The organism is Streptomyces fulvorobeus, assembly GCF_013167895.1.
GTDB lineage: Bacteria > Actinomycetota > Actinomycetes > Streptomycetales > Streptomycetaceae > Streptomyces > Streptomyces fulvorobeus.
In genome coordinates this window covers 1711524-1934995 of record NZ_BLWC01000001.1, presented here as the reverse complement: position 1 = coordinate 1934995, position 223472 = coordinate 1711524, and the positions used below count along the sequence as shown (strand labels likewise).

Genomic DNA, 223472 nt, shown 5'->3' with positions numbered 1-223472 from the left:
CGCACCAGCAGTGCCCCGCCGACGGCCGCGGCGGCGATGACACCGGCGCCCGCGGCCATCTGCGTGGTGTCCGGCCCGACGCTGCCGCCGACACCGGTCCTGACGTGACCGGCCGGCCGGTCGTGGTCCGGCCGGTAGGGGTCGGGCTTGTGCGGGTCGGGCTTGTGGTGGCCACCGCCTCCGGTCACTTCGAGGTCCCCGGCGGCCTCCTTGCCGTTGTCGCACGAGACGCCGATGCGGTACGTGCCCGGCTTGGTGTCGTGCGGCACGGTGAACCGGCCGATCGCGGCCTCCTTGTGGGTGCCGGGGCTCAGCTCGAAGTCGCCGGCGTCCAGGGAGTTCGCGTCGCCGATGCCCATACCGTCGGGTCCGCACGCGGTGGTGTTCACGGTGACCGTGGCGCCGGGGGTGGCGGTCGCCGGGGTGATCTCCAGCCGGCCGAGGTCTCCCGCGTGGGCGGACGGGGTGGCGAGGGTGAGGCCGAGCGCGGCGGCAGTGAGCGCCGCGGCGGCGGTACCGGTCACGAGGCGGGCAGGACTGCGCATGGGGAGTTCCTCCGGGCAGACGGCGCGAGCTGGGTGTGTCCTGCCTCCGAGGCAACGGCCGTCCCGGGGTCCGCGCCTGCTGACGCGCCATCAGCATTCACCCGTACGGACCGGCGCGGCACCCTTGCCGCAGGGTGTCGGCGCAGGTCACGGCGGTGCGGCTGGGCTGTCCGGTCAGCCGGGAGGTGCCTCGCGCCGATCGGGTGACGAGCGCCGCAGCGATAATGTGACCCAGATCACAAGCATTTCCTGCGCATGCCCCCGGCGGAGGAGGGCACACGAAGGACACCCCCCACGGGACGCGGCAACCCCCCCGCCGCACCCCACAACAACCGCCCCTGCGGACCCAACCCCCCGGGTCCGTGGGGGCGGTGTCGTGCGGGGGTTCAGGCGCCGTCCGTGGCGGCCCACTCGATGACCGGCGGGCGCACCCGGCCGCACAAGGGCTGCCCCTTCGCATCGCTCAGCGGGAGCCGCGCGGTGAGATGCCCGGTCCGTACGGCCGCTTCCAGGACGCCCGGGCCGATGTCGCCGAACATCAGCTTGGCCCGCCGGAACATGGAGAAGACTCCCGAGCCGTCGACCGTGCCCCACGACAGATAGACGAACCGCCCGCCGAGCCGGTTCTGCACATACGGCCCCGACACCTCCACGCCCTCCTGCGCCGGGGCGGCGACGCAGTCGAGCGTCCAGGTGGCGGAGGGCGCGTCACCTGGACACAGCCCGAGCAGCTCGCCCGGCCTGTCCTTGCGCTGCACGCCGACGTGGATGTTGTCGAAGCCGGGAAAGTCGGTGTCCGGCCCGCAGGCGCGGCCAGGGAGTGCGGAGGCGTGGATGTGGATCTGCATGGGCACGACCATATGTTCGTCGCTTGTCCCGGCGAGCTCTTATCGGACGCTGTCCCAGGTGACGTCCCCGTACACCTTCCCCAGGCGCCCCATCAGCTCCTCGTCGACCTCGAAGGAGACGTCGTCGATCCGGTGCACGGCCGCGATGCCCTGCGAGTTGGTGACGAACGCCGACCGGTAGCCCCCGAGGTCCTCCAGCGTCACCGGCCGCCGCACCGAGCCGGCCCGGCCGAGCCCCTGTTCCAGCAGCGTCATCGTGATGCCGGTCAGGGCGGGCGCGTCCGGCCAGATTACCGACGTACCGTCCCAGAGACCGATGTTGGTGACGGCCCCCTCCGCCACCACCCCGCCCGGCGCGGTCAGCAGTGCGTCGTCGAAACCGGACTGCCGCGCCAGCCGCCCGAAGTAGGTCTGGCCGAACTCGCCGGGGCGCTTGATGTGCGGCACCACGCGTGTGTACGGGACGGACATCAGGCTCTGCGGGGCGGCGGCCGTCACCACGGGCTCCCGCACGGTCACCAGCACGGTCGTCTCCGTGCCGCCCGGCGGCAGGAGGCCGTGCACCCGCACCGAACCGTCCAGCACCCCGGCGCCCTCCAGCGCGTGCGCTATCAGCCCGCGCACCCGCTCACCGTCCAGCGGGAGGCCGAACAGCTCCCGGTTCCCGGCGTCCAGCCGGCCGAGGTGCAGATCCAGTCCGCGTACCCCTGCGCCCCGGATCTGCATGGCCGTGAAATGGCCGTAGGGGAAGAAGGCGGCCACACGCAGATCGTCCTCGGTGGCGGGGTGCCCGTCGACCTCGGCGTACGGCGACCGTGCGGCAGTTGTCATGCCGTCCACCGTATGCCGTGGAACCCGCGGACCGGCGGGCTTGACCTCAAGCGCGGTTGAGGCAGGAGCCTCTGGGCATGGACCTCACCGCTTCCACCCCCGCATCCGTGTCCCACGCCACCGCCGCGCCGCTCAAGGTGGCCGTCATCCTCGCCAGCAACCGCGAAGGGCGCTTCGGCCCCGTCGTCGCCGACTGGTTCCTCTCCCGGGCGGCCGGCCACCCCGGCATCGAGACCGAACTGATCGACGTCGCCGAGCTGGACCTCCCCTTCACCCTCTCCCACCGCCCCGCCCCCGCCGCACAGGCCCAGCTGGCCCGGGTCTCGCCCAGATTGGCCGAAGCGGACGCCTTCGTCGTCCTCACCCCCGAGTACAACCACTCCTTCCCCGCCTCCCTCAAGAACCTCATCGACTGGCACCACGGCGAATGGCAGGCCAAACCCGTCGCCTTCGTCTCGTACGGAGGAATCTCCGGCGGTCTGCGGGCCGTCGAACAGCTCCGGCAGGTCTTCGCCGAACTGCACGCCGTGACCATGCGCGACACGGTCTCCTTCCACAACGCCGGCGCCCACTTCGACGACGAGGGACGCCACAAGGACCCCACCGCTCCCGACGCGGCGGCCAAGGCGATGCTCGACCAGCTCGTCTGGTGGGGCCACGCGCTGCGCGACGCCAAGACGCGCCGGCCCTACGGCGCCTGACCCCGTCCAGGCCGACAATGTCCGGGAGACCGCCTTTCGTACGCACTCCGAGGAGCCCGACGATGACCGATCCGGCATGGCTGACCGTACTGACCACCACGGACAGCGAGGAGAAGGCCAGGTCCCTCGCCCGGAGTGCCGTGGAGGCCCGGCTGGCCGCCTGCGCGCAGATCTCCGCACCCGTCACCTCCGTCTACCGCTGGGAGAACGCCATCGAGGCCACCGAGGAGTGGCAGGTGCTGTTCAAGACCACGGCCGAGCGGTACGACGAACTGGAGGAGCACATCGAGGCGGTGCACGACTACGACACCCCGGAGATCATCGCGACCCCCGTGGTGCGCGGCAGCGCCCGCTACCTCGCCTGGGTGACTGCGCAGACCGCGCCCGTCGTGGCGCTGTGACCGTTCGCCGGCTGCCGTTCTTCGTCTACGGCACGCTCCTGCCGGGACAGCGCAACCACGGCCGGTTCCTCCTCGGCCGCACGGCCCGGGAGGAACCGGCCCTCCTGCCGGGCGCGCTCCTCTACGAGGGCCCCGGTTACCCGTACGCCGTCGAGGGCCACGGCACGGTCCACGGCGCCCTCGTCACCCCGGCGCCCGGCGCGTACGGGGAACTGCTCGGGCGGCTCGACCAGCTGGAGGGGTGCCTGGGCACCGGCCACCCGGGCAATCTGTACGACCGGGTGGCCAGGGACGTCCAGGTGGAGGAGGCCACGACCGCCGCCTGGGTCTACCTCGCGGCTGCCGCGGTCACCCGCTCGCTGCGCACGGGCGGCACCCGGATTCCCGGCGGCCACTGGCTCACGCGGGTTCCACCCGCACCGCGCACACCTTGAACTCGGGCATCCGCGAGATCGGGTCGAGGGCCGGGTTCGTCAGCGTGTTGGCCCGGCCCCCGCCCGCCCAGTGGAATGGCATGAACACGGTGTCCTGCCGGATCGCCACGGTGATCCGCGCGGGCGCCACCGCCCGCCCCCGCCGCGACGTGACGGCGACCGCCTCACCATCGGCCACGCCGATCCGCTCCGCGAGCCGTGGATGCAGCTCCACGAACGGACCGGGCGCCGCCGCGTTCAGCTCCGCCACCCGGCGGGTCTGCGCCCCCGACTGGTACTGGGAGACGACCCGCCCGGTCGTCAGCACCACCGGATACTCCGCGTCCGTCTCCTCCGCCGCCGGGCGGTGCGTCACCGGGACGAACCTGGCCCGCCCGTCGTCCGTGGCGAACCCGTCCAGGAACAGCCGGGGCGTACCGGAGTGCCCCTCGTCCGGGCAGGGCCAGAACACCCCGTCCTCCGCCACGATCCGCTCGTAGGTGATGCCCGCGTAGTCGGCGGGCCCGCCCGCCGAGGCCCGCCGCAGCTCGTCGAAGACCTCCCGCGGCTCGGCCGGAAATCCCTTGCCGTGCCCGAGGAGCCCGGCCAGGCCGTTCAGCACCTCCAGATCGCTGCGTACGCCCTCCGGAGCGGTCACCGCCCGCTGCCGCAGCAGGACCCGGCCCTCCAGATTGGTCGTGGTCCCGCTCTCCTCCGCCCACTGCGTCACCGGCAGCACCACATCGGCCAGCGCCGCCGTCTCCGACAGCACCACGTCGGCGACCGCCAGGAAGTCCAGCGACCGCAGCCGCTCCTCGACGTGCCCGGCGCGCGGCGCGGAGACGACCGGGTTGGAGCCCATCACCAGCAGCGCCTTCACCTCCGAACCCAGGGCGTCGAGCAGCTCGTACGCGCTGCGTCCGGGCCCCGGCAGCGCATCCGGGTCCACCCCCCACACCCCGGCCACGTGGCGGCGGGCCGCCGGGTCGGTGAGCTTGCGGTAACCGGGCAGCTGGTCGGCCTTCTGGCCGTGCTCGCGACCGCCCTGCCCGTTGCCCTGCCCGGTCAGACAGCCGTAGCCGGACAGCGGGCGCCCGGCCCGGCCGGTGGCCAGGCAGAGGTTGATCCAGGCGCCGACCGTGTCCGTACCCTTCGACTGCTGCTCGGGCCCCCGGGCGGTCAGCACCATGCCGGTCTCCGCCCCGCAGAACATCTCGACGGCCTCGCGCACCTGCGGCACCGGCACCCCGGTGATGCGCTCCACCAGCTCCGGCCAGTGCGCCATGACCCCGGCCCTGGCCTCGTCCCACCCGTTCGTACGGGAGGCGACGAACTCCTCGTCCACCCGGCCGTCCGCCACCACCAGATGCAGCATGCCGAGCGCGAGTGCCAGATCGGTGCCTGGCCGGGGCGCCAGATGGAGATCCGCCTGCTCGGCGGTCCTGGTGCGGCGCGGATCGATGACGATCAGCTTGCCGCCGTTCTCCCGCAGCTCGGTCAGGTAGCGCAGCGCGGGCGGCATGGTCTCGGCGAGGTTGGACCCGACCAGGATCACGCAGCCGGTACGGGGGATGTCCTCCAGAGGGAACGGCAGCCCCCGGTCGAGGCCGAAGGCCCGCTGGTGCGCGGCAGCGGCCGACGACATGCAGAAGCGGCCGTTGTAGTCGATCTGCGAGGTGGCGAGCACCACCCGGGCGAACTTCCCGAGCGCGTACGCCTTCTCGTTGGTCAGCCCGCCCCCGCCGAACACACCCACGGCGTCCGCCCCGTGAGCCGCCCGGGTCCCGCGCAGCCCGTCCGCGATCCGCTCCAGGGCCTCGTCCCAGCCCGCCGGCTCCAGCTCGCCGCTCACGGCGCTCCGCACGAGCGGCACGGTCAGCCGCACCGCCGAGGAGAGCACGGCGGGCGCGGTACGGCCCTTGCCGCACAGCGCTCCCCGGTTGACGGGGAAGTCGGTACGCTCCACGACCTCGACCACCGTGCCATCGGTGACCGGTCGCAGATTCATCCCGCACTGCAGGGCGCAGTACGGGCAGTGGGTGGAAGTCTCGGTGCGGGCCATGCGCCCAGCGTGCGAGCCGGGTATTACGGGGACCGCTGCCCCCGGTTACGCCCCAGGTACACCCACCTCAGCCCGCCCCGGACCCGGCGGTGAGGTCCGGGGCCGGCCGGAGCGGTCAGGCGCCGAACTCCTCGGCCTTGACGCCCGCGACGAAGGCGGCGAAGGGGCCGGCGGGGAAGTCCAGGACGGGACCGCCCGGGTTCTTGGAGTCACGGACGGGGACGATGCCGCGTGAGGCGATGAGGTTGGCGGCGACCTCGACGCAGTTTCCGCCGTTCGAGCTGTAGGAGGACTTGAACCAACTGAGGGTTTCGGTCGTCACGGAGTGCCCTTTCGGATAAGGCCGCTGTTTCGGCCGGGTGGTCAGGCGCTGAGCTCTTCGGCCTTGACGCTCGCGATGAAGGCGGCGAAGGGGCCGGCGGAGACGTCGAGAACAGGACCGCCCGGGTTCTTGGAGTCACGGACGGGGACGATGCCGCGTGAGGCGATGAGGTTGGCGGCGACCTCGACGCAGTTACCGCCGTTGTTGCTGTAGGAGGAAGTGAACCAGCGGGGGGAGTCGGTCGTCACGGGGTGCCCTTTCGTACCTCATTGATCATGGCCACGGAGTCCGCCTGCGAGAGCGATTCGGCCTGTAGCTGATGGTAGTTCGTCAGCAGGGGCAGTACCGAAGTGCTTTCGCGGTCCAGATGCCCCTGCGTCTGTGACTCGGCGTACGCGACCACGGACCGGTCAGGCAGCGTCAACAAGTTCACGGGTAGGTCAAAGACGCGGCGCTCGCCTATCTCGAACGGTGCGACTTGCAGCACCGTGTTCGGGAGTTCGGAGAACTCGACCAATCGCTGTAGTTGAGCGCGCATGACCTCGCGACCGCCGACCGGCCGCCGGATGCAACTCTCATCCATGACCACGAGGACCATGGGGGCACGGGTGCGCGTCAGCGCAGCTTGCCGTTCCGCCAGGAACGAGAGGCGCTCAGCCGCTTGTTCAGGAGTGATCGTGCAGCGTCGTGCCGCACTGTCCGCCAGAACCCGGGCGTACTCCGGCGTCTGCAACAGCCCGGGGATGATGCCGATCTCATACAGCCTGAGTTCCACCGCCCGGCCCTCATGCTCCACGTACTCAGGGAAACCCTCCAGCGACGCCCCCTGCCGCATCTCCCGCCACTCGCGCTCGAACGAGTCGCCCGTCCCCAAGGCCACGTCCGCGCGCCGCGCGAAACGCAAGGTTGCCATCTTCCGACCAGTTTCGACGGACGAAATATGCGTGGAGGAATATTCCATCTGGGCGCCCAATTCGTCCTGCGACCAGCCGCGCTCCTCGCGCAACCTGCGCAGGCGAGCGCCGAACGCCGCCTGTGGGGAGCTGTCCGGTTCCAACTCCTTGATGTTCAACGACTGGTCACCAACCTTCCGTCCTTCCACGACACGTTGTGGGGCTCCTGACAGTAGGCCACGCTGGGTCGCCTTGGTAGTCAAACAACTACGGAGAGGCACGAACGTGTGTGCGCAGGACGTTCCCACAGACGGGCAGGAGCTTGTCCATGTACCGCTCCCCGGCACGCTCCTGGTGGACACCGGCCGTGGCGGGCGGGTGGGGGAGTTTCGCGGGGTCGCGGGCCCGTACTGGTCGCTGCGCCCGGTCTGCGGTGGTCAGGAATGGGAAGCGGAGCCCCAACGGGTCCGCCCGGTCACTCCCATAGAGAGGCTGAGCGCGGAGAACGCGCGGCAGAACGCCCGCAGCCGGGGGGACATGCTGTGACCCGCACGCTCGCCCTCGTCCAGTGGACGCTCAGGCCCGACCGGGACGACGACGCTCCCCCGCTCACGCACCGCTTCCGGTGCCTGACGCTCACGGATGACGACTCGGAGTGCGGTGCGGTGTCGGAGCCGCATACCGACCCGGTCGACGCACAAGCCTGGACGTTCCGGCACCTACGCGATCACCCGGAGCACACGAGCTATGCCGAAGTGATCGAACGCCCCTGGGTCATGTGGCGCGGTGGCCGGGCATGAACGGTCGCGCGGAGCCTACGGGTTACCGCTGCGAGGTGCGTGCGGAAGGGCTCGTGTACGGCACCGGCCGCACGCTGCCGTACGTCCTGGGCACCTTCCGCACGATCTCCCCCGTACTCGCGCTGCGGTGGATTCGCAGCGAGGCCCGGCGCATCGCGGACCGGCTCGACCCCGACCCGCGGCAGTCGGCCTGGGTGCGGCCGTTCATGCGCGTACCGCACGTGCCCGTCCCTGACGGCCCCACCGGGTTACGCGCGTGGGCGGACGACCCGCACAGCGAGCGGGTGGCCCGCGAGCGCATCAAGTCCGGTGATCCGCTCTCCGTGGTCATCCCGGACATGGACTGTCGATACACGCTGTCCGTGTGGCCCGAGATGGAGCCGACGCGTGTGCGACTGCACCAGCCCCGTCCAGGTCGGCAGCCGACCGGACGGTAAGTCACAGAAATCCGACTCCATGGAGGTATGCGAAGTGACAGCCACAGCAATCCCGTTCGGTGTCCGGCACCTGGTGTCACCGGCCCCGGCGAACGGTGAAGCGCCCGTGATCACCTACAGCGACGTGCTCCAGATGAGTGTGTCGGCCGAGGGTAACCCGTGGCACGCGATCACGGCGGAGATGCCCGAGACGCAGACGGAGACCAGCAACGGTGACGGTTCGTCCCCGGGCTCCGACAGCGGAACCGACCTGTACTGACATGCGACCGATCCTCATCCTCACGGGCCGGAACGACGTGACGGCCGATGCTGTGGTCGAGGAACTGGTGAATCGCGGTGAGCACGTCGTCAGGTATGACACTGCCGACTTTCCGACCGCGTCCCGTCTGGCCGTCTCCCTCACCGGGGACGGCTGGACGGGTTCCCTCACCGGTTCTCGAACCGTCCGCCTGGAGTCCGTCAAGTCGGTGTGGTGGCGACGCCCGAACGAGTTCAAGACCCCCGACGATTGGCCTGGGCCTGCCCGAGCCCTCGCGGTCTCCGAAGCGCGTTCCGGGCTGCTCGGCGTACTCGGCTCGCTGCCTGTGCGCTGGATCAACCACCCGGCCCACGATGCGGCGGCGAACTACAAACCGAAGCAACTCGCTGTTGCGGCCCGGTGCGGGCTGGACGTGCCCCGTTCCGTGATCACTTCGGACCCCGACCACGCTCGTACGTTCATGGGGGAGGACACGGTTGTCTACAAGGGGCTCGGTGGCGGCGTGCTCGGCCCCAACGGTAGGCGTCAGTTTCTTCCCGTGGCGCTCGTCTCCGCCGATCAGGTGGACGACGGAGTGTACGGGACCGCTCACCTGTTCCAGGAGCGTGTGGACAAGGCGTACGAAGTGCGTTTGACGGTGATCGGTGCACGCATGTTCCCCGTTGCCATCCACGCGGGCAGCGAAGCCGCGCAGCTCGACTGGCGGACGGATTACCAGTCGCACACGTATGAGGTGGTGGACATGCCCCCGATGGTTCACGCCGGGGTCCGCAGGCTGATGGACGAACTCGGCTTGTTCTTCGGAGCGCTGGACTTCGCCGTCACCCGGGACGGACGGTGGGTGTTCTTCGAGGTGAACCCCAACGGGCAATGGCACTGGCTTGCCGTGAAGGCCGGTGTGCCGCTCGTTGAATCCATGGCCGACGCTCTGCAAGGAGAGACCGCATGACCGCAGCGACCACGTGGGCCGAAGCAGCCCTTGCGCTTGCCGACAGGGTGACTGCCGATGCGCCCGCATGGCATGACGCCGTGAGCAGTACCCCACGTCACCGGCTGGTTCCACGCTGGTGGCAGCGGGTCCCCGACAGCCACACGCAGGAATGGGAGCTGGTTCACCTTCCCGACGACTCACCCGAGCGCTTGCATGCCGCGTACAGCGACGAAACGCTTGTCACGCGCGTCGGTCCCGACCATGCCGACCATGCCGCCCCGGGTGGGCGTGGCCAGGGCGACCCGACGTCGTCGTCTACTCTGCCGGGGCTCATCGTGTCGATGGCGCAGCGACTAGGAGTCGAACCCGGAGACAGGGTGCTGGACGTGGGTACCGGCTCCGGCTACTCCGCCGGTCTGTTCGCCCACCGCTTCGGTGACGGGAACGTGACCAGCGTGGACGTGGACCCGTACCTGGTCGAGGCTGCCCGCGCACGTCTCGCCGCATTCGGGCGCACGCCTCGCGTGGCGGCCGTCGACGCGACCGGGGAACTCCTTGGGCTGGAGTACGACCGCATCATGGCGACCGTTTCCGTAAGGCCGGTGCCCACGTCGTGGCTCCGCGCCCTCCGTCCCGGCGGGAGGCTCGTGACCACCATCGCCCACACCGCCCTGCTGATCACGGCGGACATGGGAGCGGATGGCATCGCACGGGGCGCCGTCCAGCCGGACCCGGCGACCTTCATGGAGACCCGGCGGCAGGCGGACTACCCGGCGAAGCTGACCACCGTGTTCGTGTCCGCCCGCGTGCGGGAGGGTGAGGACGTGCGGCCCCCGGACGGACCGATTCCCGACCTGTGGCAGGAATGGCCCCTGCGGTGGTTGTACGAGCTGGACACGCCAGGAGTCGAAACCCGTGCCGCTTCCCACGGCGACGGGCGGCGCCTGGTGTGGCTGCTGGCGCGTGACGGTTCGTGGGCGCGCGCGGAGACCGGCGACCGGCCGTTGATCCATCAGGGCGGCCCCCGCCGGCTCTGGGACGACCTCGAACGCGTACGCCGGAAGTGGGAGGAGAGCGGCAGCTTCCCCCTGCACACGCTGAGGGCCGAACTCAGTGCCGGAGGAAGCCTCCTTCGGCCGCCGGTCGGGTCCTGGGCCTTTCCCGTCTGACCGGACGACATGTGCGGTCCCGTGCGGCCCGCCCCGCCCGGGGAGGGCCGCACGGGACCGTCTCCCGCGCCCTCAGTCCGCCACCAGCGCCTCCCTGACGCCCCGCTCACGCGGTCCAAGGAAGTGCGGGTCCGGCCGGAACACGACGTCCAGCCCCGCCTTCGCCGAGGCGAACAGCTCCCGCGCGCCGCCGTAGTACCAGACCGAGTCGTGTACGGCGTCGACCCCGACCCCGTACGCGTCGATTCCGGCGGCACGGCACAGGGCGATCGCCCGCCGGATGTGGAAACCTTGGCTCACCAGGACCGCGCTGTCGACCCCGAATATCCTCTTGGCCCGTACACAGGAGTCCCAGGTGTCGAATCCGGCGTAGTCGCTGACGATCCGCCCGTCCGGTACCCCGCGTCCGGTCAGGTACGTCCGCATCGCGTCCGGCTCGTCGTACTCCACCCGGCTGTTGTCCCCGGTGACCAGCAGGACCCTCACCTTGCCCGTCCGGTAGAGCTCGGCGGCGGCATCGAGCCGGTGCGCGAGGTACGCGGAGGGTCTGCCCCGCCACAGTCCGGCCCCGAACACGACGGCGACCTCCCGCGCGGGCGCGTCAGCCGTCGTCCGTACCCGCGCGTCGGCCGTGGCATGCATCCACGTGGCGGGCGCGAGGCCCACCACGCAGGCCACCATGAGCACCTGTACGACCAGCCGGTGCCCCCGGCGGGTCCTCGGCAGCGACGGCCTCAGCCGCGCCGGCCACCTCAGTCGTCCCCTCGGCACGCAAGCCCCCCTGGTGATTCGCCGTCATCTGATTCCGCTGTCCCCTGTATGACCGGACGAACGACAGCCCGAAAGAGTTCACTCGTCCGCGAGATCCACCGTGAGCCCCTGGCAAACACCCGTGACCCTCGCGCAACGGCACGGCAACCTCCGACCGGCACCATCGGTCCATGACGGCGCCGGCATCGGAACATCCCCGTGACTCCCTGCCCCTGTCCCTCGACAGCACCGCGCAACTCCTGACCCGCATCACCGATCAGCTCGGCACCCAGCTCAGCCTCGTCTCCCCGAACGGAACCCGCAGGCCCATGCAGAGCACCCGGCACCCCGCCCGACCCTCCCACCTTGTGGCCCGCGGCATACCCGCCCCCACGCTGGTCGCCGTCGCGCACGGCAGCCGGGACCCCAGAGCCCTGCGTACGGTCCTGGAGCTCCTCGACCGGGTCAGGGAGCTGCGCCCCGGCCTCGACGTCCGCCTCGGCCACATCGAGCTGAACCAGCCCCTCCTGCCCGCCACCCTGGCCGCCGTGGGGGCGGGCGACGCCGTGCTCGTCCCCCTGCTCCTGGGCCGCGGGCACCACGTCAAGCACGACCTGCCGGCCGCCGCAGCCGCCGCGCCCGCCCTGCGGAGCCGGATCGCCGCACCGCTCGGCCCGCATCCGCTGCTCGTCGAGGCGCTCCTCGGCAGGCTCGTCGAGAGCGGCTGGGACCCGAGGGACGGGACGAGCCGCAGCGCCGCCGTCGTCCTGGCCGCCGCCGGTTCGCGCGACCCCGACTCCGCCGACGACACCCGCCGCACCGCCCGGATGCTCAGCGACCGCCTCGGCGGCATACCCGTCGTACCCGCGTACGCGTCCGCCGCCGCGCCCACCGTCCCGGCCGCCGTACGCGCCCTCGCCGCCCGGGGACGCCACCGGATCGCCGTCGCCTCGTACTTCACCGCGCCCGGCCGCTTCGCCACCGCGGCGGCCGCCGCCGCACCGGGGCACACGGCCGCCCCGCTCGGCGCGCACCCGGCGATGGCCCGGCTGCTCCTGCACCGGTACGACCGGGCACTGGAATACGAGTCGCCGGTGCCCGAGCGGCTCCTGGCATCCGCCTGACCCCGTCTGACCCGGCCTGGCAGTGATGTGTCAGACGTGCCGATTACTGTCGCAACCATGGACGGTACGCACGGCAGCCACGACACGCACACGGCCGCATACAGGGCGCGGGACACCGAGCGCTGGGACACCGAGCCCGACAAGCGGCCCGGTCGCACCGCGTTCCAGCGCGACCGCGCCCGTGTGCTGCACTCGGCGGCCCTGCGCAGACTGGCCGGGAAGACCCAGGTCGTCACCCCCGGCACCCGCAGCCGCGCCTGGGACGCCAGCCCCCGGACCAGGCTCACGCACTCCCTGGAGTGCGCCCAGGTCGGCCGCGAGCTGGGGGCCGCGCTCGGCTGCGACCCCGACCTGGTCGAGACGGCCTGCCTCTCCCACGACATGGGCCACCCGCCGTTCGGACACAACGGGGAGCAGGCCCTCAACGACTTCGCGTCCGACTGCGGCGGTTTCGAGGGCAACGCCCAGTCGTTGCGCCTGCTGACCCGCCTCGAACCCAAGAGGTTCGTCCGCGACCCCCGCAGTGGCGAGCTCGTCAGCGTCGGGCTCAACCTGACCCGTGCCGCGCTGGACGCCGCCACGAAGTACCCCTGGCCGCGCGGCGCGCACCCCACCGACCCCGGCTCCCCGAAGTTCGGGGTGTACGAGGACGACCTGCCGGTCTTCCGGTGGGTCCGCGAGGAAGCGCCGGAGGACCGCACCTGCTTCGAGGCCCAGGTCATGGACTGGTCCGACGACGTCGCCTACTCCGTGCACGACTTCGAGGACGGCCTGCACGCCGGGCACATCGACCCCGACTGCCTCTTCGCCGAGCCGGAGCGGCAGGAGATCTGGGCCGTCGCCATCGGCCGGTACGTACCCGCCGGCACCGATCCGCAGGAGCTCGCCGACGCGCTCGACCGGCTCGTAGCCCAGGAGTGGTGGCCGCACGGCTACGACGGCTCGGCCGTCGCCCAGGCCCGGTTGAAGGACGCGACGAGCCAGCTCATCGGCCGGTTCTGCCAGGCCGCCGAAGCCGCCACGTTCGCCCACCACGGCCCCGGACGCCTCAGCCGGTACGGCGCGGAGCTCGTGGTCCCGCGCGAGGCGCGCAACGAATGCGCCGTGCTCAAGGCCGTCGCCGACCGTTACGTCATGCAGCGCGCCGAACAGGAGATCATCCGCGCCGAACAGCGCGTCGTCATCGCGGAGCTGGCCGCCGCGCTCACCGCCCGCGCACCGGAAGGGCTGGAGCCGCAGTTCCGCGCGCAGTACGGGAGCGCCCCGGACGACCGGGCACGCAAGAGAGTCCTGGTCGACCAGATCGCGGCCCTCACCGACGCCTCCGCCCTGGCGCTCCACGCGTCCCTCGCGCCGCACCGCTCATGAAGCGACCTCCTGAGCCGCCGCTCCCGCGCACCGAAGGGCGCGGCGACGGCGCCCGGGCGCGCGGGGAGTGGTGTGCTGGGGCACATGACGGCCGCCGGGGGAGACCCTGCCCCGCGCACCGCCGGCCACGGTCGGCAGACTGGCCCCATGACCACGGGGTGTGACCTGACCGGGGGACACCCTCTTCCGTCACCACGCTGCGTGCGGGAGGCTCGCAAAGGGGGGCGGAGCACAGCACCAGCACCGAGGAGGCACAAGTGGTCGACGCACATCGCACGTTCGTCATCGTCGGCGGAGGTCTGGCAGGAGCGAAGGCAGCGGAAACACTCCGTGCCGAGGGCTTCAGCGGCAGGGTGATCCTGATCGGCGACGAGCGCGACCATCCCTACGAACGGCCTCCGCTCTCCAAGGGCTACCTCGCGGGCAAGGAGGAACGCGACAGCGTCTTCGCCCACGAGACGGCCTGGTACGCGGGCGCCGACGTCGAGCTCCACCTCGGCCAGCCCGTCACGGCGATCGACCGCGAGGCCCGTTCGGTGCGGCTCGGTGACAACACCGTCATCCACTACGACAGGCTGCTCCTCGCCACCGGCGCCGAACCCCGCAGGCTCGACATCCCCGGTACGGACCTGGTCGGCGTCCACCACCTGCGCCGTCTCGCCCACGCCGACCGGCTGCGCAATGTCCTGGCCGCCCTCGGCCGGGACAACGGGCACCTGGTCATCGCGGGAGCCGGCTGGATCGGCCTCGAGGTCGCGTCGGCGGCCCGCGGCTACGGCGCCGAGGTCACCGTCGTCGAGCCGGAGCAGTCGCCGCTGCACCAGGTGATCGGCCCCGAGGTCGGCCAGATCTTCACCGACCTGCACAGGGAGCACGGCGTCCGCTTCCACTTCGGTGCCCGCCTCACCGAGATCGTCGGCCAGGACGGGCTGGTCCTCGCCGCCCGCACCGACGACGGCGAGGAGCACCCCGCCCACGACGTGCTGGCCGCGATCGGCGCCGCGCCGCGCTCCGCGCTCGCCGATGCGGCGGGCCTCGCCATGGCGGACCGCGCGCACGGCGGCGGCATCGCCGTCGACGCCTCGCTGCGCACCTCCGACCCGCACATCTTCGCCGCGGGCGACGTGGCGGCCGTGCTCCACCCGCTGCTCGGCACCCGGCTGCGCGTGGAGCACTGGGCGAACGCCCTGAACAGCGGCCCGGCCGCGGCCCGCGCCATGCTGGGCCAGGAGGTCGCCTACGACCGGGTGCCGTACTTCTTCTCCGACCAGTACGACCTCGGCCTGGAGTACTCGGGCTGGGCGCCGCCCGGCAGCTACGACCAGGTCGTCATCCGCGGCGACGCGGGCAAGCGCGAGTTCATCGCCTTCTGGCTCAAGGACCGCAAGGTCCTGGCCGGGATGAACGTCAACGTCTGGGACGTCACCGAGCACATCCAGCGGCTCGTCCGGTCCGGCCGGCGGATCGATCCCCACGCGCTCGGCGACCCCTCGGTGCCGCTGGAGACACTGCTCTGACCGGGTGCGGGCGACCGGGACGGGCCCTCCGGCCCCCCGGCCGCGCCACACGTTCCGCGGATCACACCGCCGTGCGGTCCGGCCGCCGTGGCCACCCGTAGACTTCACGGGTGGCAGGCAGGATCAATGACGACGACGTGAAGGCGGTACGGGACGCGGTCCCGATCGACGCCGTCGTTTCCGAGTACCTCCAGCTGCGCAACGCGGGCGGCGGAAACCTCAAAGGACTCTGCCCCTTCCACGACGAGAAGTCCCCCTCCTTCCAGGTCAGCCCCAGCAAGGGGCTCTTCCACTGCTTCGGCTGCCAGGAGGGCGGCGACACGATCGCCTTCGTGATGAAGATCGACCACCTCACCTTCTCCGAGACGGTCGAGCGCCTCGCCGGGAAGGCGGGCATCACCCTGCGGTACGAGGAGGGCGGCTACAACCCCTCCCACCAGCGCGGCGAACGCATCCGGCTGGTCGAGGCCCACAAGGCCGCCGCCCGGTTCTACGTGGATCAGCTGGACGGTCCCGAGGCCGAGATCGGCCGCAAGTTCCTCGCGGAACGCGGCTTCGACCAGGCGGCCGCCGCCCACTTCGGTGTCGGTTACAGCCCCGCGGGCTGGGACCACCTCACCCGGCATCTGCGCGGCCAGGGCTTCAGCGACAAGGAGCTCATCACCTCCGGCCTCTCCCAGGACGGCCGCCGCGGCCCCATCGACCGCTTCCGCGGGCGCCTCATGTGGCCGATCAGCGACACCTCCGGGGAGATCGTCGGCTTCGGCGCGCGCAAGCTGCGCGACGACGACAACGGGCCGAAGTACCTCAACACCCCCGACACCTCGATCTACAAGAAGTCCCAGGTCCTCTACGGGATCGACCTCGCCAAGAAGGACATCGCCAAGGCCAGCCGCGCCGTCGTCGTCGAGGGCTACACCGACGTCATGGCCTGCCACCTGGCCGGGGTCACCACCGCCGTCGCCACCTGCGGCACGGCGTTCGGCAACGACCACATCAAGCTCCTGCGCCGCCTCCTCATGGACAACGGCAGCGCCCGGGTGATCTTCACCTTCGACGGTGACTCCGCGGGCCAGAAGGCGGCCCTGCGCGCTTTCGAGGACGACCAGAAGTTCGCCGCCGAGACCTACATCGCGATCGCCCCGGACAACATGGACCCGTGCGACCTGCGGCTGGCCAAGGGTGACGAGGCCGTCCGCGACCTCGTCGAACCCCGTACCCCGCTCTTCGAGTTCGCGCTGCGCCAGATCGTCGGCCGGTACGACCTGGAGACCCCGGCGGGCCGCGCCGCCGCCCTCGACGAGGCCGCGCCGGTGGTCGCGAAGATCAAGACGAGCAGTGTGCAGCGCGAGGTCGCCGTCCAGCTCGCGGGCCTCGTCGGCATCCTCGACCAGGAGTTCGTCGTACGCCGGGTGGCGCAGATCGCCCGCTGGTCCAGGGACCGGGGCGACCGCGGTCCCGCGCGGGGCCCGTCCCGGGACGCCCCCCGCTATCCGGCCCCCGCCGCCCCGGCGGGCCTCTCGGGCCCCGCGCTCAACCTCCGCAGCCCCGCCCACCGCACCGAGCGCGAACTGCTCAAGCTGGCCCTCCAGAAGCCCGCCCTGGTCTCACCGGCCTTCGACGCCTACGGGGTCGACGAGTTCACCGCCCCGCCGTACGCGGCCGTACGCCAGTGCATCGCCGAGGCGGGCGGCGCCGAACAAGGTCTGGCCGAGACCCGCGAGTACCTGGTCAGCGTGTTGGACGCGGCCCCCGACGACACCGTGCGCAACCTCGTCACCGAGCTGGCCGTCGAGGTGTTCCACGGCAAGTCGATCGACGAGACGTACGCGGGCATGCAGCTCGTCCAGGTCCGGCTGCGCGCCGTCGACCGCCGTATCGACGATGTGCAGGGCAGTCTCGCCCGCCTCGGAAGCAATGTGGCCCCCGAGCACCTGGCGGCCGCGCAGAACGAGGTGTGGGTCCTCCAGCAGTACGCCCAGTCCCTGCGCAGCAACGGCGCCGACGCGCTCTGACGCGCCCGCCCGGCCCCCGCCCCGGACCGCCCCCGGGCCCCGCCCCGTAACCCTGCGGTCACCCGCCGGACTCAGAAAGTCACCGCACGCCCCTCGTGGCGGCGATGTGTCGTACCCCACACTGGGTGGCGGTGCCTGAGTCATCGGAGCGCGGTCGGTCCACCGAGGGCGGACCCCCACACCCGCCGCGGTCCGGCAGCGCGATCACCTGGAGGTCGCCCCCGTGCAGACCCGGACCGTGACGAGCCCGACCCAGCATGTCCCGGCGTTCCCCGCGCTCCACCGGGCCGTGAGCCGGCCGCAGGCCGGGGCCCCACCCGGGGAGGCGACGGACCCGGTGATGGAAGAAAGCCCGGAGCCGCCCGCGTCCCCGGAGCGGCGCGGCCGCCCGGACACCGGCGGCACCTCCTCCGACCTCTTCCGCCAGTACCTGCGGGAGATCGGCAGGATTCCGCTGCTCACCGCCGCCGAGGAGGTGGACCTCGCCCGCCGCGTCGAAGCGGGGCTCTTCGCGGAGGAACGGCTCGCCGGCACCCCCGATCCCGACACCCGGCTCGCCGTCGACCTCGACCGGCTCGTGGTCATGGGACGGACGGCCAAGCGCCGGCTCATCGAGGCCAACCTCCGCCTCGTCGTCTCCGTGGCCAAGCGGTACGTGGGCCGGGGACTGACCATGCTCGATCTCGTCCAGGAGGGAAACCTCGGGCTGATCAGGGCCGTCGAGAAGTTCGACTACGCCCGGGGCTACAAGTTCTCCACGTACGCGACCTGGTGGATACGCCAGGCCATGTCCCGCGCCCTCGCCGACCAGGCCAGGACCATAAGGGTCCCCGTCCACGTCGTCGAACTGATCAACCGTGTCGTACGGGTCCAGCGCCGTCTGCTCCAGGAGCGGGGATACGAGCCGACGTCCGAAGAGGTCGCCGCCCAGCTCGGCCTGACACCGGAGCGGGTCGGCGAGGTCCTGCGCCTCGCCCAGGAACCCGTCTCGCTGCACGCCCCGGTCGGCGCGGAGGACGACGTCTCCTTCGGAGACCTCATCGAGGACGGCGACGCCGCCTCCCCCGTCGAGTCCGCCGCGTTCCTGCTGCTGCGCGAACACCTGGAGGTGGTGCTCTCCACCCTCGGCGAGCGGGAGCGTAAGGTGGTCCAGTTGCGCTACGGACTGGCCGACGGGCGGCCCCGCACGCTCGAGGAGATAGGGAAGATCTTCGGCGTGACGCGCGAACGCATCCGCCAGATAGAGTCCAAGACCCTCGGCAAGCTGCGGGACCACGCCTTCGCGGACCAACTCCGCGGCTATCTGGACTGAAGGCTTCCACGCGGCACGGCTCAGTCCACCTCGGCGAGCGCCTCGGCGAACTGCGCCGCGTACAGCCGGGCGTAGGCGCCCTTCGCCGCCAGCAGCCCCTCGTGCGTGCCCTGCTCGACGATCGAGCCGTTCTCCATCACCAGGATCACGTCCGCGTCCCGGATCGTGGAGAGCCGGTGCGCGATCACGAAACTGGTGCGGCCGTGCGCGAGACGGGCCATCGCCTTCTGGATCAGCACCTCGGTACGGGTGTCCACCGAGCTGGTCGCCTCGTCGAGCACCAGGATCACCGGGTCGGACAGGAACGCCCGCGCGATGGTGATCAGCTGCTTCTCACCCGCACTGACCCCGGAGCCCTCGTCGTCGATCACCGTGTCGTAACCGTCCGGCAGGGTGCGCACGAAACGGTCGGCGTGGGCCGCCTTCGCCGCTTCCTCGATCTCCGCCCGGCCGACCTCGCGCGAAGCGCCGTACGCGATGTTGTCCGCGATCGATCCGCCGAACAGCCAGGTGTCCTGGAGGACCATGCCTATCTGGGACCGCAGTTCGTCGCGGGACATCACCGACACATCGGTCCCGTCGAGGACGATCCGGCCGCCCGTCACCTCGTAGAACCGCATCAGGAGGTTGACCAGGGTCGTCTTGCCCGCCCCGGTCGGGCCGACGATCGCGACCGTGTGTCCGGGCTCCACGCTCAGCGACAGGTCCTCGATGAGCGGCTTGTCCGGCTCGTAGCGGAAGGAGACCCTCTCCAGCGAGACACTGCCCAGCGGCCTGCCCGGGCGCTCGCGCCGCTCCGGGTCCGGGTCCGGCTCCTGCTCGTCGGCGTCCAGCAGCTCGAAGACGCGCTCGGCCGAGGCGACACCCGACTGCACCAGGTTCGCCATCGAGGCGACCTGCGTCAGCGGCATCGAGAACTGCCGGGAGTACTGGATGAACGCCTGTACGTCACCGATGGACAGCGCGCCCGAAGCCACCCGCAGCCCGCCGACGACCGCGACCAGCACGTAGTTCAGGTTCGACACGAACATCATCAGCGGCTGCATGATCCCGCTGTTGAACTGCGCCTTGAAACCGGCCTCGTACAGCGCGTCGTTCTGCTCGGCGAAGTCCCTCGCGGACTCCTCCTGCCGGCCGAAGACCTTCACCAGGGTGTGACCCGAGTACATCTCCTCGATGTGGGCGTTGAGCCGGCCCGTCACCTTCCACTGCCGCACGAACTGCGGCTGCGAGCGCTTGCCGACCCGCGCCGCGACGAACACGGACACCGGGATCGTCACCAGGGCGACCAGCGCCAGCAGCGGGGAGATCCAGAACATCATGATCAGCACGCCGACGATGGTCAGCAGCGAGTTGATGAGCTGACCCAGCGTCTGCTGCATCGTCTGCGAGATGTTGTCGATGTCGTTCGTCGCACGGCTGAGCACCTCACCGCGCTTCTGCCGGTCGAAGTACGACAGCGGCAGCCGCGACAGCTTCGTCTGGAGGTCCTCGCGCAACTGGAAGACGACCCGGTTGATCACCCGGACCGACAGCCGCGTGGACACCAGCATCAGCAGCCCCGCACCCAGGTAGACGACCAGCGCCACCAGCAGCACGTCGCCCACCGCGCCGAAGTCGATGCCCTCGCCCGGGGTGAAGTCCACGGCGGAGAGCATGTCGGCGAGTCCGTCGCTGCCCTTCTCCCGCAGGTCCTCGACGGCCTGGGCCTTCGTGGACCCCTCCGGCATACCGCGGCCGACGACCCCCGCGAAGATCAGGTCGGTCGCGTGCCCGAGGATCTTCGGGCCGACCACCGAGAGCCCCACACTCAACGCCACCGCGACGAGCATCGCGTACAGCGAGGACTTCTCCTGGCTGAGTCTCCTCAGCAGCCTCTTCCCGGACCCCTTGAAGTCCATGGACCGCTCGGTTGGAGCCCCGCCCCCCACCATGCGTCCGCCTGGCCCGGCCATTACGCGGCCTCCGCTTCCGTCAGCTGGGAGAGCACGATCTCCCGGTACGTTTCATTGCCGTCCATCAGCTCGTGATGGGTGCCGGTCCCCACGATCCGGCCCTCGTCCAGCACCAGGATGCGGTCGGCTTCACGGATGGTGGACACCCGTTGCGCCACGATCAGCACCGTCGCCCCGGCCGTCTCCCGTGCGAGCGCCCGGCGCAGGGCGGCGTCCGTCGCGTAGTCCAGCGCCGAGAACGAGTCGTCGAAGAGGTAGATCTCCGGCTGCTGCACGAGCGTCCTGGCGATCGCCAGCCGCTGCCGCTGACCGCCGGAGACATTGGTGCCGCCCTGGGCGATCGGCGCGTTCAGCCCGTTCTCCAGCCCTTCCACGAACTCCTTGGCCTGGGCGACCTCCAGCGCGTGCCAGAGCTCCTCGTCGGTCGCCTCCGGATTCCCGTACCGCAGATTCGTCGCGACCGTCCCGGAGAACAGATACGGCTTCTGAGGCACCAGGCTCACGGTCTTCGCCAGCAGCACCGGGTCGAGTCTCCGCACGTCCACGCCGTCGACGAGCACCTCGCCGTCCGTCACGTCGAACAGCCGGGGTACGAGACCGAGCAGCGTCGACTTGCCGCTGCCCGTCGACCCGATGATCGCGGTCGTCTCACCGGGCCGCGCCACCAGATCAACCGCGCGCAGCACCGGCTCCTCGGCGCCCGGATAGCGGAACTCAGCTCCCCGGACCTCCAGATGGCCGTGCCTGCTCAGCTCGGTGACCGGGGCGGGCGGCGGCACCACGCTCGAATCGGTCTCCAGCACCTCCTGGATGCGCTCGGCGCAGACCTCGGCGCGCGGCACCATCATGAACATGAAGGTGGCCATCATCACCGCCATCACGATCTGCATCAGATACGCGAGGAACGCGGTCAGCGCACCGATCCGCATCCCGCCGCTGTCGATGCGGTGCGCACCGAACCAGACGACGGCGATGGACGACACGTTCACCACGGTCATCACGGTCGGGAACATCAGCGCCATCAGCCGGCCGGTGGACAGGGACACGTCCGTCAGATCGGTGTTGGCGCCACGGAAGCGCTCCTCCTCGTACGCGTCCCGGACGAAGGCGCGGATGACGCGGTTGCCGGTGATCTGCTCGCGCAGCACCCGGTTCACCGTGTCGAGCCGCTCCTGCATCGTGCGGAACAGAGGACGCATCCTCATGACGATGAGGCTCACCGAGAGCCCCAGGACCGGCACCACGGCCAGCAGCACGGCGGAGAGCGGCACGTCCTGCCCGAGCGCCATGATGATGCCGCCGACACACATGATCGGCGCCGAGACCATCAGGGTGAACGCCATCAGGGCCAGTGTCTGGACCTGCTGCACGTCATTGGTCGTACGGGTGATGAGCGACGGCGCGCCGAAGTGGCCGAGCTCACGCGCGGAGAAGGACTGCACCCGGTCGAAGACCGAGGCCCGGACATCGCGCCCGAGCGCGGAAGCGGTCCGCGCACCGTAGTAGACGGCCCCGACGTTGCACACGACCTGGACGACGCTCACGGCGATCATCAGACCGCCGAACTCCAGGATGTAACCCGTGTCCCCCTTCACGACACCGTTGTCGATGATGTCCGCGTTGAGGCTGGGCAGGTAGAGGCTGGCACAGGTCTGGAGCAGCTGGAGGAAGACCAGCAGCGCGATGGGTTTCCGGTACGGACCGAGATAGGTCCGCAGAATCTTTATGAGCACGCGTGTCTCTCGGGGTCGGCGTCGGGCAGAGGCCGCCCCAGTTTCCGGCACCCGGCGCACGACCGCGAACACTTTTCCTCAACGCGGGTCATACAGCGGCGTCATACAGGAGTCACCCGGCGAGAGGCGCCGCACGCGAGGCTCGTCTCAGGCGGAACCGTCGAAGGCCCCGGGATGGATCTGGTCCCGGGTCGCCCCGTACTGCTGACGCACGGCCCGCCCGGCCGCCAGCTCCTCGCCCGGCTCCAGCACCTGGGCGGCGGCGCCCTGCCAGGCCGGGGGAGTACGCGGGTCGAGCGTCCCCTGCGAGACACCCAGCGCCCAGGCCGCCTGCCGGGCCGCGCCCAGCGCCGCGTACTCGGCGGGCTGCGGCACGACGACCTGCGTACCGAACACCGCGGGCGCCATCGCCTGGACGGCGGGCAGTTCGGCCGCGGCCCCCAGCAGGAACACCCGCCGCACCTCCACCCCCCGGCGCCGCAGTACGTCCAGCGCGTCGGCCAGCGAGCACAGCATCCCCTCGAACGCCGCCCGCGCCAGATGCTCCGGCTTCATCGACTCCCGGCGCAGCCCGCTCAGCGTTCCCGCGGTGTTCGGCAGCTGGGGCGTGCGCTCACCCTCCAGATACGGCAGGAGTACGAGTCCGGAGGCGCCCGTCGTCGACTTCAGGGCCAGCGCGGACAGTTCGTCCAGCCCTTCCACGCCCAGCATCTCGGCGGTTCCGCGCAGGGCGCGCACCGCGTTGGAGGTGTGGACGACCGGCAGGTGCATTCCGGTGGCGTCGGCGAACGAGGTGATCATCCCGGTCGGATCGGCCAGGGCCTCGTGGTGCACGGCCATCACGGAACCGGAGGCCCCCAGCGACACCACCGCGTCACCGACCGCGACCCCGAGCCCGAAGGCGGCGGCCATCGTCTCGCCCGTACCCGCGGAGATCAGCAAGCCCTCGGGCGTGGTCCCGGCGGACTCCGAGGGGCCGAGCACCTCGGGCAGCGTCGCCTGGTGGCCGAGCGCGAGCTCGACGAGGTCGGGGCGGTAGGCGGCGGAACCCGCCGACCAGTACCCCGTACCCGAGGCGCCGCCGCGGTCGGTGGTGCGCCGGGCCGGCCGGCCGAGCAGCTGCCACACCAGCCAGTCGTGCGGCTGCATGACGGCGGCGACGCGCTGCGCGTTCTCCGGCTCGGTCCGCGCCAGCCAGCGCAGCTTCGCCACCGGCTGCGCGGCCTGCGGGACGGCACCGACCGCCTCCGCCCAGGCTTGCCGCCCACCCAGCCCGTCGATCAGATCGGCCGCGGCTACCTGCGCCCGCCGGTCGTTGCCGAGCAGCGCGGGGCGTACGAGATTGCCCTGGCGGTCCAGGGGCAGGAGGCCGTGCTGCTGGGCGGAGACCCCGATGGCCTGCACGCCTTCGAGCAGCCCGCCGGAGGCCGCCTCGCCGAGCGAGAGCAGCCAGACCTGCGGATCGACCTCGCTGGCCTTCGCCTCGACGGGGTGTGCGGCGTACCCCTGCCGCAGCACCGCGCCCGTGTCCGTGTCACAGACGACGATGTGAGTGAAGGCGGAAGAACTGTCCAAGCCGGCGACTATGCCCATACATAGATTCTGCCGCACCGGCTGAGCTTTCCCGCACCGGGCGCCGAGGACGCCCGGCGCGGGCGCTCCCGGCCCGGCTAGGTGTTGGTCGTACCCCAGTCGTCGCTGCCGTTCCGCTCGCTGCGGTCCCGCAGCGAACGCACCCGGTCGGCCACCGACGCGGGCACCCGGTCGCCGACGTCACCGACCTTCTCGCTCACCGAGTGATACGCCTTGCCGGCGAACTCCCGCCCGCCCTGGGCGGCCGACTCGGCGGCGTTCCGGACGGCGGGATTCTGGGCCAGCTGCTGCGCGGACCTCTTCAGTTGCTCGTACCGCTCGCGCCCGGCTCGCGTGCCGAGCACGTAACCGAGGGCCAGTCCGGCGATGAATGTGAGCCGGTACCGCATGGCTGCCACCCTTCCTTCGCTCCGTGCGCTCCGTGCGACGTGTGGTTACCCGCCTACCCGGGCTCGCCGGGATCACCCCGGGCGGAACCGATTGGCGGAGCACCCCCCTGCTTGCGCTAATGTATGTGTCGCAGCGAACACGCGCCGCCCGGCAGCCGCCAGGCAGGTCGTTTCGAGGCAACGCCACAATCCCCTGTAGCTCAATTGGCAGAGCAGCCGGCTGTTAACCGGCAGGTTACTGGTTCGAGTCCAGTCGGGGGAGCGCGGTCCCCTGTAGCTCAATTGGCAGAGCATTCGGCTGTTAACCGGAGGGTTACTGGTTCGAGTCCAGTCGGGGGAGCAGAACGGAGAAGGGCCCCTCGGGGCCCTTTTTCGCGTACCCCGACCGACCGCTCACACCCCCGGACGGGGCCCCGCGACGACTCTTTCGTGGACACTTCGCGGCGGCCGGAACCGGGCAGGCGTCACCGCAGTCCTCATGGTCATGCGGAGCCGGCCACCCGAAGCGAGAGATCGTATGACCGGCTATGCTGCGGCAGACGGCGCGCACACTTGTACGCGCCACGCCGATACGGGGCGGTAGCTCAGCCGGTTAGAGCAGCGGACTCATAATCCGTCGGCCGTGGGTTCGAGTCCCACCCGCCCCACCAGTAGGCAGGTTGGCAGAAACGTTCTGACCTGCATCCGAGCGCCCCAGACTGGTTTAGACCAGGTGGGGCGCTTCATCGTTTCAGAGCTGCTGCGTGAGCGGTGCGTGAGCGGATGTGTCAGTAGACCCCGAACGACGGGCGCGGGGAACTACCGACTCGGCTTTCCTCGCCACTTCCTGATCGACCTGGGGCAGCAGGCTCGTGTACGTGTCACCGGCCAGCTGGATCGTCCCGTGCCGCAACGTCTCCTTGATCGCGTGGAGGTCGCCACCACCGGCATGGATCAGCGTCGCCGCCACGTGGCGCAGGTCCCGCAGGTTGATCGGCGGCAGGTCCGCCTCTCGCGTCAGCCGGCGGAAGACGTCGCTGACCTTCTCCGGGTGCAGCCATGTTCCGTCCTCTTGGACGAACGCCTTACCGGTGTCCGTCCACGGCAGACGGCACTCCTCGCATTCGGCCCGCTCCGCGCGCTGACGTACTCGGTGCTCCCGCAAGATCTCGACCATGGCCGGGCCCAGCGCGATGACGGCCTGGCTGTCCTCCGTCTTCGGAAGGCTCTCCACGGGAGTCCACCCGTCCTGAATGATCGTCTTCGACACACGCAGCGTTCCGTTGACGACGTCGATGTCCGCCCAGCTCTGCCCGACCGCCTCACCACGGCGCAGCCCCCGGAACGCGATCAGGCAGAACAGCGCGTACAGCCGGTCTCCTTCGGCGTGGTCGAGGAACTGGCCTACCTGCTCCGGTGTCCACACCATCACCCCGGACGGCTTCTCACCGGTCTCGCGCCACCGCTCGACGTGCTCGGCGGTCCACAACAACGCCTTCGGCCGCTTCCCCGAGGCCAGCTCGACGTGCGACGCCGGATTGAACGTCAGCATCTGGTTCGAGATCGCCGAGTTCAGCGCGGACCGCAGCGTCGCCCGGATCCGCTGCTGGGTGGCCGGCCCCGTGACCCGACGGTACGGAGGCATCTCGGCCAGCTTCGCCCGCTCCGCAGCCAACCGAGCAGTCTCCGACTCCGGAGGCCGGGAGCGCTTGCCCCACGTGGCCCGCTGCTCCTGCTCGCGCCGCTCCTGGTTCTGCGCCTCGATCGCCTCGTTGGAGTCGTTGATGGCGTCGAACAGTTCCACCAGGTGCCCGACGTTCAGCCGGTCCAGCTGTAGGTGCCCGATGCGCGGCCGCAGGTGCACGCGAATGTGGGAGGCGTACCCGGTGAGCGTGGTCTTTTTCCGGCGCTTCGCCTCCAGCCACTCGTCCAGCCAGTCCCCAACGGTGAGCTTGCTGGTCAGTGACTGCCCGGCACGGAAGCGGCGCCGGGTCTGCTCCAGGTCGGGCAGCGGCGCCTTCTTGTCCTTACTGACGTTCTCCAGCAGGTCCCCGATGCGGACCTGGCCGTCGGCGTCGTCACCGTCTGGGAGGTCGAGGAGGGCGCGGACCCGGTCGAGGTCCTCCTGCGCCTTCTTCGCCGTGTCGTACCCGGATCGGGAGAACGAGCGGCGTGTCCCGTCCCCGCGGGCGGGCAGCTCCTGCCGTACGGCGTACACCCCGTGCCGTCGGGACGATAGCTGTGGGCAGCTCTTGCCCAGCGCGGTCCCGTCCGTGCTGCGGCAGTAGCAGCGGCGGTATGTCGAGCCCTTCATATGTGCCTCCTTGGTCCTCGCCTCAGTCTGCGCGTGCGGCGGGGAAAGCACGGCGGCCCCCGGCGATGCCGGGGGCCGGGCCGTTAGTTGTGCGTTGGGTTCGCTCCTGGCCACCGCTGGACCCAGAGCCCATCACCGGCCAGACGCTTGAAGTACCGGTTCATTTCGGCGATGACCTCTGGACTGGCGAGGCCGCCGCGGATCGCCCAGATAAAACGGCCCCGCTCTTCAAGCGGTACGCATGGCACACCGCTCGGGAGAAGGGCGTCGGGGGCGATCCGCCACTCGATCTCTGCTATGCCCAGCCCGAGCGGCGGGCGCTCAATTCGGTCGGCGTCGCGGTCCCATGTCTGGGCCCATCTGCCGTCGACCTCCAGGAGGACGCGCAGGAATTCGTTCATGGCGTCGCGCAGGCGCTCAGCGGTGTGCCCCCGCCGAATGTAGACGGTGGCAGACCCGTCCCGTTCTACAAGGCGGCAGACTCTCCGTGGCGAGATCTCCCCCCTCGTCCCTACCGTCAGGCTGAACTGTGCCGCCGGATTGACCTTGACCTTGTGCACTTGGAACCCCCACGGCTGCCGCACACGCGTTCGAATGTGCGAACGGAGCTGTTCATTCCACCCCCCGGCAGAAACCCCATCATGCCCACAGGTCCCACGGAGCGCCAGGGGTTACTTTGACATTACTCACCGTTAACTTCACTGGCGGGGCGGGTGCTCCAGGCTCGCATCAGTTGCCGAACCTTCTCCTGGTCCTCCGGGCTCATCGACTCGTAGTCCCGGACCATCGCTCGCGTCTTGTGGTCCTCGGACCAAACAGTGTCGATGGTCGATGCCGGGGCCGGCGCGTCGGTGACGATGCCGAGGAACTGGGCGGCGGCGGCCGCCTTCACGTCGTCTACAGGAAGGCGAAGACCGGCCGCGAGCGCGCGGGACTCGGGCTCGCTCGGTCGGAGAATCGGTAGCCCCTTCTCCAGGCGGTGCAAGACGCCGAACTTCCACAGCGGCTCGCCCGGGTCCTCGGGGTCGACGCACCGTTCGGCCAGCTTCCGCAGGCTGAGCCCCAGGTCCTGGCGCCGTGTTCGCACAAGATCGGCGAGATCGGTTCGAGTCGGCGAATCCACCATGGTGTTCATCCTGCCACTCCGTTACAGCTCGGTGTCTATCTCTCCGGGGGTGCGCGCGTGACGATTTCCAGCTCAGCGGCGCTCGCGCGTGAAGCACCACCGACAGATTGTCTATGTAGATAGACATGGGCCGCCACCCGGGGGGCGGTTGTTGGCCGGAGGGCGTCTCGCTGGCGGCCGGAACGCGACTGGGCTGTTCATCGAGATAGACAAAACGTCGGGGTTCGTGCAAGGCTTCTGTTCATCGAGATGAACAGCGCAACGCATGAGGTGACCGCATTGAGCGAGATCGAGATCAAGTACCGACTGGCAGCCGCTGACACTCTCCGCACGCTGATGAAGCGCACTGGCGATGGGCGCCCCGTCAGTATCCGAGGGCTCGCTGACGCGGCCGAGGTGCACCACAGCACCATCGGTGACCTTCTGACCGGCAAGCAGCAGACGGTGTCCGAGCCCGTCGCGCAAGCCGTAGCCGACCGTATAGGCGTTGACCTCGGCGTCCTGTGGATACGCGACGGACGTACGGCACGCATCCTGCAGCGCCGCCAGGCGGTGTCGTCATGACGACACCTCTCACGATCGCCGAGCTGTACGCACTGCCCGCCCTCGTCCCGCTCTGGCCGACAGTCGGCGAGGCCCTTGGACTGGCCGAGTCCACCACGTACCAGCTGGCGGCCGAGAACCGACTCCCGTTCGAGGTTGTCCGCCTCGGCCGCCGCCGCAAGGTGCGGACCGTCGACCTCCAGCGGTACCTCGGCCTGATGCCCGACACCACCGAGGCGGCCCAGCCGTGAGCCTGCCCCAGTCCGCCGCGACGGCCGGGGTGCCCACCGCCCCCGGCCGTCCGGCCCAGGCCCGAGTCGTGGCCAACCTCGTCGTCGACTTCGGCAACCACCGGGACTACGAAAACCACCCGGCCCGCGCCCGGTACCTGTGCGACCGCTGCGGCTACCGCAGCGACATCGTCACCGGCCCCGCCGCCGTCGCCGCCTTCACCGCGACCGCCAGGGACACCCACCGCTCCGTCTGCCCCGCACTCCAGGAGAACCACCAGTGACCGATGAGCGGACACCCGACATGCGGGCCGCGGCCCGCGAGTACGACGACTGCGGGCTGTGCGTGCTCCCCATCAAGGCCGATGGCAGCAAGGCTCCCGCCGTCCGTTCCTGGACCCCGTACAAGGTGACCCGCTCCACCCCGGAGGATCACGACGCCTGGTTCCCGGCCGGGAAGGCTGCCGGTATCGCCGTGGCGTACGGCGCCACTTCCGGCGGCATCGAGCTGATCGAGTTTGAGGGCACCGCCATCGAGGAGGACCTCCTCGAGGAGGTCACCGAGATCATGCAGGCGTCCGGCCTCGGTGAAGAATGGCAGGCCATCCTCACCGGCTGGGCGAGCGAGTCGCCGTCCGGGGGCCGGCACTTCCGCGTCCGGCTCGAAGGCACGCCGGTCAGCGGCAACATGAAGCTGGCCAGCCGCCTGGCTCGTCCGGAGGAGTACACGCTGGAGGAGAAGCAGCGCCTGGCGGAGAAGCCCGCCAGCCGCATCGTCCGCGTGCAGATCGAGACGCGCGGCGAGGGCGGTTACGGGCTAGTCGAACCGTCCAGCGGCACCGTGCACGCCACCGGCCGCCCCTATCGTCGGATCGCGGGCGGACCAGCCACCATCCCCACCATCAGTGCCGAGCGCCTGGACTCCATCCACGAGATCTGCCGGATGGTTGACGCGCTCCCGAAGGCGGAGTCCCCGAAGACAACCGGCAAAGCCCTGCCTCCGCTGCCCGACGGTGGTCTCCGCCCTGGTGACGACTTCGAGCGGCGCGCGGACTGGGCGAAGATCCTGGACGGAATCTTCAGCCCGGTGACCACGCGCGGAGGCATCACCTACTGGGGGTGGGCCGACGGAAAGGGCGGTGTAAAGGCCACCACAGGCCGCGGGGACGCGGACCGGTTGTACGTCTTCACCACCAGCTCTGAGTTCCTGGCTGAGACGCCGTACAGCAAGTTCGGCGCCTACGCGCACCTCCACCACCGTGGCAATCACAAGGCAGCCGCCGCCGCGCTCCGCGACGACGGGTACGGAAGCGCACCCACGCGCAGACGGCTGTCCTCCGTCCCGGCCCAGGCACAGCCCTTCTCCGACGGCTCGTCTGCACTGGACCCTGGCCACGCTCCCGATCCGCAGGACGGGTTCGAGGGCGGCCCGCAACTGCGCGCCGTCTCTGCCCGTCCCGAGCTGGACATCACGAACGAAGCCGACGGCATCGACGGCGTCCTCGCGCTCATGGGGGAAGGCCGCCTGCCCGACCTCTACAAGAGGTCCGGCGGGCCGTGCTGGGTGTACCGCGACGACAACGACGACCCCGTAGTCCAGCAGCTCGGCTCCGACAACCTCCGGGCCTACCTCGCCGACCACGTCTCCAGCTTCATCCTGAAGCGCAACCCCCTCACTGAACAGATGGAGGAACACCGGGAGCTCCTCATGCCGAAGAGCTGCGCCACAGTCCTCGGCCGCAAGGACTGGCCCCTCCCTCTCCTCCGTGGCGTCGTCACCTCACCCGTGATCCGGCCCGACGGCAGCCTCCTGGAGTCCCCGGGGTACGACCGGGCCACCGGCCTCTACTTGGAGCCCCGGGTCCCGCTGCGCCGCCTTCAGCCGCAGGTGACCAAAGACAGCCTGGATCGGGCGAAGAGCATCGTGCTCGGCGACGTCCTGCACGACTTCCCGTGGGTGAAGCCGAGCGACAGGGCGAACTTCCTCGGCGCGCTGCTCACCCCGATCCTGCGCGCGTACTTCCACGGACCGACCCAGATGGTGGCCATCACCGCGACGGCAGCCGGCAGCGGCAAGACTCTGTTGAAGGACATCCTCAAGTACTGCTACGGCACGGCGGACACGGCATGGCCCGAGAACGACACCGAACTCCGGAAGTCGATCACGACGCAGCTGTACGGCACCGGGTCCCCTGTCGTCGTGTTCGACAACCTGCCGAACGGTTTCGTCCTGAAAACGTCGATTCTCTCCGCTCTCCTCACCGGGGAGCACTGGGGCGACCGCATCCTCGGGGCCACCGGCAAGGTCACCATGCGGAACGACCGGCTGTGGGTGGTCACCGGCAACGCGCTGCGGACCGGCGGCGACAACAAGCGCCGCATCCTGTGGGTGCGCCTCGACCCGGACTGCCCTGATCCCGACCAGCGCGATGGGTTCCGCGTCGGTGACCTCCGCCCGTGGCTGCGCGCCAACGCCTCCACCCTGGTTGCCGCGCTCGTCACGTTCGTCCGGGCCTGGCTGGCTGCAGGCGCGCCCATCGTCCGCGTCCGCAAGGGCGACTACAGCGAATGGGCCTCCATGATGGCGGGCCTACTCCACTACCTGGGCGTCGAGGGCTGGATGGCCGACACCGCCGACGCCGAGAACCAGGACGACGAGCAGCAGGAGTGGTCCCTCTTCCTGGAGATGTGGCGCGACACGTACGGCGCCGAAGCGGTGGCAACCGGCGCAGTGATCAAGGGATTGCCTAACCACGTTCCCCGCAAGGGCGACGAGCCGCCGAGCGCCAACCAACTGGGCATCTGGCTCAAGGCCAGGCAGGGCCGCTACTTCGGGGTCCACAAGGTCGTGATGGTCGTCGACAGTCACCGGAAGCAGAACCTGTGGCGAGTCGATGTCCATGCCGACCGCGGCGCCGGACGGCACGAGTCATGAGCCGCCGCTCTGCAGGGAGTGCGGGGACTCTGCGGGGACCTGTGCGGGGACTTCAGCAGATCCCCGCACAGCAGACCACCTGCACTGATGCGGGGACGCGGGGACCTGCGGGGGCCTACCCCGCTTCCCCATATACCGCGCGCTTCTCACATGCATCGCGCATCACATGCGCTGTGCGTCATCGATCAACAGTGCAACAGCTTCTTGACATCAGTGAACTTTCCAAGTCCCCGCAGGTCCCCGCATCCCCGCAAAACCGCTGATCAGCACCACTCAAGCACTTGCCGGGAGTCCCCGCAGAGCTGTCCCAGGTCCCCGCACTCCCCGCAAACACCCAGCAAACCGAAACCGAGGTGACCTCTTGAGTAGCACCTTTGCCCCTCGCCCGTACCAGCTCGACGCCATCGAGGCCCTGCGAACCGGCTGGGCCGCCGGCACCAACCGGCTGGCCGTCGTCCTCCCGACCGGCGCCGGCAAGACCGTCGTCTTCAGCACCCTGGCCCACCAGATGCTCGACAGCCTCGGCGGACGACGAGTCCTCGTCGTCGCCCACCGGGAGGAGCTGATCGAGCAGGCCGCTTCCAAGCTGCTCGCCGTCGACCCGATGCTGCGCGTCGGCATCGTCAAGGCCCAGCGAGACGACCATCACGACGCGGACGTGATCGTGGCGAGCGTCCAGACGCTGGCCGTTGCCCGCCGCCGCGAGGCAATCCGCGATATCGGGCTGATCATCGTGGACGAGTGCCACCATGCTGCGGCCCGCACCTACATGGACGTCCTCCGCCACTTCGGAGCCTGGGACGGCGTGCCAGTTGCTGGCTTCACCGCGACCATGACCCGCACGGACGGCGGCCTGGCCGAGGTGTGGGAGGAAGTCGTCTTCCGCATGGACATCCTCGACATGATCAGCGACGGCTACCTGTGCGACGTCCGCGGCAAGTCCATCACCGTCGACACCCTCGACCTGAACAAGGTGAAGACCCGCGGCGGCGACCTGGTCGACGGCCAGCTCGGCAAGGCACTGGAGGACTCCGGCGCACTGGACGCCATCGCCAAGGCATACGCCGACCACGCCAGCGACCGGCCCGGCGTGGTCTTCACACCGACCGTGGCGACCGCGCAAGGCGCCGCGGCCTCACTGCGGGCTGCGGGCATCAGCGCGGCCCCGGTCTGGGGCGACATGGGTAGGGATGAGCGGCGCGCGACCCTGGCCCGGTACGCGTCCGGGGACGTGCAGGTCCTCACCAACTGCATGGTGCTCACCGAGGGGTTCGACGCCCCGCATACCTCGTGCGTGGTGGTGGCCCGACCGACCAAGAGCCCCGGCCTCTACGTGCAGATGGTCGGCCGCGGTCTGCGCCCGGCGCCTGGGAAGAAGGACGCGCTGCTCCTGGACGTGATGGGAGCCGCAAGCCGCCACAAGCTGGCGTCGATGGTCGACCTCACCGAACGGGAGATCGGGCAGGCCCAAGAGGGCCGGAGCCTGCGGCAGGTCGCCGAGGCGCACCAGGCGACCGAGCAGCGCCGCGCCCTGGCCGCGCAGGTGAAGGCCGAGGAGATCAACCTCTTCGGTGGCTCGTCGATCTGCTGGCTGCGCACGCCCGCCGGCACATGGTTCATCCGCGCCTCTGCGGCGATGCTCCTGTTCCTGGCCAGGGACCCCGAAGACCGCCTGTACCGGATGCGCCGCTGGACCGCCGAGGGCGGTGTCCAGCCGCCCCGCGAAGACGTGGCCCGGCCGCTTGGTGACGCGCTGGCGTGGTTGGAACACCAGGCGCGCGTGCTCGCCCCTGAAGCGTTCGTCAGCCGCGGGGCCCGCTGGCGTGCGGGGAAGCCCAGCCCTCGCCAACTCGGCCTGTGTCGCCGCCGAGGTATCGCGGTACCGAAGCAGGCCACGGCCGGTGAAATCGCGGACCTGATCGACACGGCACACGCTACTTCGATCCTCGACGGCCTACTCGCCTCTGCCGCATGAAGGCCGGGCCTTCGTACCAGGCCCGGCCATCCGCCCATCACACCACACCGGAGCCGCCGCGTGACCGAACCCATGCACCACCAACTCACCCTGTTCGCTTCGGAGTCTGAGGCCCACCCCACCCCCGGACCGGAAGCTCTGGGCGCCAGCATCCTCGCCTGGCCACGCGCCACCCCGTGCAAAGGCTGCGGCCACTTCCTGAACTGGCACGTGTACGACATCGGCTGCGTCATTCGCACCTGCGCGTGCCCCCGGTTTCAGTGGCCCTTCCCCCCGCCGACGCACCTGGCCAAGGGCATCGACGCCGAGGACTGCCCCGCCTGCCGGGCCGGCAACCCAAGGTTCCCGCCGTACTGCCCCGGCCCATGACGCACCGCAGGGCGGCCCCGTGAGGACTGCACCCGCGCGCTCCTCGACCAGCCCCCGCCCGCGGTCATCCCCGGACAACTCGACCTCACCAGGAGCAGCCCCATGATCTTCACCCTCGGCCAGCGCATCATCACCACCGTCGACGCCCCCGCCGCGTGGCCCGGAGCGCACAGCGCCCCCGCCGGTACGGGCGGCACCATCACCGGCCTGCCGACCACGGCCGCCGACACCTACGGCGTGCTCCTCGACGGCGACCCCGACCAGATGCCCGCCGCCTACTGGGCCGACGAACTCACCGCCCCGTGACACACGAGCAGGCCGGCCCGTTCGACCCGGGCCGGCCCACGCTCAGCATCCCATCACCCGCACACCACCCCCAGGAGGGGCACATGACCACCACCACAGGCGCCGACACGATTCCGACGGTTGCAGATGACTGGCTGATCGTGACCGAAGCCCTCGAAGCCGCCGGATGGACCGGCGCCGACGACAACCCGCTGGAGATCTTGCAGAAGGACGGAGCCTGCTGGGCGATCAGCAATGACTGCTACGACTCGGCCGTCAGCAAGGACGGCTGGAACGTCGACTTCCCGTCTGACACCCCGGTTTCGGTCGTCATCGCCGCGTGCCTCGCCGCAGTCGGCCAAGCCCCGGCCCGCCGCATCCTCGGCGGCACCGAGCAGGCAGACACCATGGCGGCGCCCGCCGCCGACCGGGCCGCGATCCTCCGCGAAGTTTCCAAGGACCTGCGCCGGACAGCAGAAGCCACATTCAATCCGCACTACCGATCCGCCTACCACGCGGAGGCCACCCGCTACGCCCTTCTCTCAGATGAGACGGCCGTCTGGGCGCAGCAACCCACCTGCGGGCACTGCGGGCACCCCACCGAGTGGCACGACAAGTGGGAAGGGTGCGTCGGACTGAACGGCATCGGGGGATCGGGTCCGGCGACTGCACCTGTACCCGTCGCCCCGAGCAGCAGGCCACGGCCGCCCCGTGCACGAACCCGTGCATCGCCTGCATGACCGACGAATCCCACGACCCCACCCCCGCCCCGGCCGAGAAGACGAAGTGCGTGCACTGCGGGCTGGAGGTCGAGGACCGGGGCGACCCCGGGTTCGGCACGTACACCCCGCGCTGGGTCCACATCCCCGGCGGTTACCAGACCTGCTACCCGCAGCAGGACAACAGCCCGCGCGCCGCCCCCGCCCCGGCCGAGGAGACGAAGCCGTGATCCGCGCGCTGACCGCCCACGCCCCGGCGTTCGCGCTGTGCGCCGTGTGCTTCGTCCTCGCCGCGCTCCTCGACCAGTGGGACACCGCACGGCACCAGAGGGCCGCACGGCGCAGGCGGCAGCGATGAGCGGACCGCCTCCCTGCCTCTGGTCGGACAGCTGCCACTACGACGACGACGCCGGGACCTGCCCGTGCGAAGACGACGAGACCCCCGACCCCCAGCCCCGACCCATCGAAACCGTCCCCGTAGGGAGCTACCTGTGAGCGCACCCCGAGCACTCACCACCCGCCAGCGCGAGGTTCTCGTCCTTGTCGCCAACGGCAACACGAACGCCCAGATCGGCCGCTGTCTCGGCATCAGCTCCGCCACCGTCAACCGGCTGCTCGCCAACGCGTACGGCGTCCTGGGCGCCCACGACCGTGCCCAGGCCGTCGCCCTCGCCATGCGGCACGGCGACCTCACCGCCGACGACATCCGCGTGCCAGCCCCGCAGCCCACCGTCGTCTGACCGAACATCGGCCGCCCGGCCCACAGCCGGGCGGCCACCCCAGCCAGCCCGTCCCGCCGCACCACCGCACAACACACGGAGGACCTCATGAGCACCTGCCAGCTGTGCGAGCAGCACGACGACACCGGCAGCCAGCTGTGCCCCGGCTGCACGAAGGGCACCCGGGTTCGTCTGGAGGCTCTGCCCGTCCTGTACCGCGGGCTCGGTGCGCTCCTCGCCCCGGCCGGCGGTGTCGGCCAGGGCCGGTCAGGGAAGGGCGGCCCGGCGCCCCTCCCCGTGTCTCTCGATGTCCTCGATATCCGCGGCCCCGGCGGGATGGCCGCGCTGCTGGAGTCCTGGGTCGACGCGGTCCGGCACGAGCGGGGCCGCCCCGAGCCGGCACACACCGGGAGCCCGGAGGGGAGGGTCGAGCGGGCGTGCGGGGAGCTGCTGGGGCACATGCCGTGGATCGCCGTGTCGTGGCCGGAGGCCGGGGAGTTCGCCGGGGAGATCCGGGAGCTGGCCCGGTCGGTGGCGTCGATGCTCCGGACCCCGGAGCCCGAGCGGGGAACACGGGTGGGGCACTGCCAGGCGGTCGACGCGTCCGGGACGATCTGTGCGTCCGTGCTGTGGCTGGCCCCGGGTGAGCAGGTGGTCCGGTGCCGATGGTGCGGGATGTGCTGGCCGCCGGCGACGTGGACGCAGCTGAAGGCGTGGATCGACGAGAGCGCTATTCGGGGCGAGAAGGGAGTTCAGCGCCGGGACGTCGCAAGTACCACGCGATGAAGGCTCGGAGGGTGTGCGCGCGGTTCCGCGCGCCCACCTTCTTGCCGAGCTCGTCCCAGTCGTCATCGGGCACGCGGATGACCCGGTTGGTGGTGTGCGAGTCCTTCGCGCGGCTGACCATTCGACCAGGTTAGAGGCACGCATATGCATGCGTCGAGAAGACAGCTTGCCATGCATATGCACGCCTGCTAGGTTGTGCATATGCACACCGAATCAGGGGTGGCCAATCCCCCCAGTCGGACCGTCGACCGCCGCGTCATCGGCGGCGTGACCCTCTACCCCGAGCAGATCACCAAGCTCGGCGCCTACGCCAAGGCCCACCGCCTCAGCCGCGCCGCGGCGATCCGCAAGCTCATCGACCTCCACGCCTGAGAACGCAAGCGGCCCCCGCCCGGTGTGCAACCACCAGGTAGGGGCCTGACCAAACACCTTGACGAACCCAAGGAGACGGCTATGGCTAACTCTGCCATGCCCGCTGCCCAGCGCAGCGCCCCGCCCGTCCGGCGCCTCATCGCCGTCGGCATCACCCGCCACCTCGGTGCCCGCACGATCACCGTGCGCGCCACCGAGACCGGCGTCACCGGCATCATCACCAGCCGCTGCCCCTTCTGCCACAGGCCCTCCGAGGAGTGCCGCTGCACCAACGCCCTCCCCGCGGCCCCGGCGGCGCAGACGTTCGACGATGACAGCGACGACGCCTGCCCCCTCTGCCTGCACTGGAACTGCACCTGCCCCACCCAGACCGCCCGCCAGGTCCCGGCGGTGGCCGCGTGATGACCGACCTCGACACCGAACTCCGCCACCTCCTCGCCACACCGTCGCTCGCGCGGCAGATCCTCACCGTCGTTGCCAGCGCCCTGCGCAGCGAGGACCCGGTCGAGCCCCTCACCCTCGACGCGGTTAACGACTTCCTGCGCGGTGCCGCCCTCGTCCTCACCGACCAGATGCCCACCGTCATCGCCGACGAGGCCATCCAGCGCGCCGCCCGAGCCCTGCCCAGCATCTACAGCGGCGAGACCGCCGACGCCTACGCGCTGCGCGTCCTCCAGATCGCGAGGAGCGCGTGATGAGCGTCGACACCAGCGCCATGCACCAGCCGCTGTTCAACCCCGAGGCTGACGGCACCCCCTGGGTTCCGCCGCTCGACCTCGCCTTCGACATCGCCCGCGAGACCCTCGACGAGCACGCCGGCGCGAACATCCACGACCCCGCCGCCATGCTCCGCGCTGCCGTTTGCCTGGAGATGCGGCTCCGGCAGCTCGTCGCCGCTCTCGACAAGGAGGGCGGCGACCGGTGAAGTTCCTCTACCTCCTCGCCATGTTCTCCCCGATCATCCTCGTCGCCTTTCTCCTCGGGCGGGGGATCGGATGAGCCACACCGCCTGGCGCTTCGCCCTGACCGTCGTGTCCCTGGCCGCGCTCGCCACCACCGGGTGGTCCCTCTACGCCGTCGCCCGCCACTACGACGCCCCCGAGATCATCGCGGTCGCCGTGTTCCTCGTCTTCGACGGCATCGCCTACGCCTGCCTCCACCTCGCCTCCGAAGCGTCCGCCGCCGGGAGGTCCGCTTTCGGGGCCCGCTTCACCGCCGTGGGCATGGCCGGGGTATCCGTCTACCTCAACGACTTCCACGCCGACCTCATCCGCGGTGGCACCCCGGCAAGCCTCCTCTTCGCGATGCCCACCGTGGGGCTGCTGCTGCTCTCCGAGCTGGCGTGGGCCGGCCCCCGGGCCGACGCGCGCGCGGCTCGTACCGAGCAGCCCTACAGGCTTCCCGCGTTCGGCGGCTGGGCTTGGGCTCTTGCCCCACGGCTGGCCGGGCGCACCGTCAAGGCGCGCGCCGTCCACCACATCGAGCACGGGCCACCCACGGCCGTTATGACCGTGGAGGCCCCGGTGAGGCACTCGGCCACGGAGGTGCTGCGGCGCCGCTTCGGCGAGATGGACCCGGCCGAGGCAATCCGTGTCGCCCATGATGCGCACCCTGATGCGCCCCCGGCCGAGCTCGCCTCGATGCTCATCACCTACGGGGTCATCGTCGACGCCGTCCAGGTCGCCCTGGTCCTCCACGGGCAGCCCGCCGAGGTAACCGTCGACCGCGACGACACGGATGATGCGGACCGTGACGCGGATGATGCGCCGCAGGTCACCGGCCGCCCCGCCCTCACCAAGGCACAGGCGATCCTCGAAGCCGCCGCAGTCCTCGGCCCCAAGTTCAAGGCTGCGGACATCGTCGACCGAGTGAAGCGCATCAACCGCATCACCACGGATGACGCCTACGTCCGCACCGTCCTGCACCGCGAGAAGAAGGCCGGGCCCGACAGCGACGGCCGCCCCATGGAAGGCGGCTACGCATGACCGACCGTCCGATCACCCCGACCCGCATCATCCCCGCCGGCGCACCGCTGCCCGACCGCGGTCCGCTCCCTGGGGAGATTCCCCCCTGGCGTGCCGCCCCGGTCAGCCCCCCGCCGCCCCCGCCGCCCGCTGTTCCGCCCCCACCGCCCGACCCGGCGCCGCTTCCCGTCCCGCAGATCCACGTCCACGTGCTCATGCCGTACGAGGCCCCGCCGGAGCCCACCCGCTGGGAACACATCCGGGCGTGGCTGCTGCGGACCATCGGCCGCCCATGGCAGATCTGCGGGGCCCTCGCCCTGGCCGTCATGCCGATCCCCGGCACCGAGTACAGCGCCGCCACGGGATGGGCGCACATCGTGTCCCTGGCCCGCGCCGAGGCCGGGCAGGACGCCGGGTACGCCCTCGCGCTCACCCCGCTCGCCATCGCCGTCATCCGCATCACCACCGGCGGCGGCACGCTGCGCCGCCTCCTGCTCCTCGCCGTCTCCCTCGTCGGGTTCGTCGGCGGCGCCATCGACCTGTACGACCCCGTCACCTGGATCACTGGAGTCACCCGATGACCGGCGCCACGAGCCTGACCCTCACCGGCCTGGCCATCAGCCTCGCTGTCCTCTGGGCGAACTTCCGCCCCTGGTGGAAGGGCAGCCGCGAGTTCAAGCAGCTCATCCCCTTCGGCCAAGGGTTCCTCCTCGGCGCAGTGTCCACCGTCTGCACCGGCGGCATCCTCGGCTGGCTCGCCGGATGCTCCGCCGGGGCCGCGAACTCCGGCGGTGAGCGCGGCGTCCAGGCCATGACCGGCTCCGCGAGCAGCGGAGCCCTCACCAAGGGCAGCCTCGGCACCCTCTCCCCCGAAGGTGCGGTGATCGTCTTCCTGCTCACCGTCGGCGTGATCATCGCGTGGAAGGCGGCAGGGAAGGCAGAGAAAAAGCGGACCACCGGCGGAGCGTTCGTCGGCGCCACCCTCTGCCTCACCGCCGGGGTCGCCAGCCTCCTGAACTGGCTGCCCGGCACCCTCAACGCGGTCGGCGAGCAGCTGCGCACCGCAGTCGAGGGGGCCGGAATCCTGTGAGCACCCACCTCCAGCACCTCGCGCGCCGCCTCGTCAACGGGGCCGGCACCCTCACCCGCCGCCAGGCCCGACGCCTCACCGCGTGGATTCGGGCCGGCCGCCGCGCCGACCTCACCGGCCTCGCCGCGGTCCTCGGCTGCATCCTCCGGGCGCTCCTCGCCGCCCTCGGTCTGTACCTCCTCTGGCGCCTCATCCGGGCCTGCCCCAACCTCCTCTGGTTCCTCGTCCCCGTGTGGTGCTGGCGGGCCATCCGCGCCGCCCCGCGCACGGTCGCCGAGCAGGCCCCGGAGGATGTCCCCGAGGAGCCTCAGCCAGACCCCCGTGACGCGGTCCTCCGCCTGCTCTACGAGGCCCTCGGAGACCGGCCTGCGATGTACCTCTCCGACGTGCTCCAGCACCTCCAGGAGAAGGGCCACGGGGAGGGGTGGAAGGTCGCCGACCTCCGGGCCCGCCTGGAGGCCCTCGATATCCCCGTGGAGATGAGGCTCAAGACCGGCGGCCGGGGGGCGAGTCGGGGGGTCGTCAGGGCGCAGCTTCCCCCCCTCCCCGAGGGGTTGGGGGCGGCCCCGTCTTCCACCGCGTCTACCGCCGCCTGACCTGCACGTCTACCGCGCCGCCTACCGGCATCTACCCCTGATCTCCCGGCGGATCTACCGCCGGTCTACCCCACCACCGAGAGGACCCCGATGGACGCCTACGACGACATGACGAACGCCGACGTGATGAGCGGCGAGGAGATGCACGAGTACGACCAGGCGGCCGAGGCCCTGCTCGACGCGCAGGACGAGGAGCGCTGGGCAGCCGAAGCCGATCGGGAGCGCTGACGTGAACTTCATCCGCTACCGCGTGACCGACGAGGACGGCACATTCCTCGACGAGTTCGCCACCAACGCCCCGGACTTCGCTAAGGAGCGCATCGACCGCATCCGGAAGTACCGACCCGGCCTGACGGTCACCGAGACCGACGACAACCACTGACCCCGGGGCCGGCCGACTCACTGCCAGGCGAACGGCCGCCCCGGGCCCATCCCGATCACAGAGACAGGACCACGATCATGGCACTCCAGACCAGCATCAGCACCGGTGACCTCGCCAAGAAGAACGAGCAGTCGCAGCAGAAGCGGGCCGCCGAGAAGGCCGCCAAGCCGAAGTAGGTGTGACTACACCCTGGGCCCCGGCCGTCACCACGACGACCGGGGCCTCATGCGTCTCGTCACTCAGGCGACTTCTCCAGTAGTACCGCGCAGGCGAGTAGCAGCCCCAAGAGGGCGTTCAGCATGGTCATCCAGGCAACCCAGCGCGCCCTGGCGTCGACGCTAAGAGCCAACTTCCGGACGTTCTCGATGTCACTCCAAGTCGATGCCTGCTCAGCCTCAACCCCCTGGCGACGCAGACTGATCAGAGCCAGCACCCCGGCCACGCCAGCCGCAACAGCAGCGGCGATCCCTACAATCGCAATCGCAGTCTTCATCCGGCGAACCTACGGCCAGGAGAGAATGGACTCATGAGCGCCCCTCTCCTCGTAGACGTGTACGCGGCCGCCGCGTTCAGCGGCATCAAGCCCGGCACCATCCGCGTCTGGCTTCACCGCGGAAAGCTCACCCGTCACGGCCACGACCAGGCTGGACGCACCCTCATCGACCTTAACGAAGTTGCCCTGCATCTAACGGCAGCAGCCGCTTGACCCGTTAGCCAACAGGGTGTAACACTCAAGGGGCGTCCGGCGTGCCCGCACACCGCCGACCTACCAGGCCCCGCGTATCGGACGGGGCCTTCGCCGTATCCCGGACACAGGCACCGCTTCTGCCCGATGATGGCCCCTCACCGCAACATCCCTGGGGGGACCATGCGCACCCACACCACTGCCGCACTGATCGCGGCTGGCCTACTCGCCACGCTCACTGCATGCAGCACCAGCGAACACGTGGAAGACAAGACAGTGACCGCACCGCCGTACAAGATCGCCAAGCAGGACAGCGACGGCAATACGCGCGACGTCGTCGTTGAGGTCGACCACACGACTGATCTGCGCGCCGTGTTCGACGACGTCGTACACGGCCTGAGTGACGAGGCCGGGTACCACGTGGTGATCAACTGTTCCACCGGTGGGACCGCCAGCGCTGACAACCGACTCGCCAACGGCCAGCACGCCATCGGCAGCATGGGTGCAGCTACCACCGGACTTGACGAGGGTGCGAGCGAGTTCAGCATCAACAAGGGCCGCACCTGCCCCGCAGCCTGACCCCACACACCACCCAGGCCCGGCCGTGCACACCGCACCGCCGGGCCTAGGCACGCCAGGAGGCGCCCGTGGCCGAGCCCATACCGTTCAGCTCCCGACCATCCCCGAACGCATCCCCAGGGACACGCTGCGGGACATCTACCGCCTGCTCGGCCTCGACCCCGGCGACGTCAGGGAGCTCACGCTCGGCCTGAACGAACTGACCGCCACCCTCTACCTGAGCACCCACGACGGCCACAAGATCCGGTACGGCGACGGGCCAGCCACCGTCAAGGTCTGCATCCCCATCGACTGAACCAGGAGACGATCGTGGCCGTACCAGCACCGCCCGTTCCCTTCCTCGTCCACCTGGTTGACGGACGTACCTGGAGCGGAGCCGAGTTCAGCCCTGGCGGCTTCGTCTGCGTTCACACTCCTGAGGGCCCGAGCAGCATCTGCACCATCGCAACGTCGGTCGATGAGCTGCTCGCCGACCGAGCACCGGGGCACCCGCTGCACGGCGCGCGCATCGAGCGCTACACCTGACGTGCCGCGCCGTCCTGCCAGCCGCTGTACCGCCTGCGGTACCCGCCGCGACACCAGCGGCCGATGCCCCACCTGCCAACCCGCACGCACCCGTACCAGCGGGCAGAAGCGCGCCGAATGGCGCTGGGTCTACGACGACAAGCGCTGGCCGCCCCTGCGCGACCAGGTCCTCTCCGAGGAGGCGATCTGCGCGTGCGGCTGCGGCCGGCCCCCGACCGTCGTCGACCACATCCGCCCGCACCGCGGCGACGAGACGCTCGCGTTCGACCGCGCCAACCTCCAGGTCATGACCAAGACGTGCCACGACGCCAAGACGGCCGTGGAGACAGGGTTCGCAGGGCACGGCATGAAGCGCCTCACCCAGACGACGGTCACCCTCGTGTGCGGTCCGCCCTGCTCTGGCAAGACCAGCTACGTCCGCGAGCGCGCCGAGCCCGGTGACCTGGTCGTCGACTGGGACGCTCTCGCCCTGGCGCTGGGATCCCCCCACCCCTGGGACCACCCCGCCCCCCTCACCCCGTTCATCGCCGAGGCCCGCGACGCGGTCACCGCGCGCCTCGGCCGCAGCCACCAGGTCGAGCGAGCATGGATCATCGCGACCGCACCCCGTGACGCCGACCGCCAGCGCCTCGCCCCGGCCGGCGCGACCGTCGTGGTCCTCGCGACCGATGAGGACGAGTGTGTGCGCAGGGCCAGACACGACGACCGACCAGCAGGTACGATCGATGCCATCGAGTCATGGTGGCGCATTCACCGGGCCGACCAGCAGTAACACCGCCTCCACCGAGGTGATTCGACCCCTAGGGGGGTTACGGATCTTGCCGGTGGGGGGATCCCCGAACGCAGGCGGGGGTGTCGCGCGCATGACCGCGAGTTTGCCCCGCCTTTCTGAGAATCCTGTAACCAGACGTCACCGTGCGTGACAGGGGTGGGGGTGCGTCATGGGCGAGCGCGGACCCATCGGGCAGCCGGACAACGTCCGGGCCCTGCGCGGGAACCCCGGCGGCCGGCCCGCACCCGAGCGCGTGACCGCACCCCCCGGCGTGCCCGAGCCCCCGGACTGGCTGGACGCCGAGGCGCTGGCCGAGTGGGACCGGATCGTGCCCGAGCTGAACCGCCTCGGCGTCCTGGCCCTGGTCGACCGGGCCGCCCTGACGACGTACTGCGCGGCCTGGTCGGTGTTCGTGCGGGCCGAGAAGGCTCTGCAGGAGGACGACCTGGTGGCCGAGCGCCGCGCGGGCAACGGACCGTCGAAGAGCCCGGGGTGGCAGATCTGGCGCGAGTCGGCCACGACCGTGTCCGCCCTGGCGAAGGAGCTGTTCATCACCCCGAGCTCGCGCCTTCGGTCGGTGAAACCGGAGGGCGACAATGGCGGTGACGAAGGGGACGGCATCCTCGACTAAGGCCCGGCGTACCAAGCTCACCGCCGAGATCGATCAGGCCATCACGCGCTGGGTCGACGAGGGCCTGGTCGACGCCACCGAGTGGATGACCCAGGGCCGCCGGCCGCTGCTGGTGACGCAGCTGCCCGCAGCGCCCGGCACGTGGTTCGACCCGGTGGCAGTCGAGCGGGTCCTGAAGTTCTTCCTGCTGCTGAAGCAGCTCATCGGCCGTCACGCCGGGCACGAGTTCCGGCTGATGGACTGGCAGGTCCGCTACCTCATTGCCCCGGTGTTCGGCCTGAAGCGGCCGGACGGCTACCGGGTGATCCGCACCGTCTGGTTCGAGATCCCCCGCAAGAACGGCAAGTCCACTCTCTGCTCCGGGCTCGGCCTCTACCTGGCGTTCGCCGACCGGGAGGCCGGGGCCGAGGTCTACGCCGCGGCCGGGGACAAGGACCAGGCCAACATCGTGTTCCGCGCGGCCGCGAACATGGCGTCCGGGTCACCGCCGCTGAAGAGGAAGCTCGGCCGGCGCGGGATCCAGCGCAAGCTGCTGGAGCACCCGGTCACCCACAGCATCTTCCGGGCCCTGTCCTCCGAGGGCCTGCGCGCGCACGGGCTGAATGTGCACGGCGGCGTCATCGACGAGGTCCACGTCCACCGCAACCCCGACGTCGTGGACGCGCTGGAGACCGGCACCGGCTCCCGGGCGCAGCCGCTCATCATCTTCATCACCACGGCGGACGACGGTGGCGAGAGCGGCAGCGTCTACGCCACCAAGCGCGAGGAGATCGAGGTCCTGGCGGGCGGGCACGCCGAGGACGACACCGTGTACGGCGTCATCTTCGGCGCCGACCACGAGGACGAAAGCTTCGACGCGTTCGCCGAGGACACCTTGCGCACCGCGAACCCCGGCTACGGCATTACCGTGCTCGCCGACTACCTGGCGGCCAAGGCCGCGCAGGCCCGGCGCTCCCCGGCGCAGCTGAACCGCTACCTGCGCCTGCACCTGAACGTCCGCACGAAGCAGACCACCCGGTGGCTGTCGATGGACGACTGGGACCGATCGGCCCGGGAGCCGGTCTCGAACCTGCCGGTGCCCGTGGACCTGGCGGACCTGGAGGGCCGCGACTGCTACGGCGGCCTGGACCTCAGCTCCACCACGGACATGACCGCGTTCAGCCTCTGGTTCCCTCCCGAGACCGACGACCCGGACGAGCCGCACATCTGGGTCCCGTTCTTCTGGCTGCCCGAGGACAACCTGAAGAAGCTGGAACGCGCGACGAAGGTTCCGCTGGAGTGCTGGTCGGAGACGGACGCGCACGCGGGGCCGGCGCTCCGGCTGACGGAGGGCAACGTCGTCGACTACCGGGCAGTGCGCTCGCTGGTCACCGACGACCTGGCCGAGCGGTTCAACATCCTGGCCGTGGGCTACGACCGGTGGAACGCCACCGAGACCGTGTCCGAACTGATGGACGCAGGCGTGGAGATGGAGCAGGTCTCGCAGGGATACGCGGGCCTGAACCAGCCCTGCCAGCAGCTGGAGAGGTTGGTGCTTTCCAGCCGCGTGTCACACGGCGGCCACCCGATCCTGCGGTGGCACGTCGACTGCGTCGGCATCAAGACCAACAGCGACGGCTACGTGAAGCCGGTCAAGCCCGACCGGCAGGTCTCGTCCAAGCGCATCGACGGCGTGGCCTCCGGGCTGAACGCTTTGGCGATGCACCTGCTGCGGGCCGAGCCGGAAGAGAAGCCCGAGCCGAACGTGCGCTACATCGGCTGACCATCCCAGGGGGGTGCCATGAACGACCGCGCCCAGTGGGTGTGTGAACTGGCTGGACTGATCGCAGCGGTAGCAGGAGTGGTAGTGGTCGCCGTCGCGCTCTGGAGCGGGCTCGGGGCCGGCCTTGCCCTGCTCGCCGTGTCCCTCCCGCTCCTGGTCCTCGGCAACCTGCGGAAGGGGGACTGATGCCGCTCATCCGTAACCTTCTGACCGGCCGGACCCACCGCAGTAAGAAGACGATGCCGCGCCTGGACGGCAGGTCGACGGCGGCCGGGGTGTCCGTATCCCCGGACCGCGCCCTCCAGGTCGCCGCCGTGTTCTCCTCGGTCCGGCTGCTCGCCGAGACCGGAAGCATGCTGCCGACCGGTGTGTACCAGCGGTCCGGGAACACGCGGCTGCCCGCGATGGAACACCCGCTCGCCCCGCTGCTCACGTACCAGGCCAACCCGCAACTGCCCTCCGGTGAGTTCTGGTCGCAGATCCTGGGATGGATGCTGACCCGGGGCAACGCCGCGGCGTACATCGAGCGGAACAACGCCGGCCGTGAAGTGGGCCTGTGGCCGGTGTCGTGGCCGGGCGTGGAATCTCGCCGGGTGAGGAGCACCGGAGAGCTGGTTTACAAGGTTGAGGTGGACGACGACGAGTGGGCGCCGATCCGGGAACCTGACGGCCTGGTCCGCGCGGAGAATTTGCTGCATTTCAAGTCGTTCGGGGTCGGCGGCACGGAGGGCCTGTCCCCGATCGGCATGGCCCGCCAGTCCATCGGGACCGGCTGGGCGGCCTCCTCGTACATCGGCGGGTTCTTCGCCCGTGACGCGTCACCGGGCAGCACGATTTCCGTTCCGGGCAAGCTCACCGATGAGCAGTTCGAGCGGCTGCTCCGGCAGTGGAACGACAACCACGAAGGGTTCGAGAACTCGAACCGGATCGGGGTGATGGAGGGCGGGGCCAAGTGGGAGAAGACCACGCTCAGCCCCGCTGACGCCCAGTTCCTTGAGGTCTACAAGATGACCCGGTCGGAGATCGCCGGAATCTACGGGGTCCCGCCGCACATGATCGGCGATGTCGAGCGGTCCACGTCGTGGGGCTCGGGCATAGAGCAGCAGTCCCTCGGCTACGTCATCTACAGCCTGATGCCGTGGCTGACCCGGCTGGAGCGGACGGTGCAGCGGCTGTTCGGCGACCCGTCGCTGTACATGAAGTTCAACCCCGACGCCTTGCTGCGCGGCGACTCCGCGCAGCGCAATGCCGGTTACGCGCTCGGCCGTCAGTGGGGTTGGTACTCCGTTAACGACGTCCGCGCCAAGGAGGACGAGCCGCCGATCGAGGGCGGCGACGAGTACGTCGTCCCGCTCAACATGAGCCCGGCCGGGCAGACCGCGCCGCCGGAGCAACGTGCGCTTCCAAGCCGCCAGCAGCGCGCCGAGGAGAGCGCCGAAACCCCGTCCGTGGACGAGCTGCCGTCCTGGATTACGCGGCACTTCGACGCCATCAGCGCGTTCTTCGCTGACCAGGGCGACCGGGTCCTGGCCGGGCTCGGCATCACTCCGAACGCGTCGGCCGACGACCTGATCGACCTGGCCACGGACAACGAGGCGCTCACGGAGATTCTGTTCCAGCTGGCGCTCGGGCTGACGCAGGAGGTCGGGGCCGCGACGGCGGCCGCGCTCGGCGGCACCTTCGCCGCCGGTGAGACATCGGCTGCTCTCGCCGCGTCGGCGGCCTCGACCGCGGCGAACGTCAACGCCACCACGGTCGAGAAACTCGCGAGCACGATCAACCTGGCGGACGCGCCGGCCGACGTCCGCAAGGACGCGCGGAACATGTTCGACGGGATGACCGAGTCCCGGGCGCGCGTCCTCGCGCAGGCCCGGGTGTCCCAGACCAGCAACTTCGCCGCGCACGAGGGCGCGAAGCAGGGCGGCGCCCGCACGAAGACGTGGCGGGTGTGGGATGCGAACCCCCGCAAGACCCACCAGCGGGCCGACGGACAGACCGTCGGCATCCGCGAGGACTTCGACGTCGGCACGCGCAAGGGCCGCTGGCCGCACGATCACCGGCTCGGTGTCGATGAGATCGCCGGGTGCACATGCCGACTGCAGTTCAACCGGGAGGAGTCCTGATGCGGACACGTGAGGTGCGGGCCTTCCCGCTCCAGAATCTGAGGATCACCCGGGCCGACGAGAAGCTGGGCCGCCTGGAGTTCCACGGCCGCAGCATCGTCTACGACTCCCTGTCCGAGGACATGGGCGGCTGGCGCGAGCGCATCATGCCCGGCGCCGCGACGCGCACGCTCGGTATGGCCCCGGACGTCCGGTTCCTGATCAACCACGATCCGAACCTGCTGCTGGGCCGTACCGCGTCCGGTACCGCCGACCTGTCCGAAGAGCCGGACGAGGGCGTGGACGTGGACGCGCGGATGGCTGACGTCTCCTACGCCCGCGACCTGGCCGTGTCCCTGGAGCGCGGTGACATCGACCAGATGTCGTTCGGGTTCTGGGTCACCGCCGACGGCTGGGCCGGGAACACCCACGAGGTGTTCGGCATCGACCTCGACGGCGGCGACGTCAGCGTCGTGACGTACCCGGCGTTCGCTGCGACGTCGGCCGAACTGCGGTCCGCGGCCGCGCGGCACACCGGGCGCGAGGCCGCACCGGAGCCGGAGGCGGTGACCCGGGCCCTGGCCGAGGTCCGCGCGGGCAAGGTCCTCTCGGCCACGAACCGGCAGCTGGTCGCCGACGCGCACGACGCGCTCGGCGCGCTGCTGGAGGCCGCCGACCGCTCCGCCCCGGGCCCCCAGGCGTACCCGCACGAGCGGGCCCGCCACCGGCTGCGCGAGCTGGAGATGCTCGCCAGCCTCTGACTTCCCGGCCGACCGGCCCGGGACGCACCATCCCATCCATCATGAGGAGAACCCCATGCCCACCAGCGTGGAGCTGCGTCAGCAGCGGGCCGGCGTCGTTGAGTCGATGCGGTCCATCACCGAGGCGGCCGAGACCGCGAACCGCGGCCTGGAAGCCGAAGAGCGCCAGTCCTACGACCGGCACGAGCAGGATTTCCGGTCGCTGACCGAGCGCATCGAGCGGCAGGAGGCCGAAGAGCTGCGGTCGGCGCAGATGGCCGAGCCGATCCAGCGCGGCCGCAACCGGCCCGACGACGGCGGCCGCGGCACCGAGGAGCAGCGCACGCAGGAGCGGCGCAGCGCCTTCTTCCAGGCCCTGCGCCGCGGGCTGCCGCGCATGGCCCCGGAGCAGCGCGCACTCGTCGAGAACGCGGCCGGTGAGATCCTCGTCCCGGAGGACCTGGAGACCGAGATCAACCGGGCCCTGCCGGAGCTCACCATCATGCGCGGCATCGCCTCGCAGCGGTCCATCACCACCAACCGGGTCCGGCGGCGCTCGCTGGCCGAGGTGGCCGTGGGCTGGGGCAAGCTGGAGACCGCCGAGCAGGACCTGACCGACTCGATGCCGTCGACACCGACGGACGAGTACACCTACATCGAGGACCTCTACGGGCTGGCAAAGGTCGGCGAAGACGAGCTCGACGACTCGGATGTGAACCTGGACGCGTTCATCCGCGACAGCTTCGCGCGCGCCTGCGCGGAGGCGGAGGACACCGGGTTCACCGTCGGCGCCGGGCACGCGGCCCACCAGCCGGTCGGCTTCATGACGGCCGGGGGTGGCGTGCCCACGGTGGCTGCTGCCGGGGCGGCCGCGATCACGACCGACGACATGATGAAGCTGATCTACGCCACGCCGAAGCAGTACCGGCGCAACGGTCGCTTCGCCATTCCGTCCGGGACTGAGCTGGCCATCGCCACGCTGAAGGACGCCGACGACCGCTATCTGTGGCAGCCGAGCCTGCAGGCGGGCCGCCCGAACACCTTCCTCGGATTCCCGGTTGAGAACCAGGAGGACATGGCAGCCGTCGCCGCGTCGGCCCGCGTCGCTGCCTTCGGCGACTTCAACGCCGGATACCGGATCTACGACCGGCAGGGCATGACGGTCAAGGTCCTTGACCAGCTGTACGCCGAGGACGGTTTGATCGGCTGGAAGATCCGCAAGCGCGTGGGCGGCGACGTCGTCCGCCCGCAGGCCCTGCGCATCCTCGCCATGGCGGCCGCGTGATGAGGCGCATCAGGATCATCTCTGTGACGTCCGTAGCCGATGGCGCCGGCCGCCGGTACACGCACGACCAGACGCCGGAGGTCCCGGAGGAGCTGGCCGCGTCGTGGATCGCGGCCGGGCACGCCGAGCCGTACACCCCCAGGCGGTCCGGCAAGGGCGGCCGCCAGCAGGCCACCCGCACCGCGCCGCGCAACACCGCGAAGAAGGCGGCCGGAGCCACCTCGTCCGAGGCCGGCAAGAACGCCGACGCCACGGAGATCGAGCCCTCGCCGGGCGACAAGGACGACGCGGTCGGCGACAACTGACGGAGGTGGGACCGTGGCATCACCATGGGCCAGCCCGGAAGAGCTACGGGCCCACCTGCGCCTGACCGTCATCGACGAGGAGCAGGCAGCCGAGAAGATCGCCGCAGCCGAGACCGTCATCCGCGCCGAGCTCAGGCAGAGCATCGACGCGGTGGCGGGCGACGCCGTCGACCTGGTCGGCAACGGGCGCACCATCATCAACCTGCCGCACCTGCCGGTCACGGCCGTCGCCTCGGTCACGGTCGACGGCCACGCGCCGCTCATCAGCACCGAGTACCGGTGGAACCGGTACGGCATCCTGACCCGGCTCGGCGGCTGCTGGCCGCTGGACGCCGTGATCACCGTGCTCTGCGACCACGGGTACGCCCTCACGCCCGCACCGGTGAAGCAGGTCTGCTTGCAGGTCGCCGGCCGCGCGTGGGTGCGTCCCAGCACCGGGTATCAGCGGAGTCTCTCGGGGACCGGTCGGTGACCTACGACAAGGACAGGACCGGCGAGGCACTGAGCGACTACGAGCTCAGAATCCTCACGCCGTACAGCCGGGGCCCGGAAAGCAGGTGACCCGTGGACATCACGCATCTGCTCAACCGGGTTCTTGAGGTGTGGCGGACCACAACCGTGCCAGACGGGGCGGGCGGGGAAGAGACAGCGCTGGTCCGCCAGGCCGACGTCTCCGCGAAGGTCGACCAGCCCTCGGCCGCCGACCGGCTGATGGCGCAGCAGGCCGGGGCCGCGCACACCCACGACATCTACCTCCTGCCCGACGCCGATGTGGAGCGTGGCGACGAACTGCGCGGCGACGGCCAGGTGTTCCGCGTCGGATACGTCGTGGAACCGTCCGCGCCCATCTACCGCAAGGCCGAGGCCGAGCTGACACAGAGACAAGGAGCCTGACGTGGACGCAGCACCGCAGCGCGCACCGCTGCCCGTCGAACCGCTGGAGTGCCGGCAGCGGGCCGAGGACACCGCCCTGCCGGACACGGACCGCCTCCTGTGGGCGGTCCTCGCGGTGGCCGGTGAACTGGCAGACATCCGCCGCGCGCTGGCCAAGCGGCGCTGATGGCCCGCCGGAGAGGACGCGGCGCCCGGTTTCGCATCGTCGGCCTGGAGCAGCTGCGCGACCGGCTGGCAGAACTGGAGCCGGAACTCATGGAGGCGTCGAAGCGGGCCGTGGAGGCGTCGGCCGAGGCGGTCCAGGAGGATACGCGGCAGAACGTGCGGGTGAAGAGCGGCAACCTGCGGGACAAGGTGGCCGTCCACTACTCCAGTAACCACTTGAAGGCGCAGGTCGGGTGGAAGGACCGGGACGACTGGTACGCGGCCGCGCAGGAGTTCGGCACGAAGAGCATCCCCGCCCATCCGGCGCTCGGGCCCGCGTTGGAGGCTGAGCGCGCCCGGTTCGAGGAGCGCCTGCGGGCCGAGGTCGAAAGGATCCTGCGATGAGCGCACAGTCGCCGCTTCTGCCGATCCAGACGGCCATGTACGCGGCCATGACCGACGACGCGACGCTGATGGGCCTGGCTACGGGGGTGTACGACTACGTGCCCGAGACGGCCGCCTACCCCTACATCGTGATCGGGGAGGCGACCGAGGTCCCGCGCAATAGCCAGGACCGGTACGGGTGGGAGACGGTGCCCACGCTCCATGTGTGGGACAAGTACCGCGGTTATGCGCGGGTCCTGCGGATCGGCAGCCGGATCGGGGAGATCCTCGACCACGCGCCCCTGGTCCTTCCCGGCTACGACGTCGTCGCGATCCGGTTCGAGTTCTCCCAGACACTCACCGATCCGGAGCCCCCGGGCGACGTCCGGCACCTGGTGCTCAGGCACCGGATCGTCACCGAGAAACCCATCTGACCCTCAGCCCCGCGCCACCGGCCCGGGGCTTCTTCATGCTCTGGAGGCACTCATGGCCGGTATCAACGCTTTCGGCACGCTGCTCAAGCGCGGTGACGGTGAGGCTGTCGAGGTGTTCACCGCCATCGCCAACGCCACGAACATCAGCGGTCCGGGCCTGTCCCGAAAGACGATCGACACCACCGCGCACGACAGTCCCGACAAGTACATGGAGTTCGTCGGCGGGCTGGTCGACCCCGGGGAGGTGTCGGTCGACGTGAACTACGACCCGGCCGACCACGACACGCTGGTCGCCGACCTCAACGACGTGGAGCCCCGCAACTACCAGCTGGTCTTCCCGACCACTCCCGCCGCCACGTGGGCCATCGCCGCGGTGATGAAGGGCTTCGAGCCGACGGCTCCCTACGACGACAAGTTGACCGCGTCCATCACCTTCAAGGTGTCCGGCAAGCCCACCATCTCCTGAACGGATCACACCATGGCACTGCTCACTCCTGACCAGATCAGCGCGGCCGACGACCGGCGCTGGGAGGACGTTCCCGTGCCCGAGTGGGGCGGTGACGTCCGGATCGCGTCCATGTCCGGCACCGACCGCAACGCCTACCAGAAGGCCATGGTCGTCCTCGGCAGCAACGGCAAGCCGCAGAGCATCGACCTTGCCGACCAGTACGCCCGCCTGCTGTCCAAGTGCCTGGTGGATGAGAACTTCCAGCGCCTGTACGTCACCGACAAGCAGGTGAAGGCACTCGGTGCGAAGAACGGCGCCGTCCTGGAGCGCCTCGCCACCATCGCGAAGCGCGTCTCCGGCCTCGGCGAGGAAGCGGCGGAGGCTGCGGCGGGAAAATCCGAGACAGCCCCGAGCGACAGTTCCTCTTCCGACTAGCCGGGCATCTCGGGGCCCGCTCCGTGCGGCATCTGCTCGCGGACATGGACTCCGACGAGATCACCGAGTGGATCGCCTACGAGCGGGTCACCGGGCCGCTCGGCCCCCGCCGGGGCGATGTCCTGCACGGCATCCACACCGCAGTCGTCGCGAACACCGCGGCGGGCAAGGGCCGCAAAGCGCGGCCAGCCGACTTCATTCCGGAGTGGGACCAGGACCGGGAGCCGGACGCGGAACAGATGCTCGCCACCGCCCGGGCCGTGACCTCGACCCTGGGCGGCACTGACCACACCCTGCGGAGGTGAGCGCCGATGACGACCCTGTCCGAGCTCCTGGTGGACATCGGCGTCGACACCGACGACCTGACCGGCGGAACGGCCGGGGCCGCTGATGAGGTCGAGCGGTCCCTCGCCGGGATCGGTGACGCCGCCGACCAGGCCGCCCGGGACGTCGCGGATGCCGCCGACGCGGCGGCCACCGCCATGGACGATGTCGGCGCGTCCGCCGACCAGGCCGCGCAGGACGCGGAGCAGGCGGCCGCCGGAGTAGAAGGCTCCTTCAGGGGCATCGCCGCCGCGGCCGCGGGCGGCCTGGTCGGCGCCCTGTTCATCGCCGGGCTGACCAACGCCATGGACGCCAAGGCGGCCAACGACAAGCTGGCCAGCCAGCTCGGCCTGACCGAGGCAGAAGCCGAGCGGGCTGGGGACGCGGCCGGGGACCTGTTCTCGCAGGGGTTCGGCGAGTCGATCGACGAGGTGAACACGGCGATCAAGGGCGTCGCCTCCAACATGGGCGGGCTGGGCAAGGTCACCGACACCGAGCTGCGGGAGATGTCCGCGTCCGTCCTGGCCGTGGCCAAGACGTTCGACCAGGACCTGGGGCAGACCAGTAGGGCGGTCGGCCAGCTCATGAAGACCGGCATGGCCAAGGACGCCACCGAGGCCCTCGACATCGTCGCCGCGGGCCTGCGCAAGGGCGCGGACGGCGGCGGGGACTTCCTCGACACCTTGATTGGCGGAGCCGACAACCTCAAGAGCTTCGGGTTCACCGGCCAGCAGGCCACCGGTCTGATCGTCCAGGGCCTGAACGCGGGCGCGGAATCCGCCGAGAGCGTGACCGGCCTGTTCGAGGAGCTCGTCGGCAACGTGTCTGCCGGCGGCGACGACCTGGCCGACACGTTCAAGGAACTGGGTCTCAACGGGCAGCAGATGGCGACGGACCTCACCTCGGGCGGTCCCGCCGCGAACGAGGCACTGGACAAGCTGCTGGACTCCATCCGGGCGCTGGAGGACCCGATCAAGCAGGACGCCATGGTCGCCGCCCTGTTCGGCGAAGAGGGCGCCGCGATGCAGAACACCCTGATGGCGATCGACCCCTCGTCGGCGACGGCGGCGCTGGGCGAGTTCGGCGGTGTGGCCAAGGAGGTCACCGACAACGCCGAGGACGCGCAGTCCATGGACGCGATCTGGCGCTCGATCGCCACCACCCTCGGTGAGATCCTCGCGCCCGCGCTGAAGGTTGTCGCCGACTTCATCGCCGAGCACCCCGGGCTGATCCAGGTCCTGGTGCCCGTCCTGCTCGGCCTGGCCATCGCCATCGGGGTTGCGGCCGTAGCCCAGTGGGCCTGGAACACGGCGCTCTGGGCCTGGCCCGGTACGTGGATCATCGCCGGGATCATCGCCCTGATCGCCGTGATCGTGCTGATCATCGTGTACTGGGACGAGATCGCCGCGGCAACATCCGCAGCCTGGGACTGGGTGGCCGACAAGACCGGCCAGGCCCTCGACTGGGTCTCAGGCGAGATCGAGTCGGCTATGTCGTGGATCGGTGACACCTGGGATGAGGGGTGGGCCTGGCTGGAGCGCAAGACGCTGGAGGGCGTCCTCGCGGTCATCGGTTTCTTCGGCTACCTGGGCAAGCTCCCGGGCCGTGTCGCGGGCTGGCTCGGCGACATCGTCGGCTACGTCGCGGGCCTGCCGGGCCGGATCGCAGACGCCGCCTCGGGCATGTGGGACAGCCTGAAATACGGGTTCATCAACACCCTGAACTACTTGATCTGGAAGTGGAACAACTTCCAATTGACCCTCGGTGGCGGGTCCGTGCTCGGCATGGACATCCCCTCCGTGACGCTCAGCACCCCGGACATCCCGTACCTGGCGGACGGCGGAATCACCACCGGCCCGACCGTGGCCATGATCGGTGAGGGCCCCGAGGACGAGGCGGTTCTGCCGCTGTCGCGCCTGGACGGGATGCTCCGCTCCGTCGCCGGGCCCGTCAGCCGGGTCGAGCAGGCGCCCCTCCAGGTCATCGTCACCGCACGAATGAGCGAGGGCGCGTTCGCCGAGGCGTTCCAGTACGAGGTGCGCACCAAGGCCGGCGGATCCGTCGCACGCTACGCAGGAGAGGACGAGTAGCCCATGCCCAGCCTGCCCCCGCCCCGCCTGACCGAGCTGTACTACGACGGCGTGTGGCACAACATCAGCGGCGACATGCGGGAGTCGGTGCCCGTCACCCTCACGCGGGGTGTGTCGGCCGAGGGCTCCCGCAGTGAGCCCGGTACAGCGACCGCGCTGCTCGACAACCGCAGCGGCGATTACAGCCCCCGGGATCCGAACAGCGCCCTGCACGACAAGATCGGCCGCAACACCCCGTGGCGGTTCAGCGTGAAGGCCGGCGGACCGTGGGTAGAGCTGAGCCACACCCACGACGCCATCACCACCCCCGGCACCGGCATGGCCGTCACCACCGACCTCGACGTGCGCCTGGACCTCACGACGGTCCGCACCGGCATCCAGCAGCACATCGCCGGACGGTACACCGCGACCGGGAACCAGCGCTCGTGGGCGCTGACCCTGTCCTACAACGGGATCATCCAGCTGCGCTGGTCGCCCGATGGCACCACCGTCAAGACCCTGATCTCCACGCAGCCGCTGCCGATGACCTCGGGACAGCGTGGAGTCCTGCGCGTCACCCTCGACGTCGACAACGGAGCCAGCGGGCACACAGCCCGGTTCTACTACGGGCAGAGCATGGCCAGCCGCTGGCAGGCGATCGGCAACCCGGTCACCGGTGCGGGCACCACGTCCGTCTGGGGCGGGACCGGACAGCTTGAGTTCGGATCCGTACCGGATGTGGCGTGGCAGGGATGGGGCGGCAAGGCGCACGCGCTTCAGCTGCGGAACGGGATCGACGGGCCGCTCCTGGTCGACCTCGACGTGGCCGCCCAGGGCGTGGCCGGGGCTGCCACGCTCACCGACGACCAGGGCCGCGTCTGGACCCTGCGGGACGAGGCGCACCTGTCCAATCTCCACGTCCGGATGGTCGGCGAGGTGCCCGCGTGGCCGCCGTCGCGCGACCTGTCCGGCGCCGACCGGACCGTTGCGATTGCCCCGGCCGGGATCATGCGCCGCCTCGGCGCGGGCAACCGGCCCTTGGACTCCGCGCTCCGCCGCTACATGCTCGGCAGTAACGCTCTGGAGTGCTGGCCCCTCACGGACGGGGAGCAGGCCACCCAGGGCGCGGCCATGCGCGGGTCCGCTCCGGTCATCGCCGCGGGCAAGCAGGCGCCACCGCTGTGGGGTAAGGGCACGCTGGCCGACTGGATCGAGCCCGTCGCCGGATTCCCCGACCAGAGAAACGGGGCCTTGACCGCGACGCCCGGCACCGTCGGTACCGCCAGCTGGTCCGTCGACCACGTCCGCTCGGGCGCCGGCCTCTCCGAGGTCCTCGAAATGCACGACCGGGGCCGAGGCACCGAGGCCAGCAACCGCACCATCTGGCGCATTTACACCCAGGCGGTCCCCAACCAGATCCTCATCTTCCGCGAGACCGTGGCCGCCGACAGCAGCAGCATGGCGTTCCTCGCCACCGTCCCCGACCCCGGGATCTTCGACGACCGCCCGCACCACATCCGGTTTCGGACCGTGGTGAGCGGCGGGGCGACAGCTTGGTGGCTGGACGTTGACGGGGAGAACCTTGCGGTGGGGAGCGAAGCCCTTACCGGCCAGCCGCTCGGGCGCATCGAGTACTTGTGGGACCAGGAGGCCGCCGAGGCGGACGACCTGTCGCTGGGGTACCTCACGGTCTGGAACGCCGACCAGCCCTCGGCTGCGACCGTGCACCAGGCGGTCATGGGCTTTCCGGGTGAGACCGCAGGGGCTCGGGCTCTCCGGCTCTCCGCGGAGACCGGTGTGCCGATCTCTGTCTCCGGCGAGGAGACGCACCAGACGCGGCTGGGAATCCAGCGGCCTGAGAAGTACCTCGACAGTCTGGCGACCATCGCCAAATCCGACCTGGGCTACCTGGTCGAGCGGCGGGACGCCCTGGAGCTGGCCTACCGGGCGCGCGGAACGCTCTACAACCAGGCCCCGACCATCACCCTGTCGTTCGCGGACGGAGTGATCGGGGAGCCGTTCCGGCCCTTGGACGACGACAAGCTCAGCGAAAATGACATCACGGTCAAACGCTCCGGCGGGACGACCGGGCGCGCGGTGCTGGAGAGCGGCCGCATGTCGGTGCAGGACCCGCCGAACGGCATCGGCCGCTACGACCGCGACTACACCCTGTCGCTTGAGGCCGACCACCAGACCGGTGAGCACGCCCAGTGGCGCATGCACCTGGGCACGTTCGACGGCTTGCGCTACACCAAGGTCACGCTGAACCTGGCCAACCCCCGGGTCTACGCGATGATCGCCGACATCTACCGGGCCGACGTCGGCGACCTCGTGCGCCTGACGGACCTCCCCGCCGACCACGGGCCCGGCCCCGTCGACCTGATCATCCGCGGCTACAGCGAGGAGATCGGCGCCGGCGGCTGGACCATCACCTTCAACTGCGCGCCGGGGTCGCCGTGGAGCGTGGGTGTCGCCGACGACCGGGTCCTTGGACGGGCCGACACCGATGGGTCCGAACTGGCGGCCGCGGTGACCTCGACAGCCACGACGTGGCCGGTCACGGTGACGGCCGGCCCCGCCTGGCTGACGACCGCAGCGAACCCGACAGAATTCCCGCTCGACGTCACATGCGACGGCGAGCAGGCCACCGTGACTCGGATCACCGGCGTGGCCGAGGACGCTTTCGCCCGCACTGTGGCATCCGGGTGGGGCGCTGCGGACTCCGGCCAGGCGTGGGTCACCGATGGGGGCAGCGCCGCCGACTACGCGGTGTCGGCCGGCACCGGCCGGCACATCATGTCCAGCCGCGGTGTGTTCCGGCACACCTACGTACCGGTGGTCACTGCTGACGTGGACCTCCGGGTCGATTTCTCTCTGTCCGCCGTGCCTGCCGCCGACTCCGCCTACGTTTTCCCGATGATCAGGTACCAGGACGTCACGCACATGTATCTGGCCAGGGTGCAGATCGCAGCCGGGGGTGCGATGACCCTGACCCTCCGCAAGCGCGACGGAGGGGAAACACAGCTCGGGTCGTCCTATGCGACCGGCCTGACGTACACGGCGGGCGCCTGGTACACCGTGCGCCTCGCGATGACCGGCAGCGAGCTGTCCGCAAAGGTCTGGCTGAGGTCGGGCACGGAGCCTGTGGCCTGGCAGGTCACGGCCACGGACGCGGCGCTCACCGCCCCGGCCTCGGTCGGTGTCCGCACCGTCCTGGGCTCGGCCACAACGAACGTGCTGCCGGTCACGGTGACGTTCGACAACCTGTACGTCGGCCCGCAGGCCATGACCGTCATCCGGTCCGTCAACGGAATCGTCAAGGGCCACGCCGCAGGGGCTGCCCTGTCTCTCACTCACCCGATGCGCGCCGCGCTCTGACCCCAGGAGGGCCCTGTGCCCATTCCCGCAGGCGGGATCGTCACGGCCGGGCAACTCAGCCGCATGCAGCCGCGCCCCCACTACCGGCAGGCCGGCAGCCCGACCACCATCTCGACAACCGCTTTCACGGCCGTGGACGGCTGCTCCGTCACGCTCACCACCACGGCGCCGAACGCCGCGTACACCGTCCAGGCGAATTTCTCCTACGACGTCATGACAGCCGTGGCTGGCGTCTACACCAAGGGTGCGCTTTTCGTTGACGGGGTCCAGCAGTCCGGGGAGGCCCGCTGGACCGAGGGCACCTCTGGGAGCGACTCCGGTGACTACGACATGGCGGGGAAGTCGTGGTTCGGAATTCTGGCTGCGGCGGGCAGTCACACGCTCGACCTGCGCTGCGGGCTGAGTGCCGCAGGCGGCGCCTCGATCGCCTGCACCGGCTACACCGATCTCACCGTCACTATCTACGAGGTGGTCTAAGAGATGGCAGTTGTCGTCCAGTGCTACGAGTCCATGCAGTTCACCGGTACCAACGGGCCCGCAGTCGCAGAGTGGCTCGGGAACACGACCTACGACCACACCGCGGAGGACGGCTCCCTGCACATGCTCATGGACGGCGGTGAAGGCAACCTGTACCCCGTCCGTGTCTCGTCCGGCTACTGGGTCCTCCGGTACGACAACCGCCTCGAAGGGATGGTGAGCGCCGAGGACTACCCGACCTGGTACTACGAACTCCCCGGGACCTGACCCGCCCTGGCCCTCTCCCACCAACAGCCCCGAGCCATCTGGCCGGGGCTTTCTGTATGTCCGGAGGCATTCATGTCCGATCCGATGTCCCCCGCCACGTTCTTGCAGGCTCTGCGGGACGAGGGCCTCACCGTGATCGAGGTGGGCGACTGGCGTACCCACAACCGCAACCACAAGGGCCCCTGGGGGCCGGTCCACGGGGTGATGATCCATCACACCGTGACCAAGGGCTCCGCCCGCACCGTGGAGCTGTGCCGCCACGGCTACGCGGCGCTGCCGGGGCCGCTCTGCCACGGTGTGATCGCCAAGGACGGCCGGGTACACCTGGTCGGCTACGGCCGCACCAACCACGCCGGGTACGGCGACGACGACGTCCTCCAGGCCGTGGTCGACGAGCAGACGCCGCCGGCGGACAACGAGGCCAACACGGACGGGAACCGGCACTTCTACGGGTTCGAGTGCGAGAACCTCGGCGATGGCAAGGACCCGTGGCCCGATGCCCAGCTCGAAGCGATCGAGCGGGCGGCGGCCGCGGTCTGCCGCCGTCACCGCTGGGGCGCCCCGTCCGTGATCGGTCACCGGGAGTGGCAGCCGGGCAAGGTCGACCCGCGCGGCTTCTCGATGGACGAGATGCGGGCCCGCATACACGACCGCCTGGAAGACGACCAGCCCACGCCACCGGCGAATCCCACGCCGAAGCCTCCGGCCAAGCCGAAACCGAAGCCGCCCGCCCGGCCCGCCCGGCCCGCCCGGCCCGCCTTTCCGGGCCGCGGCGCGTTCGCTCCGGGCAGGTCGAGCGCCTCGGTCCAGAAGCTCGGTGAGCAGCTGGTCCGCCGCGGGTACGGCCGGCACTACCGCGTCGGACCGTCCCGGTCCTGGGGCGAGGCCGACCGCCTTAACGTCCAGGCGTTCCAGCGGTCCCACCCGCAGCTCCGGGGTGACGCCGACGGCTACCCGGGCCCGCTCACCTGGCACCTCCTCTGGGCCTGACAGCCCTCCATCCGCACCTTCAGAGAACGGAATTCCCATGACCGACTTCCCCCTGCCCACCGCACAGACCGTGATCAAGACCGCGAAGACCTACAGCCGAGACCTCCTGGAGCGCGTCATCACCACGTTCCTTCAGGCGGGCATCGCGGGCATCGTCGTCACTCAGCCCCTCGACGGCAGCATGTGGTACGCCGCCGGGGCCGGTGGTGTAGGCGCTGTGCTCGCGCTGGTGAAGGGCCTCGTCGCGCGGTGGCGTGACGTCACCAACTCGGCCTCTCTCGCGCGCGGCGTCTGATCTGAACTGGAGCTCAACTTATGGCTGATGAGCCGTCGAACGGCGAGCTCGGGCGGCTCATCCAGTCCCTCCGCGACGAAATGCGCGAGGACCTGGGGAACCTGAACGGGCGTCTCGACTCCTTCGTCTCACAGGACGTCTACACGATCGAGAAGACCCAGCTCGGGGCGCGCGTCACCACGCTGGAGACCAAGCGGGAGCAGGACGCCGACCGGCTGGTGGCGACCAGGCGGTGGATGATCGGCGTCGTCATCACTGTGATCGTGGCTCTGCTCCCGTACCTCGCGATGACGGTGAAGGGGGCGGGCGCCTGATGCGGCGACATGCGGAACGTGCACGCCCCTGGCTCGGCAACGTGATGACGTTGGGCGGTGCGCTACTGGCCGGCGCGGCGATCCTTACGGTGCAGGACCTGGCTACCGACCTCCGGGACGCGAACCTCGCCAGGGATCAGTTGGCCCAGCAGGTCGAGCGGCTCGGCGGGACGCCGGTTGCGGGGCCACCAGGATCCCGTGGTGAGCCTGGAGAAGGAGTAGTTGGCCCGTCTGGTCCGCCCGGTCCGCCGGGCCCCGGTTCGACGGAGCCCGGACCGCCGGGGCCATCGGGGGCCCCTGGGGAACCGGCACCCGTGATCAGCCCGCAGGCCGGCCCACCCGGGCCCGCGGGGGTCACGGTGACTGGACCACCCGGGGAGTCCGTGACTGGTCCGCCTGGCGCACCCGGGCCGCCCGGGCCGCCCGGGCCGCCCGGGCCAGCTGGGGCGGATGGCCGCGACGGCACCAACGGCACGGACGGCACGGACGGGCAGAACTGCCCGGACGGGTACAGCCTCCAGCCGCCACCGGGAGACCCGGACGGGCTGATGTGCCGACGTGATGGAGCACCCGCACCGCCCGACCCCGCCCCTTCACCTGGGCCCGCCCTGGAGCCGTCGCGACGGCAGTACCCATGAACCACCACGCCCCCTGTCCCTGCTTCGGCAGGCGGCGGGGGCGCTTTCGTGCGTCCGCGGTCAGGCGCCGGGCTCGGCACCATGCGCTGCTGCGATCTGGTCGATGCGCTTCGCGAGGTCGAAATCGGCGTCGGTGAGCTTGTGGCCCGCGTCGTGAGTCGTGATCCCGAACCGCACGCGATCCCACCGCAGGTCGATGTCCGCGTGGTGCCCGATCAGCCGCTCGACATCAGCGACGTGCACAATCATGGCGACACCCCCGTGATACCGAATGCCGAACGTCCGGGTGATCTCATCGCCCACTCGCGACCATCCGCGGAGCTCCAAGAGACGCCCCTCGATCGCACTGTCCGTCAGCGGTACCGGTCCCTTGGCCATGCTCAGCTCCCTTCGGTCACAAGCTCCAGAATCTCCGCAAGATCCCGGCCGACCGGGGCATCCTGCCACGGACGCATCGCCCGCTCCAGGGTGGTCAGTTCCCGAGCCATGCGGGCAGACCTTGTCTCGACTGCGATCGTCGCGACCGTGCGGGCGATCTCTACCGCCTGATCCGGCTCACGGGCTGCTGCCGCGGCGGTTGCCTGCCGGGCCATGTACACCCCGCGGTCCCGACGCGCGGTCTCCGGCACGACCGTGAGGACTTGGGACCACAGGGCTCCGGCTTCCGCACCGAGGCCGAGCCGCCCGTAGCAGGTGGCGCGCTGCACCTCCAGATACCCGGGCGTCCGGCGGCAGGCATTGCCCCATGGCAGGTCGTCGTCGACTTGGGGAAGAAGACGGCCGGCCTGGTCCAGGAGCTGATCGACCGATCGGCGATCGTCCGTGAGGCTGGCGCCGTGGGCCTGCTGCTGCATTGCCATGATCCGCACCTTGGGGACGAGCCGGTCGGCATCGTCGAGGGCGGCCTCACACAGGTCGACGACAGCGTGCCCGTCGCCCAAGTCCGTGCGGACCTGCGCCTGATTCACCAGGGAGTAGCCGATCAGGTGCGGGTCGCGGGACCGCATTGCGATCTCCTGCGTCACCCCCCGCCAGAAGCTGGCTCCGTCCATGTCTCCGGCGTCCTGGTACAGCCAGCCGACGAGCGCCGCATACGCGGCACCGACGCGCAGCAGGCCGCGGCGGGTCTCGTCCTTCGCGGAGCGGACCAGCTTGTCGATGAGCTGGTACTGCGCGGACACCGTGCCGATCAGGTCGTGCGGGCCGAGGAACATGTCCGCCCGGTAGTGGCCCTCCAACTGTTGCTGGAAGTAACCGATCAGGGCGGGGTCGACGTGCTGCGGCGCCACCGGACCGGCGACGAGCGCGGCCGCGGTGACGCCCACGAAGGCGCGTCGTCTCACATCTGCCTCTTCATGATGCTCGGGCCGGATCCAGCCCGGCGGGGTCGAGAAGCCGAGATCCTCCGGCCACCGGCCGAGCGCATCGTGAATGACGATCGCTGTCTCTTCGGCCGGCCACCCGGGCCGGTCGCCTTCCCACCGACGCCAGGTCCGCGCGGACACGGCGAACTGGCGGTCGTCCAGGAGCTGCTGCCCGTGCTCGGTGATGGCGGTGGCCGCGGCTTCCATGGTCCGCCATCCGGCGCGGAGCCGTGCGGCCCGTAGAGCGTCGTTGCGGCTCATGTGCCCAGTCTGAGGTGTCATCGTTCGCGCTCCTGGCCATGGCCGCTACGTGGCCACGCGTGGCCATTCGACGACCTATTACCTACTCGACGTGCACACACATCATCAGGGTGTGACAGCGGGCCGTACAGCGAAGTGGCTGGACGCCCCTCAATCGACGTAGGCCGGGGCCAACCGTGATGACGATCAAGGTGTACGAGGTGGACCGGTACGGCGGGACGCGAATCGTTCGCCCGGAGGCCGAGGTGGTCCCGCTGGAAACTGCGGAGCCGAGCTCCGCCTATCCGGCCTGCAAGTGCGACGAGTGCACGCGGCCGTCATGACCGCCGCCGCCAGGCCGCTTCCGAAGCTGGACACGCTGACGTGGGACCAGTCCTCCGGCCGCGCCTGCGTCTGGTGCAAAAAGCTGCTCACAACCGGCGCGGTCCACGCCGGCACGATCCGCGAGCGGATGGGCGCCCACAACCTCGACACCGAAGTGTGGGCGTGCCCCCTTTGCGCCGCTGGCGAAGGAGCTGCTGCTGATGTGTGAACGGAGCGTCGGGCGGGGCTACTCCCGGACGAGGTCGGCGAGCGGCACCCCGATCGCGTCGGCGATGCGGAGCAGGGAGTCGAGGAGCGGGCTGGACCTGCCGTGCTCGATGTCCTGGTACGCGGACCGGTCCATGCCGGTGCGCTGCACGATGTCCTGCTGGGTGAGGTTGGCGTGCAGTCGGGCGGCTTGTATCTGCTCGCCGATCCGCCGCCGTCGTTCCATGATCTGCGGGTCTGGCGGGATGACGCGTGGCACAGCTCCCACGCTGACCGTTCATGATCGTTATGTATGCAGGATAGAACCCGCATTGTGTGATCATGACCGGGCTCGGGTACCCACGTGATCAAGAACCTCCCCGCCTCGGCGGGGGATGGACCACTCCGGCCGATGTCTCCCCCGGCAGGTGGTCGGAGTGCTCGCCGCGTCGCTTGCCTCGGCTAGGGACGTAGGGCGAGAAGCGGAGCCCCAGCCGTGCAAGCGGCTGGGGCTCTGTTGCGTCAGGCTGCTCATTGCCGTGCGCTGAAGGCTGCGAGACAATAGCTAAAGTGCCTGGCCAGCCCCTCATGAGGAGGAGGGGCGTGCGTGAGCGGTGCGTGAGCGGAGGTCCCGCAGACTCCCAGAATTGCCGGAGTCTGCCAGCGTGGGGGACCGGCAACACCCCTGATAACCAGGGCATTCGGAGTCAGCCAGAGTGAGCCAGTCTCCAACCTGGCGACTCATAATCCGTCGGCCGTGGGTTCGAGTCCCACCCGCCCCACCGAGCATCCCCAGGCAGAATCGTTCTGACCTGGGGAAACGCGTTCTCCGGGGGCGTTTCGCGTGTGGCGTTTGCCTCGTGGCGGTGTGGTGAACGTGGGTCCTCGCGCATCGAAGATGAGCTCTGAACGGCTTTGACCTGGGGTTTTGTAGTGGCGCCTTCGTGGGAGCGTTATGAAGGGGGTCCCACCCGCCCCACCGCGGGGGGTCCTTGCCTGGCACGTTCTGCGGTCCGAAGCGCTGTGGGCGAGGGGAGCGTCGCTTGTGGACGGTCTGCGTGACGTCGCTGGTCGGCCGAGGGCGTACTTTCTCCTGGCCTGAGCGGGCTGGAAGCTTGGCCTCGGGGGAGTAGGAGAGGGTCTCGCATGGTCCCTGTCCTTCTGGCCTCTGGTGCGTTCGTAGCCGCAGAACTCTCCCTGGCGAGCCGGCGATGTCCTGCTCGGTTCGTCGACGTAGGCGAAGAGCGGTAGGCGAGAGGCATTTCGCTGTCACGCGGAGTCTTGCGTCCGCCTCGGTCACGACGTGTGTGTCGGCTACTGTGCGATGCGCTCCGGACTTTCAGAGCACGGCGTTGCGCCACTGTGGGCGCGGCGCTGCACCTGGGACTGCGTCAGGCCTCTGCCAGAGGGCGGACCGCTGTCCCGGGTCGGAGGCGGCCACGGGCCGCACTGAATGGGGTGGGGAATGTCCAGACATCGGCTGTCCAGGAAGAGCCGTTACATCGCGTGGGCGACCACGGGGGTCGTGGTGGCCGCGGGTGCCGGTTTCGCGGCGCAGACATCCATGGCGGCTACCGCTTGGCCGGCACAGAAGACGTACACCGGTCGGGCGTTCGACACGTGCACCGCACCTTCGCTCAGTGCGATGAAGGCGTGGCGCACGGGGTTCTACGGCGCTGCCGCTGTCTACATCGGTGGAAAGAATCGTGGCTGTGCCCAGCCCAACCTGACCAAGTCCTGGGTGAAGTCGGTCAACGCCACCGGGTGGAAGGTCATCCCGCTCTACGTCGGCGCGCAGCCGCCCTGCCAGAAGAGCGCGAACCCGGAGAGGTTCACCTCCTCCACGGCTGCCTCCGTCGGCGCGAGCAACGCCAGGGACGCGGTGGCCAAGGCGTCAGCACTCGGGATGAAAGCCGGCAGCCCGATCTACCTGAACATGGAGTCGTACGACATCACCGACAAGGCGTGCAACGACGCCACCCTCACCTACGTGCGTTCCTTCACCAAGACGCTGCGCAACGCGACCTACCGTGGCGGGCTGTACGGTTTCAGCAGTTCCAGCGCTGCGGCCATTGCCACCGCCGCGAACAAGACGGACCTGCCGGGCAACCTCTGGTACGCGCTGTGGGACAAGAAGAACACGACCACCACGGATTGGCCGTGGAAGCCGACCCAGTACACCAACCACAGCCGCGGCCACCAGTACATGGTCAACAGCAAGGAAACCCGCGGCGGTCACGCCATCACCGTCGACCGCAACGCCTGGGACGCCCCGGTCGCAATCATCGGCTGATGCACATGCGCGGTCGTTGACAGGCATCAAGGCCGCCAGCCCGGCCGCGGTGCAACCGGGCGAGGCATTGACGGCTTGGATGCGGGAGATCGACGGGTACAGGCCGAAGCCGGGATTCCGGCCGCTGTCCCCTTTCCTGGCCCTATGAGAGGGGCCAGGGAAGGGGACGCCGACATCCAGCCCTTCCGATGCGCTCACCGGACCGCACGGTCCTGGTTGCGCGTTCGCGGTCGGCTACTTGAGGTAGAGGAGACCGTCGGTGGTGATGGTCGGGCGGCCGGAGGTGCCTGCCACGACGATCTTGATGGTGTGCTTCGCGCTGTTGGTCCAGGTTTTGGTCCAGATGGCGTCGCGGTACTTGGTGGTGGACGACTTCAGGTCGACGGTCGCCGCCTTGGTGCCGTCGACGTAGATGTGCGCTTGGCCCGATGTCGCGGCGCGGGAGACTGTCCAGGCTGCTGACCGGCCGGTGAACGTCCAGGTGAGTGAGGCGTTCTTCGAGCTGCTGGAATACGACTTGCCGCCCAGGTAACTGGTGGATGACTTGGCCGTCCACGTGCCGGACTTCGTGGCTGTCGTCTCCTGCAGAATCACCGGGGTGGCGGAGACGGATGCAGAGGCGGCGTTTCCGGCGTAGTCGTATGCCGTCATCTTCCATGCGGTCGCGGTGGCGGACTTGGCCGCATGCGACGCGCTGGTCGTGGTGGGTCCGTAGGTCTTCGCCAGCGGTGAGACCAGGCGCACCTCCTTGAGAGCCGCACTGTCGGTGGCCTTCCAGCTCAGCTTCAAGGGTACGGCGGCGGTGCTCACGGTGCCGGTGCGCAGGCTCAGGGCTGGTTTGGCGGTGAAGGAGGGGGCGGCCGTCTCGGCGATGACGGTGGTGGAGGCGCTGGTCGACCTCTTGCCCGAGAGGTGGGTGGCGCGCACAGCCACGGTGTGAGTTCCGATGGTGAGGGTGGCCTTCGCCGAGGTGGACGTGCCGGCGGTCGTGGCGACGGATCTGCCGTCGACCAGGAGCTCGTACTGCTTGATCAGTACGGCAGGGGTGGTAGCGGACCAGGCCACCGTGACGCCGGCCTTGGTGTAGTGCTTGCCGCCCGACAGACCGGTTCCGGTGAGGGACTTGACGGTCAGGCCGGAGACGGGGCCGGCCGCCAGGGTGCGGATGGTGGTGAGCTGGTTGTAGAACGCGTCGCCGGGGCACTGCGTGTTGTACCCGTCGCGATGGCCATGGATGACGGGGAAGGGCAGGTGAGCGCCCTTGGCCCAGCTCTTGCGAAAGTAGTTGGTGCCGGCATCGCCTGCGGTCAGTGTGGTGGTGCCTGCGGGGTCCACGCCGTACTGTCCCAGCTTCCACGCGGCGATCCGGGCGACGGCGAGCAGTGCGGCCTGGGGAGGTGCGGTGTCGGTGTAGGTGCCCAGTACGGAGATGCCGACGGTCTCCGCATTGAAGCCGTAGGCATGGGCGCCCTGGACGGGCCGGTCTACGCCGCCCTTGCGGCCTTCGTGAATGGTGCCGCACTTGTCGACGAGGAAGTTGTATCCCACGTCTTTCCAGCCCAGTTGCTTGACGTGATAGGCGTAGATGCCGCGCACGACTGCCGGGGCCTGGGCGCACGTGTAGGTGTTGGACTCGGCGGTGTGGTGGACCACTACCGCCTTGATCTTGCCGTCGGGCAGGTAGCCCGGTTCCTCCGGGCTGATCGACTCATCGGCACCCCAGTCGGCACGGGAGGTGATGGGTGGCTGCGGCATGGTGCTCGGCGGGGCGGTGGGGCCCGTGTCGGTCGGCGCCGGGGTCGGGACCGTCGGGGTCGGGGCCGTGGGAGTCGGGGTTGCGGATGCCGTCGGCGTGCCGGGCTCGGCAGGAGGTGACTCGGAAGCCGAGGGCGACTCGCTCACCGGCGGTTCAGCGGAAGGCTCCTGGTCAGCAGGGACTTGGGTGTCCGGGGAGGCGCTGGGCTGCGGCTCGGCGGATTCCGAGGGGGCGACGGTCGGTGCGTCCGTCTCCTCGACCGCGAAAGCGGCGGGCTCGATGGCGCTCGCGTCACCGGTCCCTGGGTCCACCATGTCCAACCGCAGACCGGCCGGTAGCCCGGCGGACGTTTTCCCGTTCGAAGCCACACGGGCCTCGACGCCGTCGGACGGTCCCACCCAGGCCGGTTCGGTGCCGCCGCGGGCAGCCCCGTTCTCCCCTTGCCCGCTGTCCCCGTCCAGCTCCAGCCACGGCGACCACTTCCCGGTCGTCAGGGAACGGGTACGGACTTCGACCCTCCCCGTGACTCGGGCGCCGGGATCGGTCCAGGTCACACCCAGCATGCTGAACCGCTCCGCGTCACGGCGTGCCAGGGAGGCACCCGTCCCGTCGTCAGCGTTCCGCAGCTGCGCGGTTGTCGCGTGGGCCGTGACGGGCTTCGAATCGCTTCCTCCGCCGACGACGTTCTCTGTGCGGCCAGTCACCCCTTGAAAGATCAGGACCCCGGTCAGTCCGGTCACCACGGCCGCAGCCGTTCCCCATATTCGACGCCGCTTCACGCAGCCCCACCCCTCGCTCGGTTACCCTGCGACCCCACACGGGGCACGTACTTCACAGGTTCGACCAGAACGTACACCGTCAACTGGCCCGCATATTCAACTGATTCGAATGATCAGGTGTGAATTCACAAAAGCGGGGTAGAAGCTTTTATTTTTTCGATGCAAAGTGACCGAGTTCACATCACTCTTCGCGAGCAGTCCGTCGCTCTCGGGTGTATCTGCCTGGGTTCGTGATCTTTTCCTCCTCGTTACCTTCATATTTGCATCACATAAGGGATGCGTAAGCAGCAGGAGACCGAGGAACGATGACGGCTCACACACCCGCGCACCACGAGCGCGGGAAACCATGGTCGGGCAAGAGCTTGCGCTACATAGCGGGAAGCCTTGCTCTGGCCCTGGCAGTCACTCTGATCGACGGCACAAGCACAGCGCTGGCCACCGCACCTGCGACGCCCGCAGCGCCGAAGAAGGCGGCGGCCACTCAGGCCGCAGACATCCCTTCCGCCCGCGTTGCCGCACGTCTGTCCGGTAAGCGTGTCGAAGCGCTGTCCGAGCGCACAGAGACGTCCACGACCTGGGCCAACAAAAACGGTTCGCTGACGACAGAGCTTGCCGCCGGCCCCGTCCGCTTCCAGGACGGCACCACCGACCAGTGGCGAGACGTGGACCTTGACCTAGCCACCAAGCCCGACGGCTCGGTACAGCCCCACGCGCACCCCCGCGGCCTGAAACTCGCGGGCAGGACAGGAACCCCCGCCACCTCTCTCAAGTCCGCGCAAGCCTCGAAGGCCACCGACCTGGTGACGCTCGGCGAGGGCGATCAGCAGATCACCCTGCAGTGGAAGGGTGGACTGCCCGCGCCCAAGCTGACCGGCACGCGGGCCGAATACGTCAACGCCGTCCCCGGCGCGGACGTGGTGGTCGAGGCGACGCGTACAGGCTTTGAGCAGTACGTCGAGATCAAGCAGAAGCCCGCCACCGACGGCTACACCTACACGCTTCCTTTGAAGGCCAAGGGGCTCAAGGCCAAGCAGCAGGCCGACGGCAGTGTGGTGTTCACCGACAAGAAGAACAAGAAGCAGGCTGTCATGCCTGCCCCGGTGATGTGGGACGCCACCGTCGACCAGCGCTCAGGAGAGCACACCCGGCGAGTACCCGTCGCGATGAAGGCCGTCACCAAGGGCGCTTCCGTCGACCTGGTGATAACTCCTGACGCGAAGTTCCTCACCGACCCGGCCACCAAGTATCCGGTGACGGTCGACCCCTCCACCTCATCCTTGTCCAACGTTTTCGACACGTACGTCCAGCAGGGCGAGACCGTCGACTGGTCGGCCGACGTCGAACTCGACCTGGGTAACCCGGGCACGAAGAACGCCGACGGCACCCCGCGCACGGCGCAGTCCTTCATTTCGTGGAACACCTCGCCGATCCAGGACGCACTGGTCCTGAACGCAAAGCTGTCCCTGTGGAACTTCCACTCGGGCAACAACCTGGACTGCAAGAACCACCCGTGGGAAGTCTGGTCGTCGCCTGCGGCTTCCACCTCCAGCCGGTGGACGAACCGTCCGACGATGACAGCGAAGAAGGCCACCTCCACCGAAACGCGCGGCAACACATCGTGCACCGCACAGCCTGACGGCTGGATCAACGCCGACGTAACCACTCTGGCGCAGGAGTGGGCGTCGGCCAAGGCCACCCGAGGCCATATGGGGCTGCGCGCCACCGACGAGAGCGCAATCGCGCAGTGGAAGCGGGTGAACTCCGCTAACGCCGCCTCCAACCCGCCGAAGCTGGTCGTCAACTACAACTACCGGCCCCGTACCGGCACCAAGCAGGAAGCCGGTCCCCCCTACTTTTCCTACGGTGGGGCCTACACGGTTAACACCACGACGCCGACCCTGCGTGACACGTTCGTCGACGCCGACGGTGACAAGGTCAACGGCACCTTCCAGATCTTCGACAACGCCACCAACACCCAGGTCGGCGACGTCATCGTCTCCAAGTACGTGCCCTCCGGGCAGGTCGCCTCGGTGACCGTTCCCGCTGGTGTACTCGCCAACGGCAAGACGTACAAGTTCCGCACCTCGCCGTACGACGGGGCGCACTACAACGTCGGCTGGTCAGCGTGGAAGACCTTCACCGTCGACACCACCGCGCCCTCCGCTCCGACGAAGATGGTCTCCACCGACTACCCGTCCAGTGCCTGGGTCAAGGGTGCGGGCCAGGCCGGCACGTTCACAGTGACCCCACCCGCAGCCGATCACCATTGGCTCGAATGGTCCCTGGATGGAGTGAGCTGGACCAAGCTCGGCACCAGCGGTGCCACCGGGGACAAGTCGGTCTCCATCACACCCGCTCGCGACGGCACCCACACCCTGCAAGTGCGCTCGGTCGACAAGGCTGACAATAAGTCCGAGGCTATCGACTACACCTTCCACGCAGGCCCCGGAGGCTTCATTCAGCCCTCCGAGGGGGAGCGCACTGCCCGCCGCCTGCCGCTGGTCGCCGAAGCCGACGGTGCCAAGTTCGACGAGGCGTCGTTCTCCTGGCGCCGCTCGGAGGCCGACCCGTGGGTGAAAATTCCTGCGGGTGATGTCACCTCCGGCGGCTCCGCGTTGACCGCCTGGCCCGTTCCGCTTGCGGGTGGCAAGAACGCGGCCCTGACGTGGAATGCCACCAGTACGGTCGACCCTGACGGCACCGTACAGATCAAGGCAGACTTCACCGGCCCGGGCAGCGCCACCGGCAGCACTCAGCCGCTGACCGTGGTCGTGGACCGTAACGCAGATGGCGCGGCGTCCGACGAGGTCGGCCCCGGCTCAGTGAACCTGCTGACCGGCAACTACACGCTCTCCGCGACCGACGCGTCCTCATTCGACATGTCGATCAGCCGCTCGGCGTCCTCCCGTACCCCGGACGCCGCAACGAAGCAGGTGGGTCAGGCCCCCATCTTCGGCAAGGAGTGGGTTAGCGGCACTGTGGCGGAGGCTACGGACTCGGAGTACTCCCACCTGCGCAAGACATCCGACACGGCCGTTGTAGTGGTCGACTCCGGCGGTGAGGAGACCCACTTCTCCGCCAATGCGGCGAGGAACGGATGGATCCCCGAACCCGGCGCGGAGGACCTCACTCTGAAGGGCAGTGTCAGCGGCACTTTCAGCCTCGCAGACACCGAGGGGACCGTAACAGAGTTCACCAAGCCCGATGCTGCGTCTGAGTCCTGGCAGGTCTCCAGCACCCTGCTGGACGGTCTGGCCAGTTCCTCAACCACTGTGGTTTCGGAGACCGTCACTGTCGACGGCAAGAAACTGGCCCGACCGAAGCGGATCATCGCCCCGACGTCGGCCGCTACGACCGCTGCGTGCACTGCAGATCCGGCTACCAAAGGCTGCCGTGTCATGGAGTTGGTGTACGCGACCTCCACCACCGCCACCGCCGGCGTTCTCGGTGATGTCAGCGGTCAGGTGAAGGAGGTCCGCCTGTGGTCCACCGCGCCCGGCGCCGGCGCCGCGACGTCCAAGTCCGTGCAGATGTATCTGTACGACGGCTCCGGTCGACTGCGCCAGACATGGAACCCGCAGATCACACCGTCGCTGAAGACGGAATACGCCTACGACAGCGCGGGCCGGATCACCAAGCTCACCCCGCCGGGCGAACTGCCGTGGACGTTCACTTACGGCAAGGCCGGCTCCAGCACCGCGGCCGGAGAAGGCATGCTGCTCAAGGCATCGCGTCCTGGCCTCAAGCAGGGCACGGTCGATGTCATTGAAGGTGAGGCCGCGACCAGTATCGTCTACGACGTCCCCCTCACCGGAGCGAATGCCCCGTACAAGCTGGGTGCTGCCGATGTGAAGACGTGGGGGCAGATGGACGCACCCGCCGATGCCACCGCCGTCTTCCCCGCCGACGCCGTCCCCGCTGCGAACTCCGGCGACACCCTGGCCTCGATGTCCTACGGCCGCGCGGACGTCACCTACCTCGGCGTATCCGGACGCTCGGTGAACAGTGCGACGCCCGGCGGATACATCACCACCACCGAGTACGACCGGTTCGGCAACACTGTTCGTGAGCTCACAGCCGCCAACCGTGGGCTCGCCCTCGGAGTGACCGCCGCCGACCGGACGGCACAGGCCGAACTCGGCATCGCGAGCCTGGCTTCTGCAGAGCGGGCGGAACTGTTGTCGACTCGCTCGCTCTACAACGACAACGGCACCCGGGAACTGGAGGAACTCGGCCCGCTGCGGCGCGTCGATCTGACCTCGGATCTGAAGTCCGGAACCACCACCCTGGTGGCTGCGGGCACCCCGGTGTTCGCCCGCAGCTGGACGGTCAACGAATACGACACAGGCCGACCGACCGACGGCACGGCCAAGGTCAGGAACCAGGTGACCAAGAGCACCACCGGTGCCCAGGTCCGCGAGCACCCCACTGTCCTGGGCGAGAACCGGGTCACCCAGACCGTCTTCGACTGGGCCGTCGGCCTGCCGACGAAGTCCGTCCAGGACCCGGGTGGGCTGGCCATCACCACGACGACCGAGTACGACGACCAAGGCCGGGCCGTCAAGACGCTCAACACCGGCAGCACCGGCACGGATGCCGGGGCGACGGTGACCCGCTACTGGTCCGCCACTGGAACCGGCAACTGCGCCGGACGCCCGGAGTGGGCCGACCTGGTCTGCTCTGTCGGCCCCGGCGGAGCGATCACCGGCGGCGGCAGCAATCCTGCCGAACTGCCCACCACCACGACCGAGTACGACTGGTGGGGCAACGCGACCAAGGGAGCCGAGACCGCCAACGGCGTCACCCGCACGACCACCACGTCCTACGACGCGGCAGGCCGTCCGACCTTCGTCAAGGTGACCGGCGGCACAGGCCAGACAGTCCCTGACGCCACCACCGAGTATGACCCGGCGACCGGCCAGGAGACCAAGATCGTCTCGTCCACCGGCGGCACGGTCACCCGGACCTTCGACAAACTCGGCCGTCAAATCTCCTACACCGACGCAGACGGCGGCAAGACCACGACCGAGTACGACCTGCTCGACCGCCCGGTCAAGATCAGCGACTCCGTCCCGTCCACCGTCACCTACACCTTCGACCACACCACCGAGCCACGCGGCCTGGCAACGAAGACCACCGACTCCATCGCCGGTGTTTTCCAGGCCACTTACGACGCCGACGGCTCGGTCGCCACGGAGAAGCTTCCCGGCGGCTACACCGTCATCCAGACCGAGGACACCACGGGTTCGCCGGTCGACCGCACTTACACCCGGGACAGCGACGGCACCGTCGTCATGTCCGACGCGGTCACCGAATCCGTCCAGGGCCAGACCACCAGCCACGCAGGATGGTCCGACCAGAGCTACCGCTACGACGCCATCGGCCGCCTGACGACGGTCGACGACACCGTGGAGACGGTCTGCACCCGCCGGACCTACGGGTTCGACAAGCACAGCAACCGCACATCCCTGACCACCGCTGCCGCAGCCCCGGCCTGGACTGTCCGACCACCGGAGGAACCAGCAAGACCTCCACCTTCGACAGCGCCGACCGCATCACTGACTCCGAATACGTCTACGACGCCTTCGGCCGCACCACTACCCTGCCCGGCGGCGCGAGCGTCGGCTACTACGCCAACGACCTCGCCTACCAGCAGACCGCGAACAACAAGCGCCAGACCTGGCAACTCGACGCCAACCATCGCTTCCGCTCCTGGACGGTCGAGACCAACACCGCAGGCACCTGGTCGCCCACGGAGAACAAGCTCAACCACTACGACAGCGACAGCGACAACCCCCGCTGGATCATCGAGAACACGGCCACCGGTGCCCTGACCCGCAACGTGGACTCACTCTCCGGGAACCTCGGCGCGATCACCAGCGCCACCGGCGACACCGTGCTCCAGTTCACCGACATCCACGGCGACATCGCCTTGCAACTCCCGCTCAACGCGGGCGAAGCACCCATCGCCCTGGACACCGACGAGTACGGCAACGCACGCACCGACCAGAAAGCCGTCCGCTACGGCTGGCTCGGCGGCAAACAGCGCTCCAGCGAGACCGTCGCCGGCTATACCCTCATGGGCGTACGCCAGTACAACCCGGCCACCGGTCGCTTCCTGTCCGTCGACCCAGTCCAGGGCGGCAACGCCAACGCCTACGAATACTGCACGGCCGACCCCATCAACTGCTTCGACCTCGATGGTAAGTGGGGGTGGAAGAAGATGTTCAAGAAGGCCAAGCGCTGGGCCTGGCGCAACAAATACGACATCGCCCTCACCGCAGCCGGCTTCATCCCCGGCCTCGGCGCCGCCGCCTGGGGCTACCGCGCCTACCGCGGCTACCGCGCCATCCGCGCAGCACGCACCATCTCCCGCAGCTGCCGCCGCAACTCCTTCCTCCCCGACACACCCGTCGTCATGGCCGACGGCAGCACCAAGCCCATCAGCGACGTCACCAAGGGTGACCTCGTGCGGGCTGCCGACGAGGTGACAGGCGAGCTCACCATCTCTCCCGTCACTGATGTGATCATCGGTAACGGTCTGAAAGACTTGGTGACCCTGTCCGTCGACGCGGACGGCGACGGACAGTCCAAAACAATCACCGCCACGGCCGGCCACCCCTTCTACATCCAGGGCCGTGGCTGGGTCGACGCCTCCCAAGTGAACGCCGGATCGCGCCTCATGACACCGGCCGGAGGCATCCCGACGGTCACGGCCACACGCCGCCATGGAGAGGTACGCCGGGTCTTCAACCTGACGGTCAGCGGCAGCCACACCTTCTTCGTAGTGGCCGATGGGCAGTCCGCCCTCGTTCACAACTGCGCGCGCTATATACCGAAGAAGCGGAACGTCAAGAACTGGTGGGCCCCTCGTTCAAAGTCGAAGGCCGCCGCCGTTCAGGCCGCCAAGCGCGCCGCCCGTTACGGCGGACGCTGCCGCTACCGTGACGTGTGCGCTTCCGGAAACCACGTCCACGTTGACTTCATCAATCGACGGGGCCGGATCTTCCGGACGAATCACTATAGGTGGTAGATGACGCTGGGGCGGTCTGGTTCTCCGGACCGCCCCAGCGCCCGTCCTTGTACACAGCAGAGAATGAAAAAGGGAGTTCGCTATGAGCATCGATCCTCCACTTGAAAAGCTGATCTCCGCCCTGCGCCACCACGCCCGGGTCATGTCGCTGTCGGACGTTCCCCTGAAAGAGGGGACGGCGGCGTTCGAAGAGGTACGTGCCGCTGTGCGTAGCTACTCCGACGCGATCTTTGAAGTATCCGGTTGGGGGAGTCCGTTCACGAACGTGGATGAGATCGAAGACGATGACCTCGACGACGAAGCGGATTCGGACCTCTGAGGTGAGCGAACAGACCTGACCGGAAGAGCGATCAGGGGAGCGCCAGGATCAGCACGTCTGCTCGATATAAAGGAGCTCGCGGCCGTCCGCAGAAGTGAACTGGTAGGGCTGGTAACTCGGCAGACCGTCGCTATCGATACGGTCCTTGATGCTGGCCCATGCTGCATCCCTTTCCTCTGGGGGTACGCACCGCAGACGGTCACCGGCGCCCTCACCGATGATCATCACATCGGCTGTGCGGACACGCCGCTTCGCTAGTCGCACATCCAGGGGGCCCCGGTGGACAAGCCATCGGCATCCGTCCGCGTCCACGAGCTCTCCTGTGCCTGCGGGAGACAGGGCAAGAGGGCCGTCAACGGGTTCCGCTGGCTCCAGGGACTCCAGCGCTGCGGCGAAGGTCACGGTTCTAGGGCGTTTTCTGGGCATACAAGCAGTCTCTCATTTCGTGTGACTGAGGTTCCCCCGAGATGCGGAAGGTGGTGACAGAGGGGCAGATGGTTCTCATGAGAGGAACATCGACCATGGCTGCCCCCAGGAAGTACTCGCTGGAGTTGCGTGAGCGTGCGGTGCGGATGTATCGCACCTCGGATCCGAAGCCGCAGATCAAGAAGCTTGCCGTCGACCTCGGCGTCCACCCCGAGGCCCTGTGGGCTGGATCCGGCAGGCCGAGGCCGATGCCGGCGAGCGGAATGACCGGCTGACCACCGACGAACACGCCGAGCTGGTGGCCCTGCGGAAGGAGAACGCCCAGCTCAAGTGGGCGAACGACGTACTGCGGACGGCCTCGGCGTTTGTCGCGGCGCAACTCGACCCGACCCGGCCCAGGTGACCGCGCTCTTCAACGAGCATCCGCACCTGGGAGTCGAGTGCGTACTTCAGGAGCTTTCCATCGCCTCCTCCACCTACTACCGCTGGCGCCGGGCCGAGAAGGAGCCCTGCGAGCGGCGGCGGCGCGACGTCGAGCTTACCGGGCAGATCAAGGAGGTCCACGCCGAGTCCGGTGGCATCTACGGGTCGCCGCGCGTGCACGCCATGCTGAAACGCGAGGGCGTCCACGTGGGCCGCAAGCGCGTCGAACGGTTGATGCGCGAGGCCGGTCTGGCGGGTCTCAGCCCACGCCGCAAGGGCTTCACGCGCCGCGATCCCAAGTCCACGCTCGCCCCGGACCTCGTCAACCGGGACTTCACCGCCCAGAGACCGAACCGGCTGTGGGTCACCGACCTGACGATGATCCCGACCGCCGAGGGACCGCTGTGGCTGTCCGCGATCCGCGACGCGTTCTCCCGCCGGGTCGTGGCCTGGGAGACTTCCGCCCGCGCGGACGCCGACCTGGTCCTGTCCAGCCTGGAGTACGCGCTCGCCTCCCGCGAGATTGAGCCCGGCAAGCTCGTCCACCACGCCGACCACGGCTGTCAATACACGTCCATTAAGCTCACAACCCGCCTTTTGCGGGCCGGTATTGAGGCGTCGATGGGCTCGGTCGGCGACAGTTACGACAACGCCCTCGCGGAGAATCTGTGGATGCTGACGAAGACCGAGTGCGTCCGCAGCCGTGTCTTCGCCACCAGGGCCGAGGCGAACCTCGCGCTCTTCGAGTACTTCGACGGTTTCTATAACAGCCGGCGCATCCAGAGGCGGCTCGGCTACCTCAGCCCGATCGAGTTCGAGGAGAAGCACTACGCCGAGCAGGCAACGGCCGAACGAGTGAACCTGAAACCCCGCCAACCTTCTCTGACCAGCTGATCAGCACCTCCCGAGTGACGGGGGAACCTCAGACGCGAGGATGGCGATGCGCTGTGGTCTCCATGTAGGCCGCTGCGCGGCGGGCATGGCTCATCAGCGTGTCGTAGTCATTCGACGGGGTGATTTCGAAGTATTCGAGGTTGGTGAGCGCTTCGAGGTTGTGGCCGGGTGCCCAGTAGCAGGACTCATCCGGACTGTTATCGAAGAACCTGGCTGAGGGAACCACCGAGCACCGGGCGCAACACACAGCGCGTAACCCGCTATCCACTACGGAACGTAACCGTGCGCGGCAGTCAGATCCCAGCCGTGGCCAGGTATGCCCACTGTGACGCGGCGGTGAGCCGATTGCGCTGAACGCGAGATCGTTCTCATGCTCATCGGGAGCGGTGCTTGTTCAGGGCGGACAGGAAGCGGTGTGGCGAACGCCTAACCGGTCCCGGTTCGAGCGGGAGCGAGCGGGATGCAGCGGGGTGGAAACGCGCACCTTTGTCCGTTGTTTCTGTATCGTCGCAGGTGGGACGCGTCACCGGTTTAGGTTCGAGTCCCACCCGCCCCACCAAGAGCCCCAGGAAAAACCTTCTGACCTGCGGAAACGTGGTTTGGGAGGTGTTTTGCGTGTGGTGTGTGCCTCCTCCACCTTCGACAGCGCCGACCGCATCACCGACGCCGGATACGTCTATCTTCGGCCGCACCACTAGCCTGCCCGGCGGCGCGAGCGTCGGCTACTACGCCAACGACCTCGCCTACCAGCAGACCGCGAACAACAAGCGCCAGACCTGGCAACTCGACGCCAACCATCGCTTCCGCTCCTGGACGGTCGAGACCAACACCGCAGGCACCTGGTCGCCCACGGAGAACAAGCTCAACCACTACGACAGCGACAGCGACAACCCCCGCTGGATCATCGAGAACACCGCCACCGGTGCCCTGACCCGCAACGTGGACTCACTCTCCGGGAACCTCGGCGCGATCACCAGCGCCACCGGCGACACCGTGCTCCAGTTCACCGACATCCACGGCGACGTCGCCCTGCAACGGCAAGTGGGGGTGGAAGAAGATGTTCAAGAAGGCCGAGCGCTGGGCCTGGCGCAACAAATGGGACATCGCCCTCACCGCAGCCGGCTTCATCCCCGGCCTCGGCGCAGCCGCCTGGGGCTACCGCGCCTACCGCGGCTACCGCGCCATCCGCGCCGCACGAACCATCGCCCGCAGCTGCCGCCGCAACTCCTTCCTCCCCGACACCCCCGTCGTCATGGCCGACAGGAGTACCAAGCCCATCAGTGACGTGGCCGTAGGCAATCGGGTACAGGCTGTCGACGAGGTGACAGCAGAGATCACCATCTCCCCCGTCGTGGACGTGATCACCGGTGCTGGCTTGAAGGAACTGGTGACCCTCTCCGTCGACGCAGACGGCAACGGCCGCTCCCAAATGATCACCGCCACGGCCAACCACCCCTTCTACACCCAAGGCCGTGGCTGGCTCAACGCGTCAGAACTCTCCACCGGGTCGCGTCTGATCAATACGAGCGGTACGACGCCTGTTGTCACGGCAACCCGTCGCACTCAGGCGGTCCGCACTGTTTTCAACCTGACTGTCGCTGGCAGCCATACCTTCTTCGTGGTCGCTGACGGGCAGCCGGCTCTCGTGCACAACTGCGGCCCGCGAAACAGCAGCAAATGGTTCAGCAACAAGAGGAAGGCATACCAGCAGCGCCGAAAGGACCACGCGCGGCTGAGTCGGAGGGGCTACAGCTGCGAGCTCCGTGGCCCGTGCAGCAAGGGTGGCCACTCCCACCTCACGTGGCGCAAGAACGGTCGGTACGGCACCATCCACTACCGCTGGCACGGACGTGGTCTCGGGCGCCGGGGCTGATCAGAAGACGCTTCACAGCTGACCAGTAGAGTCGATTCCCGTCACAGGGACTGGGTGGCGAGGCAGCCTTTCGGCGGCCTCGCCACCCGCAACCGATGGAGTGAACATGGGTGGTATGAGTGCCAGAGCCCGAGTCGCGGGCTCGGTGATCGCATACGCGGTCCTGGCCGACGAGAGCAATGCCTGCGACGCTCTCGACGAAGTAGTGGTGGCATCGGACAGCTGGGCCTCGGCTACGACGCTCATGCGCGCGTGCGGCTACCGCAAGGTTCCCCGGCGTACCGAGAGCCGCGACGTGCCCCATGAGGCACTCGAAGTCGCCTTCGCGACTCCCGGCACGGTTTTCCGTAAGCGCTTCATGGCGGAGACTTCCTGGGCCCCCGCCTCCCGCACAGAGAGCAGCGAGCGCCCGTGAGCATGCAAGACCGCCTCGACGAGTTGATCGTTGCCCTGCGGCAGCACGCTCAGGTCATGTCCGCACCGGATCAGGCCGGTGAGGCCGGCATCGAAGCGTTTGAAGCCCTCAGAAGAGCTGCAGCCGCATACGGTGAGTGTGTTCGTGAACAGACTCACTGGGACAGCCCCTTCGCCGAGCTTGAGGAAGACAGCTGGGAAGACAGCTCGGAGGAACTCGACGCCACATCGGAAGCAGAACAGGACAGGGATCTTCTCGTGGTGTCAGGCACTTGGACATTCGAGGTGACCGACCGGGACGCATGGAGCAGATTCGCGGCCGACCAATTGGAGTCCGCCACCCCCGCGCTGCGGCAGCTCAGCGGCGACCCTGCCGAGGCCGCCTCCGCGCTGTTGTCGCACGACGGCCTCTCGGCATGGCTCGGTGCTCACGGCGTCGCGCTGCTGGCCGACGACTGGACCGTCCGCGATACGGAGGAGGAGCTGCCTGAGGACGACCCGGAAGAATGATCGCCCTGCCCATACGTGACTGGCGGGCCTGACCCACCGGGACATCAAGCCGTCCAACATCATTGTCAGGTCCAACGGCAAAGCGACGGTCGTCGACTTCGGCATCACCAAGAGCAGCGACGCCCGACACGACATCACCACCACCGGCGTCCTGATCGGCACCCCCGGCCTACATGGCGCCCGAGTGCTTCAGCGGCGCCTTCGACCACCGCTCCGAGCCGCCGATGCGCCGCACCGCGCCCGTCCGCGCCGCGGGGTCCTTGCGGGTCTCGACGGCCAGGCGGGTCGCGCGCTCGCGCAACTCGTCAGGGTACTTACGGGGAGCAGCCATGATCGGCATCCTTCCGGGTCTTCGATGTCTCCATCAAACCCGGGGCGGTTCACTGGCGTCCGCCCGGAATCACTGGGCCTGGTTGTTGAGTCAGCCCTGCCCCGCTGCCGAGGTCTGGCGTGAACTGCGCCTTCAGGTAGGACGGCGGGCCGACCGGATCGGACCACGGGACCCGGGCCTGCTCGTGCTGTACGGGCAGCTCCCGGACGGGTGCGCCGACAGTGTGGTGTTGTGCCGCTGGATCGGCTTCGACGTCGATGAGGCGGCCGAGCCGATGGGCGCCGAACCGCCCGCAGTCGAGGTGGCGCTGACCGTCGCCCGGCGCACGCTGCCACATCTCATCGGACGGTCTTCAGCGGGGACACCGGCCGCCGACCAGCGTGAGCACAGGAAGATGCGCGCACACCAGATCCGTAACCTGCAACTTCACGATGCACACCACTCCCTGATCACCGAAGATGCCATCACGAGTTCAAGCTCAGTGGGAACGGCATGGCAAAGACCTGGGCGTGGGATAAGAGTCCGCGTCCCCCACGACACGTCCCTTACGGTCCGGTGACATGCCGAGCCAACGGCGGACCACTCGGCTCCGGACGGCCTACCGTGAGCGACATGCGCGTTCTTGTCACCGGCGGCGCCGGGTTCATCGGCTCGGAGATCGTCCGGACTCTCAGGTCGGCCGGACACGAGGCGGTGGTGCTCGACGCCCTGCTCCCCTCGGCACACGGCACCACCCCCTCGTCACCCGGAAACGGGCTCATCACGGCGGACGTGCGCGACCGGGACGCCGTGGACCGTGCACTGTACGGCGTCGACGTGGTCTGCCATCAAGCGGCGATGGTCGGCTTGGGCAAGGACTTCGCGGACGCGCCGGACTACGTGGGGTGCAACGACCTCGGCACCGCCGTGTTGCTGGCCGCGATGGCCGCGGCTGGGGTACGAAGTCTGGTGCTCGCCGGATCGATGGTGGTGTACGGAGAGGGCAGGTACGACTGTCGGCGGCACGGCCCGGTCCGGCCGGGACCGCGCGCCGAGGCCGATCTGGCCGCCGGCCGGTTCGAGCCGCACTGCCCTTCATGCGGCACGGAGCTCGTGCCCGGGCTGGTCGGCGAGGACGCGGCGATGGATCCGCGCAATGTGTACGCGACGACCAAGCTCACCCAGGAACACCTCGCCTCCTCATGGGCGCGGGCGACGGGTGGCCGGGCGGTGTCGTTGCGCTACCACAACGTGTACGGGCCGGGGATGCCGCGTGACACACCGTACGCGGGTGTCGCCTCCTTCTTCCGTTCCGCGCTGGCCCGGGGAGACTCCCCCCGCGTATTCGAGGACGGAGGCCAGCGCCGGGACTTCATCCACGTTCGGGACGTGGCGGCCGCCAACGCGGTGGCGGCCCGGGCGGTGGCGGGACTCGGCCCGGGAAGCTTTGCCGCGTACAACACGGGGAGCGGGCAGCCCCGCACCATCGGAGAGATGGCCGCGGCCTTGACCTCGGCTTCCGGAGGCCCCGAGCCGGTGATCACTGGTGAGTACCGGCTCGGTGACGTACGCCACGTCACCGCCGACTCGCGGCGGCTGCGCGATGAACTGGGCTGGAAGCCGGAGGTGGGATTCGCCGACGGGATGGCGGAGTTCGCGACGGCACCCCTGCGGGAGACGTCCGCAGGCGTGTCCGCCTGAGCCTCACGCCACCGGCAGGGTCACCTCGAAGCGACAGCCACCCGTGACGTTGCGCACCTCCGTCCGTCCGGCGTGTGCCTCGACGATGCCCCGGACGATGGCGAGTCCGAGCCCCGCGCCTGCGGGCGGCGTGCGGGCATGGGTGCCGCGCCAACCGGTGTCGAAGACTCGGGACAGGTCATCCTCCGGGATCCCGCCACAACCGTCTGTCACTGACAGGACGACCCCGGCACCGTCGCGGTGCGCTGCCACCGCGACGGTGCCGTCCGCGGGGGTGCGGCGGATCGCGTTGGTCAGGAGGTTGCCGAGCACCCGGCTCATCTCCTTGCCGTCGACCTGTACGGGCACCGCCTCGACCCGGCCGCCGACCAGCCGCACGCCGTGCTCACGGGCCAGGGGGTCGGCACCGGCGAGGGCGTCGCCCACCAGGTCGTAGACGGAGGTGCGGGTGGGGCTCAGGGTGAGCGAGCCCGCGTGGATGCGGGAGAGCTCGAAGAGGTCACCGACCATGTCGTTCATCCGCTCCACCTCGGTGCGTATCTGCCGCAGATAGCGCCGGGAGTCGACGGCCATGCCGTCCTCCAGCGCTTCGGCCATGGCGCGCAGTCCGGCGAGCGGGGTGCGCAGGTCGTGCGAGATCCAGGCGACGAGTTCACGCCGCGAGGTCTCCAGGGCCCGCTCCCGCTCGCGTGAACTGTCGAGTTTGGCGCTGGTGGCGGCCAGCTCGCGAGTGAGCGCCGCGAGTTCGGCGGTGGCCGGAGCCTCCGGGGCCGCGAAGGTGCCGCCCTCCCCGAAGGAACGGGCGGCGAGGGTCAGATCGTGGCTTCTCGCCGCCACCCATCGGCCCAGCAGTATCGCGGTGACGAGCGAGACCACGGCAGCCATGGCGACGACGGTGGTGACCACGGAGAGGTCGTGCGGCGACAGGAACATCGCCCAGGCAACGGCCAGCGTCCCGGCGAGCATCGCGGTGACGGCTACGGCGGCCACGACGGTCAGAGACACGACGAGCGAGCGGTGCCGGGAGATCCGCAGCACGAGTGCGCCGAGCAGTCCGGCGGCGGCGGCGCCCAGGAACGCGAGGAGCGCGATGAGAAGGATGTCGGTCATGAGAGAGATCCGGGCTCCGGCTCGGTGGGAGCGACGGAATCAGCCCCCGGGTCCGGGGGTAGGTCCAGTCGGTAACCGACGCCCCACACCGTACGGATCAGCTCCGGGCGGGCCGGATCGTCCTCCACCTTCCCGCGCAGACGACGGACATGGACCGTGACGGTCGACAGGTCTCCGAAGTCCCAGCCCCAGACCCCGCGCATCAGCTCCTCCCGGGTGAAGACCCGGCCCGGGTGGCGCAGGAGAAAGGTCAGCAGGTCGAACTCCCGCAGGGTGAGGGAGAGCGCACGGCCCTCGCACGTCGCGCTCCTGGCTGCGGGATCGAGGACGAGGCCCGCACCCCGGAGCAGGGCCGACCGGGCGGGGGGAGCCGAGGCCGCCCTGGCACGGCGCAGCACGGAGTCGACACGCAGGACCAGTTCGCGAGGGCTGAACGGCTTGGTCACGTAGTCGTCCGCCCCGGTTTCCAGCCCGAGGATGCGATCGTCCTCGTCGCCGCGCGCGGTCAGCATGATGACCGGCACCGGTCCATGCGCCCGCATACGGCGGCAGACCTCGAATCCGTCCATGCCGGGCAGCATCAGGTCAAGGACGACGAGGTCCGGGCGCCGGGCCGCGTACCGCTCCAGTGCGGCCGGGCCGGCCGCCGCCCGGGTCACCTCGTATCCGGCCCCCGTCAGATACCCGGCGACCACCTCCGCGACCGTGGGGTCGTCGTCCACGACGAGGACGTGGCCGCGGGTGGGGCCGCTGGGGGGCATGTCCCTGGTGCCGGGGCCGTCCCCGGCGGCGGCGTTCCGTTTCCCGGGAGGCCGCCGTCACGCGCCGAGCGGGTGCAAGCCACTCGGTCGGCGGAGCGGGGTAGTGATGGGTACGGGTACATGTCACCACCTTGGCACCTGCCCCTGTCGAGCGGGGACGTCGTCGCGCCACCGGCTGCCCGACGTCCATATTTCGTAAGAATCTGGAAGCCGATATGTCGCTTTCGGCTCCGTAGGGTGATCGGCATGACTCCTCCTTCCGGTACTCGCGGCCCTCGTGCTGACATCGTTCTGCCCTGTCTGGACGAAGCCGCCGCCCTGCCCGCGGTGCTGGCCTCCGTCCCTCGTGGGTGGCGGGCGATCGTCGTGGACAACGGTTCCACCGACGGCTCGGCGGAATTGGCCCGGTCCCTCGGCGCGACCGTGGTCCGTGAAGCACGACGCGGCTTCGGCGCGGCGTGTCACGCCGGGCTCCTGGCCTCCGAGGCGGAGTTCGTCTGTTTCTGCGACTGTGACGGTTCGATGAATCCCGGTCTGCTGCCGGACTTCGTGCGCCGCGTCGCCGACGGCGAGAGCGACCTCCTGCTCGGCCGTCGCCGGCCCCAAGGGCGCCGCGCCTGGCCACTGCACGCGCGGGCGGGCAACGCGGCGCTGGCCCGGATGCTCCGTCGCCGCACGGGGCTGCGGCTGCACGACCTCGGGCCGATGCGGGCCGCGCGCCGGACCGACCTGCTGGGACTCGATCTCACCGACCGGCGCAGCGGTTATCCGCTACAAATGGTGGTGCGCGCCGCCGACGCGGGCCTGCGGGTCACCGAGACGGACGTCCCGTACCTCGCGCGGACCGGGAAGTCGAAGGTCACCGGTACATGGCGGGGCACCTGGCACGCCGTACGCGACATGCGCTCCGTGCTGGGCGAGCCCCCGGTCCGTGCGCAGGTCACCCGATGAGCTCGTCCTGCGCGGGCCGGGCCCGCGACGCGCCGACCGGGATGACGACCCTGCTGGTGATCGCGAAGGAACCGCTGCCGGGCCGGGTCAAGACCCGGCTCTCTCCGCCCTTCTCTGCCGTCGAGGCCGCGCGCCTGGCCGAGGCGGCTCTCGCCGACACCCTGCGAACCGTCTGCTCCCTGCCCGCCGCGCGGCGCGCCGTCGTCCTGGACGGAGCCCCCGGGCCGTGGCTGCCGCCTGACGTCGAAGTGGTGGAGCAGTGCGCGGGTGGCCTCGACGAACGCCTCGCCGCCGCGTTCGGAGCCTGCACCGGGCCAACCCTCCTGATCGGAATGGACACCCCGCAGGTGACGACGACCGACCTGGCCCCCGCCCTCTCCACCACTGCGTGGAACGACTGTGACGCCTGGTTCGGGCCCGCCGAGGACGGCGGGTTCTGGGCGCTGGGCCTGGCCGAACCAGACCCCCGGCTTCTGCGCGGCGTCCCGATGTCCGTACCCGAGACCGGCGCGGTGCAACGGCGCAGGCTGGTCGACGCCGGACTGACCGTCCGGGATCTTCCCCGACTGCGGGACGTGGACGTCGCGGTCGACGCCGCTCACGTCGCCGCACTCGCCCCGCACGGACGGTTCGCCGCCGAACTCGCCCGCCTGACCCGGGCCGTGGCCCGATGAACCGCATGGGCCGGGACGGCGGCGTGATGAGCCCTCCGTACCCGGACGCCACCTCGTGGGGGACCGGCTCACGGAGCGGCGACCCGTACACCATTGCCCTGCGCAACGGACACGGCCCGCTCTATCTCCGCCGTACGGACGGCTGGCTGTTGCCGCTCGATGTCGAGCGCTGGTGTGCCGGGGCGGACGCGGCGGACCTGTCGGCGCTACGCCGTTGTGAGGGACCCGTCCTGGACATCGGGTGCGGACCCGGGAGGCTGGTGGCCGCGCTCGCGGCCCGCGGTCACCGCGCGCTCGGTATCGACGTCAGCGATGCCGCGATCGACCGTACCCGGCGACTCGGTGGTTCCGCCTTGCGCCGGTCGGTCTTCGAACCGCTTCCCGGGGAGGGCCGCTGGGGCACTGTCCTGCTCCTCGACGGCAACATCGGCATCGGCGGCGACCCGTCCCTGTTGCTGCGGCGGACGGCGGACCTGCTCGCCACGGGCGGGCTCCTCATCGCCGAGACCGCCCCCCAGGACATCGACGAGCGAGCCCAGGTGAGGCTGGACGACGGACGCGCGTCCGTCGCGGGACCGGAAGCGACCGAGCCGTTCCCCTGGGCCCGGATGGGTACCCCCGCACTGCTGAGATACGCCCGCGCCCACGGGCTGCACTCCGTCGATCAGTGGGATGCGGACGGCCGCCCTTTCGTCTGCCTACGACGTAGTCGGACCGTCCGTACCACCAGCCAGAATGCCGACACCAGGAACAGCGCGGCCGTGATCAGAAGCCAGTTCCCCAGGAAGACGTCGGGAGACAGCCCGCTCGCCGGCTCGTAGCGTTCGGCCTGGCGGGTGATCAGTGGGAACCAGACGAGCAGCAGCAGTCCGGACAGAAGCACCGGCACCCGGACGAAGTTCACCAACCCGGGCCGCCTGTCGGCGAACCGGCACAGCAGGCGGTCCGCGGACGCGTAGACCGGAACCAACACCAGGTCGTGCACGAGGGCGGCGCCGACGAACCACACGACGACGCCGACGGCGTCTCCCGCGAGCAGCCGTACCCCCGCATAGCCCGCCAGGGCGAAGGAGGCGGCCGTCAGCAGCAGGTGCAGCGGCCCCTCCCCGTACAGGCGCCGCACGACGGCTCGCGGGTTCATCCTGCTCACAACGATCCAAAGGTCAGCCGGGACACCCATTTGGTGTTGAGTACACCTGGGGCCGCCGGGACGATGATCCGTGCCGGATATCCGTGATCGGGTGTCAGATCCTCGCCGTTGACCTGCAGAGCCAGCAGCGAGCTGGGGTCGCGCACCTGGTTGTCGCGCAGCGCGGCGCGGCGGAAGGGCCCACTGCGCTGCATGGACTCCACGAGCAGCCCCGGCACGCCGTCCGGGTATCCGGCGAGCACGGCCAGATCGCTCAGCCTGACGCCGCGCCACCGCTGGTCCGATGTCGACCAGCCCTCCACGCACGCGATCGGGAGCGCGGCGCTGTACTGGTCCATGGCCATCAGGTCTCTCCGCGTGAGCCGGAGATTCCCGGCCGGCCCACTGACGGTGAGCCACCAATTCTCCCCCGTGTCGGCCGTGGTCACACCTGCGGCGGCGGCCGTCTTGTTGATCTGAAATCCGCCTGGACCGGAGCCCGGCTCATCGACGCCGTGGGGAGCCAGTACGGCGAGACGCCGCAGCGGTCCGTCGAAGCTCCGCCCCACCGAGGTGATCAGCAGGACCAGCGAACCGGCGCCCACCACGGCCAGCGCTCCCCGGCGGGAGATCGTCGGCGCGGACGGAGCGGGAGACTCCAGCGGATCGCCCGGGCTCGCCTCGCTCAGCCGACCGGAACGCAACACCCGTACGGCTTGCGGCATCCGCAGCGCAGCGTGGGTGAGAAACGCGGCGAAGAAGACCCAGGCCCCGTAGAAGTGCAGCGGGTAGAAGGAGCCCGGGAACAGGTACTCCAACTGGATGTTGAGCAACCCGGTGACGAACTCGAACAACGCCCCACCCACCAGGAGCAGCAGCGAGATCCGTTCCAACGCGTGCCCGAGGGAACGAGCCGGGGGCAGCGCGAAGAGCTTCGGCACGACCGACCAGAGCTTGGCCAGCAGTACCGGGACGAGCACGATGCCGAGGGTGACGTGGAGCCCCTGCGTGAGCCGGTACAGCCAGTGCGGCCCGGTCGGCCAGGCGAAGAGGTAGAAGCCCAGCAGCCCTTTGCCGGGCGTTTTGTCGTTGACCGGGCTCAGGTCCGGGTTGTACGCGGCATACGAAAGCAGACCGGTCACGAACAGCACGGTGATCCCGATGAGCAGGACGAGACCGAGCACCGCGGTGAACCGCACCCCGCGCACCGGGCTGCGCCAGTACCCCGACGAGGAGGGGGTGTGCGCGAGGATCGTTGTCACCCGTCCGCCGAGGAGTCGGGAGAGGGGTGCGCGTGGGGTTGGAGTGATTCTGCGACTGTCGCCCATGCCCTGACGCTATGCCGGGATCTGCGGAGCGAAGCGGTTGCGACTCCTGACGAATCGATGACGTCTCCCCACGCACGCACGGGCCGGGCGAGTGCGGCCGTCCACGGACCTCACAGAATCTGACCGTTCGGTGACGCGTCCCCTCGTCACGCGTCTTCGGTGCCCCGACGTGCGTACGGTGCCTGCGTGAAGACCGTGGACCGCACCGAACAAGCCACCGAGCCTGTCCCCGCACACCATCCCCGCCACCTACGTGACCTGGCCGCCGCCGGTGTGGGTGTCGTGCTGGTCGCCGCGGCCGTGCTCGTCGGCAGGGCCTTCGATGACCCCGCCCGCACCCTCTTCGTGCACTGGCCACCGCTGCTCGCCTCCTGGTACCCGCATGTCGGGCCCGGCACATGGGCCGCGCCCACCGTGGCCGCAGCCGTCATCGCCTACGGCCCCGTCCTCGCCGACCGGCTGCGTTGGCGCACCCTGCTCCTCAGCAGCTACGCCGCCGCGCTCGCCTGGGTGTTCTCGCTCGCCCTGATCGACGGCTGGGGCCGCGGCATCGCCGAACGGCTCACCACCAAGCACGAGTACCTGAGGGTCATCAGCCGCTTCGACGACATCGGCGCCGCCCTGCACGGCTTCAACGAGCACATCCTGATCGGCCCGCCCGGCAACTGGCCCGCCCATGTCGCCGGACACCCGCCGGGCGCCACGTTGACCTTCGTCCTGCTGGACCGCGTCGGGCTCGGCGGCGGCGCCTGGGCCGGAGTCTGGTGCATCGTGACCGGCGCCTCCGCCGCGGTGGCCGTCCTGATCGCCGTCCGCACGCTGGCGGACGAACACACGGCCCGCCGCGCCGCCCCGTTCCTCGTCCTCGCACCGGTCGCGATCTGGGCCGGCGCCTCGGCCGACGGCTACTTCACCGCGGTGGCCGCGTGGTCCATCGCCCTGCTCGCCCTGGCCGCGACCCGCACGGTCCGCAGCCCCGCGGCCGCGGCGGTGGGCGCCGGCCTCCTCTTCGGGCTGACCTGCTACCTCAGTTACGGTCTGACGCTCATCGCCATTGTGCTCCTCGCCGTCCTCGTCCTCACCCGCACCCCGCGGCCGCTCCCTCTCTTCCTCCTGGGAGCCCTGGTGGTGCCGGTGGCGTTCACGCTCGCGGGCTTCAACTGGTGGGAGGCGTACCACCTGCTCGTCGAGCGCTACTACCAGGGGGCCGGTGGCGTCCGCCCCTACTCCTACTGGATCTGGGCCAACCTCGCCTGCACCGCACTCGCCGTCGGACCGGCGACACTCGCGGGCCTACGCCGAACCGCGTCAGACTTCCCCGGAACGGTCCGCGCTCTGCGGACCGGGACGACGTCATCGCCGCAGGGCCTGGTCCTGCTCGTGTCGACGGCGCTCCTCGCGCTACTGGTGGCCGACCTGTCCGGGATGAGCAAGGCGGAGACGGAACGGATCTGGCAACCCTTCATGCTCTGGTTGCTCCCCGCTGCCGCGCTCCTGCCCACACCGGGCCGACGCGGCTGGCTCGCCGCGCAGGCGATCGTGGCGCTTACGGTCAACCACCTGCTCTGGACCGGCTGGTAGCCACGAAGCCGTAGCGTTCCCGGCGTGGAGGCGGGACGATGTGAACCCGCACCCGAGAGAGCCCCGCTCGAGCGGTCACGCTCGGCGAGCCACGGTGCTGATCGCCGATACGACGGCCCTGTGCAGCTGTTACGTGGCCACCCGTTCGGGACACGGTGAAGGCGTGGCGCGAGGCCGGCGACGCGTGTGGAGAGGGCACATCGCCGGCCACGGAGGATCAGATGGGGCGAAGCCAGACGCCTGTGTCGGGTGGCAGCAGTCCATCGTGCAGCGGATCCGAGGTGACGAGCACGGTCGTGTGCTCGGGAAGGGGCACCGGCGCGTCGGACAGGTTGATCAGGCAGGAGAAGTCGTCCCCCGTACCGCGGGTGAAGGCGAGGACACCCTCGGGGGATTCGAGCCACTGGATGGGGCCGTCGCCCAGTGCGGGTTCCGCTGCTCGCCGTGCCAGCACCTCACGGTAGAGGCTGAGCATGGAGGCGGGGTCCGCTTCCTGGGCGGCGGCGCTCAGGTGTGCCCAGTCGGCGGGCTGGGGCAGCCAAGGGCGTTCGGCTCCGGCGGCGCTGAAACCGTACGGCTCGGCTTCTCCGTCCCAGGGCAGGGGAACACGGCAGCCGTCCCGACCGGGGTCCTGGCCCTGGGTGCGGTGGTAGATCGGGTCGTCACGCCGTTCCGCGGGGATGTCCTCGACTTCCGGCAGGCCCAGTTCCTCGCCCTGGTAGATGTAGACGGCGCCCGGCAGGGCCATGGTGAGCAGGGCGGCGGCGCGGGCGCGGCGGCGGCCGAGGTCCTCGTCGACGACCGGGTTGTACTGGCGGATACCGGCGGATGTGCTGGTGTCCGGGCGGCCGTAGCGAGTGACGTGACGCGTGACGTCGTGGTTGGACAGCACCCAGGTGCTGGGGGCACCGACCGAGGCATGGGCGGCAAGGGTCTGGTCGATGCAGTCGCGCAGTGCCTTTGCGTCCCAGGCGCAGCCGAGGAAGTCGAAGTTGAAGGCGGTGTGCATCTCGTCGTGGCGCAGGTACTGGGCGAAGCGCGCGGGATCGGCGAGCCAGACCTCGCCGATCAGGGCGCGCTGGTCGGGGTAGGAGTCGGCGACGGCGCGCCAGCCGCGGTAGATCTCGTGGTTCTCGTCGAGGTCCACATACGGGTGCGGGTCGGGGAAGACGGCGTGGTCGTAGTCGGGCAGCATCGGGTCCTTGCTGCACATGGCGGCGGAGTCGATGCGGATGCCGTCGATCCCGCGGTCGAACCAGAAGCGGAGGATGTCCTCGTATTCGGAGCGTACGGCGGGGCTGCGCCAGTTGAGGTCGGGCTGTTCGGGGGCGAACAGGTGCAGGTACCACTGCCCGTCCTCGACGCGCGTCCAGGCGGGGCCTCCGAATATCGACTGCCATTCGTTCGGGGGCAGTTGTCTGTTCTCGCCGCGCCCGTCGCGGAACCAGAACAGGTCACGCTCCGGGGACCCGGGTGGGGAGCCGACGGCCTTGAGGAACCATGCGTGCTCGTTGGAGACGTGGTTGGGTACGACGTCGACGATGACGCGGATGCCGCGCTGGTGGGCTTCGGTGATGAGCTGTTCGGCTTCGCCGAGGGTACCGAAACGGGGATCGATCTGCCGGAAGTCGGTGACGTCGTACCCCGCGTCGGCCATCGGGGACAGGTACCAAGGGCTGAACCAGATCGCTTCGATGCCGAGGTTTTCCAGGTAGTCCAGGCGGCCCCGTACGCCGGCCAGGTCACCGATGCCGTCACCGTTGCCGTCGGCGAAGCTGCGCGGGTAGAGCTGGTAGATGGCGGCGTGGCGCCACCACTGGGTCGTACGGGGGGTCATTGCAACCTGCCTTGTCTGGGAGTGCGTGAAGGGTGCGGGCCCGGCCGGCGGGGAGACTTGGGCCGGGGCGGGCCCGCGGTCGGTCGGCGGGTTTACCAGCCGGAGTTTCCGCTGCCGCGCTGGACGGTGAAGCCACCGGCCGCGTTCAGCGGCTCACCCGCGGTGGCGCGGACGGTGACGCCGGTGAAGGTGCCCTTGCCGGAGGCGTTGATCTCGATGCCGTGATGGCCGGTGGTGTCGATGGTGGTACTGGAGACCCGGAGGTCGGCCACGTTCTTCAGGTAGGAGACGAGCAGGCCGCTGTGGGTGCTGTCGGCGACAGTGTTGCCGGTGATGATCACCGGGGTGGTGATCGGGTGGACGTCGGCGTAGACCCAGACGGCGCCGAGCTTGGCGTTCCAGTTGAGTTCCATGCTGCCGGTACGGCGCAGGACGTTGCCGGAGACCGTGGTGGTGCCGCTGAACGGCACCCCGAAGCGGGTGCTGACGGCGACGCCCGCGGCGGAGGTGACGGTGTCGGAGATGAGGTTGTTCTCGATGCTGTTGCCGCTGCCGCCGTAGATGGCGGCGCCGTTGGCCAGCGTGGGCAACTGGATGGTGTTGTTACGGAAGGCGCTGTCGCTGACCGAGTCCGGGTCCGACCACATGGCCATGCCGTCGTCGCCCGTCCCGCGGATGCTGCTGTTGGAGACGACGGTGTTCCGTACGTTGCCGCGCAGGTTGACGCCGTCGGCGTAGGTGTTGCGGATACGCAGGTCGGCGGCCTTCAGACCGTCGGTCGGTGCGGTGATCCACAGGCCGACCTTGGTGTGCTGGATCCAGACGTTGCGGATGACGGAGTTGGTGCCGAAGTCACCTTCGATCGCCGCGTGTCCACCCGCATCGTCACGGACGGTGTTCTGGCCGTCGATCATCAGGTCCTCGACGGTGCTGGTGCCGCCCCGGCCGAGCAGGCCGCCCTTGAGGCCGGTGCCGCGCAGGACGGTGTGCCAGACGCCCGCGCCGCGCAGCTTCACCCCCGAGAGGTTGATGTGGTCGGAGATCGTGTAGGTGCCGGCGGGCAGCCACAGGCCCGCGCCCTGGCTCTTGGCCCTCTCCAGTGCGGTGTTGAGGGCGGAGGTGTCGTCCTGGTTGTCGTTCGGTGTGACGCCGAGGTTCCTGGCGGAGACGTAGCCACTGGGCAGGGTACCGACCGCGCCGGTCTCCTCCGCCTCCAACAGGTCGACGGTGTAGGAGGCGGCGGTGTCCGCGGCGTCCTTCTGGAGGCGCAGGACGGTGTTGGCCGGCAGCGTCCTGCCGAGGCTGAGGCGGGTCTCGTCGAAGAAGCGGTGGCCCTTCCCCTCGCCTGGGCTGTTGGTGTACGGGTAGTTGCCGTACACCCAGGCGTAGCGCGAGGTCAGCGGGAGGTCGGGCAGCGCCTGGCCGTCCGCGTAGACGCTGAGGGAGGCGTCGATGCCCCGTCCGTCACTGCTGTCCGGCAGGGAGTACCGCAGGTTGATCGCGTTGGCGGGTTTGGTCAGCGTGAACTCGACGTAGTCACCGGTCCGTGTCAGCTTGACGGCTTTACGACCGGATGCCTCCGAGGCCGGGGTGAGGTAGGTGCGGTCGGGGCCGATGGGCGTGGCGTTGGTCCGGCCCGCTTCGGCCTCGTAGGTGGTGAAGGGCAGGGTGGCGCCGACGCCGCCCGGGGCCGGTTCGCCCGGACCGCCGGGATCGCCGGGGCCGGCGGGAGTGGCCGCGGTGAGGTGGTCGATGTTGACGTTGCCGCTGTCGCTGCTGGTGAAGGTCAGCGCGACGGTGTTGGTGCCCTTGGCGTAGGAGACCGGCACCGCGGTGGTGGACCAGGTGGACCAGCCGCTGGTGGCCGGCAGGGTGACCTGGGTGGTTGCCCCGCCCATGGACAGGGTCAGTGTCTTGTTGGAGCCGGTGCCGTTGGCGTAGCGGACGGTGACGGTGCCCGCACCGTCGTAGGCGGACTGCACGCTGGTGGAGAGGGAGGCGCGGCCCTTGTTGCCGTCGGTGAAACCGCCGACGTAACCGGTTCCGGTGTAGCCGGCGTGTTCCCGCTGCACCACCGCACCGCCCGACAGCCCCGCGGACTCGGCCTGGATGACGGAAGGGTCGCCGGGCTGCTCGGCGTCGGGGGTGGTGGCGGAGAGGTTGTCCAGATTGACGTTGCCGCTGTCGCCGGCCGTGAACGTCAGGGCGATCGTGTTGGTGCCCTTGGTGAAGGCGTGAGGAATCTCGGCCGTGGACCAGGTGGACCAGTTACTGGTGGCCGGCAGGGTGACCTGGCGCACAGTGACTCCGCCTGCCGACAAGGTCAGCGTCTTGGCCGACCCGGTGCCGTTGGCGTAGCGGACCTTGACCGACCCGGTGCCCGCGTACGCCGACTGCACGCTGTAGGTGGTCGAGGCCCGGCCCTTGTTGGCGTCGGTGAAACCACCGACGTAGCCGGTGCCGGTGTAGCCGGTGTGCTCCCGCTGTACGACCGCACCACCCGACAGCCCCGCCGCCTCGGCTTCCAGGGTGGTACTGGCGGCATAGGCCGGAGCCGGCGCTGCCAGGCTGTAGGAGACGGTGCCGGCGAGGGCGAGGAGGAGGGCGGATATCGCGGAAGTGGTTCTGGGGAGGGGGGTTGTCCGTGGGGTCGACACAGCGGTGTGTCCTTCCGGTGCAGGGGCGGTTCGGCCCTGGAGGTGCCGGCGGGGCCGGCGGGGATTGCGCCACTGGGCTGGGATGCCCGCGTCGGCGCGAGGCGTAGGCCATGGGTGGTGCCCTGGTAGTGGATGGGCAGCACTTGGCCGGCAGAGGGAGGCGCGCTTCCCCCGGGGCGGCGGGGAAGCGGGTGCCAGGTGGGGCGTGGTGCCGGTTCAGCCCTTGAGGCTGCCGGCGGTCAGTCCGGCGATGATGTGCCGCTGGAAGATCAGGAAGATGACCAGCAGCGGAATGGAGGCCATGACCATGCCGGCCAGGAGCTGGTTGGCGGGCATGAACTCGGCCAAGCGGTTGAGGGCGACGGTGATGGGCTGGCGTGCCGGGTCGGGCAGGACGAGCAGCGGCCAGAGGAAGTCCTTCCAGACGCCGACGACCGCGAAGATCGAGACCACCGCGAGGACGGGGCGGGACAGCGGAAGCACGACCCACAGCAGTACGCGAACGGGTCCGGCACCGTCCAGCCGTGCCGATTCCAGCAGTTCGGCGGGAATCTGGTCGAAGAACCTCTTGAGGATGAAGATGTTGAAGGCGTTGGCGCAGGCCGGCAACCAGATCGCCCAGGGAGTGTTGATCAGGTTGACATGGATGAACGGCAGGTCGGCGACGGTCAGGTACGTCGGAACCAGCAACGCGGACACCGGGAGCATGAGGGTGGCCAGCATCATGCCGAGGACGACGTTGCCGAGGACGGGGCGCAGCTTCGACAAGGCGTAGGCGGCGGCGACGTCGACCAGGAGCTGGATGAGCCAGGCCCCCACGGCCAGCAGCAGCGTGTTGAGGAAGTACTGGCCGAGGCCCACGTTGGTCCATGCCTGGCTGTAGGACTCCGGGTGCCAGCTCTGCGGCAGCAGACTCGGGTCCGGGTCGGCCAGTTCGGCGGAGGACTTGAGTGCGCCGCTGGCCATCCAGTACAGAGGGAAGACGAACGCGAGGGTGAAGCCGAGGACGGTCAGGACCAGGACGAACCGGTAGAGGAGGCGGCCGGTGCGGCGGTTCATCTCGCTGGGGGCGATGAGCGTACGCTCGGTGGAGGCGGCGGGCATGGTCTTCCTTTCAGCCCTTGCTGCGGGTCAGGCGCAGATAGAGCGCGGCGAACAGCCCCAGGACGACGAACAGCAGGGTGCTCATGGCACTGGCCATGCCGAAGTCGTTGTAGACGAACGCGTACCGGTAGAGCAGCAGCAGGACGGTGACGGTGGCGTCGTCGGGGCCTCCGCCGGTCAGGACGAACGGTTCGACGAACACCTGCATGGTCCCGATGACCTGGAGCAGCAAGGTGATCATCAGGATGAACCGCATCTGCGGGATCGTCACGTGCCGCAGCCGCTGGCGGACGGACGCGCCGTCCAGTTCGGCCGCCTCGTACAGCTCACCGGGGATCGATCCGAGCGCCGCGAGGTAGATCAGTGTGGTCGTGCCCATGTTGGCCCAGGTGGCGACCAGGACCAGGGAGATCATGGCGAGGTGTTCCGACTCCAACCACTGCTGGGCCGGCAGGTGGAAGACCTCCAGGACGTTGTTGAACAGGCCCGGGCCCGGATCGTAGAACCAGCGCCACAGCAGCATGGTGACGATCGGCGGCAGCATCACCGGCAGATAGACCGTCATCCGCAGATAGGAGCGGGCGTGGCGGAACTCGTTGAGTACCACCGCGACCGCGAACGGGGCGGCGAAACCGAAGACGAGGGCCAGGAGGGTGAAGTAGCCGGTGTTCGTCCACGCGGTGGCGAACAGCGGGTCGTCGAAGAGCCGCTGGTAGTTCTCCCAGCCCACCCAGGTGGCGGGCTGGGAGAAGGTGACCTCCTGGAAGCCCAGCAGCAGCCCTCTGACGATCGGGTACCAGGAGAACAGGGCGAAGCAGAGCAGTCCCGCGCTGAGGAACGCGTAGGCGGTGAGGTTCTCGCGGATGCGGCGCCGACGCCTTCGGGGGCCTTCACGGTGTCCTTCTGCGGCTCGTCGGCGTGTTTCGGTGTCCGGAGTGTCCGGATGAGGGTCGGAGCCGCCATGTCACTTGACCGTCGCGAGTATGCCGTCGACCTTCTTGGACGCATCAGCCAACAGCTGGTCGAGGTCGGCGTCCTTCTTCGTCAGAACCGCCTGCATGACCCCGTCCAGGACGGTGTAGATCTGCTGCGCGTTCGGCGGCTCGACCTTCTGCTCCAGGCCGGCGTTCCGCTCGACGAACGGCTTGTAGTTGCCCTGCGGGACGTTGGCGTACTTGGCGTGGGCCGCGTCCTGCTTGGCCTGCGCCTGTCCGGAGAACAGCCGGTCCAGCGGCAGGCCGATAGGCACGTCGTTGCCTGAGGCGCGCTTGTCCTCGAACTCGGTGCGGTCGGGGTTCAGGTACTTCCACTGGACCCACTCGATGCCGGCCTTGATCTTCTCCGGCGTCGCCCTGGGGTTGAACATGAAGCCGTTCCCGCCGCCGAGGGTCGCCTCGCCCGGCATGGCGGCCACACCGTACTCCTCGTACTCGCGCTCGAACTGCTTGACGATGGTGGGGATGTTGTCCGGCCCGGCCATGTACATACCGAGCTTGCCGGCGCCCATCATCTTCTGGACGTCCTCGATCTGCAGCAGCTGCCTGGAGCCCATCGAGTTGTCGCTCCAGCGCATGTCGTGCAGCATCTGCAGGGAATTGCGGCCGGCTTCGCTGTCGAAGGCCGCCTTCCACGCGCCGTCCTTCCGCACGGCGATGTCACCGCCCATGGAATAGACCCATGACGTCAGGTGCCAGCCGCCCTGGTTGTTCTTGCTGTAGTCGGCGTAACCGACCGTGCCCTCACCCAGCGCGCTGATCTTCTTCGCGGCCTCGCGGACCTCCTCCCACGTGGCCGGCGGGGCGTCCGGGTCCAGGCCGGCCTTCTTGAACAGGTCGCGGTTGTAGATCAGACCCAGTGAGTACTGCCCGTTGGGCAGGCCGTAGAGCTTGTCGTCCGGACCGGTGAACACCTTCAAGAACTCTGGCTTGATGTCCTTGAAGTACGGCATGTCCTTCACGTACGTGCTGATGTCGGCGCCCTGGCGCCGCTGGATGAGACCGGCAGGGTCGGTGAAGTAGACGTAGTAGACGTCCTCCAGCTGGCCGCCGGCCAGCTTGGCGGAGAACGTCTTGGGGTCCATCTGCCCCTCACGGGCGTCAATCCTGATCTTCGGGTGTTCCTTCTCGAAGGCTCTGACGTCTTCCTCGAAGTACCTGCGGTCCACCGGCTGCGTCTTCGGAGGCATGTTGTTCACGGTGATCGTGACCACGCCGTCCCTGGTGCCCGACGAGGGCGAGCCGCCGCAGGCTGCCAGCCCTCCGGTGAGAGCGCAGGCTATGCCCGCGGCGATGACACTTCGACGGCTTCGGGTTCCAGCCATGACGGACCGACCTTCCTTGAATGTGCCGCGCTCGCCGGTTCTGTCAACCGAAGCGCCAGCAGACATGCAGAAGGTAGAAGTCGCTGCTGTAAAAAGTCAATGACAAGTTGCAAAATATTGATACCTAGCCCTGTGATGGAGAGGCGGGCGGGCGTCCGGTCGACATCCGCACGATCAACTCCGCCTGGAACAGGATCACCCCGGCCGCCGTCTGCCGGCCGTCCATCTGCGCGACCAGCCCGTTCACCGCCGCGTCCGCCATGGCTGCCACCGGCTGCCTGGACGTCGTCAGTGGCGGATCGACGGATCCCATGAACGCCGAATCGTCGAACCCGACGACCGACACGTCACCCGGAACCTCCAACCCTCGGCGGCGCACACCCCGGACGGCCCCGAGAGCCAGCACATCGCTACCGCAAATGACAGCGGTAACACCCTGGCGCAGCAGCTCCTGGACGGCCGAGGCTCCCGCTTCCAGCGAGAACAGGGCGTGGGCGACCCAGGGCAGCCACCGCCCCGACGCGACCTCCTTGGCCTGCCAGAAGTCCGCGAAACCGGAGAGCTTCCTCGCGGACGGAACGTGCCCGCCGGGGCCGATCAGCAGCCCTATGCGCTCATGCCCCATACCGTCCAGGTGCACCATCGCCTGCCGCACGGCATACGCGTCGTCAGCGGCGACCTGCACCGCGTCCGGGTTCTCATCAGCCGCGTTGACCAGCACGACGGGCACCTGACGCTCTTTCAGTGCCGCCCCCTGCTCGGTGCCGGCATCGGCGTAGCTGGAGCCGACGAAAATGATTCCCCCGATGTCCTGCGCGAGGAGCATGTCGATGTAATTCGCCTCGGACACCCCGTCAGCTGTGCGGGTGCAAAGAACTGGAATGAATCCCCGCTTGTTCAGGCGTTCCGCCAGGGCCTCGGCGAAGGCCGGGAACACCGGGTTCTGGAGGTCGGGCACCACCAGTCCCACCAACGGCGAACGCTCCGCCGCCATGGCGGCCGGACGCTGGAGCCCGATCACATCAAGCGCCCTCAGGACACGCTCCCGCGTGCCCTCGGCGACCGCCGGACTCCCGTTGAGCACCCGACGGACCGTCACTTCACTCACGCCCGCGAACTCCGCCACCCGCATCAGCTTCATCGTCACGAGGATCAAGATACACCGCACACGCAAAAACCGATCAGCCTTACGCAAATTTTGGCAAGAAGAGCTCGGTTCTTTTGGGACCGCTCACAAGTGCCTGATCAGGTGGGCCGTGGACGCGGCACCCGGAGCCCGGCCCCCGGGCGGATCCCCGGTGCCGGATCGTGCTCCCGGTCGCAGCGACTGCGGCGAAGCGCGCCGCGTCGGCATGCGCCTCGCGCACGGGAGCGGCGTCGACCCCCTCGATGCCGGAGTACTGGCCGACTTGTGGCGTCGGCAGCCGATGACGCCCGCCTACTGCATCGAGCTGAGCCTCAAGGATCTGGAACCGGCCACCGCCCGGACTACAGCGAGGCACCGCGCGACGAGGGCCGTCAGATGAGCCGCTTCGCTGCGCTTACCGGCATGTCGACGCTCCTGGACCGACCTCCAGTCGGCAACAGTCAGCTTTCGACCGTCCGCGCCGATATCGCAGCACCGGTTGAACAACTACGACCCGCCCGACCACTGGATCTTCGAGGACTCCCGCTTGGAGCTCTCCCACGGACCGGACGAGGTACCGCTCACCTTTCTGGCGCGGATGGCCCACCCTGAAGTGGCAGCTGATGCCGATCAGGCTATGAGGCACGTCGAGGCGCTGAACGTGCTGCCGGCACCGGACGGATGGGGTCCGCGTGCGCACGAGTTCCTCTCGGGCCCGCCCCCTGTATGAGCCGGTACGAGTTCCGCCTAGAGGCCGCCAACTCGTGGCCGGCGACGAGGCCCGACTGGCCCAACTGCTGACTACCCAGGACCGGATGACGGTTCTCTGGTTCCACGAATGACGCCACACCGAACCCGCGCCCCAAACTGGCTGCCGCGTGACGGCTGTTCGCAGCCTCGCTGTCCACGTTGCCACGTCCAGCATGCTCACAGCCGCTATCGCGGGTGTGCCAGGGGCGTATCGGGTCGTGATCGATCTGCGCGTTTCGGGTCTGAGTCGAACGATTTACAGTGCCGGGGTCCGCGAGGCGACAGACGTCCTGGACACGGTGGCGTCCGGCCCGGGCGCCACCGTGGTCTCGTCGCCGGACGTCGCAGGCTGTGCTGCTCGCAGCTTGTCCAGTTGGGTGATCTGCTCGGCCGTGCTCCTCGCGATGGCTGCGGCCAGTTCCGTCGCCTCGTCGGCCTGGCCGTGGGTCTGCTCGTCGGCGCAGAGCAACCGGGACTGCGTGAAGTCGGCGCGCAGCGCGTCGATGAGGATCCGGTCGAACGCCTGGCCGTTGGTGGCTGCCGCCTTTTCGAGGGTGCCGAGGCTCACCATGCCCGGCATGTCGTGTCCCTCGTGGGGGTGGGTATCGGGGGCGCCTGAGAGACGCAGCACCGCGCGCAGTCGGCGGAGGTCTCCGCGCAGTGTCGATCCGGTCTTCGCCGCCAGCTGGGCCAGGCTCGGGTCCGCCGTGCGGGAGGGGGCCAGATCGGTCAGGAGTTGTGCGCGCTCGGCCATGGGGATCATCAACAGGATCCAAGCGGTGTCGGTGGCGTTGAAGGCCGGTCCCGGCGACGAGCCGGCCGTCGGCTGCGAGGTGCAGCCGACGGCCAGCAGCGCCACCACCATGGCGCACGCCGACCACAGGGTCAGAAGGTGCCGGCGGAGTTGCACTTGGCCTTCTGGGTGATGCAGTCCTTCACGCGGTGCCCGAGACCGGCGTTGTCCCAGGCGTTGAAGAAGTCGCCGTGGATGGACGATGCCATGCCCGAGGCCAGCCGGAAGCCCGCGGTGCTGCCGCTGGTCGGATAGCTGACGACGAAGGAGATGTTGGGGATGGCGACGGGGTAGGCGCCGCTGCACTTGCCGTCGTAGGTGGTCGCCACGTGTGACTTGTGGTCGGGACTGTCGAGGTTCTTCCCGTCCCAGCAGTCGGGGAAGACGAGTTGATGGGTGAGATGGGCCTTCGGGGCGCAGCGCGGCCAGTTGCCGTCGGCGCTGCGGCCGATCTCACCGCCCTCGCCGGCGCACCAGTACTGGCCCGGCGAGCCCGCCGGGGTGGGCGTCTGGGTCTTGGCGTTGCCCGCGATCATGCGGAACCCCTGTGGGAAGGGCACGGTCGCCGAGGGGTCGATGAGTCGGGAACCGTAGTACACGATCATGCTCTCGGCTTCGACGGCCTTGTCGCCTTCGTACAGGGTCGGGATCCAGTACGCCGAGAGGTCGTTTGCCGGGGTGCAACTGGTGGGTGTGTTGGTCAGCAGCGACTGGGTGGTGGAGAACGCGTCGGTGCTCTTGTTGCCGAAGAAGCTGTGCATGTGGGACGCACCGGGCAGGCCCGGCAGGACGATGGGGTCGTCCGGCTTGGAGTGGCTGTAGGAGCAGGTGGCGTTGAACTCCGGGACCCGGACGATGCCGGCGGGCACGGCGGCGGGCGTCATCGCACGGAACTGCGCCAACTGGGCGTCCCACTTGGCCTGGTCGATGGGGATCCATCCGGCCGCGGGCTGTCGCCCGCGCCGACGAAGGAGAACCAGTTGATGTTGACGAAGTCACCGGCCGCCGTGCTGCGCAGCACGGCGAACACCGTCTGTGACCCGGTGGGGTGGGTGGTGACGTCGGTGGCCTGTGTGGCCCAGGTCTGCCAACCACCGGTCGGGGAGACCGGTATGACGGCGAGCAGTGGTCCGGTCAGGCTGCCGGTCCGGAATTCCACCGTACCCGAGCCGACGGCGGACGCGATCCGGGCCGATACCGTCAACCGGCCGGCCGCGCCGAGGTCGACGTTGTCGTAGCGCATCCAGTCGCCGTTGGCGAGGAACGCGGCATTCTGCCCGCCCCCGGTGTCCCCGGTCGCCTCCCAAGCGACACCCGACTGGGCTGCGTAGGACTCGGCCTGGACGGTGACCGTCGCGGCCTGGGCCTGCTGGGTCGATACGGTCAAGCTCAGGGCGGCGGCCAGCACGATCGCCAGAGTGCTCACCAACAGTGTGTACAGATGGGCGGGATATCTGCGCATTTCACTTCCTTACGGGCATCGGGGGTGAGGGGTCTGCTCGCCGAAGTGCAGCGATGGGAGAGCGGGAGGCGGACAGTGGCGTTTGCCCGCAAAGGGATTTGGGTGTCTCGGACCGCCGCCCACGGGGGGGCGGAGCCGCCCGGGGCCTTCGCGGTCAACGGGTACGGGGCGCCGATTCCACCCCCGCCGTTGTAGGCGGGCGCGTGGACGGTCGAGTAAGCGGTCTTCACGTCCTTGCCGAGGATTTCCATGATGTCGGTCTCGCCGTTGTAGGGCCACGGTCGGCTCGTCAGGAAGTCGCCGCCCATCATCCAGAACGCGGGCCACAGACCGTTGCCCTTGGGCACCTTGATGCGTGCTTCGACGCGCCCGTGGGTGAACTGGAACGTCGCGCCGGTGTTCATCCGGGCCGAGGTGTACTGACACGTGGTGCTGCCGCTCAGCGGGTCACGCGGGCACGACGATCCGGCGGTGGCCTCCGTGCGTGCTTCCCTCACCAGGTGTCCCGCCCCGTCCAGTGAGGCGTTGTAGTGGTCGGTGTAGTACTCCAGCTCCTTGTTCGGCCGGGTGCCCGGATCGGCTCTCCACTTCGAGGAGTCGGGCCTGCTGCCTGCGGCGCCGTCGAAATCGTCGCTCCACACCAGCCGTGGCGGGTTCGCTGGGTCACTGGGCAGGGGCGGAGCCTGTATCGGATCGCCGCCGGTGCCGGAAACAGTCAGGTTCTGGGTGCCGCCCGTGCCCGCGGCTGTCTGGTGGACGACGGTCCACCTCTCCGCGTCGCTCGGGACCTCGATCCTGAACGCCGTGCCGTATGCGGCTTCCCAGGTGAGGGCGACCCGGCTGATCCCGGCACTTGCCCCGAGGTCGACCTGAAGCCACTGCGGGTCGGCGAAGGCGCTGGACCAGCGCGGCCCGGGGGCGCCGTCGGCGGCGCTACGAGCGCTGAAGTTGCCCTCGGTACTTGAGGAGATGGCGTGCTTTCCCTGAGAGAGCAGCACCTCCGCCGCCTGCGCGGAAGGGGCAGGGAGAGCGATGAAAGCGAGCGGTGCGGTTGCGAGGGCCAAAAATAAGCTGAAGCGACGCAGCGGCGCTTGCATGGGCGACTCCTCAAATGGGAGACGTGAGGGAGCGCTCCCTGACTGGGAGAATGAAGGGACTGGTGAGGGCTGTCAAGCTCTGTTTCACCTCGAAAAAAGAGCGAGTTAACACCCACGACGAATGGAGGGAGCGGTTTCTCATGGTCTACGCGGTGCGCCGACAGCCACGGGGTGGCGCTGCGGGAGCGCCTTTCCGAGCACGCTCATGCCGCCCCGGCCTGCGGATACGCTGCTCGCATCGCCATGACGCAGAGCCGGAGGTCTCCCTGATGAGAAAACCCGCCCCGCGCACGAACCCGGGCGGCGGCACAGGGGACGGACGGGTATGAGACGCCCCACTCTCGATGTGGTGGCCGCCCGAGCGGGCGTGTCCAAATCGAGCGTCTCCCGGGTCATCAACGGCGAGACGACGGTCGCCCCGCAGATCCGAGACGTCGTCCTGCGCGCCGTGAAGGAGTTGGGCTACGTACCCAACGGGGCGGCACGCAATCTCGTCACCCGCCGCACAGACACCCTCGCCGTGGTGGTGTCCGACCCGCCTCAAGGCGTCGTCTCCGACGATCCTCTCTTCTCCACCGTGGTCCGCGCCGTCAGCAGAGAGCTCGAGACGGCGGGCAAACGGCTCGTGCTCATGCTCGCGGAATCGGACCGGAGCCGGACCAGAGTCGTGCAGTACATCGCCGGCGGGCATGTGGACGGCGTGCTCCTGGTCGCCTTGCACGGTACGGATCCCCTGCCGGCCGCACTGGCCCGGCAGGGCCTGCCTGTCGTGTCCTTCAACCGCACTTCCGCACAGGACGTCCCGTACGTCGCGCTGGACAACGCCGGCGGAGCGGCGCTGGCCGTGCGTCATCTCCTGGAGCGCGATCGGCGCCGGATCGCCACCATCACCGGGCCGCTCGAACTGTACGAGGCGCGTGAGCGCCTCGATGGCTACCGTCAGACGCTCCGTGACACCGGCCGTCGCTCCATCGTGGCACTGGGCGACTTCACCAGAGCCTCTGGCGCCGAAGCCATGCGACAGCTCCTGGAGGACGACCCCGACCTCGATGCGGTGTTCGCAGCCAACGACCTGATGGCGATAGGAGCCCTGCGCACCCTCCATCAAGCGGGCCGACGCGTCCCCGAAGACGTGGCGGTCATCGGCTTCGACGACATAGAAGCCGCGTCCTACACCAGTCCCGCGCTCACCTCGGTGCGCAGCCCGATGGCCGACCAGGCGACCGCCGCCGTCCACCTGCTCCTCGGCCTGATCGACGGCGGCCCCACAGGGCCGGTGATCATGCCGAACGAACTCGTCGTGCGCGAGTCGGGCTGATTTCCCGTCAGCACGCTTCGCCCGCAGGGTGAGCGCCGGTGCCGACGGTGCTCCGCTCGCGCCGGGGCTACGCGTCTGCCCCGGCGCGTTCTTTGCGGGACGTCAGGAGCGGAGAGCGTGTGCCCTCGGTACTTCGCTCCGGCTCGTCGACTGGTGGAGAAGGCGTCCCGTGCCGCCGGCGCGGTCGTGGAGGTGCGCTGGTGCCGTTTCCATCGCTGGGCCGGCTCGGGGCAGGCGGGAACCGGCCGTGAGCCGCGCCCTGTGTAGGCCGGGATGCGCGGCTGTGCGTTCTCGGGGTGTGCGGTGGTCGTGGTCGAGATGCCCACCACGTAGTCGAGACCGCGTTCTTCCTGGCCGAGCCGGAATGCGGCGGTGTCACCGTAGCCGCCGTCGATGATGACCTGGGGCATTTCGATGCCCCAGGACCGCGTCTCGTCGATCATGTCGAGGGCCAGCTGCCACCTCTTGATATGTCTACCTGGGCAGAGATGACGCACTTGCCACGGCGGGCCACTCTGGCCGGATCGGCCTTGGGCGAGGAGGGATCCTCGCTCCCTGGCAGGAACAGAGGCCAGTTCACCGTCGCCGAAGCGCCCGTGGCAGCCATGCAGCGAGACTCCGGTGGGTGCGGCCGGGCGGTGTGGCCGCGAGGCGCTGCTACTCCGTCGCGAGTTCGCCCGCCCCGGCGTCAAAGTGGATCAGGTCCAAGCGTGGTGGTGGCGAGGCGGCGTGTGATGGCGTCGGGATCGGTTCGGCCTCGTAGGGGGGCGATCGTCACGGCGGCGGGGAGGACGGCCCCTACCAGGGAGGACAGCAGGGCGCCGGGTCCGGAGTCGATGTAGATGACGGCGCCTTGTCGGTGGAGGCGATGCAGGGATGTCTGGAAGAGCACGGGGTGGTTCAGGTGCTGGGTGGCGAGTTTCCGGATGTGTTGGAGGGTGGGTGCGGGGCGAGCCAGGGCGGAGGAGTAGAGAGGGACCGCGGGCAGGCGTACGTCGGCAGTTTCCATCCAGGTGTCGAGCACGGTGGCGACGGTGGTGAGCAGTGGGTGGTGGTAGCTGGTACGGCTGGGCAAAGGGGCGCAGCGGGTTCCCGCGGCGCGGGCGAGGGTGTGGAGGATACGCAGTTCTCCGAGCGGGCCGGAGACGACTGTCTGCTGGGGTGCGTTGTCGCCGGCGATGCGGGTGTGGTGCAAGCCGAGGGTTGCGAGGAGGGCTACCACCTCGGCGACGGGCAGGGCCAGGGCGAGCATGCCGGAGGCGTCGGGAGCGGTGGGTGGGGGCAGGGCGCGTAGCAGGGTGTGCCGGGCGTGGAGGAGGCGGGCGCCGGTTTCGGTGGTGATGGCTTCGGCGACGGCCATGGCTGCGATGTCGCCGACGCTGTGGCCCATGACCCACTGTGGGCGGCTGCGGAAGTGGTGACGAAGGGCGTTGCCGCAGGCGACGGTTCCGGTGTAGGTGGCCAGGTCGAAGGCGAGGGGGTCGAGGGCCAGGAGATCAGCGGGTTGTGGGGCGTCACGGTCGGTGAGCAGCCGGGTGACAGGGTGTGCGGTGCGGGGTGTGACGTCGTCGACGGTGGCGAGGACGGTGGCGACGTCGGGGAGGTGCTGTACGGCGGTGAGGGCACCGGGCCGGTAGGCCCCCTGGCCCGGGCAGAGCATGACGGCACTCCGGCCGGATGTGGTGGCGGCCGGAGCCGGGCGGGCGCGGGCGGCGGGAGAACCTCGGGGGCATGGGGTGGAGGGGGTCATGACGGGCCGCGCAGCACCAAGGCGACGTTATGGCCGCCGAAGCCGAGGCTGGTGCTGAGGGCTGCGATGTCTCCGGCGGGCAGCTCGCGTGGTTGAGCACCGACGATGTCGAGGTCGATGCCCTCTCCTGTTTCCTCCAGGGTGCACGTGGGCGGTGCGATGCGGTGGGCGAGGGCGAGGACGGTGGTCAGGGCCTCAAGGGCGCCGGCGGCTCCGAGGGTGTGACCGAAGGCGGCCTTGGTGGCGGAAACGACGGCGTTGTCCGTGGCTGAGGCGAGGGCAGTACGCAGTGCCCTGGCCTCGGCGAGGTCGCCGACGGGGGTGGAGGTGGCGTGGGCGTTGATGTGGCGGATGCGGGACGCCTCGATGCCGGCGTCGGCCAATGCGCCGGTGATGGCCTGCACCGTTCCGGCGCTGTCAGGGCTGGGCTGGGCGACGTGATGACTGTCGTTGCTCATGCCGGCACCGGCCAGGTATCCGTAGATGCGGGCGCCGCGGCGGCGCGCGAAGTCGGCGTTCTCCAGGACCAGCATGGCCGCGCCTTCGCCCAGGACGAAGCCGTCCCGTGTGGCGTCAAAGGGACGGGATGCCCGGTGGGGTTCGTCGTTGCGGCGGGACAGGGCGCGCATTCGGGAGAAGCCGGCGACTATCAGGGGATGCAGTGCCGCATCGGTGCCGCCGGCCATGGCGACCGTGGCCTGGCCGTCGCGGATGAGGCGGAGGGCGAGGGCGAGGGCTTCGGCGCCGGAGGCACAGGCGCTGACGGGAACGTGAACGGATGCCCGGGCGCCGATGAGGAGACCCACCTGTGCCGCGGCACGGTTGGGCAGGATCATGGGGATGCAACGCGGGTCGACGCGGGAGGGGCCCTCCCGCAGCAGAAGGTCGTACTGGTGGAAATTGCTGAGGTAGCTGCCGACGGCCACCCCGATCACCGCCGCTACTCGTGTGGCGGTGACCGCGCTGTCGTCGCTGGTGGCGGGGGTGTGGTAGCCGGCGTCGTGCCACGCTTCCCTGGCGGCGATCAGGGCTAACTGGGCGTTGCGGTCGGTATGACGGACCTGAGCGGCGCTCAGCTGTGTGGCGGGGTCCACTGCGGCGGGGGCGGCGATCCGCACCGGCAGGGGGTGGCCGCACTGCGCGCTGAGGTCGAAGCGGCACACACCGGTCTTGCCTGCGAGTAGGGATTGCCAGGTGGTGGGGACGTCACCGCCGAGGGGCGTGGTGGCGCCCAGGCCGGTGATGGCGACATGGCAGGGGGAGTGGGTCACGGATTTGCTCCCGGGGGATGAGGGATACGGGGTGCGGGGAGTCTCACGCGGGGGTGTTGGTGGCTTCGATGATGTAGTCGACGGTCTGGCGCACGGTGTGGAGCTCTTCGGCGTCCTCCTCAGGGACCTTGATGCTCCAGTGCTCCTCGATGGCCGCGATGACCTCGAGCCTGGCGAGCGAGTCGATGTCCAGGTCGTCTTTGAGGTCGCTGTCCCACTCGATGTCTGCGGGTGCGAGGTCCTCGACCGTCCTGTCGAGGAGTGCGACGAGGGCCTGGTGGACGGACTGTTCGGATTTCATGGATTTCTCCTTGGACAGGTGGCGGACTGCGTCTGCGCAGCGATCGCCGGGGCGGGGTTTCACGGACATTTGCGTCGTGGGCGGCGAAACGGCCCTGGTCGCGGATATGCCTGGATGCTTCCTCGTCCGGCATCTCGCATTTTATGTGGGAACGCCATGGGCGATCTCCCTCGACTACAGATACCACCCCATCCGGCAGGCAAATAAATTAACGCTTTTCGGTGCGGTCTCAATGAGAACACGGGGCAAATGAATAACACCCACCACAGTGGCGAGCTGAATTAGCAGAAGCAAAGGCCGCCTCTTTCTGTCACATGCGCACCTGTGGACTCCCATTTACGTAAAAGTGTGGATTTCCAGCCGAAAGAGCTGGTCATCTGCGGAGAGAAATGCGCCACTCGTTGCCCTCTGTACTGCCGCGAGCTGCGCAGGAGGAAGATTCGGTAATAATTTTCGGCTGGAAATCGAGTGCGAGTTATCGGACATCGACGAGTTTCCCTGCTTGACTCCACACCGTCATGACAACTAAAAGAGGAAAAGGTGATTCGCCGACTGCGTGCACCATGTCGCCTCTCCGCGACTCCTCACCCTGGCCTCCGTTCCGCATCCAGATTCGTGCACGAAGATCCCAGGGCGCCGTTCGCGCCACGTCCTTCCTCTGGCTGGATCCGCACACGATGCTGTCGGACAGGCGGAACCGAAACACCGGAAAATGATCGTGAGCAGGCTTCCTCATGCTCTCGCAAGGAAGGTAGGAATTCGTGACTCCAGAAGAATTGAGCGCTGCCGGATACCCTTTTTCTCCCCACTGGTACGGGCACCCCGGCGGCGCCCGCCAGCACTACGTGGACGAGGGGGCGGGCGAGCCGGTCATGCTGCTCCACGGAAACCCCACCTGGAGTTACTACTGGCGTCACCTCATCCAGGGTCTGCGCGGCTCCTACCGCTGCATCGCACCCGACCACATCGGGATGGGACTCTCCGGCCGGCCCGACGAGCGCCACCACTCCTACTCCGCCATGCAGCGCCTGACGGACCTGCAAAGACTCACAGACCACCTCATCAAGGAGCGCGGAGTCGCCGACCGGGGTTGGACGCTGGTGGCCCACGACTGGGGCGGAACCATCGGCATGGCCCTGGCTCGCCGCAATCCGGGCCTCGTGCGGCGCTTGGTGCTGCTCAACACCACAGCCTTCCCCTGGCCGCACGACTACCGCCTCCCCCTCGCGCTGCGCCTCATCCGCAACCACCAGTGGGCGGCGCGAATGGTCCACACGAGCAATGCGTTCGTCAGGGCTGCTGCCCGGCGGGGGTGACACGGCCACTGCCGGCCGAGGTTCGCCGCGCGTACGGCGCCCCCTACCGCAGGGCGCGCCACCGGCTCGCGATCGTCCGCTTCGTACAGGACATCCCCCTGCACCCTTCCGACCCGGCGTGGCCCCTCATGGAGGGCGCCGAGAGGGAGGACGCGGCCCTGGCCGAACTGCCGGCGCTCATCGGCTGGGGTGAGAAGGACCCGGTCTTCACCGAGACGCTGCTGCGGGAGTGGCAGCGGCGGCTCCCGAAAGCGCAGGTGCACCGCTATCCGCAGGCCGGCCACTACGTCCTGGAGGACGCGGGCCGCGCGCTCATCCCGGCCATCCAGGATTTTCTCGCCGCGACCCCACCCGCGGGACAGCTCGATGCGCCCCGGCCCACCCCGGTCACCGGCAACCGGGAGACGTCCGAAACGCCACGGCGCGCGCCGCACCACTCGGGCGACGAGCCCCGATGAGGGAAAGGGGAGAGGCCATGGAGAGCAAGGTGTACACACGCATTCGCGAGGTAGCGGTAGAAGTGCCCGACGGACGCCAGAGCGTGGCCGAACTCGACGCGATGCTGCGTTCGGCAGCGGGCGATCTGCCCGTGCCGGATCAGCCACTGGAGCGTCTGTACGGGCTGAAGAGCCGCGTGATCGCGCCGCCTGACGCCTACCCGTCCACCCTGGCGACAGCCGCAGCCCGTAAGGCCCTCGACCGCGCGGACTGTCCGGCTTCCGACATCGATCTGCTGATCTACGCGGCCGTCACCTCCGACATGGAGGAACCGGCCACCGCCCATATCGTGGGCGCCGCACTGGGAACACGGTGTCCCGCCTTCGACGTGAAGAACGCCTGCAACGCGGTGATCAACGCCCTGGAGATCGCGGACGCCCTGATCCGGCGCGGCAGTTACCGACGGGTCCTCATCGTCAGCGGCGAGGTGCTCTCCCGGTTCGCCCGCCGCCGAATCCACGACCGGGCCGACCTGACCCTGGCCCTGGCGACGTTCACCGGCGCGGACCTGGGATCGGCCCTGCTGGTGGAGGCATCTCCCGAACCGGGCATCATTGCCAGCCGTTTCGCCGCCGACTCCAGCGGCTGGGCCACCGCCTACCTGCCTAACGCCTTCGCCCAGGGCAACCATGACGGGCAACTCACCGAGGCGCGCATCGACTCGGCCGGGCTGGTCGCCGCGTTCGAACGCGGCCCCGTCAAAGAGGCCATGGCTCTCCTCACCGACCTGGACATCGCGCCGGACACGGTGGACTTCGCCTGCTTCCACCAGCCGTCGGTCAACCTGCTGCACAGGCTGTGCCGGCACTCCGGCATCCCGGACGACCGGACGGTGACGACGGTGCCCCACTACGGCAACGTCGGCTCCGGGTCCCTGCCCCTCCAACTCGACCTGGCAAAGCGGAGCGGACGGCTGCACCGCGGCGACCGCGTGGTGCTGATCGGCGTGGCCAGCGGCGTGAGCATCGGCGTCATGGTGCTGCAGTGGTGAGCCCTGTCACGGCCGTCCCCGAACTGCTGGAGGCATTCGCCGAGCAGGCCAGGAACCGGCCCACGGCACCCGTGCTGCACCGCCCCGCCCGCCGGGGCGGCCATACCGCCACCACCTACGCCGAACTGCGGGCACAGGTGCAGTTGACGGCCCCGGCGCTCACCACCGCGGGCGTCATACCCGGCACCCGGGTCGTGGTGATGGTCCGTGACGGGCTGGAATTCCTCACCGACGTGTACGCGCTGATCCTCCTGGGCGCCGTGCCCGTCCTCATCGACCCCGGACTGCCCCACGATGCGGTACGCGGCTGCCTGGAGGAGATCGCCCCCCAGGCGTTCATCGGACAGCCGAAGGCCCACGCCGCCCGCACCGTGCTGGGCTGGGCACGGCACACCGCCACCCTCTGCCTCAGCACCGCCTCACGCCCCTGGGGGCCGTGGCCGCGCCTGAACGACCTGCGCCGCGGCGCCCACGACTCTCCCGTGCCCGCCCCCACGCGTGTGGCCGACGACGCACTGGCCTTCATCGCCTTCACCTCGGGGTCGACCGGAGAGCCCAAGGGTGTGCAGTACACCTACCGGCAGCTCGGCCAGCAGGCGCATCACGTGGGTGACGCTTTCGGTATCCGCGCCGGCGCTCCTGTCCTTTCGGCCTTCCTCCCCTTCACTCTGTACCTGCCGGCGCTGGGCGCCCACACCGTGCTTCCCGTCTTCGACCCGCGCCGCCCCGCCGATACCGACCCGAGGTCGATCATCCAGGCCATCCAGCACTTCCAGGCCCGCGCCCTGTTCGGCTCACCCGCACTCCTGCACAACCTGGCCCGGCACTGCTCCGCACACGGCCTGCGCCTGGACGGTCTCCTCGACATCGCCACCTTCGGCGCCCCGCTCACCCCGGTTGTGCTGGACCTGCTCGATCGCTGCGTGCCCGCGGCCTGCCGAATACGCAGCGTCTACGGCGCCACGGAGTGCCTGCCCGCCAGCATCGCCGACCGCGACGACCTGCGCGGCGCCAGGACCGATCCCCCGGCGCCCGGCACCCCGGTCGGCGTGCCGGTACCCCGGCTCACCGTCCGCATCATCGCGCCCGACCTACCCGCCACCGGCCTCCTGGCCGACGCCCCGGCACTGGAACCGGGCGCCATCGGCGAGATCACCGTCAGCGGCCCTCATGTGAGCCGCGCCTACTTCGGGCAGCCGCGGGCCAACGCGCAAGCGAAGATCAAGGACGGACAGCGGACCGTTCACCGCACCGGGGACCTGGGCTGGCTCGACGACAAAGGCCGCCTGTTCTACTGCGGCCGCAAGGCACACGCCGTACACACCACCGGCGGCACCCTGTACACCGAACAGATCGAAGCGCCCTGCAACAGCCTGCCCGGCATCGCACGCACCGCTCTGGTCGGCGTCGGCAGCCCCGGACGGCAGCGGGCCGTTCTGTGCATCGAGCTCGAACGGTCCGGAAACCGACACCACACCGCTGACCTCGAACAACGGGTGCGCCAACGGTTGCACGGCCTGCCCGGCGGCGAGCTGATCGAGCACTTACTCATCCATCCCGGGTTCCCGGTCGACATCCGGCACAACGCCAAGATCGAACGCGGAAAGCTTGCCCGGTGGGCAGCCCGTGCCCTTCCCGCGCCCCGCACCGCGCGGGCAGCCGCCACCGCCACGGAGGACAGGCCATGAAGGTACTCGTCACCGGCGGCACCGGCTTCCTCGGTCGCGCCGTGTGCCAACGCCTCCTCACCGCCGGCTACGCCGTGCGCTCCCTGGCCCGCCACCCCAGCCGGCACCTTGATCCCGGCATCCAGCAGGTCACCGGCGACCTGCGGGACACCTGCCGGCTGCGCGCCGCGGTGCACGGCTGCCAAGCCGTCGTCCACACCGCCGCCCGAGCGAGCATCTGGGGCGCCAGGCAGGACTTCCACGCCATCAACGCCCAGGGGACAGAGCGCCTCCTGGCCGTCTGCCGCACACAAGGCGTGGAACGCTTCGTGCACACATCGAGCGCCAGCGTCGTCTTCAACGGAGATCATCTGCGTGGTGCCGACGAATCCCAGCCCTATCCCCGGCGCTTCCTGGCTCCCTATCCCTGGTCCAAAGCCATCGCAGAACGCGCCGTGCTGGCCGCCAACTCCCCGGCTCTCGCCACCACAGCCCTGCGGGTACACCTCATCTGGGGACCGGGAGACCCGCACTTCCTGCCGCAGCTGCTCAAAGCAGCCGGCTCCGGACGGCTGTCCCTGATCGGAGACGGCACCAACCTCATCGACACCGTCTACATCGACAACGCCGCCGACGCCCACCTGGCCGCCCTGGAACGGCTCACCTACACCGCACCACCAGCGGGAAAGGCGTACTTCATCACCCAGGGGCAGCCCGTGACCCTGGAACATATGGTCTGCGCCCTTTTGAGGGCCGCCGGCGCCCAGGTGCCTTCCGTGCGCCACATCCCGCACCGGCCCGCCGCGGCAGCGGCCCGCATGGCCGAACTGCTGTGGCGGGCGCGACGGCGGACCGACGCCCCTCCCCTCACCCGTTTCCTCGTCGCCGAATTGGCCCACGATCACTACTTCGACATCTCCGCGGCAAGGCGTGATCTGCGCTACCGGCCGACGACGTCAATCGACGCGGGTCTCGCCCGCCTCGCGGACGCCTGCCACCGGCAGACCGCCACCCACGTCCTTCCCACACCGCTGACCGGCGATGCGGGATCCCCGTCCCACACCCTCTCAACCCAGGAGGACCGATGACCCGCAAGGACAACACTGAACGTACCGGTTTGACCCGCTTGCTCGGCAGTATCGCCGACAGCTCCAAGGAGTTCATCGACGGCACCCTGGACCGCGTCTGGGACACCGAACGCGACCTGCGCCGCGGTCTGACCCGCGCCGTGGAGAACCGCGGACCCCACAACGACCCCGACTCCCGCTACGGCGGGCGATACCCCGCCGAACGGGGCGCCGATTACGACGACAGCGGACGAGGACACGACCCGCGCCCGGCCCAACGCCGCGCCGACGCGCCCCCGCGTCACGAGGAGCGCCAGGAACAGCGGTAGCGGGACCGCAGTCCGGCCAGCAGAGGTCCCCGTGCCTGTGTGGATTCCTCAGAAGCACAGGTCAAGGCCACGACAGCCGACGCGGCGCAGGTATCCGAACAGGCGCTTGACGGACCTCAGCACCAGCAGCGCACCCGGACCTGCGCCGTAGGCCCCGTATCCGAAAACCGTGCACAGCGGCGCCCGCCCCGTCGTCAGGCGCCGTCGTGCCTCCACATGTGCAGCCGCTGGAACGTCGCCGGTCCGATGGCCTGGCGGCGCCGCGTCACCGGGCCGGACCGCACCACCCGGTCCGGTGACGCCGTCACTCACGACCCGTGCCACGTGCTGCCGACGAGAGGAACCCCCGCCATGTCCGCAGCCCCGCGCCCCGGCGAGCGCATCGTGCATCGCACGGCCGCCGGCGGGCTGTACGAACCCGCGCCCACCGGCCGGCCGGTGGACCTCGACACCCTGCGCGAGGACATCCGGGCGGGACGCCGCTTCGTCGTCCTGCAAGAGGACACCGGCACCGAATGCACCATCGACGTCCTCCTCAGCATCCTGACTCTCGCCCTGCCCGACACCCTGGCGTGGCTGGCCCCGCCCCGCCCCCGCCACAGCACGGTACGACAGCACGAACCTCCGCCCCCGCCGCGAACGGGCACAGCGTGAGCGCAGCCCGCGCCCGCCTTCTGGCACGCGTCGCCCGCAACCTCCTCACCCGCGAAGCAGGCGAAGCCTGGCGCCACCGCGCCACCGAAGACAGCGGCCACGCCAGAGCCCAGCGGCGTGCCGTCGCCGTACGGGAGGCTTTCGAGCAACTCGGCCCGTTCTACATCAAAGTCGGCCAGATCCTCTCGACGCGGGAGGACATCGTCCCCACCTCGATCGCGAGAGAACTGGAGAACCTGCACGACCGTGCGTCCCTGCTGCCCTTCACACACATGGAACCCGTCCTGGAAACCGCGCTGGGCCGGGGCTGGCGCAGAATGTTCCAGAGCTTCGACACCCACCGACCGCTCGGCGCCGCCTCCCTGGCCCAGGTCTACGCCGCCCGCCTGGACAACGGCCGGCCCGTCGCGGTCAAGGTACAGCGTCCTCACATCCGCCATGTCGTCGAAGAGGACATGAAGATGCTCCAGCGCGCCGCGCGCCACTTCGCCGCGAGAGCCCCCGTCTTCAACGCCACCATCGACACCAAAGCCATGCTCGGCGTCATCCTGGACGCCATGCGACCAGAACTCGACTTCGTCCTCGAAGCCGGGAACATGGACCGCGCCCGCGCCTCCGCCCGCTCATTCACCCTCCTGAACGTCCCCGACGTCCTGGATGCCACCCCCACCGTCCTCATCCAGAGCCTCGCCCCCGGCATGAGCATCCGCGACGCGGATCCCACCGCGTTCAAACGGGAGGAACGCATCGCCATCGGGCGCGAGATCCTCGCCTACATGTACCAGGGCTACTTCACCGACATGGTCTTCCACGCGGACCCCCACCCCGGCAACATCTTCGTCTCGCCCGGCGAACCCGCCACCCTCATCGACTGGGGCATGGTCGGCCACATCGACCGCCGACTGAGCATGTCCCTGATGCTCATTCTGCTCAGCCTCTCCCGCAACGACGGCACGGCCCTGGCCAAGGCATGGATCGACATGGGCAGGCTCACCGCCTGGGCCGACGTCTCCGCCTTCGCCCAGGACATGACGACCCTTGTTCCCAAGATCACCACAGCCTCCCTCGAGGAACTGAACTTCGGCACCACCTTGGCCCAAGTCCTCAGCCACTCCACCCGGCGGGGCATCCAGACCAGCCCCATGGTCTCCATCCTGGGCAAGTCCTTCGCCAACACCGACGGCTCCGTCCGCTACCTCGCCCCCGAACTCTCCGTCACAGGAGTCTTCCAGGACCAGATGCGCACGATCCTCTTCGACTACGCCCGCGATGCCCTGTCCGAGGCTCAGGCCGCCCGCACCGCCATGGAACTCCTCATCGCCGCGCAATCCGCCCCGGTGAACTGCGCGGTCTGCTGCGCGACCTCGCCAACCAGGAACTCACGGTGCAGGTGGCCTCAGTCGCCAAACAACGTTTCTCACCCACCGAGGACCGCATCGACAGCCGTATGAGAAAGGCAGTCCGCACCGGGGCCGCACTCACCGCCCTCGCCTTGTGGCGGGCCGACCACCTCTACCGCCGAGCCCATCCGCCCCGCTAGTGACGCCCCGCCGCCCCGAACGGCGGCAGGATCTGAGGACGGCGATGTTCTCCCGTTCCGGTGGGTGACCGCGGACGCTGCCTACGGCGTCTCCACAGGTCCCGCCGCCCTGCGGCCGCACCTGTGACGGCGGGATCAGCGGGTCTGAGACTCATGTGGCCACGTACCCTGCCCTGGCCACCCGCAGTTGCAGCCACCCACCGTCCGCGCGCAGCGACACCCGGATGACGCGGTCGGACCCGGCAGGGAGAAGGCTCTGTTGTCAGGCCCGCCCGGGCCTCGATGTCGCACCCGGTGAACGAGATGCCGGTTGGTAGCGTCATGGCGGCCAAAATCATTGGAGACTCGTTCACTCCAACAGCCCCGCGTGCGTCCGCAGTGTCGTCCCACAGGTCGTCGCCGATTCGGTCGAACACCCGTGACCTGCGACGAAGCAGAGGCGTTGAGAAGTCGACCGCCGCGCCCTGTGCGGCGGATGCACCACACCCAAGGAGACCATTCGATGTTCCGTACCGCCCCGGCCGCTGCGGTCACCGCTGCGGCCGGGGCCGTTCTGTCGCCGGGGCCGGTATCGCCACCGCCGGCACCGACGCTCACGGCGCAGCCATCGACTCCCCCGCGTGCGGTCAGGCAAGCTCACGCAGGTGCCCGTCCACGTCCCGGTCAACATCCGCGGCGCCACCCTCAGTGCACGACCGTACCCAGACCTCGCCTTCTTGACCTGCTCTTCGCACCTCGCGCGTGGTACATGGTCGCAGTCCGGCAGAGCCTGATGGTTGCCTACCGAAAACTCAAGGAGGCGTGATGCACAACCCTGGCGATGCCACCGCTGCGGTCATCTGCGGTATCGGCGCCGCGCTGCCTTCACGCGTCGTCTCCAATGCGGAGCTCTGCACTCGCCTGGACACCACGGACGAGTGGATTCGCTCCCGTACCGGCATCTCCTTTCGACACGTCACCGGCGCCGACAGCTCTACCGAAGACCTGGCGGTACAGGCGGCGGAACAGGCACTAGCGGTCGCGGGTGCGACGTCGGTGGAGGCGGTGGTCCTGGCCACGACGACTCCTGACCGGTGCTGCCCTGCCGCCGCGCCTGCCGTCGCATCCCGGCTGGGCCTGACCGGGGTCCCAGCGATCGATCTTGCCGCAGGGTGCACCGGATTCCTCTACGGGCTCGCCACGGCGGTCGGCTTCATCAGCTCCCGGACGGCAAACGCCGTGCTCATCATCGGTGTGGACAGACTTTCCACCCTTCCAGCCCGAGATGATCGCACGACCGTGCCGCTCTTCGGCGACGGCGCAGGAGCCATGGTGCTGCGCCGTGGGCGACTGGAGGATGACGGGGCGATCGGACCGGTGGTGCTGGGCAGTGACGGCACGCAGGCCGAACTGATCCAAGCCGCGCACCCAGGTTCCTTGCAGATGCAGGGGGCCGAGGTCTTCCGTCATGCAGTTGATCGCATGACCTCCGCCTGCGCACAGGCCGTCGCCGCGGTCGGCTGGTGTATGAACGACATCGACCGCCTGGTGCCGCATCAAGCCAACGCGCGGATCACTTCCTTCGTCGCTCGGCAACTTGAGGTGCCTGACTCGCGGGTGCTGGGCAACGTGGACCTGGTGGGCAACACCGGCGCGGCCTCCATCCCGTTGCTCCTGGCGCAGTCAGCCTCCGATGATCGCCTCCAGGCAGGACAGCGAGTTCTGCTCACCGCGTTCGGTGCCGGGCTGACGTGGGGAGCTGTCACCCTCACCTGGCCCGAACTGGCCTCCTGAACACGACGACGAGGAACCCCACCATGAACGGTGAGCTCGAAAGCATTCTGCTCAATGACCTCAAACTTCCCGCGGACCGGCTGGCCATGGATGGCAGCCTCCACGAGGCGGGCTTCGACTCGCTCGCGATCGTCGAACTCTCACTCCTCCTCGGTGACCGCCTCGGCATCGATGTCAGCGACTCCGACATCAGGGAGGCCGCGACCATTGAGCAGTTGGACAGGCTCATCCAGCGCAAAGGTGACGAGCAGCGAGCCCGTAGGAGTTGAAGTGCGAGCAGACGAGCTTCTCGTGTGCACTGAGACGCCGGTGGTCACAGACGCGTGTACGGGGCGCCGGGGTACCCACTTCACGCGCGGCACGGCTGTGTCGAAGGCCGGCCGGAAACCCCCTGACAGGAGCACCAGGAGCACCAGGCGCGCGAGGGCGTAGCCGGTTCTTGCGGGGCCGGCCTCTGCGGCTGTCCCGGCCCCGCTCACCCCGCGTGCTGTCGACTGTCGGCTACAGGAACCGAGAGCGGCGCCAGGCCCAGGCGCCGGCAGGGCCGATGATCCCGATCTGGGCGAAGAACGTCGTCAAGCGCTTAGCCGACCAGCACAGCGTTGCGCCGCGGTGGGCGCTCGCGCGGACCTGGCGGGCGGCGTCACGGGAGTCGAGGCCGACTGCGGTGTAGACCTCGCGCGGAATCAGTCCCCGCGACACGAAGACAGCACACAATCCCGACATGAACTGCGTGGCGTAGCGCTTCAACGCAGGACAGGACGCCATCTGACGCTCCAACTCCGCTCGCGCGTAACTGATGTGCCGGGCCTCTTCGACCACGTGGACACGGGCGACGTCACGGATGACGGGCTGGACCGACGCGTCGTCGATGGTGGCACGCTGGAGACGGTCCAGCACGTCCTCGATGATCAGGACCGACGTGAACACCCTGATCGGCCCCATCGACACCTTCCAGAGCTTCGCCCGGCAACGGTCCACGAAACTGCGGTGATAGGCGGGGGTGCCCAACTTGCCCATCAGGCGCGCGAACATCTGGCTGTGCCGACACTCCTCCTCCAACTCGGTCAGCGCGTACTGGACGTGTTTCGTGGAGGGGTCCAGGCGTGAGATGTGCTGCGCCACCAGCTGAATCAGCTGGTTCTCGCCCCACAGAGCCGTCCACGCGTGGCAGCCCGCCTCGTAGCGGGACAGTTCCACGCGCTGGGCGCGCGGCATCGTCTCCCACAACGGTGTGCCATACAGGGAGACCAGCTCCTCGGGGAGGAAGAACATGTCGCCCTGCCACGCACTATCCCAAGCGACCTCCACCGCGGGGTCCAGGGCGAGCCGCTGTGACGATTTCAGAAGACGGTCGGCGAGCCGCTCGCGGTCCACCGGGCGCCTCTCGCCGTCAGGTAGCGCGCGCTCGTGGACGCGATCCGTGTCCTGCACTTCGCCCATGACCCGCCACCCGCTTCGTCACGTATGGTGTTCAATCGTTGCTCAACGTTATATCCTCGGATCCTGAACCGGCAACAACCGATAGAAAGCGACCATGACCGTCTTCAGCCGCATTCGCGAGGTTGTTGTCCACATCCCCGACGGACGGCAGAGCGGTCAGGAGATCGAGGAGCGGCTGCGCGCGCAGAATCCTCATCTGCTGGTGGTGCCTGGGGTATTGGACCGGATGTACGGGCTGGAAGAGCGGTGCGTAGCACCGGCCGACACCTGGCCCTCGGACCTCGCGGCCGCGGCCGCGGGGCAGGTCCTGGACCGCGCGGGGCTCGCCGCCGACGCCGTCGACCTGCTCATCTTCGCCTCGGTCTGCTCGGACATGGAGGAGCCGGCGACCTCCCATATCGTCGCCGCCAAGCTCGGTGTCACCGCCCCGGTCTTCGACGTGAGGAACGCGTGCAACGGCGTGCTCAACGCCCTCCAGCTCGCCGACGCCCTCATTCGCGACGGGCAGTACGAACGCGTCCTGGTGGTCACGGGCGAAACGGTCAGCCGACTGTCCTGCTGGGACGCGCCCGACCGCTGGAATCTGGCCTTGAGTCTGCCAGGACTGACCATGGGCGACATGGGGGCAGCCTTGCTGATGGAAGCGAGCGCGACACCAGGCGTGCTGGGAACACACTTCGTGGCGAACTCCGCCGGCTGGCAAGCCGCCACCCTCGTCAACCCCTTCTTCGGCGACGGCCGGCCGGCCACACTGCGCGTCGACTCCGACGCCCTCCTGGCCTCCTTTGCCGAAATGGTGGCAGTTGGTCTGGAAGCCCTGCACTCCATGGGCGTCAAAGTGGACGACCTGGCAGCAGTCTGTGTCCACCAGGCGTCCGTCGCCTTCACCGAGACTTTCTGCGACGCTCTGGGCATTCCTGCGGACAAGGTCATCTCCACCTTCCCCCGCTACGGGAATGTGGCCACGGCCAGCCTGCCGCTTCAACTCGCCGAGTCCGTCGACAGCGGACGGCTGCGGGACAACGACCTGGTGGCTCTGTTCGGACTCGCCAGCGGCGCGAGCGCCGGCCTTGCCCTGATCCAGTGGTGAACCATCAGCCCTCCATCCGTTGGAACACCGGTACATACCCAGCCACCGTCAATCCGCCCGGGTACGCCGGACGGCCCTGCGAAAGGAACCCCTCTTGTCCGACAGGACTCACCTCTTCGAAGCCGTGCGCGCCGCCCTCACCATGTTCAACATCCCCGATGACCTCATCCGACCCGACGCGACACTGGAAGAACTCGACATGGACTCCCTGGCTCTGGCCGAGTTCATCCTCATCCTGCAGGAACGCACCGGAGTGAAGGTCGAGGCCGAAGACGCGACCAAAGCCACCACCCTCACGGAAATCGTCGCCTACCTGCAGGCACGGCAGACCGAAACAGTGGCCACCCCGTGAAGCGGGCCGCCATCGCTGTCACCGGTCTCGGCCTCCTCACTCCCGCAGGCAACGGGACCATCGACACCTGGCACGCGGTGTGCCGGGGTCGTTCGACCGCCGCCAAGGACCCCGAGCTCTCCGCGATTCCTATCGACTTCTCCTGCCGCGTGCGCGGCCTGGAGCAGCTGGAGCGGGGCATCGGACGCAAGTCATGGCGGATGGGCCGATTCGTGAAGCTGGCCATCCTCGCTGCGCGTGAGGCCGTGCAGGACGCCGGACTCGATCCCCGCTCCTGGGACGGTACCCGCGTCGCTGTCGTCGTAGGCTGCGGATTTGGCGGTACGGCCAAGTTCGAAGAACAGACACTGCGACTCGAGCGGCACGGGGTGGACATGATCTCCCCTCTGTCCATCCCTCTGATCATCCCCAACCTGGCGGCGGGAGAGGTGTCGATCGACCTGGACGCCCGGGGGACCAGCCTGGGCGTCACCACCGCCTGTGCCTCCGGCGCCAGCGCACTGAGCGTCGCCCGGGACATGCTTACCGCCGGCGCCTGCGACATCGCCGTCGCGGGGGGCACGGAGGCCGCAGTCAGCCCTGTTGCCACCGCCGGCTTCCTCCGTATGGGCGCCCTGTCCACCCGCATCGACGACATCACCGGCGCATCCCGCCCCTTCGCCCCCGACCGGGACGGTTTCGTCATGGCAGAGGGCGCCGGAATGCTCGTCCTGGAACGGGCAGACGACGCCCGGGCCCGCGGCGCGCGACCACGGGCAATGCTTGCCGGCTGTGGGAGCAGCTCCGACGCCCATCACCCCACCGCTCCGCCTGACGATGCAGCCGGCGCGGAAGCGGCTCTGCGCGCCGCCCTTCTGGACGCGGGTCTGTCCCCTCAGGACATCGACCACGTCAACGCCCATGGCACCTCAACGCCGCTGAACGACGCGACGGAAGCGACCCTGATCTCCCGCGTCCTGGCGCACCGCCCCTCTGTCACCGCGTCCAAAGGCGTACTCGGACACAGCCTGGGCGCCGCAGGAGCCATCGAAGCAGCCCTGACTGTGCTGACCATCCAGCATCAGCTAGTGCCCCCGATCGCCAACACCGACGCTCCCGCACGCGAATTCGACATCGACTGCGTGACCAAGGAACCCCGCCGACAAGCTGTCCGCGCTGCGGTCAGCCACTCCTTCGGCTTCGGCGGCCACAACGTCGTCCTGGCGATGACTGCCCCCTGAGGGTCAGACACCCGAGCTCAGGTGGTCAGCGGCCGGGGGCCAGTTTCTCGTCAAAGCAGGAATACGGTCTGGACGACTACCAGGTCCGTCGCTGCCCCGCCTGGCACCGACGAACCATCCTTGCCATCGCCGCCCATGCCTGCCTGACTGTCCTGCGGGCCCGCGCATTCGACCCAGAGAAAGCACACACTGGGCTCCGTTCACGACGGTTCCAAGCCCGAATCGGTCGCCACAAACGGCATGGCCATACATCACCGAAAACTCTCCACACATCGGAACGGTGAATACCGTTGGCCGTTGAGCAGCGCCTTGACCATCAGTGTTGTTCCTGAAAGGTCACCTGTGCCCCTCCGGACATCCGTCTCATCAGTACGCCTGCGGGCTGTGGATCTGGCTATCCGACAAGGCGCAGGGCGCCCCCTGCCCGTTGGATACATGTTTGACTTTCAGGGGTTGCCACCCACCCTGGAATCACTGAGCCGCAGGGTAGGGGAACGTTACCCGACCGTTCCATCGCTTCGCTTTCGAGTTAGCGGGAATGGCACTGCAGCGCATAGCGTAGGAGAGGTCAGCCTAGCTGCGCATGTCCACGAACTGGACCTGTCCGAGGGGCATGACGCATCCGAAATCGGGCGGCAGATGCTCGCCCGACCTCTACCAGCAGCTCCACATCCTTCCTGGGATGTATGGCTCATCCGTAGGGGGGGCGGCCTTTACACGCTGTGCTACAGAGCCGATCATGCACTTCAAGACGGTGTGGCGGCGGCCTACATCGCGCGCAAGTTACTCGCGGACCATCCTCAGGGTGGTCCGCGAGCCTACCGTCCCGCCCTTCCAGCTCTGCGAGGAGTGGGCGGATTGATCAAGGAAATCATTCCCAGAAGAAGACCGTCCGCAAATGTGGGAGCATTCAATATTCTTCCGTCCGGAGATCACCGTTTGGAGCACATGGATTTTTCACTGATTCAGTTGCGCGCTCTCGCTCGCATGTTTGGCGGAACTGTCAATGATGTATATCTCGGAAGTCTCGCTTACGCCATCCGTCAGTGGCATGGAGTGCTGACGGGCGCCAATCTTCCACCCTTGCCGATCAAAATGCCCATGTCTACTCGGAAAAAGGGCGAGGAGTATCGGCTACTCAATGCCGTGGTAGCTGCTCCCATCCTCCTGCCGTGTGACGAAAGTTCAGCCAGTGCCGCCGTGAATGAAGTCATTGAACAGACTATGCGACTGCGCCTGTCCCGGCGTCGTGACGCTGCACGTCTCCTTGTTTCGAACATTCCACCAAAAATGGGCGCACGCGCAGTGGCTCGTCAATCGAGCACAGTTGGAGCGTGGTTATCGCACATGGACTTCGGGCCACGCCTGGTTCATCAGGGAAAACCCGCCGTGCGTGCGGCACTGTTCACGGATCTCGCCGAAAAAGTCCTCCTTTACACTGCAATGACCAGTTACGAGGAAACCGCACGCCTGACTATCGTATACGATATGGCGCTGCCAACCGCACATGAGATTGGAGATCACTGGCTGGAGGTCCTGAACAATCTGAGCGAGTCTTTTTCAGTCTGCGCTGAGAGGTAAAAAAGACTGGTCAGCGGGTGCGGTGACGACACAGGGCCCCTCGTCGTTGGCGTGGTGATTCCACTCAAGGAACACGGATCAATGCCTTCTCGGGGCACGGCTGGAACCGACTCCATTCAGCCCCCAGAGCACTGCAACTCAGATCGCTCTCGCTACTACGAGAAGAATGAGAACGCACAGACGTGATCTTCGTCTCAGGATCGTCCCGATGGTGTTTCAGACGAAGTGGACCTGCATGGAATCCATGCCGGAAATCGGTACGTAACAGTAGCGCGTCTCATTGACGGAGACGAGAGGAATTCCTTCCCGGTCGGCCAGTAGCGCCGCGTGACAGGAGCTCAGCACTTCGGATCCCATGACGTGCTGGGCGATGCAGTGCTCGTACAGCTTTCCTGCCGTCAATGCGAATTCGACGGATGGCTGGATGATCTCTACGCCGCGGCGGGCGTGAAATTCCCGTAGCGTGTCGGACGCATGGGTGCCGTCATCGGTGACGCACTCGGTGTCCCAGCACTTCCTCATGGCGCAGCAGTCGGAGAACGCCACTGTGGGTGCGAGGAGGCGCAGTGTGCCGGTCAGCGCCATTCTGTTCAGCCTCGCGGCTTCTCGGGTATGGCAGTTGACGATGTGGTAGAGGCCGCCCGAGTCGACAACTGCGGTGCCGTTCAGGAAGGCATTCGGATTTCGCATTGATCTCGCTCCGATCGGCAGGTGTGTTTCGGCGTTCGATAACCTTGCCGGAAAATACGATCACCCTGGTGTATTCGAGGAAACGGTGTCCCCGCTGAAGGGAGCTTCCTCGTGATCCCAGTGGTTGTGCACAGGGGGAATGCTCGTGATGGTTCAGGTCCTCGTCCGGACTGCCTCGGACACAACGAGGGCGAGTGAGTCCGCTCCACCGGGGGAGTGGTCGAGGAAGAGGAAGGGTTCGGCCAACTCGACTTCGGTCACACACGGATTTCCGGTGGCGTCGGTGATCAGGTCGATACGCGCGTAGGCCAGGTCCGCGGCACGCCCCGGGACGGCGGTCAGTGCGCTTTCAGCGACTTCGAGCTGGTCGTCCGAAGGTTCGTGGGTCTGGATGGGACCCACCCCGTCTCCTCCGGGGACCATCAGGTCGGGCACCTGAGTCTCCGGACCGAGGTAGGAGTCGCTTCGCCGGATGGCGTGGCTGTAGGTGCCACCGAGGTAGATGAGGGAGGTCTCGCCCTCGCCTTCGACGGACGTCATGTAGGGCTGGATGAGGACATGGTCTCCGCGACGTGCGAGGGATACCGCGTAAGCACGGGCGCGGGCGCGGTCGCCGGTGCGCAGACAGTGGCGTCCGCCGGCGCCGACGGAGGGCTTGACCACCACGTCCTGGGGTCCGTCCGGGATTTCCCGGGCGGCTTCGGTGTCGGTCAGGGCAGGATCGGCGGTCAGCCAATTCGTCGGAACCACTGGTACGCCCTGCTCTTCGAGGGTCCGCAGGTACCGTTTGTCTGTGTTCCATTCCAGAATGGCGAACGGGTTCATGAGGACGCATTCTTCGTCGGCGTCGTGCATCCGTTCGAGAAACTCGCTCCGGTGGGCGGGGTAGTCCCACGCGCTGCGCAGGAGCGCGACGCGGTAGGTCGCCCAGTCGACGTCGTCATCCGACCAGCGGACGGCTTTCGAGGTGAGTCCTCTGCGCCGGAGTGCCTGTAGGACTGCCAGACGGTCAGGATCGTGCCCGGCGTAAGTGATGTACGCGACGTCGAAGGTTTGACGGGTGTTCATGAGCGTGCCTTCCTCTGGAATCCATGCAGGTCATCCGCCGGAATCGGGCATCTCCTAGGGAAGTTGTGGTCGGGGCGGGGGTGTGGCGCTTGCCCCCCGTCGAAGTCGGGGCCAGGGCCGCGAGGCGACCGCGCTGTCCGCCGCCCACGGCGCACTGCTCGTGGCTCCGGCCGGTGCGGGCGTCAGGGAAGGGTGCAGGCCGTCGAGCCGGCATGGGGCGTCGGCGAGCCGTTGTCCGGGATCAGGGTGGGGCTGAGGGAAGGAGCGGGGTTCGAAGGTCACTGGTCCTCATGTGCGTCGAGCAGTGGCAGGGAGCGGGGCATGGCGCTGACCGAGGGGAGTGCTGCGAGCTCGCCCAGGGTGTGCCGCAGTGTCGTTTCTTCGGTATCCGCGGTGAGGATCAACAGTGCTCGGGCGTCCACGGTCGTGCGTATGGAGGTGATGGCGATGTTCGCGCGGGCCAGTACCACGCTTACCGCGGCCTGTGCCGCGGTGAGGTCTTGAATCGGTATCCGCAGGTGGTGGCGGCTTCGCAGTCCTCGATCGGTATGCGTGCCGATCGGCCCGGCCGGTGCTCGCCGCGCGAGGGGGCCGCTCTGGAAGCGGCCTTGCAGCCGTCGGCGGGCCGCGGTCACCAGGTCGCCGAGGACGGGTCCGGAGGTGGGGAGGCCGCCCGCGCCGGCCCCTGTGAACAGCAGCAGTCCGGCCGCGTGGGCTTCCACCAGCACGGCGTTGTCTGCTCCTGAGACGTCTGCCAGGGGGTGCCGACGGTCCACCATGGTCGGTTGGACCCGGGCCAGTACCTGTCTGCTGCCGTCTGATTCGCAGGTCTGTTCCAGCAGGGCCACCAGCTTCACGACGCGGCCGCAGGCCCGTGCGTCCGCGACGTCCTGGGCCGTCACGCCGGTTATCCCCTCCTGGTGCACCCGTGCGGGATCGGGCCAGGTGTGGAAGGCGAGCGAGGCGAGGATCACCGCTTTGGCCGCCGCGTCCGTTCCCTCAACGTCCGCCGAGGGGTCCGCCTCGGCGTAACCCCGGTCGATCGCTTCGCTCAGGGCTGCGGCGTAGTCGCCGCCGGTGCGCGTCATCTGGTCGAGGATGTAGTTGGTCGTTCCGTTGACGACGCCGGTGATCCGGGCGATCCGGTCCCCGCACAGGGAGTCGCGCAGCGGGCCGAGGACCGGGACTGCTGCCGCCACGGCCGCTTCGTACAGCAGGTCCACGCCGTGGTGCGCGGCCGTCGCGTGAAGCTGCGGGCCGTGCGCTGCCAGCAGCGCCTTGTTGGCGCTCACGACGGACGCCCCGCGTGCCATGGCTGTGACGACCAGGGAGCGAGCGGGTTCCAGACCGCCGAGCAGCTCGACGACGATATCGACGTCATCGCGTTCGACCAGCCCCAGGGCGTCGTCGGTCCACAGGTCCGGATCGACGTCCAGGCCCCTGTCCTGCTCCGGGTGGCGCACCGCGATGCCCACCAGTTCCAGTGGCGCGCCGACACGTTCGGCCAGTTCCGCACGGCCGTCATGTATCCGGCGTACCACTTCGGTGCCCACCACGCCGCAGCCAAGGACAGCCACTTTGAGGGCCAAGGGTTCCACTCCTGCCGTCCGGGCGTTCACCGGATCGCTCCCGCTTCGACAGTGCCTTCGGTGGCGCCGTCCAGGCCGAAGTCCCGGTGCAGCGCTCGGACCGCCTCGTCGAGGCGGCCGGCGGGGCACAGGAGCGAGATACGCAGTTCGGAGGCCGCGATCGGCCCGATGTCGATGCCGGCCTCGGTGAGTGTGCGGCACAGACGGGCGACTATGCTGGTCCGCCCGGCGCCGATTCCCACTCCCACGAGGGAAACCTGGCTCACGGTGAGGTCACAGCTCACGTGTTCGTCACCGCTGTTCTCCCGCCGCTGCTTCAGCAGGTCCGTGGCCCGTGGCCCGTCGGACGCCGGGACGGTGAACGCCATCGTGTGGCCGGCCGCCGAACGGGATCTCTGCACCATGTCGATCGGGATTCCCCCCTCGGCGAGAACTTCGAACAGGCTGGTCGTCGCGCTCGGGTCCGCCGAGAGCCCACACACGGTGATCTGCGCGACCGACCTGAGATGAGCCACCCCCGTGATACAGGAACCCTCCATGGAATCACCCTCCGACGAATGCGAAACCAGCGTTCCCGGACGGTCCGTGAACGAGGAGCGGACGTGGACGTCAACGCCGTGACGGTGCGCGTACTCCACACAGCGCGGCATCAGAACCTTCGCCCCGGCGGCGGCCATCTCCAGCATCTCCACTGTGCTCAGAGCTTCCAGTCGGCGGGCGCGGGGACGACGCGCGGATCGGCGGTGTAGACACCTTCGACGTCCGTGTATATCTCGCACAGGTCGGCGTTCATCGCGGCGGCCAGGGCCACTGCCGTGACGTCCGATCCGCCGCGCCCCAGCGTCGTGAGGTCTCCGCTCTGCGGGCAGATTCCCTGGAAGCCGCTCACGAAGGGCACGGCCCCCACGTCGAGCGCCTCGCGTACCCGGACCGGTTCGATGGCGGTGATGCGCGCCGAGCCGTGGTGCCCGTCGGTATGGATGCCGGCCTGTGCCCCCGACAGCGACTTGGCGGTGCCCCCCAGGTTGTGGACCGCCATCGCCACCAGCGCGTTGGAGACTCGTTCACCGGAGGTGAGGAGCATGTCCATCTCCCGGGCAGGGCGGTCACTGCTGACCGTCCGCGCCAGGCCGATCAGTTCGTCGCTGGTGTCGCCCATGGCCGAGCAGACGACGACGACGTCATGGCCGCCGCGCCGGGTGGTGAGAACCCGTTCGGCGACCGCTCTGATGCGGTCCGCGCCCTGAAGCGAGGACCCTCCGTATTTCTGGATGACCAGCATGCCTCGATTTCCTCCGGAAACGTCGTTCGTGCGTATCACCGCGTCGGTTCTGCGGTCTCGTGGGCGAAAAGGGCCGGGCACGTGACTCGTTGCGCGGCCAGGAAAAGGAGACGGCGGTGGCGCACCAGGCCGCTGGGGGGCAGCGGCCTGGTGCCCCAGCCGCGCCTGGCCCGCAGAACTGTGAAGCTCCGCCATGCGATTAGCAGGGGATGCCACCGGGCGCAGCCGGTATCTGCCCATTTGTAGACGGTACGCCCTGTTTTGACAGGAGTCGCCTCGGCGAAGCCGCTATCATTGGGGTCTTACCTGTCGACTTCCCGCGCACCATCTGTTCACGCAGGGCGCATAGTTGGTGACTGTGAGCAAAGAAGTGCGCCCGCGTGTAATTCACGCCCGCACCAGGGAAACGCGCTGCGGCGCACTGTCACCGGGCCCCGTGGGGCCGTCGTCCAGGCGATCCGGGGACTCGGCGTGTCCGGCTCTTCCGCCCTGAGCAGATCGGCAGGATCGCGGGTCTGCCCACTCGAATCGGTGCCGGGCGTCCACTCGGTGCCGGGCGTCCACGTCACGCTGGGGCCGCCTTTCTCCCACGGCAGCCCCGGTCGCGACTGCGTTCCGTGCAGGTGGCGTCTCGAGCGCGTGACCTCGTGATTCTCGGAATTGAAACCGGCGCTCGGCGGGTATACATGAGTGGCGGGGGCAGCGCTGTGCCGACTCGACTCCCCCGGCCCTGCGCGGTGCCGCCGCCGGTCGCGGGAGGCACGTGCTCCCGTCCAGCCCCCGCTGTTCCCTAACGCCGACTGCGAGGTGTGCCGTGCCGGTCCTGACCGTCGCTGATGAGGAACTGGACGCTCTCGGATACCTGACCGAGTGCTTCGACATGCACGGGCTGGGCGAGGTGCGCATGTGTCATCGTGCGCGCTCCCAGCCCTGGCCGGTCCAAGAGCTGCTGGAGGAGGCCGATCTGGTGGTCTCGCTGGGATCGCTGTCCTCGGTACGGGACGAGGCGACGCAGGAGGCTCGAGCCCAGGAGTGCCGTGTCTACAGAGCCGCGATCGAGCGAGGGATCCCGGTCCTCGCCATCTGCTACGGGGCGCAGGTCCTGAGCCAGGAGCTGGGAGCCCCCTCCCGGGAAGCCCCGAGCTCGGAGATCGGCTGGGTGGAGGTCGACAGTGTGGACTCCGCGACGCTGCCGACCGGGCCGTGGCTGGACTGGCACGACGATCTGCTGGCGGTCCCCGTGGGCGCCACCCTGCTGGCCCGCACCCCGGTGGCACCGCAGGTATACGCGCACGGCCGTTGCCTGGCGGTGCAGTTCCATCCGGAGGTGACCCCGGAGGAACTCGACCGCCGGGTGGCGATGAACCGTGACGCGCTGGAGGAGCAGGGGGTCGACGTCGAAGCCCTGACCGCTCAGGCGCACCGGCAGGGCGAACGTTCGCGGGCCATGACACGACAGCTGTTCGGTGGTTTCTGGTCGGGCATCGCGGCCGGGCGATGAAGCGCCGCTCCGGGGCCGGGCCGGGTTCAGAAGAACTCGAAGTACTCTCTCATCTCCCAGTCCTCTGCCGCGGCCTTGCCGCCGGCACTGCCCTCGCCGCCTGCGCCGGCCGCCCGGATCGCCTCCTGCCTTCGGGCGATCTCGCAGCGGCGCATCTTCACGTAGTAGGAGACGAACCGGTCCCCGAACTCGCCGCGGTAGAAGTCCGACTCCTCCAGCGCGCTCACGGCCTCGGCCAGAGTGCGGGGCAGGAGCCGACTCTCACCCGCGTAGGGGTCGGACGTCTCCGCCGGCGGCGGCTGGACGGCGCGGGTCATACCGTCCCGGCCGGCGGCGAGGTCGGCTGCCATGTACAGGTAGGGGTTCGCGCAGGGCTCACCCAGCCGGTTCTCCACGTGCGTGCCGGTGTCTCCCGGCCCGCCGACGACGCGGATGGCAGAACCGCGGTTGTCCACCGACCAGCCGATGCGCCACGGCGCGAAGGAATAGGGGCGGTAGCGCCCGTACCCATTGGCTGTCGGAGTGGCGAACGCGGTCAGTGCCGCTGCGTGGCGGAGCTGCCCAGCGATGTAGTGCAAGCCGTTCCGCGAGGGGGTGCGGTGCTCGTCGGCGAAGACGTTGGCTCCCTCATGGGTGGTGAGGGAGCAGTGCAGGTGCCATCCGGAGGGGAAGGAGTGCGGCAGGTGGGGGCGCTCATGAACGACGCCACGAACCCGTGCCGGGCGCAGACCTGCTTGACCGTGGAGCGCAGGAGGACCATCGCGTCTGCGGCGGCCAAGCCCTCCATGGGGCTGAACGTGAACTCGAACTGCCCTGGGCCCCACTCGTCCTCCATGGTCCTGGGCGCCAGCCCCACCTCCCACAGGGCGTCTCGCAGCGGATCCAGGACCGCGTGCGCGGAGTCCAGGCGCGTCTCCGACAGAAACTGATAACCGTGGGCCGACGCGGACACCGCCGGCACGGGCGGCGGGTGGCCGAGGTCGTCCAGGGCGATGCGCTGGACATCACGCCGCACGACCAGGAACTCCACCTCCAGCCCCGCGACGTACCGCAGTCCCTCGTGGCCAAGGACCTCCAGCTGCCGGCGGAGCAGCCCCCGGCCACACAGCGGGTTGGGCAGCCCGGAGGGGAAGTAGGTGTCGCACAGAATCCACCCGGTGCGGTCGGCCCAGGGCAGGACCCTGAAGGAGCTGGGGTCCGGAACGGCCACGACATCGGGGAAGCCGGTCATCTCAGGCATATCCAGATCGGCGTCAGCGACGAACCCGCCGGTGAAAACGGTGTTGCCGCTGTCCAGCTGGTAGATGGCGCTGGAGAAGTTCAGCCCCCGCACCAAGGCAGCTTCAGCGGCCGGCGCGGAGAGGAACTTGGTCCGGGGAACGCCGTGCTGATCGACGACCACCATGCGGACCGTGCGCAGACCCAGTTCACGTACTCGACCGACCACTTGATCAACGGCTTCGCTGCGCTCAGCACTGCCGAGGCCGTGATCCCGGACGAAGCCGCGACGCCCGATCCCCGCCTCTTCCGCTCGCACATCGGATCCGGAACTGGAGTGGGCCATCCCAAACTCCTCCGCTCTGGAAGATTTGAGGAGATTTGTTCCCCTTTCGGGTAGTGTTCAACCCCGTACTTATCTGATCCGGCGCTCCGGCCCTTCATGCAGGCGCAACCGCGTAGCCACTCGGCGGAGTTCCCAAGGACAGCCGCCGCGCCGGGAACAACACTCATGGTCAGAGCTCACGTCCGCTGGAAAGGCACATGCATGCGCCTGGGACAACTCGCCGTCCACCCGCTCATCGACGGATACGCCGTCATGGAGCCCGTTGACCTTTTCGCCGATGTCACACCTGACGAACTGCGGCGCGAGAACCTCCTGAACGCCGACGGCCTGCTGGAGTTCCCCTACGGAGGATTCCTCGTCCTGGGACCCGAGGAACGGATCGTGCTGATCGACGTCGGCGCCGGACCCGACCCCGACTTCTTTCCCTTCACCGCGCCGCGCCACGGCCTGCTGCCCGCCGCCCTCAGTGGCCACGGCGTCGCCGCGGAAGATGTCACCGACGTCGTCCTGACCCACCTCCACGCCGACCACATCGGGTGGGCCACCGTCAAAAGCGACGTCCACTTCTCCCGCGCGCGGCACCACGTCCACGGCGAGGACTGGCGTCACTACACGCAAGGCGGCACCTACCCCGCCATCCGCGCTCATCTGGCCCCGCTCACCGACCGGATGCACCTGTGGGAAGGACCGGGAACGGAACTCTTTCCATGGCTGAGTCTGCGGGCCGCTCCCGGTCACACGCCCGGATCCGCAGTGGCCGTACTGCACAGTGGACAAGAGCGCCTGGTGCTGGTCGGAGACGTGCTGCACACCCCAGCCGAGCTGCGGCAACCGCACTGGCACGGAACAGACGACTGGGACCCGGACAAAGCAGTCGCCCAGCGGCAGACATGGCGTGCGTACTGCCGCGAGAACGACGCCCCGCTGGCAGGCCCGCACTTCCCCGGCATGCACCCGGTGCACGCCGACGACTGAACCCCGACCGCCCGCACCGGTGACCAGCCGCACTGACTCCTGCCCGGACAAGGTGACAGCCCTGACGTGCTCGTCCGGTGAGCTCCCTCGGACGAAGCGGGCTGAGGCGATCGGTACCGAGGGTGTCCGCCTGTACCGGGCCTCCTCGTCGGTGATGTTGCACGGCGGGACGACGTGGATGCGGTTGAAGTTGTACACCGGCCACAGACCGCGTTCCTTGCAGGGCTCCGTCCGCGCCACCGCCGACCGTGCGGGTATGCGCACCGGGCCGGCCGGACCGTTCGTCCGGCGCCACCGCGAGTGGATCACTGGGTCCTGGTCGCTCCGGCGCCGCCGGGCGCCGCGGTAGTAGCGCTGTTCCTCAAGGGGATGGGTGGACACTCAGAGGCATGTTGCCCGGCACTCGGCCGTCACGGGTGCGGCTGTCAGCACTGGTCCATACCGGCGGGTGGGTCCTGGGACGTGAACACGACCGATGCGGGCACGTTTCCCCATCGCGCGAAGAGGTCGCCCATGGTCCAGTACCAGATGTCGTTGCCTCCGGAGTGCCGGTCTCCGTGCCCCCAGCAGTTGAAGACGCTCCAGGGCGTTTCGAGCATGTCGACTTGGCGCGACGAGAAGCTACGGTGCTCGTACATAGGCGTGTGTGCCTGGTTGCTGCAGTACAGCTTTCCACCGCTGGTGTAGCAGTCGGCGGAGATCTGTACCGCGTCTGCCGTGGGTCTTGTCTGCGCTGAAGCAGCCTGGGCCGTTCCCGAGAGTGCCAGTGCACTGGTCGCTGCCAGGGCGGTGGCGGCCAGTACTGATGCGAGTCGGTTCACTGCGCTTTGCCTCCTTGATCCGGCCAACCGGTCTTGGCCTTTTCCTTCGGGGCAACCATGCCAAGGCGCGCCTCTGCCCGGCATGGAGAGAATTGCGTATTGAAGTTCCCCCGTTGATGTGGCCCCCGGGTCACGAGCGGCGCGGCGGAGGGCGAGCGTCGGGCCGGCCCGCTGCTCCTGCACCTTCTGGTGCGATCTGCGTCTGCTCCTCTCCCGCCTGGACACGGGCCCGCCTGGCACCTGCCCGGAGCTTCGCCGGGCGGCACGCGCGCTGCGGCTCGCCCGGCTCGCCCAGCGCCTGCGCCGTGGCCGGTGGGCCCTGCGCCTTCTGGAGTCCGCCCGCCGTCATCTCGTGCGCGCGGCGGCCCGGGGGCGGGGAGAGAGCGAACAGGCCGAGGTGCTCGGCCACCTGCGAGCACTGCCGCAGGTGTGGTGCTCGGTGGCCGGCCCCTGGTGATCGCGCCGCACGGTACCGCCCGGGAAGACGCTGCTGGTGCCCGGATCACTTCGGCGGGAGGGTGCGGTGGACGCTGACCCCGCACGGCACCGGGGAGCTGACGGCGACGGCGGCCGCCTGTCCGGGAGCCACGGAGAGGTCGGTGAGCTGCCATCCCGCGACGACCGGGCCCCGGACGTCGTCCGCCGCGAGGTCGCGGCCAAGGCCGGTACCCAGGCCCTTGAGGTAAGCCTCCTTGCGAGCCCACAGCCGGGCGAAGACCGCCGGCCTGTCCCTGGGAGGTGCCGCCTCGACCTCGTCACGTTCCGCCGGGTGCAGCATCTTCGAGATCTGCTCCACCGTTCCGGGCTCCGGCACGGGCTCCGTGTCGACGCCTATCGCGGTCGGCGCGACGCCGATCAGGACCAGATCGCGACTGTGGGACAGCGAGAACTCCAGCGACGCGGGAGTGAGTACCGGCCGCCCGTGAGGCTTGTCACAGCACGGACAGGCGGCTCGGGAGAAGCGGAGTTCGCCGGGGGCTACGCCGGTCAGGGCGGACAGGACCGTGCGGAGCGCGGTGTGGGCGAAGGCGTAGAGGAGGCGGTCGCTGTCCCGGGCGTAAGCGGCCATGCGCCGGCGTTCCGTCCCGTCGAGCGTCGTCAGGTCCAGTACGGGCGCCGAGGCCGCCTCCGGGGTGGGCAGGGCCCATACCCGCACCTCACCCCCGTAGGACGCTCCGGTGTGCCCGCGGAAAGTCCCTGCCGTCCCCATGACGGTCATGCTCCCAGATATCGGGCCGGCCGGAGGGGAGTCCTGTCGGACGGGCGTCGGAATCAGGGGCAGGGGCGCACGCGGAGTCCGGGGACGAGGTCCTAGAAGGGCATACGGCCACGGGCTCGTCGCCCGGCGGAGCCGCTGCGGCCCACGGCCTTGGAGCTGCTGCGGAAGGGCTTGCTGAAGAGCCGGCCCAGGACACCGGGCGCCTTGCCGCCGGCGCGTGACCCGGCTCCCAGGGTTCGCTGGGTGCCGCGTTCGGGGTGGCGGGACAAGCGGGGGACGAGGAAGGCGAGGACGGCGAGAACGATGCATACGGCGACAATTCCGACAACCATCATGGAGGGCTCCTTGGTCGAGGTGTGCCTTGCCGTCTGCCCTCGCGGACCGAGCGCATGCGCGGATCGCCGGCCGAGTGCGCCGCGGCCCACGGCGCACCCGAGGGCGTGTCGCGTGAGAGCTCCGGGGTCCGGGGGTTCGACCGGCCCTTCCGCGGGGGAGGCATGAGTGACAATAGGGCGCGTGTGACCACGTCGAGGGATTGTCCGGGGGAGTCCGATGAGCGAGCCGTTCGGGCATCCCGCCCTGTTCTACCGGGACGACGACACGTATCTGGCCGGCACGATCCCGTTCATCGCCGATGGACTGGCCGCGGGGGAGCCCGTGGCGGTCGCCGTCCCCCGGCGACGCCTCGACCTGCTGACCTCCGCACTCGGCGACCGGGCCGAGAAGACCAGCCTGATCGACATGGCGGAGGCCGGACGCAACCCCGGGCGGATCATCCCCCGCGTACTGCGCGCCTTCGCCGACGCCCACCCCGGCGCGCGCGTGCGGATCATCGGCGAGCCGGTCTGGCCGGGCCGCAGCCAGGCCGAGTACCCCGCCTGCGTCCAGCACGAGGCGCTGATCAACCACGCCTTCACGGGCCGGCCGATCACCATCCTGTGCCCGTACGACACCGCCCGGCTCGACGAGCGGGTCCTCGCGGACGCCCACGCCACCCACCCGGTAATCATCGAGGACGCGATCGAGCGCCCCAGCACCGCCTACGACCCCGACCGTACGGCAGCCGCCTGCAACCAGCCGCTGCCCCGTCCACCGCAGGGCGCGTCCGCCTTCGCCTTCGACGGCCGCGCGCTGCCCGAAGTCCGTACGTTCGCCTGGCGCCGGGCCGCTGCTCTGGGACTGCCCACGGCCCGTCTCGACGACCTCGCTCTGGCTGTGGCCGAACTCACCACCAACAGCGTCCTCCACGGCGGCGGCACCGGAACCCTGCGCATCTGGGCCGAGGGCGACCAGGTCGTGTGTGAGGTACGCGACCGCGGGCACCTGACGGACCCGCTCGCGGGCCGTCACCTCCCCCCGCCGGGCCGGCCGGGCGGCCGCGGCCTGCTGCTGGTCAACTGCCTCAGCGACCTCGTGCGTACGCACACCGGCGTGAGCGGGACCACCATCCGCTTCTACCTCGACCGCGCCGTGCGGGTGTCCGGCCGGCCTGAGGGGGACTCGGTACCGCTTCCCCAGGCGTCGGGATAGGCTTCCTCAGAATTTTGTCGCACGGCAATGATCTCTGGTCGCCGTCGTGAGGCACGGAGGGGCCGGTCCAGCTGTGGACCGTGGAGTTGTCCTGTTTTTCTGGTCGGCCGGGTGCCCGGAACGCAACGAGGATTGGTCATGGCTGAGACGACGGTCGAGAGCTCGCGTCCGGTGCAGCGGACACGGTCGCGGGGAACCGGCAAGGTGGGGGAGCCGGAGCTGCGGCAGCTGCTGGACGGGCTGACCGCGGTGCGCGACGGGGACTTCGGTACGCGCCTGCCCGACGCGGCGGACGGCCTGCTCGGTGAGATCGCCACCGTGTTCAACGGCATGGTCGATCAGCTGTCGCTGTTCACCTCCGAGGTGACCCGGGTCGCACGCGAGGTAGGCACCGAGGGGACGCTCGGCGGCCAGGCGGAGGTTCCCGGCGTATCGGGCACCTGGGCGGATCTGACCGACTCCGTGAACGCGATGGCGGGCAATCTGACGACCCAGGTGCGCGACATCGCGCACGTGGCCACCGCTGTGGCCCTCGGCGACCTGTCGCAGAAGATCGACGTCGACGCGCGGGGCGAGATCCTGGAGCTGAAGAACACCATCAACACGATGGTCGACCAGCTGTCCGCCTTCGCCGACGAGGTGACCCGCGTCGCCCGGGAGGTGGGCACCGACGGCCGTCTCGGTGGCCAGGCGGACGTCAAGGGAGTCTCCGGTACCTGGCGTGACCTGACCGACTCCGTGAACTTCATGGCGGGCAACCTGACCGCCCAGGTGCGCTCAATCGCGCAGGTCGCGACGGCGGTCGCCCAGGGTGACCTGTCGCAGAAGATCGACGTCGACGCGCGCGGCGAGATCCTGCAGCTGAAGGAGACCATCAACACGATGGTCGACCAGTTGTCCGCCTTCGCCGACGAGGTGACCCGCGTCGCCCGCGAGGTCGGCACGGAAGGCCGCCTCGGCGGGCAGGCGGACGTCAAGGGCGTCTCCGGCACCTGGAAGGACCTCACCGAGTCGGTCAACGTCATGGGCGACAACCTGACCGCCCAGGTGCGCTCCATCGCCGAGGTCACGACGGCCGTCGCCCAGGGAGACCTCACCCAGAAGATCCGGGTCGACGCGCGCGGCGAGATCCTGGAGCTGAAGGAGACCATCAACACGATGGTCGACCAGCTGTCGGGGTTCGCCGACGAGGTGACGCGCGTCGCCCGCGAGGTGGGCACCGAGGGCAACCTGGGCGGTCAGGCGACCGTGCGGGGCGCGTCCGGGACCTGGAAGGACCTCACGGACAACGTCAACGTGATGGCCTCCAACCTGACGGGCCAGGTGCGCTCCATCGCCGAGGTGGCCAACGCCGTCGCGCGCGGTGACCTGTCGCGGAAGATCACGGTCGAGGCCAAGGGCGAGGTCGCCGCACTGGCCGAGGTCATCAACACCATGGTGGACACCCTGTCCGCGTTCGCCGACGAGGTGACCCGCGTGGCACGCGAGGTCGGCACCGAGGGACAGCTCGGCGGCCAGGCCCGGGTGCCCAACGTGGCAGGCACCTGGAAGGACCTCACCGACAACGTCAACTCGATGGCGAACAACCTGACCGGGCAGGTACGCAACATCGCCCTGGTCACCACCGCCGTCGCCAACGGTGACCTGTCCAAGAAGATCGACGTCGACGCCCGCGGCGAGATCCTGGAGCTGAAGACGACCATCAACACGATGGTCGACCAGCTCTCGGCCTTCGCCGCCGAGGTCACCCGCGTCGCCCGCGAGGTGGGCAGCGAGGGCCGGCTCGGCGGGCAGGCCGAGGTCGAGGGCGTCTCCGGTACGTGGAAGCGCCTCACCGAGAACGTGAACGAGCTGGCAGGCAACCTCACCCGCCAGGTGCGGGCCATCGCCGAGGTGACCAGCGCCGTGGCCGAGGGCGATCTGACGCGGTCGATCACCGTCGACGCGTCCGGTGAGGTCGCGGAGCTGAAGGACAACATCAACTCGATGGTCGGCTCGCTGCGCGAGACGACCCGGGCCAACCAGGAACAGGACTGGCTGAAGTCCAGCCTGGCCCGGATCTCCAGCCTGATGCAGGGGCACCGCGACCTCGCCGTGGTCGGTGAGCTGGTCATGGACGAGCTGACCCCGCTGGTCTGCGCCCAGTACGGCGCCTTCTACCTCGCTGAGGAGTCCCCGGACGGCATCGAGCTCAGACTCGTCGGCTCGTACGGGCGCCCCGCGGGCAACGGCGACCACGACCGCTTCCGGCTGGGTGAATCCCTCGTCGGCCAGGCGGCGCGCAGCCGCCGCACCATCGCCGCCGACGGAGTGCCCGGCGACTACGTGCGCATCTCCTCCGGGCTCGGCAGCACCACGCCGGGCAGTCTGATCGTGCTGCCGATCGTCGTCGACGACCAGGTCCTCGGTGTCATCGAGCTGGCCTCGTTCACGGCCTTCACCCCCGTACACCGGGACTTCCTCGACCAGCTCATGGAGATGGTGGGCGTCAACGTCAACACCATCGTCGCCAACGCCCGCACCGACGAGCTGCTCGGCGAGTCGCAGCGGCTCGCCGCCGAACTGCAGTCGCGTTCCGAGCAGCTGCAGGTGCAGCAGGAGGAGCTCCAGCGCTCCAACGCGGAACTGGAGGAGAAGGCCGCCCTGCTGGCCGCCCAGAACAGCGACATCGAAGGCAAGAACCTGGAGATCGAGCAGGCGCGCCAGGAGCTGGAGGAGCGTGCCCAGCAGCTCTCGCTGGCCTCCAAGTACAAGTCGGAGTTCCTGGCCAACATGAGCCACGAACTGCGGACGCCTCTCAACAGCCTTCTGATCCTCGCGCAGCTGCTCGCCCAGAACCCGAACCGCAACCTCACCGCCAAGCAGGTCGAGTACGCCGGGATCATCCACTCGGCAGGGTCCGACCTGCTCCAGCTGATCAACGACATCCTCGACCTGTCGAAGGTCGAGGCGGGCAAGATGGACATCCATCCGGAACGTGTCGCGCTGCGCCAGCTCCTCGACTACGTCGAGGCCACCTTCCGGCCGATGACCACGCAGAAGAGCCTCGGCTTCACCATCACCACCGCACCCGGCGTCCCCGCCGACCTGGTCACCGACGACTCCAGACTCCGGCAGGTCCTGCGCAACCTGCTCTCCAACGCGGTCAAGTTCACCGAACGCGGAAGCGTGGAGCTCCGTATCGAGCAGGCGTCCGACAGCGAGCTTCCGGGCCCCGTCCACCGCGGCGGCGCCATCGTGGCGTTCCGCGTCACGGACACCGGCGTGGGCATCGCCGAGCAGCAGCTCGAAGCCATCTTCGGGGCGTTCCAGCAGGCGGACGGCACCACCAGCCGCAAGTACGGGGGCACCGGGCTGGGACTGTCCATCAGCCGCGAGATCGCGCACCTGCTCGGTGGCGCCCTCACGGTCGACAGCACACCCGGCGAGGGCAGCACCTTCACGCTCTACCTCCCTGTCGCACGCGCGGACTTCCGGGCGGAGACAGCCGACGAACCGGCCGGCCCGGCCGGGCAGGGCAGCGAGTCCGAGCCGTCCGGGAGAGGCCAGCGTGCGGTGACGGCCAAGGCGGCCCAGCCCCGGCAGACGCGCCGGCTGCTGGTCATCGAGGAGCGCCCGGGCGGTCTGCTCTCCCTCGTCGCCCAGAGCGCGGTGGCCGAGCTCACCGGCGGACGCGAGCTCACCGACCGTGAGGACATCGAGGTCATCGCGGCCCTGGGGTCGCGGGAAGCCGCGGCCGTCCTCGCCGCCGAGCCGTTCCACTGCGTGGTCCTGGAACTGGACATGCCCAACGGCGAAGCCCTGCGCTTCCTGGACGCGATGGACGGTGACGCCGCGCTCAGAACCGTCCCGGTACTCGCGCACAACAACCGCCGTCTGGACGCGGGGCACGAGCAGGCGCTCCAGTCCCGTGCGCACGAGCGGCCGCTGGAACTGCTCTCCAGCCTGGACGAACTGCGCGAACGCATCGCGCTTCACCTCTCGGCCGAGCAGCCGGGCGCCGTCGTGCCCCTGGTACGGCGGCCCGAGGAGTCCCGTCAGCAGACTTCTCCGGCCATCGACTCCGGTCTGCACGGCCGTACCGTGCTCGTCGTCGACGACGACGCCCGCAACCTCTTCGCGCTCAGTGGCATCCTGGAGCTCCACGGCGTCCAGGTCCTGCACGCCGAGAACGGCCGCAAGGGCATCGAGACACTCACCGAGCACACGGAGATCGACCTGATCCTGATGGACGTGATGATGCCGGAGATGGACGGTTACGAGGCGACCGCCGCGATCCGGCAGATGCCCGCACACGCGGACATGCCCATCATCACCGTCACCGCGAAGGCGATGCCGGGGGATCGGGAGAAGAGTCTGGCGTCCGGCGCCAACGACTACGTCACCAAGCCGCTGGATGCCAACGACCTCATCGCGTGTGTCAGCCGATGGCTGAACGACCGCTAGACCCCAGCGGCGTTCGCCGAGAACCGACAGACCTCCCGCGGCACCACCGGCGGGACCGGCCGACCCACCGAGGAGTCAGCAGCACCATGAGCACTCCCGAACACGACGGAGATCTCGTCGCGGACGACGCGCTGCCCGCCCCCCGGGCGGAGTCCGTGGCCGTTCCCGGGGCCGCGTTGACGCACCGCCCGGTGCCAGGGGACGAGCCCCCGGCCGACCGTACCTCCAACGTCGGCCGCCTGGCCGCCACCGTCGAACGGCTTCGCGGGGAGGTACGCGCGGCGCACGCCGCGGCCGAGGGCCGCGCCCTGGTGGAGCTCGCCAAGGGAATCCTGGTCGAGCGGCTCCAGTGCGGGCCCGCACAGGCGACGCGGCAGCTCGCGGAACTCGCCGACCAGGCAGGTGTGACGCAGCTGGAACTGGCGGCCGAGATCATCAACGAGTCGGCCCGTGACCAGGTGGCCCACATCGCGGGGAACTTCGTCGAGCGGACCATCGGCGACGGCGCACGGGAAGGGGAGACCGCCCCTTCCCTCGCCGTGCGGCTGCGCACGGCCGAGAGCGCCGCGCTGGCCGCCCGGGACACGCAGGCCGTGGCCGAATCGCTGCTCGAACACGCGCTGGCCCCGCTGGGAGCCACCGCTGTGGCCGTCTGGTCAGCCGGTTCGGACGCCTCCCTCACACTGTGCGGTCACGCCGGGTTCAGTGCCGAGGAAGCGGGGCGCTGGCGGTACGTACCGCCCGGTGTCGCGACAGTCGCCCGCCAGGCACTCAGCGAGCGCCGCACCGTCCGGCTCTCCTCCCTCGCCGAAGCCGGCGTTCCCTCCATCGGCCACACGCAGACTCCCAACGGCGGCCGTGTCGCGCTGCTCGCCGGGACCGGTGGCCGAATCCACGGCGTACTGGAGATCTGCTGGCCCCAGCCGCTCACCCCGCACTCACCGGCCATCGTGCACCAGATCGAAGCCCTCGCCGAGCTGTGCGCCCACACCCTCGAAAGCCTCCCGGCCGCCGGTGTGCACCTGCCCGCCGCGCGGGAGCTGGCCGACGTGTCGGAGCTGGCGGATCTCGCGGACGGGCTGTACGACCCCGCGCTGGTCCTCACCCCGCACCTGGACGGGGAAGGGGATCTGAGCGACTTCCGCATCCGCCATGTGAACAGCGGTTTCGTGGACCCGGCGGGACGTCCGCGCGGCGCCGTCAGCGGGGCCCTGCTGCTGGAGGCGTACCCCATGGCGGTCGGCGACAGCGAGCTCTTCGAGAAGGTCGAGCGCGTCTACGCCACGGGTGAGCCGTTCCGCGCGCAGCGGATGACGCTCACCGCCCTCGTCGACCAGGTACCGCTCGCGACCGTCGCCGACCTCAGCATCACCAGGCACGGCGCCGGTGTCCTGCTCATCTGGCGGATCGAGGACGAGACGGCCCGGCTCGCCAGTCTGCTGCAGCACGCGCAGCGCCTCGGCCGTATCGGCGGTTTCGAGCAGAACCTCGTCACGGGCAAGATCACCTGGAACGGGCAGCTCTACGCCCTGTACGGGCGGTCGGTCACCGATGACCCGGTCTCTCTGCAGGAACTCACCGACTACGCACACCAGGACGACGCCGTCGCCATCGGCCGCTTCCTCCAGGCGGTCCTGCACCACCGGCGCCCGACATCGACGGCCTTTCGCCTGATGCGTCCCGACGGGGTGACCCGCCACGTACGCGTCATCGCCGAACCCGTCCTGGACTCCGAGGACCGGCTCCTGGCGGTGCGCGGCGCCTACCAGGACATCTCCTCCCAGCACTGGACCGAAGTGGCGCTCGCCGCCACCCGGGACCAACTGGCGTACACCGAACAGGAGTCGGCCGAGCGCAACCGGCTGGCCCTGCAACTCCAGCACGCCATCATGCCGCCGACCCGGGCGCCGATGGACGCTCCCGGCCTTCAGATCGCCGTACGCTACCGGCCGGCGGAGACGGAGTCCCTGGTCGGTGGTGACTGGTACGACACCGTCGTCCTGCCGTCCAAGCGGATACTGCTGTGCGTCGGAGACATCGCCGGCCACGGCATCGAGGCGGCCACCGGGATGGTGGTCCTGCGCAACGCCATGCGCGGTCTCGCCGTCACGGGCGCGGGGCCGGGCCAGCTGCTGTCCTGGCTGAACATCGTGGCGCACCACCTCACCGAACAGGTCACCGCCACCGCGGTATGCGGCCTCTTCGACCCGGAGACCCGCGTCCTGCGCTGGGCCAGGGCAGGTCACCTGCCGCCGGTTCTGGTACGGGGGCGGGAAGCCACCACTCTGCCGATGCCCCGCGGGCTCCTCCTGGGGGCCCTGGCGGAGGCCGAGTACGAGGAGACCGAGATCCAGCTGGAGCCCGACGACACGCTGCTGATGTACACAGACGGCCTCATCGAACGCAGGGACACCGCGGTCCAGGAGTCCCTCACCCAACTGCTCGCCATGGCTCAGACCCCCGCCACCACCCTTGAGCGCCGGCTCGACCTCCTGCTCACCCACAGCCGCTCGGACACCGACGACGACACCTGCCTCATCGGTATCGAGGTGTCGTGACCTTCCCCGCCGGCGCTCGCTGACGCCTCCACCAGGCTGCCGGGCGGAGCTACTTGCTCCAGCGCGCCCAGGCCGGAAGTACGACCCAGCAGCCCAGGAACCACAGGAAGACGCCCGAGACGACCCACAGGGCCGCGGAGTGCTCAAGTACCACCCGCAGGATGAGCAACAGGGCGCACATGATGGTGCACAGCAGGAGAAGCAGTCCCGTCACCGTCATGCGAGAGGCCCACTCGACCGCCTGGGGCTTCATCTGCTGGCCGCTGACGAAGCGGTGGAAGGAGACGGGAGCTATCAGCGCCCCGGTGGCGGCGGCACCGAGCACGATGGTGATGACGTAGATCGTGCGATCCGTGCTGCCCAGCTCGGTGAAGCGCGGTGTGAAGGCGACGCTGAGCAGGAAGGCGAGCAGGATCTGCACACCCGTCTGCGCCACCCGCACCTCCTGAAGGAGTTCCACCCAGCGCCGGTCGGCGCGTTCGGCAGCCGTCTCGTCGCGGCCGACGGACGGCTCGTGGCTGTCGTTCCCGGCCGGCTGTCTGTCGTCGGACTTCTGGAGATCCGCCATGTCATCCTGCTTTCCTTGAGGGCGCGCCACTTCGGCGCTCCGATCGCTCGTACCACGTGTCATGGGTGCTGCCGGGCTGTCGGCGGGCGGCCGCTCACGTAGGCGACGCCTACCTGCCCGGCTTCTCCGCGGCCTTTCCCCCCTGCCGCTTCCCTCCGTCGCCGGAGGCCGGTTTCCTGTCCTTCTCGTCCTTCTGGGTGCCGCGGCCCTGCGCGCCCTTGTCATCGGGCGGCACCTTGGCGGGAGCGTTGCCCGCGGGGGCGCGCTCCGCGCGGTCCTGACCCGGGGTCTCCTGCGTCTGCTCACCGCTCCCGCTGTCCCGGTCGCGGGACGGCACACCGGCGGCGGAGGCGGTGGGCTCCGGGAGACCGGCCGGTGGCTGCCCGGTGGACCGGCGGACGGGCCGGGGAGCCGGGGGGTCGGCCGATGGCGCTCCGACGCTCTGCCGTACGGAGGTGGACGTGGGCGACGCGGGTGCCTCCCGCTCGCCGGCGCCGCCTCGCAGCAGGACGGTGGTGGTGAGGGTGGCACCGGTCAGGGCGATGAGCGTGGCGCCGGCGACAAGGAGCGTCCGCGCACGCCGGGGGAGTGGTGCCGGGGCCGGTCGCTGAGGTGTCTCCTCCCATGGAGAGGCCGGGACGGGAGCAAACCGGCCGCCCTCCCCCTGCGCTGCGACAGGGACGTGGAAGGGGGGACCGGCCGGTGCGGTGGCGGGGTCCACGGCGATGTCGGAGAGGGCGGCGGCGCACTCCTGAGCGTCCGGCCGTTCGGCCTCGTCGGCGGACGTCATGTCGCGCAACAGGCTCACCAGTGGCTCCGGCACGTGGTCGGGGATGACGGGCGGCCTGTGCAGGCGGGCTATCGCCGCTTCCAACGGCGGGCCGCCGTACTCGAGTTCGCCCTTGAGGCATTCGAGCAGGAGGAGTCCGAGTGCGTAGACGTCCGCGGCGGAGCCGGCCCCCTTGCCCATGACCTGCTCGGGTGCGAGGTAGGCGGCGGTGCCGATGAGTGCCCCGGGGACCGTGTGCGATGTGGCGTCGATGAGACGGGATATGCCGAAGTCCGTGAGGTAGGGCCTGTGTTCCGCGTCCAGCAGGATGTTGGAGGGCTTGACGTCCCGGTGCACGATTCCCGCCGCGTGCACATGGGCGAGAGCGTCGGCCAGGCGTGCGCCGAGTCGGGTGACGGACTCCGGAGCCATGGAGGTGGACGCGAGCTGCTGCCGCAAGGTGGGCCCCTGGACGAGCTGCATGACCAGGTACGAGCGGTTCGCGTGCCGCCCGGCGTCGTAGACGGTGACGAGCCCGGGATGATGAAGGCGTGCGAGCAGCACGGCCTCGTCGCGGAACCGGTCCTCGAGGACGGCGTCGGCACCGGGCCGGAACATCTTCACGGCGACGGGCCGCCCGAGGCGCAGGTCGGTCCCCTCGTACACGTCCGCAGCGCCGCCCGTGCCCAGCAGCTCACCGAGCTGGTAGCGGTCGGTGAGGATGCCGTGTCCCTTATCCGAGCCGGTGCGGTCCGACGGGTTACGGCCCAGCATGTGACCTCCCGCGGGCAAGGCGCAGTGATGTGTACGCGTGGACTACCAGGACGTCTCTCCGGTTACCCCGTACGCCGCCACCCATCCGCCGGGATACCCGCGGACCTGAGGAGTACGTCCCTGCCGCAGGTGCCGGGCTGGGGTGGGGCCGACATCACGGAGGCCGCCCGGGAGAAACGTCACGACCCGCGACCGGATGGCCCCGCGTCAGGCACGGGCGGGTTGGCCGTGCCCCGGCCTACGGGGTCGCCCGCCAAGGATTTCTGCCCGGCGTCTTGACGGTGCGGCGGGGCGACCGGATATTTACCTGCCAGTAGGACCAGTCAGTAGCACCAGTCACCGACTGCGCGAAGCGCTTCCTCGGTGCGGCCCGGTGCGTCTGCTGTCGGACGCGGCCAGGCCAGGTGGCGCCCCTCCCTCTTCCTCCGACTTCCTCCGACGAGAGGCATCGTCATGCGCTCACCCCTGCCGAGCCGTAGCGCCCGCACCGTCGTCGCCGTCACCTCCGCCTCCGCGGCTCTCCTCGCCATCACCGGGCTGGCCGGTGCTCCGGCGGTCGCGGCGGAGGCCGACGTCACGCGGTACGTCGCCCTGGGCGACTCGTACGCGTCCGCTGCCGGTGTGCCCGACCAGGTCGACGCGGCCTGTACGCGATCCAGCCGCAACTACCCCTCCCTGGTGACCGCCGCGCTGGACCCGGCCGCCGCCAGGGACGTGACGTGCGGCGGGGCGACCACCGTTCACCTGACGACCAGTCAGAACCCCACCGCTCCGCCCCAGTACGACGCGCTGAGCGCCGACACCGACCTCGTCACCCTCACGGTCGGCGGCAACGACGTGGGGTTCGCGAGCATCATCGTCCGCTGTGTGGGCCTCGGTCTGCTGAACCCTTCCGGCTCCCCGTGCAGGACCAGTTACACCTGGACCGGCACCGACACCCTCGCCCGCACGATCGACGACGTGGCGCCCAGGATCGCGGCGGCTGTCGACGGCATCCGGGCACGGGCGCCCCAGGCCCGCGTCCTGGTCACCGGCTACCCCGCGATCGTGCCCGACGACGGGACCAACTGCCCCTCCGTCGTCTCGATCGCCAAGCGGGACGCTCCCTGGCTGCGGGACATCCACAAGCGTCTCAACTCCGTGATCGCGAAGCAGGCCGCGGACCGCGGCGCGACCTATGTGGACACGTACAGCAAGTCCGTCGGCCACGACGTCTGCAAGCCTGCCGCGACCCGGTGGGTGGAACCGCTGGTCACCTCCGCCGCCGCCCCCTTCCACCCCAACGCCGCCGGTGAACGGGCGATGGCCGACGCCGTCCTCGCCTCCGTCGGCTGAAGCCCGCCCCACGGGCCTGCCACCCCGGGACCGGAGCGCCGTACGGCTACTCCGCCTGTTGCGAGGTCTGCGGCTGGGCGAAGAGCTGCTGGATTCCGGTGACGTCCAGGAGGCGTTGGAGGAACGGGGGTGAGTTCTCCAGGCGCAGCCGTACCGTCCGCGCCGTGGTCCTGCGGTGGATCGTCAGGAGGGAGGAGATGCCGACCGAGTCGCAGAAGCACAGGTGGGCGCAGTCCAGGCGCAGTTCGCGCAGGTGCGGGTGGTCGGTGAGACACCGGTCGGCCTCCTGGACCAGGGTGTCACCCGTGTCGTAGTCCAGGTCCCCGGCGAGGTGGAGGTGTGCCGTGCTCCGGCTGACCTCGACGGTGAAGGTGAAGGAGGAGGGGGGAGGCGTCATACGTGAACTCCGGGAGGTGTGCCGGTGGTTGAGGGTGCGAGTTCCAGGGCGGAGCGCGCCTGGCCGAGCAGCAGGGTGGACCGGGGGAAGTCCTTCAGCTCGTCGGCCAGGATCTCCAGGGCGGGATGCAGGGACCGGGCGGGTACGTCGCGTGCGGTGAGGATGTCCGCGGTCCAGGTGATGAACGTGGTGAAGAGGCCGCTGTCGTCGGTGTACAGCGCGACGGTGAGGAAGTCGACGATGTGGGCGATGTCCTCGGCGGTGCGCTCGCGCTGTTGCGCGGTGTAGGCGGCCATGGCGGGCAGGCGGTCCTCGATCCGGGTGAGGACCTCCCTGACGAGCTGAGCCCGGTTGCGGGCGACGAGCGTGTACTCCTGGTCGGCCAGGTGCGGCAGATCGTCTATCTGCTGGCGTCCGGTGGCCAGGGAGGGGGCGGGAATCCCCTCGGCGAGCCGGTGGGCCGCGGCGCGTGCGTCGGGGGCCCAGGCGTCGGCGCCGAGCAGGCGGGCGTAGCGGCCGCCGGGTCCGAAGGCCGCGCCGCCGACGAGGACGGGGACGCCGATGGCCTGGCACGCGGTGATCGCCGCGTGGGCCGTGGGCAGCCGGGTGGGGACCGAGGAGGAGAGCGCCACCGCGTCCGCACCGATGTTGTGGAGGTGGGCGATGAGGTGCGGGGTGGGGACCTGGGCGCCGAGGAAGTCGACCTGCCAGCCCCGCAGGGTGAGCACCTCGGCCAGCAGGCGGGCCGGCAGGGAGTGCCACTCCTGGTCCACACACGCCACGGTGACGCGGCCGAGGGTGGGCGGAACGCGGGCGGCGGGGTGGTGGGCGAGGGCGGCGATGATGCGCTCGGTGATGGCGCTGGCCGCGTGCTCCTGCGCGACGCTCAGCCGGTTAACCGCCCATTCGCTTCCCACCCTCGCCTGGACCGGGGCGATCAGGTCCATGAGGGCCGTCTCGGCGTCCAGTCCTTCGTCGAGGGCGGCGAGGACCAGGTCGGCGGCCCGGTGCTCGTCCCGGCTGGTCACCGCCGCCCACAGCAGGTCCCGCCTGGTCTCGGTGCTGGTGGTGGTGTTCACGCGGTGTACCTGCCCCGGGTAGTGCCGTCGACAGCACTCAGGTGGTTGGTATGAGGAGCACTGATGGCGAGGAGGGCCATGTCGTCGTGGGGCCCGTCGCGCAGCCACTGCGAGGCGAGCATCTGGATGCGGTCGACGACGGCTCCGGCCGGCATGTCGGCGCACCCGGAGAGTGCCTGGCGCAGGCGTTCTTCGCCGAACAGCTCGTCGCCCAGAGGCCCGCCGCGGGCCTCGGTGAAGCCGTCGGTGTAGAGCAGGCAGGTGTCGCCCGGCCGTAGGACGGTCTCGGCGGAGTGCGCCTCGATCGCCGGGAGGACTCCTATGAGGGAGCCGTGGGTGTGGACCTCCTCGACGCTCCCGTCCCGCCGGACCACCAGGGGATAGGGGTGACCGGCTGAGGTCAGCCGCAGCCGTACCTCGTTCTCGCTGCGTCTGACGGAGGCCAGCACGAGGGTGGCGAAGCGCGTGTGATGGGAGGTGAGCAGGGCGCCGTTGAGGAGCCGCAGCATCCGTTGGTGGTCGTCGGCCATCGGCAGCAGCGCCTGCAGGGTGTTGCGGATCTTTCCGGTGAGGACCGCCGCTTCCAGTCCCTTGCCGCACACGTCCCCGAGGATCACCAGCGACGGGTCCTGTCCACTGCTTCCCGGGTGGACGTCGTAGAAGTCGCCGCCCACCCGCTCGGCCTCGCCCGCGGGCCGGTATCCGCCCGCGATCTCCACCCCCTCCACCCGCTGGAGACTGGGGGGCAGCAGATCCCGCATCAGCGTCTGGGTTATGGCGCTCTGTTCGCTGTAGAGCCGGGCGGCGGACAGGGCGGCTCCGGCCCGGGCGGCGAACAGCCGGGCGAAGACCTCCTCGTTCTCGTTGAACTGCGCACGCTCCGTGCCGCGCAGCAGGATCAGGGCCCCTGCGGGCACTCCGTGGCCGGGCAGCGGGGTGACGACGACCGATCCGATCGTCGAGCCGAACCCTTGCGGGATGACCCACGCGGGCAGCGCCGCGGGGTCGATCCAGCGTGAGGGAACCGGTGGGAAGCCCTGCAACGCCTCCCCGAGCCCGGGGAGATCGGACGGATCGGCCACGACCAGGGCGCGGTCGGCCTCCTGCCCGGCGACGGCGCGTGCGACGGGCAGCTTGCCGTTGCTCACCGGGGTGATCACGATCGCGACGTCCGCGAGGTACTCGGCGGCGAGCTGTGCGGTCGTGGCCATGCATCTGTCGGTGTTCAGGGAGGCCAGCAGGACGTTGGACGCCTCGGCGAGAAATGTGGTGCGCTCCCGCTCGGTGGCGAGCGCCTCCTCGGCGAGCCGCCGGTCGGTGTCGTCGATCAGCCACCACACCACACTGCCGTCCTGGGTGACAGTGGGGTGCGCCTCGAAGCTGTACGCCGCGATCCGCCCCGAGACCGAGGCGAGGACCGGTGGCTTCCGGGTGCCCTGGGCTGCGAGCCGGGTGCGCAGGATCGCCTCCTGGTGGGCCTGCGCCAACCAGGCGGGGGCCACGTCCAGCAGGTTCGCCCCGGGCGCCGCGCCTTTCAGGAGATGACCGGCGGCGTCGTTCAGCTCGGCGACGGTGCCGGCCTCGTCCGCCAGGATCACCGGGTAGGGGGCGAGGTCCCACAGACGGGACTGCGCAGGGCTGGTGCTCTTGGTAGAGGCCATGAAGAGGGCCCGCCTCTGGGCGAACCGCACCCCTTCCCGAGATCGACGGAATGTGCTTGCCGTGCGGCAGCGACTATTAGTTGCCGCACGGCAAGCATTGTTCAGGGGGACGTTAATAGCAACCTGTCCCCGCCCGTCGTCTTCCCGGCAGGTCATACAGCAAGCACGACGCACACCGCAGCTCCATAACCTTCACCGAAGGGTCACGTGGAGGCGCCCGAAGGCTGGTCCCCCAGTTCTCGGCGGGGGCGTCCGTGCCAGTCCAGGCACATCACCAGGGAGTCGTCCGCCGCCGGACCGGCCCCCCGGTGTCCCAGCAGTTCCTGGAGCATCGCTCTGGGTACCTGGGACGCGGGAAGCAGGCGCGTGCTGTTGATCGACCTGGCCAGGGCGCGAACGCTGTACTTCTCGCCGCCCGGTGACAGGGCGTCGTAGACACCGTCGCTGATGAAGAGCAGACGGTCTCCGGGTTCGACGGCGAAGCGCTGGGGGACGTAGGCCGTGTCCTCGAACATCCCCAAGGGCATCTGCGCCTCCAGCTCGATCATCTCGACCGCCCCCGCGCGCAGCCGCCACACATGGGGCGAGCCGGCGTCGATGATCTCCACGTCCCCGGTCGGCAGGTGGAAGCGGAGCAGCAGCGTCGACAGGTGCCGGTCCCCCCGGTGCTGGCCGTAGATGGCCTGGTCGGCGAGGTACGCCTGGTCGCTCAGGTCGAGGCCGGCGCGGCGGGCGTTGCGCAGGGCGTTGACGGCGAGGTTGGTCAGCAGAGCGGCGTCGATCCCCTCGCCCATGCCGTTGCTCACCATCACGTACAGGTCGTCCGCCGAGGCCGACCAGTCGAAGCTGTCGCCGAAAATGGCGTACGCGGGTTCCAGCTGGGCGCCGAGGCTGTACTCGGGGCGGGCGCACGAACGGCCGGGCAGCAGCTGCCACTGCATCTCGGCGGCGAGCGTCAGCCGCTCCGCACGCCGCGCCTGGAGGAACACATCGGTGTCGCGTTCGGCGACCACCACTTCGTGCGCCAGTGCGTCCGCGCACTGCTGAAGCTCGTCCAGCACGTCGGCCGCGACACCGTCCGCGCCGGCGGGCAGGGTGACGCTCAGCACGCCCAGCCGGTCCCCCCGCACACTGACCGGCATGTGCACCGTTATGGTGGACTCCGAGCCGTCGTACACGCAGTGCTGCTCCTGAGCACCGAAAGCGCGCCCCGGAGCGCTCTCGTGCACCGGCAACGGCTGCAGGGTACGCGGCAGCGCCTCGATCGGCTGAAGCCGCGTCATGGCGTAGTCGGCCATCAGCAGCTCCACGGACCGGGCGTGAAAACGGCGCTCCATGAGCGAGCGGAGCACATCGAAGATTTCGTGGGGCGCGGCCTCGCGCAGAGTACGCTCAACCGCACTGGGTCTGTCCACCGGTACCAATCTCTCTTTCCTGCGCATATCTTCATCTGTACGACTGTTCATCATGACCAGCCGGAACGAGCGTGAATGCCCTACTCGGGAGTGTCACATGCGCGAGGTCCCTGCCTCTCCGGACCAGCACGCCTCCCGTGTCATGCCCGAAATCGGCGAGGTGCTGGAGCTCCTCGAAATCGCCTGGGAACGCGGCCGCGTCACACTCGGCACCGCCCCGCTCTCCTCCGCGCAGACCCGTGTGCTGTACATCGTCGCCCGCGAACCCGGTATCAACCTGAGCACGCTGGGCCGCCGCCTCTCCTCGGCTCCGCCCTCCGTCACCCGCCTGTGTGACCGTCTCCAGGCCGCCGGATTCCTCCGCCGGACCTCCCGCCCGGATGACCGGCGTGAAGTGCGGCTCGAACTCACCGAGACCGGCGTCGCCTACCTGCACCAGATCAGGCGCCGCCGCGAACTGGCCCTCCAGCAGGCCATGGACCGGATGAGCCCCGACGCCCAGCACGCACTGGCCACCGGCCTCCTCGCACTCTGTGACGCGGTCGGCGACCCCGCCCTGCCATGCGATCAGCAGGAGACCGCCTGAGCGCCACCGCACCGTGGCGCGGGCAGCGCGCGACTGAGCATGACTGAGCAGGAGTGGACACTCCACATCCCGGGTCCGCGTCCGCCGCGGGATCGCGTACCCGGCCGCGGTGGTTCAGCCCGCGTCGCGCAGCGAGGGCATCTCGCCCTCGGTGGTGGTGACGTCGATGACCGAGAACGCCGCTCCCTGCGGGTCGGACAGGGCCGCGAACCGCCCGAAGGGACTGCTCACCGGCCCGAACCGCACGACCGCGCCGCGCTCCGTCGCCCTGGCCACCGCCGCGTCGCAGTCCTCGACGGTGAAGTACACGTTGACGTACGAGGGCACCTCGGGCGGGAAGTCGTCCGTCATCTTCATGCGGCCGAGCACGCTCTCCTCGCCCAGGTCGTAGACGGCGAAGTCGATCGCCTCGTCCTCCATGCTCCGCACCTTGTACGGGAAGAGGCGGGGGAAGAAGGCGTCCGACTTCTCCGGGGCCCGGGTGTAGACCTCCGCCCAGCAGAACGCGCCGGGTACGGCCCGCGCCTCGAACCCCAGGTGCGTCTCCGGCTGCCAGATCCCGAACACCGTCCCGCCCGGGTCGGCCGCCAGCACCATCGTGCCGAAGTCACCGACCCGCATCGGCTCCACCAGGACCGCGCCGCCGCTGTCGCGGACCTTGTCCGCCGTGGCGGAGGCGTCCGAGGAGGCGAGGTGGAGACACCACGCGGCCGGGGCCTCCTGGCCGGGCATGGGCGGCGACACGGCGGCCACCGCCTTCCCGTCCGCGTACGCCTGGGTGTAGTCACCGAACTCCGGCGACGACTCGCCGAACGACCAGCCCAGCACGTCCCCGTAGAAGCTCTTGGCCGCCTCGACGTCGGGGAAGGTGGCGTCCGCCCAGATCGGCGTGCCCTCGGATATCTCGGCCATGACACTGGTCCCTCTTCGCTCGTGAGTGGTGCTCGACGGTGACGGGTGGTGACCGGGCACCGGAGATCGGTCCAGGTGTCTCACGCTAGCCAACCTTGCGCCGCCCTGCGCGCCGGACGTCAGCGGCCCAGTGCACGCTTCATGATCTTTCCCAGGTCGTTGCGGGGCAGGGCGTCCAGGTAGCGGACCGTACGCGGGCGCTTGTGCGGCGCGAGCAGGCCCGTGACATGGGCGGCGAGATCCTCGGCCGAGGGGGGCGAGCCGGGCTCGGCTGCCACCACCCAGGCGACGATCCGCTCGCCCAGATCCGTGTCCGGCTCGCCGGTCACGGCGGCCTCGCGCACCCCCGGGTGGTCCAGCAGGGCGTTCTCGATCTCGCCCGCGCCGATCTTGTACCCACCGCTCTTGATCAGGTCGGTGGCCTTGCGGCCGACGATCCGGACGTAGCCGTCGGCGTCGAGCGTGGCCATGTCCCCGGTACGGAACCAGCCGTCCTCGGTGAGGGCGGCGGCGGTCGCGTCGGGCCGGTTCAGATAGCCGGTGAAGAGGTTGGGGCCGCGCACCTGGATCTCACCGATGGCGGCCGGGTCCTCCAGCACCGTGCCGTCCTCCTCGACCAGGCGCAGGCCCACACCGCGCAGCGGCGGGCCCACTGTCCCGGGGCGGGCCTCGCCGTCGGCGCGTACCCCCGTGTTCATCAGGGTCTCCGTCATGCCGTACCGCTCGATGACCCGGCGGCCGGTCGCCGCCGCGATCCGCTCGTGGTCGCGGACCGGGAGCGCCGCCGAGCCCGAGACCAGCAGCCGGGCACCCGCCAGCGCCTCGGTGAGCCCGGGGGAGCCCGCAGGGTCGGCGAGCGCCTCGGCCAGCCGGTGGTACATCGTCGGCACGCCGAAGAGCATCGTGCCGCCGGACAGCAGCTCACCGGTCACGCCCTCGACGGAGAACCGCCCGAGGTGGCGCACCGAACCGCCCCGGCGCAGCGGGCCCAGCACGCCCAGGACCAGGCCGTGCACGTGGAACAGCGGCAGGGCGTGTACGAGGACGTCGTCGCCGGTCCACCGCCAGGCGTCCTCCAGCGCGTCCAGCGAGGCGGCGATCGCGCGGCGGGGCAGGATCGCGCCCTTGGGCGGGCCGGTGGTGCCGGAGGTGTAGACGACCAGGGCGGGGGAGTCGGGCGAGGGCTCGGGGAACGCGGCGGCCGGAGCGGCGGCGGCCGTGTCGACGTCCAGGCGTTCGAGTCCGGCCAGCGCCGCCGGGAGCACGTCGGCGGCACCGGCGAGCACCACCGATGGCGCGCTGTCGGCGACGATGTGCGCGAGTTCGCGTGCGCCCGTCCTCGGGTTGACCGGGACGGCCGGCACTCCGGCGCGCAGCGCGGCCACCACCGCGACGACGGTCTCCGCGGTCGGCGTCGCCCAGACGGCGACCCGCCCGGCGCCCGCGACGCGCCCCGCCAGGGCGTCCGATGCGGCGGCGAGCCGCCCGTAGGACAGGGAGAGCGCGCCGAACCGGACCGCTTCCCGGGAGGCCGCGCGGCCGGTCGGTCCCGACACATCCTGGAGGGCAGGCAGAAGAGGCATCACCCGGCGAGCCTAACCGCGAAGTCCCGCTCAGCCCGCCGCGTCCGGCGGCCGGTGGTCAGCCCTCGCGCGGGACCGTCCGCATCCGCGCGTACGCGTACACGCATCCGGCGAGCGCCAGATCGGACAGCAGCATGAAGCCGATCGCGTACGAGTCCTTGGCGCTGAAGATCGCGCCCATCACCAGGGGCGGTACGAAGCCGCCGAGACCGCCCATCGCCCCCACGATGCCCGTCACACTGCCCACCTTCGGCTGCGGTGTCCCCTGGGAGACGAGGGCGAAGACGCTGCCGCTCGCGGTGCCGAGCGCGGCAGCCATGCAGAGCAGCGCGACCGTGCCACCGGGCATCAGGGCGGGCTCGAACGCCTGGAGGACCGCCGTCAGCGCGGCGGCCAGCAGGGCGGCGGCGGTGACCGTCGCCGGGTGGACGCGGTCCGACAGCCAGCCGCCGATCGGCCGGAAGACGACCGTGACCAGTGCGAACCCCGCGGCGCGGGTGCCCGCGTCGGTAGGTGAGAGGTCGTACCAGGTCCTGAGGTACGTCGGCAGATAGACGCCGAACGCGACGATGCCGCCGAAGCCGATCGCGTACAGCGCGGACAGCTCCCAGGTCACCCGCAGCCTCCCGGCCTCGCCCAGGCGGTGCGCCAGGGTGTCCGCCGGGATCTTCCGGCCGGGCCGGTCGGTGATCAGTACGGCGGCGAGGAGGGCGTAGAGCAGGAGCGCCCCGCCGACCACCAGGAACGGCAGACTGTCGCCGTGCCCGGCGATCCGGGGTGTGAAGTAGCCGGAGAGCGCCACCCCGCCCATGCCCATGCCGAAGACTCCGAGCGCGAAGCCCCGCTTGGCGGGCGGGAACCAGGAGTTGACCAGCGGGACCCCGATGGCGAACGTGGTGCCGCCGAGGCCCAGCAGGAAGCCGACCGCGAGCAGCGCGCCGTAGGAGTTCCCCGCCGGGATCAGCAGCAGTACGGGGACCACCGTCAGCGCCGAGACCAGCGGGAACATGATCCGCGCGCCGTACCTGTCGGTGAGCGCGCCCACCGGGACGCGCCCCAGGGACCCCACCAGCACCGGCACGGCCACCAGGAAGGACTGCTCGAACGAACTGAGGCCCAGCCGGTCCCGGTAGGTCCCGGACATCGGTGCGATGAGGTTCCAGGCCCAGAAGGTGAGGGCGAAGCCGACCGTGGCCGTCGCGAGGTTGCGGTAGGGAGCGGCGGACCCCTCCGCCGCGGGGGCGGGAGGCTGCGTGACGGCGGTATCCACGGCACCATTCAAGGCCGCGGGTCCGGCGCGGGCCCGCCGGGCTGCTCCATGCGGGGTCCGGGCCGGGTACCGGCCTCCCGGCGCCGGCCTGCCAGTTCCGGCCCGCGGGTCCCGGTCTCCGCACCGTCGCTTTCCCGCCCGAGCTGCGACAATCGCAGTATGGACAGGCTCGACAGGGAAATCCTCTCCGTCCTCCAGGAGGACGCGCGGATCTCGTACCGGGACCTGGGCGTACGCGTCGGACTCAGCGCCAACGCCGCGGGCGACCGGGTCCGCCGCATGCGCCGCGACGGAGTCATCCGCGGCTTCTCCGTCATCATCGACCCGGCCGCGGACACCCGCTCCGGCCTGGTCGTCTTCATCGACGTGTCCCTGCGCCTCGACACGACGAACGAGGAGTTCGAACGCTCGGTGCTGATGCTGCCGGGGATCACGGAGGTGGTGCACGTGACGGGCGGCCACGACTACCTCGTCCGCGCCACGGCGGCGGACCCGGGCGCCCTTGACACGCTGCTGCGACGGCTGAGACGGGAGGCGGGGGTCGCCCACTCCAACACCCGGATCGCCCTCAGAGCGGCGCCTGCCAGGTGACGGTCCGCGACCGCGTGCCGTCCTCCTCGCGCCCGTCGTCGGCGACCACCAGGCGCACCGCCGCGCCGCCGGCCGGTGTACGCGCCGTCGCGTCCACCTCGACCTCGATCGTATGGACCCCGGCCCGCCGGTGCGCGGCGGCCAGGGCGCCGCGCAGCGCGGTGAGCAGGCCGGTACCCGCGGGTTCCCCCACGAGCGCGTCGACGGCTCCCGCGAAGTGCACCGACGGCTGGAAGCCGAGCACGGCGGCCGCGCCCCCCGTCTCGCGCAGGACCCGGCCGCGGAAGGTGGCGGGCACCTCGGCGGGCGGCTGCTGGAGGGCGAAGATCGTGGTCCGGACCTCCTGGATCGTGGAGTCCAGCTCGTCGACGGCCCTGGTGAGCAGCTCGTCCGTCTCCGCGCTGGTGACGCGGCGGCGGGTCGACTCCAGCATCATCTCGGTCGCGAACAGCCGCTGGACGACGAGGTCGTGCAGATCGCGGGCGATCCGGTCGCGGTCCTCGTAGACGGCGAGCTGCTCCCTGTCGTGCTGGGAGTCGGCGAGGACCAGGGCCAGAGCGGCGTGCGAGGCGAACTGTGAGGCGAGCGTCCGCTCCACCGCCGAGTACGGCGGCTCGCCGCGTCCGCGCGGCAGGGCCAGGGTCCCGATGAGCCGGCCCCCGCTCCGCAGCGGCAGCATCATGCTGGGGCCGAACCGGGACCGCACCGGAGTCGTCATCCGGGGGTCGGATGAGGAGTCGTCGACGAAGACGGGTTCGCCGGCCAGGAGCTGGACCAGGACGGGCGAGCCTGGCTCGATGACCGTGCCGACGATGCCGGCCGGGTCGTGGGGCGTCGAGGCCGTGACGATCTCCATCCCGCCCCCGGCTCTCGGCTGGAGGATCACCCCCGCCGAGGCCCCGGCCAGCACCCTGGCCCGCTCGGCCACCGTCCTCAGCGCGTCCGTGGCGTCGGCTCCTGTCAGCAGCGCCGTGGTCACGGCGGCGGCGCCCTCGATCCAGCGCTCCCGCTGGCGGGCCGTGGCGTAGAGGCGCGCGTTGCCGAGCGCGATGCCCGCCTGCGCGGCGAGGACCCGCAGCAGCGCGGTGTCCGTGTCGTCGAAGCGCCCGGAGCGCTTGTCCGCCAGATAGAGGGTGCCGAACACCTCGTCGTGCACCCGGATCGGGACGCAGAGGAAGGCGCGCATCGCGGGATGCCCCGGCGGCACACCGCAGGCCCCCGGATCGGTGCTCACGTCGTCGCAGCGCGGGAGCCGCGGGTCCTCGGCGAGGAGACCGCTCGCGCCCCGGCGGCCGTCCGGGAGCCGCCCGACGCGCTGCCGTTCCGTGTCGGTGAGCCCCGCGGTGTACAGCTCGGTGACGCGGTCGCTCACGGGGTCCAGGACGCCGAGCACCCCGTTACGCGCCTCGGTCAGTGCGGTGGCGGTGTCCACGATCCGCTGGAGCGTGGCGTGCTGGTCGAGGTCGGACCCGACGCTGAGGACGGCCGCCAGCAGCTCGGGCAGGCGGGGCGGCCCGGCGCCGGGCGCGCCCGCCCCGCCTGCCCGGCCGGAGCCCCGCCCCGGGCCCGGCCCGGTGTTCCGCTCGGCGGGCTGCTCGGCGGGCTGCTCCGCGTTGCGTGCCGTGCGTTCCCCGGCCATGCGCTCCCCTTCGGGGCCTGCGGCCGTCAGCGGGCGAGCGGGTCGAGGACCAACGGCTGGATCTTGCCGTCCAGCATGGCGCCGAGACCGAGCACGGAGCACACGTCCGGCCGTTCGGCGATCCGCACCGGCATACCCGTCGCGTCGCGGAGCATCTGGTCGAGGCCGGGCAGCAGCGCGCTGCCGCCGACCATCATGATGCCGCAGTCGGCCAGGTCGGCCACGAGGTCGGGCGGGCAGTCGCGCAGCACCTTGCCGAGCCCGTCGAGCACCGCGGTGAGGGGGGTGTGGATGGCCTGCCGGACGGCGGCGGTGTCGACCTGTACCGAGCGGGCCAGGCCGGTGGCCACGTCGCGGCCGTGGATCTCGGTCACGGCGGGGCCCTTGGGCGTCAGGCCGTTGCCGCGCAGCGCCAGTTGCAGGGGGCGTACCGACTGGCTCGGCAGCATCAGCTGGTGCTGCTGGCGCAGGTGCTGGATGATCGCGTGGTCGATGGCGTTGCCGCCGACCGGAATGCGCACGGCGGTCACGATCGCGCCGAGCGAGAGCACCGCGATCTGGGTGGTCGCCGCCCCGCACACCATGATCATGGTGGCGGTCGGCTGCTCGACGGGCAGCCCGCAGCCGACGGCCGCCGCGATCAGGGTGTCCACCAGTTCGACCCGCCGGGCACCGAGCCCGACGAGCGTCTCCACGGCGGCGCGCTGGGCCAGCGGATCACTGTCGTGCGGGGTGCAGGCGGCGGCCCGCAGCCGGGGCTTGCGGCGCAGCTGGCGGCGGAGCTTGTCGCCGATGAGGTGGCGCAGCATGCGCTGGGCCATCTCGATGTCGACGACGGTACCGCCGGTGACCGGGCGGGCCACCCGGATGTAGGCGGGGGTCCGGCCGGTCATCTGCTCGGCGAGCGCGCCGACGGCGATGAGTGAACCGGTACGGGTGTTCACGGCGGCGACACTCGGCTCGTCGACGACGAGCCCCAGCCCCTTGACGTACACACGGGTCCTCGCGGCCCCGAGATCGACGGCGATGTGGCAACGGCGCAACTGCTCAAGACTGACGGTCACGGCGGGGGTCTCCCGGGAATGCTGGGACGGGGCACCGGCGGCAGCCGGTTCTCCTTGCATCGTTGCCCGCACAGAGGCGGCGCGCGCGCTGGGATGAGCCGTAGGGGGTATGGAGCTGACGGGGCGCCAGGTCAGCCGGGCAGCAGCCGCTGGAGGAGACCCCAGGTGAACTCGGCGACGTGCGGCCGCCCGCTGCCGGGGTCGGTGATCGCCAGTGCCCACCGGGTCGGCGCGCTGCCCTCCATCGGCCTGGCCGGCGCGAAGGCCCTGGCCACCTCGTCCACGGTGCACGACCAGGGGCGCAGATCCCCGAGGTCACGCAGCTCGGGGCCGGCCGCCCCCGGCGCGCGGACCAGCCACTCGTTCCACACGGCTCCGCCGGGCGCCGCCAGCACCTCGAACCGCAGGCCGGGCCAGAGGGGCACGGGCCAGAGCAGCGCGTCGCACTCCAGATCGCCGACCTGGCGGCGTACGGAGAGCTGGGGCTCCCCGAGCACGGAGCGGTAGCGCCGCAGCGTCCCCCGCCCCCGGGGCGCGCGCACCATGGCCTGCCAGCGGCGGTTGGCCTCCCGCATGTCGGCGAGCGAGGCGCTGAGCTCCTGCCTGGCCTCCTCGACGAGCTCCGGCTGGTGATCGGCCATCCGGCGCAGCAGGACGAGCTGGAATTCGAGCGGCCCGAACGGGGCGGGAGCGGTCATGCCGCCCATCCTCCCGCGTCTGCCGCGTATCGGAGCGGTGTCACGCGTATCGGACCCCCGAACCGCGGAACGGCGGCTTTCACACACGATCCTCACCTGAGCGGCTTCCTCGGAGGATCGGCGCCCGTCTACTCTGCGGGCCCCATGGACTACTGCCACGCGTGCCGACGGCACCTCAACGGCGCCCTGGCCTGCGCCGGCTGCGGAACCCCCGCCGAGGCGCTGGGCCCTTACCCGACCCCCACCCGCTCCGGCCACGAACCGGAACCCTGGGTCGAAGCCCGTGAGCCCTCCGAGGCCGCCGGGCGCCGCCGCCGTGCCGCCGAGCCCGTGCGCGGCCGGGGCGCGGGACGCGGCGGCGCGGGGCAGCGCGAGCGCCCGGGCCGGGGTGACGGCCGGGCCGGCGGAGCGGGCAGGGGCAGGCGCGGCCACCGGCGCCGGGGCCGTACGGCGCTGCTCGCGGCAGTGGGCGTGGTGCTGGCGGTCGGCGCCCTGGGGGTGTCCAGGCTGGCCACCGCGCCGGAGGGGGACAGCGGCGCCGCCGACTACGTGGAGTGGTCCGCCACGACCGCCGAGCCCGCCCCGGAGCCCTCGGCGACCCGCACGCCGGACCATCCCGCTCCGGTCGAGAGCCCCACCGCACGTCCGGAGACCTCCGCCGCCGGCAGCGGCACGGGAACCGGCGCGGCGGAGCCCGCCACGACGGCGCCCGCCGGGAAGCCCACCGCCCCGGCCGCGCCGCCCACCCCCTCCGGGGCCGCGCCTTCGGGGTCCGCGCCTTCCGGGTCCGCGCCCACGACCGTGCCGCCCGCCGTGCCGCCCGTCCCCGACGACACCGGCGCATCGGCCGGCCCGTCGGGTCCCGTGACCGCTCCGCCCACCCGGCCCGCACCGCCGGAGTCCACGGCTCCGGCCCCCACCCCGGAGCCGACCGAGACGTGCGACTGGTTCCTGTGGTGGTGCACCTGAGAGGGCTGACACGCCCGATCGGCCGTTACGGGGTCACGTCGGCGCCCAGCATGCGGCGCAGCAGGTCCCGCAGCACCGTCCGCTCCGCGTCCGACAGCCCGGCGAGGGGCTCACGGGCGAAGCCGAGTGCCTCGCGCAGCCGGCGCGCGGTCCCGATCCCCTCCTCGGTGGGCGCGGCCAGCTTCACCCGCCGGTCGGAGGGGTCGGGGCGGCGCTCCACGAGGCCGCGTGCCTCCAGCCGGTCCACGATGCCGGTGATGTTCGACGGCTCGCACCGCAGCTTGTCGGCGACCTTGCGCATCGGCATCGGCTCCAGGGAGAGCAGCGCGAGGACCCTGGCCTGCGCGCCGGTGAGCGAGTGCGCCGCCGCCGCCCGCTCGTACTCCTCGTAGTAGCGCGCCACCACGGTGCCGATCAGCTCGACCACTTCGAGGGTCACGGGGTCTGTGCGCGGGGTGGTCATGACACACAGGATACCCACTTGCTTGACAAGGTGAAATATTCAGGAGCATGGTTGTTTCACCTCATGAAGCATTTCTGCTTCCCCCGGAAGGCATCTAGGAGACCCGAGCCCATGTCTGCAGCACTTCCCACCTCCAGCCGCGAATGGCACCTCGTCGCCCGCCCGAACGGCTGGCCCGTGGCCGAGGACTTCGCGCTGCGTGAGGCACCCGTCACCGAGCCGGCCGAGGGCCGGGTGCTCGTCCGCAACCTGCACTTCTCGGTCGACCCGTACATGCGCGGCCGGATGAACGACGTGAAGTCGTACACACCGCCCTTCAAGCTCGACCACCCCATGGACGGCGGCGCGGTCGGTGAGGTCGTCGCCTCCCGTGCCGAGGGCTTCGCCGTGGGCGACCACGTCCTGCACGGCCTCGGCTGGCGGGAGTACGCAGACGTCCCCGTCCAGCACGCGGTGAAGGTCGACGCCTCCCTCGCCCCGCTCTCCGCCTACCTCGGCGTGCTCGGCATGCCCGGACTCACCGCCTACGCAGGGCTGTTCGAGGTCGCCTCCTTCAAGGAGGGCGACACCGTCTTCGTCTCCGGCGCGGCCGGCGCGGTCGGCAGCCAGGTCGGCCAGCTGGCGCGGATCAAGGGCGCCGCACGGGTCATCGGCTCGGCCGGCTCCGATGAGAAGGTCAAGCTCCTCGTCGAGGAGTACGGCTTCGACGCGGCGTTCAACTACAAGAACGGCCCCGTGGGACAGCAGCTGCGCGAGGCGGCCCCGGACGGGATCGACGTCTACTTCGACAACGTCGGCGGCGAGCACCTGGAGGCGGCGATCTCCTCGTTCAACGTGCACGGCCGCGCCACGATCTGCGGAATGATCGCGCAGTACAACGCCACCGAGCCCACCCCCGCCCCGCGCAACCTCGCGCTGGTCATCGGCAAGCGGCTGCGCCTCCAGGGCATGCTCGTGGGCGACCACGCCGCACTCCAGCCGCAGTTCGTGCGCGAGGTGGCGGGCTGGCTGGCCTCCGGCGAGCTGAAGTACCGCGAGACGGCCGTGCAGGGCATCGAGAACGGCTTCGACGCCTTCCTGGGACTGATGCGCGGCGAGAACACCGGCAAGATGATCGTCTCGCTGGTCTGACCGCCATCCGGCCGCTCCGGGCCACCCGTTAGGCTCTCCGGCAGGCCGTCGCGATCGTGGGCGCGAGTCGCGGCGCATCAGCAGGAGGAATCCTCGGCATGACCATTCAGCAGATAGACGTCGCCTACACCGCGGTCGCCACCGCGGAGAACGGCCGCGACGGCCGTGTCTCCACCGACGACGGGAAGCTCGACGTCGTCGTCAACCCGCCGAAGGAGATGGGCGGCAGCGGAGCGGGCACCAACCCGGAGCAGCTCTTCGCGGCGGGCTACAGCGCCTGCTTCCAGGGCGCTCTCGGCGTGGTCGCCCGGCAGGAGAAGGCGGACGTCTCCGGATCGACCGTGACCGCCTCGGTCGGCATCGGCAGGACCGAGGCGGGCGGCTTCGGCCTGGAGGTCGCGATCACCGCGACCATCCCGAACGTCGACAGGGCCACGGCCCGGTCGCTGATCGAGAAGGCCCACCAGGTCTGCCCGTACTCCAGCGCGACCCGCGGCAACATCAAGGTGGAGCTCACGGCCGCCTGATCCGCGTGAACGGCTGGAGGCCGCACCCCTGTCCGGGGTGCGGCCTCCATGCTGTCCGGGGCCGGTTACGCGCCGGCCTTGCGCTTGTTCCAGACGTCGAAGCCCACCGCGGCGAGCAGCACGAGCCCCTTGATGACCTGCTGGTAGTCGGTGCCGATCCCGACCAGGGACATCCCGTTGTTGAGGACGCCGAGTACCAGCCCGCCGATCACGGCCCCCATCACCGTACCGACGCCACCGCTCATCGAGGCGCCGCCGATGAACGCGGCGGCGATGGCCTCCAGCTCGAAGTTGAGGCCCGCCTGCGGGGTGCCCGCGTTGAGCCGGGCCGCGTAGACGCAGCCGGCGAGCGCCGCGAGGACGCCCATGTTGACGAAGACGAGGAAGGTGACCTTCTTGTCCTTGACGCCGGAGAGCATCGCGGCGGCCTTGTTGCCGCCGAGCGCGTACACATGGCGGCCGACGACCGCGTTGCGCATGACGTAACCGAGGCCGAGCAGCAGTGCGCACATGATGAGCATCACCACGGGCACCCCGTGGAAGCTGGCGAGCGTCAGGGTGAAGGCGACGACCGCCGCGGTCATCGCGACGCACTTCGCCGCCCACAGGCCGGCCGGGAGCACCTCGAGCTCGTACGCCAGCTGGCGCTTGCGGTCCCGCCACTCGCGCAGCAGCAGGAAGACGACCGTGGCCAGACCGATGAGGAGCGTCGGGTTGTGGTACTGCGTGTACGGGCCCATCTCCGGGATGAACCCCTTGGCGATCTTCTGGAAGCCCTCCGGGAACGGCGACAGCGACTGGCCCCCGAGCACGATCTGCGTCAGGCCCCGGAAGAGCAGCATTCCGGCCAGCGTCACGATGAACGACGGGATGCCGAGGTACGCGATGAAGTAGCCCTGCCACGCTCCGGCCGCCGCGCCGATCAGCAGCGAGAGGACGAGCGCGAGGACCCAGGGCATGTCGTGTTTGACCATCATCACCGCCGACATGGCGCCGACGAAGGCCACCAGCGAGCCGACGGACAGATCGATGTGACCGGAGATGATCACGATCATCATGCCGATCGCCAGGATGAGGATGTACCCGTTCTGCTGGATCAGGTTGGAGACGTTGTTCGGCAGCAGCAGCGTGCCGTCGGTCCATACCTGGAACAGCACGACGATGAAGACGAGGGCGATGAGCATGCCGTACTGGCGCATGTTCGTCCGCACGCTCCGTGTGAGCACCTGGAGCGGGGGCTGTGTCCCGGACGGCGAGGTGGTGTCCTTGGGCGGTGTGGCGGTGGTCCTCATGGCGGCCTCAGCCTCTGTTCTCTGTCTGGCGCGTCATCCGGCGCATCAGGGTTTCCTGGGTGGCCTCTGCCCGGTCCGTCTCACCGGTCAGCCGGCCTTCGGCCATCGTGTAGATCCGGTCGCACATGCCGAGGAGTTCGGGCAGCTCCGAGGAGATGAGGAGCACCGCCTTGCCCTCGGCCGCGAGCTTGTCGATGACGCCGTAGATCTCGGACTTCGCCCCGACGTCGATCCCCCGGGTGGGCTCGTCGAGGATCAGCACCTCGGGGTCCGCGTGGATCCACTTGCTCAGCACGACCTTCTGCTGGTTGCCGCCGGAGAGCCGGCCCACCTGCTCGAAGACCGTGGGCGCCTTGATGTTCATCGAGGCGCGGTAGCGCTCGGAGACCCGGCGCTCGTGGTGCTCGTCGACGATGCCGCGTCTGGCCATGCCGGGCAGCGAGGCGAGTGAGATGTTGCGGTTGATGGTGTCGATGAGGTTGAGACCGTACGTCTTGCGGTCCTCGGTGACGTACGCGATGCCGGCCGCGACCGCCTCAGGCACGGTCCTGGTGACGACGGGCCGGCCGTTGACCTCCACGTGCCCGGCGACGTACTTCCCGTACGAGCGCCCGAACACCGACATGGCCAGCTCGGTACGGCCCGCGCCCATCAGGCCCGCGATCCCGACGATCTCGCCCCGGCGCACGGTCAACGAGACGTCGTCGACCACCGTGCGCTGGTGGTCGACCGGGTGCCGGACGGTCCAGCCGCTCACCGTGAGCGCCGTGCCCCGCTCGCCCTCGTACCGGGTGCGCTCGGGGAAGCGGTGGTCGAGGTCGCGGCCGACCATGCCGCGGATGATGCGCTCCTCGGAGAGCTCGGGGTCGGCCCCCGCGGTCTCCCGCACGGTCAGCGTCTCGATGGTGCGCCCGTCGCGCAGGATCGTCACCGAGTCGGCGACCTCCCGGATCTCGGTGAGCTTGTGGGAGATGATGATGCAGGCGATGCCCTGCTCGCGCAGCTCCCTGATGAGACCGAGCAGTTTCGCGCTGTCCTCGTCGTTGAGCGCGGCGGTCGGCTCGTCCAGGATGAGCAGCTTCACCTCCTTCGACAGGGCCTTGGCGATCTCCACGAGCTGCTGCTTGCCGACGCCGATGTCCGAGATCGGGGTCTGCGGATTGTCCGGCAGACCCACCCGTCCGAGCAGCCGCGACGCCTCGCGCAGCGTCCCGTTCCAGTCGACGAAGCCGCGCCTGCCGCGCCGTTCGTTGCCGAGGAAGATGTTCTCGGCGATCGACAGGCGGGGGATGAGCGCCAGCTCCTGGTGGATGATCACGATGCCGTGCCGCTCACTGGCCCGGATGTCCCGGAACGCGACGGGCTCGCCGTCGAAGAGGATCTCGCCCTCGTAACTGCCGTGCGGGTGGACCCCGCTGAGGACCTTCATCAGGGTGGACTTGCCCGCGCCGTTCTCGCCGCAGATCGCGTGGATCTCCCCGGCCCGCACGGTCAGGCTCACCTCGGAGAGCGCCGTGACCCCGGGGAAGGTCTTGGTGATGGAGCGCATCTCCAGTGCGGGGCGGCTCACTTGAGCTGTCCCGCGCTGAAGTACCCCTCGGCGACGAGCAGCTGGGTGTTCGACCTGTCGACGGAGACGGGCTTCAGCAGGTACGACGGCACGGTCTTCACGCCGTTGTGGTAGTCGCTCACGTTGTTGACCTCGGGCTTCTTCCCGGTGAGGACCGCGTCGCCCATCTGCACGGCCTGCCTGGCGAGCTTGCGGGTGTCCTTGAAGACGGTCTGTGTCTGCTCGCCCGCGATGATCGACTTGACGGAGGCGAGCTCGGCGTCCTGCCCGGTGACCACCGGGAGCTCGCCGCCGCCGTAACCGGCGCTCTTCAGGGCCGAGATGATGCCGATCGAGATGCCGTCGTACGGGGAGAGGACCGCGTCGACCTTCTCGGTGCCGTAGCTCTTGCTGATCAGGTCGTCCATCCGCTTCTGCGCGGTGCCGCCGTCCCAGCGCAGCGTGGTGGCCTGGTTGAGCTCGGTCTGCTTGCTGCGGACCACGAGCTGCCCCGACTCCAGGTACGGGGTGAGCACCTTCATGGCGCCGTTCCAGAAGTACTTGGTGTTGTTGTCGTCGGGCGACCCGGCGAACAGCTCGATGTCGAACGTCTCGCCGGAGTCCTTCGCCGGCTCCTTCAGCCCCAGCCGGTCCAGGATGTACTGCCCCTGGAGCTCGCCGACCTTCTCGTTGTCGAAGGAGGCGTAGTAGTCGATGTGCTCCGTGCCCGTGATGAGGCGGTCGTAGGAGATGACGGGGATGCCCGCGTCGTGCGCCTTCTCCAGGACGTCGGAGAGCGCTGACCCGTCGATGGCGCCGACGACGAGCAGCCGGTGCCCCTTGGTGATCATGTTCTCCAACTGGGCGACCTGGTTCTCGACCTTGTCGTCGCCGTACTGGAGGTCGGTCCGGTAACCCGCCTTCTTGAACTGGGCGGCCATGTTCCGGCCGTCGGCTATCCAGCGTTCCGACGACTTGGTCGGCATCGCGAGGCCGATGGTCCCGCCCTTGGCCTCGTCGGCCCGGTAGCGGCTGCCACCCCTGGCCTCCTGGCCGCAGGCGGACAGGACGAGCCCCAGGGTGACGGCGGTCGCGGCTACGGCGGCTCCGCGTATTCGCATCGTGATCAGCGCCTCTCAGTGGTTCCGGACGGTTCCGGACGGTTCCGGGCTGGTGGGGAAGCGGTGCAGTTCGCCCGGCAGTCGCGAGCCCGGCGGTGACATGCCGCCGCCGGCCCCGTGCCGGGCGAGCAGGTCGAGTACGAGCCGGCCGCGGCGGACCCGCTCCCGCGCGGTGGCGAGCGCCAGGTCGCGCAAGTGCCTGCCGTACGGATAGATACCGGGCGACCTGCTGAGCCCGAACTTCAGATAGAGCGGCGCGCCCCGCCGGATCAGCTCGGCCGCCTCGTACATCCGGACGTATCCGCCGAGGTCGTCCGGTGCCTCCACGTACAGGTCGAGGGGTACGCGGCTGGCGCGCCGGATCTCCGTGAAGTGGGCGAGCGTCAGATCGGAGGGCACGTTGACGGAGTCGGCGCCGAGCCGCTCCTGGACCTGCACGGCGGCGGGGTTCACCGCGCCGATGAGTGCGGACACCTTGAGCGTGGTGGCGGCGGGCAGCAGTCCCTCGCTCCGCATGCGGTGCAGGGTCCACAGGACCCCCTCGTCCGCGATGAGCAGGCACTTCACGCCCAGCTCCGTCGCTCTCACGGCATCCTCGACGCACCCGGCCAGGGCGTCGTGCCCCCGGGCCCGCAGGCCCGCGCCGCCGGAGTCCGTACGCGTGGAGGCGCCGGTGTCCCAGGTGCCGCGCGGTCCGGTGAACAGGCAGAGCTCGATGCCGCGTTCCTCGCAGCCCGCCACCATCTCGGTGATCTCGGCGTCGGTCAGCATCCAGATGCCGCTGCCCTGGCTGATCCGGTGGACGGGCACGTCGAGCTCGGCGGACTCCTTCAGGACGACCGAGAGGGCCTCCGGGCTCTCCACGGACGGGATCTCGGTACGCCAGCCGCCTCCGTCGGGGAAGGTGTGGGGCGAGGCGTCGGCGGGGGACAGGGCCGCGGCGCCGAGCCCGAGCGCGGTGAGCGCGAAGTCGCCGGGGCGGCGCGGGCCGGGGGGAGAAGCTGTGGCGTCGTTCACGGCTGGTCCTTCGTGTTCGGTGTTCCGGTGTTCGGCCGGAGCAGGGTGTCGGTGGGACGTACGCCGGTACGGGGTCGTCGGCCACTTCCGTACCGGCGTACGGATCAGGGCGGAGCCGTCACGGACGCAGCAGCACCTTGCCGGTCGCCGGGTCCCCGGCGCCGACGAGCGCCACGGCCTGCGCGAACCGCTCCAGCGGGAACTCGTGGGTGATCAGCGGCGCCGGGTCCAGGAGCCCGGCGGTGAACGCCCGCACCGCGTAGGACCAGGCCGCCGACGGCGCCCCGAACACGCTGCGCACCGTCAGCTGGCTCAGCGACAGATGCACCGGGTCGATCCCCACCGCCCCCGGTGCGAACATTCCGGTGAGCAGCACGCGCCCGCCGCGCCGGGCCAGCAGACAGGCGTCGGCGGCGGTGGTCGGCGCGCCCGCGGTCTCCACGACCAGGTCGTAGCGGCCCCGCACCTCCCCCGCCCGCTCCGGGGTACGCGAGTCACCCGCCCCGAAATCCAGCGCCAGGGCGGCCCGGTCCTGCCGCGGGTCGATCACGGTGAGCTCGCCGGGGGACACGGCGGCCAGCAGCTGCACGGCGAGCAGCCCCAGGGTGCCCGCGCCCACCACCGCGACGCGCTCACCCGGCTCGGGCGCCCCGGCCCGTACCGCCGCGGCGACCACGGCGGCCGGCTCCAGCAGGGCGGCGGCCCGCAGATCGGCGTCGTCGGCCAGCAGGTGCAGCAGCCGCGCCGGGACCACGACGTGGTCGGCGAAGGCGCCGGGCCGGGTGAAGCCCGTCTCGTCGTATCCGGCCGTGCACAGCGAGGTCTCCCCGCAGCGGCACCGCTCGCACCGCCCGCAGGCCCGGAACCCCTCCGCCACCGTCCGCCGGCCGGTCAGCGCCGGGTCGACGCCCGGGCCCACCGCGTCGACGGTGCCGGACCACTCGTGGCCGGGCACCACCGGATAGCGGACGTAGGCGGCGTCGCGCCGGCCGTCGAGGAGCTCGCGGTCGCTCATGCAGATCCCGGCCGCGGCGACCCGCACCCTGACCTCGCCCGGCCCCGGCTCGGGCGGGGGCCCCGTGGTGAGCCGGTGCTGCCCCGGCCGGTCGACGACCAGTGAGCGGGAGAGGGCACTCACTTGGGCTGCCTCTTCTCCCAGCCCTCGGCCCACAGGTCGAAGCGGGCCTGCTGCTGGGGAACTCGGCGGCGGCGTCCACGTCGAGCTCCACCCCGAGCCCGGGGGCGTGCGACAGCTCGAAGCAGCCGGTGGCGGGATCGACCTGCGGGGCGCCCTTCACGACCTTCTTGATGTCGGCGTCCGCGAAGTCGTTGAAGTGTTCCAGGATCTTGAAGTTGGGTGTGCAGCCCGCCAGCTGGAGGCTGGCCGCGGTCAGTACGGAGCCGCCCACGTTGTGCGGGGCGACCAGCGTGTAGTGGGTCTCGGCGGTCGCGGCGAGCTTGCGGGCCTCCAGGATGCCGCCGATGTGGCCGAGGTCCGGCTGGATGATGTCGGCGGCCTGCGACTCGAAGAGCTCACGGAACTCGATCCGGTCGTGGATGCGCTCGCCGGTGGCGATCGGCAGATCGACCTTGTCGGCGACCTTGCTCAGCGCCTTGAGGTTCTCCGGCGGCACCGGCTCCTCCAGCCACGCGGGCCGGAACGGCGCCATCTCGTGGGCGATCCGCACGGCGGTCGACGGGCTGAACCGGCCGTGCATCTCCAGCATCAGCTCGGTGTCCGGGCCGATGGCGTCCCGCACGGCCTCGATGAGGGACACCGCGTACCGGGTCTCCTCCTGGCCGAGCTCGAAGTGGCCGGTGCCGAACGGGTCGATCTTCAGCGCGCGGTAGCCGCGCTCGACGACCGCCCGAGCGGCCTCGTGGTACGCCTGCGGTGTCCGCTCGGTGGTGTACCAGCCGTTCGCGTACGCCTTGACCCGGTCGGTGACCTTCCCGCCGAGCAGCTGCCAGACGGGGACGCCCAGCGCCTTGCCCTTGATGTCCCAGCAGGCCATCTCGACGACCGCGATGCCGGACATGACGATCTCCCCGGCCCGCCCGTAGTCGCCGTACTTCATGCGGCGTACGAGGTCCTCCACCGCGAACGGGTCGGAGCCGGTGACGTGGTTCGCCGCCGCCTCGTGCAGGTATCCGACCAGCGCGTCCGTACGTCCGAGCATCCGGGTCTCCCCGACGCCGGTGAGGCCCTCGTCGGTGTGGACCTGGACATAGGTGAGGTTGCGCCATGGTGTGCCGACGACATGCGTGCTGATTCCGGTGATACGCACGGAAGACGCCTCTCCGTTGTTCGATATTTCGTCACTCGTTCGAAATGCTGGCGTGACCGTAATGACGGGCCAGGGCACGTGTCAATGGTTCGCACAAGTACGCTGACCCGCATGAGCGATCTCGGGGCGGGCTTCGGCTATCTGATGAAGGGTCAGCGCTGGGCCTTCGGGCACGGCCGCTGGCTGGCTTTCGGGCTGCTGCCCGGGCTGATCACCCTGGTGGTCTACGCGGGCGCGCTGATCGGACTCGGTCACGGCGCCGACGACTTCGTCGGCTGGGCGACCCCCTTCGCCGACGACTGGTCCTCGCCCTGGCTGGGCCTGCTGCGCAACACCCTCGTCGTGCTGGTCTACGTCCTCGGCCTGTTCCTCGCCGTGATCACCTTCACCGCGGTGACGCTCCTGGTCGGCCAGCCGTTCTACGAGTCGCTCTCCGAGGAGGTCGACCGCAGCGAGGGTGGTGAGGTCCCCGGGTCGGGGCTGCCGCTCTGGCGCGAACTGTGGATCTCCGCCCGCGACTCGGTCCGTGTCCTGCTGCGCGTCGCGCTGTACGGGGTGCTGCTGTTCGCCCTCGGTTTCGTCCCGGTCATCGGGCAGACGGTGGTACCCGCGCTCGGCTTCTGTCTCTCGGGCTACTTCCTCGCCCAGGAGCTGACCTCGGTCGCCCTCCAGCGCCGGGGCATGGTCCTGGCCGACCGGCTCACCCTGCTGCGCGGGCGGCGCCTGCTGGTCCTCGGCTTCGGCGTCCCGCTCACGCTCTCCTTCCTCGTCCCGTTCGTCGCGGTGTTCCTGATGCCGGGCGCCGTCGCGGGAGCCACGCTGCTGGTCCGCGATCTGGTGGGCGCTCCCCGGGGCGAGGACGGCGCCGCCGCCCGGACCCCGTACACCCTCCGGAAGAACTGAGGTCCCCGTCCCGATGGCCGAGGTACTCGCCGTCGCCGTCATCACCGTGCTCGCGGTGATCAGTCCCGGCGCCGACTTCGCGATGGTCGTACGCAACAGCTGTCTCTACGGGCGGGCCACCGGCCTCCTGGCCGCCACCGGGGTCGCGGCGGGTGTCCTGGTCCACGTCACGTACACGATGCTCGGCGTCGGCCTCCTGATCGCGTCCTCCACCGCGCTGTTCACGGCGCTCAAGCTGGCGGGAGCGGCCTACCTCGTCTACGTCGGGGTACGCACGTTCCTCGCCCGCGACGACCTCTCCGTGGACCTGGCGTCGAAGTCCGGGCTCAGCCCGTTCGGCGCGCTGCGCACCGGGTTCCTCACCAACGCGCTGAACCCCAAGACGACGGTCTTCGTCGTCGCGACCTTCACCCAGGTCGTGGGCCCGCAGACGGCGCTCTGGCAGCAAGCGGGCTACGGCCTGTTCATGTCCGTGGCGCACCTCGGCTGGTTCGGCCTGGTGGCGGTCTTCTTCTCGCACTCGCATCTGCGGACCGTGCTGCTGCGCAGGCAGAAGGTCCTCAACCGGACCATCGGCTCCGTGCTCGTCGGCCTCGGCGTCACCCTGGGGATGGCCCGCTGACGTCCGGTCCCGTCCGGTCGCGCAGCAGCCGCAGGAAGTCCCGGAAGGACCCCGGCATGTCGACCGTGCCGGGGTCCAGGAGCCACTGGTACTGCAAGCCGTCCATCACCGCCACCATCAGCGTGGCCGCCCGCTCCGGCGTCAGCCCGCCCGGCAGCTCCTCGCCGTGCTCCGCCCGGAGTGAGGCGGCCATGTCCGCGCGGACCTGGCTGTAGCGCAGGCTGAAGAACTCCCGTGCCGGATGCTCCTCCGTCACGCTCTCGCCGAGCAGGGCCGAGAAGGTCTGGACGATGGCGGGGCGCATGGCGTTGTACTCCACGAGCGAGCCCAGCAGTTCCAGCGGCCACGGGCCCTCGCCCCGGCTTCCGCCGCCACCCGTGTCCCACCGGTCGCGGTCCTCCAGGACGGCGACGAGCAGCGCCTCCTTGGTCGGGTAGTAGTGCAGGAGCCCCTGCTGGCTGAGTCCCACCCGCTCGGCCACCGCGCCCAGCGTGGCCCCGCGGTAGCCGCGCTCGGCGATGACTTCGAGGGTGGCGCGGAGGATCTCCGTGCGCCGCTCCTCGCTCCTGGCCCGTGCCATCGCCGGTCCCCTCCCTGCGTCGGCCCCTGTCCGCTGTCAGCAGGACCGTACGGCATCCAGGGGGCGACGCGGCCTCGCCAGATAACGGATCGGTAACCAAAACTACCGGCCTACCCGTACCGACGCCACTATGGAGACCTTCGCAATGGAGCAGTAACTCGACGAGGAGGTACGGCCGTGGCAGACGCGTCCACAACCAGCACGCCCGAAGCGGTCCGCGCGGCCGCGGTGGAAGCGGCGCTCGCCGCGCTCGGCCTCGACGACAAGGCGCGGCTCCTGGCCGGCCAGGACATGTGGTCGCTGCCCGCGCTGCCCGCCGTCGGGCTGCGGTCGCTCGTGATGTCCGACGGCCCGATCGGCGTCCGAGGCGTCCGCTGGAGCGCCGACGACCCCTCGGTGGCCCTGCCGTCGCCCACCGCGCTCGCCGCGACCTGGGACCCGGACCTCGCCCGCGGGGCCGGCCGGCTGCTCGCCCAGGAGGCCCGCCGCAAGGGCGTCCACGTCCTCCTCGCCCCGACCGTGAACCTGCACAGGTCCCCGCTCGGCGGCCGGCACTTCGAGGCGTACAGCGAGGACCCCTACCTCACCGGCGAGATCGGCACCGGATACGTGCGCGGCGTGCAGGAGGGCGGCGTCGGCACCACCGTCAAGCACTTCGTGGCCAACGACGCCGAGACCGACCGCTTCACCGTGGACAACATCGTCGCCCCGCGCGCCCTGCGTGAGCTCTACCTCGCCCCGTTCGAACGGATCGTCAGGAACGCCCGCCCCTGGGGCATCATGGCCGCCTACAACCAGGTCAACGGCTGCACCATGACCGAGCACCACTACCTCCAGAACGCGGTGCTGCGCGGCGAGTGGGGCTTCGACGGCTTCGTCGTCTCCGACTGGCTGGCCGCCCGCTCCACCGTCGGCGCCATCACCGGCGGCCTCGACGTGGCGATGCCCGGACCGAGGACGGTGTACGGGGACGGGCTCGCCGCCGCGGTCCGGGCCGGGCAGGTCGACGAAGCGGTGGTCGACGGCGCCGTACGCAACGTCCTGCTGCTCGCCGCCCGCGTCGGCGTCCTCGCCGGCGCCCCGCCTGTCGTCGACCCGGCCGACCACCCCGCGGGCATCGACGGCGAGGCACTGGCCCGCGAGATCGCCCGCCGCTCCTTCGTCCTCCTGCGCAACGAGGGCGACACGCTCCCCATCGCCCCCGAGGCGGCCGGCACGGTCGCGCTCATCGGCGCCCTGGCCCGCGACGCCCGCGTCCTGGGCGGCGGATCGGCCCAGGTATTCCCCGCCCACATCGTCTCCCCGCTCGCCGGCCTCACCGCCGCGCTCCCCGAGGGCGTCGTCGACTACCGGGTGGGCGCCGACCCGAACGACCGGCTCGCCCCCGCCGAGCAGGGCTTCGAGCTGGGGGCCGTCTGCTACGACCCGTCCGGCGCCGTCCTCGGCACGGCCCCTCTGCGCAGCGGCTCCGTGCAGTGGGCGGGCGCCGACGTGCCGGACGGCGTCACCCTCGACACGCTCCACAGCGTGGAGATGACCGGCACGTTCGTCCCGCGCGAGAGCGGCGAGCACCTGTTCGGCACCCGGGGCACCGGCGCCCTCACCCTGAGGATCGGCGGAGAGACCCTGTTCGACGGGGTGCACCGGGTCACCGGCTCCGACGACCCGGGCGAGGCGTTCTGGGGCAACCCCGTGGAGCGCGGCCGGGTCGTCCTCACCGAGGGGGTCCCCGTCGAGGTCTTCCTCCGTCAGGTACCCGACACCCTCGGCGCCGACGCACCGATCCCCGGGGTCTCCTTCTCGCTCGTCCACCTCGGTCCGCGCCGCGACCCCGCCGAACTGATCGCCGAAGCCGTCGAGGCGGCCCGCGCGGCCGACACCGCCGTCGTGGTCGTCGGCACCACCGAACACGTCGAGTCCGAGGGGTTCGACCGTACGGACCTGGCGCTCCCCGGCCACCAGGACGACCTGGTGCGGGCGGTGGCCGCCGTCAATCCGAGGACCGTCGTCGTCGTCAACTCCGGCTCCCCGGTCGAGCTCCCGTGGCGTGACGACGTCGCCGCCGTCCTGCTCAGCTGGTTCCCGGGCCAGGAGGCGGGGCACGCGCTCGCCGACGTCCTGCTCGGCGTGGACGGCGCCGAACCGGGCGGCAGGCTCCCCACCACCTGGCCGGCCGCCCTCGCCGACGCCCCGGTCACCGCCACCGCCCCCACCGGCGGCGAACTCCACTACGACGAAGGCGTCTTCATCGGCTACCGGGCCTGGGAGCGGGCCGGCACGGCCCCCGCCTACCCCTTCGGCCACGGCCTCGGCTACACCACCTGGGCCTACGAGTCCCTGCACGCCACCACGGAGTCGGCCACCGTCCGCCTGCGCAACACGGGCCCGCGCCACGGCGCCGAGACCGTCCAGCTCTATCTGGCACCGGAGACGACCGGGGGACGCCCGGCCCGCCTGCTGGCCGGCTTCGCCCGCGTCGAGGCGGCACCGGGGGAGACGGCCGAGGTCACGGTCCCGCTGGACGGGCGGGCGTACGAGATCTGGGACGAGAGCGCCTACGGCTGGCAGCGGGTTCCCGGCACCTACCAGGTGCAGGCGGCCCGTTCCGTCACCGACATCCGGCTGTCGGCGTCCGTGGACGTCAAGGAGTAGACGGCGCCGCCTCCCGTGGGCCGGGAAGTCACCGTGCCCACGGGAGGCGCCGACGCCGTCAGCGCACCGAGAAGCCGTACACGGTCGTCGAGACGAACTCCTCGCCCGGGCGCAGCACCGTGCTCGGGAACTCCGGCCGGTTCGGCGAGTCCGGGAAGTGCTGGGTCTCCAGCGCGATGCCCGCGCACGGCCCGAAGGGCCGCCCCTCGAAGTGGTCCGCGGTGTACAGCTGCACCCCCGGCTCCGTCGTACGGACCGTCAGCACCCGCCCGGAGGCGGGGAGTACAGCTCGGCGGCCACCCCGTCGTCCGTGGCCGTGTCGAGCACGTAGTTGTGGTCGTATCCCGCGCCCACCGGCTTCGGCCGCCGGAAGTCGAAGCGGGTCCCCTCCACCGCGGCGAGCTCCCCCGTGGGCAGCGAGGCGCCGTCCACCGGAGTGATCCGGCCGGCCGCGATCCGCAGCTCGTGCCCCAGCGCGCTCGAACCGTCCGCACCGGCCATGTTCCAGTACGTGTGGTTCGTCAGGTTCACCACCGTGGGGGCGTCCGTCGTCGCCCGGTACTCGATCCGCAGCGCCCCGCCGGGGTCCAGCGTGTACGTCACCGAGACCGCGAGACGCCCGGGGAAGCCTTCCTCGCCGTCCTCGGCCACCAGGGAGAGCCGCACGCCGTCCGGGACCTCCCGCGCCTCCCACACCCGCTTGTCGAAGCCGCGCGCCCCGCCGTGCACATGGTTGCGCCCCTCGTTGGGCGTGAGCCGGTGGGCCGTGCCGTCGAGGACGAAACCGGCGTCCGCGATCCGGTTCGCGTACCGCCCCACCAGCGCCCCGAAACAGGGCGCGGAGAACTCCTCGTACGCCGCGAGGTCCGGCAGCTCCAGTGCCACCGGGCCCCGGACGCCGTCCCGGTCGGGCACCTCGACCGACTGCACGATGCCGCCGTACGTCAGCACGCGCACCCGCGTACCGTCCCGCTCCAGGGTCCAGCGCCGGACGGGCGTCCCGTCGGCGAGCGCGGAGTAGTCCTGCGTGTGTATGTCCGTGTGCGATGCACCCGACGTCTCCGTCGTACCCGTCGTCATGGTCAGGACCCTACGCGGGCGGTCCCGCCGCGGTGACATTGCGGTAAGCGATCTCCGCCAGCCGGGCCTGGCCGTCACGGCCCGGGTGGAACCAGTCCCACGGGCTGAGCTGCTTGCCGGTGAACCGGTAGTCGAAGACCGCCCCGCCGTCGTACCGGCAGCGCGCGTCCTTCGCGCAGACGTCCCCGAGCACCTGGTTGTACGCGATCACCCGCTTGCGCACCGTGTCCCGCCGCGCGACGGCCGAGGCGCCCATGTCGTCCGCGTCGCCCAGCATGGACCGGCAGATCCCGAGCTCCCAGATCTGCTTGCCCAGCTCGTTGGTGCGCCCCGTCGACCACAGGCGCATCAGGTCCGGCACGCTCGACACGTACACCTGCGTCTTCGGCGCGGTGGCCCGCAGCTGCCGCATCGACGCCTCGAAGGAGGCCCGGAAGTCCGCCACCGGGGTCATGAGCCGCGTGGAGTCCCGGCAGGCGTCGTTGGCGCCGATCATCACGGTCAGCAGCTCCGGCCTGTCCTTCGCCGCCAGCGCCATCTGCTCCGGGAGCCGCGCCATCCGGGCACCGGAGACGGCGTGGTTCCAGCTGTGCGTGAGCGCCTTCGACGGACCGAGCAGCCGCACGGCGAGGCTGCGCACCGCGCTGTCCGTGCCGGTGGCCCAGGAGACCTCCGGGCAGTCGGCGAGCACCGAGCAGGCGTCGAAGCCCCGCGTGATGGAGTCTCCGACCGCGGCGAGCGAGGCGGGCGTACGGTCCCAGAGCGGGGCCGCGGCGGGGAGGCCCGGCGCGCGCCGTCCGAGGCGCGCTCCCCTGACTCCTCGGAGCCGCCGGAGCAGCCCGTGAGCGCGAGGCCCGCGGTGAGCGAGAACGCCGCCAGAGCGGCGGCGGCGGTGCGCCCGCGGCGATGTGACGAACGCTCCGGCATTCCTGGTCCCTCCGGTCGAAGCCCTTGTATATGCCGCTGGCGATGGCTCCGGCAAACCCCTGTTTCGCAGGTGGCGGGCGTGCGTGCCCTGCCGGGTGAAAGCTGGGCGCATCATGGACCCGCGACCGACGGTACGTCACCCGCCCGGCCGCCGCACGTCACCCGCCCGGCCGCCGCGCACGGTAGCTTTTCCCCGTCGGTCCAGTGGAGCCTCGCTCGCCGCGTGCATACGGGTGGCTCTTTACGTTACATCTCGTCACATATTGTTCCTTTTCAGGAGATCACCTCCCGATGCTGTTTACTGATGACGACCTCGGGAGCCGGCCGGGAAGAGGCGGTACGGGCACGAGGCCGCTGGGCAAGGCGAACTTCGTCCTACACCGGAGGTCCAGGTGACGACACGTGGAGTTCTGTACGTGCACTCCGCACCCCGCGCGCTGTGCCCGCACGTCGAATGGGCGGTGGCGGGTGTTCTCGGTCTGCGGGTCCAGCTGGACTGGACCAGACAGCCGGCGGCCCCCGGCACCTGGCGGTCCGAGTTCTCCTGGCAGGCACGACCGGGAACCGCGTCCGAGCTCGCCTCGGCGCTGCGGGGCTGGGACCTGCTGCGCTTCGAGGTGACGGCCGAGCCGTCCGCGACGGCCGAGGGCGAGCGCTACAGCTCCACGCCCGGCCTGGGCATCTTCCACGCGGTGACCGGAATGCACGGCGACATCCTGGTCCCAGAGGACCGGCTGCGGGCCGCGCTCGCCCGGTCCGTGCGCGGTGAGACGGACCTGGAGGCGGAGATCGCAAAACTGCTGGGCAAGCCGTGGGACGACGAGCTGGAGTCCTTCCGGCACGCGGGCGAGGGCGCGCCGGTGCGGTGGCTGCACCAGGTGGTGTGACCGTCCGCCGGCCACCGCCCGCCACCGCCGGGCCCGCACCCGCGCCGTCCTCGGCAGGCCCCGACCCGCGCCATCCGAAAAAGCCCGCCCTCCCCTGCCGGGAAAGCGGGCCTTCGCGTGCCGTGTGCGGGATCAGACCGTACGGAACGCCAGGACCACGTTGTGGCCGCCGAAACCGAACGAGTTGTTGATCGCGGCGATCGGCCCCTCGGGCAGCGGCCGCGGCTTGTCGCGGACGACGTCCGCCTCCACCGCCTCGTCGAGGTTCTCGACGTTGATGGTCGGCGGCGCCGTCCGGTGGTGCAGCGCGAGGACCGTGGCGACGGTCTCGATGCCGCCCGCGCCACCGAGGAGGTGGCCCGTCATCGACTTCGTCGCGGAGATCGCGACATGGTCGAGGTCGTCGCCCAGCACCTTGCGCAGGGCCTTGATCTCGGCGATGTCACCCTGCGGGGTCGACGTGGCGTGCGCGTTGAGGTGCACGATCTCGGCGGGCTTGAGGTCCGTCGAGTCGAGCAGGTTCTGCATCGCGGCGGCGATCCCGCGGCCCGTGGGCTCGGGCTGCGCGATGTGGTGCGAGTCCGCGGACAGACCCTGGCCCACCACCTCGCAGTAGACCCTGGCGCCCCGCGCGGCGGCGTGCTCAGCGGACTCCAGCACGACGACGCCCGCGCCCTCGCCGAGGACGAAGCCGTCACGGCCGGTGTCGTAGGGGCGCGAAGCCTTCTCGGGCTCGTCGTTGCTCTTGGACATCGCCATCATGTTGGCGAAGGCCGCGATCGGCAGCGGGTGGATGGCCGCCTCGGTGCCCCCGGCGACGACCACGTCGGCACGGCCGGTCCGGATCATCTCCACGGCGTACCCGATGGCCTCGGCACCCGAGGCGCAGGCGGACACCGGGGTGTGGACGCCTGCCTGGGCGTTGACCTCCAGGCCGACGTTGGCGGCCGGGCCGTTGGGCATGAGCATGGGAACGGTGTGCGGGGAGACGCGGCGTACGCCCTTCTCCTTGAGCACGTCGTACTGGTCGAGCAGGGTGGTCACGCCGCCGATGCCGGAGGCGATGACGGAACCGAGCCGCTCGGGGCGGACCGTCCCGGCCTCGCCGGCCTTGCCGGTGTAACCGGCGTCGGCCCACGCCTCACGGGCCGCGATCAGCGCGAACTGCGCCGAGCGGTCCAGCTTGCGGGCCAGCGGCCGGGGCAGGACATCGCCCGGGTCGACGGCCGCGACGGCGGCGATCCGGACGGGCAGGTCCGCGAAGCGCTCGCCGTCGAGAGGCTTGACGCCGGAACGGCCGGCCATCAGACCTTCCCAGGTCGATGCGGAGTCGCCACCCAGCGGAGTGGTTGCGCCGATACCGGTGACGACCACGGTGCGATTGGTCGGGCTCACTGGAAAATCTTCTCCACGTGTAGAGGGTCGTGAATCAGCGGCGCCACCGCCGGGTGGCGACACACGAACCGGGGCTGGATCAGCCCTGGTTCTTCAGGATGTACTCGGCGGCGTCGCCGACGGTCTTGAGGTTCTTGACGTCGTCGTCCGGGATCTTGACGTCGAAGCGCTCTTCGGCGGCGACGACGACCTCGACCATGGACAGCGAGTCGACGTCCAGGTCGTCGGTGAAGGACTTGTCCAGCTGGACGTCCTCGACCGGGATACCGGCGATCTCGTTGACGATCTCGGCGAGACCGGTGACGATCTCTTCCTTGGTGGCGGCCATGTGGCGCTCCTTCGGTGGTTTCTTCAGGGTTGGGGCGTACGGACCGGAAGGTCCGGTGTGACTAGGGGAGGGTAACGACCGTCGCGGCGTAGACGAGACCCGCCCCGAAGCCGATGACGAGCGCGGTGTCGCCGCTCTTCGCCTGACCGGTCGCCAGGAGCCGCTCCATAGCGAGCGGGATCGAGGCGGCGGACGTGTTGCCGGTGGTCTCCACGTCACGGGCGACCGTGACGTGCTCCGGCAGCTTCAGGGTCTTCACCATCGAGTCGATGATCCGCATGTTGGCCTGGTGCGGAATGAAGACGTCCAGGTCGGCCGCGGTGATCCCGGCCGCCTCCAGCGCCTGCTGGGCGATCTTCGCCATCTCGAAGACGGCCCAGCGGAAGACCGCCTGGCCCTCCTGCGTGATGGCGGGGAACTTCGCCGGGCGCTCGGTGTGGAACTCGTCCCACGGCACGGTCTGCTTGATCGTGTCGGACTTGTCGCCCTCGGAGCCCCAGACGGTCGGGCCCATGGCCGGTTCGTTGGAGGGGCCGACGACGACCGCGCCCGCGCCGTCGCCGAACAGGAAGGCCGTCGCGCGGTCCTCCAGGTCGGTGAGGTCGCTCAGCCGCTCGACGCCGATGACGAGCACGTACTCCGCCGAGCCCTCGACGATCATGCCCTTGGCCAGCGTCAGGCCGTAGCCGAAGCCCGCGCAGCCGGCGGAGATGTCGAAGGCGGCGGGCTTGCCCGCGCCGATCTTGTGGGCGATCTCGGTCGCGACGGCCGGGGTCTGCTTGAAGTGCGAGACGGTGGAGACGATGACCCCGCCGATCTGCTCGGGCCTGACCCCCGCGTCGGCGATCGCCTTGCCCGCCGCCTCCACGGACATCGCGGACACGGTCTCCTCGTCGGAGGCCCAGTGCCGGGTGGCGATGCCGGAGCGCGAACGAATCCACTCGTCGGACGAGTCGATCGTTTCGAGGATCACCTCGTTCGGCACGACACGGGTGGGGCGGTAGCCGCCGACACCCATGATGCGCGCGTACGGGGCGCCCTTGCTGGGCCTGATCTTCGACATGCTCTGGGGCTCCTTAGGCGTCGTCCGCCGCGGAAGCGGCGGGTGTCCGGGCCTCAGCGATGAGCGCGCGCGCCGCGTCGAGGTCGTCGGGGGTCTTGAGCGCGAGGGTCCTCACACCGGGCAGCGCACGCTTGGCGAGGCCGGTGAGCGTACCGCCGGGGCAGACCTCGATCAGCGCCGTGACGCCCAGCCGCCGGAACGTTTCCATGCACAGGTCCCAGCGGACCGGGTTGGCGACCTGGCCGACCAGCCGGGCGATGATCTCGCTGCCGGTGGCGACAGTCTTGCCGTCCGCGTTCGACACGTACGTCACGGCGGGGTCGGCGACGGTCAGGTCCACGGCGGCCACCCGCAGCTTCTCCACGGCCGGAGCCATGTGGTGCGTGTGGAACGCGCCCGCCACCTTGAGCGGCACGACCCGGCGTACGCCCTCGGGCTTCTCCTCGACCAGCGCGGCGATCTGCGCGGCGGTGCCCGCGGCGACGATCTGGCCGCCTCCGTTGACGTTGGCCGCGGTCAGCCCCAGCTTCTCCAGGTGCGGGACCGTCACGGCCGGGTCGCCGCCGAGCAGCGCGGCCATGCCGGTCTCGGTGACCGCGGCGGCCTCGGCCATGCCGAGCCCCCGGGTGCGTACGAGACGGAGCGCGGCCTCGTCGCCGATGACGCCGGCGAGAGCGGCGGCGGTGATCTCACCGACGCTGTGGCCCGCGACGACATCGGGCGAGGCGCCGAGCGCGGCGGCCGACAGGAGGCCCGCGGCGACGAGCAGCGGCTGAGCCACCGCCGTGTCACGGATCTCGTCCGCGTCGGCCGTCGTGCCGTAGCGGGCAAGGTCGAGCCCGATGGCGTCGGACCAGGCCGCGATGCGGTCGGCGGCACCGGGGAGGTCGAGCCAGGGAGTCAGGAAGCCGGGCGTCTGAGCGCCTTGGCCGGGAGCGACGAGTACGAGCACTCTCACACTCTCTCTTGCGGACGGCTCTCTACGCCCGTGGGGACAAGGACGAAGAACCGTCGGGGGAATTGTTGAAGTCCGACAAAAGTCTAGGACTGAGGATCTCCGGCGGCCAGGCGCCCCAGGATCAGGGCGACCCGCAGCGTGAACGCGGACCGCACGTCGGAAGGCGACCAGCCGGTGACGTCGGTCACACGTCGCAGCCGGTAGCGCACGGTGTTGGGGTGCACGAAGAGCATCCGGGCGGCGCCTTCGAGACTGCTCGCCTGTTCCAGATACACACTCAGCGTCTCCAGGAGGGCCGATCCCGCTTCTTCGAGCGGTCTGTAGATCTCCTCCACCAGCTGGTCCCGCGCGGCGCGGTCTCCCGCCATCGCGCGCTCCGGAAGAAGGTCGTCCGAGAGTACGGGGCGCGGCGCGTCCTGCCAGGCGGAACACGCCTTGAGGCCCGCGGCCGCCGCCTGTGCGGACCTGGTGGCCGCCAGCAGGTCCGGCACCACGGGCCCGGCGACGACGGGACCGGCCGCATAGGGGCCGATCAGCGCCTTGGCGACCTTCAGGGGGTTGTCGCTGCCGCCCGCGATGACGACCAGGCGGTTGCCGAGCACCCCGGTGAGGACCTGGAGCTTCGCGTGCCGGGCGGCCCGCCGGATCGCCTCGACCGTCAGCTCGCTGTCGCCGTCGGGGCGGTGCCGAGCACCACGCAGACGTGCTCGGGCGAGCTCCACCCGAGCGCTGAGGCCCGCGACACGGCACCCTCGTCGGCCTCACCGGACAGCACCGCGTTGACGACCAGCGACTCCAGCCGGGCGTCCCACGCTCCCCGCGCCTCCGCGGCCTGCGCGTACACCTGGGCGGTCGCGAAGGCGATCTCCCGGGCGTAGACGAGCAGGGCCTCACGGAGGACCGATTCGTCCCCGGGCGCCGCGACCTCCTCGATCGCGGTCTCCATCACCTCGATCGTGGTGCGCACCATCTCGACGGTCTGGCGCAGGGTGATCGCCCGGGTCAGCTCACGCGGGGCCGTGCCGAACACGTCGGTGGAGATGGCCTGCGGGGTCTCCGGGTGCCGGAACCACTCGGTGAAGGCCGCGATACCCGCCTGGGCGACCAGGCCGATCCAGGACCGGTTCTCCGGTGGCATCGCCCGGTACCACGGCAGCGTCTCGTCCATGCGGGCGATCGCGTTCGCGGCCAGCCGGCCGGAGGACTGCTCCAGCCGCTTCAGCGTCGCGGCGTGCAGATGGGCTTTGTTCGCAGCGGGCTGCTCAGGATCGGGTCGGGGCACGGACACAAGACTGCCTTATCAGGGCATCGGAACGGAGGGGAGGGGCGCCCGGGCTCTATCGTGGGCATGTGATGGACGTACGCCGCTCCGGCGACCGCTTTCGCGGCGGGGGCCCGGCCCCGGGAGTCTCCGAGGGCATCGAGACGCTGCACGCCTTCTCCTTCGGACGTTTCCACGACCCGGAGAATCTGCGCTTCGGGCCGGTACTGGCCTGCAACGAGGAGCGCCTCGCCCCCGGCGCCGGCTTCGACGAGCATCCCCACAGCCACACCGAGATCGTCACCTTGGTGGTGGAGGGCGAGCTGACCCACCGCGACTCGGCGGGCCACGCCACCCTCGTCCGGGCCGGTGACCTCCAGCACCTCAGCGCGGCGGCCGGGGTCCGCCACGTCGAGCGCAACGACGGCGACGAGCCGCTGACCTTCCTCCAGATGTGGCTCGCGCCCCTGTCGCCGGGCGGCGAACCCTCGTACGCCGTCGTCCCCGGCATCGCCGACTCCACCCCGTACGCCCTCCCCGCCGCCGGTGCGATGCTGCACGTCCGCAGGCCGGCCGCGGGGGAGCGCACCGCCGTGCCGGACGCGGAGGGGGCGTACGTGCACATGGTGAGCGGCGGCGTACGGATCGGGGGCGAGGAGCTCGGCCCCGGCGACTCGGCGCGGATCACACGCCCGCGAGGGCTCGGCATACGCGCGTCCACACCGGCCCACCTGCTCATCTGGGAGCTCGGCGCCGTCTGACGGCCGCCCGGCTCACCGCCCCGCCAGCTCCGCGAGCACCGCGTCGGTGAACGCCGGCCACACCTCGGCGGCCCAGGGGCCGAAGTCCCGGTCGGTGAGCGCGACGCAGGCCGCCCCCGCCACCGGGTCGATCCACAGGAACGTACCGGACTGGCCGAAGTGCCCGAAGGTCGCCGGGGACGAGGAAGCCCCGGTCCAGTGCGGCTGCTTGGTGGCGCGGATCTCGAAGCCGAGCCCCCAGTCGTTGGGGTTCTGGTGGCCGTAGCCCGGCAGGACGCCCTTGAGGCCGGGGTGGACGACCGTCTGGGCGGCCAGCACCGTGCGCGGGTCCAGCAGCCGGGGCGCCTGCACCTCGGCGGCGAACCGCAGCAGGTCGTCGACGGTCGAGACGCCGTCCTTGGCGGGCGAGCCGGCCAGGACGGTCGACGTCATGCCCAGTGGTTCCAGGACGGCCTGGCGCACGTACTCGGGGAACGGGATGTCGGTCGCCTTGGCGATGTGGTCCCCGAGCACCTCGAACCCCGCGTTGGAGTAGAGGCGGCGGGTGCCGGGCGGGGCCGTCACGCGGTGCTCGTCGAAGGCGAGGCCGCTGGTGTGCGCGAGCAGGTGGCGCACGGTGGAGCCCTCGGGCCCCGCCGGTTCGTCCAGCTCGACGGCGCCCTCCTCGTACGCCACCAGCGCCGCGTACGCCACGAGGGGCTTGGTGACCGAGGCGAGCGGGAAGCGGTGCGCGAGCGGGCCGCGTGTGCCGGGTACGGCGCCGTCCGCCCGTACGACGGCTGCCGCGACGGTGGGTACGGGCCAGTTGTCGATCATCTCCAGGCTCTGCATGCCGCTGAGCCTAATGGGGAACACGTGATCGGTTGCGCTTGCTTCGAGTGCACTCGAAGGTTCTAGCGTGGAGGACATGACGGTGATGGAGAACGCTTCCGAACGGACGTCTGTCGGCGCTGCGCCCCCACCGGCGCATCCGCGGCCCGAGGGACAGGACCGCTACGCCATCAGCGAGGTCGCCGCCTTCACCGGCCTCACGGCGCACACCCTGCGGTGGTACGAGCGGATCGGGCTGATGCCGCACGTCGACCGCTCGCACACCGGCCAGCGCCGGTTCACCAACCGGGATCTGGACTGGCTGGGCTTCGTCGGCAAGCTCAGGCTGACCGGGATGCCGGTCGCCGACATGGTGAGGTACGCGGAACTGCTGCGCGAGGGCGAGCACACGTTCGAGGCCCGGCAGGAACTGCTGGAGGCGACCCGACGCGACGTACGGACGCGGATCGCGGAGCTCCAGGACACCCTCGCCGTCCTCGACTTCAAGATCGAATTCTATGCGGGTGCCCGACGGGTACCGGAAAGGCCGAGTGCCTGATGACTGACGACAGGATCACCACCGTGCGGCTCGGCGGGGACGACGGCCCGCGGGTCGGCGTGCAGGGCCTCGGCTGCATGGGGATGAGCGAGTTCTACGGCGACACCGACGAGGCAGCCGCCCGCGACACCCTGGAAGCGGCGCTGGAGGTGGGGGTCACCCTCTTCGACACGGCCGACATCTACGGGCGCGGTGCCAACGAGGAGTTCCTCGCGCCCTTCGTCGGGGCGCACCGCGACGAGATCACGCTGGCCACGAAGTACGCCATCGAGCGGACCGACGACCCGCGCCACCGGGGCGTCCGCAACGACCCGGCGTACATCCGCCAGTCCGTCGAGGCCAGCCTGCGCAGGCTGGGCACCGACGTCATCGACCTGTACTACATGCACAGGCGCGACCCGGCCGTCCCGCTGGCCGAGTCGGTGGGCGCCATGGCCGAACTGGTACGGCAGGGCAAGGTCAGGCAGCTCGGGCTGAGCGAGGTGACCGGCGCCGAACTCCGTGAGGCCCACGCCGTGCACCCGATCGCCGCCCTCCAGTCGGAGTGGTCGCTGTTCAGCCGGGACGTGGAGCGCAGTGCGGTCGGCGCGGCGGCCGAACTCGGGGTGACGCTCGTGCCGTACTCGCCGCTCGGCCGTGGCTTCCTGACCGGGGCGTTCGCGGACGCGGGCAAGGAGCTGGCGGAGGGCGACTTCCGCAGGTTCCAGCCGCGCTTCACGGGCGAGAACGCGAAGGCGAACGCGGCCCTTCTGGAGCCCGTGCACAAGATCGCGGCGGCACACGGGGCGACGGCCGCGCAGGTGGCCCTCGCCTGGGTGCAGCAGCGCGCGCAGGCGCACGGCCTGACGGTGGTGCCGATCCCGGGAACGCGGAAGCGGAGCCGCCTCCTGGAGAACGTGGCGGCGACCCGGCTGAAGCTGACCGTGGAGGAGCTGGCCCTGCTGGAGCCGATCGCCGGGCAGGTGGCGGGTGACCGCTACCCGGACATGAGCAACACGTCCGTCGCGCGCGAGTAACGGGGGCTTACGCCGAGCCTGGTCGTACCGGGGTACGGGGACAGAGGCGTACGGGGCGGAGACGTACGAGGCCACGGGGCCCGCTACAGCTCCGCGAGCAGTTGCGCCTTCTTCGCCCCGTACTCGTCATCGGTGACCAGGCCGGCCTCGTGCAGTTCCCCCAGGTACCTGATCCGCTCGGCGACGTCCGCCGGATCGCACCGCCCCCCGCCGGCCAGGCCGGCGGGGCGGCGACGGGCTGCGGATGACGGCGGCGTACGGATTCCAGGACGGCGGCGGCGAAAGGCAGCGACTCGTGCACCGGCCCGTAGCCCAGACCGAAGACGACCGCCGCCGGGTCCTGGTCCGCCTGCGCGGGACGGACGGCGGCCCGCAGGCCGTGAACGCCGGCCGGCCCGTACGGCGCACCGGGCGCGTCCACCCCGCCCGCCAGGACGGGGTCGCCCGCCCCGGTGCGCGGCACGAGCCGCAGATAGCCGTCGAACGCCTCGGGTGAACGCCATTCGACGCCACTCAGCTCCCGCACCGAGAACGTCTGGTCGCCCGCCTTCCACTTGGCGCTTGACGCACCGGTCCAGGACCACCGGAAGGAGATTCGGTCACCGTCGAAGCCGGCCCGGCCGTCGTACGCCTTGAAGCTGAGCGGGGCCTCGGGCGCCGCCACCATGAACCGGTCGGCGGGCCGCGCCGCGTCCGGCCCCAGCAGGGCGCGCAGCTCGTCCGCGTAGTACTCGGCGAGCGTCCCGCGCTCGGCCGGGAGCACCAGCCGGTACGGATCGCAGCCGTCCTTCAGCTGTCCGGCCGCAGCCTCCAGCAGTGGATCGGCACCGGGTCTCGGCACCGCGTGCAGGACCACCGTGCCCCGCTTGCCCGGGTTCAGCGTCACCGCCGACAACGCCGCGTGCGGGACGCGGCGTTCGCGCAGGCTCTGCAAGAGCTTCGGCGTGCGCATACCCCGTTCGAAGCGGATGAGCACGGAGTCGGTGTCGAACTCCCAGGTGGCATGAATTCCGGCCAGCACATCACCCATGCGCCTCATCGTATGCGGCACACGGCTCCCGCGTCCCCCTCGAAGCGATCCGCAAATCGGCTCAGATGCCGCGCTCTACGCGCGTCAGCTGCCTCGCTCGCCGGAGATCCCGCTGTGACAGGCGCCGTCACCGCTCGCGCGGCTGATCGAGTCGCAGGCGCCCACGCCGATCGCCGCGAAGTTGCTGAGGCTCTCGGTACCCGGCTCGAAAGAGCCGCTGTGTCCCCTTGCGCCCCGGGCCGACACGATCCGCGCGCCGAACTCCGGAGCGACCGGACCGACGCCGTGTCCGATGCCTGCGACCGCCAGGTACGGCACGTCCTGAATCCGCCGTCGCGGTCCCGCGACGGCGGGCCGTGCGCCGCGACCCCGCACCGCACGGAGCCGTAGCTGTGGCAGAACATCACGAACACGACCACCACGGCGAGCAGCGCGCGCCAGGCGGTGAGGGTGGGGGAGGAGCCGGGGGAGTCACTGCGCCTCACCCCAGGAGACGCGCGTCCGGGCCCGTGACAGGGGTGATGCCCGTCACCTGGCTCCGGCGCGTCCTTCACGGGCGGCGACGGAAACCCCTATCAGGGTGGCGCCGTCCCGCAGCCCTTCCCCCGGCGCCGCCCACGGGTCAGGGTGCGGACAACTGATCCGCACGACCACGGGGGACGATCCACCATGCGCACCACTGTCCTTGCGGCCGCTCTGGCCGCCACCGCACTGCTCCCGCCGACCGGCGTCCACGCCGCACCCGTCCGGCTCGGCACCTGCGACGCCGGGCAGCTCTGCCTGTGGCAGAAACCGGACTTCACCGGAGCCCGCCAGGTGCATGAACTGTCCACCGTCGACATCGAGAGCTGTGTCCCGCTCCCCGCGGGCGGCAGGGCCCAGGCGCTCGCCAACCGCACCGGGCGGCCCGTCACCACCTACCAGTCGGCCGAGTGCGCCGAGACCGGCGAGTTCGAGACCTACCCGGGCGGCGGCACCTGGGTGCCCAGGTCCTCCTACCAGGTCAGGGCCTTCAAGATCTGGGAGAGCTGAGAGCCGGCCCCGCCCCGGTACGGGAGAGGGGCGGCGCGACCTTCCGGTCCCGCCGCCCCTCTCCCGAACGCCTGCCTACGCGTCCCCGCCGGCCGGGCCCGGATCGGCCGCGGCCACGTCCAGGAGCTCGTAGCGGTCGACCGCCGTCTTCAGGGCGGACCGGTCGATCCTTCCCTCCTTCGCGAGCTCGGTGAGCACCGCGAGGACGATCGACTGCGCGTCGATGTGGAAGAAGCGGCGGGCCGCGCCCCGGGTGTCGGCGAAGCCGAAACCGTCGGCGCCCAGCGACTGGTACGCGCCGGGGACCCACCGGGAGATCTGGTCAGGTACAGAACGCATCCAGTCCGACACCGCCACGAACGGGCCCTCGCAGCCGGAGAGCTTCGACGTGACGTACGGCACGCGCTGCTCCTCCTCCGGGTGCAGCAGGTTGTACCGCTCCACGTCCACGGCCTCGCGGCGCAGCTCGTTCCAGGAGGTCGCCGACCAGACGTCGGCCTTGACGTTCCACTCGTCGGCGAGGATCTGCTGCGCCTCGACCGCCCACGGGACCGCCACGCCGGACGCCATGATCTGGGCCGGGATCTGGCCCTTCTCACCGCTCCGGTAGCGGTACACGCCCTTGAGGATGCCCTCCACGTCCACGTCTGCCGGCTCGGCCGGGTGCTGGATCGGCTCGTTGTAGACGGTGAGGTAGTAGAAGACGTCCTCGTTCTCCTCGGGCGTCCCGCCGTACATCCGTCGCAGACCGTCCTTGACGATGTGCGCGATCTCGTACCCGAAGGCCGGGTCGTAGGCGACACAGCCCGGGTTGGTCGAGGCGAGCAGCTGCGAGTGGCCGTCCGCGTGCTGGAGGCCCTCACCGGTCAGGGTCGTACGACCGGCGGTCGCACCCAGCACGAAGCCGCGCGCGAGCTGGTCGGCCATCTGCCAGAACTGGTCACCGGTGCGCTGGAAACCGAACATCGAGTAGAAGACGTAGACCGGGATCAGCGGCTCGCCGTGCGTGGCGTACGCCGATCCGGCGGCGATCAGCGAAGCCGTGCAGCCGGCCTCGGAGATGCCGTCGTGCAGCATCTGCCCGGTCGGCGACTCCTTGTACGCGAGGAGCAGGTCGCGGTCGACGGCCTCGTACTGCTGACCGAGCGGGTTGTAGATCTTCGCGCTCGGGAAGAACGCGTCCATGCCGAAGGTGCGGTACTCGTCGGGCGCGATCAGCACGAAGCGCTTGCCGATCTCCTTGTCCCGCATCAGGTCCTTCAGGATGCGGACGAACGCCATGGTCGTGGCGATCGACTGCGTACCCGAGCCCTTCCTCGCGGCCGCGTACGTCTTCTCGTCCGGCAGGGCCAGCGGCTTCGCCCGCACCACGCGCGTCGGGACGTAACCGCCCAGACCCTGGCGGCGGTCGTGCATGTACTGGATCTCTTCGGAGTCGCGGCCCGGGTGGTAGTACGGCGGGTAGCCCTCGTCCAGCTGCTTGTCCGTGATCGGGATGTGCAGCCGGTCGCGGAAGCGCTTGAGGTCCTCGACCGTGAGCTTCTTCATCTGGTGGGTCGCGTTGCGGCCCTCGAAGTTCGGCCCCAGGGTCCAGCCCTTGACCGTCTGCGCCAGGATCACCGTCGGCTGGCCCTTGTGGGCCTTGGCCGCCGCGTAGGCCGCGTAGACCTTCTTGTGGTCGTGGCCGCCGCGCCCCAGGTGCAGGATCTGGTGGTCGGACATGTCCTTGACCATGTCGCGCAGCCGCGGGTCGTCGCCGAAGAAGTGGTCACGGATGTACGCGCCCGTCTCGGTGGCGTACGTCTGGAACTGCCCGTCCGGCGTGGTGTTCAGCTTGTTGACCAGGATGCCCGTGCGGTCCTGCGCGAGCAACGGGTCCCAGGAGCGGTCCCAGACCAGCTTGATGACGTTCCAGCCGGCGCCGCGGAACTGCGACTCCAGCTCCTGGATGATCTTGCCGTTGCCGCGGACCGGGCCGTCGAGGCGCTGGAGGTTGCAGTTCACCACGAAGGTGAGGTTGTCCAGCCCCTCACGGGCGGCGATGGAGAGCTGGCCCAGCGACTCGGGCTCGTCCATCTCGCCGTCGCCCAGGTACGCCCACACGTGCGACTTGGAGGTGTCGGCGATACCGCGCGCCTCCATGTAGCGGTTCATCCGGGCCTGGTAGATCGCGCCGAGGGGGCCGAGGCCCATCGAGACGGTCGGGAACTCCCAGAAGTCCGGCATCAGCCGCGGGTGCGGGTAGCTGGACAGACCGTTGGGCGCCTTCGACTTCTCCTGGCGGAACGCGTCGAGCTGCGCCTCGCTCAGCCGGTCGAGAAGGAACGCGCGCGCGTAGATCCCGGGGGACGCGTGCCCCTGGAAGAAGATCTGGTCACCACCGTCGCCGTCGTCCTTGCCGCGGAAGAAGTGGTTGAAACCGACGTCGTACAGCGACGCGGAGGAGGCGAACGTGGCGATGTGCCCGCCGACGCCGATGCCGGGACGCTGGGCGCGCGAGACCATCACGGCCGCGTTCCAGCGGGTCGCGTTGAGGACCTTGCGCTCGATCTCCTCGTCACCGGGGAAGAACGGCTCGTCCTTCGTGGCGATCGTGTTCACGTAGTCCGTGCTGCGCATCTCCGGCACGGCGACGCGCTTCTCCCGCGCGCGCTCGATGAGCCGGAGCATCAGGTAGCGGGCGCGCTCACGGCCCCGCTCGTCGACGGCGGCGTCGAGGGAGTCGAGCCATTCCTGGGTCTCCTCGGGATCGAAGTCCGGGACCTGGCTCGGAAGGCCGCCAATGATGATCGGGTTGCGATCGGATCCGGAAGCCACGCTGTTCCTTCGCTGTTCGGTGCTGCTCTACGGGGCCTGGTACGGGGAACGGACCCCCGGGACATCTGCTGTGCGCCGCCTCCATCGTGTACCGCGAGGGCGCAAACGTCATCTCTACCGTGAGGTAACCGCGAGGTTCTGGAGCCTCGCGGCCGGGGCACGAGTATGGGCGTCGGAGGAGGGGACGGGCCAAACCGCAACCATACGCCCAACCCGTCCAAGCGTTCCCAAAGGCTGTTCGACTCCGATTGGCGGATCGAAACGGCATAAGCTGAGGAAGGACGTAAACGGATCGGGCGCTGTCGAGGCCCCGGCAGGAGACCGGCCGGAGGATGCGGCGACGTGGCAGGGAACGTCACCGTTTAGGCGGTCTCGGACGCCGGGTACTTGCGCGATTCGCCGAGCCCGTGTGGACTACGGCCAACGCCCCGCGCACGCGCGTGGCTGAAGCATTTTCCGAAACATGATCAGGAGGCAACCCGTGAGCGCGACCGCGGACCACGCGGAGGAGCGGACCAACCCGGCAGCACGCCTGGGGTTCGAGCCCGGACAAGTGGTCCAGGAGATCGGCTACGACGACGACGTCGAGCTGGAGCTCCGTGAGGGCATTGAGGCCACTACCGGCCAGGAACTCGTCGATGAGGAGTACGACGACGTCGCAGACGTCGTCATCCTCTGGTTCCGCGACGAGGACGGCGACCTTACGGACGCGCTGGTGGATGCCATTGGTCTGCTCGAGGACGGCGGTGCGGTCTGGCTGATGACGCCCAAGACCGGCCGTGACGGATACGTCGAGCCGAGCGACATCAACGAGGCCGCCCAGACGGCCGGTCTCGCCCAGACCAAGAGCGTCAGTGCGGGCAAGGACTGGACGGGGAGCCGTCTGGTCACCCCCAAGGGGGCCAAGGCCAAGCGCTGACCCCCTCTCCCACCACCCGGGGCCCCCGGACGGCATCATGCCGCCGGGGGCCTTCGTACGGGTACGGGCGGGTCCACTGCATAGGGTGGGAGGCCCGGGCGGACCGGTCCGGGTATGCGCTGGAGTACGGAAGGACGCGTCACATGGCGATCGAGGTCGGCAGCCAGGCCCCGGAGTTCGAGCTGAAGGACAACCACGGGCGGACCGTGAGGCTCTCCGACTACCGCGGCGAGAAGAACGTCGTGCTGCTCTTCTACCCGTTCGCCTTCACCGGTGTCTGCACGGGCGAGCTCTGCGCGCTGCGTGACGAACTGCCCCGGTTCCAGAACGACGGCACCCAGCTGCTCGCCGTCTCCAACGACTCCATCCACACCCTGCGTGTCTTCGCCGAGCAGGAGGGCCTTGAGTACCCGCTGCTCTCGGACTTCTGGCCGCACGGGGAGACCTCACGGGCGTACGGCGTCTTCGACGAGGACAAGGGCTGCGCGGTGCGCGGCACCTTCGTCATCGACAAGGACGGCACGGTCCGCTGGAGCGTCGTCAACGGCCTCCCGGACGCGCGGGACCTCAAGGACTACATCAAGGCCCTCGACGCCATCTGACCCGGCACGCTCCCGGAGGCGCCATCCGGGAGATCTCCTGGCGCCGCCCTGCCAAAAGCCTGTTTTGGCAGGGAACCGGTCACTAGGATCCATTCGTTGATCCGATGCCAACGCACGATGGGGACGCTGGTTCTGCCGGCCCCTTAAAACTATGGGAGGACTCGTGGGAGTCAGCCTCAGCAAGGGCGGCAACGTCTCGCTGACCAAGGCCGCACCCAACCTGACGGCGGTCATCGTCGGTCTGGGCTGGGATGCCCGTACGACCACCGGCGGGGACTTCGACCTCGACGCCAGCGCGCTGCTGACGGGTGTCGACGGCAAGGTGGGCAACGACGGCAACTTCGTCTTCTTCAACAACCTCAAGAGCCCCGACGGTTCCGTCGAGCACACCGGTGACAACCTCACCGGTGAGGGCGAGGGTGACGACGAGGTCGTCAAGGTGAACCTCGCCGGTGTCCCCGCCGACGTCGACAAGATCGTCTTCCCGGTCTCGATCTACGAGGCCGAGAGCCGGCAGCAGAGCTTCGGCCAGGTCCGCAACGCCTACATCCGCGTCGTCAACCAGGCGGACGGCCAGGAGCTGGCGCGGTACGACCTGAGCGAGGACGCCTCGACGGAGACCGCGATGGTCTTCGGCGAGCTGTACCGCAACGGTGCCGAGTGGAAGTTCCGCGCCATCGGCCAGGGCTACGCATCGGGGCTGCGCGGTATCGCGCAGGACTTCGGTGTGAACGTCTGAGCCACGCCACGTTTCTCCGTCCGGCGCCGCACCATGTGCGGCGCCGGACGTTCTCGACCATCGACACGGGGAGGACACACATGGGCGTCACGCTCGCCAAGGGAGGCAACGTCTCCCTCTCCAAGGCCGCTCCCAACCTCACCCAGGTACTGGTCGGGCTCGGCTGGGACGCGCGATCCACCACGGGGGCCGACTTCGACCTCGACGCCAGCGCACTGCTGTGCCAGTCGGGCCGGGTCCTCGGCGACGAGTGGTTCGTGTTCTACAACAACCTCACGAGCCCGGACGGTTCCGTTGAGCACACGGGCGACAACCTCACGGGGGAGGGCGACGGCGACGACGAGTCGGTCGTCGTGCGCCTCGACGAGGTCCCCGCGCACTGCGACAAGATCCTCTTCCCGGTGTCGATCCATGAGGCGGACAATCGCGGGCAGACGTTCGGGCAGGTCAGCAACGCTTTCATCCGCGTGGTCAACCAGGCGGACGGCCAGGAGCTGGCGCGGTACGACCTGAGCGAGGACGCCTCGACGGAGACCGCCATGATCTTCGGCGAGCTCTACCGGTACAACGGAGAGTGGAAGTTCCGTGCGGTCGGGCAGGGGTACGCGTCGGGGCTCCGGGGCATCGCTCTAGACTTCGGGGTCAACGTTTCGTAAAGCCGCGTACGCGCGGGGGACCCTCACTCACCGGGGGAGGTCCGTACACACACGATGGGGTGCCAGTGATTCTGAAAACTTTCGGCTGGTCGTTCGCGGTTACCGCGGCCGGCCTGGTCGCAGCGGTGTTCTACGGGGGGTGGCAGGCTTTCGGTATCGTCGCGATCCTGTCGATCCTGGAGATCTCGCTGTCCTTCGACAACGCGGTGATCAACGCCGGAATCCTCAAGAAGATGAGTGAGTTCTGGCAGAAGATCTTCCTCACCATCGGCATTCTCATCGCCGTCTTCGGTATGCGGCTGGTCTTCCCCGTCGTGATCGTGGCCGTCAGTGCCCAGCTCGGGCCCCTGGAAGCCATCGACCTGTCGTTCAACGACCCCGACCGCTACAAGGAACTGGTGACGGACGCCCATCCGTCCATCGCCTCCTTCGGTGGCATGTTCCTGCTGATGATCTTCCTCGACTTCATCTTCGAGGACCGTGACATCAAGTGGCTCGGCTGGCTGGAGCGCCCGCTCGGCAAGCTCGGCAAGGTCGACATGCTGTCGGTCTGTGTCGCCCTGATCGTGCTGCTGATCTCGGCCATGTGGTTCGCGCCCCAGGCGCACCAGCACGGCGGCGGTCACGCGGACAAGGCGGAGACCGTCCTGCTCGCCGGTATCGCCGGTCTGATCACGTACCTCATCGTCGGCGGGCTCTCCGGGTTCTTCGAGAACAAGCTCGAAGAGGAGGAGGAGCGCGAACACGAGGCCGAGGAGAGGGCCAAGAAGGCCGGCAAGCCGGTCTCCGCGGTCGTGATCGCGGGCAAGGCCGCGTTCTTCATGTTCCTCTACCTTGAGGTGCTCGACGCGTCCTTCTCGTTCGACGGCGTCATCGGCGCCTTCGCCATCACCAACGAGATCGTGCTGATGGCCCTCGGCCTCGGCATCGGCGCCATGTACGTCCGTTCGCTCACCGTCTACCTGGTCCGCCAGGGCACGCTGGACGACTACGTCTACCTGGAGCACGGAGCGCACTACGCCATCGGCGCGCTCTCCGTCATCCTGCTGATCACCATCCGGTTCGAGATCAACGAGATCATCACCGGTCTCGTCGGCGTCGTACTCATCGCCTGGTCCTTCTGGTCCTCGCTGCGCCGCAACAAGGCGCTCGCGGCGGCGGGCGGCGACGGGGGCGACGGCTCCGCGTCCAAGGCGGAAGTCTCCTCCGGGGTGTGACCCGGCAGGGAATGAGGAACGCTCTCTGCGGGGCGGCCCACACGCGGCGGTTCTCCGGAACCGGCCCGGGCCGCCCCGCAGTGACGTACGGGGGCTGTGACGACGCCCGGGACGCCTGGAGCCCGGCCGGCGGGCTCCACCCGGGCACCACCGGACGATGTGGGGGGTTGGGATGGCTTTCTGGGACAGCCTGTGGCCGGGGCGGGACGCGGTGTTCGAGGCGGGTAACTCCGCGACGAACTCCATCCTGCTCTCCAAGCGGCACGCCACGGTCTCACTGAACAAACAGGGCGCCCTGTCCGGAAACCTGCGCGTCAACCTCTCCTGGAGGATGCGCAGCTCGGACATCGAGGGCAGGTCGCGGCAGAGCGGCCGGCTGCTGCGCCCCATGAAGCTCTTCCAGCCCGACGTCGTCCAGGCGCACACCCAGGGCGTGGTCAACGTCGACCTGGACCTGGGCTGTATGTACGAGCTCAAGGACGGCACCCGGGGCGTGGTGCAGCCCCTGGGCAACCTGATCGGCGATCTCAACGGGCCGCCGTACGTCCGGCTCAGCGGCGACGACCGCTTCGGGGCGCCCTCCGGGGAGACGGTGTACGTCAACCTCGACCAGCGCGACCAGATCAAGCGCCTGCTGTTCTTCGTCTACATCTACGACCAGACGCCGGCCTTCGACCGTACGCACGCCAAGGTGACGCTCTACCCCGGCAACGGCCCCCGGATCGAGATCGAGCTCGACGAGAGGGCCCCGCAGGCCCGGTCCTGCGCCGTGTTCACCGTCGACAACGTCAAGGACGAGCTGATCGTGCGGCGCGAGGTGAAGTTCGTGTACGGCTTCCAGTCGGAGCTGGACCGGCTCTACGGCTTCGGCATGCAGTGGGGCCGCGGCTACAAGACCCGCGCCTGACGGGGCCGGTACCTGCGTACCTCCCCGCCAGGGCTCACCTGACGAACTGGGGTCCCTGCGGGGGCAGCGTGAAACCGGGGTCCGGGGCGTGCGCGGCCGCCGCGGCGGGCTGCGGATAACCGTAGGCGGGCGGTGCGGCGGCCGGCTGGGGAAAGCCGTAGGCGGGCCGGGGCGGGGCCGCGTGCTGCCCGGCCGGCTGCGGGTACCCGTACGCGGGCTGATGGTGCTGCACCGTGGCCTGGGGGTCGGGCGCGTGCGCCGGCGCGGGTGGGAACGGAGGCGCGGCCGCGGTCCGGGCGGGTGCGGTCCGCGCGGGGCCGGCCGTCCGGCCCGGCTCGGGCTCCGCCGCCGTCTCGTCGACCGAGATGCCGAAGGCCGTCGCCAGCCCCACGAGGCCGGTCGGATAGCCCTGCCCGACCGCCCGGAACTTCCAGCCGTCCCCCCGCCGGTAGAGCTCGCCGCAGATGATGGCGGTCTCCTCGCCCGTCTCCGCCCGGACGTCGAAGACGGCCAGCGGATCACCTTCGGCCGAAGCCGCGTCGTACAGCAGGATGCGCAGATCCCTGACCTGTTCGAACGCCGCCCCGTCGGACGAAGCGGAGATCACCACCTGCTCGACCGAGGGGTCGAGCGCGGAGAGGTCCGCCTCGATCGTGTCGGTGAGCCCTTCGGGGACGCTGCGCTTGGGCAGGCGCCGTACCAGACCGGAGGGGTGCCGGGGCTGGTTGTAGAAGACGAAGTCCTCGTCGGAACGCACCCGGCCGGACGCGCCGAGCAGCAGGGCCGACGCGTCCACATCGGGGACACCGGCGCCGGGGGTCCAGCGCAGAACGGCCCGTACGGCAGTGGCGTCGAGGGGGACGTTCGAGCCCTTCAGCATCGCGTGCGTCATGCCCGTCATCCTGCCTGTTCTCCGGCCGGACGGACAACGCGGGGACCGGACGGGTTTCGGCGGCGGTGGCCGGGAAGGTGTTACGGGTGAAGTAGCGGTGCTCGTGAAGAGTGCCTGTAATGGACGGGTTACCCGGAATTCACGCCTCTGGGGAACTGGCGACACCCGTCCGTACGTACTATTACCGGCCATACGTTGTTCGGCCGACCAGGCAAGCGCGGGGGATTATATGCGTCATTTCGGGCACATCTCGCCCGCTGCCCGAGAGGGCCTGTTCTTCCAGGAGCCGTGCGCCTTCGACGCCGGCTCACCCATCGACGTGCTCTCGGCGGCCCTGGGGGCCACCCTCTACAGCCCGGCGACCCGGCCGCGCCTGGCCGACGACGTGGCCAAGCAGGCGGGCCGCGGCGTCGTCTCGATGGTGCTGTGCCTGGAGGATTCGATCGACGACGCCGAGGTGGCGGACGGCGAGGCGAATCTGGTCAGACAGTTCGCCGACCTCGCCGAGCGGGGGGCGCAGACTCCGCTGCTCTTCATCCGGGTCCGCGTCCCCGAGCAGATCACCGACCTGGTGGGCCGGCTCGGCAGCTCGGTCCGGCTGCTGTCCGGATTCGTCCTGCCGAAGTTCACCGAGGAGCGCGGTGTCCTCTTCATGGAGGCGCTCACGAGTGCCGAGGCGGCGGCCGGCCGGCGGCTCTTCGCGATGCCCGTCCTGGAGTCGCCCGAGCTGCTGCACCTGGAGACCCGGGCGGAGGTCCTCCGGGGGATCTCCCGCACCGTGAACAAGTACCGCGACCGGGTGCTCGCCCTGCGGCTCGGCGTCACCGACTTCTGCTCGGCGTACGGACTGCGCCGGGCCTCCGACATGACGGCGTACGACGTCCAGATCGTCAGCGCCGTCATCGGCGACGTCGTCAACGTGCTGGGCCGGGCCGACGGCTCGGGCTTCACGATCACCGGCCCCGTGTGGGAGTACTTCAGGCTCCAGGAGCGCATGTTCAAGCCCCAGCTGCGCCGCAGCCCCTTCGCCGGGCGGGCCGAGGAGCTGCGCACCGCCCTGATCGAGCACGACCTGGACGGACTGCTGCGCGAGATCGAGCTGGACCGCGCCAACGGGCTGCTCGGCAAGACCTGCATCCACCCGTCCCACGTGATGCCCGTGCACGCGCTGTCCGTGGTCAGCCACGAGGAGTTCAGCGACGCCCAGGACATCCTGCGGCCCGAGCGCGAGGGCGGCGGAGTGCTGCGGTCGGCGTACACGAACAAGATGAACGAAGTGAAGCCGCACCGCGCCTGGGCCGAGCGCACCGTGCAGCGGGCCGAGGTCTTCGGTGTGGCCAAGGAAGACGTCGGGTTCGTGGAGCTGCTGGCCGCGGGCCTGGCGGAGTGAGCGCGTATCGATGAGCGAGCGCGCGACGAAGGAAGAGACATAGACGTGGTGTGGACGGGCAGCTGGGTCGCCGAGCGGCTGGGAGTCGAACTCGTCGGCGACAGGGAGCTGCGGGAGCTGCTGGGCCTCGCCCTGCGCCGCAACCCCAAGCGGGCACACCTGCTCGTGTCGAACGTGCTGGGCAAGCACGTGCCCCAGAAGCCCTCGGTGGTCTACGGGGCGGGCTTCGAACTGGGGGAGCGGGTGCGCGACCTCCTCGGTGAGGCCGAGGCCCGCCGCGCGGTCGTCCTCGGGTACGCGGAGACCGCGACCGGTCTCGGCCACGCGGTGGCGGACGGGCTCGGCGTGGCTCCGTACCTCCACTCCACACGCCGCCCGGTCGCGGGGGTGGCCCGTGCGGGCGGCTTCGAGGAGGCGCACTCGCACGCCACCTCGCATTTGCTGCTGCCCGAGGACCCGGACCTGCTCTCGCCCGCGCCCTCCGGGGCGCCGCTGGTGCTGGTCGACGACGAGTTCTCCACGGGCAACACCGTGCTCAACACCATCCGCGCCCTGCACGAGCTGTATCCCCGCGAGCGGTACGTCATCGTGGCGCTGGCGGACATGCGCTCGGCGGCGGACCGGGGGCGGCTGGCCGGGTTCGCCGACGAGATCGGCGCCCGCGTCGACCTGGTGGCCAGGAGCGCCGGGACGGTGCTCCTGCCCAAGGGGGTGCTGGAGCGCGGTCAGAGTCTGGTGGCGGCCCAGGAGGCGGCGGCGTCCGCTTCGGCGTCCGGCCCGGCGGGCGGCGCGTCCGCAGGGGCCGCCCCCACCCGGGTCGAGCTCGACTGGCCCGCCGGTCTCCCCGACGGCGGACGCCACGGCTTCACCCCGGCGCACCGCGCGGTCCTGGAAGCGGCCCTGCCGGGCATGGCGGCCCGGATCGACGCGGCACTGGGCGACGCCCGGCGCGTACTCGTCCTCGGATTCGAGGAGCTGATGTACGCCCCGCTCCGCCTCGGTACGGTCCTGGAGGCGGTCTCCACCGCCGAGGTGCGGTACTCCACCACGACCCGCTCCCCGGTCCTCGCCCTGGACGACCCCGGGTACGCGATACGCAGCCGGCTGGTCTTCCCGGCCCACGACGACCCCGCGGACGGACCCGGCGACCGGTACGCGTACAACGTGGCGGGCGCCGGATTCGACGCCGTCGTGGCGGTCGTGGACTCCACCGCCGACACCCCCGCGCTGCACGCCCCCGACGGCCTGCTGGCCCGGCTGGCCGCGCACACCGGTCACGTCCTGCTGGCCGTGGTCCCCTCGTACGTCCCTCCCCGCGCCCCAGCCACCCCCCGCGCCGCCGAACGGCAGGAGCCCTCCATGCTGCCCGAGCCCCTCAGAGGCCCCGCCTTCTCCTCCTACGCGGCGGACGACGTCGGCTGGCTCCTCCAGGACCTCGCCGGCACCGAGCTCGAGGCACCCACCGAGGAGCGGGAGGAGGCGATACAGAGCGGTGGCGCGCACTACGCCGAGTCGCTCCCCGTCGAGTACCAGCCGACCCCGCAGTACCAGGACCTCTTCCAGGCCGCGCTCGACAGCTCGGCCGCCCGGGTGGCCCGGGCCGTGGGCACCGTCACCGAGACCGTCCTCGCCGAACGGTCCCCCCGCCCCGTCCTGGTCTCCCTCGCCCGCGCCGGCACTCCCGTGGGCGTGCTGATGCGCCGCTGGGCGCAGTACCGCCACGGGCTCGACCTGCCGCACTACGCCGTCTCCATCGTGCGCGGCCGGGGCATCGACGCCAACGCCCTGCGCTGGCTGGCGGCCCACCACGACCCGGCGGACGTCGTCTTCGTCGACGGCTGGACGGGCAAGGGCGCCATCACCAGGGAACTGGCCGCCGCCCTGGCGGAGTTCGAGGGCTTCGACCCGGAGATCGCGGTCCTGGCGGACCCCGGCGGCTGCGTCCGGACCTACGGCACCCGGGAGGACTTCCTCATCCCCTCCGCCTGCCTCAACTCCACCGTCTCGGGCCTCGTCTCCCGTACGGTCCTGCGCGCCGACCTGGTCGGCCCGGACGACTTCCACGGGGCCAAGTTCTACCGGGAGCTCGCAGGCACCGATGTCTCCGGCCACTTCGTCGACACCGTCGCGGACCGCTTCGGCGACGTCGAGGACGCGGTCGACGCCGACGTCAAGGAACTCCTCGCGGCCGACCGCGCCCCCACCTGGGAGGGCTGGGCAGCCGTCGAGAGGATCAGCGAGGAGTACGGCATCCACGACGTCAACCTCGTCAAGCCGGGCGTCGGGGAGACCACCCGCGTCCTGTTGCGCCGCGTCCCCTGGAAGATCCTCGCCAAGCGCGGGGCCGACGCCGACCTCGCCCACGTACGCCTGCTCGCGGAACAGCGCGGCGTACCGGTCGAGGAGGTGGACGACCTCCCGTACACCTGCGTGGGGCTGATCCACCCGCGGTTCACCCGGGGTGCCACCGGCGCGGACGGCAAGGCGGTGACGGGCAAGTGAGTACCCAGGTGACGCTGGTGGCCAGCGACCTCGACCGCACCCTCATCTACTCGGCAGCGGCGCTCGACCTGCCCATGCCGGACGCGCAGGCGCCCCGGCTGCTCTGCGTCGAGATCTACGGTCACAAGCCGCTGTCCTACGTCACGGAGACGGCCGGGGCGCTGCTCGAAGCGCTGGGCGGCAGCACGGTCTTCGTGCCCACCACCACCCGCACCCGCGAGCAGTACCACCGCATCCATCTCCCCGGCCCTCCCGCGCGGTACGCGATCTGCGCCAACGGGGGACACATCCTGGTCGACGGGGTCTCCGACCCCGACTGGCAGCGGCGGGTCGCGGCCAGGCTCGGCGACGAGTGCGCCTCCCTCGCCGAGGTCAGGGCCCACCTCGTCGCCGCCGCGGATCCCGCCTGGCTCCTGAAGGAACGGATCGCCGAGGACCTCTTCGCGTATCTCGTCGTCGAGCGCTCGTTGCTGCCCGACGGGTGGGTCAAGGAGCTGGCGGACTGGGCGGACGGCCGGGGCTGGACCGTCTCGCTCCAGGGCCGCAAGATCTACGCCGTACCGAAACCGCTCACCAAGAGCGCGGCGATGAACGAGGTCGCACGCCGCTGCGGCGCCTCACTGACGCTCGCCGCCGGCGACTCCCTCCTCGACGCGGACCTGCTGCTCGCGGCGGACCGGTCCTGGCGCCCCGGCCACGGGGAACTGGCCGACAGCGGCTGGACCGCCCCGAACGTCGAGGTGCTGGGCGAGACGGGCGTGGCGGCAGGGGAGGAGATCCTGCGCCGCTTCATCGGAGCCGCGGGGGCGGAGCGGCGGAAGGGCGTGAACCGGGCCCACCGGCCGCGCTGAGAAGCCGTGTGCCGCCCGTCCCGCGCCGGTCAGCCGCAGCAGCCGCCCCCGCAGCAGCCGCCCCCGCCGTCCCCGCCACCGGCCGGCGCGGGCGCAGGCGCGGCGGACGGGGCGCCGCCCACGGCGACGGTGGAGAGCAGCTTCACGGTGTCCTCGTGCCCGGCGGGGCAGGGAGCGGGAGCGGAGGACTCCGCCATCGGACGGCTGACTTCGAACGTGTCTCCGCAAGGGCGGCAGCGGTACTCATAGCGAGGCATGGACCCAGGGTAGAGCCCGAGGGCCGCATCCACCACGCCCCCTCAGGGCTGTCCCGCAGTCCCCGGCGGGCGCACGACGACCGCTACGGCACCTCGTCGCGCTGTCCGAACGCCCGAATACCCCCAGTATGCGGACGTTCCTCCGCCTCGCGATGCACCGCACGCGACGCCGCGCGCTGATCCACCAGGGATGACGGGACAGCCCTTACCGCCGGACCTCGGGCATACGGGGAACCCTGCGGCGCCCCGCTTCGCGCGCGGCCTGCTCGGGGTGGCGGGCCCGCCAGTACGGATTGTCGTGCGGAAGACGGCCGCTGACGCGTCCGTACATCCCGAAGAACATCAGCATCAGACCTACGGCGAAGCTGAACAGCACGTTCTGGATGCGGAACGCGAGGAAGTTGAAGCCGGAGTCGAGCAGAGCGAGGTTGACGAACCCGCTCAGGATGAACGCGATCCCCAGGACCATGTTGACCGTGGATGCGGCGTTGCCGCCGATCACCATTCCCGCGAAGAGGATCAGCCCGACGCAGAGGGACAGGACGCTGAGCGCGCCGTTGGTGCTGAGGCCCGCCACGGTGTCGCCGCCGGTGTCGAAGAAACCGATCTTGTCGATGAGACCGAGAACGCCGAAGACGAGCAGGACGAGCCCGGTGAGCCCGGCACCGACCCGGTAGACCTGGCTGAGCCGGTGATCTACCGGCAGATGCTCGTCGAGCCGCACGCTGCCGCCGCGCCGGCCCGGCGACGCGGGCGGCGCTTGCCGCAGACGGGGGACGTGAAGGGCCATGGGAACCTCCTGCGAAAGCGGCGGACCGGCCTGCCCACACCTCCAGGATCGACCCACGGCCGACCGAGGACAAACGTGCGCGGGGGAGAGCGGCCCGGCTCCCGCGCCTTCAGCCCCTCGTAGCCCTCGCGGGCCATCCAGCTCCGTGCCCCCATCACCTTCCTGGTGGCCCCGCAATGGGCCGCCCCCCGGCCCGCACCGCGGTCCCTCAGCTCCCGGCGCCCGCCGTGCCCGCTCCGGCGCCGCGCTCCTCGCGGATGCCGGAGACCACGCGCGCCACCGACCGGCGTACCGCTTCGGTCTCGGTCAGGAAGTGCCAGTAGTCGGGGTGACGCCCCTCCAGCCCCGCGACGGCCCGGTCCAGCCGTGAGACGGCGTCGTCCAGCGGCCTGGCATGGCGCGGGTCGGGGGTGTGGCGGCCGGCCATCGCGAGGCGCTGGGCGTCCCGGATCGCGAAACGGGTCCGCTGGATCTCCTGCTGCGGGTCCTTGGCCACCGCGTCCAGCCGCTGCAAGCGGTCACCGGGCGCGGAAACGGCCTCGTCGGTCGCGTTCAGCAGGGCGCGCACCGTGCTCAGCCGCGTCGTCGCATCGGCCCAGCGCTGCTCGTCGCGCGCCCTCGCGGCCTCCGCGAGCTTCTCCTCGGCCTGCCGGATGTGCACCACGGCCTGGTCGTGAACGGGCTGGAGGTCCTGCCAGCACGCGGCCGAGAACCGGCGCCGCAGCTCGCTCAGGACCGGCTCGACCGAGCCCGTGCGTGTCGTCAGCGCCTGGGCGCGGGTACGGAGCGACACCAGACGCCGGTCGATCTCCGCGGCCCGCTCCGGCAGCCGCTCCGCCTCCGCCCGCAGGGCCTCGGCATCCCGTAGCACCTGGTCGGCCCGTTGCAGGGTCTCCGGAACGCCGTGCCGGCCGGCGCCCTGGTTGAGCCGCGTCAGCTCGGGCGCGAGGGCCGCGAGCCGCGCGGCGAGGTCGTCGGCGCGCATTCCGGACGCCCGTACGGCATCGAGTGCGTTGCTTGCGCCGAGCAGTGCCTGCCGTGCGCGCTCCACGGCGGGTGCCAGCCGGGCGAGCTGCGTCTCGGCGCTGCCCAGCAGCGGCCCGAGCCCTCGCGCGTACCGGTCGAGCTCGCCCTTGACCCGTAGGAGCTCGTCCTTGGCCTTCGTCAGCTCCGTCAGCGCGTGGGCGGCGACGGAGGGCTCCAGATCGTGCCGGTCGAGGTCGTGCGCGTCGACGGCGGTGATGTACGTGTGGCTCACCTCGTCGATCCGCCGCCCCAGCGCGGCGAAGTCGTCGACGGCCTGACGGGCACGGGGCGAGCTGTCCACGGCCGTGATCGTCTCGACGGAGATCAGCAGATCGCGCTGAGCGGTGTCGAGCTCGTAGAACGCGGCCGCGGCGGCATCCTTCGCCGCCTGGGCCTCCGCCCGCTCATTCCCACCACCACGCCCCCGAACCAGCGCCGCGTACCCCCGCCGGCGAAGGCCGCGGGCAACGCGGCGACCAGCAGGGGAACCGGGAGCAGCATCAGTGCCAGGACGTCCAGGACGACGGAACTCCCACCCGCTCCCGACTGCGGCCGCGCGTGTGTCGCCGTCACATCCCTCTCCCGTGCCGTTTCGCCCCGCCCGGTTCATTCTCCCACCAGGTAGGACGAACGCACGGGTCGGTTAGTTCGCGCTTCGGACGGTGATTTCGCCGTTGTCGCTGCGCGCCCTCACCACGTGGGGGCTGTCCTCGCGACGGGGCACCTTCACGGAGACGTCGCCGTGGACGGCCTCGGCGTTCACGGCGTACGCCTCCTCGCCCCCGGGCAGCTCGACGAAGATGCTGCCGTTGTCGCTGACGGTCTCGACCAGCGTCGGTACGCCGGTGAACTCCAGCCGGACGGAACCGTTGTCCGAGTGGGCGTTCACCGAGGCCGCGGAGATCCGCTCGGCGACGACAGCGCCGTTGTCACTCCCCAGCTTCAACGGACCGCTGGAGTCCCGCACCACGACCCCGCCGTTGTGGGACGTGAGATCGAGCCGCGTATCGAACCCGGAGGCGGTGACCTTCCCGTTGTCCCCCCGCACGGCCACGGCCACGCCACGCGGCACCCTCACCCGGTGGTGCGCGGCGCAGTCACTGATCATCGCCTCGCACTTCACCTCAAGGCGCAGGACCCCGCCGTCCATCTCCCAGACGGCCTCGGGCCCGCTCCCCAGCACGACCCACCCGTCGAACCGCCGCGTCACCTCCACCTGCCGCACGTCGGCGGGCACCAGTTCCACGGTGGAGTTCTCGGAATCGATGGTCAGCGCCTTACCGCTGAGGGCGAACGACTTCCGCTCGGCAGGAGCGTCGTCGACATCGGTGCTCCCGCACCCACTGAGAACGGTGAGGAGGACGAGAACCCCACCGCTGACGCCGAGAGCGCCGGTGAGTGTGCGCGTACGCAAGGTCATGGTGGTGGGTCCCCCAGGTAGTGCCGCCGATGTGCCCTCACCGTATGCACCGCCACCCCGGGGAGGGCATCCGGACGGCTACCGTCCTGGGGGTGGGGGTATCCCCCGCACGGCCAGGGCTACGGCTACGGGACGGCGCGGCATGGTGAGGACGGGAACCGGTTTGCGGTGGGGGCCCGTGAGCCATGTAACCTGTTGCCTCATCCACGGGTGCGTAGCTCAGGGGTAGAGCGCTGCTCTTACAAAGCAGATGTCGGCGGTTCGAAACCGTCCGCGCCCACCAGCACAAAGACCCCCAGCCGATCATGGCTGGGGGTCTTTGACATCCACTTCTGACATCAACGGGCGCGGTCACCCACGGTCGGGACGCTGCCGCTTCAACATCCGGTCGAGGTGACTCACGGCCTCGCGCTGCGTGTCCTGGACGACGTGGGCATAGATGTTCATCGTCACTGCGATCTGACTGTGCCCGAGGATTTCCATCACGACACGGGGCGGGACGCCAGCGGCGGTGAGCAGGGTCGCGCAGCCGTGGCGGGCATCGTGCAGCCGGATGACGCGAAGCCCTGCGGTGCCAGCGACCCGGGTGAACGAGCGGTACAGGTTGCGCGGCTCAATCGGCCGGCCGGAGCGGGTGGTGAAGACGTAGCCGGTCTCCTCCCACTGATCACCGGCAGCCTCACGCAGGGCCGCTTGCCTTAGACGTTCCCAGCGGAGCGGGGCCACGCACAGGGCGGGCAGGGGAAGCGTCTGCTTCCTGCGACGCCCCTTGGGATCGTCCTCGTACGCCTCACCGCGGACACGCTGCCGCTGAGTGCGGACCCGGATCTCCCGCTTGTCGAGGTCCACGTTCTCCCATCGAAGGCCCACGATCTCCCCACGGCGGAAGCCGAGCGCGATGGCGAGCACGAAGGCTGCGTAGAGCGGGTCCTTCCGGGCGGCGGTGAGGAAGGACAGGGTCTCGTCCAACGACCAGGGGGAGAGATCCCGAGCCACTGCGGAGGGCGGTTCCACGAGGGTCGCCACGTTCCGCATGACGAGTTCCTCCCGGCACGCAGCCGTCAGCGCCGTACGCAGGACGCGGTGGGACTCCTTGGCGGTCGCCGCGGTGGTCTGCTGCTCCAGCCGGACCAGGAAGCGCCGGACGTCAGCGACGCTCAACGATTCGAGGCGCTTCGAGCCGAGCATGGGCACGAGGTAGAGGCGGATGTGCGTCTCGTACTTCGCGTAGGTCGTGCGCTTGCGGCGCGGCTTGATGATGTTCTCCAGCCAGTAGGGCAGCCACTCGGCGAGCTTGGCCGACCGCGTGGGCACGGGTACGCCCTGGTCCACCTTGGCGAGCAGGTCACGGCGCTTGGCGTCGCACTCGGCCCAGGTCTTGCCGTAGGCGAACTTGCGGGCCCGGGTGCCGTCCGGCTGGAGCACGTATACCGCGGCTTGATAGCGGCCGTCCTTGCGCTTGGTGATGGTGCCCGCGCCGTTGGGGTTGCGCTTGCGCTGGGGAGGCATCAGGCGGCTTCCTCGATCTCGTTGACGATGAAGTCCCGTACGGCGTCGGCGGGGATGCGCCGGGCCCGGCCGATGGTGATGGAGACCAGTCGGCGGGAGCGGATCAGGTCGTAGACGGTGGAGCGTCCGAGCTTCAGCCGCGCCATGACCTCAGGCACGGTGAGGAGTTCGGCGGTGGCGGTGGTCACGATGCGGCTCCTTCCAGAGCGAGTTGGTCTTGCAGTTCGGCGCGGTGTTCGCGGGCGGTTTCGCGGTTGTGCTGGATGTCGCGGTGGATGTTGGCGGCGAGCCAGGATTCGCCGGGGGTGTGGCCGTTCCCGGCGTAGGCCCAGTGCGCGAGCGTGAGCGTGGTGGCCTCCGGGTGGTCGTCGGGGTCGGGGAGGCCGAGGGCGGCGCGTTGTTCGGCGGCGCGGTAGTCGGCGCGGACCTGGCGGAGGGCGCCGAGGGTGGTGGAGTAGGCGCGGGATTTGGTGGAGAAGTGGCCGCGGAAGCCGAGCATGTGGGCCCAGTCGCGGAGCTTGCGCTCGGGGTAGGCGTGGTGCAGGTCCAGGCACGCTTCAATCAGCCGCCGCGGGTGCTCGGGCACGTCGAGGAGGACGAGGGCTTCCTTGTTGCCGACCCGGTGGTCCACGGTGCCGGTCGTCTCGGCCGCCTTGGTGGCGTACTTCGCGACGTACGAGGCCACGGCCTGTTCGGTCAGATCCTCACCGTTGCCGAACGCGCCGATGGGCTGCACGTCGAGCTGCGTGCCCCACCGCAACGTCCACCCCTCGTTGACCCCGGCTTCCGGGTTGGCCGGCACGACTACTTCAACCCGGGCGGCGGCGGCGCGGATCGCGTCGTCCAGCAGGTCGAGGGTGGCCCAGGCCGGGGGCGGGGTGTCCGGGCCGTCGGGTCCGTCGAAGCGGATGACCGCGTGGAAGTGGACGGCCCCGCGCTTCTGGTACTCCGCGACCTTGCCGAAGGAGACTTTGGACTGTTCGCGGGCGGCTTTCTGGGTGAGTCCGGCTCGCTTCGCGATTTCGCGGCGGAGGTAGATCGTGAAGTAGCGCCAGAGGTCGGAGGCGTGGTTGTTCCACAGCACCGCCCCCGCGTAGTCGTAGGTGTCCGGGTCGAGCGGTGTGCCCAGCTCCGGGGCGTCCTCCGCGTGCCGGGTGCCGCAGCGGCAGGGCCGGTTGCCGGGCCGGTTGTGGACCGGGCCGAACGACGGGGCCGTCAAGGTCGCGAAGACCCGCGGGTGATCCCGGATCGTAGTCGGGGTGCCCTTGTCGGGGTCGCCGGTGAGTCCGGCTCGGATGAGGTGGTAGGTGTCGCCTGCGTAGGTCCAGGCGCAGGCGGGGCAGCGGGAGGCACGGCGGTTGCCGCAGGCGATCCGTAACCGTCCCCCGGGCTCGGTGTCTGTCGAGTAGTGGTGCAGCAGGGTGCCGGTTGCCCTGTCGATGGTCTTGGTGGCGCCGGTGAGGTGGATGGGCTGGAAGCAGCCGCCGGTGCGGCGGAGCTGTTCGGTGAGGCGGTCGAAGCCGGGAGCCCCGACCACCCGGAGCAGATCGCCCAGGGTGGCCGGGTCCAGGCCCGCCGTGGTGGCGGTGTGGGTCATGTGGTGCACCACCCGTTGTCGCAGCCCTCGTTGTCGGTGTCGAACAAGGGGAGCTGATCGCCGCCCTTGAAGAGGTGGCGCAGGGGCCGTCCGGTGCGGGTGAGGTAGACAGGGCGCTTGCCCTTGGCGGCGAGGTGGTGGTTGATGGTCTCTTCGACCTGGCAGGCCCGCTCGAACCGGGCGGGGTTCTTCTCCCGCATGGCCTGCCATTCGGGGATCTTGCGCATGGGGCAGAAGTCGCAGGAGGACTTCGGGGGCACGGGCAGTCCGGCCGTGCGGATGATGCGCGGGCAGTCCGCCCGCCGAATCTTCAAGTCCAGCAGCGGGTAGGTCAGCCGCTCGTAGGGCATGGCCTTGCCTGCGTTGGCGCGGCCGATCTCATCGAGGCTGATGCCCATGGCGACGGTGGCGGGGTTCTGGGGTGTTGCGCCGTTGGCCTTGAGCCACTTTCCGGTGACGAGGATCTTGAAGTCGTAGGTGCAGGCGCGGCCGCCGGGTTTGCCGTTGGAGAGGAAGACGGGGATCGTCTGGCGGCTGCCGTTGCTGTTGATGATGCGCTGGCGAATGGTCTCGGTCTGGCCGCCGCGGAGGTGGCGTTCCAGTTCGATGAGCTTCAGGTTGTGGGCGGCGGCGAAGGGCTGGGCGTAGTCGCGGACGTAGGTGATGGTGTCGGGGTTCTCGCTGTCGTCGCCGACGTTGGCGAACAGGAAGGTGTCGAAGTCGATGCGTCCCTGTGCGGCGAGGACGAGGGCGGCCATGGACTGCCAGCCACCGCCGAAGCTGAAGGCCCGCAACGGACTCTGCGTGCTGGTCATCGCCGGGCCTCCGTCCGGTGGTGGGCGGGGCCGTGGTTGCTGGTGTAGCCCTCGACCAGGGCCTTGACCTGGGCATCGCCCGTGGCGGTCGCGGTGGCGCCGCAGTGGCAGACCGCCGAGCCGGTGGGCGGGGCATTCGGGGAGGGCTTACTGACGTGGAGGCCGGGGCGGTCCGGGGTGGGGGTCAGGTCGGCCATGGCGCTCAGGCCCCGATCCGGGTGTGGGCACGGGCGGGGTCGTGTGGCCGGTGCCGCGGCAGGCGGGGCAGTGGGCGGTGATGGTCTGGCGCTGCCCGTCGGGGGTGCGGGTGCCGGTGGTGATGGTGACGGTGGGGAAGCCGTCGCAGTGGCCGCAGATCGGCCGGGGCGGGGTGTGCTGGGGCATGATGGGATTTCCCTTTCGGGTCCGTTGGATCTGGAAGTGGTGGGCGCCCGGGGCGGCGGAAACTTGGCGGTAGATGCCGCCCCGGGGGCTGTTAGCGGTTGTGCGGGCGGTTGAGCAGCGAGCGCAGGACGACCGCGCAGATCGCGACCGAGGCGGCGGTGATCGCGGTCGCGAGGAGCATCGAGACCAGGACCGTGCCGATGATCAGGACCATGGCGGTCCCGCCCGCGGCGGCGACGAGGAGCGAGCCCGGGGTGAGCTGAACGGCCGGCCGGGAGACCGGAGCGGCCGGAACGGGCGCCGGAACCGGGGCGACGCTGGGGTTGTGGTGGCAGGTGCAGGCCGGGGTGTGAGTGATGCCGGTGAGCGGCTGGACGAGGGACGTTGCCGGGGTGGGGGCGGTGTCCGGGGGCGGGATCTTCGGGGTGAACACGGGTGGGCCTCCTGTCAGGGGTTGCAGCGGTGGGTGCGGGCGGCGAGTTCGGCGGCGGAGCGGTTGAGGTAGTCGGCGGAGAAGTTGCAGCCGGGGGCGGTGCAGGCGGCGGTGTGCTTGGTCCGGCCGCGGCCGTCGTGGTGGGTGCCGACCTGAACGGGGCCGACGCGGAGCACGTTGGTGAAACGATTCGGGCGCGCCATGACATGAACCTCCTTATTGATTAGGTGAGTTGGGCGGTGATGGCGTCGGCGAGGGGTGCGGGGACACCGAGGCGGGCGCGCAGGGTGGCGGAGTCGATCCGGCTGCCGGTGGTGGCCTGGTGGGTGTCGGCGAGCTTCCGGGCGTGATCCAGAAGGGCCGGAGGAACGGCCGCGGCCGGAGCGGACACCGGAGCCGGAGCAGGTGCCGCGGCTTCCTCAGGAGCAGGCGCGGGAGGAAGTTCGGGGGCCGGTTCGGGCGTCCGCTCCACTGTCACGTCTGGGGCCGGTTCGGGTTCGGAAGGGGCGGGCAGCGTTGCCGCCGTGACGGGCTGGGGCTCAGTGGGCGCGGCGGCGGGGCTGTGGACGAGGAGGGTTCCGCCGAGGAAGGCGAGGGCTGGCCATCCGGCGACGAGGATGCGCAGCCAGGCGGGAACGTCACCGAGGTCGAGGAGTCCGGCGGTGGCGACGTTCGCGCCCAGCGATGCGGCGAGAGCGATGACGAACCAGGCCCAGGCAGCACGGTTGTCCGCGGTGGTGCGCATACGGCGCCAGGCGGCGACAAGGAGCAGATCAACGCTGACCGGGTAGGCCCAGGCTTTCCAGCCGTCCTGCCCGGCGGCTGCGGCCAGGTCGTGCAGGTGGGCGAAGGACAGGGCACCGGCGATGACGGCCTGGACGAGTACGGCGTCGATTCGGATGCGGGACACGGGTTCACCTCCTTTCGAAGGGGCGGGGCCGGGGCCGGGCGGGATACGGGTTCACCGCCCGGCACCGAGGCGAAGGGGGTCAGGCGTCGGGGTCGGTGCCGGAGCCGAGGCAGTTGAGGCAGAGCCCGTCCTGCTGGCCGACCGGGCGGCGCTTGCGACCAACCCGCACCGTGACGGGGACCATCCCGGACCCGCCGCACGGCTGACACGAAGCCGGTTCGACCGGGACGGGGACGGGGCTCTTCGGGGTCTTGGTGGTGGTCCGTTGGGTGGCCATGGCGGGGATTCCTTCCGGTTCCGGGCATGGGCGGGGTAGGGACCGGGCGCGAGACAGTCACGCCAACTAGCCGTACGAGGTGGTGAGTTAGCTGGTTGCCGGGCGAGGCTTGAGGAGCGGTGAGCCCGGGGCCGGGGCGGCGGAAACGGCCGGCCGGAACGGTGCCAGAGCGGCAAGGTGCGGGGTGAGGTGCGCGTACTCCCGGCAGACCGCGACCGCTTCGGCCGGAGTCATGGCGGGGGTGCGGATACGGGACCAGCCACCGGAGGAGTCCCCAGCCACGGCGACACCGGGACGGTCCGGGGGGATAGTGGTCGCGGCGAAGACCGCTTCGGGGGCAATGTCCCCGAGGGCCATTTCAGCGGTCTGCTTGTCGTTGACCCGGTGCACCACACGGCCCGTGAGCTGAGCCCGCAGGGCGGTCGCGCCCTTGCCGAGGTCGGAGCCGAAACGCTGCCCGCACACCTCCAGGAAGATCCCCACTGCACGGGCCATCTGCGCGAGCCGGATCATCCGCATCACCATCCGGTCCCGCCGCTCCTCATCCTTCTTCGCAGCGACGAGGAACAGTTCCGCGACTTCATCGACCAGGACCACCAGCGGCACCGGCCGCACCGCGGCAGGCAGACCCCACAGGTCCGAGACGCCGTGGTCGCTGAGGAGGTCGAAGCGCTCTTCCATCTCCCCCACGAGGGCTTCCAGCAGCCCGTCCGCCTCATCCGGAGTGACCGCCAGGGCGGAGAGGCGGGGCGCGTACCCGCCCTGTTCGACACCCCGCTTGCAGTCGATCCCGACCAGACCGACGGGGAGCTTGGCCAGACCGGAGATGAGGTTGCGCTGATACATCGACTTGCCCGACTGGTTCGCCCCCACCGTCAGGGCGTGCGGGACCTTCTGATAGTCCCGGACGAACGCCGTGCCGTCCTCCCGCAGAGCAACGGGGACGACCAGCGGACCGGCGGTGACGTTGCGGGGGAGGCGGCGGGGCATCTTCACGCGGCGCAGAACGTCGTAGCCGGTCATCCGCAGTTCCACGAACCCCGGCTTCACCTCGACCACGTGCACCGAGTGGACGCCCCAGGCGTGCCGCAGACGCTCGGAAGCGGCGGACACGTCAGCAGGCTCCAGACCGGCCGGAAGGCGAAGCGTCGCCCGCATCCCGGTCGAGGAGTAGCGGACCCGGCGGACCTGCGGGGGAACGGGCTGGACTTCCTGGCGGGCCACGTTGCGGACCATGAACGCCCGCAGGCGGGACGGCTGGACCGTCAGCCCGCACACATCCATCGTCGCCCGGTACGTCACCGTGAACCGGACCCGGGCGACCGGTGCGCCGACCAGCGACCAGAACACCCGCGGGGACCGGGCCTTCGCGTAGCCGAGGCCACCGGCGGCCGATAAGGCCCCCGCCACCTCGATCACCGTGGACAGGTCGGACATGATCAGGCCCCCAGCGGGGTCACAGCGACCGCGCGGAAGCTGATCCCGTGGCGGGTCTGGCCGTTGAACGTGTTCTCCCAGTCCCGGGCCTTGAGGCCGATCACCGTGACCGGGGTGCCGGGGGCCAGGTTCTCCGGGACGCCCGTGTTCGGCACGGTCACCTGGTACAGGTTGCCCTCTCCCTCGTCCGCGACCAGCAGACCCACCGTCGCGAGCGGGGCACCGGTCTCCCGGTCGATCGCGATCTCACCGGTCTGCTTGCTCACGAGCTTCGGCGTCGGAGGCGTCGCCACGAACACGACAGCGCTCGAAACATCGATCTTGAAGGACGGCATCTGATACTCCCTGGATTGAGTGGAGCAGCCCAAAGAGGGCCCTCAACGTTCGCTGTCCTGGGACTGCGAACCGCTAAGCAAGACTATGGACCGCAGTCCTGGGACTGTCAACAGTCCTGGGACTGTGTTTGACTTAGCTCCGACGTGAGGAGTTCGGGATGACGCCCAAGTGGCGAGAGCTGGCAGACAAGCTGGCTAATCAGATCAAGGCAGGTGAGTACGGTCCGGGCGCGCGGCTCCCGCATATTCGGGACTTGGTTGACGCTGGTGAGGGCTCTAAGTCCACGGTCCACGCCGCCTACAAGGCTCTTGAAGCCGAAGGTCTGGTCACGTCATCCCGAGGACACGGCACGGTGGTACGCCAGCAGGTACCGCTCAAGCGGTTGGGTATCGCCCGGTACGACAAGGCCAAGTGGCGTGACGGTGACGAGGTGGCGTTCATCGCGGACCGCGTGGCATCCGGACGCACCTATCGGCGCAATGAACAGACGCAGACGGTGAGTCTTGTTGAGGCCCCGCCTTCCGTGGCGGCAGCACACGGTCTCTCAGAGGGAGCGGAGGTCTACGCCCGAGCGCGGTTGGTGAAGGAAGGTGAGCAGCCGACGCACACCTTGACCAGCTACTACCGGCCTGAGCACGTCGAAGGCACTCGTTTGGTCGATCCGACACCTGGCCCGGCCGGCCGGGGCGGTGGGTTCCGTGTGCTCTACGACGCGGGGTACGAGATCGACCACATGAAGGAAGCGATCTTCGCCCGCGCTGCTACCTCAGGCGAGGTGAAGACCTTGCAGCTACCGCCGGGCGAACCCGTTGTCGAGCTGCATCGAACCACCTACACAGCCGATGGCACCGTGGTGGAGTTCGCCATCGGTGTACACGCAGCCTCGCGCTTCGCCTGGGAATACGACTTCAAGGTCCCGGACTCAGCGAGGAAAGCGGAAGCGGAGTGATGATCTCAGAACAGGTGTGGGGCGATACGCGGGTCCTGTGGGACTACCACCAGATGGGGCACGCGCTTCGTCCGTGCTCGGTTGCGATCGGGCTGGGAAGCCACGACCTAGGTGTGGCAGACGCAGCGGTTGCCGCATACCACAAGGGCGTAGTTCCACTGCTCTTGTTCACCGGAGCGAGCAGCCCCACGACTCGGGAGCGCATGCCGCGCGGCGAAGCGGTCCACTACCGAGAAAGAGCCCTGGAGCTGGGTGTTCCCTCATCTGCCGTGCTCGTTGAGCCGAAGGCGCGCAACACCGGCGAGAACATCCGCTTCTCTAAGGCTGTGCTCGAAGAGGCCCGGGTCGAGGTGTCGAGCGTTCTGCTGATCAGCAAGCCCTACGAGGAAAGGCGTGCTTACGCCACGGCACGCAAGCTCTGGCCCGAGGTCGAGATCGTCAGCGCGTCGTCTCCAATGTCGCTGAGCGAGTACGTGGACTCGATCGGGGACGCCCGTCTGGTGATTGACATGCTTGTGGGCGCACTCCAGCGGTTGCTCATCTATCCGACCCAGGGGTTCATGATTCACGAACCAGTACCGGAAAACGTGCTGGAAGCGTATGAGCGCCTGTGTCTAGCAGGGTTCACGAGCCGACTCATCCCTTCTGGCTGACGCGGCCCCATCAGGAGTCATGCTGGGAGGCGTTGCATCAGACTGCGCCAGTCCAGGAACGCTGATCGCGAGCCACGGCATACACAGCGTCGACTTGCTCCGGACTTAAGACACCAGTCAGAGGACCCAGTGTGGCCAGTTGTCGATTCTCGATGGCCCGTACGTCTTGCAATGAGGGTTGCACGGTAAGTTTGGCTGGCTTGACGAAGACAAGCACGGGGTTCACTTCGACTGCGAACCTGCACTCGCGATCGAGTACTCTCCTCACGACGGCAGCCTCACGCCGACTGCTACGAGGGTAGGGCCGACCCTCCCCGTGATTGATCCGGGCGACATGGTCACCGACCCATACGGTCTTGTCCCGGTGGTGCTTCGTGTTGATTGAGAAGACTCCGCCAGGCCCAATGAGCAGATGATCGATATCCCATGTTGGGGACAGCGGTATGGAGTGCAGTGCGCGCCAGCCGTGCCGACGGAGTCGTGTCAGTTCGCGACTGACTATGAGTTCGCCACGTAGTCCTGTCCTCCAGGAGGCATTCTCGGGGCGACGCAACGCCCACGCGAGAGAGCGTTGGATCAGGCTCGGGCAATCTGCCCTGATCTTGTCTCTCAACGCCTGGCCAGGACGACGTGAAGCTAGGTCGTAGTCGGAGGGTGGGGGAGTCCGCAGCGTCGATGCAGCACCACTAGCCGAAGCGGCCGACCGGATCATGTACGGGGTCAAGGCTTCCAAGATCTGCGGTCGCAGCCTCTCGTCAACGATCTCAATGTGTCCCGTGCGCCTGTCGAACCACGCAACAGCTTTGCCATCGGGTGCGTTCACGTAGAGCCGATCCAGACCGTGCCGCTTCCACTCCGACACCCGTAACGCAACCATGCTCGCCCCCATCGATCAGGTACACCAGGCCCCCATGGGAGCAGGAGCGAACCCAACGCCACAAGGTCGCCTAGCTGTCGAGCCTTGCAGGGTTGTTACAGGTTTCTCTACCTCATCAAGGCACCCGGCTGCGCTCCGCTCCGCCGGGCGCGCTTCCCGGCTCTGGCTGCGCCCGCGCTCCTGCCTTCGGCCCGCTCGGCGCTGCCGCCGCCGACGCGCGCCCACAGTGGATAGGCCCGTGGGGCATGAGACGAGAACCAAGCCCGCGGCTTCACGAGATGCCTCCGGCGGGGGCGCTCAGACTCCGGGATGGGAGGGGCGCCGTTCGCGAGTGCCGGCGGATTCGTGGCGAGCGTCGTGGGGCTCCCATCCCGACCACCTTCGACCCAGGCAGAGCCGAGCAGTCGCGGCCCAGGGCGTCAAGGTCGTTCGTACAGTGGCGCGCTCCACCTTGACGCCCTGAACCACGACCGCTCCACGGTGTGTGGGTCGAAGGCGGACGGGATGGGAGCCGGGGTGAGTGGTGGGCTATCTGGGTCGTGTTTCCAGAGGTGTGCGGGAAGCCTCCGGAATCCACGGGCAACTACTCGTGCCGTCTGGTAACCGCCACGGCGTCGCTGCGGGGGATTGACCGATAAACGGCGAATGGGATGAGCGAAAACCCTGGCTGCTGCGGAAGGTCAATGAAGCCAAGGCGGCCGAGATTTCGCATCTGGGCATTCATGGAATCTGCGAACTTCGCGCGGTTCACCGTGCCATCCGCATTATGGAATTCCATATTGGGGAGAGAGGTCTCCTCTGTTCCGTAGCTTCCAATGCTGCCTACCACGGTCCACTCCTGTCGCTCTGTCCCATATCGGGCGAACAGGATGTCGGATTCACTGTCCAGGTACTGACGCCCCTCCTGCAGGCGTGAGTTGATGAGGACGCCCTCTACCGGAGTGAGGTTCACGTGGAGGCCAGGAGCGAAAACTCCCTTGGAGACCTTTACGAACGCTCTCAGGGTTTTCCCGTCAGCGCCTCCGATATCAGGAAAGTCTGGAATTGAGTCCTCAAGCGCAACGGGCCCGTCTGCCGTTTTCTGCTTAGGTGTCCGCCCCTGTTGCCCTTGCCTGGATTTGCCCTGAATCGCAGGCTTGACGGTTTGCATATAACCAAGATCGTTGAGCCCCATCACGACGGAGCCAAAGGCGGAAAACGCTGAGGCTGCATAGCGAGTGTCAAATAGGGAGCCCATGGCGGTGATTCTGATCAATGACCCCGGAGGTAGCGCCCTCCTCAATTCGCCAGAACTCCATTGCTGTGGGTCGGATACCTCTTCGGAGACGTCCCGGAGTAGCGATTCTGACTCCAAAGCGTCTTCGAGCGTCGGAAACAAGGCGTCACCAAGGGATTTATTGGTGTACGTTTCGCTTCCAGTGCCTTGAAAATATTGGCCAGCAACACGCGGCCCGAGAGTCGTCCTTTTCTCCTTGCGTTCGGTCTCTCTCGATTCCTCCGCAATGCCGCCGTCAAGCTGAGCCAGCATTGCCCTGACTTTGTCAGTGTCCACGTACAAGAACTCGCGCAGAATCATGCACGCCCTCCTCTCAGGGTGTGCGTATCGTAGAGTCGGATCTACCTGAAATGATGCACTTTAGAGGAAATTGGCATCAAGTGCCTGGAATCTTGGCACGGAGTGCCCACGTGGCTCGACGTCAGAAGGGTTGTGAGCCAAGGTGAGCGCGAGAACGGCAAAACGGCCTGGGCCGTCCCTGGGCCGTCCGACGATCCCCGAGGCCGACCAACAGCGCCAGGCGGTGACAGTTGAGCCCGGCCGCCAGCGGCGACACTGCAGGTCACAGGTCCCTGACTCCACGGGCTTCCCTCTAGGGATGGACGTCAGGCAAGATGGGGTGTTTCTTGCCGTGGGCTGAATCCATGACGCTGACGCAGCCAGTAGAGGAACCCTATGAGCGCTGTCTACGTACGCATCGGGGAGTACCGCTCCAAGTACCACAGTGATGTTGACTGCCCGTCGCTTAACGGGAAACAGCACACTTACATGGGCCAGGAGTCGATGGCCGAGGACAAGGCCAAGGAGCAATGCCTGGCAGCCTGCCAACACTGTAAGAGGTAGCTGTCGCTTCCAGACGAAGATGCCGTACGCCACTACGATGCGCCTGTCGGACGCCGAGGGTGTTGTCAGTACCCGGCCCTACGATCTTCCTATGCGAAGAGGAGCGATCACGCGAAAGTCCGTGCTCAAGGTCCTGGCGGAGCATGACGAGTTGGGGCGTGAAGCCTTCCTGACGAAGTACGGCTTCGGGGAGGCGCGGTCCTACGTGCTGGTTCACGAGGGCCAGGAGTACGACTCCAAGGCCGTCGCCGGGGTGGCCCACAAGTGGGATCAGGGGCGGGCCCTCACGCCGGACGAGTTCAGCGGGGGCAAGGATCATGCCGCGGCGTGGCTCAAGCGGGTTGGCTTCGAGGTCAAGGCCATCAAGAACCCGGACTGGGCTCGCGACGAGATCATCCTTGCCTGCCACCTTGTGATGCAGAACGGATGGAAGGGGTTGGACGCCGAGGACGGCCGAGTGGTGGAGCTGTCTGCCCTCCTCCAGTTGCTGCCCATCCACGCGGAGGCGGACCGCAACGAGAAGTTCCGCAACTCCAACGGCGTCGCCCGTAAGACGTTCGACATCGCCACTCGCCACCCCGAGTATCGGGGGAAGCCCACCAACGGTGGCGTGCTGGATGTCGCTGTGTTGCATGAGTTCCTTGCCCGGCCGCAGGAGATGACCGAGGCCGCGCGGCTGATCCGTCAGGGGATCACGACTGGCGAATTGCAGTCCTTCGCGCCGACCGAGGACGAGGAGTTCGGCGACGACTACAGCGCGCCGGAGGGGCGGCTGCTCATGCGGCGGCACCGGGCGCGTGAACGGAACAAGAGCCTGCGTAAGAAGAAGATCGCTTCTGTTCTTCAGCGTGGCGGACAGCTCGCTTGTGAGGCGTGCGGCTTCGACTTCGAGAAGATCTACGGGGATCGCGGTGCCGGGTACATCGAGTGCCATCACGTCCTTCCGCTCCATGTAGCGGGGGAGGGCCGCACCAAGCTCAGCGATCTCGCCCTCATCTGCGCCAACTGTCACCGCATGATCCACCGGCGCGCGCCATGGCCGACCCCTGCGGAGTTGCGAGCCTCGATAGAGCAGAAGCACGCTGACGACAGGCGCGCCGCAGCGGCTTTGACGCGACCGCGCAGGGCAGCCGACGAGCAGATGCCGAACCCGTGAGCTGACATCCATGGCCGACATCAACGTCGGTGCACAACGGCAGCCCCGGAGAGCCATGGACGGCAGTCGCGGCCGGGCCCGCCAGGGTCCTTGACCACCTCCGGCCGAACTTACAAAGCAGATGTCGGCGGTTCGAAACCGTCCGCGCCCACCAGTACGAAGGCCCCAGCCGATCATGGCTGGGGGCCTTCGACATCCACTTCTGAGACCAACGGGACGCTCCCGCCCGTCACCCACGCGTTCAGGGGTAGGTGATCGGAGGGGTGGAACCGTAGTAGATCTGGGCGCCGGCGCTGTTGTACATCACGAACTCCGCGTATGCCGTCAGCTGTGCGAAGCGCGAGGCGTCGGCGGTCACCTGTTTCGAGGGAGTCTCGCTACAGGGCCTGAGACTGGTGGATGCCACCGGCCTGCCGGTGGACCACTCGATGAGGGAGACACGGTAGCCGGCACAGTTCGTCGGAGGGTAGTGGACGGTTGCCTGCCCGATGAACGTCGAACTGACCAAGGCCAGACATAGCCGGGAGTCGGTTCCGATGACGCTGCACTTCTGCTCATTGACTGTCGTCCGCGCGGGGGACAGATCTTCCGCAGCCTGAGGGGAGGACGCGGCAGCCGGAGAGGCCCATGCCCCTAGGGCCAGAATTGCGGCACCGAACAGCGCCGAAGGTAAACGCCGCATGACTCTCCTCGATGTCGTGGACCATCTTGCTGGTGACTCATGAGTCTGGCCTCTGCCAGTCACGTCCACAAGACCGCGATGCGACGGTGCGAGGAGAGCCCATGGGAGCGGTTCGAGCGCCCGAAACCGTCGGCCAACAGCCCTAGGATTCCAGCCATGGTGACGGCGACTGTCCGCGAGTGGCGCGATGAGGAAGGGTGGGGAGTGCTCGACTCCCCTGAGACCCCCGGCGGGTGCTGGGGGCACTACTCCACCCTGGAGATGGCGGGGTTCCGCACGCTGACCCCCGGGCAGCAGGTAGACCTCAGGTGGGAAGCGCCTGGCTTCAAGCAGGACGGCTACGACTACCGCGCGCTGAGCATCGTGCCCCGGCCCGCCTGACGCCGCCGTTCCTCAGCCGGCCGCGCTCACTTCGCTGGTGCGGGCGCCGAGTGAGTGAGGCGCTTCTTCGGGCGGGCGGCGTGGGCGAGGAGCAGCAGCAGGGTCCCGCAGGCCGCGACCAGGGCCCAGCCCGGGCGGGAGGCGTGGGCGAGGTGGTCCGGGGCGGTGGTCGCTACCAGGGCGCCGGCGAGGGCGATGCCCAGAGCGGCGCCGAACTGGCGGGCGGAAGAGGTGATCCCGCCAGCCACGGCCGCCCGGGCGGGTGGGAGGGCGCTGATCGCCGTGTTGGTGATCGGGGCGTTCGCGAAGCCGAAGCCGATGCCGATCAGCAGGTAGGAGAGCAGGAGCAGCAGCACGCTCGTGTCCTGTTCGAGTCCGGTCAGGATGAGCCCGCCCGCCGTGAGGAAGCCGCCGGCCAGGGCGAGCGGCAGGCGTGGTCCGGTGCGGCCTACCAGGCGGCCCGACCAGGGAGCGCAGACCGTCGCTCCGAACGCCATGGGCAGGGTGGCCGTTCCGGCGGCCAGCGGTGACCAGTCGCGGGTCTGCTGCAGATAGAGGGTGTTCAGCAGGAGCGCGACGTTCAGGGCCACGAAGACCGCCACCGCGGCCAGGACCGCGCTGGTGAAGGCCGGGTTGCGGAAGAGGCGGGGGTCGATCAGCGGTTCCTGCCGGCGGGACTCGACGTGTACGAAGGCGAACGTCACCGCCGCGGTGGACGCGTACATCGCGAGCGCCACCGGGGACGTCCAGCCGACGCGCGGGCCCTCGATGAGCGTACCGACCGAGACTCCGATGGCCAGGGAGAGCAGCACCTGACCCGGGAGGTCCAGGCGTTGTGCCCGCCGTGCGCGGGACTCCGGTACGAACAGGGCGGTGAGTACGAGGGCGGCCACGACGACCGGTGCGTTGATCCAGAACATGGACCGCCAGCCCAGCGCCTCGATGAGGAAGCCACCGGTGACAGGGCCCGCGGCCATGCTCAGGCCGAAGACCGATGCCCATACGCCGATCGCCCGCGCTCGCTCCCTCGGGTCGGGTATCGCGCTCACCACGATCGCGAGGGCCACCGGACTGAGCATCGAGGCGCCGATCCCCTGGACGGCGCGGGCCGCGACGAGTGTGCCCAGCGAAGGGGCGAGTGCGCAGGCCAGCGAGGCCACGCCGAAGAGGACCAGGCCGATCCGGAACACCCGCCGGCGCCCGAACCGGTCCGCCAGCGCGCCGGAGGAGATCAGCAGGCCGGCCAGGACGAGGGTGTACGCGTCCACGGTCCACTCCAGACCATGGGTCCCGACCCCCAGGCCGCGCCCGATCGCGGGCAGACCCACGTTGACGATGGTGGTGTCCAGGCCCACCAGGAACATGCTCAGGCAGCAGACGGCCAGCACCGTCCGGCGCCTGCGCGCGCTCAGAGGGGGCGGGGCGGTTGGAGTGGGCGTCGTCACGGGTTGCCTCACGGTCGAAGTCGCGGTCGGAAGTCACGTGGCGGGAGGTCACGTGCAGGGCAAGAGTCCGGCCGTACGGCGGCAGCGGCCCAGTATTTTTGCGGAGACCGCAAAATGGAGGACGTGGACACTGAACTGGCACGGATACTGAGTGGCATCGGACCCCGGCTGCGTGCGCTGCGCCGCGACCGCGGGCTCACGCTGGACGCCCTCGCGGCGGTGACCGGGATCTCCGTGAGCACCCTGTCGCGTCTGGAGTCGGGCAGACGCCGCCCGACCCTCGACCTGCTCATCCCGCTGGCACGCGAGCACCGCGTCGCCCTCGACCAACTGGTCGCCGCACCGGCGAGCGGCGACCCGCGGGTGCATCTCGCGCCCGTGCGCAAGGCGCACGGCAGCACGCTCGTACCCCTGACGCAGTACCCGGGGCGCGTGCAGGTGTTCAAGCAGGTGCTTGCGCCCCGCGAACCGAAGCTGGTGACCCATGACGGCTACGAGTGGCTGTACGTCCTCGCGGGCGAGCTGCGCCTCCTCCTCGGTGACGCCGAGTACCTGCTGCGCCCTGGGGAGCTGGCCGAGTTCGACACCGGGCAGCCGCACTGGTTCGGCCCCGCGGGTGCGAGCGCCGTGGAGATCCTGCACCTGTTCGGACCGAGGGGCGACCAGGCTGTCGTCCGCGCCCGGCCCGCCGTGGAGGAGGCGGCGGGGCGGTGAGGAGGCGTGCGCGGGCGGACCGTTCCGGGGCCGCGCACGCCGGAGCGGGGGCCCGGTGGCTCCGCGGCGGCCGGGACTGGCGCACACTGAAGATATGGCCCTACCCAGAACGCATCACTGCTCGGTCTGCTCAGACGGTTCCGCAACTGGCGCAGTCCTCCACGAAGACCTGGTCATCGGAGCGCCGCTCTCCATGGAAGAACTGTCCGACGCGGAACGTCTCGACAGGTTCGCACTCAAGTACGCCCACGACGGTTGCCAGGTCAAGGAGGTGCGGCGGGTTCCGCACGACAATCTGAGCGGCTACGCCTGGTCCGTTCTCTTCACCGAGAGCTCCTGATCCACGAGGGATCACCGGGTGGCCGGGACGGTGTCCGGCCGCCGCTCGGTGATCCTCCCGCTCCAGGTGCGTCACGCCCGCAACCGGCGGCGCACCCGGGGCGTCCGGTGGACTGCGGCATACGAGGGCTGACTGTTGCCGCAGCCCCAGCAGGTCCACCAGCCGCCGGCGTTCTCACTCATCCGGCCGCCGCATTTGCCACACCGCATGTCGGTTCCTCCTTCATGGTGGGACGTGTGCCGCTGGAATTCCGCCGACCGTAGGGAGCGTGCCCCCGGTTGAGCCGTCCGTGGGCCGAAGTGGCCGGATCTCTACCCCTACGGGGTATGGAGGGGCGCGCTCTTGACGGTGACGGCGATACCCGCGCCAGGACGGCCGGTCCCCGCGCGGCCGCCTGCCCGGGATGCGTCGCGGCCGGGCGAGGGACATCGTGAGGACATGTCCGGTCATCCGCCCGTGATCGTGTACCCGCCCTCGGCCACCGGAGGGCGGCGAGTGACCGTGCGGGGGCGGATCGTGGGGCTCGCGCACGGGCGCGGTGACGTGGCGTCGTTCCTGAGGCGGGCCGGGCTCGCCGCGGGTGCCCAGGAGATCGATCTCGACCAGCCCGAGCTGATCGAGTGGCGCGGTGGAGATCGCGACACCTGGAGCTGAACCGGCCGGTGCACCACGCCGCGCCGCGTGGACTCACCCATTCGGGTGCCGCCGGGTGGCCGGGCGGACGAGGGGCGCGCAGGCTCGGACATGCGGCGGGACCCCACCTGAGGGGCGTCACGCACCGCAGGACGGACATCGCCGCAGACCCATCAGCGCAGGACAGATCCGCAAGGCCGTCGGGGCCGGCGCGGCAAAGGAGTCCTCATGTCACAGTCAGCACCCACGCCCGGCAACGCGCGGCGAGCCGATGTCGGCGACAGCGGCAGCGCATGGGCTGCCGGGGGAACGATGTTCGCCGGGGTCCTGCTCCTCGTGGACGGTTTCCTCTCCGTGGTCAAGGGCATCGCGGGCATCGCCGCCGACGACGTGTACGCCCGTGTGAACAACTACGTCTTCGAGTTCAACACGACCACCTGGGGCTGGATCCACCTGATTCTGGGTGTGATCCTGCTGGTCGTGGGGTGGGGCATCCTGAAGGGAGCCGACTGGGCCCGCGGAGTGGGCGTCGGGCTGGCCTCGCTCAGCATCATCGCCAACTTCATCTGGCTGCCGTACCAGCCCGTCTGGGCCGTCGTCTCGATCGCCGTCGACGTCTTCGTGATCTGGGCCCTGTGCACCTACCGCTCCAAGTCGGCCCTCTGACAACACAGCGGAACACGCGGCGGGCTCCTCACGGCCGAGGCGGTGTGCGATACGGCCGCCTCGGCCGGGGATACCCGCTCCCGGGGAACCACCGCCGGTCAAGGCGTTCTCGTCGGTGACCATGGACGACGCCCCGACCACCACCTGGTCGAGAACCCGGCGGCCCGGCGGGGCCGACCGCCCTGCCGTTGTCAGTGGTCCGGTACACACTGGACCCATGTGCCGAAGCATCAAGACGCTCCGTCCGCCCGCCCTCCCCGATGTGGCGACCGAGGAGGACATGCGCGCCGCCGCCCTCCAGTACGTACGCAAGGTCTCCGGCTTCCGTGCGCCCGCCGCGCACAACCGTGAAGCCTTCGAGCGAGCCGTCGAGGAGATCACCGGGGCCACTCACCGGCTGCTGGACAGCCTGGAGATACGAGGGGCCGCCAAGACGGGCTGAGGAGGGGGCGGGGCCGGGCCCTGCCGTCAGACGGCGGTGACCGCCGGGGCCGGGGAGTCCGCGGCTGCCGAGGGGCGGCGGACGACGAGTGCCGCCAGGGCGCCCACCAGGAAGAGGCTGAGGACGGAGACCGCTGTGCCCAGCCAGGTCGCGCCCATCCACTGACCGCCGAAGTAGCCGAGCCCCACGCTGTAGCCGGCCCAGGCGACGCCGGCCAGGGCCGACCACGGCAGGAACTCCAGCACCGTCCGGTGTGCGGCGCCCGCGCCGAGCGAGACCACGGAACGGCCGGCCGGTGCGAACCGGGCGATGACGACGAGCGCGCCCCCGCCGCGGCTGAGCGCCGTGCCGAGACGTGCCTGCGCGGTGGTGAGGCGGCGCGAGCGGGCGATGGCCCGGTCCAGCCGGTCGCCGCCGCGCCACGCGAGGCGGTAGGCGACGAGATCACCGAGTACCGATGCGGTGGCCGCGCAGAGGATCAGGACGAGAAGGGAGGGCACCTGCCGCGTCGCTTCGTCCGCCGCGCCGGCGACCGTGGTCGAGCCCGCGGCAGCGGCCGCGGCCGCCATGATCACCAGGACCCCGCTGGGG

At 69.8% G+C, this 223472-nt stretch carries 227 protein-coding genes, 4 tRNA genes and 12 pseudogenes (2 of these 243 cut by a window edge); 142 read left to right on the top strand and 101 right to left on the bottom strand.

What is annotated here, in order from left to right; all coding sequences use genetic code 11:
* The 3 genes from Sfulv_RS08880 to Sfulv_RS08870 form a co-directional block, all read right to left on the bottom strand.
* Positions 1-545, bottom strand: partial view of a GVDTG sorting domain-containing protein gene (locus Sfulv_RS08880; protein ID WP_173313185.1) — the 5' portion only. Its footprint begins 31 nt before the window's first position; only the first 545 of its 576 coding nucleotides appear in the window; it begins with the start codon at positions 543-545; its stop codon lies beyond the left edge, outside the window.
* 386 nt (positions 546-931) lie between these two features.
* A complete protein-coding gene (locus Sfulv_RS08875; RefSeq protein WP_173313184.1) occupies positions 932-1393 on the bottom strand; it encodes a DUF5990 family protein in 462 nt (153 codons plus the stop codon).
* A gap of 39 nt (positions 1394-1432) precedes the next feature.
* On the bottom strand, positions 1433-2224 hold the full coding sequence (locus tag Sfulv_RS08870) for an aminotransferase class IV family protein (RefSeq protein WP_173313183.1): 792 nt from the start codon (positions 2222-2224) through the stop codon (positions 1433-1435).
* Between the two features lie 77 nt (positions 2225-2301).
* Between Sfulv_RS08870 and Sfulv_RS08865 the strand changes: the two genes are divergently transcribed.
* From Sfulv_RS08865 to Sfulv_RS08855, 3 genes are all read left to right on the top strand, one after another.
* On the top strand, positions 2302-2925 hold the full coding sequence (locus Sfulv_RS08865) for an NADPH-dependent FMN reductase (protein ID WP_173313182.1): 624 nt from the start codon (positions 2302-2304) through the stop codon (positions 2923-2925).
* 62 nt (positions 2926-2987) lie between these two features.
* Entirely contained in the window at positions 2988-3326 is a 339-nt protein-coding gene (gene cutA, locus Sfulv_RS08860) for a divalent-cation tolerance protein CutA (protein WP_173313181.1), read from the top strand.
* Entirely contained in the window at positions 3323-3760 is a 438-nt protein-coding gene (locus Sfulv_RS08855) for a gamma-glutamylcyclotransferase family protein (RefSeq protein ID WP_173313180.1), read from the top strand. The genes cutA and Sfulv_RS08855 overlap by 4 nt, the downstream gene beginning before the upstream one ends.
* On the opposite strand, the gene Sfulv_RS08850 is transcribed toward Sfulv_RS08855, so the two are convergent.
* The 4 genes from Sfulv_RS08850 to Sfulv_RS08835 form a co-directional block, all read right to left on the bottom strand.
* Positions 3726-5801 (bottom strand): molybdopterin oxidoreductase family protein, encoded by a 2076-nt coding sequence (locus Sfulv_RS08850; RefSeq protein ID WP_173313179.1) that lies wholly within the window; start codon positions 5799-5801, stop codon positions 3726-3728. The two genes, Sfulv_RS08855 and Sfulv_RS08850, sit on opposite strands and share 35 nt — an antisense overlap.
* Before the next feature lie 115 nt (positions 5802-5916).
* Positions 5917-6123, bottom strand: coding sequence for a DUF397 domain-containing protein (locus tag Sfulv_RS08845; RefSeq protein WP_173313178.1), 207 nt, complete (start codon positions 6121-6123; stop codon positions 5917-5919).
* 41 nt (positions 6124-6164) lie between these two features.
* Positions 6165-6371 carry a DUF397 domain-containing protein gene (locus Sfulv_RS08840; protein ID WP_173313177.1) on the bottom strand — a complete coding sequence of 69 codons (207 nt, stop codon included), beginning with the start codon at positions 6369-6371 and terminating at the stop codon, positions 6165-6167.
* On the bottom strand, positions 6368-7195 hold the full coding sequence (locus Sfulv_RS08835) for a helix-turn-helix domain-containing protein (protein ID WP_173313176.1): 828 nt from the start codon (positions 7193-7195) through the stop codon (positions 6368-6370). The genes Sfulv_RS08840 and Sfulv_RS08835 overlap by 4 nt, the downstream gene beginning before the upstream one ends.
* A 106-nt stretch (positions 7196-7301) precedes the next feature.
* On the opposite strand from Sfulv_RS08835, the gene Sfulv_RS30215 reads away from it, so the two are divergent.
* From Sfulv_RS30215 to Sfulv_RS08810, 6 genes are read left to right on the top strand one after another with little or no spacing between them, the layout of a single operon-like run.
* Positions 7302-7562, top strand: coding sequence for a hypothetical protein (locus tag Sfulv_RS30215; protein WP_256668843.1), 261 nt, complete (start codon positions 7302-7304; stop codon positions 7560-7562).
* Positions 7559-7816, top strand: a complete 258-nt coding sequence (locus Sfulv_RS08830) for a DUF7848 domain-containing protein (protein ID WP_173313175.1) — start codon at positions 7559-7561, stop codon at positions 7814-7816. The genes Sfulv_RS30215 and Sfulv_RS08830 overlap by 4 nt, the downstream gene beginning before the upstream one ends.
* Positions 7813-8253: a hypothetical protein gene (locus Sfulv_RS08825; protein WP_173313174.1), complete on the top strand. Its 441-nt coding sequence runs from the start codon at positions 7813-7815 to the stop codon at positions 8251-8253. The genes Sfulv_RS08830 and Sfulv_RS08825 overlap by 4 nt, the downstream gene beginning before the upstream one ends.
* A gap of 34 nt (positions 8254-8287) precedes the next feature.
* Positions 8288-8512: a putative ATP-grasp-modified RiPP gene (tgmA, locus tag Sfulv_RS08820; RefSeq protein ID WP_173313173.1), complete on the top strand. Its 225-nt coding sequence runs from the start codon at positions 8288-8290 to the stop codon at positions 8510-8512.
* 1 nt (position 8513) lies between these two features.
* Positions 8514-9461 (top strand): ATP-grasp ribosomal peptide maturase, encoded by a 948-nt coding sequence (tgmB, locus tag Sfulv_RS08815; protein WP_173313172.1) that lies wholly within the window; start codon positions 8514-8516, stop codon positions 9459-9461.
* Entirely contained in the window at positions 9458-10612 is a 1155-nt protein-coding gene (locus Sfulv_RS08810) for a methyltransferase domain-containing protein (protein WP_256668842.1), read from the top strand. Before tgmB ends, Sfulv_RS08810 begins: the two co-directional genes overlap by 4 nt.
* A gap of 72 nt (positions 10613-10684) precedes the next feature.
* On the opposite strand, the gene Sfulv_RS08805 is transcribed toward Sfulv_RS08810, so the two are convergent.
* The gene (locus Sfulv_RS08805) at positions 10685-11383 is read right to left on the bottom strand and encodes a SanA/YdcF family protein (protein WP_371874649.1); all 699 of its coding nucleotides are present in this window, start codon (positions 11381-11383) and stop codon (positions 10685-10687) included.
* A 170-nt stretch (positions 11384-11553) separates the two neighbouring features.
* Here Sfulv_RS08805 and Sfulv_RS08800 point away from each other — a divergent pair, with 170 nt between their 5' ends.
* The 5 genes from Sfulv_RS08800 to Sfulv_RS08780 all read left to right on the top strand — a co-directional run bounded on the left by Sfulv_RS08800 (position 11554) and on the right by Sfulv_RS08780 (position 18698).
* On the top strand, positions 11554-12486 hold the full coding sequence (locus Sfulv_RS08800; RefSeq protein WP_173313170.1) for a sirohydrochlorin chelatase: 933 nt from the start codon (positions 11554-11556) through the stop codon (positions 12484-12486).
* A 57-nt stretch (positions 12487-12543) separates the two neighbouring features.
* On the top strand, positions 12544-13854 hold the full coding sequence (locus Sfulv_RS08795; protein ID WP_173313169.1) for a deoxyguanosinetriphosphate triphosphohydrolase: 1311 nt from the start codon (positions 12544-12546) through the stop codon (positions 13852-13854).
* 257 nt (positions 13855-14111) lie between these two features.
* Positions 14112-15371, top strand: a complete 1260-nt coding sequence (locus Sfulv_RS08790) for an NAD(P)/FAD-dependent oxidoreductase (protein ID WP_173313168.1) — start codon at positions 14112-14114, stop codon at positions 15369-15371.
* 110 nt (positions 15372-15481) lie between these two features.
* Positions 15482-17386, top strand: coding sequence for a DNA primase (gene dnaG, locus Sfulv_RS08785; protein WP_173313167.1), 1905 nt, complete (start codon positions 15482-15484; stop codon positions 17384-17386).
* Between the two features lie 223 nt (positions 17387-17609).
* A complete protein-coding gene (locus Sfulv_RS08780) occupies positions 17610-18698 on the top strand; it encodes an RNA polymerase sigma factor (RefSeq protein ID WP_173313166.1) in 1089 nt (362 codons plus the stop codon).
* A 20-nt stretch (positions 18699-18718) separates the two neighbouring features.
* On the opposite strand, the gene Sfulv_RS08775 is transcribed toward Sfulv_RS08780, so the two are convergent.
* From Sfulv_RS08775 to Sfulv_RS08760, 4 genes are all read right to left on the bottom strand, one after another.
* The gene (locus Sfulv_RS08775) at positions 18719-20653 is read right to left on the bottom strand and encodes an ABC transporter ATP-binding protein (RefSeq protein ID WP_173313165.1); all 1935 of its coding nucleotides are present in this window, start codon (positions 20651-20653) and stop codon (positions 18719-18721) included.
* On the bottom strand, positions 20653-22386 hold the full coding sequence (locus tag Sfulv_RS08770; protein ID WP_173313164.1) for an ABC transporter ATP-binding protein: 1734 nt from the start codon (positions 22384-22386) through the stop codon (positions 20653-20655). Before Sfulv_RS08770 ends, Sfulv_RS08775 begins: the two co-directional genes overlap by 1 nt.
* 147 nt (positions 22387-22533) lie before the next feature.
* A complete protein-coding gene (locus tag Sfulv_RS08765; RefSeq protein WP_173313163.1) occupies positions 22534-23979 on the bottom strand; it encodes an FGGY family carbohydrate kinase in 1446 nt (481 codons plus the stop codon).
* Positions 23980-24056: 77 nt separating this feature from the next.
* The gene (locus Sfulv_RS08760) at positions 24057-24368 is read right to left on the bottom strand and encodes a YtxH domain-containing protein (protein ID WP_173313162.1); all 312 of its coding nucleotides are present in this window, start codon (positions 24366-24368) and stop codon (positions 24057-24059) included.
* Positions 24369-24557: 189 nt separating this feature from the next.
* Between Sfulv_RS08760 and Sfulv_RS08755 the strand changes: the two genes are divergently transcribed.
* The 3 genes from Sfulv_RS08755 to Sfulv_RS08745 all read left to right on the top strand — a co-directional run bounded on the left by Sfulv_RS08755 (position 24558) and on the right by Sfulv_RS08745 (position 25018).
* Positions 24558-24630: transfer RNA gene (locus Sfulv_RS08755), tRNA-Asn, on the top strand.
* A gap of 5 nt (positions 24631-24635) precedes the next feature.
* Positions 24636-24708: transfer RNA gene (locus Sfulv_RS08750), tRNA-Asn, on the top strand.
* Positions 24709-24941: 233 nt separating this feature from the next.
* Positions 24942-25018, top strand: a tRNA-Ile gene (locus Sfulv_RS08745).
* A gap of 80 nt (positions 25019-25098) precedes the next feature.
* Here Sfulv_RS08745 and Sfulv_RS08740 read toward each other — a convergent pair.
* From Sfulv_RS08740 to Sfulv_RS08730, 3 genes are all read right to left on the bottom strand, one after another.
* Complete coding sequence (locus tag Sfulv_RS08740) at positions 25099-26661, bottom strand: site-specific integrase (RefSeq protein WP_173313161.1); 1563 nt, start codon at positions 26659-26661, stop codon at positions 25099-25101.
* An 83-nt stretch (positions 26662-26744) separates the two neighbouring features.
* Positions 26745-27221, bottom strand: a complete 477-nt coding sequence (locus Sfulv_RS08735) for a hypothetical protein (protein ID WP_173313160.1) — start codon at positions 27219-27221, stop codon at positions 26745-26747.
* A 122-nt stretch (positions 27222-27343) separates the two neighbouring features.
* Positions 27344-27787 carry a helix-turn-helix domain-containing protein gene (locus Sfulv_RS08730; protein ID WP_173313159.1) on the bottom strand — a complete coding sequence of 148 codons (444 nt, stop codon included), beginning with the start codon at positions 27785-27787 and terminating at the stop codon, positions 27344-27346.
* A 249-nt stretch (positions 27788-28036) separates the two neighbouring features.
* Between Sfulv_RS08730 and Sfulv_RS08725 the strand changes: the two genes are divergently transcribed.
* The 22 genes from Sfulv_RS08725 to Sfulv_RS08625 all read left to right on the top strand — a co-directional run bounded on the left by Sfulv_RS08725 (position 28037) and on the right by Sfulv_RS08625 (position 40752).
* Complete coding sequence (locus Sfulv_RS08725; protein WP_256668841.1) at positions 28037-28351, top strand: helix-turn-helix domain-containing protein; 315 nt, start codon at positions 28037-28039, stop codon at positions 28349-28351.
* Positions 28348-28581 carry a helix-turn-helix domain-containing protein gene (locus Sfulv_RS08720; protein WP_173313158.1) on the top strand — a complete coding sequence of 78 codons (234 nt, stop codon included), beginning with the start codon at positions 28348-28350 and terminating at the stop codon, positions 28579-28581. The genes Sfulv_RS08725 and Sfulv_RS08720 overlap by 4 nt, the downstream gene beginning before the upstream one ends.
* Complete coding sequence (locus tag Sfulv_RS08715; RefSeq protein WP_173313157.1) at positions 28578-28844, top strand: hypothetical protein; 267 nt, start codon at positions 28578-28580, stop codon at positions 28842-28844. The genes Sfulv_RS08720 and Sfulv_RS08715 overlap by 4 nt, the downstream gene beginning before the upstream one ends.
* Positions 28841-31495 (top strand): bifunctional DNA primase/polymerase, encoded by a 2655-nt coding sequence (locus tag Sfulv_RS08710; RefSeq protein ID WP_173313156.1) that lies wholly within the window; start codon positions 28841-28843, stop codon positions 31493-31495. Before Sfulv_RS08715 ends, Sfulv_RS08710 begins: the two co-directional genes overlap by 4 nt.
* A 361-nt stretch (positions 31496-31856) precedes the next feature.
* Positions 31857-33470: a DEAD/DEAH box helicase gene (locus Sfulv_RS08705; protein WP_173313155.1), complete on the top strand. Its 1614-nt coding sequence runs from the start codon at positions 31857-31859 to the stop codon at positions 33468-33470.
* A gap of 471 nt (positions 33471-33941) precedes the next feature.
* A complete protein-coding gene (locus tag Sfulv_RS08700; protein WP_173313154.1) occupies positions 33942-34145 on the top strand; it encodes a hypothetical protein in 204 nt (67 codons plus the stop codon).
* A gap of 83 nt (positions 34146-34228) precedes the next feature.
* Positions 34229-34864 (top strand): hypothetical protein, encoded by a 636-nt coding sequence (locus tag Sfulv_RS08695; protein ID WP_173313153.1) that lies wholly within the window; start codon positions 34229-34231, stop codon positions 34862-34864.
* Positions 34861-35073, top strand: a complete 213-nt coding sequence (locus Sfulv_RS08690) for a hypothetical protein (RefSeq protein WP_173313152.1) — start codon at positions 34861-34863, stop codon at positions 35071-35073. Before Sfulv_RS08695 ends, Sfulv_RS08690 begins: the two co-directional genes overlap by 4 nt.
* Positions 35070-35201 carry a hypothetical protein gene (locus Sfulv_RS30210; protein WP_256668840.1) on the top strand — a complete coding sequence of 44 codons (132 nt, stop codon included), beginning with the start codon at positions 35070-35072 and terminating at the stop codon, positions 35199-35201. The genes Sfulv_RS08690 and Sfulv_RS30210 overlap by 4 nt, the downstream gene beginning before the upstream one ends.
* Entirely contained in the window at positions 35198-35338 is a 141-nt protein-coding gene (locus Sfulv_RS08685) for a hypothetical protein (RefSeq protein ID WP_173313151.1), read from the top strand. Before Sfulv_RS30210 ends, Sfulv_RS08685 begins: the two co-directional genes overlap by 4 nt.
* Positions 35335-35583 carry a response regulator transcription factor gene (locus Sfulv_RS08680; RefSeq protein ID WP_173313150.1) on the top strand — a complete coding sequence of 83 codons (249 nt, stop codon included), beginning with the start codon at positions 35335-35337 and terminating at the stop codon, positions 35581-35583. Before Sfulv_RS08685 ends, Sfulv_RS08680 begins: the two co-directional genes overlap by 4 nt.
* An 87-nt stretch (positions 35584-35670) precedes the next feature.
* On the top strand, positions 35671-36348 hold the full coding sequence (locus tag Sfulv_RS08675; protein WP_173313149.1) for a hypothetical protein: 678 nt from the start codon (positions 35671-35673) through the stop codon (positions 36346-36348).
* A gap of 201 nt (positions 36349-36549) precedes the next feature.
* On the top strand, positions 36550-36720 hold the full coding sequence (locus Sfulv_RS08670; protein ID WP_173313148.1) for a hypothetical protein: 171 nt from the start codon (positions 36550-36552) through the stop codon (positions 36718-36720).
* Between the two features lie 81 nt (positions 36721-36801).
* Entirely contained in the window at positions 36802-37122 is a 321-nt protein-coding gene (locus Sfulv_RS08665; RefSeq protein ID WP_173313147.1) for a hypothetical protein, read from the top strand.
* The gene (locus Sfulv_RS08660; RefSeq protein ID WP_173313146.1) at positions 37122-37415 is read left to right on the top strand and encodes a hypothetical protein; all 294 of its coding nucleotides are present in this window, start codon (positions 37122-37124) and stop codon (positions 37413-37415) included. Before Sfulv_RS08665 ends, Sfulv_RS08660 begins: the two co-directional genes overlap by 1 nt.
* Complete coding sequence (locus tag Sfulv_RS08655; protein ID WP_173313145.1) at positions 37415-37645, top strand: hypothetical protein; 231 nt, start codon at positions 37415-37417, stop codon at positions 37643-37645. Before Sfulv_RS08660 ends, Sfulv_RS08655 begins: the two co-directional genes overlap by 1 nt.
* A gap of 70 nt (positions 37646-37715) precedes the next feature.
* Positions 37716-38705, top strand: a complete 990-nt coding sequence (locus Sfulv_RS08650; RefSeq protein ID WP_173313144.1) for a hypothetical protein — start codon at positions 37716-37718, stop codon at positions 38703-38705.
* Positions 38702-39265: a hypothetical protein gene (locus Sfulv_RS08645; RefSeq protein WP_173313143.1), complete on the top strand. Its 564-nt coding sequence runs from the start codon at positions 38702-38704 to the stop codon at positions 39263-39265. Before Sfulv_RS08650 ends, Sfulv_RS08645 begins: the two co-directional genes overlap by 4 nt.
* Positions 39262-39774 carry a hypothetical protein gene (locus Sfulv_RS08640; protein ID WP_173313142.1) on the top strand — a complete coding sequence of 171 codons (513 nt, stop codon included), beginning with the start codon at positions 39262-39264 and terminating at the stop codon, positions 39772-39774. The genes Sfulv_RS08645 and Sfulv_RS08640 overlap by 4 nt, the downstream gene beginning before the upstream one ends.
* On the top strand, positions 39771-40370 hold the full coding sequence (locus Sfulv_RS08635; protein WP_173313141.1) for a hypothetical protein: 600 nt from the start codon (positions 39771-39773) through the stop codon (positions 40368-40370). Before Sfulv_RS08640 ends, Sfulv_RS08635 begins: the two co-directional genes overlap by 4 nt.
* A 90-nt stretch (positions 40371-40460) precedes the next feature.
* Complete coding sequence (locus Sfulv_RS08630; protein ID WP_173313140.1) at positions 40461-40598, top strand: hypothetical protein; 138 nt, start codon at positions 40461-40463, stop codon at positions 40596-40598.
* A gap of 1 nt (position 40599) precedes the next feature.
* On the top strand, positions 40600-40752 hold the full coding sequence (locus tag Sfulv_RS08625; RefSeq protein WP_173313139.1) for a hypothetical protein: 153 nt from the start codon (positions 40600-40602) through the stop codon (positions 40750-40752).
* Between the two features lie 235 nt (positions 40753-40987).
* On the opposite strand, the gene Sfulv_RS08620 is transcribed toward Sfulv_RS08625, so the two are convergent.
* The gene (locus Sfulv_RS08620) at positions 40988-41245 is read right to left on the bottom strand and encodes a hypothetical protein (protein ID WP_173313138.1); all 258 of its coding nucleotides are present in this window, start codon (positions 41243-41245) and stop codon (positions 40988-40990) included.
* Between the two features lie 33 nt (positions 41246-41278).
* Here Sfulv_RS08620 and Sfulv_RS08615 point away from each other — a divergent pair, with 33 nt between their 5' ends.
* The 27 genes from Sfulv_RS08615 (at position 41279) to Sfulv_RS08485 (ending at position 60991) form a co-directional block, all read left to right on the top strand.
* Entirely contained in the window at positions 41279-41458 is a 180-nt protein-coding gene (locus tag Sfulv_RS08615) for a hypothetical protein (RefSeq protein ID WP_173313137.1), read from the top strand.
* 162 nt (positions 41459-41620) lie between these two features.
* Positions 41621-42016: a hypothetical protein gene (locus tag Sfulv_RS08610; protein ID WP_173313136.1), complete on the top strand. Its 396-nt coding sequence runs from the start codon at positions 41621-41623 to the stop codon at positions 42014-42016.
* Between the two features lie 25 nt (positions 42017-42041).
* Entirely contained in the window at positions 42042-42311 is a 270-nt protein-coding gene (locus Sfulv_RS08605) for a hypothetical protein (protein WP_173313135.1), read from the top strand.
* Between the two features lie 14 nt (positions 42312-42325).
* A complete protein-coding gene (locus tag Sfulv_RS08600; RefSeq protein ID WP_173313134.1) occupies positions 42326-42541 on the top strand; it encodes a hypothetical protein in 216 nt (71 codons plus the stop codon).
* Between the two features lies 1 nt (position 42542).
* Entirely contained in the window at positions 42543-43313 is a 771-nt protein-coding gene (locus Sfulv_RS08595) for a hypothetical protein (RefSeq protein ID WP_173313133.1), read from the top strand.
* Positions 43314-43482: 169 nt separating this feature from the next.
* Positions 43483-43944, top strand: coding sequence for a phage terminase small subunit P27 family (locus tag Sfulv_RS08590; RefSeq protein ID WP_173313132.1), 462 nt, complete (start codon positions 43483-43485; stop codon positions 43942-43944).
* A complete protein-coding gene (locus Sfulv_RS08585) occupies positions 43910-45706 on the top strand; it encodes a terminase large subunit (protein WP_173313131.1) in 1797 nt (598 codons plus the stop codon). The genes Sfulv_RS08590 and Sfulv_RS08585 overlap by 35 nt, the downstream gene beginning before the upstream one ends.
* Before the next feature lie 18 nt (positions 45707-45724).
* Positions 45725-45892 carry a hypothetical protein gene (locus Sfulv_RS08580; protein WP_173313130.1) on the top strand — a complete coding sequence of 56 codons (168 nt, stop codon included), beginning with the start codon at positions 45725-45727 and terminating at the stop codon, positions 45890-45892.
* Positions 45892-47829: a phage portal protein gene (locus Sfulv_RS08575; RefSeq protein ID WP_173313129.1), complete on the top strand. Its 1938-nt coding sequence runs from the start codon at positions 45892-45894 to the stop codon at positions 47827-47829. Before Sfulv_RS08580 ends, Sfulv_RS08575 begins: the two co-directional genes overlap by 1 nt.
* The gene (locus Sfulv_RS08570; protein WP_173313128.1) at positions 47829-48569 is read left to right on the top strand and encodes an HK97 family phage prohead protease; all 741 of its coding nucleotides are present in this window, start codon (positions 47829-47831) and stop codon (positions 48567-48569) included. Before Sfulv_RS08575 ends, Sfulv_RS08570 begins: the two co-directional genes overlap by 1 nt.
* A 55-nt stretch (positions 48570-48624) precedes the next feature.
* Positions 48625-49833, top strand: coding sequence for a phage major capsid protein (locus Sfulv_RS08565; protein ID WP_173313127.1), 1209 nt, complete (start codon positions 48625-48627; stop codon positions 49831-49833).
* Positions 49834-49856: 23 nt separating this feature from the next.
* Positions 49857-50138 carry a hypothetical protein gene (locus tag Sfulv_RS08560; protein WP_173313126.1) on the top strand — a complete coding sequence of 94 codons (282 nt, stop codon included), beginning with the start codon at positions 49857-49859 and terminating at the stop codon, positions 50136-50138.
* Between the two features lie 13 nt (positions 50139-50151).
* Positions 50152-50610, top strand: a complete 459-nt coding sequence (locus Sfulv_RS08555; RefSeq protein WP_173313125.1) for a hypothetical protein — start codon at positions 50152-50154, stop codon at positions 50608-50610.
* Between the two features lie 92 nt (positions 50611-50702).
* Positions 50703-51032, top strand: a complete 330-nt coding sequence (locus Sfulv_RS08550) for a phage head closure protein (protein ID WP_173313124.1) — start codon at positions 50703-50705, stop codon at positions 51030-51032.
* A gap of 1 nt (position 51033) precedes the next feature.
* Positions 51034-51198, top strand: coding sequence for a hypothetical protein (locus tag Sfulv_RS08545; protein ID WP_173313123.1), 165 nt, complete (start codon positions 51034-51036; stop codon positions 51196-51198).
* Complete coding sequence (locus Sfulv_RS08540) at positions 51198-51581, top strand: HK97-gp10 family putative phage morphogenesis protein (RefSeq protein ID WP_173313122.1); 384 nt, start codon at positions 51198-51200, stop codon at positions 51579-51581. Before Sfulv_RS08545 ends, Sfulv_RS08540 begins: the two co-directional genes overlap by 1 nt.
* Positions 51578-51994 carry a DUF3168 domain-containing protein gene (locus Sfulv_RS08535; RefSeq protein WP_173313121.1) on the top strand — a complete coding sequence of 139 codons (417 nt, stop codon included), beginning with the start codon at positions 51578-51580 and terminating at the stop codon, positions 51992-51994. The genes Sfulv_RS08540 and Sfulv_RS08535 overlap by 4 nt, the downstream gene beginning before the upstream one ends.
* A 52-nt stretch (positions 51995-52046) precedes the next feature.
* Positions 52047-52460, top strand: a complete 414-nt coding sequence (locus tag Sfulv_RS08530; protein ID WP_173313120.1) for a phage tail tube protein — start codon at positions 52047-52049, stop codon at positions 52458-52460.
* A gap of 12 nt (positions 52461-52472) precedes the next feature.
* Entirely contained in the window at positions 52473-52877 is a 405-nt protein-coding gene (locus tag Sfulv_RS08525) for a phage tail assembly chaperone (RefSeq protein WP_173313119.1), read from the top strand.
* A 44-nt stretch (positions 52878-52921) separates the two neighbouring features.
* Positions 52922-53182: a phage tail assembly protein T gene (locus Sfulv_RS08520; protein WP_173313118.1), complete on the top strand. Its 261-nt coding sequence runs from the start codon at positions 52922-52924 to the stop codon at positions 53180-53182.
* 6 nt (positions 53183-53188) lie between these two features.
* The gene (locus Sfulv_RS08515; RefSeq protein ID WP_173313117.1) at positions 53189-55291 is read left to right on the top strand and encodes a phage tail tape measure protein; all 2103 of its coding nucleotides are present in this window, start codon (positions 53189-53191) and stop codon (positions 55289-55291) included.
* A gap of 3 nt (positions 55292-55294) precedes the next feature.
* Positions 55295-58648, top strand: coding sequence for a hypothetical protein (locus tag Sfulv_RS08510; protein WP_173313116.1), 3354 nt, complete (start codon positions 55295-55297; stop codon positions 58646-58648).
* A gap of 15 nt (positions 58649-58663) precedes the next feature.
* The gene (locus tag Sfulv_RS08505) at positions 58664-59125 is read left to right on the top strand and encodes a hypothetical protein (RefSeq protein ID WP_173313115.1); all 462 of its coding nucleotides are present in this window, start codon (positions 58664-58666) and stop codon (positions 59123-59125) included.
* 3 nt (positions 59126-59128) lie between these two features.
* Positions 59129-59392, top strand: coding sequence for a hypothetical protein (locus Sfulv_RS08500; RefSeq protein WP_173313114.1), 264 nt, complete (start codon positions 59129-59131; stop codon positions 59390-59392).
* Positions 59393-59464: 72 nt separating this feature from the next.
* Positions 59465-60382, top strand: a complete 918-nt coding sequence (locus Sfulv_RS08495; protein ID WP_173313113.1) for a peptidoglycan-binding protein — start codon at positions 59465-59467, stop codon at positions 60380-60382.
* 37 nt (positions 60383-60419) lie between these two features.
* The gene (locus Sfulv_RS08490; protein WP_173313112.1) at positions 60420-60677 is read left to right on the top strand and encodes a hypothetical protein; all 258 of its coding nucleotides are present in this window, start codon (positions 60420-60422) and stop codon (positions 60675-60677) included.
* Between the two features lie 20 nt (positions 60678-60697).
* Positions 60698-60991 (top strand): hypothetical protein, encoded by a 294-nt coding sequence (locus Sfulv_RS08485; protein ID WP_173313111.1) that lies wholly within the window; start codon positions 60698-60700, stop codon positions 60989-60991.
* Between the two features lie 698 nt (positions 60992-61689).
* Here the strand turns inward: Sfulv_RS08485 and Sfulv_RS08480 are convergent.
* The gene (locus Sfulv_RS08480; RefSeq protein WP_173313110.1) at positions 61690-62007 is read right to left on the bottom strand and encodes a 4a-hydroxytetrahydrobiopterin dehydratase; all 318 of its coding nucleotides are present in this window, start codon (positions 62005-62007) and stop codon (positions 61690-61692) included.
* Positions 62008-62009: 2 nt separating this feature from the next.
* Positions 62010-63254 carry an NsdA family TPR-like regulatory protein gene (locus Sfulv_RS08475; RefSeq protein WP_173313109.1) on the bottom strand — a complete coding sequence of 415 codons (1245 nt, stop codon included), beginning with the start codon at positions 63252-63254 and terminating at the stop codon, positions 62010-62012.
* 319 nt (positions 63255-63573) lie between these two features.
* Here Sfulv_RS08475 and Sfulv_RS08470 point away from each other — a divergent pair, with 319 nt between their 5' ends.
* On the top strand, positions 63574-63786 hold the full coding sequence (locus tag Sfulv_RS08470; protein WP_173313108.1) for a hypothetical protein: 213 nt from the start codon (positions 63574-63576) through the stop codon (positions 63784-63786).
* 18 nt (positions 63787-63804) lie between these two features.
* Here Sfulv_RS08470 and Sfulv_RS08465 read toward each other — a convergent pair whose 3' ends face one another.
* Positions 63805-64044 carry a helix-turn-helix domain-containing protein gene (locus tag Sfulv_RS08465; protein WP_256668839.1) on the bottom strand — a complete coding sequence of 80 codons (240 nt, stop codon included), beginning with the start codon at positions 64042-64044 and terminating at the stop codon, positions 63805-63807.
* A gap of 1185 nt (positions 64045-65229) precedes the next feature.
* Between Sfulv_RS08465 and Sfulv_RS08460 the strand changes: the two genes are divergently transcribed.
* Positions 65230-66057: a glycoside hydrolase domain-containing protein gene (locus Sfulv_RS08460; RefSeq protein WP_173313107.1), complete on the top strand. Its 828-nt coding sequence runs from the start codon at positions 65230-65232 to the stop codon at positions 66055-66057.
* A 234-nt stretch (positions 66058-66291) separates the two neighbouring features.
* Here the strand turns inward: Sfulv_RS08460 and Sfulv_RS08455 are convergent, their stop codons facing one another.
* Positions 66292-68544: an N-acetylmuramoyl-L-alanine amidase gene (locus Sfulv_RS08455; RefSeq protein WP_173317696.1), complete on the bottom strand. Its 2253-nt coding sequence runs from the start codon at positions 68542-68544 to the stop codon at positions 66292-66294.
* A 443-nt stretch (positions 68545-68987) separates the two neighbouring features.
* On the opposite strand from Sfulv_RS08455, the pseudogene Sfulv_RS08450 reads away from it, so the two are divergent.
* The 11 genes and pseudogenes from Sfulv_RS08450 to Sfulv_RS31140 form a co-directional block, all read left to right on the top strand.
* Positions 68988-74845, top strand: a pseudogene (locus Sfulv_RS08450) (RHS repeat-associated core domain-containing protein); the annotation flags it as partial.
* Between the two features lie 165 nt (positions 74846-75010).
* Positions 75011-75625, top strand: coding sequence for a polymorphic toxin-type HINT domain-containing protein (locus Sfulv_RS08445; RefSeq protein WP_173317694.1), 615 nt, complete (start codon positions 75011-75013; stop codon positions 75623-75625).
* An 82-nt stretch (positions 75626-75707) separates the two neighbouring features.
* Positions 75708-75944: a hypothetical protein gene (locus tag Sfulv_RS08440; RefSeq protein WP_173313106.1), complete on the top strand. Its 237-nt coding sequence runs from the start codon at positions 75708-75710 to the stop codon at positions 75942-75944.
* A gap of 521 nt (positions 75945-76465) precedes the next feature.
* Entirely contained in the window at positions 76466-76645 is a 180-nt protein-coding gene (locus Sfulv_RS08435; RefSeq protein WP_173313105.1) for a transposase, read from the top strand.
* Positions 76591-76773, top strand: a complete 183-nt coding sequence (locus tag Sfulv_RS08430) for a hypothetical protein (protein WP_173313104.1) — start codon at positions 76591-76593, stop codon at positions 76771-76773. The genes Sfulv_RS08435 and Sfulv_RS08430 overlap by 55 nt, the downstream gene beginning before the upstream one ends.
* Positions 76770-77687 (top strand): IS3 family transposase, encoded by a 918-nt coding sequence (locus Sfulv_RS08425; RefSeq protein ID WP_173313103.1) that lies wholly within the window; start codon positions 76770-76772, stop codon positions 77685-77687. Before Sfulv_RS08430 ends, Sfulv_RS08425 begins: the two co-directional genes overlap by 4 nt.
* A gap of 635 nt (positions 77688-78322) precedes the next feature.
* Positions 78323-78722: pseudogene (locus Sfulv_RS31440) on the top strand (hypothetical protein); the annotation flags it as partial.
* 22 nt (positions 78723-78744) lie between these two features.
* Positions 78745-79560 carry a polymorphic toxin-type HINT domain-containing protein gene (locus Sfulv_RS08415; protein WP_173313101.1) on the top strand — a complete coding sequence of 272 codons (816 nt, stop codon included), beginning with the start codon at positions 78745-78747 and terminating at the stop codon, positions 79558-79560.
* 115 nt (positions 79561-79675) lie between these two features.
* Positions 79676-79975 carry a hypothetical protein gene (locus tag Sfulv_RS08410; RefSeq protein WP_173313100.1) on the top strand — a complete coding sequence of 100 codons (300 nt, stop codon included), beginning with the start codon at positions 79676-79678 and terminating at the stop codon, positions 79973-79975.
* Positions 79972-80484 (top strand): hypothetical protein, encoded by a 513-nt coding sequence (locus Sfulv_RS08405; RefSeq protein ID WP_173313099.1) that lies wholly within the window; start codon positions 79972-79974, stop codon positions 80482-80484. Before Sfulv_RS08410 ends, Sfulv_RS08405 begins: the two co-directional genes overlap by 4 nt.
* 19 nt (positions 80485-80503) lie before the next feature.
* Positions 80504-80590 (top strand): annotated as a pseudogene (locus Sfulv_RS31140) (hypothetical protein); the annotation flags it as partial.
* Between the two features lie 63 nt (positions 80591-80653).
* On the opposite strand, the gene Sfulv_RS08395 reads toward Sfulv_RS31140, so the two are convergent.
* Complete coding sequence (locus tag Sfulv_RS08395) at positions 80654-80815, bottom strand: hypothetical protein (protein ID WP_173313098.1); 162 nt, start codon at positions 80813-80815, stop codon at positions 80654-80656.
* Here Sfulv_RS08395 and Sfulv_RS08390 point away from each other — a divergent pair.
* A complete protein-coding gene (locus Sfulv_RS08390; protein WP_173313097.1) occupies positions 80814-81374 on the top strand; it encodes a hypothetical protein in 561 nt (186 codons plus the stop codon). The genes Sfulv_RS08395 and Sfulv_RS08390 overlap by 2 nt on opposite strands.
* 53 nt (positions 81375-81427) lie before the next feature.
* The gene (locus Sfulv_RS08385; protein ID WP_173313096.1) at positions 81428-82495 is read left to right on the top strand and encodes an NAD-dependent epimerase/dehydratase family protein; all 1068 of its coding nucleotides are present in this window, start codon (positions 81428-81430) and stop codon (positions 82493-82495) included.
* A 3-nt stretch (positions 82496-82498) separates the two neighbouring features.
* Here Sfulv_RS08385 and Sfulv_RS08380 read toward each other — a convergent pair whose 3' ends face one another.
* Positions 82499-83605 carry a sensor histidine kinase gene (locus Sfulv_RS08380; protein WP_173313095.1) on the bottom strand — a complete coding sequence of 369 codons (1107 nt, stop codon included), beginning with the start codon at positions 83603-83605 and terminating at the stop codon, positions 82499-82501.
* Entirely contained in the window at positions 83602-84366 is a 765-nt protein-coding gene (locus Sfulv_RS08375) for a response regulator transcription factor (protein ID WP_173313094.1), read from the bottom strand. Before Sfulv_RS08375 ends, Sfulv_RS08380 begins: the two co-directional genes overlap by 4 nt.
* Before the next feature lie 246 nt (positions 84367-84612).
* On the opposite strand from Sfulv_RS08375, the gene Sfulv_RS08370 reads away from it, so the two are divergent.
* Genes Sfulv_RS08370 through Sfulv_RS08360 form a run of 3 tightly spaced genes read left to right on the top strand, consistent with a single transcriptional unit; the run spans position 84613 to position 86812 of the window.
* Positions 84613-85317 (top strand): glycosyltransferase family 2 protein, encoded by a 705-nt coding sequence (locus Sfulv_RS08370; protein WP_173313093.1) that lies wholly within the window; start codon positions 84613-84615, stop codon positions 85315-85317.
* Positions 85314-85991, top strand: coding sequence for a TIGR04282 family arsenosugar biosynthesis glycosyltransferase (locus tag Sfulv_RS08365; RefSeq protein WP_246353055.1), 678 nt, complete (start codon positions 85314-85316; stop codon positions 85989-85991). The genes Sfulv_RS08370 and Sfulv_RS08365 overlap by 4 nt, the downstream gene beginning before the upstream one ends.
* Positions 85992-86017: 26 nt before the next feature.
* Positions 86018-86812 (top strand): class I SAM-dependent methyltransferase, encoded by a 795-nt coding sequence (locus Sfulv_RS08360; protein WP_173317690.1) that lies wholly within the window; start codon positions 86018-86020, stop codon positions 86810-86812.
* Positions 86813-87137: 325 nt separating this feature from the next.
* Here Sfulv_RS08360 and Sfulv_RS08355 read toward each other — a convergent pair whose 3' ends face one another.
* Positions 87138-88448, bottom strand: coding sequence for a molybdopterin-dependent oxidoreductase (locus Sfulv_RS08355; protein WP_173313092.1), 1311 nt, complete (start codon positions 88446-88448; stop codon positions 87138-87140).
* 186 nt (positions 88449-88634) lie between these two features.
* On the opposite strand from Sfulv_RS08355, the gene Sfulv_RS08350 reads away from it, so the two are divergent.
* Positions 88635-90029 carry a hypothetical protein gene (locus Sfulv_RS08350; protein WP_371874648.1) on the top strand — a complete coding sequence of 465 codons (1395 nt, stop codon included), beginning with the start codon at positions 88635-88637 and terminating at the stop codon, positions 90027-90029.
* A 217-nt stretch (positions 90030-90246) separates the two neighbouring features.
* On the opposite strand, the gene Sfulv_RS08345 is transcribed toward Sfulv_RS08350, so the two are convergent.
* From Sfulv_RS08345 to Sfulv_RS08320, 6 genes are all read right to left on the bottom strand, one after another.
* Positions 90247-91866 (bottom strand): glycoside hydrolase family 13 protein, encoded by a 1620-nt coding sequence (locus tag Sfulv_RS08345; RefSeq protein ID WP_173313091.1) that lies wholly within the window; start codon positions 91864-91866, stop codon positions 90247-90249.
* Between the two features lie 92 nt (positions 91867-91958).
* Positions 91959-94523, bottom strand: coding sequence for a carbohydrate-binding protein (locus tag Sfulv_RS08340; RefSeq protein WP_173313090.1), 2565 nt, complete (start codon positions 94521-94523; stop codon positions 91959-91961).
* Positions 94524-94739: 216 nt separating this feature from the next.
* Complete coding sequence (locus Sfulv_RS08335; RefSeq protein ID WP_173313089.1) at positions 94740-95627, bottom strand: carbohydrate ABC transporter permease; 888 nt, start codon at positions 95625-95627, stop codon at positions 94740-94742.
* A 10-nt stretch (positions 95628-95637) separates the two neighbouring features.
* Positions 95638-96492, bottom strand: coding sequence for a carbohydrate ABC transporter permease (locus Sfulv_RS08330; RefSeq protein WP_173317686.1), 855 nt, complete (start codon positions 96490-96492; stop codon positions 95638-95640).
* 99 nt (positions 96493-96591) lie between these two features.
* Entirely contained in the window at positions 96592-97836 is a 1245-nt protein-coding gene (locus Sfulv_RS08325) for an extracellular solute-binding protein (protein WP_173317684.1), read from the bottom strand.
* A gap of 235 nt (positions 97837-98071) precedes the next feature.
* Positions 98072-99094: a LacI family DNA-binding transcriptional regulator gene (locus Sfulv_RS08320; protein WP_173313088.1), complete on the bottom strand. Its 1023-nt coding sequence runs from the start codon at positions 99092-99094 to the stop codon at positions 98072-98074.
* A 388-nt stretch (positions 99095-99482) separates the two neighbouring features.
* Between Sfulv_RS08320 and Sfulv_RS31435 the strand changes: the two genes are divergently transcribed.
* Complete coding sequence (locus tag Sfulv_RS31435) at positions 99483-99803, top strand: AbiJ-related protein (RefSeq protein WP_371874715.1); 321 nt, start codon at positions 99483-99485, stop codon at positions 99801-99803.
* A gap of 276 nt (positions 99804-100079) precedes the next feature.
* Here Sfulv_RS31435 and Sfulv_RS08310 read toward each other — a convergent pair whose 3' ends face one another.
* Genes Sfulv_RS08310 through Sfulv_RS08300 form a run of 4 tightly spaced genes read right to left on the bottom strand, consistent with a single transcriptional unit; the run spans position 100080 to position 103076 of the window.
* Positions 100080-100733, bottom strand: a complete 654-nt coding sequence (locus Sfulv_RS08310; RefSeq protein WP_173313086.1) for a DUF305 domain-containing protein — start codon at positions 100731-100733, stop codon at positions 100080-100082.
* Positions 100709-101518: a DUF1996 domain-containing protein gene (locus Sfulv_RS29775; protein ID WP_218578043.1), complete on the bottom strand. Its 810-nt coding sequence runs from the start codon at positions 101516-101518 to the stop codon at positions 100709-100711. Before Sfulv_RS29775 ends, Sfulv_RS08310 begins: the two co-directional genes overlap by 25 nt.
* Positions 101497-102042, bottom strand: a complete 546-nt coding sequence (locus Sfulv_RS29770) for a carbohydrate-binding protein (RefSeq protein WP_218578042.1) — start codon at positions 102040-102042, stop codon at positions 101497-101499. Before Sfulv_RS29770 ends, Sfulv_RS29775 begins: the two co-directional genes overlap by 22 nt.
* Entirely contained in the window at positions 102039-103076 is a 1038-nt protein-coding gene (locus Sfulv_RS08300) for a galactose-binding domain-containing protein (RefSeq protein WP_256668838.1), read from the bottom strand. The genes Sfulv_RS29770 and Sfulv_RS08300 overlap by 4 nt, the downstream gene beginning before the upstream one ends.
* 424 nt (positions 103077-103500) lie before the next feature.
* Between Sfulv_RS08300 and Sfulv_RS08295 the strand changes: the two genes are divergently transcribed.
* Positions 103501-104493 (top strand): LacI family DNA-binding transcriptional regulator, encoded by a 993-nt coding sequence (locus Sfulv_RS08295; RefSeq protein WP_173313085.1) that lies wholly within the window; start codon positions 103501-103503, stop codon positions 104491-104493.
* Positions 104494-104732: 239 nt separating this feature from the next.
* Here the strand turns inward: Sfulv_RS08295 and Sfulv_RS30200 are convergent.
* The 4 genes and pseudogenes from Sfulv_RS30200 to Sfulv_RS08275 all read right to left on the bottom strand — a co-directional run.
* A pseudogene (locus Sfulv_RS30200) lies at positions 104733-104936 on the bottom strand (transposase); the annotation flags it as partial.
* A 245-nt stretch (positions 104937-105181) separates the two neighbouring features.
* Positions 105182-106153: an ACP S-malonyltransferase gene (locus Sfulv_RS08285; RefSeq protein ID WP_173313084.1), complete on the bottom strand. Its 972-nt coding sequence runs from the start codon at positions 106151-106153 to the stop codon at positions 105182-105184.
* Between the two features lie 86 nt (positions 106154-106239).
* Positions 106240-107514: a beta-ketoacyl-[acyl-carrier-protein] synthase family protein gene (locus tag Sfulv_RS08280; protein WP_173313083.1), complete on the bottom strand. Its 1275-nt coding sequence runs from the start codon at positions 107512-107514 to the stop codon at positions 106240-106242.
* Positions 107515-107557: 43 nt separating this feature from the next.
* Positions 107558-107815 (bottom strand): acyl carrier protein, encoded by a 258-nt coding sequence (locus Sfulv_RS08275; protein ID WP_173313082.1) that lies wholly within the window; start codon positions 107813-107815, stop codon positions 107558-107560.
* A 761-nt stretch (positions 107816-108576) separates the two neighbouring features.
* On the opposite strand from Sfulv_RS08275, the gene Sfulv_RS29765 reads away from it, so the two are divergent.
* The 11 genes from Sfulv_RS29765 (at position 108577) to Sfulv_RS08225 (ending at position 117919) form a co-directional block, all read left to right on the top strand.
* Positions 108577-109131, top strand: a complete 555-nt coding sequence (locus Sfulv_RS29765; protein WP_218578041.1) for an alpha/beta fold hydrolase — start codon at positions 108577-108579, stop codon at positions 109129-109131.
* Positions 109128-109589, top strand: coding sequence for an alpha/beta fold hydrolase (locus Sfulv_RS29760; RefSeq protein WP_218578040.1), 462 nt, complete (start codon positions 109128-109130; stop codon positions 109587-109589). Before Sfulv_RS29765 ends, Sfulv_RS29760 begins: the two co-directional genes overlap by 4 nt.
* A gap of 17 nt (positions 109590-109606) precedes the next feature.
* Entirely contained in the window at positions 109607-110620 is a 1014-nt protein-coding gene (locus Sfulv_RS08265) for a 3-oxoacyl-ACP synthase III family protein (RefSeq protein WP_173313081.1), read from the top strand.
* Positions 110617-112308 (top strand): fatty acid CoA ligase family protein, encoded by a 1692-nt coding sequence (locus Sfulv_RS08260; protein ID WP_173313080.1) that lies wholly within the window; start codon positions 110617-110619, stop codon positions 112306-112308. Before Sfulv_RS08265 ends, Sfulv_RS08260 begins: the two co-directional genes overlap by 4 nt.
* On the top strand, positions 112305-113375 hold the full coding sequence (locus Sfulv_RS08255) for an NAD-dependent epimerase/dehydratase family protein (protein ID WP_173313079.1): 1071 nt from the start codon (positions 112305-112307) through the stop codon (positions 113373-113375). Before Sfulv_RS08260 ends, Sfulv_RS08255 begins: the two co-directional genes overlap by 4 nt.
* Entirely contained in the window at positions 113372-113683 is a 312-nt protein-coding gene (locus Sfulv_RS08250) for a hypothetical protein (protein WP_173313078.1), read from the top strand. The genes Sfulv_RS08255 and Sfulv_RS08250 overlap by 4 nt, the downstream gene beginning before the upstream one ends.
* Before the next feature lie 351 nt (positions 113684-114034).
* Entirely contained in the window at positions 114035-114337 is a 303-nt protein-coding gene (locus tag Sfulv_RS08245) for a hypothetical protein (RefSeq protein WP_173313077.1), read from the top strand.
* Positions 114334-115788 carry an ABC1 kinase family protein gene (locus tag Sfulv_RS08240; protein WP_173313076.1) on the top strand — a complete coding sequence of 485 codons (1455 nt, stop codon included), beginning with the start codon at positions 114334-114336 and terminating at the stop codon, positions 115786-115788. Before Sfulv_RS08245 ends, Sfulv_RS08240 begins: the two co-directional genes overlap by 4 nt.
* Positions 115789-116497: 709 nt before the next feature.
* On the top strand, positions 116498-116650 hold the full coding sequence (locus Sfulv_RS31430) for a chaplin family protein (RefSeq protein WP_371874647.1): 153 nt from the start codon (positions 116498-116500) through the stop codon (positions 116648-116650).
* A 31-nt stretch (positions 116651-116681) separates the two neighbouring features.
* On the top strand, positions 116682-117650 hold the full coding sequence (locus Sfulv_RS08230; RefSeq protein WP_173313075.1) for a beta-ketoacyl-ACP synthase 3: 969 nt from the start codon (positions 116682-116684) through the stop codon (positions 117648-117650).
* A 23-nt stretch (positions 117651-117673) separates the two neighbouring features.
* Positions 117674-117919 carry an acyl carrier protein gene (locus Sfulv_RS08225; protein ID WP_173313074.1) on the top strand — a complete coding sequence of 82 codons (246 nt, stop codon included), beginning with the start codon at positions 117674-117676 and terminating at the stop codon, positions 117917-117919.
* Positions 117920-118151: 232 nt separating this feature from the next.
* On the opposite strand, the gene Sfulv_RS08220 is transcribed toward Sfulv_RS08225, so the two are convergent.
* The gene (locus Sfulv_RS08220; protein WP_173313073.1) at positions 118152-119093 is read right to left on the bottom strand and encodes an AurF N-oxygenase family protein; all 942 of its coding nucleotides are present in this window, start codon (positions 119091-119093) and stop codon (positions 118152-118154) included.
* A 94-nt stretch (positions 119094-119187) separates the two neighbouring features.
* Here Sfulv_RS08220 and Sfulv_RS08215 point away from each other — a divergent pair, with 94 nt between their 5' ends.
* The 5 genes and pseudogenes from Sfulv_RS08215 (at position 119188) to Sfulv_RS08195 (ending at position 123336) form a co-directional block, all read left to right on the top strand.
* Positions 119188-120183 (top strand): 3-oxoacyl-ACP synthase III family protein, encoded by a 996-nt coding sequence (locus Sfulv_RS08215; RefSeq protein WP_173313072.1) that lies wholly within the window; start codon positions 119188-119190, stop codon positions 120181-120183.
* A 94-nt stretch (positions 120184-120277) separates the two neighbouring features.
* Entirely contained in the window at positions 120278-120535 is a 258-nt protein-coding gene (locus tag Sfulv_RS08210) for an acyl carrier protein (protein WP_246353052.1), read from the top strand.
* Positions 120532-121755, top strand: coding sequence for a beta-ketoacyl-[acyl-carrier-protein] synthase family protein (locus tag Sfulv_RS08205; protein WP_173313071.1), 1224 nt, complete (start codon positions 120532-120534; stop codon positions 121753-121755). The genes Sfulv_RS08210 and Sfulv_RS08205 overlap by 4 nt, the downstream gene beginning before the upstream one ends.
* Positions 121756-121802: 47 nt before the next feature.
* Positions 121803-122039: pseudogene (locus Sfulv_RS31425) on the top strand (hypothetical protein); the annotation flags it as partial.
* 574 nt (positions 122040-122613) lie between these two features.
* On the top strand, positions 122614-123336 hold the full coding sequence (locus Sfulv_RS08195) for a hypothetical protein (RefSeq protein ID WP_173313070.1): 723 nt from the start codon (positions 122614-122616) through the stop codon (positions 123334-123336).
* 216 nt (positions 123337-123552) lie between these two features.
* Here Sfulv_RS08195 and Sfulv_RS08190 read toward each other — a convergent pair whose 3' ends face one another.
* The 5 genes from Sfulv_RS08190 to Sfulv_RS30190 form a co-directional block, all read right to left on the bottom strand.
* A complete protein-coding gene (locus tag Sfulv_RS08190) occupies positions 123553-124026 on the bottom strand; it encodes a hypothetical protein (RefSeq protein WP_173313069.1) in 474 nt (157 codons plus the stop codon).
* A 153-nt stretch (positions 124027-124179) separates the two neighbouring features.
* Complete coding sequence (locus tag Sfulv_RS08185) at positions 124180-125094, bottom strand: ATP-grasp domain-containing protein (protein WP_173313068.1); 915 nt, start codon at positions 125092-125094, stop codon at positions 124180-124182.
* 278 nt (positions 125095-125372) lie between these two features.
* Positions 125373-126692, bottom strand: a complete 1320-nt coding sequence (locus Sfulv_RS08180) for a homoserine dehydrogenase (protein WP_218578039.1) — start codon at positions 126690-126692, stop codon at positions 125373-125375.
* 17 nt (positions 126693-126709) lie between these two features.
* Positions 126710-127222 (bottom strand): ACT domain-containing protein, encoded by a 513-nt coding sequence (locus Sfulv_RS30195; protein WP_256668835.1) that lies wholly within the window; start codon positions 127220-127222, stop codon positions 126710-126712.
* A 158-nt stretch (positions 127223-127380) separates the two neighbouring features.
* Complete coding sequence (locus Sfulv_RS30190) at positions 127381-127965, bottom strand: amino acid kinase family protein (RefSeq protein WP_256668834.1); 585 nt, start codon at positions 127963-127965, stop codon at positions 127381-127383.
* A gap of 814 nt (positions 127966-128779) precedes the next feature.
* Between Sfulv_RS30190 and Sfulv_RS08170 the strand changes: the two genes are divergently transcribed.
* Positions 128780-129466, top strand: a complete 687-nt coding sequence (locus Sfulv_RS08170) for a type 1 glutamine amidotransferase (protein WP_173313066.1) — start codon at positions 128780-128782, stop codon at positions 129464-129466.
* A gap of 26 nt (positions 129467-129492) precedes the next feature.
* On the opposite strand, the gene Sfulv_RS08165 is transcribed toward Sfulv_RS08170, so the two are convergent.
* Both Sfulv_RS08165 and Sfulv_RS08160 read right to left on the bottom strand, forming a co-directional pair.
* Positions 129493-130119, bottom strand: coding sequence for a type I glutamate--ammonia ligase (locus tag Sfulv_RS08165; RefSeq protein ID WP_256669237.1), 627 nt, complete (start codon positions 130117-130119; stop codon positions 129493-129495).
* Complete coding sequence (locus Sfulv_RS08160; protein ID WP_173313065.1) at positions 130002-130913, bottom strand: type I glutamate--ammonia ligase; 912 nt, start codon at positions 130911-130913, stop codon at positions 130002-130004. The genes Sfulv_RS08165 and Sfulv_RS08160 overlap by 118 nt, the downstream gene beginning before the upstream one ends.
* A 318-nt stretch (positions 130914-131231) precedes the next feature.
* Here Sfulv_RS08160 and Sfulv_RS08155 point away from each other — a divergent pair, with 318 nt between their 5' ends.
* Entirely contained in the window at positions 131232-132005 is a 774-nt protein-coding gene (locus Sfulv_RS08155; RefSeq protein ID WP_173313064.1) for an MBL fold metallo-hydrolase, read from the top strand.
* Positions 132006-132430: 425 nt separating this feature from the next.
* Here the strand turns inward: Sfulv_RS08155 and Sfulv_RS08150 are convergent, their stop codons facing one another.
* Entirely contained in the window at positions 132431-132604 is a 174-nt protein-coding gene (locus tag Sfulv_RS08150; RefSeq protein WP_173313063.1) for a hypothetical protein, read from the bottom strand.
* A 340-nt stretch (positions 132605-132944) separates the two neighbouring features.
* Here Sfulv_RS08150 and Sfulv_RS08145 point away from each other — a divergent pair, with 340 nt between their 5' ends.
* Positions 132945-133283, top strand: a complete 339-nt coding sequence (locus Sfulv_RS08145) for a hypothetical protein (protein WP_173313062.1) — start codon at positions 132945-132947, stop codon at positions 133281-133283.
* Between the two features lie 45 nt (positions 133284-133328).
* Here Sfulv_RS08145 and Sfulv_RS08140 read toward each other — a convergent pair whose 3' ends face one another.
* Positions 133329-134036, bottom strand: a complete 708-nt coding sequence (locus Sfulv_RS08140) for a 4'-phosphopantetheinyl transferase family protein (protein ID WP_246353051.1) — start codon at positions 134034-134036, stop codon at positions 133329-133331.
* 101 nt (positions 134037-134137) lie between these two features.
* Complete coding sequence (locus Sfulv_RS08135; protein ID WP_173313060.1) at positions 134138-134380, bottom strand: DUF6411 family protein; 243 nt, start codon at positions 134378-134380, stop codon at positions 134138-134140.
* Positions 134381-134597: 217 nt separating this feature from the next.
* Between Sfulv_RS08135 and Sfulv_RS08130 the strand changes: the two genes are divergently transcribed.
* The 3 genes from Sfulv_RS08130 to Sfulv_RS08120 all read left to right on the top strand — a co-directional run bounded on the left by Sfulv_RS08130 (position 134598) and on the right by Sfulv_RS08120 (position 142579).
* Positions 134598-135575: an anti-sigma factor RsbA family regulatory protein gene (locus Sfulv_RS08130; RefSeq protein WP_173313059.1), complete on the top strand. Its 978-nt coding sequence runs from the start codon at positions 134598-134600 to the stop codon at positions 135573-135575.
* Between the two features lie 138 nt (positions 135576-135713).
* Positions 135714-140021: a HAMP domain-containing protein gene (locus Sfulv_RS08125; RefSeq protein ID WP_173313058.1), complete on the top strand. Its 4308-nt coding sequence runs from the start codon at positions 135714-135716 to the stop codon at positions 140019-140021.
* Between the two features lie 86 nt (positions 140022-140107).
* Entirely contained in the window at positions 140108-142579 is a 2472-nt protein-coding gene (locus Sfulv_RS08120; RefSeq protein ID WP_173313057.1) for a SpoIIE family protein phosphatase, read from the top strand.
* 49 nt (positions 142580-142628) lie between these two features.
* Here Sfulv_RS08120 and Sfulv_RS08115 read toward each other — a convergent pair whose 3' ends face one another.
* Both Sfulv_RS08115 and Sfulv_RS08110 read right to left on the bottom strand, forming a co-directional pair.
* On the bottom strand, positions 142629-143147 hold the full coding sequence (locus tag Sfulv_RS08115) for a DUF6328 family protein (protein ID WP_173313056.1): 519 nt from the start codon (positions 143145-143147) through the stop codon (positions 142629-142631).
* Between the two features lie 109 nt (positions 143148-143256).
* Positions 143257-144690 carry a serine/threonine protein kinase gene (locus Sfulv_RS08110; RefSeq protein WP_173313055.1) on the bottom strand — a complete coding sequence of 478 codons (1434 nt, stop codon included), beginning with the start codon at positions 144688-144690 and terminating at the stop codon, positions 143257-143259.
* Between the two features lie 453 nt (positions 144691-145143).
* On the opposite strand from Sfulv_RS08110, the gene Sfulv_RS08105 reads away from it, so the two are divergent.
* Positions 145144-146025 carry an SGNH/GDSL hydrolase family protein gene (locus Sfulv_RS08105; RefSeq protein WP_173313054.1) on the top strand — a complete coding sequence of 294 codons (882 nt, stop codon included), beginning with the start codon at positions 145144-145146 and terminating at the stop codon, positions 146023-146025.
* Positions 146026-146071: 46 nt separating this feature from the next.
* Here Sfulv_RS08105 and Sfulv_RS08100 read toward each other — a convergent pair whose 3' ends face one another.
* The 4 genes from Sfulv_RS08100 to Sfulv_RS08085 form a co-directional block, all read right to left on the bottom strand.
* The gene (locus Sfulv_RS08100) at positions 146072-146422 is read right to left on the bottom strand and encodes an STAS domain-containing protein (RefSeq protein WP_173313053.1); all 351 of its coding nucleotides are present in this window, start codon (positions 146420-146422) and stop codon (positions 146072-146074) included.
* Positions 146419-147501, bottom strand: coding sequence for a cobalamin B12-binding domain-containing protein (locus Sfulv_RS08095; RefSeq protein ID WP_173313052.1), 1083 nt, complete (start codon positions 147499-147501; stop codon positions 146419-146421). Before Sfulv_RS08095 ends, Sfulv_RS08100 begins: the two co-directional genes overlap by 4 nt.
* Entirely contained in the window at positions 147498-149162 is a 1665-nt protein-coding gene (locus Sfulv_RS08090; RefSeq protein ID WP_173313051.1) for a SpoIIE family protein phosphatase, read from the bottom strand. Before Sfulv_RS08090 ends, Sfulv_RS08095 begins: the two co-directional genes overlap by 4 nt.
* A gap of 203 nt (positions 149163-149365) precedes the next feature.
* The gene (locus Sfulv_RS08085; protein WP_173313050.1) at positions 149366-150577 is read right to left on the bottom strand and encodes a PP2C family protein-serine/threonine phosphatase; all 1212 of its coding nucleotides are present in this window, start codon (positions 150575-150577) and stop codon (positions 149366-149368) included.
* 97 nt (positions 150578-150674) lie between these two features.
* Between Sfulv_RS08085 and Sfulv_RS08080 the strand changes: the two genes are divergently transcribed.
* Positions 150675-151163 carry a MarR family transcriptional regulator gene (locus tag Sfulv_RS08080; protein ID WP_246353050.1) on the top strand — a complete coding sequence of 163 codons (489 nt, stop codon included), beginning with the start codon at positions 150675-150677 and terminating at the stop codon, positions 151161-151163.
* A gap of 114 nt (positions 151164-151277) precedes the next feature.
* Here the strand turns inward: Sfulv_RS08080 and Sfulv_RS08075 are convergent, their stop codons facing one another.
* The 3 genes from Sfulv_RS08075 to Sfulv_RS08065 all read right to left on the bottom strand — a co-directional run bounded on the left by Sfulv_RS08075 (position 151278) and on the right by Sfulv_RS08065 (position 154928).
* Positions 151278-152075 carry a VOC family protein gene (locus Sfulv_RS08075; protein ID WP_173313049.1) on the bottom strand — a complete coding sequence of 266 codons (798 nt, stop codon included), beginning with the start codon at positions 152073-152075 and terminating at the stop codon, positions 151278-151280.
* A gap of 119 nt (positions 152076-152194) precedes the next feature.
* Positions 152195-153658, bottom strand: a complete 1464-nt coding sequence (locus Sfulv_RS08070) for an acyl-CoA synthetase (protein ID WP_173313048.1) — start codon at positions 153656-153658, stop codon at positions 152195-152197.
* A gap of 58 nt (positions 153659-153716) precedes the next feature.
* Positions 153717-154928 carry an MFS transporter gene (locus Sfulv_RS08065; protein ID WP_173313047.1) on the bottom strand — a complete coding sequence of 404 codons (1212 nt, stop codon included), beginning with the start codon at positions 154926-154928 and terminating at the stop codon, positions 153717-153719.
* 159 nt (positions 154929-155087) lie between these two features.
* Here Sfulv_RS08065 and Sfulv_RS08060 point away from each other — a divergent pair, with 159 nt between their 5' ends.
* Complete coding sequence (locus Sfulv_RS08060) at positions 155088-155519, top strand: Lrp/AsnC family transcriptional regulator (RefSeq protein WP_173313046.1); 432 nt, start codon at positions 155088-155090, stop codon at positions 155517-155519.
* On the opposite strand, the gene Sfulv_RS08055 is transcribed toward Sfulv_RS08060, so the two are convergent.
* The 3 genes from Sfulv_RS08055 to Sfulv_RS08045 all read right to left on the bottom strand — a co-directional run bounded on the left by Sfulv_RS08055 (position 155497) and on the right by Sfulv_RS08045 (position 158920).
* Positions 155497-157158 carry a sensor histidine kinase gene (locus Sfulv_RS08055; RefSeq protein WP_173313045.1) on the bottom strand — a complete coding sequence of 554 codons (1662 nt, stop codon included), beginning with the start codon at positions 157156-157158 and terminating at the stop codon, positions 155497-155499. The two genes, Sfulv_RS08060 and Sfulv_RS08055, sit on opposite strands and share 23 nt — an antisense overlap.
* A gap of 26 nt (positions 157159-157184) precedes the next feature.
* A complete protein-coding gene (locus Sfulv_RS08050; protein WP_173313044.1) occupies positions 157185-158222 on the bottom strand; it encodes a rod shape-determining protein in 1038 nt (345 codons plus the stop codon).
* Positions 158223-158353: 131 nt separating this feature from the next.
* Complete coding sequence (locus Sfulv_RS08045) at positions 158354-158920, bottom strand: hypothetical protein (protein WP_173313043.1); 567 nt, start codon at positions 158918-158920, stop codon at positions 158354-158356.
* A 144-nt stretch (positions 158921-159064) separates the two neighbouring features.
* On the opposite strand from Sfulv_RS08045, the gene Sfulv_RS31135 reads away from it, so the two are divergent.
* Complete coding sequence (locus Sfulv_RS31135) at positions 159065-159889, top strand: SCO2400 family protein (protein ID WP_173313042.1); 825 nt, start codon at positions 159065-159067, stop codon at positions 159887-159889.
* A gap of 25 nt (positions 159890-159914) precedes the next feature.
* On the opposite strand, the gene Sfulv_RS08035 is transcribed toward Sfulv_RS31135, so the two are convergent.
* Entirely contained in the window at positions 159915-160352 is a 438-nt protein-coding gene (locus Sfulv_RS08035; protein ID WP_173313041.1) for a MarR family winged helix-turn-helix transcriptional regulator, read from the bottom strand.
* Between the two features lie 111 nt (positions 160353-160463).
* Between Sfulv_RS08035 and Sfulv_RS08030 the strand changes: the two genes are divergently transcribed.
* Together Sfulv_RS08030 and Sfulv_RS08025 are read left to right on the top strand one after the other, a co-directional pair.
* Positions 160464-161483, top strand: coding sequence for an NADP-dependent oxidoreductase (locus Sfulv_RS08030; protein WP_173313040.1), 1020 nt, complete (start codon positions 160464-160466; stop codon positions 161481-161483).
* Between the two features lie 98 nt (positions 161484-161581).
* The gene (locus tag Sfulv_RS08025; RefSeq protein WP_173313039.1) at positions 161582-162010 is read left to right on the top strand and encodes an organic hydroperoxide resistance protein; all 429 of its coding nucleotides are present in this window, start codon (positions 161582-161584) and stop codon (positions 162008-162010) included.
* A gap of 65 nt (positions 162011-162075) precedes the next feature.
* Here Sfulv_RS08025 and mmsB read toward each other — a convergent pair whose 3' ends face one another.
* From mmsB to Sfulv_RS07995, 6 genes and pseudogenes are all read right to left on the bottom strand, one after another.
* Positions 162076-163302, bottom strand: coding sequence for a multiple monosaccharide ABC transporter permease (gene mmsB / locus Sfulv_RS08020; protein ID WP_173313038.1), 1227 nt, complete (start codon positions 163300-163302; stop codon positions 162076-162078).
* Between the two features lie 7 nt (positions 163303-163309).
* Positions 163310-164872 (bottom strand): multiple monosaccharide ABC transporter ATP-binding protein, encoded by a 1563-nt coding sequence (gene mmsA / locus Sfulv_RS08015; protein ID WP_218578038.1) that lies wholly within the window; start codon positions 164870-164872, stop codon positions 163310-163312.
* Positions 164869-165972 (bottom strand): multiple monosaccharide ABC transporter substrate-binding protein, encoded by a 1104-nt coding sequence (gene chvE / locus Sfulv_RS08010; protein ID WP_173313037.1) that lies wholly within the window; start codon positions 165970-165972, stop codon positions 164869-164871. Before chvE ends, mmsA begins: the two co-directional genes overlap by 4 nt.
* A 15-nt stretch (positions 165973-165987) precedes the next feature.
* The gene (locus tag Sfulv_RS08005) at positions 165988-166989 is read right to left on the bottom strand and encodes a hypothetical protein (RefSeq protein ID WP_173313036.1); all 1002 of its coding nucleotides are present in this window, start codon (positions 166987-166989) and stop codon (positions 165988-165990) included.
* A 118-nt stretch (positions 166990-167107) separates the two neighbouring features.
* A complete protein-coding gene (locus Sfulv_RS08000) occupies positions 167108-168127 on the bottom strand; it encodes a zinc-dependent alcohol dehydrogenase (RefSeq protein ID WP_173313035.1) in 1020 nt (339 codons plus the stop codon).
* Positions 168124-169277, bottom strand: a pseudogene (locus tag Sfulv_RS07995) (mandelate racemase/muconate lactonizing enzyme family protein). Before Sfulv_RS07995 ends, Sfulv_RS08000 begins: the two are co-directional and overlap by 4 nt.
* Positions 169278-169388: 111 nt before the next feature.
* Between Sfulv_RS07995 and Sfulv_RS07990 the strand changes: the two are divergent.
* Both Sfulv_RS07990 and Sfulv_RS07985 read left to right on the top strand, forming a co-directional pair.
* Complete coding sequence (locus Sfulv_RS07990; RefSeq protein ID WP_173313034.1) at positions 169389-170180, top strand: EI24 domain-containing protein; 792 nt, start codon at positions 169389-169391, stop codon at positions 170178-170180.
* 13 nt (positions 170181-170193) lie between these two features.
* On the top strand, positions 170194-170802 hold the full coding sequence (locus tag Sfulv_RS07985; protein WP_173313033.1) for a LysE family transporter: 609 nt from the start codon (positions 170194-170196) through the stop codon (positions 170800-170802).
* Here Sfulv_RS07985 and Sfulv_RS07980 read toward each other — a convergent pair.
* Complete coding sequence (locus Sfulv_RS07980) at positions 170780-171382, bottom strand: TetR/AcrR family transcriptional regulator (RefSeq protein WP_173313032.1); 603 nt, start codon at positions 171380-171382, stop codon at positions 170780-170782. The genes Sfulv_RS07985 and Sfulv_RS07980 overlap by 23 nt on opposite strands.
* Positions 171383-171559: 177 nt before the next feature.
* Here Sfulv_RS07980 and Sfulv_RS07975 point away from each other — a divergent pair, with 177 nt between their 5' ends.
* Positions 171560-174034 carry a glycoside hydrolase family 3 protein gene (locus tag Sfulv_RS07975; protein ID WP_173313031.1) on the top strand — a complete coding sequence of 825 codons (2475 nt, stop codon included), beginning with the start codon at positions 171560-171562 and terminating at the stop codon, positions 174032-174034.
* Positions 174035-174092: 58 nt separating this feature from the next.
* Here Sfulv_RS07975 and Sfulv_RS07970 read toward each other — a convergent pair.
* Positions 174093-175114: pseudogene (locus tag Sfulv_RS07970) on the bottom strand (aldose epimerase family protein).
* A gap of 10 nt (positions 175115-175124) precedes the next feature.
* Positions 175125-176041, bottom strand: a pseudogene (locus Sfulv_RS07965) (SGNH/GDSL hydrolase family protein).
* A gap of 392 nt (positions 176042-176433) precedes the next feature.
* Here Sfulv_RS07965 and Sfulv_RS07960 point away from each other — a divergent pair.
* Positions 176434-176928, top strand: a complete 495-nt coding sequence (locus Sfulv_RS07960; protein WP_173313030.1) for a DUF3145 domain-containing protein — start codon at positions 176434-176436, stop codon at positions 176926-176928.
* A gap of 132 nt (positions 176929-177060) precedes the next feature.
* On the opposite strand, the gene fabF is transcribed toward Sfulv_RS07960, so the two are convergent.
* From fabF to Sfulv_RS07935, 5 genes and pseudogenes are all read right to left on the bottom strand, one after another.
* Positions 177061-178323, bottom strand: coding sequence for a beta-ketoacyl-ACP synthase II (fabF, locus tag Sfulv_RS07955; RefSeq protein WP_173313029.1), 1263 nt, complete (start codon positions 178321-178323; stop codon positions 177061-177063).
* A 79-nt stretch (positions 178324-178402) separates the two neighbouring features.
* Positions 178403-178651, bottom strand: a complete 249-nt coding sequence (locus Sfulv_RS07950) for an acyl carrier protein (protein WP_173313028.1) — start codon at positions 178649-178651, stop codon at positions 178403-178405.
* A 61-nt stretch (positions 178652-178712) separates the two neighbouring features.
* A complete protein-coding gene (locus Sfulv_RS07945; RefSeq protein WP_173313027.1) occupies positions 178713-179714 on the bottom strand; it encodes a ketoacyl-ACP synthase III in 1002 nt (333 codons plus the stop codon).
* Between the two features lie 13 nt (positions 179715-179727).
* The gene (locus tag Sfulv_RS07940; protein WP_173313026.1) at positions 179728-180666 is read right to left on the bottom strand and encodes an ACP S-malonyltransferase; all 939 of its coding nucleotides are present in this window, start codon (positions 180664-180666) and stop codon (positions 179728-179730) included.
* A gap of 89 nt (positions 180667-180755) precedes the next feature.
* Positions 180756-181954 (bottom strand): annotated as a pseudogene (locus Sfulv_RS07935) (PucR family transcriptional regulator).
* Positions 181955-182025: 71 nt separating this feature from the next.
* Between Sfulv_RS07935 and Sfulv_RS07930 the strand changes: the two are divergent.
* Complete coding sequence (locus tag Sfulv_RS07930) at positions 182026-182694, top strand: pirin family protein (RefSeq protein WP_173317674.1); 669 nt, start codon at positions 182026-182028, stop codon at positions 182692-182694.
* Between the two features lie 12 nt (positions 182695-182706).
* On the opposite strand, the gene Sfulv_RS07925 is transcribed toward Sfulv_RS07930, so the two are convergent.
* The gene (locus tag Sfulv_RS07925) at positions 182707-183525 is read right to left on the bottom strand and encodes a serine hydrolase domain-containing protein (RefSeq protein WP_173313025.1); all 819 of its coding nucleotides are present in this window, start codon (positions 183523-183525) and stop codon (positions 182707-182709) included.
* Positions 183526-183601: 76 nt separating this feature from the next.
* On the opposite strand from Sfulv_RS07925, the gene Sfulv_RS07920 reads away from it, so the two are divergent.
* Positions 183602-184063: a MerR family transcriptional regulator gene (locus tag Sfulv_RS07920; RefSeq protein ID WP_173317672.1), complete on the top strand. Its 462-nt coding sequence runs from the start codon at positions 183602-183604 to the stop codon at positions 184061-184063.
* Positions 184063-185079: an aldo/keto reductase gene (locus tag Sfulv_RS07915; RefSeq protein WP_173313024.1), complete on the top strand. Its 1017-nt coding sequence runs from the start codon at positions 184063-184065 to the stop codon at positions 185077-185079. Before Sfulv_RS07920 ends, Sfulv_RS07915 begins: the two co-directional genes overlap by 1 nt.
* 7 nt (positions 185080-185086) lie before the next feature.
* On the opposite strand, the gene Sfulv_RS07910 is transcribed toward Sfulv_RS07915, so the two are convergent.
* Together Sfulv_RS07910 and Sfulv_RS07905 are read right to left on the bottom strand one after the other, a co-directional pair.
* The gene (locus Sfulv_RS07910; protein WP_371874645.1) at positions 185087-186109 is read right to left on the bottom strand and encodes a DUF4429 domain-containing protein; all 1023 of its coding nucleotides are present in this window, start codon (positions 186107-186109) and stop codon (positions 185087-185089) included.
* Between the two features lie 84 nt (positions 186110-186193).
* A pseudogene (locus tag Sfulv_RS07905) lies at positions 186194-186513 on the bottom strand (hypothetical protein); the annotation flags it as partial.
* Between the two features lie 265 nt (positions 186514-186778).
* Here Sfulv_RS07905 and Sfulv_RS07900 point away from each other — a divergent pair.
* Entirely contained in the window at positions 186779-187141 is a 363-nt protein-coding gene (locus Sfulv_RS07900; RefSeq protein ID WP_173313023.1) for a peptidase inhibitor family I36 protein, read from the top strand.
* Between the two features lie 75 nt (positions 187142-187216).
* Here the strand turns inward: Sfulv_RS07900 and aceE are convergent, their stop codons facing one another.
* Positions 187217-189958, bottom strand: coding sequence for a pyruvate dehydrogenase (acetyl-transferring), homodimeric type (aceE, locus tag Sfulv_RS07895; protein ID WP_173313022.1), 2742 nt, complete (start codon positions 189956-189958; stop codon positions 187217-187219).
* Positions 189959-190439: 481 nt separating this feature from the next.
* Here aceE and Sfulv_RS07890 point away from each other — a divergent pair, with 481 nt between their 5' ends.
* The 6 genes from Sfulv_RS07890 to Sfulv_RS07865 all read left to right on the top strand — a co-directional run bounded on the left by Sfulv_RS07890 (position 190440) and on the right by Sfulv_RS07865 (position 194998).
* Positions 190440-190877 (top strand): DUF3052 domain-containing protein, encoded by a 438-nt coding sequence (locus Sfulv_RS07890; protein ID WP_173313021.1) that lies wholly within the window; start codon positions 190440-190442, stop codon positions 190875-190877.
* A 143-nt stretch (positions 190878-191020) separates the two neighbouring features.
* Complete coding sequence (locus Sfulv_RS07885; RefSeq protein ID WP_173313020.1) at positions 191021-191479, top strand: peroxiredoxin; 459 nt, start codon at positions 191021-191023, stop codon at positions 191477-191479.
* Between the two features lie 163 nt (positions 191480-191642).
* Positions 191643-192218: a TerD family protein gene (locus tag Sfulv_RS07880; RefSeq protein ID WP_173313019.1), complete on the top strand. Its 576-nt coding sequence runs from the start codon at positions 191643-191645 to the stop codon at positions 192216-192218.
* Between the two features lie 80 nt (positions 192219-192298).
* Entirely contained in the window at positions 192299-192874 is a 576-nt protein-coding gene (locus tag Sfulv_RS07875; protein WP_173313018.1) for a TerD family protein, read from the top strand.
* Positions 192875-192939: 65 nt separating this feature from the next.
* Positions 192940-194091: a DUF475 domain-containing protein gene (locus Sfulv_RS07870; protein WP_173317670.1), complete on the top strand. Its 1152-nt coding sequence runs from the start codon at positions 192940-192942 to the stop codon at positions 194089-194091.
* Between the two features lie 172 nt (positions 194092-194263).
* A complete protein-coding gene (locus tag Sfulv_RS07865) occupies positions 194264-194998 on the top strand; it encodes a TerD family protein (RefSeq protein ID WP_173313017.1) in 735 nt (244 codons plus the stop codon).
* A gap of 34 nt (positions 194999-195032) precedes the next feature.
* Here Sfulv_RS07865 and Sfulv_RS07860 read toward each other — a convergent pair whose 3' ends face one another.
* Positions 195033-195890, bottom strand: coding sequence for a TerD family protein (locus Sfulv_RS07860; RefSeq protein ID WP_173313016.1), 858 nt, complete (start codon positions 195888-195890; stop codon positions 195033-195035).
* A gap of 229 nt (positions 195891-196119) precedes the next feature.
* On the opposite strand from Sfulv_RS07860, the gene Sfulv_RS07855 reads away from it, so the two are divergent.
* Genes Sfulv_RS07855 through Sfulv_RS07845 form a run of 3 tightly spaced genes read left to right on the top strand, consistent with a single transcriptional unit; the run spans position 196120 to position 200633 of the window.
* Positions 196120-197280, top strand: coding sequence for an HpcH/HpaI aldolase/citrate lyase family protein (locus Sfulv_RS07855; RefSeq protein WP_173313015.1), 1161 nt, complete (start codon positions 196120-196122; stop codon positions 197278-197280).
* A 39-nt stretch (positions 197281-197319) separates the two neighbouring features.
* The gene (locus tag Sfulv_RS07850) at positions 197320-199782 is read left to right on the top strand and encodes a phosphoribosyltransferase (protein WP_173317668.1); all 2463 of its coding nucleotides are present in this window, start codon (positions 197320-197322) and stop codon (positions 199780-199782) included.
* Positions 199779-200633 (top strand): HAD family hydrolase, encoded by an 855-nt coding sequence (locus Sfulv_RS07845; RefSeq protein ID WP_256668830.1) that lies wholly within the window; start codon positions 199779-199781, stop codon positions 200631-200633. The genes Sfulv_RS07850 and Sfulv_RS07845 overlap by 4 nt, the downstream gene beginning before the upstream one ends.
* Before the next feature lie 29 nt (positions 200634-200662).
* Here the strand turns inward: Sfulv_RS07845 and Sfulv_RS07840 are convergent, their stop codons facing one another.
* The 4 genes and pseudogenes from Sfulv_RS07840 to Sfulv_RS07825 form a co-directional block, all read right to left on the bottom strand.
* Positions 200663-200890 (bottom strand): FmdB family zinc ribbon protein, encoded by a 228-nt coding sequence (locus Sfulv_RS07840; RefSeq protein WP_173313014.1) that lies wholly within the window; start codon positions 200888-200890, stop codon positions 200663-200665.
* A 205-nt stretch (positions 200891-201095) separates the two neighbouring features.
* On the bottom strand, positions 201096-201680 hold the full coding sequence (locus Sfulv_RS07835) for a DUF4383 domain-containing protein (RefSeq protein ID WP_173313013.1): 585 nt from the start codon (positions 201678-201680) through the stop codon (positions 201096-201098).
* Positions 201681-201888: 208 nt separating this feature from the next.
* A pseudogene (locus Sfulv_RS07830) lies at positions 201889-203279 on the bottom strand (hypothetical protein).
* Positions 203280-203349: 70 nt separating this feature from the next.
* A complete protein-coding gene (locus Sfulv_RS07825) occupies positions 203350-204126 on the bottom strand; it encodes a DUF4097 family beta strand repeat-containing protein (protein WP_173313012.1) in 777 nt (258 codons plus the stop codon).
* Positions 204127-204334: 208 nt separating this feature from the next.
* On the opposite strand from Sfulv_RS07825, the gene Sfulv_RS07820 reads away from it, so the two are divergent.
* A tRNA-Val gene (locus Sfulv_RS07820) sits at positions 204335-204409 on the top strand.
* A 68-nt stretch (positions 204410-204477) separates the two neighbouring features.
* Here Sfulv_RS07820 and Sfulv_RS07815 read toward each other — a convergent pair.
* The 12 genes and pseudogenes from Sfulv_RS07815 to Sfulv_RS07765 all read right to left on the bottom strand — a co-directional run bounded on the left by Sfulv_RS07815 (position 204478) and on the right by Sfulv_RS07765 (position 211823).
* Positions 204478-205635 (bottom strand): tyrosine-type recombinase/integrase, encoded by a 1158-nt coding sequence (locus Sfulv_RS07815; protein WP_030118375.1) that lies wholly within the window; start codon positions 205633-205635, stop codon positions 204478-204480.
* Positions 205635-205823, bottom strand: coding sequence for a helix-turn-helix domain-containing protein (locus Sfulv_RS07810; protein ID WP_030118376.1), 189 nt, complete (start codon positions 205821-205823; stop codon positions 205635-205637). Before Sfulv_RS07810 ends, Sfulv_RS07815 begins: the two co-directional genes overlap by 1 nt.
* Entirely contained in the window at positions 205820-207232 is a 1413-nt protein-coding gene (gene repSA / locus Sfulv_RS07805) for a replication initiator protein RepSA (RefSeq protein ID WP_173313011.1), read from the bottom strand. Before repSA ends, Sfulv_RS07810 begins: the two co-directional genes overlap by 4 nt.
* Positions 207229-208047, bottom strand: a complete 819-nt coding sequence (locus Sfulv_RS07800) for a phosphoadenosine phosphosulfate reductase (protein ID WP_173313010.1) — start codon at positions 208045-208047, stop codon at positions 207229-207231. The genes repSA and Sfulv_RS07800 overlap by 4 nt, the downstream gene beginning before the upstream one ends.
* Positions 208044-208244: a hypothetical protein gene (locus Sfulv_RS07795; RefSeq protein ID WP_173313009.1), complete on the bottom strand. Its 201-nt coding sequence runs from the start codon at positions 208242-208244 to the stop codon at positions 208044-208046. The genes Sfulv_RS07800 and Sfulv_RS07795 overlap by 4 nt, the downstream gene beginning before the upstream one ends.
* A gap of 5 nt (positions 208245-208249) precedes the next feature.
* Positions 208250-208431: pseudogene (locus tag Sfulv_RS30180) on the bottom strand (hypothetical protein).
* Between the two features lie 91 nt (positions 208432-208522).
* On the bottom strand, positions 208523-208864 hold the full coding sequence (locus tag Sfulv_RS07790) for a SpdD protein (RefSeq protein WP_173313008.1): 342 nt from the start codon (positions 208862-208864) through the stop codon (positions 208523-208525).
* A 14-nt stretch (positions 208865-208878) separates the two neighbouring features.
* The gene (locus Sfulv_RS07785; protein WP_030075804.1) at positions 208879-209067 is read right to left on the bottom strand and encodes a mobile element transfer protein; all 189 of its coding nucleotides are present in this window, start codon (positions 209065-209067) and stop codon (positions 208879-208881) included.
* 20 nt (positions 209068-209087) lie between these two features.
* Complete coding sequence (locus Sfulv_RS07780; RefSeq protein ID WP_173313007.1) at positions 209088-209774, bottom strand: DUF2637 domain-containing protein; 687 nt, start codon at positions 209772-209774, stop codon at positions 209088-209090.
* A 79-nt stretch (positions 209775-209853) separates the two neighbouring features.
* The gene (locus Sfulv_RS07775; RefSeq protein ID WP_173313006.1) at positions 209854-210051 is read right to left on the bottom strand and encodes a hypothetical protein; all 198 of its coding nucleotides are present in this window, start codon (positions 210049-210051) and stop codon (positions 209854-209856) included.
* 87 nt (positions 210052-210138) lie between these two features.
* Positions 210139-211488: an FtsK/SpoIIIE domain-containing protein gene (locus Sfulv_RS07770; RefSeq protein WP_173313005.1), complete on the bottom strand. Its 1350-nt coding sequence runs from the start codon at positions 211486-211488 to the stop codon at positions 210139-210141.
* A gap of 2 nt (positions 211489-211490) precedes the next feature.
* A complete protein-coding gene (locus Sfulv_RS07765; protein WP_173313004.1) occupies positions 211491-211823 on the bottom strand; it encodes an SCO3933 family regulatory protein in 333 nt (110 codons plus the stop codon).
* 158 nt (positions 211824-211981) lie between these two features.
* Between Sfulv_RS07765 and Sfulv_RS07760 the strand changes: the two genes are divergently transcribed.
* Positions 211982-212773, top strand: coding sequence for a GntR family transcriptional regulator (locus tag Sfulv_RS07760; RefSeq protein ID WP_173313003.1), 792 nt, complete (start codon positions 211982-211984; stop codon positions 212771-212773).
* The gene (locus Sfulv_RS07755) at positions 212773-213426 is read left to right on the top strand and encodes a YdcF family protein (protein ID WP_173313002.1); all 654 of its coding nucleotides are present in this window, start codon (positions 212773-212775) and stop codon (positions 213424-213426) included. Before Sfulv_RS07760 ends, Sfulv_RS07755 begins: the two co-directional genes overlap by 1 nt.
* Before the next feature lie 37 nt (positions 213427-213463).
* On the opposite strand, the gene Sfulv_RS07750 is transcribed toward Sfulv_RS07755, so the two are convergent.
* Together Sfulv_RS07750 and Sfulv_RS07745 are read right to left on the bottom strand one after the other, a co-directional pair.
* Positions 213464-214138: a nuclease-related domain-containing protein gene (locus tag Sfulv_RS07750; protein ID WP_246353461.1), complete on the bottom strand. Its 675-nt coding sequence runs from the start codon at positions 214136-214138 to the stop codon at positions 213464-213466.
* Between the two features lie 748 nt (positions 214139-214886).
* Positions 214887-215879, bottom strand: a complete 993-nt coding sequence (locus tag Sfulv_RS07745) for a DUF6414 family protein (RefSeq protein ID WP_173313000.1) — start codon at positions 215877-215879, stop codon at positions 214887-214889.
* A gap of 634 nt (positions 215880-216513) precedes the next feature.
* On the opposite strand from Sfulv_RS07745, the gene Sfulv_RS07740 reads away from it, so the two are divergent.
* Entirely contained in the window at positions 216514-217578 is a 1065-nt protein-coding gene (locus Sfulv_RS07740; protein WP_173317667.1) for an HNH endonuclease, read from the top strand.
* 838 nt (positions 217579-218416) lie between these two features.
* Positions 218417-218641, top strand: a complete 225-nt coding sequence (locus tag Sfulv_RS07735; protein WP_173312999.1) for a cold-shock protein — start codon at positions 218417-218419, stop codon at positions 218639-218641.
* A gap of 26 nt (positions 218642-218667) precedes the next feature.
* On the opposite strand, the gene Sfulv_RS07730 is transcribed toward Sfulv_RS07735, so the two are convergent.
* Positions 218668-220086: an MFS transporter gene (locus Sfulv_RS07730; RefSeq protein ID WP_256668829.1), complete on the bottom strand. Its 1419-nt coding sequence runs from the start codon at positions 220084-220086 to the stop codon at positions 218668-218670.
* Positions 220087-220200: 114 nt separating this feature from the next.
* Here Sfulv_RS07730 and Sfulv_RS07725 point away from each other — a divergent pair, with 114 nt between their 5' ends.
* From Sfulv_RS07725 to Sfulv_RS07705, 5 genes are all read left to right on the top strand, one after another.
* Positions 220201-220800 (top strand): XRE family transcriptional regulator, encoded by a 600-nt coding sequence (locus tag Sfulv_RS07725; protein ID WP_173312998.1) that lies wholly within the window; start codon positions 220201-220203, stop codon positions 220798-220800.
* 94 nt (positions 220801-220894) lie between these two features.
* Complete coding sequence (locus Sfulv_RS07720) at positions 220895-221140, top strand: hypothetical protein (RefSeq protein WP_173312997.1); 246 nt, start codon at positions 220895-220897, stop codon at positions 221138-221140.
* A 438-nt stretch (positions 221141-221578) separates the two neighbouring features.
* Positions 221579-221794, top strand: a complete 216-nt coding sequence (locus tag Sfulv_RS07715; protein WP_173312996.1) for a hypothetical protein — start codon at positions 221579-221581, stop codon at positions 221792-221794.
* A 207-nt stretch (positions 221795-222001) separates the two neighbouring features.
* Positions 222002-222439 carry a DUF7144 family membrane protein gene (locus Sfulv_RS07710; RefSeq protein ID WP_173312995.1) on the top strand — a complete coding sequence of 146 codons (438 nt, stop codon included), beginning with the start codon at positions 222002-222004 and terminating at the stop codon, positions 222437-222439.
* 217 nt (positions 222440-222656) lie between these two features.
* Complete coding sequence (locus Sfulv_RS07705) at positions 222657-222881, top strand: DUF2277 domain-containing protein (protein WP_173312994.1); 225 nt, start codon at positions 222657-222659, stop codon at positions 222879-222881.
* A gap of 26 nt (positions 222882-222907) precedes the next feature.
* On the opposite strand, the gene Sfulv_RS07700 is transcribed toward Sfulv_RS07705, so the two are convergent.
* Positions 222908-223472, bottom strand: partial view of a DedA family protein gene (locus Sfulv_RS07700; protein WP_173312993.1) — the 3' portion only. It continues 92 nt past the right edge of the window; only the last 565 of its 657 coding nucleotides appear in the window; the start codon falls outside the window, past its right edge; the stop codon is at positions 222908-222910.

Coding starts and splice junctions, on each gene's coding strand:
- Sfulv_RS08875 (WP_173313184.1), bottom strand. CDS start 1,393: ATGCAGATCCACATCCACGCCTCCGCACTCCCTGGCCGCGCCTGCGGG.
- Sfulv_RS08870 (WP_173313183.1), bottom strand. CDS start 2,224: ATGACAACTGCCGCACGGTCGCCGTACGCCGAGGTCGACGGGCACCCC.
- Sfulv_RS08865 (WP_173313182.1), top strand. CDS start 2,302: ATGGACCTCACCGCTTCCACCCCCGCATCCGTGTCCCACGCCACCGCC.
- cutA (WP_173313181.1), top strand. CDS start 2,988: ATGACCGATCCGGCATGGCTGACCGTACTGACCACCACGGACAGCGAG.
- Sfulv_RS08850 (WP_173313179.1), bottom strand. CDS start 5,801: ATGGCCCGCACCGAGACTTCCACCCACTGCCCGTACTGCGCCCTGCAG.
- Sfulv_RS08825 (WP_173313174.1), top strand. CDS start 7,813: ATGAACGGTCGCGCGGAGCCTACGGGTTACCGCTGCGAGGTGCGTGCG.
- tgmB (WP_173313172.1), top strand. CDS start 8,514: ATGCGACCGATCCTCATCCTCACGGGCCGGAACGACGTGACGGCCGAT.
- Sfulv_RS08810 (WP_256668842.1), top strand. CDS start 9,458: ATGACCGCAGCGACCACGTGGGCCGAAGCAGCCCTTGCGCTTGCCGAC.
- Sfulv_RS08800 (WP_173313170.1), top strand. CDS start 11,554: ATGACGGCGCCGGCATCGGAACATCCCCGTGACTCCCTGCCCCTGTCC.
- Sfulv_RS08795 (WP_173313169.1), top strand. CDS start 12,544: ATGGACGGTACGCACGGCAGCCACGACACGCACACGGCCGCATACAGG.
- Sfulv_RS08775 (WP_173313165.1), bottom strand. CDS start 20,653: ATGGCCGGGCCAGGCGGACGCATGGTGGGGGGCGGGGCTCCAACCGAG.
- Sfulv_RS08765 (WP_173313163.1), bottom strand. CDS start 23,979: ATGGGCATAGTCGCCGGCTTGGACAGTTCTTCCGCCTTCACTCACATC.
- Sfulv_RS08760 (WP_173313162.1), bottom strand. CDS start 24,368: ATGCGGTACCGGCTCACATTCATCGCCGGACTGGCCCTCGGTTACGTG.
- Sfulv_RS08740 (WP_173313161.1), bottom strand. CDS start 26,661: ATGAAGGGCTCGACATACCGCCGCTGCTACTGCCGCAGCACGGACGGG.
- Sfulv_RS08730 (WP_173313159.1), bottom strand. CDS start 27,787: ATGGTGGATTCGCCGACTCGAACCGATCTCGCCGATCTTGTGCGAACA.
- Sfulv_RS08725 (WP_256668841.1), top strand. CDS start 28,037: ATGAACAGCGCAACGCATGAGGTGACCGCATTGAGCGAGATCGAGATC.
- Sfulv_RS08720 (WP_173313158.1), top strand. CDS start 28,348: ATGACGACACCTCTCACGATCGCCGAGCTGTACGCACTGCCCGCCCTC.
- Sfulv_RS08700 (WP_173313154.1), top strand. CDS start 33,942: ATGATCTTCACCCTCGGCCAGCGCATCATCACCACCGTCGACGCCCCC.
- Sfulv_RS08695 (WP_173313153.1), top strand. CDS start 34,229: ATGACCACCACCACAGGCGCCGACACGATTCCGACGGTTGCAGATGAC.
- Sfulv_RS08690 (WP_173313152.1), top strand. CDS start 34,861: ATGACCGACGAATCCCACGACCCCACCCCCGCCCCGGCCGAGAAGACG.
- Sfulv_RS08685 (WP_173313151.1), top strand. CDS start 35,198: ATGAGCGGACCGCCTCCCTGCCTCTGGTCGGACAGCTGCCACTACGAC.
- Sfulv_RS08675 (WP_173313149.1), top strand. CDS start 35,671: ATGAGCACCTGCCAGCTGTGCGAGCAGCACGACGACACCGGCAGCCAG.
- Sfulv_RS08670 (WP_173313148.1), top strand. CDS start 36,550: ATGCACACCGAATCAGGGGTGGCCAATCCCCCCAGTCGGACCGTCGAC.
- Sfulv_RS08665 (WP_173313147.1), top strand. CDS start 36,802: ATGGCTAACTCTGCCATGCCCGCTGCCCAGCGCAGCGCCCCGCCCGTC.
- Sfulv_RS08660 (WP_173313146.1), top strand. CDS start 37,122: ATGACCGACCTCGACACCGAACTCCGCCACCTCCTCGCCACACCGTCG.
- Sfulv_RS08655 (WP_173313145.1), top strand. CDS start 37,415: ATGAGCGTCGACACCAGCGCCATGCACCAGCCGCTGTTCAACCCCGAG.
- Sfulv_RS08650 (WP_173313144.1), top strand. CDS start 37,716: ATGAGCCACACCGCCTGGCGCTTCGCCCTGACCGTCGTGTCCCTGGCC.
- Sfulv_RS08645 (WP_173313143.1), top strand. CDS start 38,702: ATGACCGACCGTCCGATCACCCCGACCCGCATCATCCCCGCCGGCGCA.
- Sfulv_RS08640 (WP_173313142.1), top strand. CDS start 39,262: ATGACCGGCGCCACGAGCCTGACCCTCACCGGCCTGGCCATCAGCCTC.
- Sfulv_RS08630 (WP_173313140.1), top strand. CDS start 40,461: ATGGACGCCTACGACGACATGACGAACGCCGACGTGATGAGCGGCGAG.
- Sfulv_RS08620 (WP_173313138.1), bottom strand. CDS start 41,245: ATGAAGACTGCGATTGCGATTGTAGGGATCGCCGCTGCTGTTGCGGCT.
- Sfulv_RS08615 (WP_173313137.1), top strand. CDS start 41,279: ATGAGCGCCCCTCTCCTCGTAGACGTGTACGCGGCCGCCGCGTTCAGC.
- Sfulv_RS08610 (WP_173313136.1), top strand. CDS start 41,621: ATGCGCACCCACACCACTGCCGCACTGATCGCGGCTGGCCTACTCGCC.
- Sfulv_RS08590 (WP_173313132.1), top strand. CDS start 43,483: ATGGGCGAGCGCGGACCCATCGGGCAGCCGGACAACGTCCGGGCCCTG.
- Sfulv_RS08585 (WP_173313131.1), top strand. CDS start 43,910: ATGGCGGTGACGAAGGGGACGGCATCCTCGACTAAGGCCCGGCGTACC.
- Sfulv_RS08580 (WP_173313130.1), top strand. CDS start 45,725: ATGAACGACCGCGCCCAGTGGGTGTGTGAACTGGCTGGACTGATCGCA.
- Sfulv_RS08575 (WP_173313129.1), top strand. CDS start 45,892: ATGCCGCTCATCCGTAACCTTCTGACCGGCCGGACCCACCGCAGTAAG.
- Sfulv_RS08570 (WP_173313128.1), top strand. CDS start 47,829: ATGCGGACACGTGAGGTGCGGGCCTTCCCGCTCCAGAATCTGAGGATC.
- Sfulv_RS08565 (WP_173313127.1), top strand. CDS start 48,625: ATGCCCACCAGCGTGGAGCTGCGTCAGCAGCGGGCCGGCGTCGTTGAG.
- Sfulv_RS08540 (WP_173313122.1), top strand. CDS start 51,198: ATGGCCCGCCGGAGAGGACGCGGCGCCCGGTTTCGCATCGTCGGCCTG.
- Sfulv_RS08535 (WP_173313121.1), top strand. CDS start 51,578: ATGAGCGCACAGTCGCCGCTTCTGCCGATCCAGACGGCCATGTACGCG.
- Sfulv_RS08530 (WP_173313120.1), top strand. CDS start 52,047: ATGGCCGGTATCAACGCTTTCGGCACGCTGCTCAAGCGCGGTGACGGT.
- Sfulv_RS08525 (WP_173313119.1), top strand. CDS start 52,473: ATGGCACTGCTCACTCCTGACCAGATCAGCGCGGCCGACGACCGGCGC.
- Sfulv_RS08520 (WP_173313118.1), top strand. CDS start 52,922: ATGGACTCCGACGAGATCACCGAGTGGATCGCCTACGAGCGGGTCACC.
- Sfulv_RS08515 (WP_173313117.1), top strand. CDS start 53,189: ATGACGACCCTGTCCGAGCTCCTGGTGGACATCGGCGTCGACACCGAC.
- Sfulv_RS08510 (WP_173313116.1), top strand. CDS start 55,295: ATGCCCAGCCTGCCCCCGCCCCGCCTGACCGAGCTGTACTACGACGGC.
- Sfulv_RS08500 (WP_173313114.1), top strand. CDS start 59,129: ATGGCAGTTGTCGTCCAGTGCTACGAGTCCATGCAGTTCACCGGTACC.
- Sfulv_RS08495 (WP_173313113.1), top strand. CDS start 59,465: ATGTCCGATCCGATGTCCCCCGCCACGTTCTTGCAGGCTCTGCGGGAC.
- Sfulv_RS08490 (WP_173313112.1), top strand. CDS start 60,420: ATGACCGACTTCCCCCTGCCCACCGCACAGACCGTGATCAAGACCGCG.
- Sfulv_RS08485 (WP_173313111.1), top strand. CDS start 60,698: ATGGCTGATGAGCCGTCGAACGGCGAGCTCGGGCGGCTCATCCAGTCC.
- Sfulv_RS08480 (WP_173313110.1), bottom strand. CDS start 62,007: ATGGCCAAGGGACCGGTACCGCTGACGGACAGTGCGATCGAGGGGCGT.
- Sfulv_RS08475 (WP_173313109.1), bottom strand. CDS start 63,254: ATGAGCCGCAACGACGCTCTACGGGCCGCACGGCTCCGCGCCGGATGG.
- Sfulv_RS08470 (WP_173313108.1), top strand. CDS start 63,574: ATGACCGCCGCCGCCAGGCCGCTTCCGAAGCTGGACACGCTGACGTGG.
- Sfulv_RS08460 (WP_173313107.1), top strand. CDS start 65,230: ATGTCCAGACATCGGCTGTCCAGGAAGAGCCGTTACATCGCGTGGGCG.
- Sfulv_RS08445 (WP_173317694.1), top strand. CDS start 75,011: ATGGCCGACGGCAGCACCAAGCCCATCAGCGACGTCACCAAGGGTGAC.
- Sfulv_RS08440 (WP_173313106.1), top strand. CDS start 75,708: ATGAGCATCGATCCTCCACTTGAAAAGCTGATCTCCGCCCTGCGCCAC.
- Sfulv_RS08435 (WP_173313105.1), top strand. CDS start 76,466: ATGGCTGCCCCCAGGAAGTACTCGCTGGAGTTGCGTGAGCGTGCGGTG.
- Sfulv_RS08415 (WP_173313101.1), top strand. CDS start 78,745: ATGTTCAAGAAGGCCGAGCGCTGGGCCTGGCGCAACAAATGGGACATC.
- Sfulv_RS08410 (WP_173313100.1), top strand. CDS start 79,676: ATGAGTGCCAGAGCCCGAGTCGCGGGCTCGGTGATCGCATACGCGGTC.
- Sfulv_RS08390 (WP_173313097.1), top strand. CDS start 80,814: ATGATCGGCATCCTTCCGGGTCTTCGATGTCTCCATCAAACCCGGGGC.
- Sfulv_RS08395 (WP_173313098.1), bottom strand. CDS start 80,815: ATGGCTGCTCCCCGTAAGTACCCTGACGAGTTGCGCGAGCGCGCGACC.
- Sfulv_RS08385 (WP_173313096.1), top strand. CDS start 81,428: ATGCGCGTTCTTGTCACCGGCGGCGCCGGGTTCATCGGCTCGGAGATC.
- Sfulv_RS08380 (WP_173313095.1), bottom strand. CDS start 83,605: ATGACCGACATCCTTCTCATCGCGCTCCTCGCGTTCCTGGGCGCCGCC.
- Sfulv_RS08375 (WP_173313094.1), bottom strand. CDS start 84,366: ATGCCCCCCAGCGGCCCCACCCGCGGCCACGTCCTCGTCGTGGACGAC.
- Sfulv_RS08370 (WP_173313093.1), top strand. CDS start 84,613: ATGACTCCTCCTTCCGGTACTCGCGGCCCTCGTGCTGACATCGTTCTG.
- Sfulv_RS08365 (WP_246353055.1), top strand. CDS start 85,314: ATGAGCTCGTCCTGCGCGGGCCGGGCCCGCGACGCGCCGACCGGGATG.
- Sfulv_RS08360 (WP_173317690.1), top strand. CDS start 86,018: ATGAGCCCTCCGTACCCGGACGCCACCTCGTGGGGGACCGGCTCACGG.
- Sfulv_RS08355 (WP_173313092.1), bottom strand. CDS start 88,448: ATGGGCGACAGTCGCAGAATCACTCCAACCCCACGCGCACCCCTCTCC.
- Sfulv_RS08345 (WP_173313091.1), bottom strand. CDS start 91,866: ATGACCCCCCGTACGACCCAGTGGTGGCGCCACGCCGCCATCTACCAG.
- Sfulv_RS08335 (WP_173313089.1), bottom strand. CDS start 95,627: ATGCCCGCCGCCTCCACCGAGCGTACGCTCATCGCCCCCAGCGAGATG.
- Sfulv_RS08295 (WP_173313085.1), top strand. CDS start 103,501: ATGAGACGCCCCACTCTCGATGTGGTGGCCGCCCGAGCGGGCGTGTCC.
- Sfulv_RS08285 (WP_173313084.1), bottom strand. CDS start 106,153: ATGCTCTGCCCGGGCCAGGGGGCCTACCGGCCCGGTGCCCTCACCGCC.
- Sfulv_RS08275 (WP_173313082.1), bottom strand. CDS start 107,815: ATGAAATCCGAACAGTCCGTCCACCAGGCCCTCGTCGCACTCCTCGAC.
- Sfulv_RS08265 (WP_173313081.1), top strand. CDS start 109,607: ATGGAGAGCAAGGTGTACACACGCATTCGCGAGGTAGCGGTAGAAGTG.
- Sfulv_RS08255 (WP_173313079.1), top strand. CDS start 112,305: ATGAAGGTACTCGTCACCGGCGGCACCGGCTTCCTCGGTCGCGCCGTG.
- Sfulv_RS08250 (WP_173313078.1), top strand. CDS start 113,372: ATGACCCGCAAGGACAACACTGAACGTACCGGTTTGACCCGCTTGCTC.
- Sfulv_RS08245 (WP_173313077.1), top strand. CDS start 114,035: ATGTCCGCAGCCCCGCGCCCCGGCGAGCGCATCGTGCATCGCACGGCC.
- Sfulv_RS08230 (WP_173313075.1), top strand. CDS start 116,682: ATGCACAACCCTGGCGATGCCACCGCTGCGGTCATCTGCGGTATCGGC.
- Sfulv_RS08225 (WP_173313074.1), top strand. CDS start 117,674: ATGAACGGTGAGCTCGAAAGCATTCTGCTCAATGACCTCAAACTTCCC.
- Sfulv_RS08220 (WP_173313073.1), bottom strand. CDS start 119,093: ATGGGCGAAGTGCAGGACACGGATCGCGTCCACGAGCGCGCGCTACCT.
- Sfulv_RS08215 (WP_173313072.1), top strand. CDS start 119,188: ATGACCGTCTTCAGCCGCATTCGCGAGGTTGTTGTCCACATCCCCGAC.
- Sfulv_RS08190 (WP_173313069.1), bottom strand. CDS start 124,026: ATGCGAAATCCGAATGCCTTCCTGAACGGCACCGCAGTTGTCGACTCG.
- Sfulv_RS08185 (WP_173313068.1), bottom strand. CDS start 125,094: ATGAACACCCGTCAAACCTTCGACGTCGCGTACATCACTTACGCCGGG.
- Sfulv_RS30195 (WP_256668835.1), bottom strand. CDS start 127,222: ATGGAGGGTTCCTGTATCACGGGGGTGGCTCATCTCAGGTCGGTCGCG.
- Sfulv_RS30190 (WP_256668834.1), bottom strand. CDS start 127,965: ATGCTGGTCATCCAGAAATACGGAGGGTCCTCGCTTCAGGGCGCGGAC.
- Sfulv_RS08155 (WP_173313064.1), top strand. CDS start 131,232: ATGCGCCTGGGACAACTCGCCGTCCACCCGCTCATCGACGGATACGCC.
- Sfulv_RS08150 (WP_173313063.1), bottom strand. CDS start 132,604: ATGCTCGAAACGCCCTGGAGCGTCTTCAACTGCTGGGGGCACGGAGAC.
- Sfulv_RS08140 (WP_246353051.1), bottom strand. CDS start 134,036: ATGGGGACGGCAGGGACTTTCCGCGGGCACACCGGAGCGTCCTACGGG.
- Sfulv_RS08135 (WP_173313060.1), bottom strand. CDS start 134,380: ATGATGGTTGTCGGAATTGTCGCCGTATGCATCGTTCTCGCCGTCCTC.
- Sfulv_RS08130 (WP_173313059.1), top strand. CDS start 134,598: ATGAGCGAGCCGTTCGGGCATCCCGCCCTGTTCTACCGGGACGACGAC.
- Sfulv_RS08125 (WP_173313058.1), top strand. CDS start 135,714: ATGGCTGAGACGACGGTCGAGAGCTCGCGTCCGGTGCAGCGGACACGG.
- Sfulv_RS08120 (WP_173313057.1), top strand. CDS start 140,108: ATGAGCACTCCCGAACACGACGGAGATCTCGTCGCGGACGACGCGCTG.
- Sfulv_RS08115 (WP_173313056.1), bottom strand. CDS start 143,147: ATGGCGGATCTCCAGAAGTCCGACGACAGACAGCCGGCCGGGAACGAC.
- Sfulv_RS08110 (WP_173313055.1), bottom strand. CDS start 144,690: ATGCTGGGCCGTAACCCGTCGGACCGCACCGGCTCGGATAAGGGACAC.
- Sfulv_RS08105 (WP_173313054.1), top strand. CDS start 145,144: ATGCGCTCACCCCTGCCGAGCCGTAGCGCCCGCACCGTCGTCGCCGTC.
- Sfulv_RS08100 (WP_173313053.1), bottom strand. CDS start 146,422: ATGACGCCTCCCCCCTCCTCCTTCACCTTCACCGTCGAGGTCAGCCGG.
- Sfulv_RS08090 (WP_173313051.1), bottom strand. CDS start 149,162: ATGGCCTCTACCAAGAGCACCAGCCCTGCGCAGTCCCGTCTGTGGGAC.
- Sfulv_RS08080 (WP_246353050.1), top strand. CDS start 150,675: ATGCGCGAGGTCCCTGCCTCTCCGGACCAGCACGCCTCCCGTGTCATG.
- Sfulv_RS08075 (WP_173313049.1), bottom strand. CDS start 152,075: ATGGCCGAGATATCCGAGGGCACGCCGATCTGGGCGGACGCCACCTTC.
- Sfulv_RS08070 (WP_173313048.1), bottom strand. CDS start 153,658: ATGCCTCTTCTGCCTGCCCTCCAGGATGTGTCGGGACCGACCGGCCGC.
- Sfulv_RS08060 (WP_173313046.1), top strand. CDS start 155,088: ATGGACAGGCTCGACAGGGAAATCCTCTCCGTCCTCCAGGAGGACGCG.
- Sfulv_RS08055 (WP_173313045.1), bottom strand. CDS start 157,158: ATGGCCGGGGAACGCACGGCACGCAACGCGGAGCAGCCCGCCGAGCAG.
- Sfulv_RS08045 (WP_173313043.1), bottom strand. CDS start 158,920: ATGACCGCTCCCGCCCCGTTCGGGCCGCTCGAATTCCAGCTCGTCCTG.
- Sfulv_RS31135 (WP_173313042.1), top strand. CDS start 159,065: ATGGACTACTGCCACGCGTGCCGACGGCACCTCAACGGCGCCCTGGCC.
- Sfulv_RS08035 (WP_173313041.1), bottom strand. CDS start 160,352: ATGACCACCCCGCGCACAGACCCCGTGACCCTCGAAGTGGTCGAGCTG.
- Sfulv_RS08030 (WP_173313040.1), top strand. CDS start 160,464: ATGTCTGCAGCACTTCCCACCTCCAGCCGCGAATGGCACCTCGTCGCC.
- Sfulv_RS08025 (WP_173313039.1), top strand. CDS start 161,582: ATGACCATTCAGCAGATAGACGTCGCCTACACCGCGGTCGCCACCGCG.
- mmsB (WP_173313038.1), bottom strand. CDS start 163,302: ATGAGGACCACCGCCACACCGCCCAAGGACACCACCTCGCCGTCCGGG.
- chvE (WP_173313037.1), bottom strand. CDS start 165,972: ATGCGAATACGCGGAGCCGCCGTAGCCGCGACCGCCGTCACCCTGGGG.
- Sfulv_RS07990 (WP_173313034.1), top strand. CDS start 169,389: ATGAGCGATCTCGGGGCGGGCTTCGGCTATCTGATGAAGGGTCAGCGC.
- Sfulv_RS07985 (WP_173313033.1), top strand. CDS start 170,194: ATGGCCGAGGTACTCGCCGTCGCCGTCATCACCGTGCTCGCGGTGATC.
- Sfulv_RS07980 (WP_173313032.1), bottom strand. CDS start 171,382: ATGGCACGGGCCAGGAGCGAGGAGCGGCGCACGGAGATCCTCCGCGCC.
- Sfulv_RS07950 (WP_173313028.1), bottom strand. CDS start 178,651: ATGGCCGCCACCAAGGAAGAGATCGTCACCGGTCTCGCCGAGATCGTC.
- Sfulv_RS07945 (WP_173313027.1), bottom strand. CDS start 179,714: ATGTCGAAGATCAGGCCCAGCAAGGGCGCCCCGTACGCGCGCATCATG.
- Sfulv_RS07930 (WP_173317674.1), top strand. CDS start 182,026: ATGGACGTACGCCGCTCCGGCGACCGCTTTCGCGGCGGGGGCCCGGCC.
- Sfulv_RS07925 (WP_173313025.1), bottom strand. CDS start 183,525: ATGCAGAGCCTGGAGATGATCGACAACTGGCCCGTACCCACCGTCGCG.
- Sfulv_RS07920 (WP_173317672.1), top strand. CDS start 183,602: ATGACGGTGATGGAGAACGCTTCCGAACGGACGTCTGTCGGCGCTGCG.
- Sfulv_RS07915 (WP_173313024.1), top strand. CDS start 184,063: ATGACTGACGACAGGATCACCACCGTGCGGCTCGGCGGGGACGACGGC.
- Sfulv_RS07910 (WP_371874645.1), bottom strand. CDS start 186,109: ATGGGTGATGTGCTGGCCGGAATTCATGCCACCTGGGAGTTCGACACC.
- Sfulv_RS07900 (WP_173313023.1), top strand. CDS start 186,779: ATGCGCACCACTGTCCTTGCGGCCGCTCTGGCCGCCACCGCACTGCTC.
- Sfulv_RS07885 (WP_173313020.1), top strand. CDS start 191,021: ATGGCGATCGAGGTCGGCAGCCAGGCCCCGGAGTTCGAGCTGAAGGAC.
- Sfulv_RS07875 (WP_173313018.1), top strand. CDS start 192,299: ATGGGCGTCACGCTCGCCAAGGGAGGCAACGTCTCCCTCTCCAAGGCC.
- Sfulv_RS07865 (WP_173313017.1), top strand. CDS start 194,264: ATGGCTTTCTGGGACAGCCTGTGGCCGGGGCGGGACGCGGTGTTCGAG.
- Sfulv_RS07860 (WP_173313016.1), bottom strand. CDS start 195,890: ATGACGCACGCGATGCTGAAGGGCTCGAACGTCCCCCTCGACGCCACT.
- Sfulv_RS07855 (WP_173313015.1), top strand. CDS start 196,120: ATGCGTCATTTCGGGCACATCTCGCCCGCTGCCCGAGAGGGCCTGTTC.
- Sfulv_RS07840 (WP_173313014.1), bottom strand. CDS start 200,890: ATGCCTCGCTATGAGTACCGCTGCCGCCCTTGCGGAGACACGTTCGAA.
- Sfulv_RS07835 (WP_173313013.1), bottom strand. CDS start 201,680: ATGGCCCTTCACGTCCCCCGTCTGCGGCAAGCGCCGCCCGCGTCGCCG.
- Sfulv_RS07825 (WP_173313012.1), bottom strand. CDS start 204,126: ATGACCTTGCGTACGCGCACACTCACCGGCGCTCTCGGCGTCAGCGGT.
- Sfulv_RS07815 (WP_030118375.1), bottom strand. CDS start 205,635: ATGCCTCCCCAGCGCAAGCGCAACCCCAACGGCGCGGGCACCATCACC.
- repSA (WP_173313011.1), bottom strand. CDS start 207,232: ATGACCCACACCGCCACCACGGCGGGCCTGGACCCGGCCACCCTGGGC.
- Sfulv_RS07800 (WP_173313010.1), bottom strand. CDS start 208,047: ATGACCAGCACGCAGAGTCCGTTGCGGGCCTTCAGCTTCGGCGGTGGC.
- Sfulv_RS07795 (WP_173313009.1), bottom strand. CDS start 208,244: ATGGCCGACCTGACCCCCACCCCGGACCGCCCCGGCCTCCACGTCAGT.
- Sfulv_RS07785 (WP_030075804.1), bottom strand. CDS start 209,067: ATGGCGCGCCCGAATCGTTTCACCAACGTGCTCCGCGTCGGCCCCGTT.
- Sfulv_RS07775 (WP_173313006.1), bottom strand. CDS start 210,051: ATGGCCACCCAACGGACCACCACCAAGACCCCGAAGAGCCCCGTCCCC.
- Sfulv_RS07770 (WP_173313005.1), bottom strand. CDS start 211,488: ATGTCCGACCTGTCCACGGTGATCGAGGTGGCGGGGGCCTTATCGGCC.
- Sfulv_RS07765 (WP_173313004.1), bottom strand. CDS start 211,823: ATGCCGTCCTTCAAGATCGATGTTTCGAGCGCTGTCGTGTTCGTGGCG.
- Sfulv_RS07760 (WP_173313003.1), top strand. CDS start 211,982: ATGACGCCCAAGTGGCGAGAGCTGGCAGACAAGCTGGCTAATCAGATC.
- Sfulv_RS07755 (WP_173313002.1), top strand. CDS start 212,773: ATGATCTCAGAACAGGTGTGGGGCGATACGCGGGTCCTGTGGGACTAC.
- Sfulv_RS07750 (WP_246353461.1), bottom strand. CDS start 214,138: ATGATCCGGTCGGCCGCTTCGGCTAGTGGTGCTGCATCGACGCTGCGG.
- Sfulv_RS07745 (WP_173313000.1), bottom strand. CDS start 215,879: ATGATTCTGCGCGAGTTCTTGTACGTGGACACTGACAAAGTCAGGGCA.
- Sfulv_RS07740 (WP_173317667.1), top strand. CDS start 216,514: ATGCGAAGAGGAGCGATCACGCGAAAGTCCGTGCTCAAGGTCCTGGCG.
- Sfulv_RS07735 (WP_173312999.1), top strand. CDS start 218,417: ATGGTGACGGCGACTGTCCGCGAGTGGCGCGATGAGGAAGGGTGGGGA.
- Sfulv_RS07725 (WP_173312998.1), top strand. CDS start 220,201: ATGGAGGACGTGGACACTGAACTGGCACGGATACTGAGTGGCATCGGA.
- Sfulv_RS07720 (WP_173312997.1), top strand. CDS start 220,895: ATGGCCCTACCCAGAACGCATCACTGCTCGGTCTGCTCAGACGGTTCC.
- Sfulv_RS07715 (WP_173312996.1), top strand. CDS start 221,579: ATGTCCGGTCATCCGCCCGTGATCGTGTACCCGCCCTCGGCCACCGGA.
- Sfulv_RS07710 (WP_173312995.1), top strand. CDS start 222,002: ATGTCACAGTCAGCACCCACGCCCGGCAACGCGCGGCGAGCCGATGTC.
- Sfulv_RS07705 (WP_173312994.1), top strand. CDS start 222,657: ATGTGCCGAAGCATCAAGACGCTCCGTCCGCCCGCCCTCCCCGATGTG.